Annotated in this window: 197 protein-coding genes and 2 tRNA genes (1 of these 199 cut by a window edge); 123 read left to right on the forward strand and 76 right to left on the reverse strand. The window is 38.3% G+C overall.

What is annotated here, in order from left to right; translation table 11 throughout:
• Window positions 1-670: 670 nt before the first annotated feature.
• Window positions 671-1,030 carry a CoA-binding protein gene (locus tag DUT68_RS08770; RefSeq protein ID WP_113638101.1) on the reverse strand — a complete coding sequence of 120 codons (360 nt, stop codon included), beginning with the start codon at window positions 1,028-1,030 and terminating at the stop codon, window positions 671-673.
• Between the two features lie 47 nt (window positions 1,031-1,077).
• Window positions 1,078-2,625, reverse strand: coding sequence for an NAD(P)/FAD-dependent oxidoreductase (locus DUT68_RS08775; protein WP_113637623.1), 1,548 nt, complete (start codon window positions 2,623-2,625; stop codon window positions 1,078-1,080).
• A 177-nt stretch (window positions 2,626-2,802) separates the two neighbouring features.
• On the opposite strand from DUT68_RS08775, the gene DUT68_RS08780 reads away from it, so the two are divergent.
• The 6 genes from DUT68_RS08780 (at window position 2,803) to DUT68_RS08805 (ending at window position 6,234) form a co-directional block, all read left to right on the forward strand.
• Window positions 2,803-3,384, forward strand: coding sequence for a LemA family protein (locus tag DUT68_RS08780; protein WP_113637625.1), 582 nt, complete (start codon window positions 2,803-2,805; stop codon window positions 3,382-3,384).
• An 85-nt stretch (window positions 3,385-3,469) separates the two neighbouring features.
• Complete coding sequence (locus DUT68_RS08785) at window positions 3,470-3,907, forward strand: TPM domain-containing protein (protein ID WP_113637627.1); 438 nt, start codon at window positions 3,470-3,472, stop codon at window positions 3,905-3,907.
• Between the two features lie 45 nt (window positions 3,908-3,952).
• Window positions 3,953-4,729, forward strand: a complete 777-nt coding sequence (locus tag DUT68_RS08790; RefSeq protein ID WP_113637629.1) for a TPM domain-containing protein — start codon at window positions 3,953-3,955, stop codon at window positions 4,727-4,729.
• Window positions 4,730-4,829: 100 nt separating this feature from the next.
• On the forward strand, window positions 4,830-5,216 hold the full coding sequence (locus DUT68_RS08795) for a hypothetical protein (protein ID WP_113637631.1): 387 nt from the start codon (window positions 4,830-4,832) through the stop codon (window positions 5,214-5,216).
• Between the two features lie 84 nt (window positions 5,217-5,300).
• Entirely contained in the window at window positions 5,301-5,867 is a 567-nt protein-coding gene (locus DUT68_RS08800; RefSeq protein WP_198659561.1) for an NUDIX hydrolase, read from the forward strand.
• Window positions 5,857-6,234 (forward strand): DUF423 domain-containing protein, encoded by a 378-nt coding sequence (locus DUT68_RS08805; RefSeq protein WP_113637633.1) that lies wholly within the window; start codon window positions 5,857-5,859, stop codon window positions 6,232-6,234. The genes DUT68_RS08800 and DUT68_RS08805 overlap by 11 nt, the downstream gene beginning before the upstream one ends.
• A 13-nt stretch (window positions 6,235-6,247) precedes the next feature.
• On the opposite strand, the gene DUT68_RS08810 is transcribed toward DUT68_RS08805, so the two are convergent.
• The 5 genes from DUT68_RS08810 to kbl all read right to left on the reverse strand — a co-directional run bounded on the left by DUT68_RS08810 (window position 6,248) and on the right by kbl (window position 10,545).
• The gene (locus DUT68_RS08810) at window positions 6,248-6,823 is read right to left on the reverse strand and encodes a TetR/AcrR family transcriptional regulator (RefSeq protein ID WP_113637635.1); all 576 of its coding nucleotides are present in this window, start codon (window positions 6,821-6,823) and stop codon (window positions 6,248-6,250) included.
• Entirely contained in the window at window positions 6,823-7,236 is a 414-nt protein-coding gene (locus DUT68_RS08815) for a Rieske (2Fe-2S) protein (RefSeq protein WP_113637636.1), read from the reverse strand. Before DUT68_RS08815 ends, DUT68_RS08810 begins: the two co-directional genes overlap by 1 nt.
• Before the next feature lie 4 nt (window positions 7,237-7,240).
• Window positions 7,241-8,281 (reverse strand): phenylalanine--tRNA ligase subunit alpha, encoded by a 1,041-nt coding sequence (gene pheS, locus DUT68_RS08820; protein ID WP_113637638.1) that lies wholly within the window; start codon window positions 8,279-8,281, stop codon window positions 7,241-7,243.
• A 121-nt stretch (window positions 8,282-8,402) separates the two neighbouring features.
• Complete coding sequence (locus tag DUT68_RS08825) at window positions 8,403-9,314, reverse strand: alpha/beta hydrolase (RefSeq protein ID WP_113637640.1); 912 nt, start codon at window positions 9,312-9,314, stop codon at window positions 8,403-8,405.
• 40 nt (window positions 9,315-9,354) lie between these two features.
• The gene (gene kbl, locus DUT68_RS08830; RefSeq protein ID WP_113637642.1) at window positions 9,355-10,545 is read right to left on the reverse strand and encodes a glycine C-acetyltransferase; all 1,191 of its coding nucleotides are present in this window, start codon (window positions 10,543-10,545) and stop codon (window positions 9,355-9,357) included.
• 113 nt (window positions 10,546-10,658) lie between these two features.
• Here kbl and DUT68_RS08835 point away from each other — a divergent pair, with 113 nt between their 5' ends.
• The 12 genes from DUT68_RS08835 to DUT68_RS08890 all read left to right on the forward strand — a co-directional run bounded on the left by DUT68_RS08835 (window position 10,659) and on the right by DUT68_RS08890 (window position 32,637).
• Window positions 10,659-13,112: a DUF5686 and carboxypeptidase regulatory-like domain-containing protein gene (locus DUT68_RS08835; protein WP_113638103.1), complete on the forward strand. Its 2,454-nt coding sequence runs from the start codon at window positions 10,659-10,661 to the stop codon at window positions 13,110-13,112.
• A gap of 156 nt (window positions 13,113-13,268) precedes the next feature.
• Window positions 13,269-15,668 (forward strand): DUF5686 and carboxypeptidase regulatory-like domain-containing protein, encoded by a 2,400-nt coding sequence (locus tag DUT68_RS08840; protein WP_237088300.1) that lies wholly within the window; start codon window positions 13,269-13,271, stop codon window positions 15,666-15,668.
• Between the two features lie 204 nt (window positions 15,669-15,872).
• Entirely contained in the window at window positions 15,873-16,805 is a 933-nt protein-coding gene (gene trhO, locus DUT68_RS08845; RefSeq protein ID WP_113637646.1) for an oxygen-dependent tRNA uridine(34) hydroxylase TrhO, read from the forward strand.
• 371 nt (window positions 16,806-17,176) lie between these two features.
• Complete coding sequence (locus DUT68_RS08850) at window positions 17,177-20,080, forward strand: triple tyrosine motif-containing protein (RefSeq protein WP_113637648.1); 2,904 nt, start codon at window positions 17,177-17,179, stop codon at window positions 20,078-20,080.
• Between the two features lie 254 nt (window positions 20,081-20,334).
• Complete coding sequence (locus DUT68_RS08855; protein WP_113637650.1) at window positions 20,335-23,361, forward strand: SusC/RagA family TonB-linked outer membrane protein; 3,027 nt, start codon at window positions 20,335-20,337, stop codon at window positions 23,359-23,361.
• A 25-nt stretch (window positions 23,362-23,386) separates the two neighbouring features.
• Entirely contained in the window at window positions 23,387-24,946 is a 1,560-nt protein-coding gene (locus DUT68_RS08860; RefSeq protein ID WP_113638104.1) for a RagB/SusD family nutrient uptake outer membrane protein, read from the forward strand.
• 10 nt (window positions 24,947-24,956) lie between these two features.
• A complete protein-coding gene (locus DUT68_RS08865) occupies window positions 24,957-25,835 on the forward strand; it encodes a LamG-like jellyroll fold domain-containing protein (protein WP_113637652.1) in 879 nt (292 codons plus the stop codon).
• Between the two features lie 63 nt (window positions 25,836-25,898).
• Window positions 25,899-27,569 (forward strand): glucoamylase family protein, encoded by a 1,671-nt coding sequence (locus DUT68_RS08870; protein ID WP_237088301.1) that lies wholly within the window; start codon window positions 25,899-25,901, stop codon window positions 27,567-27,569.
• 12 nt (window positions 27,570-27,581) lie between these two features.
• The gene (locus DUT68_RS08875; RefSeq protein ID WP_113637656.1) at window positions 27,582-28,904 is read left to right on the forward strand and encodes a glucoamylase family protein; all 1,323 of its coding nucleotides are present in this window, start codon (window positions 27,582-27,584) and stop codon (window positions 28,902-28,904) included.
• Window positions 28,905-28,913: 9 nt separating this feature from the next.
• The gene (bglX, locus tag DUT68_RS08880; protein WP_113637658.1) at window positions 28,914-31,202 is read left to right on the forward strand and encodes a beta-glucosidase BglX; all 2,289 of its coding nucleotides are present in this window, start codon (window positions 28,914-28,916) and stop codon (window positions 31,200-31,202) included.
• 146 nt (window positions 31,203-31,348) lie between these two features.
• A complete protein-coding gene (locus tag DUT68_RS08885; protein WP_113637659.1) occupies window positions 31,349-32,125 on the forward strand; it encodes a carboxylesterase family protein in 777 nt (258 codons plus the stop codon).
• A 53-nt stretch (window positions 32,126-32,178) separates the two neighbouring features.
• Entirely contained in the window at window positions 32,179-32,637 is a 459-nt protein-coding gene (locus DUT68_RS08890) for a DUF1569 domain-containing protein (protein ID WP_113637661.1), read from the forward strand.
• 388 nt (window positions 32,638-33,025) lie between these two features.
• On the opposite strand, the gene DUT68_RS08895 is transcribed toward DUT68_RS08890, so the two are convergent.
• A complete protein-coding gene (locus DUT68_RS08895; RefSeq protein ID WP_113637663.1) occupies window positions 33,026-33,754 on the reverse strand; it encodes a YebC/PmpR family DNA-binding transcriptional regulator in 729 nt (242 codons plus the stop codon).
• 57 nt (window positions 33,755-33,811) lie between these two features.
• Window positions 33,812-34,756, reverse strand: a complete 945-nt coding sequence (locus tag DUT68_RS08900) for an NAD-dependent epimerase/dehydratase family protein (protein ID WP_198659562.1) — start codon at window positions 34,754-34,756, stop codon at window positions 33,812-33,814.
• A 596-nt stretch (window positions 34,757-35,352) separates the two neighbouring features.
• On the opposite strand from DUT68_RS08900, the gene DUT68_RS08905 reads away from it, so the two are divergent.
• From DUT68_RS08905 to DUT68_RS08945, 9 genes are all read left to right on the forward strand, one after another.
• A complete protein-coding gene (locus DUT68_RS08905) occupies window positions 35,353-35,937 on the forward strand; it encodes a gluconate 2-dehydrogenase subunit 3 family protein (RefSeq protein ID WP_113637667.1) in 585 nt (194 codons plus the stop codon).
• A 32-nt stretch (window positions 35,938-35,969) separates the two neighbouring features.
• A complete protein-coding gene (locus DUT68_RS08910) occupies window positions 35,970-37,673 on the forward strand; it encodes a GMC oxidoreductase (RefSeq protein ID WP_113637668.1) in 1,704 nt (567 codons plus the stop codon).
• A gap of 78 nt (window positions 37,674-37,751) precedes the next feature.
• Window positions 37,752-38,906 (forward strand): Gfo/Idh/MocA family protein, encoded by a 1,155-nt coding sequence (locus DUT68_RS08915; protein ID WP_113637670.1) that lies wholly within the window; start codon window positions 37,752-37,754, stop codon window positions 38,904-38,906.
• A gap of 15 nt (window positions 38,907-38,921) precedes the next feature.
• On the forward strand, window positions 38,922-39,974 hold the full coding sequence (locus tag DUT68_RS08920; protein ID WP_113637672.1) for a sugar phosphate isomerase/epimerase family protein: 1,053 nt from the start codon (window positions 38,922-38,924) through the stop codon (window positions 39,972-39,974).
• A gap of 53 nt (window positions 39,975-40,027) precedes the next feature.
• The gene (locus DUT68_RS08925) at window positions 40,028-40,426 is read left to right on the forward strand and encodes a c-type cytochrome (protein WP_113637674.1); all 399 of its coding nucleotides are present in this window, start codon (window positions 40,028-40,030) and stop codon (window positions 40,424-40,426) included.
• Window positions 40,427-40,558: 132 nt separating this feature from the next.
• Window positions 40,559-42,007: a Gfo/Idh/MocA family protein gene (locus DUT68_RS08930; RefSeq protein WP_113637676.1), complete on the forward strand. Its 1,449-nt coding sequence runs from the start codon at window positions 40,559-40,561 to the stop codon at window positions 42,005-42,007.
• 59 nt (window positions 42,008-42,066) lie between these two features.
• Window positions 42,067-42,750, forward strand: a complete 684-nt coding sequence (locus DUT68_RS08935) for a 3-keto-disaccharide hydrolase (protein ID WP_113637678.1) — start codon at window positions 42,067-42,069, stop codon at window positions 42,748-42,750.
• 100 nt (window positions 42,751-42,850) lie between these two features.
• Complete coding sequence (locus DUT68_RS08940) at window positions 42,851-44,086, forward strand: nucleoside permease (RefSeq protein WP_113638105.1); 1,236 nt, start codon at window positions 42,851-42,853, stop codon at window positions 44,084-44,086.
• Complete coding sequence (locus DUT68_RS08945; RefSeq protein WP_113637679.1) at window positions 44,076-44,957, forward strand: sugar phosphate isomerase/epimerase family protein; 882 nt, start codon at window positions 44,076-44,078, stop codon at window positions 44,955-44,957. Before DUT68_RS08940 ends, DUT68_RS08945 begins: the two co-directional genes overlap by 11 nt.
• Before the next feature lie 69 nt (window positions 44,958-45,026).
• On the opposite strand, the gene DUT68_RS08950 is transcribed toward DUT68_RS08945, so the two are convergent.
• Window positions 45,027-45,776, reverse strand: a complete 750-nt coding sequence (locus DUT68_RS08950; RefSeq protein WP_113637681.1) for a YdcF family protein — start codon at window positions 45,774-45,776, stop codon at window positions 45,027-45,029.
• 3 nt (window positions 45,777-45,779) lie between these two features.
• Complete coding sequence (locus tag DUT68_RS08955) at window positions 45,780-48,392, reverse strand: lamin tail domain-containing protein (protein WP_113637683.1); 2,613 nt, start codon at window positions 48,390-48,392, stop codon at window positions 45,780-45,782.
• 57 nt (window positions 48,393-48,449) lie between these two features.
• On the opposite strand from DUT68_RS08955, the gene DUT68_RS08960 reads away from it, so the two are divergent.
• The 4 genes from DUT68_RS08960 (at window position 48,450) to DUT68_RS08975 (ending at window position 54,670) form a co-directional block, all read left to right on the forward strand.
• Window positions 48,450-49,439 carry an aspartate-semialdehyde dehydrogenase gene (locus DUT68_RS08960; protein WP_113637686.1) on the forward strand — a complete coding sequence of 330 codons (990 nt, stop codon included), beginning with the start codon at window positions 48,450-48,452 and terminating at the stop codon, window positions 49,437-49,439.
• A gap of 89 nt (window positions 49,440-49,528) precedes the next feature.
• The gene (locus DUT68_RS08965; RefSeq protein ID WP_113637688.1) at window positions 49,529-50,713 is read left to right on the forward strand and encodes a hypothetical protein; all 1,185 of its coding nucleotides are present in this window, start codon (window positions 49,529-49,531) and stop codon (window positions 50,711-50,713) included.
• A 24-nt stretch (window positions 50,714-50,737) separates the two neighbouring features.
• A complete protein-coding gene (gene dacB, locus DUT68_RS08970; protein WP_237088302.1) occupies window positions 50,738-52,174 on the forward strand; it encodes a D-alanyl-D-alanine carboxypeptidase/D-alanyl-D-alanine endopeptidase in 1,437 nt (478 codons plus the stop codon).
• Between the two features lie 531 nt (window positions 52,175-52,705).
• A complete protein-coding gene (locus DUT68_RS08975; RefSeq protein WP_237088303.1) occupies window positions 52,706-54,670 on the forward strand; it encodes a beta-N-acetylhexosaminidase in 1,965 nt (654 codons plus the stop codon).
• Between the two features lie 136 nt (window positions 54,671-54,806).
• Here the strand turns inward: DUT68_RS08975 and DUT68_RS08980 are convergent, their stop codons facing one another.
• Window positions 54,807-57,401, reverse strand: a complete 2,595-nt coding sequence (locus DUT68_RS08980) for an AsmA-like C-terminal domain-containing protein (protein WP_113637692.1) — start codon at window positions 57,399-57,401, stop codon at window positions 54,807-54,809.
• A 143-nt stretch (window positions 57,402-57,544) separates the two neighbouring features.
• Between DUT68_RS08980 and DUT68_RS08985 the strand changes: the two genes are divergently transcribed.
• The 7 genes from DUT68_RS08985 to DUT68_RS09015 all read left to right on the forward strand — a co-directional run bounded on the left by DUT68_RS08985 (window position 57,545) and on the right by DUT68_RS09015 (window position 66,298).
• Window positions 57,545-59,251, forward strand: a complete 1,707-nt coding sequence (locus DUT68_RS08985) for a M28 family peptidase (RefSeq protein ID WP_113637694.1) — start codon at window positions 57,545-57,547, stop codon at window positions 59,249-59,251.
• Window positions 59,252-59,334: 83 nt separating this feature from the next.
• Window positions 59,335-60,099: a type I methionyl aminopeptidase gene (gene map / locus DUT68_RS08990; RefSeq protein WP_113637696.1), complete on the forward strand. Its 765-nt coding sequence runs from the start codon at window positions 59,335-59,337 to the stop codon at window positions 60,097-60,099.
• Between the two features lie 985 nt (window positions 60,100-61,084).
• Window positions 61,085-61,705 carry a TetR/AcrR family transcriptional regulator gene (locus DUT68_RS08995; RefSeq protein ID WP_113637698.1) on the forward strand — a complete coding sequence of 207 codons (621 nt, stop codon included), beginning with the start codon at window positions 61,085-61,087 and terminating at the stop codon, window positions 61,703-61,705.
• On the forward strand, window positions 61,702-63,066 hold the full coding sequence (locus DUT68_RS09000) for a TolC family protein (RefSeq protein WP_113637700.1): 1,365 nt from the start codon (window positions 61,702-61,704) through the stop codon (window positions 63,064-63,066). Before DUT68_RS08995 ends, DUT68_RS09000 begins: the two co-directional genes overlap by 4 nt.
• Window positions 63,067-63,073: 7 nt before the next feature.
• Window positions 63,074-64,111, forward strand: coding sequence for an HlyD family secretion protein (locus DUT68_RS09005; RefSeq protein WP_113637702.1), 1,038 nt, complete (start codon window positions 63,074-63,076; stop codon window positions 64,109-64,111).
• A gap of 100 nt (window positions 64,112-64,211) precedes the next feature.
• Window positions 64,212-65,759 (forward strand): DHA2 family efflux MFS transporter permease subunit, encoded by a 1,548-nt coding sequence (locus DUT68_RS09010; protein ID WP_113637704.1) that lies wholly within the window; start codon window positions 64,212-64,214, stop codon window positions 65,757-65,759.
• Between the two features lie 143 nt (window positions 65,760-65,902).
• Window positions 65,903-66,298: an acyl-CoA thioesterase gene (locus tag DUT68_RS09015; RefSeq protein ID WP_113637706.1), complete on the forward strand. Its 396-nt coding sequence runs from the start codon at window positions 65,903-65,905 to the stop codon at window positions 66,296-66,298.
• On the opposite strand, the gene DUT68_RS09020 is transcribed toward DUT68_RS09015, so the two are convergent.
• From DUT68_RS09020 to DUT68_RS09045, 6 genes are all read right to left on the reverse strand, one after another.
• Window positions 66,299-66,805, reverse strand: a complete 507-nt coding sequence (locus tag DUT68_RS09020; protein ID WP_113637708.1) for a shikimate kinase — start codon at window positions 66,803-66,805, stop codon at window positions 66,299-66,301.
• Between the two features lie 65 nt (window positions 66,806-66,870).
• Complete coding sequence (locus DUT68_RS18675; protein WP_370738868.1) at window positions 66,871-67,092, reverse strand: four helix bundle protein; 222 nt, start codon at window positions 67,090-67,092, stop codon at window positions 66,871-66,873.
• A 302-nt stretch (window positions 67,093-67,394) separates the two neighbouring features.
• Window positions 67,395-68,450 (reverse strand): ABC transporter permease, encoded by a 1,056-nt coding sequence (locus tag DUT68_RS09030; RefSeq protein WP_113637710.1) that lies wholly within the window; start codon window positions 68,448-68,450, stop codon window positions 67,395-67,397.
• Window positions 68,450-69,601, reverse strand: a complete 1,152-nt coding sequence (locus DUT68_RS09035; protein WP_113637712.1) for a BT_3928 family protein — start codon at window positions 69,599-69,601, stop codon at window positions 68,450-68,452. Before DUT68_RS09035 ends, DUT68_RS09030 begins: the two co-directional genes overlap by 1 nt.
• 4 nt (window positions 69,602-69,605) lie before the next feature.
• Window positions 69,606-70,358: a phytanoyl-CoA dioxygenase family protein gene (locus DUT68_RS09040; protein WP_237088304.1), complete on the reverse strand. Its 753-nt coding sequence runs from the start codon at window positions 70,356-70,358 to the stop codon at window positions 69,606-69,608.
• Between the two features lie 31 nt (window positions 70,359-70,389).
• A complete protein-coding gene (locus DUT68_RS09045; protein WP_113637714.1) occupies window positions 70,390-70,932 on the reverse strand; it encodes a DUF1599 domain-containing protein in 543 nt (180 codons plus the stop codon).
• A 59-nt stretch (window positions 70,933-70,991) separates the two neighbouring features.
• Between DUT68_RS09045 and folP the strand changes: the two genes are divergently transcribed.
• The 8 genes from folP (at window position 70,992) to DUT68_RS09085 (ending at window position 81,332) form a co-directional block, all read left to right on the forward strand.
• Complete coding sequence (gene folP, locus DUT68_RS09050) at window positions 70,992-71,846, forward strand: dihydropteroate synthase (RefSeq protein WP_113637716.1); 855 nt, start codon at window positions 70,992-70,994, stop codon at window positions 71,844-71,846.
• Between the two features lie 239 nt (window positions 71,847-72,085).
• Window positions 72,086-72,868, forward strand: coding sequence for a diadenylate cyclase CdaA (cdaA, locus tag DUT68_RS09055; RefSeq protein ID WP_113637718.1), 783 nt, complete (start codon window positions 72,086-72,088; stop codon window positions 72,866-72,868).
• Between the two features lie 304 nt (window positions 72,869-73,172).
• Complete coding sequence (locus DUT68_RS09060; protein WP_113637720.1) at window positions 73,173-75,665, forward strand: YfhO family protein; 2,493 nt, start codon at window positions 73,173-73,175, stop codon at window positions 75,663-75,665.
• A 146-nt stretch (window positions 75,666-75,811) separates the two neighbouring features.
• Window positions 75,812-76,999 (forward strand): aminotransferase class V-fold PLP-dependent enzyme, encoded by a 1,188-nt coding sequence (locus DUT68_RS09065; protein WP_113637722.1) that lies wholly within the window; start codon window positions 75,812-75,814, stop codon window positions 76,997-76,999.
• A 107-nt stretch (window positions 77,000-77,106) separates the two neighbouring features.
• Complete coding sequence (locus DUT68_RS09070) at window positions 77,107-77,487, forward strand: hypothetical protein (RefSeq protein WP_113637724.1); 381 nt, start codon at window positions 77,107-77,109, stop codon at window positions 77,485-77,487.
• A gap of 54 nt (window positions 77,488-77,541) precedes the next feature.
• Window positions 77,542-78,549 carry an ABC transporter transmembrane domain-containing protein gene (locus DUT68_RS09075; protein WP_113637726.1) on the forward strand — a complete coding sequence of 336 codons (1,008 nt, stop codon included), beginning with the start codon at window positions 77,542-77,544 and terminating at the stop codon, window positions 78,547-78,549.
• The gene (locus tag DUT68_RS09080) at window positions 78,542-79,903 is read left to right on the forward strand and encodes an HlyD family secretion protein (protein WP_113637728.1); all 1,362 of its coding nucleotides are present in this window, start codon (window positions 78,542-78,544) and stop codon (window positions 79,901-79,903) included. Before DUT68_RS09075 ends, DUT68_RS09080 begins: the two co-directional genes overlap by 8 nt.
• A gap of 10 nt (window positions 79,904-79,913) precedes the next feature.
• Window positions 79,914-81,332: a TolC family protein gene (locus DUT68_RS09085; RefSeq protein WP_113637730.1), complete on the forward strand. Its 1,419-nt coding sequence runs from the start codon at window positions 79,914-79,916 to the stop codon at window positions 81,330-81,332.
• Window positions 81,333-81,381: 49 nt separating this feature from the next.
• Here DUT68_RS09085 and DUT68_RS09090 read toward each other — a convergent pair whose 3' ends face one another.
• Window positions 81,382-81,792: a BrxA/BrxB family bacilliredoxin gene (locus DUT68_RS09090; protein WP_113637732.1), complete on the reverse strand. Its 411-nt coding sequence runs from the start codon at window positions 81,790-81,792 to the stop codon at window positions 81,382-81,384.
• Between the two features lie 170 nt (window positions 81,793-81,962).
• Between DUT68_RS09090 and DUT68_RS18635 the strand changes: the two genes are divergently transcribed.
• A complete protein-coding gene (locus DUT68_RS18635) occupies window positions 81,963-82,793 on the forward strand; it encodes a M23 family metallopeptidase (protein WP_306419609.1) in 831 nt (276 codons plus the stop codon).
• Between the two features lies 1 nt (window position 82,794).
• Entirely contained in the window at window positions 82,795-83,187 is a 393-nt protein-coding gene (locus tag DUT68_RS09100; protein ID WP_113637734.1) for a bactofilin family protein, read from the forward strand.
• A gap of 52 nt (window positions 83,188-83,239) precedes the next feature.
• On the opposite strand, the gene DUT68_RS09105 is transcribed toward DUT68_RS09100, so the two are convergent.
• On the reverse strand, window positions 83,240-83,698 hold the full coding sequence (locus DUT68_RS09105; RefSeq protein ID WP_198659563.1) for a CCC motif membrane protein: 459 nt from the start codon (window positions 83,696-83,698) through the stop codon (window positions 83,240-83,242).
• Window position 83,699: 1 nt separating this feature from the next.
• Complete coding sequence (locus DUT68_RS18680) at window positions 83,700-84,053, reverse strand: DUF2752 domain-containing protein (RefSeq protein WP_113637735.1); 354 nt, start codon at window positions 84,051-84,053, stop codon at window positions 83,700-83,702.
• Between the two features lie 155 nt (window positions 84,054-84,208).
• Here DUT68_RS18680 and DUT68_RS09115 point away from each other — a divergent pair, with 155 nt between their 5' ends.
• The 3 genes from DUT68_RS09115 to DUT68_RS09125 all read left to right on the forward strand — a co-directional run bounded on the left by DUT68_RS09115 (window position 84,209) and on the right by DUT68_RS09125 (window position 87,671).
• Window positions 84,209-84,967 carry a 3-keto-disaccharide hydrolase gene (locus DUT68_RS09115; RefSeq protein WP_113638110.1) on the forward strand — a complete coding sequence of 253 codons (759 nt, stop codon included), beginning with the start codon at window positions 84,209-84,211 and terminating at the stop codon, window positions 84,965-84,967.
• A 158-nt stretch (window positions 84,968-85,125) separates the two neighbouring features.
• Window positions 85,126-86,442, forward strand: a complete 1,317-nt coding sequence (ahcY, locus tag DUT68_RS09120) for an adenosylhomocysteinase (RefSeq protein ID WP_113637737.1) — start codon at window positions 85,126-85,128, stop codon at window positions 86,440-86,442.
• Between the two features lie 200 nt (window positions 86,443-86,642).
• Window positions 86,643-87,671: a fatty acid desaturase family protein gene (locus DUT68_RS09125; protein ID WP_113637739.1), complete on the forward strand. Its 1,029-nt coding sequence runs from the start codon at window positions 86,643-86,645 to the stop codon at window positions 87,669-87,671.
• A 65-nt stretch (window positions 87,672-87,736) separates the two neighbouring features.
• Here the strand turns inward: DUT68_RS09125 and DUT68_RS09130 are convergent, their stop codons facing one another.
• The 7 genes from DUT68_RS09130 to surE all read right to left on the reverse strand — a co-directional run bounded on the left by DUT68_RS09130 (window position 87,737) and on the right by surE (window position 93,187).
• A complete protein-coding gene (locus DUT68_RS09130; RefSeq protein WP_237088305.1) occupies window positions 87,737-88,615 on the reverse strand; it encodes a formylglycine-generating enzyme family protein in 879 nt (292 codons plus the stop codon).
• Window positions 88,616-88,735: 120 nt separating this feature from the next.
• Window positions 88,736-89,542: a DUF4350 domain-containing protein gene (locus DUT68_RS09135; RefSeq protein WP_113637743.1), complete on the reverse strand. Its 807-nt coding sequence runs from the start codon at window positions 89,540-89,542 to the stop codon at window positions 88,736-88,738.
• Between the two features lie 139 nt (window positions 89,543-89,681).
• Window positions 89,682-89,755 (reverse strand) — tRNA-Ala (locus tag DUT68_RS09140).
• 476 nt (window positions 89,756-90,231) lie between these two features.
• Window positions 90,232-90,876 (reverse strand): hypothetical protein, encoded by a 645-nt coding sequence (locus DUT68_RS09145; protein WP_113637745.1) that lies wholly within the window; start codon window positions 90,874-90,876, stop codon window positions 90,232-90,234.
• 43 nt (window positions 90,877-90,919) lie between these two features.
• Window positions 90,920-92,023 (reverse strand): lipid-A-disaccharide synthase, encoded by a 1,104-nt coding sequence (gene lpxB, locus DUT68_RS09150; protein ID WP_113637746.1) that lies wholly within the window; start codon window positions 92,021-92,023, stop codon window positions 90,920-90,922.
• A 60-nt stretch (window positions 92,024-92,083) separates the two neighbouring features.
• Window positions 92,084-92,365, reverse strand: coding sequence for a stationary phase survival protein SurE (locus DUT68_RS09155; protein ID WP_113637748.1), 282 nt, complete (start codon window positions 92,363-92,365; stop codon window positions 92,084-92,086).
• Window positions 92,366-93,187 carry a 5'/3'-nucleotidase SurE gene (surE, locus tag DUT68_RS09160; protein WP_113637750.1) on the reverse strand — a complete coding sequence of 274 codons (822 nt, stop codon included), beginning with the start codon at window positions 93,185-93,187 and terminating at the stop codon, window positions 92,366-92,368.
• A gap of 211 nt (window positions 93,188-93,398) precedes the next feature.
• Here surE and DUT68_RS09165 point away from each other — a divergent pair, with 211 nt between their 5' ends.
• A complete protein-coding gene (locus DUT68_RS09165; protein ID WP_113637751.1) occupies window positions 93,399-96,332 on the forward strand; it encodes a M16 family metallopeptidase in 2,934 nt (977 codons plus the stop codon).
• Window positions 96,333-96,494: 162 nt separating this feature from the next.
• Entirely contained in the window at window positions 96,495-98,852 is a 2,358-nt protein-coding gene (locus DUT68_RS09170; protein WP_157960823.1) for a hypothetical protein, read from the forward strand.
• 82 nt (window positions 98,853-98,934) lie between these two features.
• Here DUT68_RS09170 and DUT68_RS09175 read toward each other — a convergent pair whose 3' ends face one another.
• Window positions 98,935-99,120 carry a CsbD family protein gene (locus tag DUT68_RS09175; RefSeq protein ID WP_113637755.1) on the reverse strand — a complete coding sequence of 62 codons (186 nt, stop codon included), beginning with the start codon at window positions 99,118-99,120 and terminating at the stop codon, window positions 98,935-98,937.
• A 285-nt stretch (window positions 99,121-99,405) separates the two neighbouring features.
• Between DUT68_RS09175 and DUT68_RS09180 the strand changes: the two genes are divergently transcribed.
• Window positions 99,406-102,420 carry a SusC/RagA family TonB-linked outer membrane protein gene (locus tag DUT68_RS09180; protein WP_113637757.1) on the forward strand — a complete coding sequence of 1,005 codons (3,015 nt, stop codon included), beginning with the start codon at window positions 99,406-99,408 and terminating at the stop codon, window positions 102,418-102,420.
• A 12-nt stretch (window positions 102,421-102,432) separates the two neighbouring features.
• Complete coding sequence (locus DUT68_RS09185; protein ID WP_113637759.1) at window positions 102,433-103,809, forward strand: RagB/SusD family nutrient uptake outer membrane protein; 1,377 nt, start codon at window positions 102,433-102,435, stop codon at window positions 103,807-103,809.
• Between the two features lie 54 nt (window positions 103,810-103,863).
• On the opposite strand, the gene acs is transcribed toward DUT68_RS09185, so the two are convergent.
• Complete coding sequence (gene acs / locus DUT68_RS09190) at window positions 103,864-105,762, reverse strand: acetate--CoA ligase (protein ID WP_113637761.1); 1,899 nt, start codon at window positions 105,760-105,762, stop codon at window positions 103,864-103,866.
• A 431-nt stretch (window positions 105,763-106,193) separates the two neighbouring features.
• Here acs and rpmB point away from each other — a divergent pair, with 431 nt between their 5' ends.
• From rpmB to DUT68_RS09230, 8 genes are all read left to right on the forward strand, one after another.
• Entirely contained in the window at window positions 106,194-106,427 is a 234-nt protein-coding gene (gene rpmB, locus DUT68_RS09195; RefSeq protein WP_113637762.1) for a 50S ribosomal protein L28, read from the forward strand.
• 37 nt (window positions 106,428-106,464) lie between these two features.
• Entirely contained in the window at window positions 106,465-106,647 is a 183-nt protein-coding gene (gene rpmG, locus DUT68_RS09200) for a 50S ribosomal protein L33 (protein WP_107216618.1), read from the forward strand.
• Between the two features lie 84 nt (window positions 106,648-106,731).
• Window positions 106,732-106,896: a DUF4295 domain-containing protein gene (locus tag DUT68_RS09205; protein ID WP_113637764.1), complete on the forward strand. Its 165-nt coding sequence runs from the start codon at window positions 106,732-106,734 to the stop codon at window positions 106,894-106,896.
• A 67-nt stretch (window positions 106,897-106,963) separates the two neighbouring features.
• Window positions 106,964-107,926, forward strand: a complete 963-nt coding sequence (gene ftsY, locus DUT68_RS09210) for a signal recognition particle-docking protein FtsY (RefSeq protein WP_113637766.1) — start codon at window positions 106,964-106,966, stop codon at window positions 107,924-107,926.
• 35 nt (window positions 107,927-107,961) lie between these two features.
• Window positions 107,962-108,339, forward strand: a complete 378-nt coding sequence (locus tag DUT68_RS09215; protein WP_113637768.1) for a GxxExxY protein — start codon at window positions 107,962-107,964, stop codon at window positions 108,337-108,339.
• Between the two features lie 79 nt (window positions 108,340-108,418).
• Window positions 108,419-109,750, forward strand: coding sequence for a 30S ribosomal protein S12 methylthiotransferase RimO (gene rimO / locus DUT68_RS09220; RefSeq protein WP_113637770.1), 1,332 nt, complete (start codon window positions 108,419-108,421; stop codon window positions 109,748-109,750).
• Between the two features lie 146 nt (window positions 109,751-109,896).
• Complete coding sequence (gene bshC, locus DUT68_RS09225; RefSeq protein ID WP_113637772.1) at window positions 109,897-111,483, forward strand: bacillithiol biosynthesis cysteine-adding enzyme BshC; 1,587 nt, start codon at window positions 109,897-109,899, stop codon at window positions 111,481-111,483.
• Between the two features lie 152 nt (window positions 111,484-111,635).
• Entirely contained in the window at window positions 111,636-112,715 is a 1,080-nt protein-coding gene (locus tag DUT68_RS09230; RefSeq protein WP_113637774.1) for an Ldh family oxidoreductase, read from the forward strand.
• Here DUT68_RS09230 and DUT68_RS09235 read toward each other — a convergent pair.
• From DUT68_RS09235 to hemA, 10 genes are all read right to left on the reverse strand, one after another.
• Complete coding sequence (locus DUT68_RS09235) at window positions 112,712-113,845, reverse strand: hypothetical protein (protein WP_113637776.1); 1,134 nt, start codon at window positions 113,843-113,845, stop codon at window positions 112,712-112,714. The genes DUT68_RS09230 and DUT68_RS09235 overlap by 4 nt on opposite strands.
• Window positions 113,846-114,405: 560 nt before the next feature.
• Window positions 114,406-114,954, reverse strand: coding sequence for a CopD family protein (locus DUT68_RS09245; protein ID WP_113637779.1), 549 nt, complete (start codon window positions 114,952-114,954; stop codon window positions 114,406-114,408).
• Between the two features lie 79 nt (window positions 114,955-115,033).
• On the reverse strand, window positions 115,034-116,059 hold the full coding sequence (gene hemE, locus DUT68_RS09250; protein ID WP_113637781.1) for a uroporphyrinogen decarboxylase: 1,026 nt from the start codon (window positions 116,057-116,059) through the stop codon (window positions 115,034-115,036).
• Between the two features lie 6 nt (window positions 116,060-116,065).
• The gene (locus DUT68_RS09255) at window positions 116,066-116,584 is read right to left on the reverse strand and encodes a tetratricopeptide repeat protein (RefSeq protein WP_113637783.1); all 519 of its coding nucleotides are present in this window, start codon (window positions 116,582-116,584) and stop codon (window positions 116,066-116,068) included.
• Complete coding sequence (locus tag DUT68_RS09260; RefSeq protein WP_113637784.1) at window positions 116,584-117,288, reverse strand: response regulator transcription factor; 705 nt, start codon at window positions 117,286-117,288, stop codon at window positions 116,584-116,586. Before DUT68_RS09260 ends, DUT68_RS09255 begins: the two co-directional genes overlap by 1 nt.
• Window position 117,289: 1 nt before the next feature.
• On the reverse strand, window positions 117,290-118,156 hold the full coding sequence (locus tag DUT68_RS09265; RefSeq protein ID WP_113637786.1) for a sensor histidine kinase: 867 nt from the start codon (window positions 118,154-118,156) through the stop codon (window positions 117,290-117,292).
• Window positions 118,157-118,494: 338 nt separating this feature from the next.
• A complete protein-coding gene (gene hemL / locus DUT68_RS09270) occupies window positions 118,495-119,793 on the reverse strand; it encodes a glutamate-1-semialdehyde 2,1-aminomutase (RefSeq protein ID WP_113637788.1) in 1,299 nt (432 codons plus the stop codon).
• A gap of 76 nt (window positions 119,794-119,869) precedes the next feature.
• A complete protein-coding gene (gene hemB / locus DUT68_RS09275) occupies window positions 119,870-120,838 on the reverse strand; it encodes a porphobilinogen synthase (RefSeq protein WP_113638111.1) in 969 nt (322 codons plus the stop codon).
• 437 nt (window positions 120,839-121,275) lie between these two features.
• Window positions 121,276-122,856 carry a hydroxymethylbilane synthase gene (gene hemC / locus DUT68_RS09280; RefSeq protein WP_113637790.1) on the reverse strand — a complete coding sequence of 527 codons (1,581 nt, stop codon included), beginning with the start codon at window positions 122,854-122,856 and terminating at the stop codon, window positions 121,276-121,278.
• 116 nt (window positions 122,857-122,972) lie between these two features.
• On the reverse strand, window positions 122,973-124,199 hold the full coding sequence (gene hemA / locus DUT68_RS09285; protein ID WP_113637792.1) for a glutamyl-tRNA reductase: 1,227 nt from the start codon (window positions 124,197-124,199) through the stop codon (window positions 122,973-122,975).
• Window positions 124,200-124,487: 288 nt separating this feature from the next.
• Here hemA and DUT68_RS09290 point away from each other — a divergent pair, with 288 nt between their 5' ends.
• Genes DUT68_RS09290 through DUT68_RS09300 form a run of 3 tightly spaced genes read left to right on the forward strand, consistent with a single transcriptional unit; the run spans window position 124,488 to window position 126,329 of the window.
• Window positions 124,488-125,318 carry an alpha/beta hydrolase family protein gene (locus tag DUT68_RS09290; protein WP_113637794.1) on the forward strand — a complete coding sequence of 277 codons (831 nt, stop codon included), beginning with the start codon at window positions 124,488-124,490 and terminating at the stop codon, window positions 125,316-125,318.
• 9 nt (window positions 125,319-125,327) lie between these two features.
• Window positions 125,328-125,897 carry a hypothetical protein gene (locus DUT68_RS09295; protein WP_113637796.1) on the forward strand — a complete coding sequence of 190 codons (570 nt, stop codon included), beginning with the start codon at window positions 125,328-125,330 and terminating at the stop codon, window positions 125,895-125,897.
• A 9-nt stretch (window positions 125,898-125,906) separates the two neighbouring features.
• A complete protein-coding gene (locus tag DUT68_RS09300) occupies window positions 125,907-126,329 on the forward strand; it encodes a secondary thiamine-phosphate synthase enzyme YjbQ (protein ID WP_113637798.1) in 423 nt (140 codons plus the stop codon).
• A 4-nt stretch (window positions 126,330-126,333) separates the two neighbouring features.
• Here DUT68_RS09300 and DUT68_RS09305 read toward each other — a convergent pair whose 3' ends face one another.
• Both DUT68_RS09305 and DUT68_RS09310 read right to left on the reverse strand, forming a co-directional pair.
• Window positions 126,334-127,053: a LytR/AlgR family response regulator transcription factor gene (locus DUT68_RS09305; protein WP_113637800.1), complete on the reverse strand. Its 720-nt coding sequence runs from the start codon at window positions 127,051-127,053 to the stop codon at window positions 126,334-126,336.
• A 2-nt stretch (window positions 127,054-127,055) separates the two neighbouring features.
• On the reverse strand, window positions 127,056-128,144 hold the full coding sequence (locus tag DUT68_RS09310) for a sensor histidine kinase (protein ID WP_113637802.1): 1,089 nt from the start codon (window positions 128,142-128,144) through the stop codon (window positions 127,056-127,058).
• 223 nt (window positions 128,145-128,367) lie between these two features.
• On the opposite strand from DUT68_RS09310, the gene DUT68_RS09315 reads away from it, so the two are divergent.
• Window positions 128,368-128,691 carry a hypothetical protein gene (locus DUT68_RS09315; RefSeq protein WP_157960824.1) on the forward strand — a complete coding sequence of 108 codons (324 nt, stop codon included), beginning with the start codon at window positions 128,368-128,370 and terminating at the stop codon, window positions 128,689-128,691.
• Window positions 128,692-128,783: 92 nt separating this feature from the next.
• Here DUT68_RS09315 and ispG read toward each other — a convergent pair whose 3' ends face one another.
• From ispG to DUT68_RS09340, 5 genes are all read right to left on the reverse strand, one after another.
• A complete protein-coding gene (gene ispG / locus DUT68_RS09320) occupies window positions 128,784-130,763 on the reverse strand; it encodes a (E)-4-hydroxy-3-methylbut-2-enyl-diphosphate synthase (protein ID WP_113637805.1) in 1,980 nt (659 codons plus the stop codon).
• An 85-nt stretch (window positions 130,764-130,848) separates the two neighbouring features.
• Window positions 130,849-131,448 carry an RDD family protein gene (locus DUT68_RS09325; protein WP_262510295.1) on the reverse strand — a complete coding sequence of 200 codons (600 nt, stop codon included), beginning with the start codon at window positions 131,446-131,448 and terminating at the stop codon, window positions 130,849-130,851.
• Between the two features lie 133 nt (window positions 131,449-131,581).
• Window positions 131,582-132,568, reverse strand: a complete 987-nt coding sequence (locus tag DUT68_RS09330) for a LiaF transmembrane domain-containing protein (protein ID WP_113637807.1) — start codon at window positions 132,566-132,568, stop codon at window positions 131,582-131,584.
• Between the two features lie 72 nt (window positions 132,569-132,640).
• Window positions 132,641-133,333: a PspC domain-containing protein gene (locus DUT68_RS09335; RefSeq protein WP_113637809.1), complete on the reverse strand. Its 693-nt coding sequence runs from the start codon at window positions 133,331-133,333 to the stop codon at window positions 132,641-132,643.
• A gap of 13 nt (window positions 133,334-133,346) precedes the next feature.
• The gene (locus tag DUT68_RS09340) at window positions 133,347-134,039 is read right to left on the reverse strand and encodes an SDR family NAD(P)-dependent oxidoreductase (protein WP_113637811.1); all 693 of its coding nucleotides are present in this window, start codon (window positions 134,037-134,039) and stop codon (window positions 133,347-133,349) included.
• Between the two features lie 182 nt (window positions 134,040-134,221).
• Here DUT68_RS09340 and DUT68_RS09345 point away from each other — a divergent pair, with 182 nt between their 5' ends.
• From DUT68_RS09345 to DUT68_RS09360, 4 genes are all read left to right on the forward strand, one after another.
• Complete coding sequence (locus tag DUT68_RS09345) at window positions 134,222-134,956, forward strand: MlaE family ABC transporter permease (protein ID WP_113637813.1); 735 nt, start codon at window positions 134,222-134,224, stop codon at window positions 134,954-134,956.
• Window positions 134,953-135,705, forward strand: a complete 753-nt coding sequence (locus DUT68_RS09350) for an ABC transporter ATP-binding protein (protein ID WP_113637815.1) — start codon at window positions 134,953-134,955, stop codon at window positions 135,703-135,705. Before DUT68_RS09345 ends, DUT68_RS09350 begins: the two co-directional genes overlap by 4 nt.
• A 92-nt stretch (window positions 135,706-135,797) precedes the next feature.
• Window positions 135,798-136,679 carry a class I SAM-dependent methyltransferase gene (locus DUT68_RS09355; RefSeq protein ID WP_113637817.1) on the forward strand — a complete coding sequence of 294 codons (882 nt, stop codon included), beginning with the start codon at window positions 135,798-135,800 and terminating at the stop codon, window positions 136,677-136,679.
• A gap of 321 nt (window positions 136,680-137,000) precedes the next feature.
• A complete protein-coding gene (locus DUT68_RS09360; RefSeq protein WP_113637819.1) occupies window positions 137,001-138,050 on the forward strand; it encodes a hypothetical protein in 1,050 nt (349 codons plus the stop codon).
• Window positions 138,051-138,234: 184 nt separating this feature from the next.
• Here DUT68_RS09360 and DUT68_RS09365 read toward each other — a convergent pair whose 3' ends face one another.
• From DUT68_RS09365 to DUT68_RS09380, 4 genes are all read right to left on the reverse strand, one after another.
• The gene (locus DUT68_RS09365; RefSeq protein WP_113637821.1) at window positions 138,235-139,311 is read right to left on the reverse strand and encodes an acyl-CoA dehydrogenase family protein; all 1,077 of its coding nucleotides are present in this window, start codon (window positions 139,309-139,311) and stop codon (window positions 138,235-138,237) included.
• A gap of 58 nt (window positions 139,312-139,369) precedes the next feature.
• A complete protein-coding gene (pnuC, locus tag DUT68_RS09370) occupies window positions 139,370-139,993 on the reverse strand; it encodes a nicotinamide riboside transporter PnuC (protein WP_113637823.1) in 624 nt (207 codons plus the stop codon).
• 296 nt (window positions 139,994-140,289) lie between these two features.
• Window positions 140,290-140,691 (reverse strand): hypothetical protein, encoded by a 402-nt coding sequence (locus tag DUT68_RS09375; protein ID WP_113637825.1) that lies wholly within the window; start codon window positions 140,689-140,691, stop codon window positions 140,290-140,292.
• 62 nt (window positions 140,692-140,753) lie between these two features.
• Complete coding sequence (locus tag DUT68_RS09380; protein ID WP_113637827.1) at window positions 140,754-143,591, reverse strand: DNA gyrase/topoisomerase IV subunit A; 2,838 nt, start codon at window positions 143,589-143,591, stop codon at window positions 140,754-140,756.
• A gap of 631 nt (window positions 143,592-144,222) precedes the next feature.
• Between DUT68_RS09380 and ligA the strand changes: the two genes are divergently transcribed.
• The 3 genes from ligA to DUT68_RS09400 all read left to right on the forward strand — a co-directional run bounded on the left by ligA (window position 144,223) and on the right by DUT68_RS09400 (window position 147,707).
• Entirely contained in the window at window positions 144,223-146,235 is a 2,013-nt protein-coding gene (gene ligA, locus DUT68_RS09390) for an NAD-dependent DNA ligase LigA (RefSeq protein WP_113637831.1), read from the forward strand.
• 87 nt (window positions 146,236-146,322) lie between these two features.
• On the forward strand, window positions 146,323-147,201 hold the full coding sequence (gene dapA, locus DUT68_RS09395; protein WP_113637833.1) for a 4-hydroxy-tetrahydrodipicolinate synthase: 879 nt from the start codon (window positions 146,323-146,325) through the stop codon (window positions 147,199-147,201).
• A gap of 233 nt (window positions 147,202-147,434) precedes the next feature.
• A complete protein-coding gene (locus DUT68_RS09400; RefSeq protein ID WP_113637834.1) occupies window positions 147,435-147,707 on the forward strand; it encodes a hypothetical protein in 273 nt (90 codons plus the stop codon).
• Between the two features lie 62 nt (window positions 147,708-147,769).
• Here DUT68_RS09400 and DUT68_RS09405 read toward each other — a convergent pair whose 3' ends face one another.
• The 20 genes from DUT68_RS09405 to DUT68_RS09500 form a co-directional block, all read right to left on the reverse strand.
• Complete coding sequence (locus tag DUT68_RS09405) at window positions 147,770-147,946, reverse strand: histone H1 (protein WP_113637836.1); 177 nt, start codon at window positions 147,944-147,946, stop codon at window positions 147,770-147,772.
• A gap of 214 nt (window positions 147,947-148,160) precedes the next feature.
• Entirely contained in the window at window positions 148,161-149,405 is a 1,245-nt protein-coding gene (locus DUT68_RS09410) for an aminotransferase class I/II-fold pyridoxal phosphate-dependent enzyme (RefSeq protein WP_113637838.1), read from the reverse strand.
• Between the two features lie 153 nt (window positions 149,406-149,558).
• Window positions 149,559-151,244 carry a cell division protein FtsZ gene (gene ftsZ / locus DUT68_RS09415; RefSeq protein WP_113637841.1) on the reverse strand — a complete coding sequence of 562 codons (1,686 nt, stop codon included), beginning with the start codon at window positions 151,242-151,244 and terminating at the stop codon, window positions 149,559-149,561.
• 132 nt (window positions 151,245-151,376) lie between these two features.
• Window positions 151,377-152,729 carry a cell division protein FtsA gene (ftsA, locus tag DUT68_RS09420; protein ID WP_113638112.1) on the reverse strand — a complete coding sequence of 451 codons (1,353 nt, stop codon included), beginning with the start codon at window positions 152,727-152,729 and terminating at the stop codon, window positions 151,377-151,379.
• A gap of 29 nt (window positions 152,730-152,758) precedes the next feature.
• Window positions 152,759-153,865, reverse strand: coding sequence for a cell division protein FtsQ/DivIB (locus DUT68_RS09425; RefSeq protein ID WP_237088307.1), 1,107 nt, complete (start codon window positions 153,863-153,865; stop codon window positions 152,759-152,761).
• Window positions 153,858-155,210 (reverse strand): UDP-N-acetylmuramate--L-alanine ligase, encoded by a 1,353-nt coding sequence (murC, locus tag DUT68_RS09430; RefSeq protein ID WP_113637842.1) that lies wholly within the window; start codon window positions 155,208-155,210, stop codon window positions 153,858-153,860. The genes DUT68_RS09425 and murC overlap by 8 nt, the downstream gene beginning before the upstream one ends.
• A gap of 155 nt (window positions 155,211-155,365) precedes the next feature.
• Window positions 155,366-156,472, reverse strand: coding sequence for an undecaprenyldiphospho-muramoylpentapeptide beta-N-acetylglucosaminyltransferase (gene murG / locus DUT68_RS09435; RefSeq protein WP_113637844.1), 1,107 nt, complete (start codon window positions 156,470-156,472; stop codon window positions 155,366-155,368).
• A 105-nt stretch (window positions 156,473-156,577) separates the two neighbouring features.
• Window positions 156,578-157,759 carry an FtsW/RodA/SpoVE family cell cycle protein gene (locus DUT68_RS09440; protein WP_113637846.1) on the reverse strand — a complete coding sequence of 394 codons (1,182 nt, stop codon included), beginning with the start codon at window positions 157,757-157,759 and terminating at the stop codon, window positions 156,578-156,580.
• Between the two features lie 80 nt (window positions 157,760-157,839).
• Window positions 157,840-159,231: a UDP-N-acetylmuramoyl-L-alanine--D-glutamate ligase gene (gene murD / locus DUT68_RS09445; RefSeq protein WP_113637848.1), complete on the reverse strand. Its 1,392-nt coding sequence runs from the start codon at window positions 159,229-159,231 to the stop codon at window positions 157,840-157,842.
• 109 nt (window positions 159,232-159,340) lie between these two features.
• Entirely contained in the window at window positions 159,341-160,603 is a 1,263-nt protein-coding gene (gene mraY / locus DUT68_RS09450; RefSeq protein WP_113637850.1) for a phospho-N-acetylmuramoyl-pentapeptide-transferase, read from the reverse strand.
• Window positions 160,603-162,060, reverse strand: coding sequence for a UDP-N-acetylmuramoyl-L-alanyl-D-glutamate--2,6-diaminopimelate ligase (locus tag DUT68_RS09455; RefSeq protein ID WP_113637852.1), 1,458 nt, complete (start codon window positions 162,058-162,060; stop codon window positions 160,603-160,605). The genes mraY and DUT68_RS09455 overlap by 1 nt, the downstream gene beginning before the upstream one ends.
• A gap of 87 nt (window positions 162,061-162,147) precedes the next feature.
• Window positions 162,148-164,253 carry a penicillin-binding protein gene (locus DUT68_RS09460; RefSeq protein WP_113637854.1) on the reverse strand — a complete coding sequence of 702 codons (2,106 nt, stop codon included), beginning with the start codon at window positions 164,251-164,253 and terminating at the stop codon, window positions 162,148-162,150.
• Entirely contained in the window at window positions 164,250-164,672 is a 423-nt protein-coding gene (locus DUT68_RS09465) for an FtsL-like putative cell division protein (protein WP_113637856.1), read from the reverse strand. The genes DUT68_RS09460 and DUT68_RS09465 overlap by 4 nt, the downstream gene beginning before the upstream one ends.
• Entirely contained in the window at window positions 164,669-165,574 is a 906-nt protein-coding gene (rsmH, locus tag DUT68_RS09470) for a 16S rRNA (cytosine(1402)-N(4))-methyltransferase RsmH (protein ID WP_113637858.1), read from the reverse strand. The genes DUT68_RS09465 and rsmH overlap by 4 nt, the downstream gene beginning before the upstream one ends.
• The gene (gene mraZ / locus DUT68_RS09475) at window positions 165,564-166,031 is read right to left on the reverse strand and encodes a division/cell wall cluster transcriptional repressor MraZ (RefSeq protein WP_113637860.1); all 468 of its coding nucleotides are present in this window, start codon (window positions 166,029-166,031) and stop codon (window positions 165,564-165,566) included. The genes rsmH and mraZ overlap by 11 nt, the downstream gene beginning before the upstream one ends.
• Window positions 166,032-166,265: 234 nt before the next feature.
• On the reverse strand, window positions 166,266-167,456 hold the full coding sequence (locus DUT68_RS09480) for a phosphoglycerate kinase (protein ID WP_113637862.1): 1,191 nt from the start codon (window positions 167,454-167,456) through the stop codon (window positions 166,266-166,268).
• Between the two features lie 43 nt (window positions 167,457-167,499).
• Window positions 167,500-167,946, reverse strand: a complete 447-nt coding sequence (locus tag DUT68_RS09485; RefSeq protein WP_113637864.1) for a GNAT family N-acetyltransferase — start codon at window positions 167,944-167,946, stop codon at window positions 167,500-167,502.
• A gap of 50 nt (window positions 167,947-167,996) precedes the next feature.
• Window positions 167,997-168,998, reverse strand: a complete 1,002-nt coding sequence (gene gap / locus DUT68_RS09490) for a type I glyceraldehyde-3-phosphate dehydrogenase (protein ID WP_113637865.1) — start codon at window positions 168,996-168,998, stop codon at window positions 167,997-167,999.
• 156 nt (window positions 168,999-169,154) lie between these two features.
• Window positions 169,155-170,282 carry an MraY family glycosyltransferase gene (locus tag DUT68_RS09495; protein WP_113637867.1) on the reverse strand — a complete coding sequence of 376 codons (1,128 nt, stop codon included), beginning with the start codon at window positions 170,280-170,282 and terminating at the stop codon, window positions 169,155-169,157.
• Window positions 170,283-170,474: 192 nt separating this feature from the next.
• Window positions 170,475-171,218 carry a glycosyltransferase family 2 protein gene (locus DUT68_RS09500; protein ID WP_157960825.1) on the reverse strand — a complete coding sequence of 248 codons (744 nt, stop codon included), beginning with the start codon at window positions 171,216-171,218 and terminating at the stop codon, window positions 170,475-170,477.
• 259 nt (window positions 171,219-171,477) lie between these two features.
• On the opposite strand from DUT68_RS09500, the gene DUT68_RS09505 reads away from it, so the two are divergent.
• From DUT68_RS09505 to DUT68_RS09660, 32 genes are all read left to right on the forward strand, one after another.
• Complete coding sequence (locus DUT68_RS09505; RefSeq protein WP_113637871.1) at window positions 171,478-172,272, forward strand: polysaccharide biosynthesis/export family protein; 795 nt, start codon at window positions 171,478-171,480, stop codon at window positions 172,270-172,272.
• Entirely contained in the window at window positions 172,273-174,684 is a 2,412-nt protein-coding gene (locus tag DUT68_RS09510; protein ID WP_113637873.1) for a GumC family protein, read from the forward strand. It abuts the gene before it with no gap.
• A 3-nt stretch (window positions 174,685-174,687) separates the two neighbouring features.
• A complete protein-coding gene (locus DUT68_RS09515) occupies window positions 174,688-175,194 on the forward strand; it encodes a UpxY family transcription antiterminator (protein WP_113637875.1) in 507 nt (168 codons plus the stop codon).
• Between the two features lie 166 nt (window positions 175,195-175,360).
• Window positions 175,361-177,151, forward strand: coding sequence for an asparagine synthase (glutamine-hydrolyzing) (gene asnB / locus DUT68_RS09520; protein ID WP_113637877.1), 1,791 nt, complete (start codon window positions 175,361-175,363; stop codon window positions 177,149-177,151).
• Window positions 177,135-178,247, forward strand: coding sequence for a glycosyltransferase family 4 protein (locus DUT68_RS09525; protein WP_157960826.1), 1,113 nt, complete (start codon window positions 177,135-177,137; stop codon window positions 178,245-178,247). Before asnB ends, DUT68_RS09525 begins: the two co-directional genes overlap by 17 nt.
• 18 nt (window positions 178,248-178,265) lie before the next feature.
• On the forward strand, window positions 178,266-179,126 hold the full coding sequence (locus DUT68_RS09530) for an ABC transporter permease (protein ID WP_113637882.1): 861 nt from the start codon (window positions 178,266-178,268) through the stop codon (window positions 179,124-179,126).
• 17 nt (window positions 179,127-179,143) lie between these two features.
• On the forward strand, window positions 179,144-179,980 hold the full coding sequence (locus DUT68_RS09535; protein ID WP_198659564.1) for a glycosyltransferase family 2 protein: 837 nt from the start codon (window positions 179,144-179,146) through the stop codon (window positions 179,978-179,980).
• Window positions 179,980-181,272 (forward strand): ABC transporter ATP-binding protein, encoded by a 1,293-nt coding sequence (locus DUT68_RS09540; RefSeq protein WP_113637886.1) that lies wholly within the window; start codon window positions 179,980-179,982, stop codon window positions 181,270-181,272. The genes DUT68_RS09535 and DUT68_RS09540 overlap by 1 nt, the downstream gene beginning before the upstream one ends.
• Before the next feature lie 3 nt (window positions 181,273-181,275).
• Window positions 181,276-182,058: a DUF268 domain-containing protein gene (locus DUT68_RS09545; protein ID WP_198659565.1), complete on the forward strand. Its 783-nt coding sequence runs from the start codon at window positions 181,276-181,278 to the stop codon at window positions 182,056-182,058.
• On the forward strand, window positions 182,055-182,888 hold the full coding sequence (locus DUT68_RS09550; RefSeq protein WP_113637888.1) for an alpha-1,2-fucosyltransferase: 834 nt from the start codon (window positions 182,055-182,057) through the stop codon (window positions 182,886-182,888). The genes DUT68_RS09545 and DUT68_RS09550 overlap by 4 nt, the downstream gene beginning before the upstream one ends.
• Window positions 182,873-183,829: a glycosyltransferase family protein gene (locus tag DUT68_RS09555; protein ID WP_113637889.1), complete on the forward strand. Its 957-nt coding sequence runs from the start codon at window positions 182,873-182,875 to the stop codon at window positions 183,827-183,829. Before DUT68_RS09550 ends, DUT68_RS09555 begins: the two co-directional genes overlap by 16 nt.
• A complete protein-coding gene (locus DUT68_RS09560) occupies window positions 183,826-185,037 on the forward strand; it encodes a glycosyltransferase (RefSeq protein ID WP_113637891.1) in 1,212 nt (403 codons plus the stop codon). Before DUT68_RS09555 ends, DUT68_RS09560 begins: the two co-directional genes overlap by 4 nt.
• A 279-nt stretch (window positions 185,038-185,316) precedes the next feature.
• Window positions 185,317-186,564 (forward strand): ABC transporter ATP-binding protein, encoded by a 1,248-nt coding sequence (locus DUT68_RS18325; protein WP_157960827.1) that lies wholly within the window; start codon window positions 185,317-185,319, stop codon window positions 186,562-186,564.
• Window positions 186,549-187,460, forward strand: coding sequence for a glycosyltransferase family 17 protein (locus DUT68_RS09570; RefSeq protein WP_113637893.1), 912 nt, complete (start codon window positions 186,549-186,551; stop codon window positions 187,458-187,460). Before DUT68_RS18325 ends, DUT68_RS09570 begins: the two co-directional genes overlap by 16 nt.
• Complete coding sequence (locus tag DUT68_RS09575; RefSeq protein ID WP_113637895.1) at window positions 187,457-188,080, forward strand: LbetaH domain-containing protein; 624 nt, start codon at window positions 187,457-187,459, stop codon at window positions 188,078-188,080. The genes DUT68_RS09570 and DUT68_RS09575 overlap by 4 nt, the downstream gene beginning before the upstream one ends.
• Entirely contained in the window at window positions 188,070-188,867 is a 798-nt protein-coding gene (locus DUT68_RS09580; RefSeq protein WP_113637897.1) for a glycosyltransferase family 2 protein, read from the forward strand. The genes DUT68_RS09575 and DUT68_RS09580 overlap by 11 nt, the downstream gene beginning before the upstream one ends.
• Window positions 188,855-189,808, forward strand: coding sequence for a glycosyltransferase family 2 protein (locus DUT68_RS09585; protein ID WP_113637899.1), 954 nt, complete (start codon window positions 188,855-188,857; stop codon window positions 189,806-189,808). Before DUT68_RS09580 ends, DUT68_RS09585 begins: the two co-directional genes overlap by 13 nt.
• Window positions 189,795-190,775, forward strand: a complete 981-nt coding sequence (locus DUT68_RS09590; RefSeq protein ID WP_113637901.1) for a glycosyltransferase family 2 protein — start codon at window positions 189,795-189,797, stop codon at window positions 190,773-190,775. The genes DUT68_RS09585 and DUT68_RS09590 overlap by 14 nt, the downstream gene beginning before the upstream one ends.
• 67 nt (window positions 190,776-190,842) lie before the next feature.
• Entirely contained in the window at window positions 190,843-191,775 is a 933-nt protein-coding gene (locus tag DUT68_RS09595) for a glycosyltransferase (RefSeq protein WP_157960828.1), read from the forward strand.
• A 16-nt stretch (window positions 191,776-191,791) separates the two neighbouring features.
• Entirely contained in the window at window positions 191,792-192,730 is a 939-nt protein-coding gene (locus DUT68_RS09600) for a glycosyltransferase (protein ID WP_113637905.1), read from the forward strand.
• Complete coding sequence (locus DUT68_RS09605; RefSeq protein WP_113637907.1) at window positions 192,727-193,686, forward strand: glycosyltransferase family 2 protein; 960 nt, start codon at window positions 192,727-192,729, stop codon at window positions 193,684-193,686. Before DUT68_RS09600 ends, DUT68_RS09605 begins: the two co-directional genes overlap by 4 nt.
• Window positions 193,687-193,762: 76 nt before the next feature.
• A complete protein-coding gene (locus DUT68_RS09610) occupies window positions 193,763-194,968 on the forward strand; it encodes a glycosyltransferase (RefSeq protein WP_157960829.1) in 1,206 nt (401 codons plus the stop codon).
• On the forward strand, window positions 194,958-196,235 hold the full coding sequence (locus DUT68_RS09615) for a glycosyltransferase family protein (RefSeq protein WP_113637911.1): 1,278 nt from the start codon (window positions 194,958-194,960) through the stop codon (window positions 196,233-196,235). Before DUT68_RS09610 ends, DUT68_RS09615 begins: the two co-directional genes overlap by 11 nt.
• A 41-nt stretch (window positions 196,236-196,276) precedes the next feature.
• Window positions 196,277-197,479 carry a glycosyltransferase family 4 protein gene (locus DUT68_RS09620; RefSeq protein WP_113637913.1) on the forward strand — a complete coding sequence of 401 codons (1,203 nt, stop codon included), beginning with the start codon at window positions 196,277-196,279 and terminating at the stop codon, window positions 197,477-197,479.
• Window positions 197,480-197,504: 25 nt separating this feature from the next.
• Window positions 197,505-198,485, forward strand: coding sequence for a glycosyltransferase family 2 protein (locus DUT68_RS09625; protein ID WP_113637915.1), 981 nt, complete (start codon window positions 197,505-197,507; stop codon window positions 198,483-198,485).
• A gap of 352 nt (window positions 198,486-198,837) precedes the next feature.
• Window positions 198,838-199,875 carry a hypothetical protein gene (locus DUT68_RS09630; protein WP_157960830.1) on the forward strand — a complete coding sequence of 346 codons (1,038 nt, stop codon included), beginning with the start codon at window positions 198,838-198,840 and terminating at the stop codon, window positions 199,873-199,875.
• A gap of 174 nt (window positions 199,876-200,049) precedes the next feature.
• A complete protein-coding gene (locus DUT68_RS09635) occupies window positions 200,050-201,756 on the forward strand; it encodes a M3 family oligoendopeptidase (protein ID WP_113637918.1) in 1,707 nt (568 codons plus the stop codon).
• Window positions 201,757-201,921: 165 nt separating this feature from the next.
• Complete coding sequence (locus DUT68_RS09640) at window positions 201,922-203,880, forward strand: amino acid permease (protein WP_113637920.1); 1,959 nt, start codon at window positions 201,922-201,924, stop codon at window positions 203,878-203,880.
• Window positions 203,881-204,126: 246 nt separating this feature from the next.
• Window positions 204,127-205,284 (forward strand): XrtY-associated glycosyltransferase XYAG1, encoded by a 1,158-nt coding sequence (locus DUT68_RS09645; protein ID WP_113637922.1) that lies wholly within the window; start codon window positions 204,127-204,129, stop codon window positions 205,282-205,284.
• A 12-nt stretch (window positions 205,285-205,296) separates the two neighbouring features.
• Window positions 205,297-206,154, forward strand: coding sequence for a glycosyltransferase family 2 protein (locus DUT68_RS09650; RefSeq protein ID WP_113637924.1), 858 nt, complete (start codon window positions 205,297-205,299; stop codon window positions 206,152-206,154).
• The gene (gene xrtY / locus DUT68_RS09655) at window positions 206,154-206,726 is read left to right on the forward strand and encodes an exosortase Y (protein ID WP_113637926.1); all 573 of its coding nucleotides are present in this window, start codon (window positions 206,154-206,156) and stop codon (window positions 206,724-206,726) included. Before DUT68_RS09650 ends, xrtY begins: the two co-directional genes overlap by 1 nt.
• Window positions 206,707-207,261 (forward strand): WcaF family extracellular polysaccharide biosynthesis acetyltransferase, encoded by a 555-nt coding sequence (locus tag DUT68_RS09660; protein ID WP_113637928.1) that lies wholly within the window; start codon window positions 206,707-206,709, stop codon window positions 207,259-207,261. The genes xrtY and DUT68_RS09660 overlap by 20 nt, the downstream gene beginning before the upstream one ends.
• 72 nt (window positions 207,262-207,333) lie before the next feature.
• Here the strand turns inward: DUT68_RS09660 and obgE are convergent, their stop codons facing one another.
• From obgE to DUT68_RS09685, 5 genes are all read right to left on the reverse strand, one after another.
• A complete protein-coding gene (gene obgE, locus DUT68_RS09665) occupies window positions 207,334-208,329 on the reverse strand; it encodes a GTPase ObgE (RefSeq protein ID WP_113637930.1) in 996 nt (331 codons plus the stop codon).
• 229 nt (window positions 208,330-208,558) lie between these two features.
• A complete protein-coding gene (locus DUT68_RS09670; protein WP_113637932.1) occupies window positions 208,559-209,128 on the reverse strand; it encodes an adenylate kinase in 570 nt (189 codons plus the stop codon).
• A gap of 65 nt (window positions 209,129-209,193) precedes the next feature.
• A tRNA-Arg gene (locus tag DUT68_RS09675) sits at window positions 209,194-209,267 on the reverse strand.
• A 665-nt stretch (window positions 209,268-209,932) separates the two neighbouring features.
• Window positions 209,933-210,394 (reverse strand): redoxin domain-containing protein, encoded by a 462-nt coding sequence (locus tag DUT68_RS09680; RefSeq protein WP_113637934.1) that lies wholly within the window; start codon window positions 210,392-210,394, stop codon window positions 209,933-209,935.
• Window positions 210,395-210,473: 79 nt separating this feature from the next.
• On the reverse strand, window positions 210,474-211,394 hold the full coding sequence (locus tag DUT68_RS09685) for an SDR family oxidoreductase (RefSeq protein ID WP_113637936.1): 921 nt from the start codon (window positions 211,392-211,394) through the stop codon (window positions 210,474-210,476).
• A 153-nt stretch (window positions 211,395-211,547) separates the two neighbouring features.
• Here DUT68_RS09685 and DUT68_RS09690 point away from each other — a divergent pair, with 153 nt between their 5' ends.
• From DUT68_RS09690 to leuB, 17 genes are all read left to right on the forward strand, one after another.
• Window positions 211,548-212,948 carry a hypothetical protein gene (locus DUT68_RS09690; RefSeq protein ID WP_113637938.1) on the forward strand — a complete coding sequence of 467 codons (1,401 nt, stop codon included), beginning with the start codon at window positions 211,548-211,550 and terminating at the stop codon, window positions 212,946-212,948.
• A 2-nt stretch (window positions 212,949-212,950) separates the two neighbouring features.
• A complete protein-coding gene (locus tag DUT68_RS09695) occupies window positions 212,951-213,511 on the forward strand; it encodes a hypothetical protein (RefSeq protein WP_113637940.1) in 561 nt (186 codons plus the stop codon).
• Between the two features lie 213 nt (window positions 213,512-213,724).
• On the forward strand, window positions 213,725-215,227 hold the full coding sequence (gene atpD, locus DUT68_RS09700; RefSeq protein WP_113637942.1) for a F0F1 ATP synthase subunit beta: 1,503 nt from the start codon (window positions 213,725-213,727) through the stop codon (window positions 215,225-215,227).
• Between the two features lie 81 nt (window positions 215,228-215,308).
• A complete protein-coding gene (gene atpC, locus DUT68_RS09705) occupies window positions 215,309-215,554 on the forward strand; it encodes an ATP synthase F1 subunit epsilon (RefSeq protein WP_113637944.1) in 246 nt (81 codons plus the stop codon).
• Between the two features lie 189 nt (window positions 215,555-215,743).
• Window positions 215,744-216,064: a GNAT family N-acetyltransferase gene (locus tag DUT68_RS09710; protein ID WP_113637946.1), complete on the forward strand. Its 321-nt coding sequence runs from the start codon at window positions 215,744-215,746 to the stop codon at window positions 216,062-216,064.
• A 43-nt stretch (window positions 216,065-216,107) separates the two neighbouring features.
• Window positions 216,108-216,716 (forward strand): hypothetical protein, encoded by a 609-nt coding sequence (locus tag DUT68_RS09715; RefSeq protein WP_157960831.1) that lies wholly within the window; start codon window positions 216,108-216,110, stop codon window positions 216,714-216,716.
• Window positions 216,717-217,238: 522 nt separating this feature from the next.
• Entirely contained in the window at window positions 217,239-218,129 is an 891-nt protein-coding gene (locus DUT68_RS09720) for a branched-chain amino acid transaminase (protein WP_113637950.1), read from the forward strand.
• Window positions 218,130-218,329: 200 nt separating this feature from the next.
• Window positions 218,330-220,009, forward strand: a complete 1,680-nt coding sequence (gene ilvD, locus DUT68_RS09725; protein ID WP_113637952.1) for a dihydroxy-acid dehydratase — start codon at window positions 218,330-218,332, stop codon at window positions 220,007-220,009.
• A 257-nt stretch (window positions 220,010-220,266) separates the two neighbouring features.
• Window positions 220,267-222,009 carry a biosynthetic-type acetolactate synthase large subunit gene (gene ilvB, locus DUT68_RS09730; protein ID WP_113637954.1) on the forward strand — a complete coding sequence of 581 codons (1,743 nt, stop codon included), beginning with the start codon at window positions 220,267-220,269 and terminating at the stop codon, window positions 222,007-222,009.
• A gap of 21 nt (window positions 222,010-222,030) precedes the next feature.
• Window positions 222,031-222,666: an acetolactate synthase small subunit gene (ilvN, locus tag DUT68_RS09735; protein WP_113637957.1), complete on the forward strand. Its 636-nt coding sequence runs from the start codon at window positions 222,031-222,033 to the stop codon at window positions 222,664-222,666.
• Window positions 222,667-223,063: 397 nt separating this feature from the next.
• The gene (ilvC, locus tag DUT68_RS09740) at window positions 223,064-224,545 is read left to right on the forward strand and encodes a ketol-acid reductoisomerase (RefSeq protein WP_113637959.1); all 1,482 of its coding nucleotides are present in this window, start codon (window positions 223,064-223,066) and stop codon (window positions 224,543-224,545) included.
• 156 nt (window positions 224,546-224,701) lie between these two features.
• Window positions 224,702-226,165 (forward strand): 3-isopropylmalate dehydratase large subunit, encoded by a 1,464-nt coding sequence (gene leuC / locus DUT68_RS09745; protein WP_113637961.1) that lies wholly within the window; start codon window positions 224,702-224,704, stop codon window positions 226,163-226,165.
• A 216-nt stretch (window positions 226,166-226,381) separates the two neighbouring features.
• Window positions 226,382-226,681: an antibiotic biosynthesis monooxygenase family protein gene (locus DUT68_RS09750; RefSeq protein WP_113637963.1), complete on the forward strand. Its 300-nt coding sequence runs from the start codon at window positions 226,382-226,384 to the stop codon at window positions 226,679-226,681.
• 69 nt (window positions 226,682-226,750) lie between these two features.
• A complete protein-coding gene (locus DUT68_RS09755) occupies window positions 226,751-227,512 on the forward strand; it encodes a class I SAM-dependent methyltransferase (protein WP_113637965.1) in 762 nt (253 codons plus the stop codon).
• Between the two features lie 90 nt (window positions 227,513-227,602).
• Complete coding sequence (gene leuD / locus DUT68_RS09760; RefSeq protein WP_113638114.1) at window positions 227,603-228,202, forward strand: 3-isopropylmalate dehydratase small subunit; 600 nt, start codon at window positions 227,603-227,605, stop codon at window positions 228,200-228,202.
• A gap of 126 nt (window positions 228,203-228,328) precedes the next feature.
• On the forward strand, window positions 228,329-229,813 hold the full coding sequence (locus DUT68_RS09765) for an ATP-binding cassette domain-containing protein (protein WP_113638115.1): 1,485 nt from the start codon (window positions 228,329-228,331) through the stop codon (window positions 229,811-229,813).
• 184 nt (window positions 229,814-229,997) lie between these two features.
• Window positions 229,998-230,686: the 5' portion of a 3-isopropylmalate dehydrogenase gene (leuB, locus tag DUT68_RS09770; protein ID WP_113637967.1), read on the forward strand. 385 nt of this gene lie beyond the right edge of the window; 689 of the gene's 1,074 nt are visible here — the first part of the coding sequence; the start codon lies at window positions 229,998-230,000; its stop codon lies off the right edge, out of view.

The raw sequence follows: 230,686 nt of genomic DNA on the forward strand, positions 1-230,686 counted from the left end.
GTCTTAATGTTCCGCCTCAGTTCTGCACATCGTTGTTCCAGTCTTTTTTTTTATCGCTACCGAACTCCGTCCGTCAGCTCCCGTTTCGTTTGGGACTGCAAAGGTAGGAAACTTTTTCTTTTCCGCAAATAAAAAATAAAATTATTTTTTACTGCCTTTCTCCACCTCATCTCCCCCATTTCCCTCTTCCTTCAAACCTCCCAACTTCCTTCCGAAGCGGAGTGCAAAGGTAGCAAAACTTTTGTCAACCGCAAGAAAAAAATCAAATTATTAAAACTTTTTCCCTTTGGCACTGTTTGCCGCTCTTCATCACCCACACATCTTCCTTCCGCACATCCCTCTTCCTCCGAAGCGGAGTGCAAAGGTAGCAAAATTCAGGTCGCCCGCAATGCCCGAACGGGTGTTTTTTGAACCACGGCACACAACCACCTGGGATACAGCCATAAAAATTGAAAAAACAAATGAACAATATGAAAAGAAAAGTGTTTATATGCTCAATTCAACCACAAACTTGGACTGATGCAAATAAAAACGAAGTATTTTGCAGGGGTTGGCGTAAAATAAACCCGATGAAAACGAAAAGCCCGCATCCCGATTTCAAGAGGGAGCGGACTTGTAGTGGACAGCGGGGCTATACTATAATATGTGTGATGCTACTGCTTTTCTATATTCAATATTGTCCGGTTGCTAAAAGTACCAATGTACATGCTTCCGTATAGGCGATATCATTTGCATCCAATACCCTTTGCAATTCTCTATTTTCGGTACCTGGATTAAAAATAACACGTTTAGGATTGGTTGCTACTATATAATCAAAATACTGAGGCTGAGTTGCCGGCCCTATATATAAAGTAATGGTATCAATATCCGGATGAATGTTTTCAGGTTTTTCGATAGCTGCTCCGGCCACCTCACCGGTTTTAACTCCTACATTTACGATTTGATGACCACGACCGGTAAGCATATGGGCTGCTTTATAGGAATACCTGCTAGGATCAGGACTTGCGCCGATGATGAGTGTTTTTTTCATATTGATATTGTGATTAGGCATACTATAAGTTAAACGATTTTATGCAACTAATGTTTATGCTGATTTAGAATTGCATTGGCACAATTGATGCCATCGATAGCTGCAGAGACGATTCCGCCTGCATAGCCAGCCCCCTCGGCACAAGGATACAATCCTTTTATTTGTGGGTGCTGAAAGGTTTCTTTATCACGTGGTATGCGTACTGGCGATGAAGTTCGACTTTCTACTCCAACTAAAATTGAATCATTAGTATAGTATCCCTTCATTTTTTTGCCAAACAAAGGAAGTGCGCCTTTTAGACTTTGCGAAACAAAATCCGGAAGAATATTATCTAACATTACACTTTTGGTACCTGGCAGATAGGAATTTTTAGGCAAATCGATGGATAGTCGGTTCTCTACAAAATCAACCATGCGTTGTGCCGGAGCAACCAAATTGCCACCGCCTGCTTCAAATGCCTTTTGTTCAATTGCAGACTGAAAATTTAACATCCGCAAAGGATCATAACCCTGTACATCGTCGAGTGTGATTTGCACTACCGTACCCGAATTAGCGAAAGGGTTGTTGCGCTTTGAAGGAGACCAACCGTTGACTACTATTTCATTTAAATCTGTTGCGCAGGGTGCTATGATACCTCCTGGGCACATACAAAAAGAAAATACACCCCTACTTTTCACCTGCTCAACTAAACTATAATAAGCAGGTGGCAGGTACTCACTACGGATATCGCAATGATACTGTGCTTGATCAATCACATTTTGAGGATGCTCTATACGAACTCCCAAGGCAAAAGGCTTTGCTTCGATAAGGATATTTTTGCTGTGCAATAACTCATAGATATCTCTAGCCGAATGCCCTGTGGCTAAAATAACAGCATCGGCGTTGATTTCCTGCTCGTGATTAACGCTGATGCCTTTTACTTTTCCATTTTCAATAACGAGATCCGTTAACTTGGCATCAAAAAATACTTCTCCACCATTTTCTAATATGGTTTGGCGGATAGCAGTGATGATATGCGGTAGTTTATTTGTACCAATGTGCGGACGAGCATCCACCATGATATCAGGATGTGCGCCATGATCGACAAATATTTGTAATACCTTATTGATATCGCCACGTTTGTTAGAACGCGTATACAACTTCCCATCAGAGTAAGTACCGGCCCCACCCTCGCCATAGCAGTAGTTTGATTCGGTATTTACTAAACCTTGTTTATTAATAGCAGCCAAATCTCTACGACGTTGCTTAACATCTTTACCACGCTCCACCACAATAGGCTTTAACCCGATTTCAATACATTGCAATGCCGCAAACAAACCGGCTGGCCCTGCCCCTACTATGATGACTTTTTTATCGTCGCTAACCTTATTGTATGTTAAATTTTGTTTTAAAGGTGTATAGGCTTCATCAATATATGCCCGAATTTGCATACGATAGACTACTTTTCTAGAGCGGGCATCTATAGATCTCTTTAAAATATTGAAGTGATTGATGCGGCTTTGATGAATGTTTAGCGAATTAGCAAGGCTATCTAGAATGGCCTGGTGGTTATCAACGTTGTATGGCGCAACAGTTATTTCGATGTCTTTTTGCATGTGATTAGTCAAGTTTTTATCTTGAACGATACAAAATTAGTAATTTCAATTTAGTGTTGAATGATTTGATACATTATATATAAGGTATGGCACTTTGTCAGTTTTTTGTATGTTTAAGTAACAAGGTATGAATATTGCTATCTAACCAACAAAATAAAAACCTAATAAAGAATTAACATGAAAAAAGTTTTAATTGGCATTGTTGCAGTTTTAGCGATAATAGCTTTGTTTAGCGGCTGTGGATATAATAGTTTAGTAAAACTAGATGAAGATGTTAAAACAAAATGGGGCGCTGTTGAAGCTCAATATCAAAGAAGAGCTGATTTGATCCCTAATTTGGTGAATACCGTTAAAGGTGCTGCTAAGTTTGAACAATCAACATTAACTGCTGTTATCGAAGCCCGCAGCAAAGCGAGCCAAATTACGGTTGATCCTAACAAGCTTACAGAAGAAAACATTCAAAAGTACCAGGCTGCTCAAGGTCAAATTACACAAGCATTGGGAAGATTGATGGTACTTACGGAAAATTATCCACAGTTGAAGGCTACTGATCAGTTTAGAGACCTGTCGGCTCAGCTAGAAGGAACTGAGAACAGAATTACCGTTGCCAGAACAGACTATAACGCTGCTGTACAAAGCTATAACACTAAAGTTAGGTCGTTTCCGAACAACATCACTGCCGGAATGTTTGGCTTTAGTCAGAAAGCAGCATTTAAAGCTGACGCTGGTGCGCAAAATGCTCCTAAAGTAGAATTTTAGTTATAAAAGGATATTATTTAAGGGTAATGTATAACTTACACAACGTTGAAGTTTACGTTACCCTTTAATTTTAATTTGAGTTGTCATGTCTATTTTTAGTACTAAAGAACAAGAGCAAATTGCACAAGCAATAACAGATGCTGAAAAAGCGACTTCTGGAGAAATTCGTATTGCTGTAGAAAAACACTGTAAGGGCGACGCCTACGAAAGAGCAACTGGTTATTTTTATGAATTGGGGATGGACAAAACATCCCTACATAACGGAGTTTTAATTTATTTGGCTACGGAAGATCATAAATTTGCCATTATTGGCGACAAAGGAATCAACAATTTGGTGCCATCAGATTTTTGGGAGACAACCAAAACGGCCATGAAGGCGCACTTTATGTCTGGAAACTTATGCGATGGAATTATAGCTGGCATTGCACTAGCAGCCGAAAAACTCTCTATATTTTTCCCAAATAAGAACGACGATGTGAATGAATTGCCAAACGACATCGTTTTTCTTGATCCACAGCAATAATTAGTTATATCTTTCGAGATGTAACCTTACCTACAAATTCCTACAATGAAAAGGTTATTGATTTTACTACATATTTTATTTTTCACTTTTAACGGTTTTGCACAAGATTTCCCTGCTAAGCCAAACCGTTTAGTTAGTGATTATACCAACACTTTATCAGCTACGCAGGTAGCAAGTTTAGAAAGCAAATTGGTTGCCTTTGATGATTCCACATCTAACCAAATTGCTGTGGTTATTATTAAATCGGTTGGCGATTATGACATTAACGAATATGCCTATAAATTAGGGAGAGCTTGGGGCGTTGGCGGTAAGGAGAAAAATAATGGTGTTGTTTTGTTGGTTGCACTTGGTGACCGCAAACTTTCTATACAAACTGGCTACGGTTTAGAAGGAGCATTACCTGATGTGTATACAAAACGCATTATTGAAGATGATATTAAGCCTTACTTTAAGGAAGGGAATTACTACGAAGGCATTAATACTGGAGTTGATTCCATTATCAAATTAACCAAAGGAGAGTATAAAAACGACAAACCTAAAAAGAGAAAAGGACCGGGCGGCGCTGGGTCGGGTTTGATTATACTCATTATTGTGATCATCATCATTATTATATTGAGAAAAGGTGGTAGAGGCGGTGGCGGCCAGGTTATTGGTGGCAGAGGCGTTTCGGATGCCATTTTTTGGGGATTACTTTTTGGCAGTGGACGTAACTCTGGCGGCGGAGGTTTTGGCGGTGGCTTTGGCGGCGGCAGCAGCGGCGGTGGTTTTGGCGGTTTTGGTGGTGGAAGCTTTGGCGGCGGCGGAAGTAGCGGAAGTTGGTAACTAGTGGTTAGTGGTTAGTGGTTAGTGGTTAGTGGTTAGTGGTTAGTGGTGGGATTGCCGCTAGGATTGAAAGTTTAATATCCAAAAAAATTGTGTTGCTATGTATAGGAAAGATTTGATTACTGCAGAAATAGAACGTTTAGCTCAGGTACTAGCGAGAATAATGGGCTTAAAACTTGATGGTGATTTTGCCAACGCTAACTCGTTATTCAACGAAACAATGGCGCAGTCGTTCCTATTGCCGCACACTATTTTAGACGATAGAAACCTAGATGCTTTTAAAATTTGGCTTAGCGAAAGCAATTTATCAGCTGAAAAACTTGATTCCTTAAGTGAGTTTTTGTTTTATGAATTAGGAATGAGTGCTGAACGCAACCAAATCATAGCGCCTAAGCTTAATCTTATTTATCAGGTACTGGCCGAACAACATAAAATTGTACACCTGGTTAATTTCCATCGACAAGAAATTATACAACAGTACCTTTAATATACAACATTAGGCCGAAATAAGATTTCCAAAGAGTAGCCGAGCTATTTTTAATTTTTACTTTTGCCTTTTGAATTGATACGCATGGAAATAAAAAAATGGCAAAAACTTGCCTCCAGATATTTAGTTAAAGAAAAGTGGGCAACCTTAAGGGTGGATACTTGTGAGCTACAGAACGGTGCTATTAAGGATGATTATTATGTGCTAGAATATCCCAACTGGGTTAACGCTATTGCACTAACCGCTGAAAATCAAATTATCATGGTTCGTCAATATCGATTTGCAGGTGATATTATTTCTCTTGAAATTCCCGGCGGCGTTATTGATGATGGCGAAGCGCCGGAAGTAGCCGTAAAAAGAGAGTTGCTAGAAGAAACTGGCTATACTTTTGACACTTGCGAACTGGTTGCGACACTTTATCCTAATCCTGCTACGGCCAACAATCAAACTTTTACCTACTTATTAACTGGGGGTATAAAAACTCACGAACAACATTTGGATGAGCATGAAATTTTGAATGTGGAACTGTACACGATTGAGGAGGTGAAAAACTTGCTAAAAGAAAATAAGATAGACCAAGCATTACATGTAGCTGGCTTATTTTACGGATTGAATAAACTACAGGACAACCAATCAAACCATGGGCAATAACACCATCATTTTTACCGGCACTACGTTTGGCATCTTAGCAATTATATTAGGAGCGTTTGGAGCTCACGCGTTGAAGAAGGTACTGTCCACAGAAAAACTTGCCTCTTTCGAAGTGGGCGTACGTTATCAAATGTACAATGCTTTATTTTTATTGTTACTGGGATTTAATACTAATACGACAATCAGTAACATTAAATGGGCTTTTTATTTGGTAACTGCTGGTACAATATTATTTTCTTTCAGCATTTATCTTTTAGCATTGGCTGAGCCACTAAAAAAGAACTTCAGATTTTTAGGGCCAGTTACGCCACTTGGAGGATTGTTAATAATTTTAGGCTGGGGCAGCTTACTGGCTACATTACTTTAACTCAATAATTAAATTAAAGTGCAGCTTTTACCAAATAAGGGAGAATTTCTTTTTGGAAAGCGACAAAATTCTTTCGTACATCGGCATCACTTACTGAAGTAAAAGCGAATGAAAAAACAATGCTTTTACTAGCTTTTAATAAAAAGGCCAAGCCTCCCCTACGAGCAGGGTTATTTTTAAAATGATCCAGTTCCAGATAAGCGGACAGCAGTAGGGCCTCTAGTTGGTCGGAAAGGTGCTTTAGAAATTCTTGTGAGTTGGCATTTTCACGTACAAAATCCCATCCAATAAACTCATTACATACAGTAAACGAAAGCCTGCAAGTTTTCATCACCAATGCTTTTAAGTGCTCTTCTTCATCTGCAAACTGTGCCTTATTGGATAATATTCCATGTAAATTCACGTCCAAATAATCCATCAAAATAAAATCAAGAATTTGCTCCTTGCTTTCGAAATATTTATAGATGGTAGCTTTTGCAATACGAGCCTTTTTGGCGATTTCGTTTACACTAGTTTTATGATAACCGTATTTCCTAAATAATTCCTTCGCGGCTCTTAGGATGCTATTTTTTATTTTCTCTGGTTCCATTAATTTTTTACGTAAAGCGTATTGCCAGCAACGTATGCGTTATAGCGTTTTAATGATGTTTTGGCAGGTGCTTTTACGGGACTGCCATCATAAAGTGAATATTTTGCGCCAGATACAGGGTCAGTTGCCGTTAAAGCGGGATCATCCAATACTATGGCATTTTTTTGTTCGGGGTTAACCGTGCTGCACCTGTCGTAAGCCACATATTGGTTATCCGCCCTGCGGTAAATAATAATGCCAGCTACGCCATAGTTGTTAAAACTCACGGCGCCACCTGGCGTACTTAACCTGCTGATATTTGGATCGGTAAGTGGCGCACTAAAGTTAACTGGAAAATCGGGCACAAAGTTCTCTTGCTTCCCACATGCAGTGAAAAGCAGAAATAACGACAATATGCCCGCAATCCTTTTCATAATTTTATATTGTAGCAGATTGATACTGTTTCAAGAAACGGACATCATTTTCAGAGAATAAACGCAAATCTTTAATTTCAAATTTCAAATTAGCGATACGTTCAATGCCCATACCAAATGCGAAGCCGCTATATTTTTTACTATCAATACCACAGTTTTCCAAAACGTTAGGATCAACCATACCGCAGCCTAAAATCTCTACCCAGCCACTACCTTTACACATTTGGCAGCCAGCACCTTTGCATATACTGCAAGAGATATCCATTTCGGCACTTGGCTCAGTAAAAGGGAAATAAGATGGGCGGAAACGCACTTTAGTTCCTTCGCCGTATAATTCCTGAACAAAGTAGAATAAAGTTTGCTTCAAATCGGCAAAAGAAACCTTTTCATCCACATATAAGCCTTCCACCTGATGGAAAAAGCAATGTGCCCTAGCAGAAATTGCCTCGTTACGATAAACACGACCCGGCATTAAAGCCCTGAACGGAGGCTGACCAGCTTCCATCATACGTACCTGCACCGAAGAGGTATGCGTACGCAAAGCGACATCGCCCTTTTCACCACCTTTTTTAATAAAGAAAGTATCCTGCATATCACGAGCTGGGTGTTCTTCAGGGAAATTCAAAGCAGAGAAATTGTGCCAATCATCTTCAATTTCTGGTCCTTCAGCTACGCTAAAACCCAATTTATTGAAAATTTCGATAATTTCTCTACGTACAATCGCTAAAGGATGGCGTGTACCAATTTCAAAACCCTCACCAGGAAGAGTCAAATCTAAATCGCTACCCTCTGTTGCCCCATGAGCATCAGCAATGGTTTCATTTAAAGTTTGATATTTTGCCTCAGCAAGCTGCTTAAATTGATTCAGCACTTTTCCTAAAGTTCTTTTTTCTTCAGGAGAAACCGCTTTAAATTCATCAAAAATATCTTTGATGATACCTTTTGTTCCTAAAAAACGAATCCTGAATTGCTCTAGCTCAGCAGCATTATTGGTATCAAACGCATTGATCTCTTCTGTGTATTGCGTTATTTGGTCTTGTAACATGCGCCAAATATACATGTTTTTATCTCACTTTTTTGTCAGACCGAGTTCAAAAACTTAGGTAATAGCATAATAAATGGATAAAATGAACCGAAATACAGTTTTGGTTGCAACCGTTGCTCAATTAATAGCTGCTGCCTAAGAACGTCAATAGTTCAATAAACATCAATTGAACGCTTCCTGCCGTAGTAAAGCTGTGGTCAGCACCTGGAATTTGAACAAATTTATTGGAAATCCCGAGTTGATTCAATCGGTTGGTGAAGGCATCAAAAGTAGCTCTATTTTGTTTTGGGAATGCACCTACTACGTTATTCTCAGGAAATATGGTTAACGTATTTATTTTTTTACCGGCATTTGCCACGTAAAGTGGGCTTATAGCTTTATAATATTGCTCGTTTGTGGGAGATACTTCAAAGCCGGTGTATCTATAACCGAATTCCAAAATTGGTGGCGGCAATAAATTATAGTTAGGTAAATCAGTAAAAGTTTGGTCTAGGGCGCCAGCTAAATTAGCTACTGCTTTAACTTTACCAGTATTTTTATCACCATAGCTGTATAGCAAGGCCAAAGTTGCGCCTGCGCTATGCCCTACCACAGCAATCTTTGAATTACTTACTTGCCAATCTTCAGCTTTTGAAATCACAAAATCAACAGCAGCAGATACATCAATTACTTGGTCCTGTATCAATATGCTACTTTTTTTATGAGTTATTGGATTAGTTTCCAAGCCACTTCCATCTACTAAGCGGTAGTTAATGTTTAACACTGCAAAGTTTTTCTTATACAGCTCCTCTACTAAAGCCGTATAATCTGATTTATCGCCACCAATAAAACTTCCGCCATGTATAAAAACAACTACTTTTGTATCAGCATTTCTTTTAGCGGGCAAATAAACATCCATTTTTTGCAAGCTATTACTCCCATAACTTACATTTAGGAAAGTTTCCGCCTGCAAATTGGAATTACTAACGGACTTTTTACAAGCGGCAGTTGTCAACAACAAAAAAAATAGACTCACCAATTTCATATTCATCATCTTAATTGCCACTTGATATAACTTATTAACGTTTGATATCTTATTTAATTACACCTAAGTCTCTACCAACTTTAGTGAATGCCGCAATAGCTTTATCCAAATGGTGTTGCTCATGCGCAGCCGAAAGTTGTACCCTAATACGTGCCTTACCTTGTGGTACTACTGGATAGAAAAATCCAATTACGTAAATGCCTTCTTCCAACATTTTAGCCGCAAACTCTTGAGCTACCTTAGCATCATACAACATTACCGGAACTATCGGGTGAAAACCTGGCTTAATGTCAAATCCAGCTTCAGTCATTTTTTCGCGGAAATACTTGGTGTTGTATTCCAATTTATCCCTTAAAGTTGTGGTTTCGCTCAGCATATCCAACACAGCCACAGAAGCTCCTGCTATTGAAGGTGCTAGGGTGTTAGAAAAAAGGTACGGACGAGAACGCTGGCGTAGCATATCAACAATTTCTTTACGGCCAGAGGTAAATCCACCTGATGCGCCACCAAGAGCCTTACCCAAAGTGCCGGTAATGATATCAATACGACCCATTACGTTAAAATGTTCATGTGTACCGCGTCCAGTTTTTCCAATAAAACCTGAACAGTGAGATTCATCAATCATCACCAAAGCCTCGTACTTATCTGCCAAGTCGCAAATTTTATCCAAAGGTGCTACCGAGCCATCCATAGAAAACGCACCATCGGTAACAATCATTCGGTGTCTGCAATCCTTTGCTGCAATTAATTGCTTCTCCAAATCTTCCATATCGCAGTTTTTGTAGCGGAAACGCTGCGCTTTACACAAGCGGACGCCATCAATGATAGAAGCATGGTTAAGTTCATCGGAAATAATAGCATCCTCAGGACCAAGCAAAGGTTCAAAAACCCCGCCATTAGCATCAAATGCCGCTGCATATAAAATAGTATCTTCAGTTCCTAAAAACTGTGAAATCTTTGCTTCCAATTCCTTATGAATGTCTTGCGTACCACAGATGAATCGTACCGAAGACATGCCATAACCATAATGATCTATCGCTTTTTTAGCAGCCTCAATCACTTTTGGATGCGATGATAAGCCTAAGTAATTGTTAGCGCAAAAGTTAATTACTTCATCGCCTGTGCTTACTTTTATATCAGCTCCCTGTGGTGTAGTGATAATTCTTTCGCGTTTATATAGGCCCGCTTGTTCAATCTCTGCAAGTTCCTTTTGTAAAACTGGTTGTAAGGTTTTATACATGGTTTAATCGTTTTTTGATTAAAAAAATCTTCACAAAGATAGTATTTTGGTGCTTAACAAACTTTAACATACAAAATATGTTTATGTTATCAATTACAGCTATATTTAAGCCTATGAAGAATATATACCTCTTGTTAATAAGCACTCTCAGTCTTATTAATGTTGCTTTTGCGCAACAATTTGAAGTCAAAGGAAAAATTACAGACGCCGACGGCAATAGCATCCCATTTGTATCAGTTTTTATCAAAGGAACAACCAAAGGCGTTTCGGCAAATACGGATGGACAATATGTAATTAATGTAGATAGAGGCGTGGTAACCCTATCATTTACGGCCGTGGGCTACAAAACCGCCTACCAAACTATCGATGTGTTTAACAACATCACCCTTAACAAAAGCCTTGATACTGAGCATTACACCTTAAACAGTGTAGTGATAAAGGCAAATGGCGAAGATCCGGCATATAAAATTGTAAGGAACGCCATTAAAAATAGAAAAGCCTATTTAGAAGAAATATTTGCCTATAGCAGCGATGTATATATTAAAGGTATGCAGAAACTGGTGGGTGCGCCTAAAAAGTTCTTTGGTAGAGATATCCAAAAGACGCTCAATTTAGACACCAACAGAAACGGCATTTTGTACTTATCAGAATCTCAATCCAAGTTCTCGTACATGAAACCCGATAGGATTAAAGAAGAAATGATTTCGTCTAAAATCTCCGGAAGTAACAATGCTTTCAGTTTCAACAAAGCATCAGATATGAGAATTAACTTTTATGAAAACTTATTACTTGCTAATACCGGCCTAAGCGCCCGTAGCTTTGTATCGCCAATTGCTGATAATGCACTTTTTTATTACAAGTACAAGCTACTAGGTACCAGTGAAGAAAATGGTTTGACAATTAATAAGATAGAGGTTACGCCAAAACGGAAAAATGACCCTGTATTTAGAGGGGTAATTTACATAGCAGATGCGACTTGGCGCTTAATGGGAACCGACCTGAATTTGACCAAAGATGCTGGCGTAAACTTGATTGATACCTTAAACATTGCTCAACACTTCATTAAGGTTGACAAATACTTTATGCCGGGCAACTTGAAATTTGAATTTAACGGAAATGTGTTTGGCTTCAAATTCAAGGGTTACTTCATCAGTTTCTACAGCAATTATAACATCAATCCTAAATTTGAAAAGGGTTATTTCACGCCTGAAATTTTAAAAATCACCAAACAAGTTAACAAAAAAGACTCAACTTATTGGGCGAACAACAGACCTATACCACTCACCGAAGAGGAACGCAAAGACTACATCAAAAAAGACAGCATCGCTTTGCGCAAACAAAGTAAAGCATACCTTGACTCTTTGGAGAAAGCGAACAACAACTTTACGGTTGGCAAAATTATCATGACCAGCTACTCCATCAACGACAGGTACAATAAGCGTAGCTATACCTTTGACCCTTTAATTAAATCAGTTTTTTACAACACCGTAGAGGGTTTGGCCATCAAATATGGTGTAACTTACAGGAAACGGTATGAAAACAATAGGTTTTTAACAATTAGACCCGAAGCTCGTTATGGATTTAAGAACGAAATTTTTACGGCCAATTTGAGCACTTACTTTTATTACGATGCCATTAAAAGAGCTGGTGTTGGTTTCAACTTTGGAAATGAAATAGCCGATTTGAATAACTACGGCACCATGACCTTGCTATCCAACACGATTAACAGTTTGCTGTTTGAAAGAAACTTCCCCAAATTTTACAAAAGAGATTTCATCAATGTAAATACACAAAGAGAGCTTGCTAACGGACTACAAGCAACCTTAGCAGTTGATTACTCGAGAAACCAAGCGTTAACCAACAGTACACTTTATAAATTTAAGGATTTCGAAGACAGGGAATTTACCTCTAACAATCCTTTGAGTCCGCTGGACGATTCGCCATTTTTTCCAACTTACCAAACCGCTACGGTTACAGCCGGATTAACCTACACGTTTGGGCAGAAATACATCACTCGCCCCGATTCGAAAATATATACAGAATCCAAGTATCCCCGCTTGAGCTTAAGGTACAAAAAAGCAATTAACGGCATTTTTGGTTCAGACAGCGACTATGATTTAGTAACATTTGAAGCTTACCAAGAGCGAATTGGACTAGGTTTATTTGGATACACCTCATTTGTATTGGGAGCAGGTAAATTCTTAAACAACAATAAAGTTTACTACCCAGAATTTAAGCACTTTAGAGGTAACAATGCTAAATTTTTCCCTCCTAATCTGCGTAAGTTTAGGTTCCTTGATTTTTACCAGTACAGCACCAATCAACATTATTTAGAAGGGCATTTAGAACATAACTTTTCAGGCTTCATCCTTAATAAAATTCCATTGTTAAGAAAATTAAAACTGGAAGAAATTGTGGGGCTTAGTTATTTAACGCAACCAGAAAAGAAAAACTACACAGAATATTACTTCGGTATTCAGCGTTTACTTTTCGGTATCAGCTATGGTGTTGCTTATGATAACGGTAAAAAAGTTAATCAAGGATTTAGATTTGCCTACGATTTTTAGTCGATAGTTTAAGAAAAACATGCAGCACTTATTTGAGTACTAGATTTTATAAAAGGTTTTCGTTATTTTGAACGACGACAAAGATTCCCTTTTTTGATGAGCTACTGTTTCCGCTGCTGTTTACTTTTGCTATTTTGCCTAAAAGCAGGCACTGCTTTGGCACAACAGTACACGCTATCGGGGAAAATTACGGAAGCAAAAGGAACTGCAATCCCATTTTCTTCGGTTTATGTGCATACTACTACGCAAGGTACTTCATCCAATATTGATGGCCAGTATAAACTCAGTTTACCGAAAGGCCAAATTGAGCTATTGTTTAGTGCCGTTGGCTACGAAGACCGTAAAATTACACTAACGATAGCCGAAAATACGACACTTGACGTGGTGCTGGCACCTAAAATTTTCACGCTTAATGATGTGGTAATCAAGTCATCAAATGAAAACCGAGCCGAAGAAATTATTAAAAAAGTTATTACGAAGCGTAGCGTATTGCTCAATGAAGTCCAAGCTTTTTCGGCAGAAGTTTATACCAAAGCCATGCAAAAACTACATAAAGCACCTAAACGCTTTTTTGGTAGAGATGTAGCTACAATTTTAGAACTAGATAGTAACAGAAAAGGCATCATTTATCTTTCTGAAACAGAATCGAAGCTTGATTTTAAGCAATTTCACAAAATCAAAGAAGTGATGATTTCTTCTAAAATTGCAGGTGATGATAAGGGCTTCAGCTTTAACAAAGCTTCCGATTTGATGGTAAACTTCTACGAAAACATCCTATTTGAAGACAAACTTTGCGTTAGAGGTTTTGTATCGCCGGTGGCTGATAATGCCTTATCTTACTATGAATATAAACTGTTGGGAACCAATGAAGAAAATGGACAAATCATTAGTAAGATACAGGTTATTCCTAAACGGGCACACTCCCCTACCTTCAATGGAACTATATATGTAGTGAATGATAGTTGGAGAATCAGCGCTGTCAATCTTTCCATCACCAAAAAAAACGGAATGGAATTGATTGATACTTTAAACGTAAAGCAACAACTAGTTCAAGTAGGCAACGTTTTTGTGCCGCAATCTATACAGTTCAGCATTGCGGGGAAACTATTAGGCTTTCAGTTTTCTGGCTACGTTTTGGGGGTATTCAAAAATTACGATATCAAACCTACCTTCAACAAGAATTTTTTCACAAAGGAGATTCTGAAAGTAGAAAAAACATCTAACAGAAAAGATCCCCTGTATTGGGAAAAACATCGTTCGGTACCGTTAACGGAAGAAGAATTTGAGAACTACCTGAAAAAAGACAGTGTAAGTAAATTGAAAGCCTCACAAAGCTATCTGGATTCTGTTGATCAGGTGAAAAATAGGTTTAATGCCCGACAGATTTTAGTTACACCTTACATTTATTACCGTAGCTACAATAAAAAAAGTATCACTTTTGATCCGATAGCTACTTCTGTTTTTTTCAACACTGTTGAAGGACTGGCTTTAAAATATGCAGCAACCTGGCGACAAGGCTTTGATGATGGTAGGTACTACAGCATAAAGCCCGAATTGCGCTATGGCTTTGCTAACGATCACTTTAATCCAAACATTAAGGCTAAATACCTTTATGATCCCATCAAAAATGCAACTATTGCAATTGGATTTGGTTCGGAAGTGGCCAATTTAAACTCTCAGGAACAAACCAATTTACTCCAAAATACCATTAATACATTGGTATTTGGGAAAAACGTAGCCAAATTTTACGAACGTAGGTTTTTTAACGTAGAAGCTTCAAGAGAATTTGCGCCAAGCTTTGAACTGAAATTAACGGCTGAATACGCCAACCGAAGTGCTTTAACAAATAGTAATTTCACCAACTTTGGAAAAAACTCCGAATTCACTTCAAACAATCCGTTTCAACCAAACAATGAAAATAGCCTGCTTTTCCCAAAGCATAAAGCATTTATTGTGAGCGGCACATTAGCTTATACAGTTGCGCAAAAATACATTACCCGCCCCGACGGTCGTTTTTATATGGAAAGCAATTACCCAAGGATAGAGTTTAATTATAAACGTGGCATTAAGGGTGTTTTCGGTTCGGAAGTTGATTACGACTTTATTTCGGTAGAGCTTTATCAAAAAAAACTGCAACTTGGCATGTTGGGAAAGTCATCTTTACTGATAGGTGCCGGTAAATTTTTAACTACAGAAAGTTTGAACTACCCGGACTGGAAGCACTTTAGAGCAAATCAAAGTATCGTATTTAACCCTGATGAGCGCTATTTTCAATTTTTGGATTTCTATATCTTTAATACTACAAAACAATATTTTGAAGCACATTTTCAGCATAATTTTGGTTCATTTTTTTTAAACAGAATCCCCTTGTTAAGAAAATTGAAATTAGAGGAGATTATCGGTACAGCCTATCTGTCATCTCCAGAAAAAAGAAATTATACAGAATTTTATTTCGGCATCAAGCGTTTGAATTTTAGGATTCACTATGGCTACGCGTACGACAGGGATGAACGAATTAAAAAGGGCTTCAAGTTCTCGTATGGCTTTAATTTGTAAACCTGATTTCGATTATCTATTTGATTTACAAACTTGCCGAAGGCTACTTTGTTAAGGAATGTTTCGAGAAGCGAAACATGAAAAGTGTAGGTTAATCAACAGAAATTAAAAAGTTTCGTAAATATCTGATGTAAATCAGCTTTGCTAAACCATAATTAAGCTTTATCTTTGCAGCGTTAAACGCCGTTTGCAGCGGTATCAATCATTATGAAATACAATACCTTACTTTATTACTGCTATTCTCCAATAGCAGATGCAGAACAATTTGCTGCAGATCACCTAGCTTTTTGTAAATCTTTAGGTTTAGTTGGCCGTATTATCGTTGCAGACGAAGGTTTGAATGGAACCGTTTCGGGTACTGTTGAAGCCTGCGAAGCATACATGAATCACATACATGCAGATGAACGTTTCGCCAAAACTGAATTTAAGATAGACGAAGTAGAAGAACCTTCTTTTATTAAGATGCACTGCCGCTACAAAGCTGAAATTGTGCACTCTGGTTTGAGAGATAAAACAATCATCGACCCAAATAAACGTACAGGAAAACATTTAGAGCCAAAGGAATTTAGCGAAATGATAGACCGGGATGATGTGGTGATTTTAGATGTGCGCTCCAACTACGAACATAACTTGGGCAAATTTAAAAATGCAGTTACACTGGATATAGATAATTTCAGAGATTTTCCTGAGCAAATAGAAGCGTTAGCACAGTATAAAGACAAGAAAGTGCTAACCTATTGCACTGGCGGCATCAAGTGCGAAAAAGCTTCGGCCTTACTTTTACACCATGGCTTTAATGATGTATACCAACTACATGGTGGCATTATCAAATATGGTAAAGAAGCTGGCGGGAAAGATTTTGAAGGCAAATGCTACGTTTTTGATAACAGGATTGCGGTAGATGTTAACTCCGTAAACCCAACGGTGGTGAGCAAATGCTTAAATTGTGGCACAGTAACACCAAAAATGATCAATTGTGCTAACCCAGAATGTAATGAGCATTTCACCCAGTGTGATGCCTGCGGAGAGCTATTACAAGGTTGTTGCTCTACTACTTGCATGGAACATCCTCGCAAAAGACCTTACGATGGTACAGGTTATTACGTAAAGGTACCACAGCAAGTTGCCGCAAAGTAATCTCGTAATTAGCTCTAAAAACGGTATTGGTACTTATAAATCCTGCTTAAAGTTTAACCTATTTATGGTTTCTATTTATAAAGATAGAGACCAATAATTTGCATAATTTCAGCGGCAAAACGCCTCGAGAAAGCTAGCTCTGGCTATAAACATGAGTTCGATTATTATTATTATTTGATTTACCATAATATACCATATTTTCTAGCTAACTGACTCTGATACCGAACATTCAGGATCAGTATCAGCTTTGAAAGCTAATTAGCAATGAATTAATAATCGAACTCGGGCTGTAATGCTTTGCCGCAGTTTAATATTGCCTAGCAATTCCAATTATTTTTCTAATTTGCAATAGTGTCAATAAGTAGGTTTTCATGAGGAGAAACATCAAATATTTATTTTTGCTCTTTTCGCTAACGCTGTTATCCGCAATTTACGCGACAGCAAGTGATATCCCTCGTATTGGAGTACCATATATACAAAACTTCGGCAAGGCGCTTTACGCCGCAGGCAACCAGAATTGGTCCATCGCAAAAAACAGCAAAAGCATTATGTTCTTTGCAAATTCAGGCGGACTTTTAAGCTACAATGGCAAATATTGGCAAAAACATGAGTTGCCAAATAAACAGATTGTAAGATCAGTAGCCATTGGACATGATGGTTTGGTTTACACTGGCGGATTTGGTGAATTTGGCTATTGGGATTACGAAAATAAAGAGCTACAGTACCATTCTTTAATTAAATTAATTCCTAAGTCAGCCAAACTTAGCGGCGAAGTTTGGAAAATATATGTCATTGGAAAAACGATATATTTTCAAACCTTTTCAGAAATCTTTGTTTACCAAAACAAAAAAATCACAATAATTAAAGGTGTAAACAACTTATTATTTACCCATAAGGTTAACAATAGGTTATTTGCCGAAGTAATAGACAATGGCCTATTTGAAGTAAAAGGGAAGCAACTCGTAAAGTTATTGGGCAGCGAGATATTAGGCAAAACAGGGATACTCTCCATTTTACCTTTTAAAAATAACCAGTTGCTAATTGGCACAAGTAAAAATGGCCTTTTTTTATACGATGGTACAATTTTCACACCATTTAACAGTCAGGCAAATAATTTCCTAAAAACCTACCAACTCAATAACGGCGCCAAAGTTTTCAATAATTATTATGCTTTTGGCACCATTCTAAACGGCGTAATTATTATTGATGAAAATGGAAATATTGTTCAAAGCATCAATAAAACTAGCGGCTTACAAAACAACACGGTTTTAAGCATCTACAACGATGATGAAAGTAATTTATGGGTGGGCTTAGATAATGGTATCGATCGGATTGAGCTTAACTCGCCCCTTTCTTTCTATTTTGATAAAACAGGAAGATTTGGCACCGTTTATTCAAGCTTAATTTATCAAGACAAAATTTACCTGGGAACCAATCAGGGTTTATTTTATAGCACTTGGAATAGCAGTTGGAAAAACATCAACAACAATTTCGACTTTAAACTGATTCCTAATTCGCAAGGTCAGGTTTGGGATTTAAGTAATATTGATAACCAATTGATATGCGGCCATAACGATGGAACTTTTGCGGTTACTGGTGATAGGATTGAAAAAATATCCTCAATTAATGGCGGTTGGACACTGAAAAAACTCTCTTCTAACCCTAACGTATTAATTCAAGGAACCTATACCGGATTGTGCATCTATACAAAAAATGCTTCCGGAAAATGGGTTTTTAGTCATAGGATAAATGGTTTTGGTGAACCTTCGAGATATGTTGAGCAAGATCATAAGGGCAATATTTGGGTTAGTCACGCTTACAAGGGGCTATACCGCATTACCCTAAGCAGCGATTTTAAGCAAGCCTTAAAAGTAAAGTATTTTGACGAAACCAATGGATTACCAAATAGCTTTAACATCAATACCTTCAACCTAGAAAATAGAATAGTTTTCTCTACTGATTCGGGTTTTTACATCTACGATGACATTACCAACAAATTCAGCAAGTACAAGGAATTGAATCAAAAGTTGGGAAGTTTTAATACATCCAATAAAATTATCAAAGCAGGTACCGGAAAATATTGGTTCATCAATAGAGGCCGTATGGGGCTGAGTGATTTTATAGAATCTGGAAACATCAAGGTTGACTCGAACAGGTTCAATATTTTAGATGCCCGTATGGTGCAGTACTACGAAAACATCAGTCAAATTAGTAACAATATTTATTTGATCAGTGTTGATGACGGCTTTGCAATTTATAATGATGTACTAGCCGGATCAATGAAATTGAGTAAAAAGCTACCTCAGGTAGTTATCGGTAAAATTGAAGACATCACAGACAAATACAGTTTAATTGCTGAAAGTGGTGATGCTGAACAAAAAATAGAAATCCCTTTTTCGAGAAATAGCATAAGAATTTCATTTGCACTACCTTATTATCGCCTTGCAAAAATCAAATTTCAATACTATTTAGATGGTTACTCTAAGCAATGGTCGGATTGGAATACGGCAACACAAAAAGATTTTACCAATTTGAGTAACGGCACCTATATTTTTAAAGTGCGTGCTAAAATTGATGAAAATACTGTTAGCGCAGTAAGTGAAATAAAAGTGATCATTTTGCCGCCTTGGTATGCAAGTAATTGGGCATGGATTTGCTATCTAATTTTGGCAGTGGCCGGTTTAGTAATTGGCAAAAAGGTATATGAAAGCAAATTGCAAAGAGATCAACAAAAAATTGCACAAAAGCTACAGCAAGAAAAGGAAGAGTACCTAAAGAAAAAAGCTGAAGCAACTGAAAAGCAAATTAGCAGGTTGCAGACTGAAAAACTACAAACCGAATTAGCTGGCAAAAGCCGAGAACTGGCAAATTCGGCAATGAGCTTGGTTTACAAAAATGAGTTACTGCAGAAAATCAGTCAAGAGCTAAATAAACTTCGTGAAAATAAGGATCACAAATCTCCGGAAGACCAATTGAGAAAGATTCAAAAAATTATTGATGATGGCATGAACGATGAAAGGGACTGGAATTTATTTGAGAAAAGTTTCAATGAAGCACACGAAAGTTTCTTTAAAAAATTGAAAATTAACCATCCCGACTTAGTACCAAATGACCTTAAATTGTGTGCCTATTTACGGATGAATATGAGCAGCAAGGAGATGGCATCTCTATTAAACATCTCTGTACGTGGCGTTGAAATTAGAAGATATCGCTTACGAAAAAAATTGGCTGTGCCTCATGATAAGAATTTAACCGAGTTCTTAATCGAAATCTAACACTACATCATTACCTCTCAAACGCATTTTTTAAAGTTATTTTAAGGCGCACTATTTTTCTCTTCTGTAGTAGTGCAAACCACAACACAATATGTGTTAAAAATGGCCTATAAGGCATTTAAAGCTAAAAAATATGACTATTGAGAAATAGCCATATTTTAAAATGATGTAGTAATGTGCAAGTGATTTATGTTGTTTTACATCAACAAAAATTCAACATTCGCATATTCAAATAATCAAATATTAATAACGGTATGAAAAAAATCTTTACAGAATTCTCTGTTATTGCCTGCTTTTTATTACTACTACTATCAGACGTTGCCTTTGCCCAAAACGTTACAGTTAAGGGTTCGGTAAAAGACGATCAAAACCTTCCGATACCGGGAGTTAGTGTAGTAGTGAAAGGAACAAGCAATGGCGTACAAACAGACGCGAGTGGAAATTACACGATTAGTGCGCCAAGCAGCGGCACCTTGGTGTTTTCCTTCATCGGTTTTAACAATCAAGAAATTGCAGTTGGTACAAAAACTACCATCAACGTAACCTTAACTGCCGCCAACAATGATTTACAACAAGTTGTAGTTGTTGGATATGGTACGCAACAAAAAAGAGACCTCACAGGTTCAATTGCCAGCGTTAAAGGGCAAGAAATCGAAAAATTAACGACTACTAACCCGATCAATGCGCTACAAGGTAAGGTACCAGGTTTAACTATTTCTAACAATGGTGCTCCGGGATCTTCTCCAACTGTACGTATTAGAGGTGTAAATAGTACAAGTGGAGGCGCAGTAAATCCTCTTTACGTAGTAGACGGTCAATTGCAAGACAATATCGATTACTTGAACCCAGCGGATATTGAGAGTATTGATGTGTTAAAGGATGCATCTTCAATTGCCATTTACGGATTAAAAGGTGCAAACGGAGTAATTGCCGTTACTACCAAAAAATCGGCCAAAGGAAAAACCACCATCAACTTGAGTAGCAATGTAGGTATACAAAAAGTTACTAATCAAATTGAAATGGCTGATGCCGACGGTTTCAAAAAATTGTATTCGGCTCAACTAGCCAACTTAGGAGCTGCTCCGTTTGACTATACCAATTATAATGCAAATACAAATTGGCAAGATTTGATCTTTAGAAATGCGGTAATCAATACAAACAACTTAAGCATTTCTAACAACGGAGAAAAAAGCACTACCTTGATTAACTTAGGTTATAACGATCAGGACGGTGTAATGAAATACAGTAATTACAAAAAATTTATTGCCCGCTTAAATGAGGAAATTAGAATTTCTGACAAGATAAAAGTTGGCGCTAACTTAACAGGTTTTCACTGGAGAAACGAGCCTAACACATCAAGTATCACTAATGCTTTATGGGCTGCGCCAATTGTAGCTGTACAAACTAACGATTTGTATAACACTATGCCTTCTTTCCAAAGAGCGCAGGTTGGCAACCCTGTTTATGCGATGGAGCGTAACAGAAACACATCTATTAACCGCGGTTACAGAATCAGTGGTAATCTATTCGCTGAAATCAAATTCTTAAAAGATTTCACCCTTAATTCTACTGTTTATACTGATTTAGGATTCAATAATGCTAGAAGTTACTCGCCACTTCCTTTCAGAACAGTAAACTTAGGCGAAGGGGCAGCACCTACCGAAGTGGTATATGATAACTCGGTACGTACCACTGTGGGACAAAGTGCAAATGAATACAGAAAGTATCAACAAGATCATACCATTAGCTATAGCAAAAAGTTTGGACAAGATCACAAATTAAACGCAGTAGCTGGTTTTAACTCAGTTTACGAATCGTATACTACGTTAAGCGGCAGTAGAAGAGATACGACAGTTAATGTACCTAACAATCCAAACTTATGGTATTTGAATGTTGTAAATCAGAACAACCCTACGTTTAACAGCGGAGGTGGTGAAGAGGAATCTAACGCCGGTGTTTTCTTAAGAACAAGTTATTCATATAAAGACAAGTACTTATTCAACGGTACAATTAGAAGAGATGGAAACTCAAAACTAGCGAACCAAAATAGATGGCAAACCTTTGGAAGCGTTGGTTTGGGATGGGTTGTGAGTGAAGAAGGTTTTTTCAAGGATAATGTAAAAGGAGTTGATTTCTTCAAATTAAGAGGAGCTTATGGTTCTTTAGGTAATGCGGGAAGTATTCCAAACAACTTATTTGAAATAGGACTTACAACAGCTAGTAATGCAATATTTGGTGACCAAATATACACTGCTCTTTCAAACGCCTACCTTGTAAATCCGAATTTGCGTTATGAAAAAATAAAAGGCTTTGATGTAGGTTTTGATTTGAAAGCATTAAAAAATAGACTAAGTGCGGAAGTAAGTTATTTCGATAAAAAGACAGAAGACTTATTAACTACCTACACTTTGCCTGGACCTGCTGGAAATTACACTTACTATGATAATTTAGGTACTGTTACCAATAAAGGTATTGAGATTTCATTGGGCTGGAACGATAAAATTGGTAAAGATTTTAGCTACAGCATCAATCCAAATTTCAGTTATGTAAGCAATAATGTAGAGGCTATTGGAAATACCACTAACTTCTTAATTACCAACGGCATTAATGTAACAGAAACTGGAAGATCAATTGGATATTTTAGAGGATATAAACAAATTGGAATTTACCAATCAGCGGCTGATATGGCAAGAATGCCTGTAATGGCTGGTTCACAAATCGGTGATATCGCTTATGAAGACGTAAATGGGGATGGTCAAATCAACACTGATGACAGAACCTATTTAGGCTCTCCTTTTCCTCCATATTCTTACGGCTTAAGCATCACATTAAATTACAAAGGTTTCGACGCAACAATTGATGGACAGGGATTTGCAGGTCATAAAATTTATACCCAACGCAAAACTCAAGTGTTCGCTACCTTAAACTACGAAGCTAACAGGTTAAACGCTTGGACCGCTCCTGGCTCAACTAACGTTGAACCGATTTTGGACAATACCAGAGCTAACAACTTCTTATTTAGTAATTATTTTATTGAACCTGGGGATTATTTCCGACTAAGAAATGTGCAACTTGGTTACACTTTCAACCAAGGTTTCATCAATAAATTAGCGATATCGAAATTGAGAGTTTTCGTAAGCGGACAAAACCTAAAAACTTGGAGCAAAACCACTGGTTATTCTCCCGAAGCAATTATTGGTAACCCAACAAGTTCAGGCGCTGACAATGGTCTCTATCCAATTACAGCGGTTTACACCTTTGGTTTAAATGTTACTTTTTAATTCACCCATATTAATTGTAATTAAAATGAAGATATTTGATAATAAAACTAGAAATTTCACTTTAGTAGCAGCCGCATTTGCCGTAGCTATTTTAGGTTCTGGTTGCAAAAAATTCCTTGATACTCAGAAACAAGGTTCATATTCTACCGAAACATATCCTTTTTCTAACGGCGCAGGAGACAATCCTTATGATCAGTTCGTATTTGGCGCTTACAATGAGCTTCGTGCCTACAATGTACATGTTGACGGCTTTTTGGTGGCCACCAGTATCAGAAGTGATGATGCCGACAAAGGAAGTACACCAACCGATGGTGGTGCTGATGTAATAGGCATGGATAATTTCACTGTAGTTCCAACTAACGGAAGATGTAATGCTTTATGGACTGGTTACTACAACCTAATTTCCAAAGCTAACCTTGTATTGGATCAAGTGGCAAATAACAAAGACATTGTAGCTACTGAATCAGCAAAAATACAAGCTCAAGCTGAGGCTAGATTTTTAAGAGGTTATGCTTACTTTATGCTAGTGAGGTTTTTTGGAAGAGTACCCTTGGTAGATAAAGTGGTTGGTGCTTCTGATAGCAATATTCCACAGAGTACTCCGGCACAAGTTTATGCTTTTATTGAAAGCGACTTGCAATTTGCTGCAGCTAACCTTCCTCTATCATGGCCTGCAAAATTTGTTGGTCGTTTAACTAGAGGTGCCGCTAACGGAATTTTAGCTAAAGTATACTTAACTCAACAAAAATGGGCAGCTGCAATGGCAGCCGCAAATATGGTGATGACGTCAGGTCAATATGACTTAAGTACTTCGTACGATGTAATTTTCAGAGAAACTGGCGAGAACAGTAAAGAGTCGGTATTTGAAGTTCAAGCTACCGCTAGTGCTGCTGTTCCAACTGCTAATGGCATTCAGCTAACCAGTCATCAAGGCGTGAGAGGATCAGGCGTTTGGGATTTAGGTTGGGGCTGGAACACGCCAAGTGTACAACTTGAAGCTGCTTACGAAGCTAACGATCCGCGTAAAGCTCGTACTATACTTTACACTAGTACTGCAAGTACTCCAGGTTCAACGATCTATGGCGAAACCACACCTGTGGGATTACCAAACCCGAGATATAATAACAAAGCTTACACTAACCCAGCCATTAGGGCATCTGTAGGTAACAGATTCGGTTACTGGATGAATGTAAGAATCCTGCGTTATGCAGATGTGGTTTTGATGTATGCCGAAGCAGCTAATGAAGTTGGTGGTGCGGCTAATACTACCGCAGCCTTAACTGCGTTGAACAGCGTACGTGCTAGAGCCAGACGCGGCGCACCTGCAGGTACTTTACCAGATATCACCGTAACTGATCAAGCGGCTTTAAGAACAGCAATTCAACAAGAAAGACGTGTTGAGCTAGCAATGGAATACGATAGATTTTTTGATTTAATCAGATGGGGTTCTACAGTTGCTCAAGCTGCAATGACTGCTGCTGGAAAAACAGGGTTTAGTTATGATAGGGATAAGTATCTTCCTATTCCACAAACTCAAATTGACCTTAGTAAAGGTGTTTTAACTCAAAATTTTGGTTATAATTAATTATTGAGACATGAAAGTTAACAACTTAAATAAATATAAAATTGCCTTTCTACTAGCTACCGCTGTGGTTGGTACATCATGTAAAAAAGATGGTAATCCAAATAATTTGCCTGATGTTGATGCATCAAGTTACGCTGGTAAAATTGATGGTTACGCTAGTTCAGATGAGGTTTATCCGAATAACTTGGTTGCTTATTGGTCTTTTGAAGATAATAGCAATGAACAGAAAACCAGCTCAACACCTACCGCAACAGCTAATGCCAGTTTTATAGCAGGAGTTAAAGGTAAAGCGTTGAAGCTAACAGCTGGCTACGTTTACTTTGCTAAGCAATTTGATGCTTTTAAAAGTGATGCATTAAAAAACTTCACCATTAGCAGTTGGGTACAGATTGCAAATAATGGCTCTAAAAAAACCATGTTAATGACAATTGCACGTCCTAACACGTTTTTGGGAAGTTTAGATTTCCGTTTAAACACAAATAGCACCTCAACTACATTTCTAGGGATAGGCCCAAGATTCACGACCTTAGGTGGAGGCAGCCAAGATAATCTTAATGCCAATTTATCTCCTGCATTTGGTGCAACTGTTTGGACTCACCTCGTACTAACCTACAATGGAGCTACTGGTATCTTCAAAGTATGGGCCGACGGAAAAGATGTTGGTTCTTATAATAGCCGTGGTACTGGAAATAATGTATTTAAATCTTACGAGCCAGGTGAGTTCATCATCGGTGCTCATTACAACAACATCCCAGGCAAAGAAATCGTTGGATCAGCAGCTGATTTTGTAGCTATGACGGGCAGTGTTGATGAATTAAGAATTTATAATACAGTTCTTCAAGATGCAAGTATTAAAGCACTTTACAATCTAGGTAGAGCAGGTAAATAATACTATAAAACAGAAAAAGGCACAGTAGCAATGCTGTGCCTTTTTATCAAATATCAATTAAGTATGCGATTTTTTCAGATGTTACAGCGAGGTGGTAATATTTTACTACTTCCTCTTATTTTACTAACTATAGGATGCAAAAAAAATAATGCTGAAAGCATCACAAATTCGGATACTTCGCTTTATTTTACCATTAACGGCAACAATAACGGAACGCTTAAATACACGAATTTAACAGGTAAGCCCATTGCCAAATTTACATTTACTGAACCCATTAATACCGCAACCACTTCCAACGGAATTTCATTTAAAGATGCTGACGGAGTAGTTATTCCAATTAACATCACTTTTGATGACAATAATAAAATTGTAAATGTAAGCCCACAAAATAACCTTTCCTCGTTTGCTACATATACGCTTAGTGTAAATGATCAACTAAAGTCTTCAACGGGCGGCAGATTGATCAATCCCGTTAGCATTACGCTTGTTTCTGGAATGGATGATACCGATAAATTTCCACGAATAAGCGATGACGAACTGCTTACTTTAGTTCAAAAGCAAACTTTCAAATATTTCTGGGATTTTGGGCACCCTGTAAGCGGAATGGCCCGCGAAAGAAATACCTCTGGCAATACAGTAACCTCCGGTGGAACTGGTTTTGGCGTAATGGCCATGGTGGCCGGTATCCATCGAAATTTTATCACTAGAAATGATGGACTAGCAAGAGTTCAACAAATAGTTAATTTTTTAAAAACTGCCGACCGTTTCCACGGCGCTTATTCACACTGGATAGATGGAAACACAGGGAAAGCAATTGCTTTTAGCACCAAAGACAATGGAGGCGACTTAGTAGAAACTTCCCTACTAATGGCAGGATTAATTAGTGCCCGCCAATACTTCAATGGCACAACAACTGCCGAAACCAACTTAAGAAATGACATTACACAATTATATAACCAAGTAGAATGGAGCTGGTACCGTAATGGAACTAACTCACTCTATTGGCATTGGAGCCCAACCTACAACTGGGACATGAACTTAAAAATACAGGGCTGGAATGAGTGCCTAATCACTTATGTTTTAGCTGCATCTTCCACTACCTACGGTATTTCTAAAGCTGTTTATGATGAGGGATGGGCCAGAAACGGCGCTATGAAAAATGGCAACACTTACTACGGTGTTCAATTGCCCTTAGGCAATGCCGGAGGAGGACCATTGTTTTTGTCACACTATTCATTTTTGGGAATCAATCCAAATGGGTTAATTGATGCTTATGCCAACTACGAAACACAAAATAAGGCACATGCCATGATCAATTACAATTATTGTGTGGCCAACCCTGCAAAAAATAATGGCTATAGCGCTAATTGTTGGGGATTAACTGCAAGCGATATACCAGGAGGCTACACAGCAAGTTCTCCTACCAACGACCGTGGTGTAATTGCCCCTACCGCAGCACTTTCTTCATTTCCATACACGCCAGAGCAATCCATGGCCGCATTAAAGTTTTTTTACTATAAACTAGGAGATAAAATTTGGAAAGAATATGGATTTGTTGATGCATTTAACCTTAACGATCCGTGGTTTGCTTCTTCACACCTAGCTATTGATCAAGGTCCTATCATCGTTATGATAGAAAATTATCGAAGCAAGCTCATTTGGAACTTGCTCATGAGCGCTCCTGAAATTAAAACAGGTATGACTAACCTCGGTTTTTCAAGTCCTAATTTATAAAACAACACACAAATGAAAATTAAGTATCTGATTCCAATCCTCGCCCTTTTAGGTAGCTGTTCGGTCAGTAGACAAACCGAATCCAAAAAATTAACAGATGATGAATTACTAACAGAAGTTCAAAAACAGACCTACAAATACTTTTACGAAGGTGCTGAGCCTATATCTGGCCTTTCTAGAGAACGTTACCATAGCGATAACATCTATCCGCAAAACGATAAAGATATTATAGCTACCGGTGCTAGCGGATTTGGAATGATGGGTACATTAGTAGCAATTGAACGACAATTCATTACACGAGAACAAGGTTTAGCGCATTTGAAAAAAGGACTTGATTTTTTAGCAAAGGCCGACCGATTTCATGGTGCTTGGGCGCATTGGATGTACCCTAGCGGAAAAGCAAAACCTTTTGGTAAAAATGATGATGCAGGAGATTTGGTAGAAACCTCATTTCTAGCACAAGCATTAATTTGCGTTAGGCAATATTATGCCAACGGCAATGCCGAAGAAAAAGCTTTAGCACAAAAAGCAGATGAACTATGGAAAGGTATAGACTGGAACTTTTACAGAAAAAATGGCCAAAATGTGCTGTATTGGCATTGGTCGCCAACAGCTGAATGGAAAATGAATTTTGCCATTACAGGTTATAACGAATGCTTAATCACCTACATATTAGCGGCTTGCTCTCCTACACATGGTGTACCTGCAGAAGTTTACCATCAAGGTTGGGCAAAAAGCGGTGCAATTAACACCAACATTACGATGTATGGCCACCCCATTAAATTAAAACATAATGTTGTTGGCGAAAGTGTTGGGCCTCTTTTTTGGGCGCATTACTCCTATTTAGGCCTAAATCCAAAAGGACTAAAAGATAAATATGCTGATTACTGGCAAGAGAACAGAAATCAAACCTTAATCAATTACGACTATGCCATTGCCAACCCAAAAGGATATAAAGGCTATGGTAAAAATTCATGGGGCCTAACGGCCAGCTACTCTGTAAAAGGTTATGCGGCACATATGCCCAATGAAGATTTTGGCGTAATTAGCCCAACTGCTGCCTTGTCCTCTTACCCATATACGCCAAAAGAAAGCATGCAGGTAATTAGAAACTTGTACGATAATATGAAAGATAAAGTTTGGGGAGAATTTGGCTTTTATGACGCTTACAGCGAAACAGCCAACTGGTATCCGAAACGATATATCGGCATAGACCAAGGGCCAATTGTGGTAATGATTGAAAATGGCCGCACCGGACTTTTATGGAAGCTTTTTATGAGCGCTCCCGAAATTCAACAAGGATTAACGAAACTAGGTTTTACCTACTCAAAATAATAATCATACATGAAGAGAATCATCATAGTTTTAGCGATAGCCTCTACCCTATCTGCATTTGCACAAAAACCAAAAACAACTACCGAAAAACAAAAAATGGATGCTTTCATTAGCAACCTAATGTCGAAGATGACAGTTGACGAAAAAATTGGTCAGCTTAATTTGGTAACAGGTGGTGAAGCCACAACTGGTGCGGCTGTGAGCACTGGCGTAGAGTCAAAAATTGCAAAAGGGAATGTGGGTGGAATTTTCAGCTTAACTACTCCACAAAAGATTAGAAAGGCACAAGAAATCGCTATGCGTAGCCGATTAAAAATACCTTTGATTTTTGGACAGGATGTGATACACGGTTACAAAACCACTTTTCCAATACCTTTGGCTTTAGCAGCAAGTTGGGACCTCCCGATGATTGAAAAAACGGCAAGGGTAGCAGCTACTGAAGCTACTGCAGATGGCTTAAACTGGACATTCTCTCCTATGGTTGATTTAGCCCGAGACCCACGTTGGGGACGTGTAGCAGAAGGAAGCGGAGAAGACCCTTACCTAGGAGCTGAAATTGCAAAAGTGATGGTAAAGGGCTATCAGGGCAACGATTTAAAAGCTGTAAATACCATGATGGCCTGTGTAAAGCACTTGGCTTTGTACGGTGCGGCAGAAGCTGGTAGAGACTATAACACTACCGACATGAGCTTTGACAGAATGTATAACGAATACCTACCGCCGTATAAAGCAGCTATTGACGCGGGTGCAGGTAGCGTGATGGTTTCTTTTAATGATATCAACGGTGTTCCTGCCACGGCAAACAAATGGTTACTTACCGATTTATTAAGAAAAGAATGGGGTTTTAAAGGATTTGTAGCATCTGACTATACTGGTGTAAGCGAATTAATCGCTCATGGCTTAGGGGATCTAAAAACGGTATCAGGTCTTGCTTTAAAGGCTGGTACGGATATGGATATGGTAAGCGAAGGTTTTTTAACCACCTTGAAACAAAATCTTAACGAGGGTAAGGTTACCATCGCCCAAATTAACATGGCTTGCCGATTAATTTTAGAAGCAAAATATAAATTGGGCTTATTTGACGATCCTTTCAAATATTGTAATGATGAACGTGCAGCAAAAGAGATCCTATCTCAGGAAAATTTAAAATTTGCTCGTGAAGCCGCTACAAAAACCTTTGTATTGCTAAAAAACGACCAACAGACTTTACCACTACAACGTAAAGGCACCATTGCTTTAGTTGGTCCGTTAGCAAATACTGCATCTAATATGCCTGGTACTTGGAGCGTAAACGCAGATATGTCAAAAGTTCCTACGTTGCTACAAGGCTTGAAAGAAGTAGCTGGAAATAATGTTAAAATTACCTATGCCTTAGGTTCTAACCTCATTGGTGATCCTAACCAACAGATTTGGGGTACCGCTCACGGCCGCGACATTCCTCGTGACAACCGACCTGAAAGTGAAATTATTGCAGAAGCTGTAAAAGTGGCTGAAAAAGCTGATGTTGTAGTAGCAGCTTTGGGAGAAGCTTCGGAAATGAGTGGTGAAAGCTCTAGCCGTACAGATATTGGCATTCCTGATACGCAACGACGTTTGTTAGCAGCTTTATTACAGACTGGAAAACCGGTAGTTTTAGTGCTATTCGCTGGTCGTCCGATGACTTTGACTTGGGAACAACAGAATGTGCCAGCTATACTGAACGTGTGGTTTGGCGGTGTTGAAGCAGCAAAAGCTATTGGTGATGTTTTATTCGGCGATGTTAATCCTTCAGGAAAAATTACCATGACCTTCCCGCAAAATGTTGGACAAATTCCTTTGTACTATGCGCATAAAAATACAGGCCGACCGCTGGGAGATAGAAAGTGGTTCACAAGGTTTTGGTCTAATTATCTAGATGTAAGCAATGATCCATTATATCCGTTTGGATATGGTTTAAGTTACACAACCTTTACTTATGGCGATATAAAAATTAGTAGTAACAATTTAAAACCTGGGCAAAAAATTAAGCTAACTACCACCGTTACCAATAGTGGAAAGTACGCAGGTGAAGAAGTGGTACAGCTATATGTACGAGACCTAGTTGGGACAAGTACAAGACCGGTTAAAGAGCTAAAAGGCTTCCAAAAAATCAGCTTACAGCCTGGAGAAACTAAAACCGTAACCTTTGAAATTGGTGAAGAGATGTTGAGATTTTATAACAGTCAATTGAAATACGTTTCGGAAGCCGGGGATTTCAAAGCATTTATTGGTACCAATTCTAGAGATGTAAAGGAAGTTGATTTTAAATTAGTGAAATAAAAACTATGCTATAATACGATAGCACTCTTCATAGTCTAGAAGAGATTTTAATATCATTTTTAAAGACTTACGAAGCTTTTGAAACTTAGTAAGTCTTTTTATATTTAGTCGTTGCAAGTAGGCAGGGCAAGCAATTTGAAACAGTTATGAAAAAAATAAACGCATTACTAATCCTCATCCTATTTAATGTTAGTGCTTTTGCACAGGATTTTTCCCTGTTCAAAAAAGAGGAATTTATTACCAATGGCGATACCATAAAATACCGTATCCTTTATCCGAAGAATTTCGATGCGGCAAAAAAATATCCAGTGGTACTGTTTTTACATGGACGCGGAGAGAGCGGCAATGATAATCAGAAGCAGTTGACGCATGGCGCAAAAATGTTCCTTAACGAAAACTTCAGAAACAGTAATGAAGTGATTACTATTTTCCCGCAATGTTCTGAAAATAGCTATTGGGCAAATGTTGAAATTGAATCGGTACAAGACAAACGCTTTTTCACTTTTGTAAAAGGCGGACAACCGACTAAATCAATGTCACTTTTATTGGCATTTACAGATACGTTTTTCAAGAATAGCTTTGTTGACGCAACGAAAATTTACGTAGGCGGCCTGTCCATGGGCGGCATGGGCACCTTCGAAATTTTAAGAAGAAAACCGAACACCTTTGCCGCTGCGTTTGCTATTTGCGGTGGAGACAATGTAGAGAATGTAAAGAAATATAAAAATGTACCACTTTGGATTTTTCATGGTGGGCTGGATGACGTGGTAACGCCACAGTTTTCATATGGTGTATATCGAGAGTTAAAAAAACTTGGACATGAACCTAAATTTACCGTTTATTTAAAAGCTAACCATAACAGTTGGGACAGTGCATTTGCAGAGCCAGAATTATTTCCTTGGTTATTTTCGCACCATAAATAATCTTATATTTAATTAATTTTGGCATAATGATATGCAAATTAAATTGTTAAAATATGGATCTACCTAACATTTTTACCAAAACTGTAGCAGAGGGTGTTATTGAAAGAATTAACCAACTAACCCCTAATTCACAACCTTTATGGGGCACCATGAATGCAGCCCAAATGCTCGCTCATTGTTGCGTGACATACGAAATGGTTTATACGGATAAGCATCCAAAGCCAGGCTTGATGATGCGTTTAATACTCAAATGGTTTGTTAAGCAACAAGTGGTTACTGATAAACCTTTCCCAAAAAGTTCGAAAACTGCGCCAGCATTTTTAATTACAGAACAAAAAGAGTTTGAAGCAGAAAAAATAAGGTTGATTGATTACATTAAACAAACGCAAGTTTTAGGAGCTTCAGCTTTTGACGGAAAGGCATCGCATTCTTTTGGTATGCTGGATGATAACGAATGGAACAACATGTTCTATAAACATTTGGATCATCATTTGAAGCAGTTTGGCGTTTAGCAGCTTGAAACACAGGTCTGGCTAACACTCAAAAAATATTACTAACCCCATAGCGCTTGAAGCCTGCGGGGTTTTTATTTTAGGAAGGTCTTTGTAAACTTGAGTCGGGTTAAATACTTTTACAGCTCTTGAAAAAATTACATCAACCCAATTTCGATTATCATTTATTTGATTTACAACAACATAAAATATTTTATAGCTAACTGACCCTGAAATAAATTCAGGGTGACGGCAAATTGGCGTTTCATCATACTTTTCCGAATGTTCGGGATCAGTATCAGTTTTGAAAGTTGCCTAGCTGCACAGGTATTGCTCTTCTAAAAAAATCGACACAAAAAAAGCCTGAAGAAACCTTCAAGCTTTTTGTTAAATTTTGCCTCATGCAATTTTATTCAGCCATGTTATGATAAACCGCTTGAACGTCGTCGTCCTCTTCCAATTTATCAATTAACTTCATCACATCCGCTGCCTGTTCTTCAGTAACTTCGTGGTGTGATAATGCGATGCGCTCTAATTTTGAACTTTTTAACTCGATACCTTTTTCTTCAATTGCTTTCTGTAGGCGACCAAAATCTTCGAAAGCACCTTGAGCTACAACAATATCATTTCCCTCTTCATCAGCCTCAACGTAAAGTTCCTCTAAACCAGCGTCAATCAATTCAAACTCTAACTCTTCCAAATCCAAATCTTCAATAGGTGCAAACCTAAAAATAGATTTTCTGCTGAAAACGAAATCTAATGAACCCGTTTTACCCAAAGAACCATTGGTTTTGTTGAAATAACTGCGTACGTTGGCAACGGTACGGTTGGTATTGTCGGTTGCTGTTTCAATAAGCACAGCTACACCGTGTGGCGCATATCCTTCGTAAACAATCTCCTCGTAATTAGCCATCGATTTATCCGAGGCACGTTTAATTGCCGCATCTACCCTATCCTTTGGCATATTTACGGCCTTGGCATTTTGTATGGCGGTACGTAAACGAGAGTTAGTTTCCGGGTGCGGACCAGCTTCCTTAACGGCAATTACAATATCTTTACCAATACGGGTAAACTGTACGGCCATTTTGGCCCAACGTTTAAATTTTCTTTCTTTTCTAAATTCGAATGCTCTTCCCATTGTTATAGTATTTAGGACCTCCGCCAACCCCTCCTAAGCGAGATTGAGTGGGGCTTTTTATTTCTTTAAATTCATTAACATATCTGCTGTCATCTTTGCCAAATCAAAGTCTGGTTTCCAACCCCATTCCTTATTAGCGTAGCTATCATCAATAGATTTTGGCCAGCTATCTGCAATTTCTTGCCTTGGGTCGTTTTCTGAGTAAGTTAGCTTAAAATCAGGAATGTGCTTTTTAATTTCTGCGGCTAAAACTTCCGGCGTAAAACTTACACCTGCAAAATTATAGCTAGATCTAATTGAAAGATTTTCTGCCGGTGCATCCATTAACTGTATGGTACCCCTAATTGCATCGTCCATGTACATCATTGGCAATTCAGTTTCTGCAGATAAGAAAGACGAATAGCTCCCCTTTTTCAATGCTTCGTGGAAAATGTGTACCGCGTAATCTGTTGTACCACCACCTGGTGCAGCTTTCCAGCTTATCAATCCCGGATATCGGATGCTTCTTACATCTAAACCATATTTTTGATGATAATACTCGCACCAGCGCTCTCCAGCCAGTTTACTGATACCATAAACCGTGTTCGGGTCCATAGTACAAAACTGTGGAGTATTAACTTTTGGAGAATTAGGTCCAAAAACAGCGATGGAACTTGGCCAGTAAACCTTCGCAGTTTTGTAAACCAAAGCTAAGTCCAACACGTTCAGTAATCCGTTCATGTTTAAATCCCAAGCTAATTTGGGATTTTGCTCGCCAGTAGCAGAAAGCAATGCCGCAAGCAAGTACACTTGTGTTGGCTTGTACTTCTCAAAAACAGCCTTTAATATTTCTTTATCTAAAACGTTTACAAACTCAAACGGCCCTGCATTTTTGATTTCATAATCTGGCCGACGAATATCACAAGCAACTACGTTATCGCTACCGTAGCCACTTCTTAAAGCAGTCACCAGCTCAGTGCCAATTTGCCCGTTTGAACCTAAAACAAGTATTTTATCACTCATGTGTAAATCGAAATTTGACAAAGGTAAAAAAACGAATGCAATCTAGAAATTCCTGCAAATTTATATCAGCGGCTTAAAATTTATTTTCGGATAAGGCTATTTGAAACGCTTAATTCAAACAAGTTTACCTTAACCAAATTAGAAATATAAAGGAACGATATGGAGTGATCAATCCCCGACTTTTTTCGTTTAAAGGCCAATGACGCGTTAGCCCCTAAACTCATTTACATCACTTGCAAAACGTAACCTTATGAAATAAAAAAGCATTTCAATTTATTACATTTATCAACAAATTACTTATTTTTAATTTTATTTTCAATTGATATTGGTTTTCATTTACAAAACTGAAATTGAAAAAACGTTGCGAATTACAGCGCTTGGTGAGCAAAGTAGCTTATAAAATTTGTCCAACTGATTTAAGAAATAGTTGGCATCAAGGTCGCGATTAAATGCACTTGCGATATCAAAAGTTAATAAGTTCAAAAAATTATTGTACCAAGTTTGTAACACGCATTGATAAGTAGTTTTTAATTATTATTATTACCTTAAATTACATCGTGTAATTTTCACACTTAGAAACCAAAATATACCACAATATGGACAGAAGAGAAGCACTGAGAAGTGTAGCAATACTTTTGGGAACAGCAATTTCCGCTGGCACTACCGATATGTTGTTCAGCAGCTACACCATACCGGAAAGCGAAAAAAATGCTGTTACTTTTACTGCGGACCAGCTCAAAACACTAACCGAAATTGCTGATGTGATTATTCCTACCACAAAATCATCTGGTGGTGCTAAAGCAGCCGGTGTAGGAAAATTTATTCCAATGATGATTAACGATTGTTACACGGCCAAACAACAGCAATCTTTTTACAACGGCTTAAATGCATTTGAAGCTAGGGCTAAAAAAACCTACAAGAAAAGTTTTGCGCTAATCCCATTAGTTGAACGCAAAAAAATGCTGACCGTTCTTAGACAGGAAACTTTAGATCAAAAAGCTAATAAAGTTCCTGAAATGGTCGATATCACTTACTTTTTCACGGTAGTTCGTGATTTAACCTCTTTAGGTTATTTCTCATCAGAAATTGGCTGTACCAAAGCACGTGAATATGTGGCTATCCCAGGTAGCTATGATGGCGCATATCCGCTAAAACCAGGACAAAAATCATGGGCTACTTAATTTTCTTCTAAACCAACCAGAACCAAAACAGAATGAACTTAAATATAAATTTAAAAGCTGAAAACACTTACGACGCTATTGTTGTAGGTTCGGGAATAAGTGGCGGCTGGGCTGCCAAAGAGCTTACCGAAAAGGGCTTAAAAGTATTAATGTTAGAAAGAGGGATGAACATTGAGCACATCAAAGATTATGATGGCGCTATGAAAAACCCTTGGGATATTAAACATGCAGGTAGGTTAACGGAAGAAATGAAGCGTACCCACCCTGTTCAAAAACGTGATTATCCGTACAATGAAGTAACCGAAAAATGGTGGGTTAATGATTTGGAGTGCCCTTACACCGAGGTAAAACGATTCGACTGGTATCGTGGATTCCATGTTGGTGGAAAATCCTTAATGTGGGGACGTCAAAGCTATCGTTTCGGTGACCTGAACTTTGAAGAGAATGCAAAAGATGGCTACGGCAGCGACTGGCCAATCAGATATAAGGATTTATCAGCATGGTATGACTATGTAGAGAAATTTGCGGGCATCAGCGGACAAAATGAAGGATTGCAAGAGATTTTACCTGACGGGCAATTTCTGCCACCAATGGATTTGAACATCGTTGAAAAATCTGTAAAAGAAAGCATTAAGCAAAAATGGGGCAATGAAAGATTGTTGACCATCGGCAGGGTTGCGAATTTAACCGTTCCTCACAACGGCCGAGGCAATTGCCAATACCGCAACTTATGTAGTCGTGGCTGTCCTTTCGGAGCGTATTTCAGTACACAATCTTCTACCCTACCAGCGGCAGTGGAAACTGGAAATCTCACCCTAAGACCATACTCTATTGTAAATCACATTATCTACGATAAGGATACTAAAAAAGCAAAAGGGGTTGCGGTAATAGATGCGCTAACGAACAAAACGATGGAGTTTTACGCTAAAATTGTTTTCGTAAATGGTTCTACTTTAGGTACTACTTTCATTCTGTTAAATTCCACTTCTGAAGCTCATCCAAATGGTTTAGGTAACGGCAGCGGACAACTTGGCCACAATTTAATGGATCACCATTTCCGTTGTGGAGCTGACGGCGATTTTGATGGATTTGAAAAATACTACACCTATGGTCGTAGGGCGAACGGTATCTATGTGCCTCGCTTTAGAAATGTAGGCAAAGATAAACGCGACTACTTGAGAGGTTTTGGCTATCAAGGCGGTGCATCAAGACAAAATTGGCAAAAAGATGTAGCCGAATTAGCCTTTGGAACGGAATTCAAAGAGAAAATGACTACCCCGGGTGCTTGGAGAATGGGAATGGGTGGTTTTGGCGAAATGCTGCCTTACTACGAAAACCGCGTATACATTGATCAAACCAAAAAAGATAAATGGGGGCAACCAGTACTGGCTATTGACTGCGAGTACAAGGAAAACGAGAAAAAGATGCGTCAGGATATGATGAACGACGCTGCTGAAATGTTGGAAGCCGCTGGTGCAAAAAACATCAGAACTTACGACAACGGCTGTCATCCAGGGATGGCAATCCACGAAATGGGTACAGCAAGAATGGGCAAAGACCCTAAAACTTCGGTACTTAATGAGTGGAACCAAATGCATGAAGTAAAAAACGTTTTTGTTACTGATGGCGCTTGTATGCCTTCAATAGGCTGCCAAAACCCGTCGTTAACATTTATGGCGTTAACAGCTCGTGCTGCAGACCACGCCGTAAACGAATTAAAGAAAGGGAACCTATAAGTCTTAAGTGGTACGTAATAAGTTCTAGGTTTTACTAGTGACGTAAAACTTAAAACTTATTACCTACAACCTTCAAATATGAAACAAAAAATAAGAATGGGAATGGTTGGCGGCGGTAAAAATGCCTTTATTGGCGCTGTACACCGCATTGCCGCTAATATTGATGGACTAATTGAGTTCTGCTGTGGCGCTTTAAGTTCAAATCCTGAGAATGCAAAAATCTCCGGAAAAGAACTTTTCCTCCCAGAAGACCGTGTATATACCTCTTACAAACAAATGTTTGAGGCCGAAAGCAAGCTACCAGCGGAGGTAAGAATGCAGTTTGTTAGCATAGTTACGCCAAACCATTTACACTTCGAACCAGCAATGATGGCATTAGAACATGGTTTTAATGTGTTGATAGATAAACCCATTACATTTACATTGGCCGAAGCTAAAGCATTGCAACAAAAAGTGGAAGAAACGGGCTTAACTTTAGCGCTAACCCACACCTACTCGGCCTACCCTATGGTGAAACAAGCCAAAGCGATGGTAAAAGAAGGTGTGTTTGGTAAAATAAGGAAAGTGTGTGTTAACTATCCGCAAGGTTGGTTGAGTACTGCCGCCGGCGATGATAATAAACAAGCTGCTTGGCGTACCGACCCTTCCAGAAGTGGCATTAGTGGCTGCATGGGCGATATTGGAACACATGCTGCACAGTTGGCGGAATACATTTCCGGACTTCAAATTTCAAAAATTTGTGCTGATTTAAACATTGTTGTAGATGGCAGAGCATTAGACGATGATGGCAATGTGCTTTTAAAATTTGATAACGGAGCTAACGGTTTGCTAATGGCTAGTCAAATTGCCGCAGGCGAAGAAAATGCTTTGCGTATTAACGTGTATGGTGAAAAAGGCAGTTTGGAATGGCATCAAATGGAGCCAAACACTTTGTTAGTGAAATGGCTAGATCAACCAGCTCAAATTTACCGAGCCGGAAATGGCTATTTATCTGCGGCAGCAAGCCATAACACCAGAACTCCTTCTGGCCACCCGGAAGGATACTTGGAGGCTTTTGCAAATATTTACAGAAACTTTGCACTTACGCTAAACGCAAAGTTAAATGGTGAAACGCCTACGGCTGAAATGTTAGATTTTCCTACCGCAAAAGATGGCGTAAGGGGAATGGCATTTATAGAAAATGTAGTAGCTTCAAGTAAGTCTACTCAAAAATGGCATGATTTTACAGTTTAAAAACATCGAAAACTAATGACAACAATAAAGGGACCTGCAGTATTTTTAGCTCAATTCATCAGCGACGAAGCGCCGTTTAACTCTTTAGATAATATTTGTAGGTGGGCAGCTGACTTGGGCTTTAAAGGCATACAAATGCCCACTTTGGACAGCAGGTTTATTGACTTAAAGCTAGCTGCGGAAAGTAAAACTTACGCTGACGAACTTACTGGGAAAGTAGCTGCACATGGTTTAAAAATCACAGAACTATCTACTCACTTACAGGGGCAATTGGTTGCAGTACACCCTGCTTACAACGAACTTTTCGATGCATTTGCGGCCACCGAAGTAAAGAACAATCCTAAAGCCCGTACTGAATGGGCTATTCAACAGTTAAAATATGCGGCTAAAGCCTCTCAAAACCTTGGTTTAAATGCACATGCTACTTTCAGCGGTTCCCTGCTATGGCAATTTTTCCATCCTTGGCCTCAACGTCCAGATGGTTTGGTTGATGAAGCTTTTACAGAACTTGCAAAACGCTGGTTGCCTATTTTAAATGAATTTGACCAATGTGGCGTAGATGTATGCTATGAAATTCACCCTGGCGAAGATTTATTTGATGGCATTACTTACGAAATGTTTCTTGACAAAGTAAATCAGCATCCTAGAGCTTGCTTATTGTACGATCCATCGCATTTTGTGCTGCAACAATTAGATTACATCCATTACATTGATTTATATCACGAACGCATTAAGGCTTTTCATGTAAAAGACTCGGAATTTAATCCAACTGGAAGACAAGGAACTTTTGGCGGCTATCAAAGTTGGGCAAACCGTGCTGGGCGATATCGTTCTCCTGGCGATGGTCAAGTAGACTTTAAGACCATTTTTAGCAAATTAGCCCAATACGATTATAAGGGTTGGGCCGTTATGGAATGGGAGTGTTGCATTAAAAACCAGCAGGATGGCGCCAAAGAAGGAGCTGAATTCATTAAAAAGCATATCATTAACGTAACAGATAAAGCTTTTGACGACTTCGCCGCAGCTGGAAGTGATGCAGATTTTAACAAAAAAATATTAGGCTTATAACTGAACTAACCTTTTTACTTTTTACTTTACATTATTTCAAATACAATACACACATGAAACGAACTTTTTTAATCCTTGGAATTACATCGGTTTTTGTAGCTACCTTATCAGCCTTTAAACCTGAGCCAAAAGCAGAACCAGCAGTGAATATTACTACTTCTGCCCTGCCTAAAATAGCTAGTACAACCATGCAAATGAGTGGCGGCGAGTTATTGATCAATAAATCAGACTGTATCGGCTGTCATCACAAAGTGAATAAACTAATTGGCCCTTCTTATACTGATGTAGCCAAGAAATATCCTAGCAATGAAAAAAACATCGCCTACTTGGCAGATAAAATTATAAAGGGCGGTTCGGGCGTATGGGGCAAAATCCCTATGACACCGCATCCTAAAGTATCTGAAAGTGATGCAAAGTTGATGGCAAAATATATCCTTTCGTTGAAGAAATAAGTGGTTAGGTATTGATGGTCAGGCATCAGCAATTGATTAAACTACCTAAGAAACAAGCGTAAAACTAAAAAACCATCCCTAAGTTTTCTTTCTGAATAGAGGATTAAAGAAAGCGGGGATTAAACCAAACATATGAACCAAGATAACAACCAAAGCAGACGTAACTTTCTAAAAATGGGTGCTGTTGCTGCAACTGCATTCACTATTGTTCCTCGCCACGTATTGGGTGGTAAAGGCTATTTGGCACCTAGCGATAGGCTAATTGTAGCGGGTGTAGGTGTTGGCGGAAAAGGCGACAGCGATTTGCGATTAATTCACGAAAGTGGAAAGGCCGAAATTGCCTATCTATGTGATGTTGATACCCGCAGGGCGGCCAACAGTGTAAAACGTTTCCCTAAAGCCAAATTTTATAAGGATTGGCGAGAGATGTACGACAAAGAGCATAAGAACTTTGATGCGGTAACGGTTTCCACTCCTGATCATAACCATGCCATACAGGCTTTAGCGGCAATGCAATTGCGCAAGCACGTTTACGTACAAAAACCACTAACTCACGATATTTACGAAGCAAGAATACTTACTGCGGCGGCAAAAAAATACAAGGTAGTTACTCAAATGGGTAACCAAGGTGCAAGTAATGATGGCCCTCGTTTATTGAAAGAATGGTACGATGCTGATTTAATTGGTGATGTGCATACCATTTACGCTTGGACAGACAGGCCTGTTTGGCCCCAAGGTATTCCGTGGTCGAAAAACAAAGCCGAAGTTCCAAAAGAGCTAGATTGGGATTTGTGGTTAGGTACAGCACCAGCTAAGGACTACGTTGAAAAATTAGTTCCATTTAACTGGCGTGGCTGGTGGGATTATGGCACTGGCGCTTTGGGCGACATGGGCTGCCACTTATTAGAAGCTCCTTTTAGTGTGCTTAATTTGAAATATGCTACAGAAGTAGAAGCCAGTGTTGGTTCAGTGTATGTAGATGAGTTCAAACGCGGTTATTTCCCAGAAAGCTGCCCGCCTTCGAGTCATGTTACGCTTAAATTCCCTAAAACAAACAAAACGCAAGGCGAAGTTACCGTACATTGGATGGATGGTGGTATACAACCTACCAGACCAGAAGAATTGGGTGCCGATGAGGTGTTTGGTGATGGCGGAAATGGTACCTTATTTATCGGTACAAAAGGCAAAATGATGGCCAATACTTATGGCGATAAAGCCAGGTTATTGCCGTTATCAAGAAACGAAAACTTAAACATAGCGCAAAAACTTGCTCGTGTTCCGGGACAAGCCAATGGACATTACGGACAATGGGTTGAAGGTTGTATTGCAGGTTATGGCAAAAATGAATTAAGTTCTCCTTTTGAAATTGCTGGCCCGCTAACAGAGTGTTTACTGATGGCTAACCTTGCAATTAGAGCAGCTGACGTTCAGCGCATTAATGATAAAGGAAAAGTAAGTTATCCTGGCAGATACAGAAAACTACTTTGGGATAACGATCAAATGAAAGTGACCAACTTTGACGATGTAAATCAATTTGTGAAAAGAGATTACCGTGAAGGTTGGAAATTAGGAGAGAAATAGAAAATACGCAAAATAACTTCATCAACCTGTAAAGATTGATGGAGTTTTAAATGTAACAGATGAAAAAAATATTAATAGCAGCAATGATGGTTGCTTCAATTGGTGCTAATGCACAAAAGAAAAAAGGAGGTTTTACCCCATTATTTGATGGTAAAACAACTACAGGTTGGCATACTTACGGTAAAGATTTTGTTGGCAAAGCTTGGAATGTAGAAGATGGCGTTATTCACTTCGACCCGAAATTGAAAAACAAAGATGGCGGCGATTTGGTAACGGACAAAGAATACGGCAATTTCCATTTAAAGTTAGAGTGGAAAGTTGCTCCAAAATCCAATAGCGGTATCATTTTTTTCGTACATGAAGATCCTGCAAAGTATAAACAAACTTACTTAACCGGACCAGAAATGCAGGTATTGGATAACGAAGGGCATCCAGATGGTAAAATCACTAAACACCGTTCCGGGGATTTGTATGATATGATCCAAAGCAAATCAGAGCCTGTAAAACCAGTAGGCGAATGGAACTTGGCTGAAATCATCAGCGATAAAGGAAAATTAACTTTAAAGCTAAATGGTGTTAAAGTAGTAGAAACCACCATGTGGGACGACAATTGGAAGAATTTAATTGCGGGCAGTAAATTTGCGAAATGGGAAGGCTTTGGCACTTATCAAACAGGAAAAATCGCATTGCAAGATCACGGTGATGAGGTTTGGTTCCGTAATATCATGATTAAAGAACTATAACAGGGAAAAAGGTATCAGCGGTCAGGTATTAGTGGTCAGTATCAGTACCATTTATAACCAAAAAACCAACCAACCAAAAACTAAAAAACCAAAACTAAATATGAACTCAACAACTCGCTTCAAACTATCCTTTATGATGTTCCTCGAATTTTTCATTTGGGGAGGATGGTTTGTAACAATGGGGACTTACCTCACTAAAAACCTATCAGCAGATGGCGTACAAATCGGTTCTGCTTACAGTACTCAATCTCTTGGAGCCATTATAGCCCCTTTTATTATCGGGTTAATCGCCGATAGGTTTTTCGCAGCTCAAAAAATATTAGGATTTTTACACATCTGCGGAGGTATTTTACTTTGGTTGGCTTCAACATCACTTAATTTCGAAAGCTTCTTCCCTTTCATATTGGGATATATGATTGCTTACATGCCTACCTTGGCGTTGGTTAATTCCATCTCATTCCGACAAATGAAAGATCCAGGAAAAGAATTCCCATCGGTAAGGGTTTTTGGTACAATTGGCTGGATCATAGCTGGATTAGTAATTGGATGGTTAAATTGGGAGCAAGATGGCAACTTAATCCTAACGTTTAAAATGGCTTCGGTTGCTTCGGTATTATTAGGCTTATTCAGCTTTGCATTACCACATACGCCTCCTGCAAAAAAAGGAGAGAAAACTTCCTTTGGTGATATTATTGGATTAGACGCTATCGGCCTGTTAAAAAACAAATCATACTTGTTATTTTTTATCGCTTCTGTAGCCATCTGTATTCCGCTTGCATTTTATTACAATTTTACCAATCCATTTCTTAACGAAGTTGGAATGAAAGCTGCAGCGGGCAAACAATCATTAGGACAAGTTTCCGAAACATTATTTATGCTGTTAATGCCGCTATTTTTTGTGCGTTTAGGCGTTAAAAAAATGCTTGCCATTGGTATGATTGCTTGGGTAGTTAGATACTTATTTTTTGCTTTTGGCAACGCCGATACCAACTATTGGATGCTAATTGGCGGCATTGTACTACATGGCATCTGTTATGATTTCTTCTTCGTTACTGGACAAATTTATACTGATAGACTAGCAGGAGAAAAATTCAAAAGTGCTGCGCAGGGATTTATTACCTTAGCTACCTATGGCGTTGGGATGCTTTTTGGTTCAATTATATCAGGCGTTGTGGTAGATAAATATGTAGTTGATGGAGGCCATAATTGGTATAACATTTGGATTATCCCAGCGGCCATCTCAGCAGTAGTAGCTTTATTGTTTATCTTATTTTTTAAAGACGACAACAAAACCGCAGCAGTACCAGCACAAGACAATCAAAATTATGAGCACTAGAAGAAATTTCATCAAAGAAACGGGACTGCTTGCGGCAAGCTTAGCCATAGCACCTTCGCTTACTAAAGCATTTGCAAAACAGGGGCAAGCAGTAGGCATACAGTTATACAGCTTACGCGATATCATTGGAGCAGATGTAAAAGGTGTTATCCAAAAAGTGGCAAAAGCTGGCTTTAAAGAAGTAGAAAGTTACGGATATGCACCAAAGGACGGCAGTTTCTGGGGACTTACCCCGAAGCAGTTCAAAGCCCTATTAGATGCTAATGGCTTGTACTCACCTAGCGGTCACTTTGGTTTTGATGACTACGTAACTACAGGAAATTCAGACGATATCAAGGCTTACATCGAGGCTTCTACAATACTAGGTAGCAAATATGTAGTAGCGCCTTGGCTTGGTGAAAATTTGCGCAAAACAGCTGATGATTATAAGAAAGTGGCTGATAGATTAAATACAGCCGGCGAACTTTGCAAAAAAGCAGGTATGCACATGGGCTACCATAATCATGGTTTTGAATTTGAAAAACACGGTAACCAAACTGGCCTAGATATTTTACTTAGTAACACTGATCCAAGCTTGGTACATTTTGAACTTGATTTATATTGGGCGGCACATGCTGGCCAAAACCCGGTTGAGCTATTCAAAAAATATCCTAAGCGATTTAAAATGTGGCATGTGAAAGACATGGACAAAACTAACCGTGATTGGAATACAGAAATAGGTAAAGGCAGCATTGATTTCAAAAGCATATTTGCGGCTGCAGCTACCTCTGGGGTAAAGCATATTTATCTTGAACAAGAGACCAATTACAAACCTGATTACATCGGCTCCATCAATACAAGCATCAAATACATCAAAGGAAATTTGTTGTAATATAATTGTACTTCTCTCCTTCTGAAGGAAGCGATTAAACTTACGAAGTTTTGAAAACTTCGTAAGTTTTTATACAATTCCCAACTTAGCTACGATATACCCTACCCACTCTTTAAGTAGCAACTCCCAACCGTACATGGCCCCTGCCTGTGGCAATAGGTAATCTTCTACCGTAAAATTGTCAGTAATGGAATTAGTTGGATAAAAGGTAACATTAGTAAGCCCCTGTTGCTCGGCTAACAACTTTGTACGTGGAATATGCCACGCACTAGTAACGACTAAAATGCGGGCATTGGAGTAATTCATTTTTTTAAGCAGCTTGATGGTGTATTGGAAGTTTTCCTTCGTATTTCTACTATGCTTTTCAATAATCACGGCACTATCGGGAATATGTATTGCCCTAAAATAATCAAGCGTATAAAGTGCCTCTGGCGGATCATCGTTTAGCAAACTACCACTTCCACCACTCATTAAAATTTTGTCAATGGTACCGTTGTGGTACAACTTCATTATCTGTATCAATCGATCAGATGCGAATTCACCTTTCAATGCCTTTGTTTCTTCATTATAACTTGAAAATCCACCCAATAAAATTCCTACATCGTAATGGGCTAACTTTGGTGCTTTAGGCTCGTAAACACTTGCAACGGTACCCAAAATAAACTTGTTTGTGAAAAAGAACAACAATAATATAGCGGTGATTAATGCCTTCTTTTTAAATCGCTTATTCTTCGAAAAAATAGCATAAACACCCAACACCAAAATCCAAACCAATGGCCTGATGATGAACAAGAGAAACTTAGACAGGAAAAAAGACACCTTTTAGTTCAGTTTAGATGCCAACACACAAGTTTGTTTGAAACTATCTGTGCTACCATTGATGTTAAAAATATCTGTCTTAATCACGTATAAACCAACTTTACACAGCTGACCGCTATCATTCAATCCATCCCACATGATACTTCCTTGTGTAGACATGGTAATATTTCTCGCCAATTTACGTACCAGTACGCCTTTATCCGTATAGATATTAATGGTGGCTAAATTGCCACTGCCTTTAAAGCGGTAGTCGATTTGTAATTGATCTTCGAAGCCATCGTTATCTGGCGAGAAAGTTTTGTTAGCCAAGGTAACCGCACTTTTAGCGCTTTCATCTTCACTTTGAGAGTTCTTATAAGTTGGGGTAGCAAAACCTGATGAAGCTGCAGCAGATTGCAAATTTCCCAAATCGTTTGCAGGTTTATTAAAAGAAACACGCTCTAAAGAAACGCCCTTCACATCTTTAAGCAAGGCATGGTGCATCTTTTCATTGTAAGATAATGAATCGATGCCAGTATCGCCGCTCCAAATAGTAGCCTTACCGCTTGTATTGGTAAAGGTTGGCATACTAGCAATTTGTATGATTTGAGAAGGATTTGGCACATTGTAGTTTTGTTTTACCGCATCTGCGTTGGCAGTAATTACCCAATAAGTTTTAGGGCGAATGAATGCCGAAGTAGAAGAAATGGTTCTTTTACTTGGGCCTGTACTACCAGAGGCAGCCGGATTAGAAATAGTAAGCTCTTTTAAATCCAGAATTTTATTGGTGGCATTATACAGTTCAACAAAATCTCCTCCGGTAACTCTTTCATTAAATAGGATTTCGCTAATCAAGATGTCACCCGGCTTAATGGGATCAGTAATTAAAATGGTTGCGGAATTGGCAGATGGATCAATTGGTACGCCGTTACAATTCACTATTCCAGTAACGGTAAGCAAACTTTCCCGATTTGCCATTATTGCCTGCGATAAGGTGATCACTACGCTTTGGTTGCCAGTACCATTTAGCGCAACCGAGGCTGGCCGCCCAATGCCATTATTGATGTTATAATTGTTCACATCAGTAAGTAAACTGGTAGCAATGGGCTTATCGAAATCTATTTGTATTTGCGTTGGTGATAAAATTGTGGCAGTAAGCAATTTAGGCGCAACATTATCTACATTTTGCGGGTTGTATACGGAGTTTTGCGCTCCCGGAGTTCCATTATTCGTACCAGTACTTGCAGTCCAGTTGAAGGCACCGCCACACGGGCCATTTGGATTGATAAGTTCTAAAGCATAACCTGTTCTTTTGCTATTATCGCGATACCAGGCATCAGTATAAGACACAAAATCAATCACGGTAGTTCCATCAGGCAAAAATAAGTTCAAGTCGTCTTTATCGTTATTTAAAGCTGGCCAAGGAGATATGCCCAAAGTTTTGCCATAAGTTTTGTAAAGATCAACATCCGCTATGGCGCAAACAATCCGATAGCTTTTTGGGGCCAAGGTATCTGCTGCAAAAGTGGCTATGGACGTTGATCCATCTTTATATTTCCATCCGGTGATAATGATATAGTTATCCGTGGTGTTATACAGCTCAAAATATTCTTTACTCAGCGTTGCAGTGCTTGTTGGTGCGGCCATTATCTCGTTGAAAACCACATCTCCGCGTTTTGCCGTATAGGATTTTACATGTATGAAAGTTCTGGTTCTAGCAGTGGTAATGCTATTTCCTTTAATATCCGCAACATTATTTACCGATACAGTGTATTGCCCCGAAGGCACATCGTTGGCATAAGTAAGCCTCACGCTGCTTCCAGTTAAAACTTCAACTAAAGTTGGACTGCCAATGCCGCTAATTGCATAATTGCTGTTGACTACTGCCGAAACCGGATCAATCGGTTCGTTAAACGTAAGCTCAAATGTTTTATCACTCAACGATTTGATGGCACTAATATTTGGTGGCGTATTATCAACGTAACTTTCTATCTTAAAATCATCAAACTTAAACATGTTATATCTTGATGCGGTGGTGTAACGGCAATACACCCCAAAATAGGAAGTCGACATATAAGTGTTATCTACAACCGAGCCATCGTGACTGAAGTTGCTACCACCAGTAAAATCGGTATAAATATCCCATCGGCCAGCCGCATTGCGTTCTACCCTCACCCTAACCGTTACTGAACTTGCGCTTGGTCGGGTTTTATCTGCCAAGGCTAAAATAGTGGTTGATGTACTTCCATTTTGTCTCACCAAACTGAAATTTTCCGCACTTGTGCTAGAACCAAGCTGCAAATAATAGGCTTGAATACCGGCAGTGGCAGATAAATCCTGATTGTTAGAAACTAAATATATCCGAGGGTAATTGGTGGTACTTGGATCAAAAGCTAAATTGAGATAAAATTCCCAAGCAACATTTCCAGCCAGGGCATTAGGCGTTGATAGGTATAAAGTACTAGTAGCTTGCGGACCGTTAGAAGTTAGGGCAAAATCCGGTGTAATTTGAAATGATGTTGTTGTGCCTCCCCAAGTTGGATTATTCGTAAAATCTCCGTCAGCAAAATTATCATTTAACTGAGCGAAAGTAAGTTTAGTGCACAATAAGGTTAAAAAGAGTAAAGTTTTTCTCATATTTGGGGAATCAACATATTTAAATCAATAAATATACATAAAAATAAACAAGAAAAAATGAAAGTTGCAGTTGTAGGTGCTACAGGACTAGTAGGCACCGTAATGTTAAAAGTATTGGAAGAAAGAAATTTTCCTTTAACCGAATTAATCCCAGTAGCTTCTGAAAAGAGCGTTGGTAAGTTAATTAAGTTTAAGGATAAGGAGTATCCAATTGTTAGCATGGACACTGCTATTGAAATGCGTCCTGAAATCGCTTTGTTTTCAGCTGGTGGCGGTACTTCTTTAGAAAATGCACCTCGTTTTGCAGCTGTTGGAACCACCGTAATTGATAACTCATCAGCTTGGAGAATGGACCCTGATAAAAAATTAGTAGTACCAGAAGTTAATGCTGTTGAACTAACCGCTGAGGATAAAATCATTGCAAACCCAAACTGCTCAACCATACAAATGGTAGTAGCACTTAAACCATTGCACGATAAATATAAAATCAAACGTGTTGTTGTTTCTACTTACCAATCGGTTACAGGCACCGGCGTAAAGGCGGTTGATCAATTAATGAACGAGCGTAAAGGCATTGATGGCCCTAAAGCTTATCCTTACGAAATTGACTTGAACGTGTTGCCTCACATTGATGTTTTCCAAGACAATGGTTACACTAAAGAGGAAATGAAAATGATCAAGGAAACGAACAAAATTATGAGCGATGATAGCATTAAAGTAACCGCTACTACAGTTCGTATTCCAGTAATGGGCGGTCACTCTGAATCAGTAAACATCGAGTTTGAAAATGATTTTGATTTAGCTGAAGTACGCAGCATTTTAGAGCAAGCACCAGGCATTATTGTAGTTGATGATGTAGCAAATCTGAAATACCCTATGCCTAAGGATGCACATGAAAAAGATGAGGTTTTTGTAGGACGTATCCGCAGAGATGAGTCATTAGACAACGCCTTGAATATGTGGATAGTAGCAGATAACCTCCGCAAAGGTGCTGCAACCAACGCAGTACAAATTGCTGAATATTTAATGGAGAATAAGTTAGTTTAACTATTAAAAATCCTAGAAAGTGATGTGTAAAACATCACTTTTTTTATGACCAAATTTTTCAAAGCCGTTTAAAAATATCCATTTAGATAATGAAGAAATCTATTTTACTTGCCTTTTTCACCATGCTATTGTCCACTAAATTTATTTCCGCTCAGGATAGTTTGGTTACCGCAATGGCAAAACGCAGTCAGACGAGTTTAACAGTTTCTAACGGCGAATTGAAAGGATTAGGATGGGATAAAATTATTGAAAAAGCGAAGAAAAGTAATAACATAGTGATTGGCGAAGAGCATTTCACCAACGAGATTCCATTCTTTGTTTCCAAAATAGCAGGACAGATCAAGTTTGATAATTTCTTCTGTGAGATTGATCCATTTACGGCACATATTTTCGAGCAAAAGATAAAAACACTTTCGGCAGATGCTTTAAATAAATATACCGCTGATTATGGGAATACATTTTCTTTCTATGCCTTTAAACCGGAATTTGATTTACTTAAACAGCTTGTAAATGGAAAGACTACCATTAGAGGTACAGATCAAATTTTATTAGTTGCTGATCGACTGATTTGTAACGAGCTCATGCAAACCACCAAAAACACAAGGGCGAGAGAAATATACAAAACTATCAGAGACCAATCTAAAGCACATTTTTCTGCTTTTCTAAAAGATCAGAAAAATCCATTTTATTTACTAACTCCAGATTTTGACACTCAAATTAATGAACTCGCTAACTTAAAATTGAGTACTGAAGAAAACAAAATCATAGCAGCTTTAAAGCTCAGCGCCGAAATTTACAAATCTCAAAACCACCATCTACGTATACAGTTGATGAAAAATCAATTGATGGCAGATTATGGCAGCTGGGTAAAGCAAAAAAATCTTTATAAATACGGCGCCAACCACGCTGCCAAAGGCGAAAGCTTGTTAGAAATTTATGATATTGGCAATTTAGTTAACAATATTGAAGATAGCCAATTCAGTAGTTCGCTGCATATCATTGTGCTTGGAAAGTCGGGATGGCAAGCTTCCCCATTTGAAGGGCAACCAGCATCTCAAATTGATGAAAACGAAGGTTCATTAAAATCATTGAAACCTTTCCTCAAATTGGTAAACGGAACGGAATGGCAATGCTTCGATATGGCACCAATTAGAAGAGCCATTGAAAACGGAAAAGTAAAAGTAACAGATGTCAAGCTATCGCGTATCATCAAAGGGTTTGACTTCTTGGTAGTTATTCCTGAAGTTACCGCTAGTCAATTTCCGAAATTATAAGTTTGTTTTTTAATTTTTTACCTGATGAGACCTTTAAGAATCCATATCATGTTTAGCAAAAGAGCACTGTACCTACTTTTAATTGCGCTACCTCAAATCTTAAATGCCCAAACAACCGCTCAAAAGCTGGAACGGGCTTATCAAGTTCTTCAAAAAGATGAGCAAGCAAAATATGCCATTACATCGCTTTGCGTATTAGATGCTAACACTGGAAAAGTGATTTTTGCTAATAATGAAAATATCGGTTTAGCGACAGCTTCTACGTTAAAAACCATTACATCGGCTACAGCTTTTTACACGTTAGGAAAAGATTTCCGTTATGAGACCAAACTTTCCTACACTGGTAAAATTACTGCTGATGGTGTTTTGCAAGGTGATATCATCATTACCGGCTCGGGTGATCCAAGCTTAGCCTCGTGGCGTTACGAACAAACTAAGGAGAACAATATTTTAAGTCAATGGGTGGCCGCAATTAAAGCTGCTGGCATTAAAAAAATTGATGGCAGTGTAATTAGTGATGATAGCACCTTTGGCACTTCCACTATCCCAACAGGCTGGATTTGGCAAGACATTGGCAACTACTACGGAGCCGGTGCTGGATCAATTTGCTGGCGAGAAAACCAGTTTGATGTACAACTTAGAGCAGGAAACAGCACAGGAAGTGAAGTAGAAATTGTAAAAACTGTACCGAACACGCCTTACATCCAATTGGTAAACGAACTAAAAACTGGCGCTAGTGGAACCGGCGATAATGCTTATGCTTTTTTAGCTCCTTACAGCAATCTAGGTTATCTGAGAGGCACTTGGGGAATGGGTATCAAGAAAAACGGCATTTCATTGGCTTTGCCAGATGCTGCTTTTGATGCTGCTTATCGTTTGCAGGACACTTTAAAGCGACTTAACATTGAATGTGCCAAGCAGCCAAGCTCCGCTCGTTTACTGGCGCTGAGTAAGCAAAGTATTGTACAGCAACAGCAGCCTTTACTTAGCATCTTCTCTCCTACTTTAAGCGAATTGGTATACTGGTTCAATAAAAAAAGTATTAACTTATATGGCGAGCAACTGCTCAAAACCATGGCCTACAAGCAGGGCAAAGAAGGCAGCACTGCAAATGGCGCTAAAACGGTAATCAATTTTTGGGCAGGGAAAGGGGTTGATAAAAATGCCTTAAATATGATTGATGGCAGTGGTCTTTCACCTGGAAATAGGGTAACTACTATGGCAATGGCATCGGTATTGTTCCAAGCACAAAAGGAACCTTGGTTTCCTGATTATATCAAGTCTTTTCCAGATTATAATGGAATGACCATTAAAAGTGGAAATATCAATGATGTTACCGCTTACGCCGGATATTACACCGACAAAAACGGAAATAAATATGTTTTGGTAATCAACATTAACAATTATAGCGGCTCCGGAATCAGCAGAAAATTATTTCAGGTTTTGGATGCTTTAAAGTAATTGTTGACCCTTTGTGAGAAATTATTTAAACCCATCACATCACCTAAGATCTAAATATGAAAGACAATGAAACAATTAAAAAAATTACAAAAAATCTCTAGTTGCATTTTACCTGCTCTCGCAATCAAGTCGACAAATAACTTGACTTTTAAATTGCTGATGCGCAACAAATTGACCCTTGTAGATCCCGTAACATTAGATGTATAGGAAAATGAAAGGTTCAAGCTTTTTTAAAAAATTTGCGATACTATTAATTATCGCACTAATACTATCTTCGATTACAATTTTCTATAAGATTAAATCTTCAGCTTTAGAGGTGTCAATGCCATACTTAGCAATACATTTGATAATAGTGTTATCCTTTAGTATAATTGGCGCTTTATTGATTAGAAAATAAATATTAATAACATTTTTAGGTTATGGGCTTAATAAGAGACAAATCTTGTTAGGCCTTTTTTAATATTTTTTAATAATTACATTGGCTAACCCGCTCCTATTTGGTAAATTGCCATTTCACACAAAAAATATATAATGAAGCTACTCTTTTCGTCATTACTACTTGCTGGCTGCCTAACTGCTGCTGCACAAAATACAGTGGTTGCTACAGATGGCATGGTATTTAACCAAACTGCCAATCATGCGCATAGCGAAATCGCCATTATTCCAGAGCCTGTTACCATCATTAAACAGGAAGGGCATTTCATCCTCCCACAAAATATTTTAATACAAGCAACCAAACCTGCAGATTTAAAGCAGACAATCTCTTTTTTACAAGAGCGTTTGAGCGTACCCACTGGCTTTTTTGTGAGTTCAACAGCCACCACATCGGCTAATGCCAACATCAAATTGGTAATCAACGACCGAAACGATGCCGTAATTGGTGCAGAGGGTTATCATTTACAAGTTACACCGCAGCAAATTGTAATTACAGCCAATAAACCAGCTGGCATTTTTTATGGCGTACAAACGCTGATGCAGTTACTGCCTAAACAAATAGAGAGTAAGGATGAAGTGAAGGAAGAAGTGAAGTGGCAAATTCCTTGTGTAAACATTACCGACTATCCTAGATTGACTTGGAGAGGTTTAATGTTTGATGTAGCAAGGCATTTTTTCACCAAAGAAGAAGTAAAGCAATACATTGATGCCATGGTGCGCTATAAATACAATATTTTGCATTTGCACCTAACGGATGATGAAGGTTGGAGGATAGAAATCAAAGGCTATCCGAAACTAACCGAAGTTGGCGCTTGGAATGTTAAACGTGTGGGCAGTTTTGGAACGTTTATTCCACCTACTGCCGATGAGCCACGCAACTATGGTGGATTTTACACGCAGGCAGATTTGAAAGAGTTAGTAGCTTATGCCCAGGAACGTTTCGTTAACATTTTACCAGAGGTTGATGTACCAGGACATAGTTTAGCGGCAGTGGCTTCTTATCCGGAGCTATCTTGCACACCTGAAGCGGTAAATTACAAAGTACGCAGTGGCGAACGCATTATGGATTGGAGCAGAGGCGCCCCTCCCCTGGCAATGGTAGATAATACGCTTTGTCCGGCTAACGAAAAGGTTTATGAATTTTTAGATACCGTGGTTGCTCAGGTAGCTAGTATTTTCCCTTTTGAATACATGCACATGGGCGGTGATGAAGCGCCTCATAATTTCTGGGAGAAAACCCCACAAATTGCTGAACTCATGAAACGTGAGAACTTAAAAACGATGGCGCAGGTACAAGGTTATTTTGAACGCCGTTTGGAGAAAATTGTGGCTAAGCATGGTAAACGTTTTATGGCTTGGGACGAAGTGTTGGAAGGTGGCGTTTCGCAAAGTACAGCAGTAATGAGTTGGAGAGATATGAAATATGGTGTGCAAGCTGCAAAAAATAAACATGAGGTGGTAATGAGCCCCACGCAATATGCCTATTTGGATTATATGCAAGCCGATGAAATTACGGAGCCTAAAGTGTACAAAGGTTTACGCTTGAGCAAAACATACGAATTTGATCCTGTTCCTGATGGGGTGGACCCTAAATACATCAAAGGTGGTCAAGGTAATTTATGGACTGAACAAGTGTACAACATACGCCAAGCCGAATACCAAACTTGGCCACGCGGATTTGCTATTGCTGAAAGTGTTTGGAGTCCGAAAGAAAAGAAAAACTGGAAAAACTTTTTTGCCCGTACCGAACAGCATTTTGAACGCTTAAATATTGCTGAAACCAAATATGCACCAAGTGTTTACGATCCTATTTTTGCGGTGAAACGTACGGCAGATGGCAAGCTATTGGTTACTTTAACTACCGAAGTGGAGGGACTAGATATTTATTATAGTTTCGATAATTCCTTTCCAGATCATTTTTACCCGAAGTACAACGAACCTTTGGTTGTTCCAGTTGATGCCAACATGCTAAGGGTAATTACCTATCGCGATAAAAAGCCTATTGGTAGAATGATGAACATGCCAATTGAAGAATTGAACAAAAGAGCGCCGAAGAAATAACAACCTGAGTTTAAGTAGCCACATGTAATGCCTAGTTGCAGCAAAACTCCTGAAATAAACTAAGGTTGAAAGCAATAAAAAACTTCGTAAGTTGTTAAAACTTACGAAGTTTAATTCATTCTAAAACTTAATGTTATTATAGCGTATCTTTCTTCTTTTTGTTAAACAGCCCTTTCAATTTATTACCAATTTCCTGGGTTGCTTTCTCAACAGCTTTCTTCTTTAACGTATCAACTTTTTCTTTAGCTTTTGCTTCTAATTCTGCCTTTTTCTCTTCCACTACTTGGTTAACGGCTGCTTTCGCTGCATTACTGGCCGAGCCTTCCCCAGCGCCATATTTTAGTTTGATACTTGGCTTTAAGAACGTCCCCATCAAATCTGCATTAATTTTAATGGTTTCACCAACCGAAACATTTGTACCAAGTTTACCGTTCAAGCTGGCTAAAGCTGAATTTGCAAGGTCGTTTGCTTTGGAACCCAACATCGCCCTTGGCACGTTTAATACCAAATCGTAATCCATAGTTTGGTCAATACCGTTAGAACCTTGGACATTCATGCTAATTCCTTTCACTTTAATATCAAACGGCGCCACTTTTAGCCTGCCATCCTCAATTCTAAACTTAGTTTTCAAGTTGTTCACCTCTACGCGTTTCAATTCTGAAACCCCTAAAGTGTTGGCTAATTTATTTACGGGTTCAAAACCATCAACAATTGCCTGAATGATATTCGCTAAACCTTCGGCATTTAGGGACGAATAAATTGGCATCATCTTATCATCCAAATCAGAGTTGAACTTTAAATTAGTAGAAAAGCTTCCTTTTGCATATTGCGCAATTGGCGTAAGCAATTTCACCGTATTAAAAGTGTTAAAGGCTTGCTGAATATCCACTTTCTCCATTCCAAAATCAACATCAACTTTTGGTTTTTTAGGATTTACCGTAGTGTATGAACCATTCATTTTAATAGTTCCGCCCACCATATCTAAGCCCAAATTCTTAAAATAAACTGTTCTGTCTTTCACTTGCAAAGCACCCCTAGCATTACTAATATCGTACTTATCGTATTTCACTTTATTAGCCTTTAAAGCCATATTGAAATTGATATTTGCAGGCACTTCAACAATCGCCAAAGGAACCTCTTCTTTTGATTTACTTTCCTGTACCACATTTGGACCCATCAACTCATTAACATCAATGTAGTTAGACGTAAGGTTGAAATTTCCTTCCAGCAATTGATTTTTCTTGAAAACATAGTTCAAATAATTATTCACCGAACCGTTTGCTTGGAAATCACTTCTGCCCAACTTGGCAGTAAGGTTACTCAAAGTGATATTTTTAGGGCTAAAGGTCATTTTGGCAGCAGGTATACTCACCGGCATCGGCACATTTTTTCCCTTGTAAAGGAAGTTGCTAGCCTGCATCTGTCCTGAAGCTTTAAAATCTTGATATTGACCTTTGTCAACCGAAGATTTCCTACCGGCCGCTTGTACATCAGCCTGAAGGTTTCCAGAAATAGTCATATCCTTCAATGGAAAAATGGTAGTCAGTTGTTTCAAATCTAAATTTCCTTTTAATGCCATATCCACAAAAGGATCGCTCATTGGATTTTTAACCAACAAACGCCCATCAAGCGGTGCTTGGCCAAACTCCAAATGAAATGCAGGAATATTCACCACGGTATGATCCAAAACCCCATCTGGATTAGCTACATTGGCTTTTACTTGAATGTTATTGATAGCGGAAGGAAATGATGGATACTTGATTTTACCATCCTTAATTGCCAAGTTCAAATTAAAAGTAGGAATTGATTTTTCATTGTAAGTACCCTTAACTACACCATCTACACCAAACTTTCCAGTAGCTTGCATATCCTTAAAATTTGCGGCATAAATAGCTGGAATTAAGGATAAAAAGTTCTTTAAATCAGATTGTTGCGCATCAAATTTCAAGTCCATTACCATATCCGTAGCATTTGGCATCGCTAAATAACCCACGGCCGAAAGTACCAATTCATTCAATTTGATTTTATTTTCCCCAAAGGTGAACTTCATTTGCTTCATATCCATTTCCAAGGGAAGATTTGCATCCAGCACTACGCCGTTTAAGTATGGAATGCCACCGTATTTAACCGTCAACTTCTCTATGTCAGACACAGTAGCTAACGTAAATATGTCTTGTGTGAAGTTTCCTTTTCCACTGTGATTCAAATTTTCAGCCTTCAAGTAAAAGTTTAATGAAGCATCGTCATACGTAATATTGCCTTTTTCTATATTGTATTTTTCCAAAGCAGCTTTAAAACTGGCACTTGCGGTATCAGCTGGTTTTGCCGTACTATCAGGCTTCATGATATCCCAATTGGCTTTTCCACTTTTCAGCACTTTAGCTAAAATGGTTGGTTCTTGCAGGCTCACTGCATTAATTTCGTAAGTTTCGCCCTTAATTACGCTCATTAAATTAAGGTCTAATTGTAGCTGTTTGATATTTGCTAGGGTGTCATTTGCAAAGCTATCAATACCAACTACAGACAAATCATTAAGTCTAATGCCCATTTTAGGAAAGGAGCGGATCAAGGTCAGGTCAAAAGCTTTAAAATCTACCTTGGCATTAACTTTTTGGTTAATAACCGATTTTACTTTGGCTACAATTTGATCTTTAAATAAGTAGGGAACCGCCGCTGCTGCTACCAATAGTACGGCAAAAACAATGGCGATGGTTAGAAGAATTTTTTTCATGGTGTGTAATTTATTTGGCAAAAGTATTAATTATTGTTGGTTTATGATTTAGTAAACCGGTTGATACATTGTTTAAAGATGAGAACGAATTATACCGCTTAAAATGATTTTATTGGCTATTTTTACGGCTTACAACATTAAATATGCGAAAAATTTTCTTCATTGCATTTATTGCCTTAGCATTCAACACTAGTGCGCAAACTCAAAAAGAGCAGTATTTTAAATTAACCAGAACAGGCTTTAACGAGAATAATGCCTTTGCTACTACTGCATTTGTGGAACAATTTTTTCGCTTACCTGGAAACAAAGGTTTTGATGCCAGTATTTACCGTGTTGAAGAAATACTAAAAAAAGCGGGCTTTGTACTGCAAAAAAAGGATGAATTTGAAGCGCCCCTAACCTATCGTATCGAAAAAAGAGCGATGAAACGTGAGGCCTGGGAACCCGTTGATGCCAACATCAGCATTGTGGGAGAAAACACGCCGCTACAATCATTCAAAACCAACAGAAACATGATCCCAATCAACTGTGTATCCACACCTGCCGAAGGGGTTACCGCAGAAGTAGTGTTTGTAAATAAAGCCACTAAAGAAGATTTGGAAGGAAAAGATTTGAAAGGAAAAATCATCTTTGGCGATATTGCAACACAACGTTTGATCAGTTTAGCGAGCAAATCGGGGGCTATTGGTGCTTTGGGTTTTGCATTACCAGAATTTAATCAGCCAACAAAACATACCACTTCCATTCAATTTAGTCCGATGCAACCCAATGCCGGCGTTTGGGCTTTATTTCTATCCTACGCTTCAAAAGAGAGTTTAAAAGCAGCTTGTTTAAAGGGAAAAGTGGAGTTAAAGGTCAATATCACCACCAAAACTTATCCAAGCGAAGAGCTCACCATTGTTGCCAATGTTAGAGGTACTGTTAAACCTAATGAACGTTTTGTGTATAGCGCACACGTACAAGAGCCCGGAGCTAACGATAATGCCACAGGCGTGGGCACTTTAGCAGAAATGGCTAGATTAACTGCCAAATTAGTAAAAGAGGGCAAGCTAAAGCCGCAGCGAAGCCTTACATTTTTATGGGGCGATGAAATTACATCTACCCGTAGATACATTACGGAAGATACCGACCGTGCTAAGGGAATTTTATGGGGTATGAGTTTGGATATGGTTGGTGAGGATACTGAAAAAACCGGTGGTACTTTCTTGGTAGAAAAAATGCCTGATCCATCGGCTATTTGGACCCGCGGTAACGATAAACACTCCGAGTGGGGAGCTGGAGAAGTAAAAGAAAAAGATTTATTCCCACATTATTTTAACGATTTTGTATTTGACATCTGCAAAGAACAGGGCAAATTTGCCAACTGGATGGTAAAATTCAATCCATTTGAAGGTGGTAGCGATCATACGCCGTTTTTACAAAACAAAATCCCAGGTTTATTAATGTGGCATTTTACCGACGTTTTTTACCATACCGACAATGATCGACTGGACAAGGTATCCGCTAAAACCATGAAGAATGTTGGCGTAAGCGCTTTAACTGTTGCTTATACCTTAATAACCGCAGATGAAAATACAGCTTCTGCTACCGTGAGCCAAGTTAAGGAAGATGCTTTGCTACGTTTAAAAACAGAATTTGAATTGAGTAAAGCAGCCATTGCAAGTGGCAAATCTGCCGACGAAGAAAAGCACATTGTCGAAGTGTGGGGCAAATGGTACGTTGATGCCCTAGCCACCATAGGAAATATGGCCGTAAAACCGCAAACTACACGTGTAGGATCAAGCATTAAGGTGGCTACTTTGGCAATTGAAAAGCAAACGCAAGATTACATCAATGCGCTTGGCAAGTAGGGTATTGTCTATCCTGAGTCAACATCAACCAAAAACTCAGCATCAGTTATTAAGTTAATTTACTTTTGTAAAAAAATTAGATCATGTCAATTACCAACGAAACAGAAATGCTAGGAATGCAAAAAGTGAGTGATGCAGTGGCACATACGCTTAGAGAGATGAGAAATTTTGCAAAAGTTGGCATGAGCACTAAGGAATTAGATGATTTTGGTGGTGAGCTATTAAAGCAGCTCGGGGCTAAATCTGCGCCGTTTTTAACTTACGGCTTCCCCGGATACACTTGCATTAGCGTAAATAACGAGTTTTGTCATGGCATCCCTTCTGCTACACGCATTTTAAAAGAGGGCGATTTAATTAATATAGATGTTTCTGCTGAACTGGATGGTTTTTGGTCAGACAATGGTGGCTCTTTTATTTTGGGGAAAGATCTTCAAGGGCACCAAAAATTAATTGACGCCTCAAAAGAGATTCTGCAAAAAGCTATCAGCAATATTAAAGGCGGCGTTAAAGTTGCAGATATTGGCCTTTTGATAGAAACAGAAGCGAAAAAACGAGGCTACAAAGTGATCAAAAATCTCACTGGTCATGGCGTTGGCCGTAGCTTGCACGAAGAGCCACATGAGATTGCCAACTATCGCGATCGTTTTAATTTCACCAGATTTAAGAAAAATTCAGTAGTAGCTATCGAGACTTTCATCTCTACTGCTTCAAACTATGCGGATACTTTGGAAGACGGCTGGACTATGGTAGGTGATAAAGGTGGTTTTATGGCACAGCATGAGCATACCATTATGGTCACTGGTGGCCAGCCGGTTATTTTAACTAAAAGCAACGGTATTTGGGAATAGTTAAGAAGCATTTCCGTAAAGTAAATCAATTCCCGCCGTAACAACCCACAACCCCGTCCAATGAAAACCTCTCGCCCTTTTGGGGAGAGATGCCGAAGGCAGAGAGGGGTAAACTTCTATTACTCAAATTTACCGAAGTTTACCGTGTTGTTTTAGGTTAATTAACCCTCTCTGTCCTGTGGACATCTCTCCCTGATAGGGAGAGAATCGCATCGATGTAAGGAAATACGTTTTAAACATCTCTATAAGGAGATTTGAGGGCAAAATAAGCAGCCTAATAGCGATCAAACCAATCCACAACCTTTTCCCATGAAAACCTCTCGCCCCTTTGGGGAGAGATGCCGAAGGCAGAGAGGGGTAAACCTTTAATTACCCGATTTGCCGAAAGTACTGTGTTGTTTTAGGTTAATTAACCCTCTCTGTCCTGCGGACATCTCTCCCTGATAGGGAGAGAATAGCAACTATTTAAGGAAATACTTTTCAAAGATTTCTCGGCATATTCAATACCACGATATTAAAAAGCAAGCAAGAATAACATAGCAATGCAACCAATCCACAACAACCCACAACCTTTTCCCATGAAAACCTCTCGCCCCTTTGGGAGAGATGCCGAAGGCAGAGAGGGGTAAACTTCTATTACCCAAATTTACCGAAAGTACTACCTTGTGTTAAGTTGAATAGACCCTCTCTGTCCTGTGGACATCTCTCCCTGATAGGGAGAGAATAGTAATGATGTAAGGAAATACTTTCAAAGATCTCTCTGCATATTCCGTACCACGACATTAGGTAAGCAAGCAAGAATAACATAGCAATCAAACCAGTCCACAACAACCCACAATCCCTATCCATGAAACCTCTCGCCCTTTGGGGAGAGATGCCGAAGGCAGAGAGGGGTAAACTTTTATCATCCTTTTGTAAACGCACAAAAAAATATTTGCAATTTAATCAATCGATTGATTAAATTTGCTGCGTCAAAAAAAACAAGATGGAAAAAACCGATAAAAAGACTGACATCCTCGTAGCTGCTGAAAAGCTTTTCTGCGAATATGGCTTCGAGGGTACATCTACACGCCAAATTGCAGCTGAATCTGGCGCTAACATGGCTATGATCAACTACTATTTCGGTAGTAAAATGGGCGTGTTTAAAGAAATTTTGGAAGAAAGAGTGCTGAGCTTTAAATCTCAGCTCAACCAAATTAAAGAGGAAAATATTCCTGCCAAAGAGAAACTAATAAAGGTAATTGAAAAATATGCTACCCGTATTTTAAGCAATGCCAACTTTCATAAAATGATGTATCGCGAACTATCGCTTTCATTACGTCCTGAGGTATTCGATCAAATTAAAGGTGCCATGGGACAAAATCTCATCGTAATAGAAAACATCATTAAAGAAGGGATCGAATCTGGAGATTTCAGAGAAGTAGATATCCGAATGACGATTGTTAGCGTGATGGGCACCATTTCGATGGTTACCACCTCTCCTAACAAAATTGCTCCTGATAGTACCTACGACCTGAACAAAGACAAAGATCGGAAGATAATTACCGAGAGATTAGTTGCTCACCTGAAAGACATGATTCTAACGCATTTAACACCCAAAAAATGATACCAATAAATCCAACCAGTTATCAAAGGGATTTGAAAAAACCAACGTTAATAAAGCTATTGTTGTTGGTTTTTCTTTTAGCCCCAGCGCTGCTGAAGGCGCAAAATGTAAAACAATTGAGCTTACAAGAAGCTATTGATTTAGGCATTGCCAACAGCAAAAATTTAAAACTCTCTCAACAAAAAATAGATGAAGCCGTTGCCCAACTAGCAGTAGTTAAAGACAATGCCTTACCTAGTGCATCAGCAAGTTTCATGTATAACCACGCTGAAATTCCTACTAATACGCTTAAAATTGGCGAAGGTAATCCTATCCATTTGCCTAACAGGGCCGATGCATTTGTAGGAACCGCTGCCGTACAAGAGTTAGTTTACGGTGGTGGCAAGCTGAAATATGCGCAAGAATCTACTAAGCTTTTAAAGGAAATTGCGCTTTTGGATGCCGACAAAAACAAAGAGGAAGTGAGTTATGCGGTTGTAAACAGCTATTTCTCTCTGTACAAATTGTTGCAAAGCAAAAAAGTAGTGGCGCAAAACTTAAGCGCTATCTCAAAGCAACTTAAACAAGCACAGCGTTTTTATGAGCAAGGCTTGGTAACTAAAAATGATGTATTGAGGTTCCAATTGCAACAGGCCAACATTTCCCTAACGGATATGGAAATTGAGAACAATAGAAAAATCATCAACTATAATCTTGATATCCTTTTAGGACTGCCAGAAAACACTGCTATTGAACTGAAAGGCGCTGATGATGCATTGCCTCAATTGTCATCATTTGATGCTTATTTAAATGCTGCGTTAACCAACCGACAAGAATTGCAACAGCTTAACTTGAGGCATCAAACGGCGGATTACAATATCAAATCAATTAAGGCTAACACCAGACCAACGGTAGGTTTAGGCGCTAACTTGTACTACGTAAATCCAAGCGGGAACTTTATTCCTAGCAACCAACAATTTGTAATGCCAATTACTTTGGGCGCTACTATTTCGTGGAACATTGGTTCGTTGTGGACCAATAAAAATAAGGTGGCAGAGGCTAAAGTACAGCAATTGGAAATAGATACGCAGAAAGACATCTTTACTGACAATGTAAAAACCGAACTGAATAAAAATTATCAGACCTACCAACTAGCTGTCCAAAAAATAGATGTATTGGAAACTTCTATAGCTCAGGCTACTGAAAATGATAGATTGTTGGAATCGAAATACCAAAACAACATTGCTTCTGCTATTGATAGGATTGACGCAGAAACCTTGCTATATCAAGCTAAAATTAATTTGGAGTTAGCTAAAGCTGATGCCAAACTAGCTTACTACACTTTATTAAAATCAACAGGAAAAATATCTCAAAATAACTAAGCATACCATGACACAGCCCAAAAAAAAGAAAAACAAAGTTATTCCGATTATTTTAGGAGTACTTTTAGTAATAGGAGCCATTTTCGGTTTCACTCAATATAATTATTACAGCAAACACGTAGATACTGATGACGCTCAAATTGACGGTGATATTAGTCCGGTTATTGCAAGGGTTAGCGGCTACGTAAAAGACATCAACTTTGAAGAAAATGCTAAAGTTAACCAAGGTGAGGTACTAGTAACTTTAGATGACAGCGATTATAAAATTAAGCTAGAGCAAGCGCAGGCTGGTCAAGCAGGTGCAAATGCAAATGTAGGTGTTACACAAGCGCAAATAGCCGCGACTTCTGCTAACACAGCTACCGCAAAAGCTAATATTGAGGCGGCGAAAGTAAAGTTGGATTTAGCGAAAAAAGATTACGAACGCTACGAAAACTTGGTGAAAGATGGTTCAATTACCAAACAGGCGTTTGACCAAGCCAAAGCACAAAAAGAAACAGCACAAGCAACTTACGACGCTGCAGTAGACCAATATAATGCTGCTGTAAAACAAGTTGGCACTACGCAATCGCAGCTGAATGTGAGTAGCAATGGCGTAACACAACGCCAAGCCGATGTAGATTTTGCGAAACTTCAGTTATCATACACACAAATTAAGGCGCCTACTACCGGTATTGTTGGCAAAAAGAGCTTACAAAAAGGTCAGTTGGTACAGGCGGGTCAAACTTTATTCTCTATCGTAAATGAAAACAGCATTTACATTACTGCCAATTTTAAAGAAACTCAATTGGAGAAAATTAAAGCTGGACAAAAAGTTAAAATTGATGTAGATGCCTACCCAGATCAAGATATCGAGGGTGAAGTTTATACTTTCTCTCCTATTACAGGAGCAAAAGGTTCATTACTTCCTCCAGATAATGCTACCGGTAATTTCGTGAAAGTAGTGCAACGTGTACCAGTGAAAATAAAAATCGCTAGTAAAGACAAAGCAATATTAGAGAAATTACGACCAGGCATGAGCGTGAAAGTTTCTGTAGAAATATAAAAGCCCACCCTACCCTCCCAAAGGGAGAGATTTGAAATGAAAAATGCAATATGCTTCCCCCGCCCGTCCGAGGGTTGGGTGAGGCCCTAATACTAATTCAATGGCCGAAGTAGGTTTAAAAAAATGGATCATTACGTTTACCGTAATCACAGCATCATTGCTAGAGCTGATTGATACGACAATTGTAAACGTGGCGCTCCCACAAATACAGGGCAACCTTGGTGCTACGCTAGAAGATGTAGCATGGTTGTCTACCGGTTACGCTGTAGCCAACGTAATTATTTTACCCATGTCGGGCTGGTTAGGCAGCAGATTTGGCCGTAAAAATTACTTCTTATTTTCAATCATCTTATTTACAGTAGCCTCCTTTTTGTGTGGTAACGCAACCTCGCTTTGGGAACTAGTAGGTTTCCGTATTTTGCAGGGCTTGGCAGGCGGTGGTTTAATTTCAACTGCACAGGCAATTCTAATTGAAACCTGGCCACGTGAGGATGTGGGTATAGCTACCGCGTTATTTGGACTAGGTGCCGTTGTAGGCCCAACAGTGGGACCAACCATTGGTGGTTATATCCTAGAAATTACCAATTGGCCTTGGATTTTCTACGTGAATATTCCAGTAGGGATTTTAGCCGCCTATTGTACTTATATGTTCGTCAGGGAGACGCCCAAGGATGGCAAAGGTGCACCAATTGATTGGTGGGGAATTGTTTTATTGGCCGTTGCCGTGGGCAGTTTACAAACAGTACTCGAAAAAGGCGAAAGTGAAGATTGGTTTTCTACCCCTTACATTACCGCATTAGCCGTAGCATCAGTTTTAGGGATTTTGTTGTTCATTTGGCGAGAACTGAGCACCGATCATCCTATCGTTAACTTTAAAATCATGCGACACAGAAGTTTCTCCATTGGTATGGTTACTTCATTTGTCCTAGGTTTTGGTTTATACGGTTCGGTGTTTGTATTCCCTATTTTTTGCCAAAATTTACTCGGATTTTCTCCGTTACAAACTGGCGAGCTATTTATTGCAGGCGGTTTGTGTACCATTACCATGATGCCTTTCATTGGTATCATGCTGAAAAAAGGAGTCCCGGCACAATTTATGGCAACCGGCGGGATGATTTTGTTCTTCGTTTTCTGTCACATGTTAAGTAAATCAACCTTATCATCAGGCACTGATCAGTTTTTCTGGCCTTTAGTGATTAGGGGTTTTGGTATGGCTTTGCTGTTTGTACCACTTACTACTTTAGCCATACAAGACTTAAAAGGTGCTGAAATTGGTCAAGGTTCCGGACTTAACAACATGATGCGCCAATTAGGTGGCTCTTTCGGTATTGCAGCGCTAACTACGTTGATTCACGTTAGGCAAGGTTTTCACCGCAGCAATTTATTAGTTAACGTAAATGAGCAAAATCCTGCCTTTACGGAAAGACTAAATGGCTTGATGCATACGTTTATGGCTAAGGGTGCATCGTTTATTGATGCTAAATTAATGGCCATGAAAGCAATTGAAGGTGCGGTTGTAAAACAATCATTGCTGCTTACTTACAGCGATGCTTATTGGGTTGCGGGAGCAGTTATGCTTTGCTCTATCCCTCTGTTATACTTGCAAAAATTCAAGAAAAACGTCAATGTGCCGGTTGATGCTCACTAAGAAAATACTCCACACACAATAACGATAAGGCTGGCGGTTTAAATACCGCTGGCCTTTTTTATGCCAATTACGCCTTAAAAATTCGTTTATCTTCTAAACACAAATTAATCAATTCATTATCTTCGCACTAAACAAAAACATCAATGAATTTTCACACTCGTAAATGGATTAAACCGGAAGACTTGAACCCAAATGGCAGTCTTTTTGGTGGTAGTTTATTAAAATGGATTGACGAAGAAGCAGCAATTTATGCCATGTGCCAACTGGAGGCGCCAAAGGTAGTAACAAAGTTGATTTCCGAGATTAACTTTGTTTCATCAGGTAAACTAGGTGATATTGTGGAGATGGGAATGACGGCTTCGGAATTTGGACGAACCTCTATCACTTTAAAATGCGAGGTGAGGAATAAAATCACTAAAAAAGCAATATTAACTATCGATAGAATGGTTTTCGTAAACGTGAATGATAATGGCGAACCTATTCCTCACGGTAAAACCAGAATGAGGAAGATAGATGAGAAACTAGAAAATTTGGGTTAGTTAAGCCTTCGTTTGCTTTATCTCCTCCAATAAATCTTTAGGGTCCAAATCAAAGGAATTGACAGTAACCTTTGCTTGGTTGTAAAACTGATTACGCTCCTCCAACTTATTGATAATGAAAGCAAGCAATTGCTCATCATCCATACCTTTAAGCAATGGTCTTTTTTCGCGGTTGTGCAAACGCGACACCAACTGAGGTGGCGTCATTTCCAAATAAACCGTTACCCCGTTTTCATTCATCCACTGCATATTGTCGAAATAACATGGCAAACCACCGCCTGTAGCTACCACGCAAGTTTCTGGATAGTCAAACGATTTCAGCACCTCATTTTCCAATTTACGGAAAGCAGCCTCGCCGTTTGCTGCAAAATAATCAGCAATGCTCATACCTTGTTGTTCCACAATTATGGCATCAATATCTATTACTGGGCAGGCCAATAAGTTTGCTAACTGTTTTGCTTTGGTACTTTTACCGCACCCCATAAATCCCACAAGGAAAATCTTCATTTGGCTGGTTGTTTAGTTATTTGGTTAATCGTTTTAAATGGTTATTTGTGTGGTTGGTTAATTGTTTAGTTGCGGACTGCCGTTTTAAGTATTGAGTTCCTTAAAGCGTTCAACTTATTTGCAATTTCATCCAATTTGAGACGAAAATACACATATTCTTCTTCTGTAATAAATTCTAAATCAAATGCACGTATCAAATGGTTAACGGTCTCAATTGCGCTTGAATAAGACGTCGTAATAAAATGTGCCTTGTCTTTAGAAGTGATTCTAGCAGAGCCTTCGGCCAAACAATCGTCAATACTTGCTGCAGAACGTTTAATTTGACTACTAGTCCGAAGATTAACATATAAATCTCCCGCCTAAATAACCTAGCCTTTTGCCAAGTTTCTAATTTTTCAAATGAGTAGATATGCATTTTGGTAAAATGTTAAATTGTAGATTTGGTTCACCGCAATTTAGTAATAATTGTGATGCACTTCGGCAATCAAAAACTAAGCAAGCTATAAAATAGTCGCATAACCAGCTCAAACGATTAAACAATTACCCAAATAACCCATTCAAACAATTAACCCAATTCTAACCAAAATTCTTAAGCTAATTTAACCCTTGGGTCAATCCAAGCATAAAGTAAGTCTACAAGTACATTAACTACCACAAAAACAAAGGCAATGAACAAGATAGCGCCCATCACTACCGGAAAATCAGACATTTCCAAGGCGTAAACTGTGGTGCGCCCCAATCCGTTATAGCCAAAAATGTATTCTACAAAAAATGAACCTGCCAGCAAAGATGCAAACCAGCCTGAAATGGCCGTAATTACCGGATTGAGCGCATTTTTCAGCGCATGTTTATAGATAATCGTTTTACGAGATAAACCTTTAGCCCTAGCTGTTCGAATGTAATCTTGAGATAGCACATCTAACATAGCGCTGCGGGTAAGCTGCACGATAATAGCCAAGGGGCGCAAACCCAGCGTAATCATTGGTAGCCACAAATTCCGAAGCGTAATGATCTCCCCTTCGAAAGGATCATAACTATATAAACTGCCGCTCATGTTTAAGCCAGTATAATCAGCCAATACAAAACCAAATAACCAGGCAATGATAATACCAGCAAAAAAAGCGGGAGCAGAAATTCCCAATATGGCAAACATATTGGCCGTTTTATCAATCCAAGTGCCTTTGTAAACTGCCGAAAGCACTCCCAAAAACACACCAATGATTGTAGCAAAAATCATAGCTGTTAAAGCCAAAACAAATGTGTTGGGTACAGTTTCGGCTAATACTGTAGTTACATCCCTTTTTGTTTGGTAAGACCTGCGCAAGTAAGGCGTTTTCAGCACCCAAACATCATCACCCACAGCAAAAAGCTTGGCGTAATGATATTTTTCCCGATTATCTGCTGTATTTTGATGTACGCTGACAGGCGATAAATCATTTAGGTACAAAAAGAACTGCACAGGCTTAGACTTGTCCAAACCAAACTCCTTGCGTACAGCTTCTAGCGATTGCACATCAGAGCGCTGTCCCATCGTCATACGAGCCGGATCACCCGGAAGAATGTTGAACAACACAAACACAACGGCAACCACACCGGCCATTACCGCTAGTCCGTACAATAATTTCTTAAGTGCGTATATTGCCATTATTTACCAAAATATTTTGCTGTAAGTTCATCAAAAGAAGGTACGCCATGATAATGCCATTTATTGACAATGGTTCCATTTTTAAGCAACAATATCCCCGGGTTAGCCCTCACCATACTTTTTAAAGGTACAGCATCTGCATAAAAAACTTCCATAAAAAGTTTCATTCGTTTACTGAATTTCTCTGCATCCTGTGCCGAATTAGAGGTAAGCAAAACCGTACGGATATTAAATTGTTCGGCGGCATTTAGCGCCAAGGCGTTCATTTTTGCTATCGCATCTTCATTAGTTTCGTTCAAATTATAAGCTACTATCACTAAATTATAGTAAGGATTTTCTACAATTTCTTTGGTGTAATCAGTACCCGAAGCATCCGTTATCAATAAATCTTTAATTTTAACCTCGTATCCTTTTTTAATTAGCTTACGCGATGGAGATCCAGTAACTTCCCAATTCTCATCTTTCCAAACCTCTTTAGACATGTAGTCTTTATCGCTCATGGTTTTGGTTTCTCCAGTTTTTTTATTCTTCAAATCGTACATGATAAGATACTCGTCAACAGGTGCCCCTTCTGGTATCCTCATATTTTCGGGAATATTTGAACCCACTTTATACGGAAGAAAATCAATAATTGGCAAATAGTTATAGGTGAACGTTCCAAATAGTAGAGATGCCGTAAAAACAACCGTGAACAGAGCGCTTTGTACACCCGACTTTTCAGTTACAGGCTTAATAAATTCCTTATTGAGATAGATAAAAATAATGAGTATCAACAACACAATATCTTTACCGAACGATTGCCAAGGCGTAAGCGGAATGGCATCACCGAAACAACCGCAAGAAGTTACCACTTTAAACGCCGCAGAAACGAAAGTTAAAAACGTAAAGAAAATAATGGTAGCCAGCAAGCCCTTAACCACAAAATTCCGGAAAATTCCCAGCAGCAATAAGGCTCCAAAAACAATTTCCAACACACAAAGCAGCACAGCAATGCCCGTAGCCCAACCATTTAAAAAACTGAGGTGAAAAACTTCGAAATACTCCTGAAGTTTATACCCAAAACCAAGCGGATCATTTGCTTTGATTAATCCCGAAAATATAAACAGGATACCAACAAACCATTTTGAAAATTGAAAAAGCGCTTTCTTCATATCGTTAATTATAATAAAGTTTTTCCGACCAATGAATTGCTTGCGGCAACTCGGCATCAGAAAATTCAATGTGTATCACTCTTCTTTTTTGTCCGTTTGTTGTTCGGTTGGAGCTATGCAAAATCAGAGGTTTCATTAGCATTACACCACCCTTTTCAACTTCGCATACCACCTCCTGCTCCTTATCCCAAGCTATACTTTCTGGCCTATAAACCCCTTTAAGATGTGAATACGGTATTACTTTTAGAGCGCCATTATCGCGTGAGGTGTCATCGAGATGAATTCTTACGGTAAAATTTCTTTCAAGTAAAGCTAATGGTGGCTGCACCGAAAACTGCTGGTGCTTAATAGTCCATGGGCCAAAATCGTTAAGTTCAACTTTTTTATCTACCGAAATGGTTAAGTCTTGATGGTAGGCTACGTACCAATTCGATTTTTCAGGCTTATCAAAATAAATACTTTTAATTACGAACGCCTTTCCTTTTCCTATCTCATTAACCAACTTCTTTAAATTAGGATTAAAAATAAGCTCCCTTATTTCCGGAATTTCTTTTAAAAACTGCCTAATCGCAAATAAATCGTCAGATTTCCGGAATGTAGGCCTGTCGGTATTCGCTCTATTAATCAAGCTTAGTATTTGATTCAATTCTCGTTCATCATAAATACCATTTACTGAAGAAAACCCGATTTCATTTAGCTCAGCAATGTTTACTGCAAAACCTTGATTTTCAGAATTTATGGAACGGTTATCTTTCAATTTTTACTTTTGACTTTTTACTTTAAACTTCCTACCCCAATCCCAATTTTATCAAGGCAAATACCGCATAGTTCAACATATCTTGATAATTCGCTTTGATTCCTTCCGAAGCCAAAGTTTGCCCATCATTATCTTCAATTTGCTTCACCCTTAAAATCTTCATTAAAATCAAATCCGTTAATGAACTTATGCGCATGTCACGCCAAGCTTCCCCGTAGTCATGATTTTTTGCCGACATTAAATCCTTTGTTTCCTGCACACGCTCATCATAATAAGCCTCTGTAACATCAACAGGCAATTCGTTGGGTTCGTTTTCAGCTAACTCCAACTGTAAAATAGCCATCACACAATAATTAATAATCCCGATATATTCCGAGGTTACATCCTCCCCTACTTTCGAAACTTTTTTCTCTTCTAAAGTTCTGATGCGCTGCGCTTTGATAAAAATTTGATCGGTAATAGACGAAGGGCGTAAAATACGCCAAGCAGTACCGTAATCTTTTGTTTTCTTAATAAAAAGCGATTTGCAAACCGCTATGACCTGATCGTATTCTAAAGATGTATTTGCTGCCAAAACAATTAAAATATTTAATGTTTAGCCAATAATAGGCTATTTTTGTTTGATATAAACCGATGGCTAAAGATACATTTTTAAACCGAAAACACACGCTAAACTGCAAAGGCAAATTGATTGATCTCAGCCAGCCTGCGGTAATGGCGATACTGAATATTACTCCCGATTCGTTTTACAGTGCTAGTCGTGCTGGGAGCGTTGAACAGGCATTACGCCACACCGAAAGCTTCTTGGAGCATGGCGCTAAATTCATAGATGTTGGTGCCTACTCTTCTCGTCCGGGCGCTGCCGACGTTAACGAAGCCGAAGAAATAACACGACTAGTCCCTATAGTTAGTGCCATTAACAAAACCTTTCCAGAAGCCATAATTTCTGTAGACACATTCAGGGCAAAAGTAGCTGAGGAAGGCATCAATTCAGGTGCGCATATCATCAACGATATTGCGGCTGGAAATTTAGATGAGAAAATGTTCGAAACGGTAGCCAGGCTACGGGTGCCTTACATTATGATGCACATGCAAGGTACACCGCAAACGATGCAACAAAATCCAACTTACGAAAATGTCAGTAAAGAGGTGTTCGCCTACTTTAGCGAAAAAATCAGCACCTTACAAAATTTAGGGGTGAAGGACATGGTGTTGGACCCCGGATTTGGTTTCGCAAAAACTTTGGAACATAACTACCAACTTTTAAAAGACCTGCAACTGCTCAATTTTTTTGAACTGCCGGTATTGGTCGGTATTTCTAGAAAATCGATGATCACAAAGGCGCTTGACATTAAAACTGAAGATGCCTTAAATGGAACGACTGTGCTTAATACCGCCGCCTTACTCAAAGGAGCCAATATTTTACGTGTCCACGATGTAAAGGAAGCCGTTGAGTGTGTAAAGCTGATTAGCAGGCTTGTTGGTTAGTTGTTTGGTTTTTTTGTTTTTTGGTTGTTTGGTTAATTGGTTAACTGGTGATTTGGTTAATTGACTATTGGTGCTTGATTATTGATTATTGTTTATTGGTGCTTGATTATTGGCCAGTTCACCTCCCTAATAACAACAATAACTTATCCCTAATCCCTGACTACTGATACCTAACAACTGATACCTGATCCCTACCCCCTAATACCTAACAACTAAAAAAATTACTATCTTGTACAGCAATGAAGATTGATTTTCTAAACATTACTTGGATAAATGCCATTGACATCGCTTTAGTGGCGATACTCATCTATTACATTTATAGCTTAATTCGTAATACGCTTGCCGTAAATTTAGTGCTAGGTATGGTCATCATTGTGTTGGTGTACTATATCGTTAAAGGCTTGCACATGGAGCTTTTGGAAGCGATCATTAACAAGTTTATGAGCATAGGCATCTTAGCTTTGGTGATTATTTTCCAGCCCGAAATCCGAAGGTTTTTATTACACCTCGGCAAATCTACCTTCCTGCAAAAAAATAAAGCGTGGTGGGGCTACCTATTCGGAAGTAAAAGTGCAGAGCAAGATAATCTTCTTCGTATCAAACCAATTATTGATGCCTGTAAAAGCATGAAAAAATCCCGTACTGGTGCCTTAATGGTTTTCGTTAAGTACTATGATGATGAATTTTTCACCAACAGCTGCGAAATTATCGACAGCAAAATTTCCAAGCGCCTGCTCGAAAGCATCTTTCAAAAACACAGCCCCTTACACGATGGCGCTGTAGTAATTTCCGAAAATAAAATTAAAAGTGCCAGCTGCATTTTACCGCTTACGGACAACAACAAACTGCCTGCTCAATTTGGGTTAAGACACCGAGCTGGCATTGGCGTTTCGGAAGCTACCGATGCCGTTGCGGTAATCATTTCTGAAGAAACTGGAGAAATTGCCTATGCCAAACAAGGCAGGGTACGAATGAACGTTTCTTTCGGGGAGTTGGAAAAACTGCTGAATAAAGATTTTTAGTGGTTTATTACGGTAAAGTTGGGAACTTGAACAGGATTTAACTAACCTATTATTCACCTCAGGATACCGATACACCAAATTAAAAATAGTCGCATATCGCTTGATTTTTCTGTTTTCAAGGGAATGATGGAAGATGAAACGAATTGCATCAACTTAGGCTTCACAAACTTTTTCTTCTTAATCTGTACCAAATTTATATTTTTGGGCTGAGTTAAAAATTAATACTAAATATCCATGTTTATAAAACCGCAAATAAGGGCAACATGGCTATTCCATATGACAATTAAAATATCATTAACCACATATGAATAATTGGTTCAATAAAAATGGCATCCATTTAGCCATTCTAGCAGCTTTTGTTGTTATCTGTTTTGTTTATTTCAGTCCTGTTTTGCAAGGTAAAGCGCCTGCACAGAGCGATGTGATACAGTCGAAAGCCATGCAAAAGGAAATAATGGAGTACAAAGAGAAAGATGGAAAAGGGCCTCTTTGGACAAACCAAATGTTTGGCGGTATGCCAACTTATCAAATTTGGGTTGAATATGCTTACAACGGCGCCACCTACGGAATTGCTTTAATCACCAAAGCTTTACCTAACCCTGTAGGTACTGTGCTACTGCTATTAGTTGGCGCATATTTCCTATTTATCACGCTAAAAGTTAATCCCTGGTTGGCCGCTGCAGGCGCCATTGCCTTCGCATTTACTACCTATAACTTTGTGTTAATTGCGGCAGGACATAGCAATAAAGCTTTGGCTATTGGTTTTTTTGCTCCAATTATTGCCAGTATTTTAATGACCTTGAGAGGGCGTTATTTGCTGGGAGCAAGTTTAACAGCGCTATTTCTAGCTTTAGAAATTAGAGCTAACCACGTTCAAATGACCTATTACCTGTTCCTCGCTTTATTAATTTTAGTTGGGATAGAGTTATATCAAGCGTATAAAAACAAAACGTTACCAGGCTTCGGAAAATCAATTGGTTATTTAGCAGGTGCAGTATTGTTGGCGGTAACTATTAATGCTAGTTTGTTATGGACTACCTCTGAATATGCTGGCGAAACCAATCGTGGCAAATCAAACTTAACAGCTGATAACAGCAATAAAGAAAAAGCGGGCATGAGCAAAGATTACGCTTATGCTTGGAGCCAAGGCGTTGGTGAATCTTTCACATTTTTGATTCCAAATTTATATGGCGGCGCTACCGGTATCGATGAATTGGTAAAACCGGAAAGTCATTTATACAAAGCAGTATCGGAAAATTTCTCCGGTGGCGACCCTGCACAAACTACGCAGGTAATTCAGCAATTGGCAGGAAGCTTTAACATGCAAGAATATTGGGGTGAAAAACCAGGCACATCTGGTGGATATTACTTCGGAGCAATCGTTTGTTTCTTGTACATCTTCGGTTTATTTATCGTTAAAAGCCGTTTAAAATGGTGGACTTTAGCTGTCACTGTTCTTTTTATGCTGCTATCTTTCGGTAAAAACTTCCCATTAATATCTGATTTATTTTACGATTACTTCCCTCTTTACAATAAGTTCAGGGCGGTTGAATCTATTTTAGCCGTAGTTGGGTTGATGGTTCCTTTGTTGGCATTTTTGGCCTTAAAGGAAGCTCAGGAGAGCAAATTGGAACAGAAAGAGTTGGTAAAGAAACTGACAATCTCTGCAGCTATTACCGGTGGTTTCGCCTTGATTGTAGCTATTGCACCTACCCTGTTTTTCAGCTTCAAAACTAGCAACCACGCTGATATTGTACAGGCATTAACACAAGCCCTACAAAACAATGCAGCAGCGGCACAAAAATTAGCTAATGCCCTAGTTGAAGATCGTGCAGCCATTGCCCGTGCTGATGCATTTAGAGCGTTCTTGTTTATCGTAATTGGCTATGCTATTGTTTGGGCCTTCATTACTAAAAAATTAAATGCGCAATTGGCTTTTGGCCTATTGGCTTTTGCCGTATTACTAGATATGTGGCAGGTAGACCGCAAGTATTTGAACAACAAAAACTTCGAAAGCAAATCAACCTTAACTAACTATTTCCAACCTAGGGACGTAGACAACTTCATTGCTGGTGATAAGGATTACTTTAGGGTGTACGATCAATCGATCAATACGTTTAGTGATGCAAGCACTTCTAACTTCCATAAAACAATTGGTGGTTACCATGCGGCAAAATTGAAAAGATACGATGAACTGATTCAACATCAATTTAGCAAAGCGGTAAATCAAGATGTGTTGGACATGCTGAATACCAGATACTTTATTACGCAAGATCCTCAAAACGGCTCTTACAAAATGAGCAGAAATGCAACTGCTTTAGGTAATGCTTGGATTGTAAAAGGCGTGCAGTTTGTTAAAAATTCGGATGAGGAAATGAAAGCAATCAGCAGTTTCGACCCTAAAAGCGAAGCTATTATAGATGAGCGTTACAAATCTTTATTGGATACCACTCGTTTAGGCGCAGATCCTACTGCATTCATCAAATTAGAGAAATATCATCCTGACCATATGGAATACAGCTACAGTGCACCTCGTGATGCAATTGCAGTATTTTCGGAAGTTTACTACGATAAAGGCTGGAATATGTACGTTGATGGCGAACAAAAACCGTATTTCCGTGCCGATTATATTTTACGTGCTGCTCAACTTCCAGCAGGTAACCACAAAGTGGAATTTAAATTCGAACCTAAATCATATTATACAGGCGAAAAAATATCATTAGCTGGGACAGTGTTATTATTACTTTGCCTAGGTTTTGCTGGTTATAGCGAAACCAAAAAGAAAAAAACAGCTTAATATTTACAGTGCTACCTTATTGGCGTTAGCATACATCCAAAGAAAGCCCTTAGCAATTTGCTAGGGGCTTTTTCGTTTGCCTTTACGCTTTGTTTATCCAATTTGAAATCTTCAATTAAATTGTATTTTTAGGCAAAGAATTCATCATGCAAATAGATCAAATAAGGCAGGATACACGAGGTTGCCACGATAAGATTTTCCTAAACAGCGCTGGAGCCTCTTTAATGCCCAAAAGCGTAATCCAAAAACAAATGGAATACCTGCAATTGGAGCAAGAATTTGGTGGATATCATGTAGCAAGCCAACAAAATACCGCTTTAAATGAGTTTTACATTGAGGCTGCAAAGCTTATTAACTGTAAGCCACAAAATATCGCGTTTGCTACCAATGCCACCGATGCTTATGCGAAGGCACTATCTAGCATACCATTTAAACCTGGAGATAGTATTGTTACCACTGATGACGATTACATCTCCAATCAAATTGCTTTCCTATCACTACAACAGAGGCTAAGCCTTCGTATTCATCGTGTTAAAAAATTAGCTAACAACGAAATAGATCTAAATGATTTCCTTCAGTTAGTTAAAAATCATCAACCTAAATTAGTAGCGGTAACACACATTCCGTCTAATTCGGGTTTAATCCAAAACGTCGAGGAAATTGGGGAAATCTGTAAACAAAACGGAATCCTGTATTTAGTTGATGCCTGCCAATCTGTTGGTCAACTCCTTGTTGACACCCAAAAAATCGCCTGTGATTTCCTAACGGCTACTGGCAGAAAATTTTTAAGAGGGCCACGGGGCACTGGCTTCCTTTACGTATCTGATCGTGTGCTGTCGCAAGGTTTAGCGCCATTATTACTAGACATGAGCGGTGCCCGCTGGACAGCACCAAATGCCTATGAGTTAAGCGATGATGCGAAGCGCTTTGAAATTTGGGAGAGATCATGTGCATCTGTTATTGGCCTAACTGAAGCCATACGCTATGCAAATAGTGTTGGAATGGCTAATATAGAAGCTTATAACATCAACCTGAGCTCGCAATTGCGGGAAATGTTACAACGCAACAGTAACTTAGAGGTTTTGGACAAAGGTTTGAAATTAGCAAGCATCGTCACTTTTCATCATCACAATGTGCCGCTACAGGCATTGCAAGAAGTACTTTCCAAAAATAACATTTACTATTCTGTAAGTTTTAAAGGAGGTGCATTAATAGATTTTAGTGAAAAAAATGTAGACTGGGCAATTCGATTTTCGCCTCATTATTTTAATACACTTGAAGAAATGGAAGCCGTTACTGACTTATTGTCAGCAGACAACTTCTCTTCGCTTTAATTTAGCTATTATTTTTGCCGAAATCACTACATTTTCTAATCTCATTTTAATAGTTCAATCATGATTTTGTAAAATCAGATTTTTGCCAAAGCATATTGGCCTTAAGATTGTTAGCAATCATCAAACAGCATTTATCTTTGCAAACCATGATTGCTTTGTTTAAAAACAAGATTTCCATTTACCTTTTTAGCGCCTTGCTGTTTTTCAGCTTTGCGGTAAAAACTAGCGTTTGCCTAGGCAAGCAATGGTCAGTTGTTTTTATAGATACCGATGATGAACATCCAAACGAGGAGGAGAGTCAAGGTAAAAAAGATAACAAATCACTAAGGATGGTGCGTAAGGCTTGGTACTTCCAATGGCCAGACAACCATACTTATTTCACTAAAGAGCCGGCAACCTGGGAAGCACACAACAGTGTTTACTTACTTGCTATCATTTCCGAGCCGCTCATTCCTATCATTACACAACCACCCGAGTTTGTAGCATAATTAACGTTACAACAACTATTATTCCCATTATATCTGCTTTATTTATAATCTTTTATGAAAAAGAAACATGCCGAATCGGCTTTAAAGCCTTGGCAGCGCCTAGTTGCGATATTGCATTTTGAGCGATCATCGATTAACTACATTTTATTTTACGCCATACTCATTGGTTTGCTGGGCTTGTCGCTACCCTTAGGTACTACGGCCATATTTAACTTATTGAGTAACGGCTCTATGTACAGCTCCACTTATATTTTAATTGCGGTGGTACTTTTAGGTATCTTAATTGGCGGCTTGCTTTTAATTGGTCAGCTCACGTTAGTGGAACTGGTAGAGCAAAAAATATTTGCACGTACATCCTTAGAGTTTGCCTACCGCTTGCCCCGAATTAAAAAATCCGAACTTGAGGGCGAACATCCACCTGAATTGGTCAATCGTTTCTTCGGTATCCTTACCATACAAAAAGGTTTAACCAAACTGGTGGTTGAAATTGTTGCAGCCGCGGTATTGATTGTATTCAGTGCCATTTTGCTTTCTTTTTACCATCCAGTTTATATGGCTTTCGGGATTTTTATCATGATAGCCCTACCTTTTGTGGTAGCACTTTATTATAAGGAAGCTGTTAAAACAAGTTTGAAGGAATCTAGTCATAAATACCAAGTGGTAGCCTATTTGGAAGAAGTAGCAGGAAATTTGGACAGCTATCGTGGAAATGAAGCGAAGATGAAAGAAGCGATGGATATCACGGATGAAATCACTTCCAACTATCTTAAATCACGCACCAACCACTTTCGCATCCTACGTAAGTTTTTCGCCAGTTCCATCATCATACGCACCATACTAATGGGCGCTTTGTTAGTGATGGGCTCGTACTTCGTAATTGAAAGACAAATGACCTTTGGGCAGTTTGTAGCTGCAGAGGTAATTGTGGTACAAATTAGCTATGCCGTAGAGAAAATTATGACCAGCATGAATACCATTTTTGACATGGTAACGGCTGCAGAGAAATTGGCTGTAGTAACTGATTTAGATTTAAACGAGGGAGAGGAGGCTAATCATGGCTAACTATACACCAGTAGATCATAAAAAGAATTGGGAGAATTTGGCAGAAAAGTCGCAAGCCTCCCTACTGCGAATAGATAAAATTTTATTGTTGCAACGCATCATACTTTTCATGTGTGTGCTGTTCGTCATCATCTTGTTTTTACCTTGGCGACAAACCATCCCAGGGCGTGGTACTGTTACGGCGCTAACGCCCGAAGATAGACCGCAAACTGTACAAAACCAAATTGGTGGGCGTATTGAGCGTTGGTACGTAAGTGAGGGACAAGAGGTAAAAAAAGGAGATACAATTCTAACGATTTCTGAGATCAGTCAGTCGTATTTTGACCCTAACTTACCTGTGAGGTTACAGGAACAACTATCAGCCAAACAGGGTAGCGAAGAAGCCGCAAAACAGAAAATGCGTGCTACCCAAGCACAAATTGAAGCATTAAACCGTGGGGTAAAACTTCAGCTGGTAGCTGCCGAAAACAAAGTGAAACAAAGTATCAATCAGGTGAGGACAGATAGTGCCGATTTGGTGGCAGTAAAACAATTGTACGCCATCAGTTTAGCTAGGCTAGAACGTTATGAGAAAGGTTTTAAAGATGGATTGTTCTCTTTAACGGATATTGAAAGTAGAAGACTAAGCGTACAAAATGATAATGCAAAAGTAATTGCGCAAGAAAATAAGTTAAATACATCCCGACAAGCTTTATTGAATGCCCGCATTGATTTGGACAACACTCGGGTGAAGTACCAAGAAAGCGTGGCTAAAGCCCAATCAGACATGGGAACGGCTTTATCTGGACAGGCAACAGCACAAGGCGATATTGCCAAATTGCGCAATGAGATTGCCAATATTGACTTCAGACGTGGTTTATACGTAGTGAGAGCGCCGCAAAATGGTTACATCATCAAAACCTTAAAAGCTGGCCTTGGCGAAACCATTAAAGATGGCGAATCAGTAGCTACACTTCAGCCTAAAAACCCACAGGTTGCCGCTGAAATTTATGTAAACGCCATGGACGTACCCTTAATTGAAGGTAATAACGGTGTCCGATTGCAATTTGAAGGATGGCCGTCGGTACAGTTTTCAGGGTGGCCATCGGTAGCAGTTGGCACATTTGCAGGAAGTGTATTTTCTATTGATAAAATGGCGAGCCCTAACGGAACTTACCGCGTATTAGTGCGCCAAACATTACCTGTACCAAAAGCGGATGAGCCTTGGCCAATACAATTAAGGCAAGGTTCAGGTGTGTATGGCAGGGTAATTTTAAACTCAGTGCCAGTTTGGTACGAGATATGGCGACAGCTAAATGGCTTCCCTCCTAGTCTAGAAAAAGAACCAAAAGGTGATCCAACACAGGCAAAATAGCGAAGGAGTTATGAGGTTATTATCGATAATGACAATGCTGTTGTGTTTCCAAATTGGGTATGCACAGCCAAAAGTAGATACGGCCAATGTTTTTTTACTGAAAGATTTACAGGAAATTGTTTTCCGTAACCACCCCGTAGTAAAACAAGCGGCGCTACTTAGCGAAACTGCTCGTGCCAATGTAATGCAATCGCTAGGCTTTTTCGACCCTTCTTTGAAAGCGGGTTTCGATAGAAAAATGTTTGGTGAAAATGAATATTATAACCGCTGGACCAGTGAGTTAAAAGTACCCTTGTGGCTAGCTGGCGCTGATTTAAAAGTAGGTTACGACAGAAATGTAGGTGAATTTACTAATCCGGAAACGCAAACTTCAACAGCTGGATTAGGCGCTGTAGGCATTAGTATTCCTTTAGGTCAAGGCTTATTGATTGATTCAAGAAGAAATACTTTGAGGCAAGCAAAAGTGATGGTAAATTATGCTGAAGCGGAAAGGGTAAAGCAGATTAACACCATTTGGTACAACATTGCTAAAGATTATTGGAACTGGTATTTTACCTATCATCAGTTTCAATTGGTGAATGAAGGTTTAGATTTGGCACAAAAAAGATTCAAGGCCATCAGTCAGCAGACTTCATTGGGAGATAAGGCAAGTATCGATTCTGTGGAAGCTGCAATTACAGTGCAAGATCGCCAAATACAATTCGAAAAAACCAAAATTGACCTGTTAAATGCCAGGTTAACGCTATCGAACCATTTATGGGGGGATAATGCACAGCCTTTAGAGCTACCCACTACAGCAAAACCGCCGCAACGAATTGAAGTAGTGGAACAGCCAAATCAGTTGGTACTTGATTCACTCCTTAATTTTGCAGAACAACAGCACCCTGAAATCGTGAAATTGCGTACCAAAGGCAGTCAGCTGGAGATAGAAAGACAGTACCGTAGCGAAATGCTTAAACCAAAATTGAATATTGGAGGCTCACTACTTACTACTAGGCGCTGGTTTAACAATGATGTACCTTCTTACTACGATTTTAACTGGGGCAATCATAAAGTAGGTTTCGAATTTGCCTTTCCATTATTTTTAAGGAAAGAGCGTGGTAAACTAAAGGAGGTGAAGCTAAAGCAACTGGAAGTAGCGTATGATTTGCAGCAATCTAACCGAGAAATTAAAAATGCGGTGACTGCAAGTTATAATAGTTTGGCAGCCTATACCCAGCAGTTGGCTACACAGGTTAAAAGTATCTCAAATCAAGAAATATTGCTCAAAGGAGAAACTTCTAAATTCAGCTTGGGTGAAAGCACCTTGTTTTTAATCAATGCCAGGGAAACCAAACTGATCGATATGAAAATTAAACGGGAGGAAATGGTATCATCTTACCAAAAAACTTTGGCCGAATTGTATTATAAGGCTGGAAGCAGGTTATAAAAAAAGGACAATGCGTATGGCATTGTCCTTTTTTAGTTTTCAATAGCTACTAGCAATACTGCTCAAAAGCACCAACTAGGTTTTCGGCAATCATTTGTGCCGGACGGCCTTCAATTTGGTGACGTTCAATCATGTGAACCAATTTACCATCTTTAAATAAAGCCATAGCTGGTGAAGATGGAGGGAAAGGCATCATAAATGATCTTGCTCTATCAACAGCATCTTTTTCCATACCTGCAAAAACAGTTACCAATTTATCTGGATGTTTAACATTAGCAGCCGCTAGCTTTGCAGCCGGACGAGCATTTGCAGCAGCACAACCGCAAACAGAATTAACCACTACAAAAACGGTACCTTCGCTTTGAATCGCTTGATCAACCTCTTCGGCAGTTTTCAATTCTTCAAAACCAACGTTGGTTAACTCGGCACGCATTGGCGCAACTAAATATTCTGGATACATATCTATTTTTTAAAATGAAGCCACAAAAATAATGAATTTGTATAGGTTTTCAACTTTCCATCGTTCTAATAAACAGTTTTAACAATACAATGATATTATCGCCATGCGTTATATATTACTGAAAATCATATATTTGTTTACTAACCAAACTAAAAATTTAATCTATGTCTATGAAGAAGGATAAGACAACTATCATCTTCCTTGATAAAAACCAACATTACGCCAAGCCGTTTCAGGTCAAAACATTTTATGTTAAGCATTGGAAAAAGTTTGTAACCGCACTTTTTTTAACGCTTTGTGGCTTAGTAGGTATCATTATGCATTTGGTAAAAGCTAAGGCCGAAATGCAATTATCCAATCAAAAGCTTGCATTATTACTTGAAAACCACCAAAAAGAGGTAATTCAAATGGATACATCGGCTATTAAAAAGCACTATTTGGCTATTGATGAAAAACTGAAAACCATTAATAAATACCTGAAAGCAAGAGGCTTAAAACCAACGCCTGCAAATCAGGGAGGCACAGAGGATAATGAATTAGGCAGCACCGAAGAAATAGGTACATTTTATGATGAATATTTGAACCGGATGATTAGGCTAGTTGGCTTTACACCAATGGGCTATCCTCATAAAGGCCGCATCAGTTCCACTTATGGACACCGGGAAAATCCTTTTACTGGCGAAAATATAGAAAGTCACAAAGGCTTGGATATCAAAGGAAATTATGGTGAAATTGTAAAAACTACTGCCAACGGCACTGTAAAATTTGCTAGCCGAAGAGGTGGTTATGGCAACTGCATCATCATCAATCACGGCAATGGCTTCGAAACCTATTACGGACACTTATCAAAAATTGTGGTGAGGGCAGGACAGAAAGTTAATGCCGGTCAAATTATTGGCAATATTGGCTCTACAGGGCGTTCAACTGGCCCACACTTACATTACGAAGTGCATAGAAACGGAAAAATTGTCAACCCAAAAACTTACTTAAGCCTAGAATAACATGTTCAAAAAAAAAGAAACTAAATCCTTAAATCTCAACCAGCAAGAAATATCCACCTTAATTGGCTACGGCTATGAAATTACTGGCGAAATTAACGGTACTTCCATTATCCGCATCGATGGTAAAGTGACTGGCAATGTCACCACTGAGGGCGGACTGATTTTAGGCGACAAAGGCGTAATTATTGGTAACATCAAAACCAAATCAGCCATTATTTACGGCACTGTAACTGGTAATGTACAAGCAATGCAACTAGAAATTAAAAAAACTGGGGTGGTAAATGGCGATATCAAAACGGAAACACTTGAGATAGAGTTAGGAGCGCAGTACAATGGTAAATTAGAGATGAAGCAGCTGATTAAGGCCGAGGAGAAAGCATTAAAAGCGGTGTAAATGGAAGAAGCCTCGAAAAAATCGAGGCTTCTCCTATTATCTTTAAACTGGATTAGCGATTTTGCATTTCCATAATCAATTCCTTCATAGCCTCTTGATCTTTTAGCATATCAAATCCAAAGGTGATAATGATGATAACGCATGCAATTAGTGTGATAGCACTTAACACCAAACCAACAATAGCGCATATCCTACCTGCTCTTAAGTTTTTGTAAGAACTCTCCGTATACATGCCAACATTAGCTAGATACAATCTTGTATCTTTATTTCCTAATACTATGGCAATAATTCCTAAAATCAAACTTATTATACCATAGAAACAGCAGCATGTTACAATGGATAAAATACCCATCACCAATACCGCAGTAGCATTGGGCAATGGTAACTGCATACCTTCGTAGCCAAAGTTCCCTCCTTTTGGTGGAAACGCATTACCTTCAAAAGGTTGCTTAGCAAACGGCTGTCCTTGATCTGGGTTTTGTGGCACTTGGCCTTCTTGTTCTTCTGACATTTTAAATAATTTGTAGGTGATAAACTTTATAAATATAATTAATTATGATAATTGAGGAAACAAAAATGTACATTACTTTAAGTACGAAAGCCCCGTTTTTGAAATCGAACTTTAAGTGCAGCAACATATAAACCAGCAAAGCTATAAAGGGAATTGTAGCCGGATAAAACTTAAAAGACTGTACTAAGTTGCCCTTAAGTAAGGCAATAAATGAACGTTGAAAACCGCAGCCGGGGCAATCTAATCCGGTTAGGCTTTTAAAAGGACAAGTGAGCAGGTGTTTTTCCAACCAATGGATAATTCCACCGGCCTCAGTAAGTATCAAAAAAAGCATTACCGTAAACATACCTCTCATAATGGCTAAAATATAAAATAGTTCCGAATTGGCTTGCTTTAAATCGGATACTATTGAAATTTAAAATAAATGAGACAGGAATTAACTCAACTCCACTGTCAAGCACTTTGAAACTGAATCAAAATTCAATAGATTTAACCATAATTTATACAGAAATGAAGAAACTCCTATTGCTTGCCATGTCGTTAATGGCACTACAAACTTGGGCACAAAAACCAGAAGATACAGAAGTTTACCAACCAGTACCACCTAAAGTGAGTACCGGAAAAGTGTTTTCAGATGCGCCTTCAGATGCGTTGATACTTTTTGATGGCAAAAACTTAGACCAGTGGGTATCAGTAAAAGATAAAAGCAAACCTGCACAGTGGACTATTGATAACGGTGCATTCACTGTAAAAAAGGGAACTGGAAATATCGAAACTAAGAAAGCCTTTTTGAATTATCAATTGCATTTGGAGTGGAAAATTCCAGCAAACATTACGGGAAAAGGTCAAGCCAGAGGTAATAGTGGTTTGTTCTTAGCCTCAACCGGTGGCGGCGATGATGGTTACGAGCTACAAATTTTAGATAACTACAACAATGACACCTATGTTAACGGACAAGCAGGTAGCATTTACAAACAGTTTGTGCCATTGGCCAATGCCAATAAAAAACCTGGAGAGTGGCAAACTTACGATGTAATTTGGACTGCTCCTACTTTCAATACTGATGGTTCAATTAAAACTCCTGCAAGAGTAACCGTTTTATTTAATGGCGTTTTAGTACAAAACAATGCAGTACTTACCGGCCCAACGCAGTATATTGGCGCCCCATCGTATAAAAAAGCTCACGGTGCTTGTCCTATCAAACTACAAGATCATGGTGACCCAAGTGAACCGATTAGCTTTAGAAATATTTGGATAAGAGAACTGTAGCCGTACAAGCATTGGCGTTAATTTTACCGTACAACTATTTTACGCACAGCTACTTTAAAGCTCACAAACCATCATCAATTTGTAAAGCAAAATATATTAAATTGTTATTGATAAAGGCATCACGTAACTTTGCAATATAAATTTAAAACAAAAACAATATGTCATCAGTAGAGACAACTTACGTACCTTACAAAGTTAAGGACATTTCACTGGCGGAATGGGGCCGCAAAGAGATCGAATTAGCAGAGGCAGAAATGCCAGGCTTAATGTCATTAAGAAAAGAATTTGGTCCAACAAAACCCCTAAAAGGAGCTAGAATTGCGGGATGTTTACACATGACTATCCAAACTGCAGTTTTAATCGAAACATTGGTAGAGTTAGGTGCTGAAGTTACCTGGTCATCATGCAACATCTTTTCTACTCAAGATCACGCTGCTGCTGCTATTGCTGCTGCCGGCATTCAAGTTTATGCTTGGAAAGGTTTAAACGAGGAAGAATTTGACTGGTGTATCGAGCAAACTTTACACTTTGGCCCTGATCAACAACCATTAAACATGATTTTGGATGATGGTGGCGATTTAACCAACATGGTATTTGATAAATATCCTGAGTTAATTGCTGGTATCAGAGGTTTATCTGAAGAAACTACTACTGGCGTACACCGCTTATACGAGCGCATGAAAAACGGCACATTGCACTTACCTGCAATTAACGTTAACGACTCGGTAACCAAATCTAAATTTGATAATAAATACGGTTGCCGCGAATCATTAGTAGATGCAATCCGTCGTGCTACAGATGTAATGATGGCCGGTAAAGTAGCTGTTGTTGCTGGTTATGGCGATGTTGGTAAAGGTTCTGCTGCTTCATTAAGTTCACAAGGTGTACGTGTAATTGTTACTGAAATTGACCCAATTTGTGCTTTACAAGCTGCAATGGAAGGTTATGAAGTGAAAAAATTCGCTAACGCGGTTAAAGAGGCTGACATTGTAGTAACTACTACAGGTAACTGTGACATCGTTCGTGGCGAACACTTTAAAACCATGAAAGACAAAGCTATCGTTTGTAACATTGGTCACTTTGACAATGAAATTGACATGGCTTGGTTAAACCAAAATTATGGCCATACTAAAGTTGAAATTAAACCGCAAGTTGACAAATACACCATTGATGGTAAAGACGTTATCGTTTTAGCCGAAGGTCGTTTAGTTAACTTAGGTTGCGCAACTGGTCACCCATCTTTTGTAATGAGTAACTCGTTTACTAACCAAACTTTAGCACAACTAGAGCTTTGGACTAACGCTGCGGCTTATGAAAATAAGGTTTATGTTTTACCTAAACACTTAGATGAAAAAGTGGCACGTTTACACTTAGAAAAAATTGGTGTAGAATTAGATGTTTTAGATCCTCACCAAGCAGAATACATTGGTGTAGCCGTTGAAGGTCCATTTAAACCGGAAGCCTACAGATACTAATTTAAGCTGAAATTCAACAATATATAGTCCTTAGGATATTTAGATTTTAATTTCAACAAAAAGGATGTGCAAGTTGCACATCCTTTTTTTATGCGCCCCTTCGCTGGAATCTCTTTCAGAAAAGCATTATTATTTCCAAAATAATCTTATCTTCAACAAAATTCTCTAAAGAATTTAAACCCAATAAACTAAACCTAAACATGCATTTCTTTGAGAGAGTTCTGCAGCCGCCTACTTACGGCTGGAAAAACCAAGATGGAGATTTAATTAAACCAAGCCCTTCTCAGTTATTTAAAGAGTTTTTTAGCCGACTTAATATTTTCCGCGACAGAAGAAATTGGCTACCTTTTTTCAGTTGGCTCAAAATAATTTGCTTAATTCCTTTTTTCTTTATTTTTCTAATATACTATCTAGAATGGTGGACAGTTTTAGCTGCATTTATTTACAGTATGATTGTGATGGGCACTCATGGCACTATTTGGCATCATCGTTATTGCACCCATGGCGCTTATACCTTCAGAAATAAATTTTGGCGTTTTATTACGCAAAATCTCACTATCAACGTTATTCCGGAAGAAATTTATGTGGTTTCGCACCACGTTCATCATTCCCTTTCAGATAAGCCAGGCGATCCTTACAATGCACAAGGCGGTTTTCTTTACTGTTTTCTGGCGGATGTAAATCATCAACCTATTGCAAAAGATTTAAACGAAGCAGAATTTAGAAGGGTGCAACAATTGATGGAGCATACCGGCGTAACATCTAACTCCTACACCCAATATTTAAAATGGGGCTCTTATGTCAACCCCTGGAATGCCATAGCGTCTTGGTTATTCAATTGGGCATTTTGGTACGCTGCATTTTACTTAATAGGCGGCCATGCTTTGGCCTGTACACTATTCGGTGCTGCCGGATTTTGGGGTGTGGGTGTACGTACTTTTAACTACGAAGGCCATGGCAAAGGGGAAGATAAGAAGAAAGAAGGAACCGATTACAACTGGAAAGATAACTCAATTAACCAACTTTGGCCTGGCTTTGTAGCTGGTGAGTGGCATAACAATCATCACTTATATCCTAAAAGTGCCCGTAGTGGATTTAAGCCTCATCAAATTGATTTAGCTTGGTATTATATTAAAATGATGCATGTATTTGGGGCAGTAAAATCTTACAAATGCTTTAAAAAACAGTTTTACGCTTACCATTATTTACCGATGAAGGTAAAGCCTTAGCAGTCAATTTATGTAACAATGAAGAGAAGAGGCAATGAGATGAACATTATCTCTATTTAGGAAGGTTAATCTTTTACACACCTAAATCCTAAATTGTTGGATGCGCTGTTCACCTCTCCTTTTCCTCGTGAGCCAGCCCTGTAGCGATTGCAATACTCGTCGCTACATAAAAAAGAGCCACCTCTTTGTACCCGTTTAACTAAGCCGGGCTCTTGCGGATCGTAGCTATCGGATGGGCCTTGCGGGTTTTGTTGTGGACTGTTTTGATAGTAATCGGGGCGATAAAAGTCATTGCACCACTCCCAAACATTGCCTTCCATATCGTACAAACCAAAAGCGTTTGCGGCGTAAGATTTCACCTTAGCTACACCAATATATCCATCCTCTTTGCTATCAGCATTTGGAAACTGGCCCTGAAATATATTCGCTTGCCATTTACCATCGGGCTTTAATTCGTTGCCCCAATAAAAAGGTTGCTGTTCTTTCCCTCCTCTTGCTGCATATTCCCATTCCGCCTCGGTTGGCAATCGCTTACCCGCCCACTTGGCATAAGCTAAAGCATCCGTATAGCTCACTTGTACCACTGGCTCGTCATCAATGGCGGTACGTTGGTCGCCAAAGGGATGTTTCCAGTAAGCCCCTTTTACATACTTCCACCATATTAACGGGTTATTTAAATCTACAGCATAGTTTGGCGGACTAAAAACTGCTGAGCCTGGCACCAAATCTTCCAAAGGGACATTGGGAAAATCCTTTGGATCTAAGGCTTTCTCTGCCACAGTTTGATAGCCAGTAGCTTTTACGAATGCCGCAAACTCAGCATTGGTCACTTCATGTTCGTCCATCCAAAAGCCCTTTAAGCTCACTTTATGAAGTGGTTGCGCATCGCCAAAGCTCGCATCAGAAGAACCCATGGTAAACTCCCCCGCGGGTATCCATACCATTCCATCTTTTATTTTAATTTGATGATTAGCCGGTGATTGTTGCTTATTGGAATTAGAGCATGAAAGCCAGCATAATGCACCTAAACAAATCCCGAAAATAGAAAGGCCTTTCATAAAAGATTACTTCTTTTTAGCTTTTCCCAATAGCCATGCAGCGATGTCATTGGCAGCTTTGTCGTTTTCAAATTTTACTGGCAACCTACCGTTAGTGTACTCATTGTATAACCAAGGATCGCCCACGGCCAATACCGTTCCTTTGCCATACTTAACACTCGCCATAGCCACTTTGCCATCATTTGTTTTTAAAACAGGCTGTACATTTTTATCGTTAATATTAATGGAACTGGCATTTTTAATGAAAATATGACTAGCGGATTTGAATAACGGATTTCCTTTAGTAGAAAGGCCACCATCATCAAAATGTGCGTCGTCTTTTACAAACAAAATCAAATCTGTATTAAACGTAAAACCGAATTTAGCGGGCAATGCGTTGAAATGTGTTAAATCGGCATTCTCCTTATCGTTAGTCATCAATAACAGTACCCCACCATTTTTAACCCAAGTGGCAATAGCTGCAGCATCTTTTTCATTCATGTAATTAGGTGTTGGATTATCACCCACATGATCAGGATCTACAATGATGAAAACAGCTGTATTTTTTAAGTTTTCCAAAGTTGGCGCTTCCGTAAGCACATTTAAATTTTTTGCACCGTTTTTTTTGAAAGCTGCTCCAAAAATTGAAAATCCCGTTGACGCCGTATCATTCCACAAATAATGAAAGTCTATTGTTTTATTATCAGCAGTTTTCTTTGTCTCGTGGTTGTAGTAGTTATCAACCGTTACCGTTTGTGCATTTAGCTGAAAAATTGGCGCTATTAAAAATGTAGATAATACTGCTGTGAAGATACGTGTGGTTTTTATTTTCATCTGAAACTTAAGAATGATTAGTTAAATGAACTATGGTTTTTAAAGCATAAATTTAACAATTATGCCGGTAATAGCTAGGGAATTGTTTAGGAGAGATGAGCATAAGAAAAAAGCAGCTTTAATAAGCTGCTTTTGTAAGTGGAGAATGCCGGATTCGAACCGGCCACCTCTTGCCTGCCAGGCAAGCGCTCTAGCCAAATGAGCTAATCCCCCAAATCTTTAATGCCTATCCCGGCCACTTTCCCGAATCAGTCGGGACACATAGCCAAATGAGCTAATCCCCCGTATTTTTAATGCCTATCCCGGCCACCTTCCCGAATCAGTCGGGACGCCTAGCCAAATGAGCTAATCCCCCAAATCTTTAATGCCTATCACGGCCGCCTTCCCGAATCAGTCGGGACTCCTAGCCAAATGAGCTAATCCCCCAAATCTTTAATGCCTATCCCGGCCACCTTCCCGAATCAGTCGGGACGCCTACCCAAATGAGCTAATCCCCCATGTGCGAGCAAAAGTAAGTATTTTTGATAATTCTGCAAGTACAAAATAAAAAAAGGGAAGACTATCCAGCCCTCCCAAACACAATAACATAGTTAAGCGGAGAATAGACAAACAAATTCTGTTTGCTTAACCTAAATTTGTTCAAATATAAATTGGTTCACTTACGGATAAAATACCCAGAAGTAGGTATTTTATTTAGTATATGGGAAATTACGAGAAACCTTCCTCATCATTCTCTCTACCAACACGTCCGGAGATGATAAAACATTGTCATCCATACTTTTAAAAAACCTCCAAATCAATGCCCCCTTTTCTCCATCATTGATAGTAAGCGTTAAGGTTCCAGTACCTGTTTTAGAGCCAATTCCACCAAACAAAATCGTGGTCGCAATAGCTCCGGCTTCGGAGCGTGTTTGTTCCGTTTCAAAATTCCCTCCAATAACTGCATCAACCTGCAAGATCTTCGCAATTTCATCCTTCGTCATTTCGTTCAACTTATCAAACACACCTGCTTTTCTCAACAATACATTTGTACGTTCTACATCTTGGAATTCTACAGAGTAATTAGAGGCTTTGCGCAATAAAAAAGTGTACAAACTTGACTGGATAGACGTCGATAACTTGTCTTCTTGAGCTTTGTTGGCCTCTGCACTGTAATCTTTTGGTGGTTTTCTGAATGAAATCCTAGTAGCGAATGGCAAAATTGCTACTATTTTGTGTTTAGCAATTTCACTTTTCAGGTTAGGACTTTCAAATACTTGCTTACTTCCTTCAAATTGGGCATTAGCCGCAAATGTTGCAACTACGAGTAGTGCTAATAATAAGATTTTTTTCATTTAAGTAGTTTATTAATCTGCAATTATAATTAATAAACTTTTTTTATTTAATACTTTGTACTATCAACTTCGCCGTTCTTTCAGAAGCGCCAGCATCACCCATTAATTCGTGAAGTTGTTTGTAATCCTCTAGCATTTGCTGCCTTCCCGTTCCCGAAGTGATCTGTTGTAGTTCTTCCGTAACTTTTTGTACAGAACAATCTTCCTGAATCAACTCTGTCACTATCTTTCTATCTACAATTAAATTTACTAACGAGATAAAGCGAATTTTAACCAATAATCTAGCTATGGCAATTGAAATAGTTCCTCCTTTATAAACCACCACCTGTGGAACATTGAAAAGTGCAGTTTCTAAAGTTGCAGTACCTGATGCCACTACTGCAGCATAGGCCTCATGCAACAAATTATAAGTTTGATTAAACACCAGCATTACATTTTTATTGCCAATAAACTGCTGATAATAATTAGCACCGAATGTAGGCGCAGCCGCTATTACAAATTGATGCTCCGGAAAGTTCGCGGTAACACCCAGCATCACAGGCAGTAACCTATCTATTTCCTGTTTTCTACTGCCGGGTAAAAGCGCCACAATGGGTTTGTCGCTTAATTTATTTTCTATTCTAAAGCCAGTATTTGCTTTAAAAACAGCAATTTCATCAAGCAGTGGATTTCCGACATAATCAACCTTCATGCCCCATGTTTTGTAAAAATCTACTTCAAATGGCAAGATGCAAAACAGATGGTCAACGATTTTTTTAATTTTCAGTACTCGTTTTTGATTCCACGCCCAAACCTTTGGAGAAATGTAATAGCAAACTTTAATGTTATTGAATTTGGCAAACTCTGCAATTTTCAAGTTAAAGCCTGGAAAATCGATTAAAATGATAACATCCGGCTGGTAAGCTAACACATCGTCTTTACAGGCCCTTAAGTTTTTGAATATGGTACGCAAGTTCAGTACCACTTCGGTAAATCCCATAAATGCCATATCGGCATAATGCTTAACTAAATCCCCACCCTGAGCCTGCATTTTATCACCACCAAAATACCTAAACTCGGCATTCGCATCTTCTGCCTTTAGTGCCTTCATCAAATTTGCTCCGTGTAAATCTCCAGAAGCTTCGCCTGCAACTAAGTAATATTTCATTTTTTAAGGTACCAGGGGTTAGTAAACAATTGGCAGTTTTCAGTTAGCAATTAAGCAGTGCTAAACTTCTTGCATAATTTTATAAAAGAAAAAAGCGAAAGCACATAAAAAAGTAGCACTCACAATTCCTCTAGTGATATTTTCTTTATTTAAGTTATTAAAATATTTAACCCAGGCCAAGTTTACCGCCACGCATCCAATCAGCAACAAATCAGCCTTGCGGAAAACAGTGGTATAATGCATTAAATACCACGCTATGGTACCTAATATTAACGGACTAACAAGACCAACACCTAACCCAACCAACACATGATTTTTTACGGAAGAAAACAACTTTGCCATTTAACCTAAATTGGAGCCATCGGCACTGTGCGTTGTTTTACCTTGACTAGCATTCCCTTCAAAATCCCAAGAATTAAGCTCTTGAATAGCATGATGTGCTGTCAAATCAAACTGTACGGGAACTACCGAAGCATAGCCATGATCCAAGGCCCAAACATCGGTATCTTCACCTTTATCGTAGTTCTCAAACACACCTGTCAGCCAATAATATGGCCTGCGGTAAGGATCCTGGCGCTCTTCAAAATCTTCGGCCCATTTGGCATTGGCCTGCCTGCATATTTTGATGCCCTTAATTTGATCTCCCTTAGGAAAATTCACATTTAATAACGTACCAGCCGGCAAACCATTGGTCAAAACTTGCAGCGTAATTTGCTTAATATATTTCTTACAGTGCGAAAAATCTGCATCTTGTGCAAAATCATCCAAAGAAAAACCAATTGAAGGAATTTTTTCAATGGCACCTTCCACCGCAGCCGACATGGTACCTGAGTAAATCACATTGATTGAATTATTCAAGCCGTGATTAATTCCCGACACGCACAAATCGGGCTTTTTACCTTTAAAAACTTTGTTTACTGCCAATTTCACACAGTCTACAGGCGTACCAGAGCATTTATACATCTCAATAGGCGGGTACAAATTAACCTTATCAAAACGAAGCGGTTTACCTATCGTAATGGCATGTCCCATCCCAGATTGCGGTCCATCGGGCGCTACAACGGTAACCTCCCCTATCTCGCTCATCACCTCAATGAGGGCTTTTATTCCCGTTGCGGTAATACCGTCGTCATTTACTACTAATATGGTGGGTTTAGTTTTCATGCTTTAAATTTAATGTAACTGCTACAGTTTTTTCTATCAACATTATTTTTTACGCAAAGCGATTCATAAGTTCCAGAAAAGCGGTAAAATCCTTCAATAACAAACCAAAATTACGAGAAATATGCCAATTACCCCAAATTACCGATTTTATTGATGCAACATCCTTTTAATTTAATTGTCTTTGTATATTTGAATGATAACTTATTACAACATGAAAAGACTATTATTTTTCGTAGGTCTGCTTTTTACTGGTTCAAGCCTATTGGCACAAAATGCCGCTTACCAATGGAAAACAGCTACTGCAGGTGGTTATACGTACAAATACGTAACTAACGACCCTTCAAAAACGAGGTTTTATACCTTGAAAAATGGCTTGACGGTCATCTTGTCGCCAAATTACAAAGAACCAAAAATTGAGTATCGCATGAGCATTAGGGCTGGAAGTAACACCGACCCGAAAAATGCTACCGGACTAGCCCACTATTTAGAACATCTTTTATTTAAAGGAACTGATAAGTTTGGTACGGCAGACTGGGCTAAAGAGAAACCATTATTGGATAAAATTGATGCCCTTTACGAAAAATACAATAAAACTACTGATCCAGCACAGCGTAAAGAAATTTACAAAGAAATTGACAAAGTATCTGGCGAAGCTTCAAACTACTCAATTGCCAATGAGTATGATAAAATGATGCAAGGCATTGGAGGCAATTCAACAAATGCCCATACTTGGTACGAAGAAACTGTTTACAACGAAGATTTCCCTTCAAACGCTGTAGATAAATTTTTAGCAATACAAGCTGAACGTTTCCGCAAGCCAATTTTCCGTATTTTCCATACTGAATTAGAGGCCGTATATGAAGAAAAAAATCGTGGCTTAGATAACGATGGTTGGAAACTTGACGAGGCGATGATGGATAAGTTATTTCCAACGCACAATTATGGCCAACAAACCACTATCGGTACTATTGAGCACTTGAAAAATCCTTCATTAGTTGAAATTAGAAACTACTACAACAAATACTATGTGCCTAACAACATGGCACTCATTTTAGCTGGAGATTTAAACCCAGATGAAATGATCAAGAAAGTAGATAAAGCTTTCGGTTACATGGCATCGAAACCAGTAAGCCTATATAACCCGGCACCTGAAAAACCACTTACCCAAATACAAAAGGTAGATGTTTATGGACCAAGTGCAGAAATGTTAGAAATCTACTACCGCGGTTATGCAGAAAACAGCAAAGAAAGCTTAATGCTATCGCTGATTAAAAGCATTTTAGCCAACGGTAAAGCTGGTTTGTTTGACATTAACTTAAACAAGCAGCAAAAAGTGTTGAGAGCTAACGCTACTTATCAGCAAATGAAAGATTATGGTGTGTTTAATTTATCGGCACAGCCAAAGCAAGGTCAAAGCCTTGACGATGTTGCTAAACTTTTGTTAGAGCAAATCCAAATGTTAAAAGATGGAAAATTTGATGATGATTTGTTAAAAGCTATCGTAGCGAACAAAAAATTAAGTTTTCTACAAGCTTTTGACAGCAATGGCAACAGAGCAGAAAGCCTATCAAACGTGTTTATTATGAACAGAGGTACGGGCTGGGATAGAGATTTGAATGAGAATAACGAAATCGCTAAAATCACCAAAGCTCAAGTAGTAGCTTTTGCAAAAACCTTCTTTAAAGATAACTATGTAGTTGGCTACAAGCATAAAGGAGAAGATAAAAACACGATCAAAGTTGAAAAACCAGCTATTACACCTATCAATGCAAATGCAGGCTTAACCTCACCATTCGTTAAAAACGTTTTGGAAAGCCCAATTAAGCCATTAGCTCCTAAATTTTTAGATTATCAAAAGGATATCAATTTTGGCAAATCGGGTATAGCAGAAGTGATGACAATTAAAAATACTGAAAATTCTATTTTCAGAATGAGCTATCGCTTTAACTTTGGGACTAACAGCTATAAATTATTAGGTTACGCTGCTTCATATCTACCTTATTTAAGTACTGATAAATATACTGCAGAGGAATTGAGCAAACAGTTTTATAACATTGCATGCTCTTATAGCTTAAATGTTGGAGCAGAAACTACTACCATCAGCATCAGTGGCTTACAAGAAAATTTTGATAAGGCGGTAGCATTGGTTGAGCATATTTTTGCCAATGTAAAAGCTAATGATAAAGCTTTAGCTGAGCTTAAAAACAGCATCTTAAAATCTAGAGAAAACAGCAAATTAAATAAAGGCGCCATTATGAGCGGATTAACATCTTATGCTCAATATGGTAAATTAAACCCTTTTAACAATGTTTTAACTAATGATGAAGTGAAAAACATTAAAGCTGAAGATTTGATTTATTTGCTTAAAAACCTAAATAACTACGAACACGTAGTAACCTATTATGGGCCTAAAGATTTAGCTGCTTTCACCGCAAACATTAAGGCTGTACATGCATTGCCAAAAGAGTTCACACCAGCTGCACCGGCAAAAGTTTATACTTACACTACACAGGATTCTAATAAAGTTTACTTTGCCAACTATGACATGGTACAGTCTGAAATTCGTTGGTTAAGAAATACCGGTGTTTACAACAAAGCTGATGGTGCTACCGTTGAGGTGTTTAATAACTATTTCGGTGGTGGTATGGGCTCTGTGGTTTTCCAAACAATTCGCGAATCAAAGGCCTTAGCTTACTCTACTTTCGCCACCTACGCATCGCCTGATAGAGCCGACAAGCAATACAGCATGGTTGCTTATGTGGGTAGCCAAGCCGACAAAATGAACGAAGCTGTTGCAGGAATGAACGAACTTTTAAATGTACTGCCAAAAAGCGAAAAAACATTTGAAGGTGCTAAAACTAACTTGTTAAGCAACTACGAATCAGACAGGGTATTGAAAGATGCCATTTTTGCTTACTATTTTGCTGATAAAAAACTAGGTTACAGTTACGACTCTAGAATGGACAGATACAAAGAAATTAAACCAATTACTTTCGATGATATCAATCGTTTCCATCAGCAAAAAATTGCCAACAAAGCCTACACTTATCTAATTGTAGCTTCTGATAAAAAAGTGAAGCAAGAAGATATGTCGAAATTTGGCGCAGTAAAAACGTTAACCTTAGAGGAAATTTTCGGTTACTAATAAGTTTCAAAAAAATAACTCTCCAAAGCGGCTTCTTTTTTAAGGAAGCCGCTTTTTTTATTTTAATAGTGGCACCTAACCCACTGACTTTAAGCTTCTAAGTCTACAAAAACAGATAGCTTATGGTTAAAATAAGTATATTGTGAACATAAACCCGACTGTATGCGTATAATGCTCCAAATGATTTTGCTTTTGTTATTGGCGGGAAGGCTACATGCACAAGATCCGTTAACCAAAATGTTTCAAAACTATTCTTTAGCGAAATCAGATGATGCATTGTTTGTACATTTCGACAAGAACGTTTATTCCAATAACGAAACCATTTATTTTACTGGATACCTATTAGCGCAGGACCTAAACCGGCATAATGTGCTTGCGGTTGCGTTAGTAAGAGATGCAGACAGCTTAGTACTCAGCCACCGGAAATTTGCAATGAGTGGTGGAATTGCATTTGGAAGTTTAGCCATTCCCGATAGCATTTTGGTGGGCAGTTACCATTTGCTAGCCTACACCAATATTACGGTAAACGGCAAACCAAAGGTCGTATTCAGACAACCCCTTAGCATCAAAAGCGGTAAGGAACCTTCATTTTTAGCTACCTTAAAAATTGTTAAAGCGGCAACAGAACAACAAAAAATCAACCACGTATTACTTTCGGTCACCTCAAATGAAAAACGGTTTTTGCCCAAGCCAACAGCAGTTACTTATAATTATAACGGCAAAACTGTTACTACAAAAACTGATGGCTTTGGACAAGTGCCCCTGCAACTTCCTGTAATTGCTGCAAACCAGCAACACCTAAAGCTTAAATTGAAATACGAAAAGGACAGCAGTTTTCTGAGCATTATTTTACCAAAGCCCAAATACAGCGCATCTGTAAAATTTTATCCAGAAGGTGGCAACATTATCAATGGTGTGGTAAACAGCATTGCTTTGGAGGCTAAAGATGAAAATCTAGCACCCGTGTCGTTAAAAGCAATTCTTTACGAAAACGAGATTAGCATTGATACGATAGAAACAAACAGTTATGGCATCGGCAAATTTCATCTATTAGCAAAGGCTCAAAATGTTTACAAACTAAAACTAGTTCATTCTCAATTTATTGACAGCAACTATCTTTTACCAAAAATTATAAATAGCGGGATTGCGCTAGAAATACAGAAACCTGTGTGTAATGATACCGTTGTTATTATAGCCAGAGCTAATAAAAAGCAAAATGTTTGGTTGAGAGTGCACAATTTTAAAGAAAGCTTTTTGTATGCGCCTGTGAGCCTTTCCACTAAACAGTCTTTAAAAATACCCGTTAACTTCAAAGGACTGGCAACTGTAACCATAACCGACAGCTTAAATAGACCCTTAGCGGAACGCATGATATTTGGAGGATATAGCAGTAAGCAGCAATTAACATTAACAACTAATCAAAAGCAATATCAGAAAAGAAAGAAAGTTGAACTCAATATCAAGCTAAATGACACTAATGAAGTAGCTATTGTTTCGATAGCGTGTGTTCAGGAAAATAGGCTTGAAGTGAGTAAAATGAACGATATCCAAAGCTACTTTTACCTCTATAACCAGCTTGATCAGCTGCCGGCTAGTGGTTCTTTAAATGCTTTACAAAACTTGGATTACGTGAACAGTATTTTATCGGTAAAGGGATGGAGGAGATATACTTGGAACGAATTCATTACAAGTGCAGACAAGGTAAAACCACCTATTGATAGCTTAAAAATTACCGGGCAAGTTGTTCATGATAGTGACAAGCCAATCAAAAAAACTGTTTCAATAATTAGCTTAGGCAGCACTAACTTTTTACAGTTATATACAGACAATGCCGGTAATTTTAATTTGCCTTTAAACGAAACGACAACACCTTTCAACAAAAAACTTTATTTATTTATTGCTGATAAAAACGGAAGTACCGACAAGATAAAAATTAGTGACGACTACGAAAAACAGAATCTCCTACTGTCGAAATCACCATCGTACTTTACCCTACAGCTCCCTTCTACGCTGGTTAATTCTGAAGAACTGAAACTCAGCTCAAAAGAAAAAATTCTTCAGCTCAAAGAGGTCACCATCACCAAAAACAATTCCGATTTTTTCTCAAGTAAATTTGGGGCTAATGGATGTGGTGATTATGTGTGTACCTATAATATTTTGAATTGCCCCAATCATATCGGCGATCCAAAAAACAGGGAACCAATTGCCGGGCAAACCTATTTAGTAAATGGAAAGCAAACGTTATATCCGGGTTGTTCCGTAGAAAAAACGCAAGGATATACTGTGGTAAATGGCCTGTCGATTGCCAAAGAATTTTACGTAAGCGATTACAAACAGCCGGAAGAACCGGCTTACTTCTCTACTCTATATTGGAATTATCTAAATAAAATTGAAAAGAACAAAACAACGGCGGTAGAATTTTACACAGGAGATATTACAGGCAAATTTAAAATCATTGTACAGGGAATTAGTAAAGGAGATTTTATTTACCAAGAACAACTGATTGAAATAAAAGAATAAAAAAAGCTGCCCCAGTTTGAGATTTTATCCAACTAATGGATAAAAAACATTGAGGCAGCTCTCTATCTTATATTATACGATATTATAAGGACTTGATCCACTTCACTAATTCGTCCCTACCTTTTCCTGTTTTTTGTTGAAGTTTTCCCAACAACTCCTCATCTTTTCCATCTTCATATTTCAAGTCATCATCAGTTAAATCTGCATATGCTTGCTTTACTTTACCTTTAACCTCATTCCAAATTCCTTTTAATTCTAATTTATCCATGATTAAATGTTTTTAGTGTTATAAACTGTTTGAACTAGATTATTAACAAGGAAATCATCTCAATGTTTGATTTACGAAATATTTAGGATCACCAACTCTACAATCCCAACTACCACTTTAGTCACCACCAAACTAAAACTACAAGTTGTAGACTAATACATTAATTATATTCTGTTTTACCTACACAAAACACTATTAAATTTCAAAAAAGCTATAAAAATTATATAATTTTCGTTACATTAGGTTTGATTAATCAGCTAATTATTAACTAAAACTACCCATTTTATGAGAAAACTACTATTCAGTATGATGTTTTCTTTCAGTTTAATTACCCTTGCTTTAGCTCAAAACAGGGTAATTACTGGAAAAGTAACCGGAGGCTCCTCCGGTCCAATTCCCGGAGTGAGTGTATATGTGAAGGGCTCTCCTTCAACTGGTACACAAACCAACGCTACCGGAAATTATCAACTAACGGTAAATGAAAAAGCCAAAACGCTCGTATTTACTTACATAGGCTTTAAATTACAGGAAATCCCTATCACTGGAAACACAATCAACGTCGCATTGGAAGAAGAAAGTACTACATTGTCCGATGTAGTTGTTGTAGGTTATGGCACACAAAGTAAAAGGGATCTACTTGGTTCGCAAGCTAGGGTAACTTCTGCAGAAATGAAAGATAGGCCGATAGCTACAGTTGAAAGTGCGCTTCAAGGTAAAGCGCCTGGCGTTTTCATCAACTCAAGCAGTGGAAAGTTAGGACAAGCCTTACAAATTCGTGTCCGTGGTATTTCTTCCATTTCTGCAAGTAACCAGCCATTATTTGTTATAGATGGTGTTCCTATTGTAACGGAAGCTTTGGGTACTTATACGGAACCCGACAATCCGCTTGCGGCGATCAGCCCAGATGATATTGAATCTATGGAAGTATTAAAAGATGCAGCAGCAGCGGCAATTTATGGTGCCCGTGCTTCAAATGGCGTTGTGCTTATCACTACAAAAAGAGGTAAAGAAGGAAAAACCAATGTAGAATTTGGTTATTTCGCCGGTTTCAGCGATCCAACAAGAAAGGGCGAATTCCTCAATGCAGACCAATACAGACAACTTTTAGACGCTGCTTTTAAATATGGCAACTACGATGGTGGAGATTATAATAATGCGGCAGAAATGTGGGAAGATTACACCGGAACTACCGACTGGACCAGTAACAATAACACAAACTGGGTTAACGAAGCTTTTCGAAGAGGCCATATTCAACAGTACAGTTTAAACATTAATGGTGGTAATGCTAAAACCAGGTTCATGCTATCAGGAACTTACAATAATAACGACGGTATCATTATATCTAACAGGTACGTTCGTACCGGCGGTAGACTAAGCTTGGATCACAATGTTTCTAAAATATTTGATGTAGGTGGTTCAATCAACATTTCAAAAGTGGATAACTACCGTATTCCTACGGATAACGCATTTTCAAATCCCTTACAACTAAATGCTTTACCACCAATACAGCCTGTTTACAATGCATCAGGACAATTAAACAATTCGACTGTTTACTATAACAGTTTAATTGATATTGATAACGGGAAAAACTTGTCCACCACTTATAGGACTTTTGCCAATGCTTATGCTAGTTTAAAAATCACTCCCGATTTAATTTTTAGAAGCGAATATGGATTTGACTTTAACAACTTAGAAGAGGAGCAGTTTTTAGGCTCAAAAACTCAAGATGGGGGTAGTACTGGAGGGTTCTCTTCAGACTACATGGCGAAATCTATCAACTTTAACACGAACAATACTTTAAGCTACAATAAAATTTTTAATGACAAGCATAGTTTAAACATATTAGCCGGTTTTGCATTTCAAGATACCAAATTCAGATATTCTTCTGTAGAAGGTACAACATTACCATCGGATAGTTTCACTAAGATTGCTAGTGCAGCAATCATATCAGCTGGTTCATCTTCCGAAACAAGACACACTTTTGTTTCTTATCTAGCTAGGGTAAACTACAAATATCGCGACAAATATTTACTAGGCGCTTCTATTAGGACGGATGGATCTTCTCGATTTGGCGCAAACAACAGATATGGAACATTCCCTGCTGTTTCTGCTGGATGGATTGTTAATCAGGAGGAATTCTTAAAGTCAGTAAACTGGCTAAGTCAATTAAAATTGAGAGCAAGTTACGGTTTAACAGGAAATGCTGAAATTGGAGATTTTGCATCAAGGAATTTGTACCGAGGCGTAAATTATGCTGGCATCGGTGGCACACGCCCATTCCAACTTGGTGACCCTAACCTTACTTGGGAAAATACTCAGAATTTTAACATTGGTATAGATTTTGGTTTGTTCTCCGATAGAATATCAAGTACTGTGGAATACTACAAAAAGAAAACCACAGATTTATTACTTAATGCTCCAATAGTATCTACTAATGGTTTTTCTTCTATCACTCAAAACATCGGAGATATGGAAAACAAAGGCCTGGAAATTTCATTAAATACGAGAAATTTAGTAGGAGCATTTAAATGGAGTACTTCCTTCAATATCTCTTTCAATAAAAATAAAGTACTTCGTTTAGTTAACGATCAACCTATATTTCCTGGAGGTAGATTTTTAGGAAGAGTTGCTGTTGGCGAACCTTTAGGTTATTTCTACGGAAAAGCCTATGCCGGTGTAGATCCAAACAATGGCGATGCGATATATTATGTTGATGCTTCCAGAACTACTACTACAAACGATTACGCGGCAGCTCAAAATCAAAAATTAGGCAACCCAAATCCTAAATTTTATGGCGGGTTTGGCAACCAACTGTCTTACAAAAACTTTGATTTGGATATTCAAACGCAATTCGTATCTGGAAATGATATTTATAACATGGCTGGTGTTTTTCAATCTGCCAACGGCGATTATTTCGACAACCAAACTATCGATCAGTTAAATTATTGGACTCCTACTAATAGAATAACGAATATTCCACAACCGAGATTTAACGATGGCAATGGAACAAGTCCTTCATCACGTTGGATCCAAGACGGATCGTATTTTAGATTAAAAAGTGTTTTATTGGGATACAATGTACCAACTTCACTTGCAGGCAAATATCATTTACAAAGGTTGAGACTTTTTGTTTCGGCGGTTAATCTTTTAACTTTCACAGGATACAAAGGATACGACCCAGAGGTAAATACGCCAGCAAGCAGCACTTCAACTCAATCTAACAACATACAGCTTGGACATGATTTTTATACACCTCCACAAGCGAGAACAATTACTTTCGGCGTAAACATTGGTTTATAATAATACTCAGTTATGAAAAAATATAGAAATATACTGGTTGTACTTTTACTTATCGTTAGCGCAACCAGCTGCAAAAAGCAATTGGAAATAGACCCAAAACAACAAATTGATGCTGCTGCAGCCTTAAACAATACCGCCGATGTGCAAAATGCACTAACAGGCGCATATACTTTCCTAGCTCTAGGCGATTTATACGGCACAAACTTGGTAATGTTGCCAGACCTTTACGCTAGCGATGGCTATCTTAATTGGAGAGGCAGTTTCACGAGCTACAGAAATATCGCCAGTAAAGCAATTATCTCCAACAATGTTGATGTAACTAGAACTTGGGTAACAGCATACGCAGCAATTAATACGGCCAATATCGTTTTATCAGCTTTAGGTGTTGTAAATGATGCCAACACCAGAAATGTAATAGAAGGTAAAGCATTATTTATTAGAGGCATTATGCACTTCGAATTAGTTAGACTATATGCGTTACCATATGATGCAACTGGCACTAACAATAATTTAGGCGTACCAATTATGACAAAACCCGTTAAAACAGTAGATAACGTAAGCAATAATGTTACCCGCAAAACGGTGGCTGAAGTTTATACTGCTGTAGAGAATGATCTTACCACCGCCATTGCAAAGCTGGCTTCGGTAAATGACCAATATGCAGCTAAAGCCTTTTTAGCTAGAGTTTACTTACAAGAAGGAAAATATGCGTTAGCTAGAGATTTAGCAAATGATATCATTACTAATAGTCCTTATTCATTAATTACTAATTCGCTAGAAGCTCCGTTTAGAACCAAAAATTCCAATGAAGGAATCTTCGAAATTAAGCAGAATGAACAAAGTAATGCCGGTACTTCCAATGATGGCTTGGCAACTTTTTACGCTAGCTACCTCAACAGTACAGGTGGAAACGTGGGCAGGGCGGATGCATTAGTGAATACAACTTTTTACAATTCATTTGAGGCTGGAGATAAACGACAAACAGAACTAATTTATGAAGGCACTGGCGCAAGAACTGGCTATTTTACCAAAAAATGGTATAGTTATTACGATAATATTCCTGTATGTAGAATTACAGAGCAGTACTTGATTAGAGCAGAATGCAACTTCAGATTGAATACTGCTATTGGCGCTACACCTGCCAGCGACATCAACATGTTGAGAGCAAGAGCCGGGCTAGGCACCGTAGTACCTACATTAGATATTATCCTAAACGAGAGAGAGAAAGAGTTAGATTACGAAGGTTTCAGATTACATGATTATAAGAGAACCAAAAGATCAATTGGTGCTTTCCCTTATAATGACCCTAAATTGGTATTCCCAATCCCAGATCGTGAGATTAAGGCAAGTAACAATTCTTTAATTCAAAATCCGGGTTATAGCGGATAACAAAAAAACGCCGAAGATAGTCTCTTCGGCGTTTTTTTAATTTGTATAGTTTAGTTATTTACTATTCTGCGCTGCAGTTATAATTTCATCAACCACTGCTGGATCCAATAAAGTCGAAGTATCTCCCAAGCTAGAGGTATCACCTTCAGCGATTTTTCTTAAAATTCTACGCATAATTTTACCAGATCTAGTTTTAGGCAAACCTGATACAAATAACATTTTATCTGGCTTAGCGATGGCTCCAATTACCCTAGTTACGGTTTGCAGAATATCTTTTTTAGTAAGCTCCGCATCCTGATGGTGGTTTGGATAGATAATAAATGCATAGATACCCTGTCCTTTTACATCGTGAGGATAACCCACTACGGCACTCTCCACTACTCCAGCATGCATGTTTATCGCATTTTCAACCTCTGCAGTACCAATTCTATGTCCTGAAACGTTTAATACATCGTCTACCCTACCTGTAATTCTATAATAGCCATCTTCATCTCTCAAACATCCATCGCCAGTAAAATACATACCCGGATAGGTAGAAAAATACGTTTGTTTACAACGTTCGTGATCTCCATAAGTAGTGCGTAACATGCCTGGCCAAGGAAACTTAATACACAAATTTCCACTCACACTGTTCCCCTCTATTTCATTGCCGTTTTCATCAACCAAAACTGGCTGTATACCGGGCAATGGTAGTGTAGCGTAACTAGGTTTAGTTTTTGTTACCGTAGCAATTGGCGAAATCATGATTCCTCCAGTTTCAGTTTGCCACCAAGTATCAACAATCGGTGCTTTTCCAGCTCCAATTTTCTCATCAAACCAATGCCAAGCTTCTTCGTTAATTGGCTCTCCTACCGATCCTAAAACCCTCAGTGTACTTAAATCTTTACCTTTCAAAGGTTCATCTCCAAATCCCATTAATGATCTAATAGCAGTTGGAGCGGTGTATAAGGTATTCACTTTATGTTTCTCTACAATATCCCAAAAACGAGATGGTGTCGGATAAGTAGGTACACCTTCAAAAATTAATGAAGTAGCCCCTTGCGACAATGGACCGTAAACAATGTACGAGTGTCCGGTAATCCAACCAATATCTGCGGTGCAAAAATAAACTTCGCCTGGTTGGTAATTAAACACATTACTAAACGTATAGCCGGCATAAACCATGTAACCACCACAGGTATGCACCACACCCTTTGGCTTTCCTGTAGAGCCCGAAGTATAAAGGATAAACAATAGGTCTTCTGCATCCATTTCTTCCGCTTCGCAAACCGCGTTAACGTGCTTTAATTCATCCTCCCACCAAACATCTCTGCCTTTAAGCATACTTACAGGCGTACGCACATGGGTAAGTACAATTACTTTTTCCACTGTCGGGCAACCAATCAAAGCATCGTCAATTACATCTTTTAAAGGAATTGGCTTTGCTCCACGGTAAACGCCATCTGCAGTTACTACCAATTTACATTGCGAGTCGTTAATTCTATCAGCAATTGACTTAGCAGAAAAACCACCAAAAATTACCGAATGTACAGCACCAATACGAGCACAAGCCAATACTGCAACTGCCAACTCAGGAACCATCGGCATGTAAATACACACCCTATCGCCCTTTTTTGCACCATTACGTTTCAGCACATTGGCAAAGCGGCATACACGCTCATGCAACATTCTATAAGTAATAGTTACGCTATCTTGTTCAGGATCATTAGGTTCCCAAATAATTGCTGGCGTATCGCCATTATGTTCTAAATGTCTATCTAAACAGTTCTCTGTGATGTTAAGCTTAGCGCCTTCAAACCATTTAATATTAGGTTCTTCAAAATTCCATGATAATACTTTATACCAAGGTTTACGCCATTGGAAGTTTTGGGCTACCTCGCCCCAAAATTGCTCTGGATTTTCAACACTTTTTTTGTAGCTCTCTTCATACTGCTCAAAAGATTTGATTTGCATAGTATATCTATAATAGGTTTTGGATTTGTTCGATTGCTAAATTAAGTAATTAAATACTATAAAAACATCAAAATCGTCTCAATTTTATAAATAGTCCTACAACAAATGCGTATCTTTATTTTAATATTGGCAAAAATAAAAAAGCCCTTACTGTTAGTGCAGCGAGGGCTAATGGAGCTTATAACCTAGTATATATATCTTAACTAATCCAAAGTTAAAATTCAGTTTAAACAAATGAAATACTCAAAAGTTGGTATTTTTACGGGTGATATTTTAATGCACTTTATACTAACTAGCTAGGGGTAACTTGCTTAATAAAAAATATCTTTAAAATATTTTTGCAGTGCACTTGATGAATACAAAAATTATTCAGATATTTGCAGGCTCTTAAAAAGAATTAAGCGACGAATAACAAATAACAAAATAAAGTCATGTCAAGAGTTTGTGATTTAACAGGAAAAGCCGCGATGAAAGGACATAACGTTTCTCACTCAAACGTTAAAACCAAGCGCAAGTTTTATCCTAACCTACAACTTCAGAAATTTTACATCCCTGAAGAAGATCGTTGGATAACATTAAAAGTATCTACTTCAGCTATTAAAACCATCAATAAAATTGGTGTTTCTGAAGCGATTAATCGTTTCATGAAAAAAGGATATTTGTAACAAAACTTGCCGTTTTGCGGCATAAATAGATAAAGAAATGGCAAAAAAAGGTAACAGAGTTCAAGTTATTTTAGAGTGCACAGAGCATAAAACAAGTGGTATGCCTGGCATGTCTAGATATATTTCTACTAAAAACCGTAAAAACACTACTGAGCGTTTAGAGTTGAAAAAATACAACCCGGTTTTAAAGAAAGTAACCGTACACAAGGAGATTAAATAATTTTGAAGGGGTAAATGATTGAATTATAGAATTGAAATTCAGTCATTCTTAATTCACTCACTCAATCATTAAATTTAAAAAAACATGGCAAAGAAAGTAGTTGCAACCCTTAAAACAGGTACAGGTAAAGAATATTCAAAAGTGATCACAATGACTAAATCACCTAAAACTGGTGCTTATTCATTCAAAGAAGCAATTGTTCACAATGATCACGTTAAAGATGCTATTGCTGGAACAAACGGCAAATAACAATATTTAAGAATAGCTTAAGAGCCGTTCCGTATTAACGGGAGGGCTTTTTTTATTTTATCAGATTATGGGTTTATTCGATTTTTTTAAAAAGAAAGAAACCGCACCTGAAGCTCAGGAAGCGCTAGATAAAGGACTAGAAAAAACGAAAGAAGGTTTTTTCAGCAAACTCACCAAGGCAGTAGCCGGTAAGTCAACAGTAGATGACGATGTACTGGACAACCTCGAAGAAGTATTGGTAACCTCAGACGTTGGTGTAAGCACTACGCTGAAGATTATTGATAGGATCCAAGATCGTGTTGCTAAAGACAAATACCTTTCTACTTCGGAATTAAACCACTTATTACGTGACGAAATTCAGTTATTATTAGCCGAAAATAACAGCAACGATTTTAGGAACTTTGAATACGGCGACCACAAACCTTATGTAATTATGGTTGTGGGTGTTAACGGAGTAGGCAAAACTACCACCATTGGCAAATTGGCGCATAAACTCAAAAAAGAGAATTTAAAAGTTGTACTTGGTGCTGCTGATACTTTTAGAGCTGCGGCGGTTGATCAAATTAAGCTCTGGGGCGAACGTGTTGACGTACGCGTAGTGGCACAGGCAATGGGTTCTGATCCGGCTTCGGTAGCCTTTGACACTTTGCAATCGGCGGTTGCCAACAAAGAGGATGTGGTAATAATTGACACTGCTGGCCGTTTACACAACAAAGTTGGATTGATGAACGAGCTGGGAAAAATTAAAAACGTGATGCAAAAAGTTGTCCCTAATGCACCCCATGAAATTTTATTGGTGCTAGACGGTTCAACCGGGCAAAATGCCTTTGAACAATGCAAGCAATTTACCGAAGCTACAGATGTAAATGCACTAGCCATCACCAAATTAGACGGTACAGCTAAGGGCGGCGTGGTTATTGGAATCTCAGATCAATTTAAAATCCCTGTAAAATATATTGGTGTAGGAGAAAAAATGGATGATTTGCAGTTGTTCGATAAGAAAGAGTTTGTGAATAGTTTATTTAAATAAATGATTACACAGATTTTAGGATTACACAGATTTATATGGAAAACGAGACCGCTTATGATGAGGTAACCCGAAAAATAATTGGGCTTTGCTTCGAAATACATAATACTCTTGGCCCTGGTTTTCTTGAAAAAATATATGTAAATGCCTTAAAAATAAAACTTCAACATATCGGTTTATCATTCGAAGCCGAAAAAGAATTTATTGTTGAATTTGAGAATATAATTATCGGCAAATTTAGGTGCGACTTATTGGTTGAAAATAAAGTAATAGTAGAATTAAAATCTGTTACAGGCTATCAGCCCAAATTATTTCAAAATCAATTAATTTCCTATTTAAGAGCTAGCAGAATAAAAACCGGATTACTAATAAATTTTGGCAATACCAGCTGCGAAATAAAACGTCTTTCAGTATAATCAATAAATCGGTGTAATCTCATCATCTGTGAAATCATACCGCAGGAAATAAAATCCCTGAAATCATCTTAAAATAAAAATGATTACAAAAAACAAAACTACTACAAAAACTGCTCAACCTAAGATTAACGTTATTACGCTTGGTTGCTCTAAGAATACTTACGATAGCGAGGTACTAATGGGACAACTGAAAGGCAACAATCTTAATGTGGAGCACGAAGCGAATAAACTTGGGAAAGATGATATTGTAGTAATAAATACTTGCGGCTTTATCGACAATGCCAAGCAAGAGTCTATTGACACCATTTTACAATACAGTCAATTAAAAGATGAAGGCAAAGTTGGAAAGGTAATCGTTACCGGCTGCCTTTCTGAGCGTTACAAGCCAGATTTGGAAGCAGAGATTACTAACGTTGACGCCTATTTTGGCACCAACGATTTGCAAAATATCTTACACACTTTAGGCGCCAACTACAAGCATGAACTCATTGGCGAGCGTTTGTTAACCACGCCATCGCATTTTGCTTACTTTAAAATTGCTGAAGGTTGTAACCGTCCGTGCTCCTTTTGTGCCATCCCGCTAATGCGAGGAAAACACGTTTCGAGAGATATGAACGAGTTAGTAAATGAAGCAAAAATATTAGCCGCCAACGGAACAAAAGAACTGATTTTAATTGCCCAAGATTTAACCTACTACGGTTTAGATTTATATGGCAAAAGAAACTTAGATGAGCTTTTACGTCGTTTATCTGATGTGAATGGCATTGAGTGGATCAGGCTACAATACGCCTACCCCTCTGGTTTTCCAATGGAGATTTTAGATGCTATGAATGAGCGTGAAAATATCTGTAAATATCTGGACATGCCTTTGCAGCACATTACAGATAATATGCTAAAGTCGATGCGTCGTGGAATTACTAAGCAAAAAACCGTAGATATTGTTAACGAAATTAGGGCTAGGGTTCCAAACATCGCTATGCGTACTACGCTAATTTGCGGCTATCCTGGTGAAACCGAACGTGACTTCGAAGAAATGTATCAATGGGTAGAAGATACTCGATTTGATAGACTTGGCTGTTTCACCTATTCGCATGAAGAAAAAACCCATGCTTATGATTTAGTGGATGATGTGCCGGATGAAGTTAAGCAAAAGCGTGTGGATGCTATTATGGAACTGCAACAAGGCATTTCATTTGACATCAACCAAGAAAAAGTAGGCAAAACTTACAAAGTGCTGGTAGATAGAAAAGAAGGTGATTTTTTCATTGGGCGTACTGAATTTGATTCTCCAGAGGTAGACAACGAAGTGCTAATCGATGCCAACTCGGGTTACGCAGCCATAGGAAGCTTTGTTAATGTTAAGGTAGATAGAGCGGAAGATTTCGATTTGTACGGGCAAATTGTGAAGTAGAAGTTAAAGTACTATCATATAGAATGGTCGGGTTAAATAGCTCGACCTTTTTTATTTCAACGAGGTGTTAAAAGCTATAACATTGATAAAGTGTAAAATAAAACAAATGGCTACTCTTGTTTCAAAATTTAATTTAATTTCGAAATGTGAAGGCTAAATATATTTCTTATCAAGATACGCACTCCTTTTCTAAACTGGTTTTAGACTATGTTAATGATGTGGATCTGTTAAAATCATTCTACAGTTACAGACCTGATTTAGACGGCCTAAAAAAGGCAGTAGAATCTCATCATTTTGTTGGCGACAGGAAAGTTTTGGTTGATGCACTAAAAGAACAATATCAAGCGATACAAGTGAACCAAGCGGTAAGTAACAATATTGAACTGCTGCTTGATCATCATACATATACTGTCACCACTGGCCACCAGCTTAACTTATTTACTGGTCCGCTTTATTTCATTTACAAAATTGTAACCACTATTAATTTGGCTTTAGAGCTAAAAATTGCGTTTCCTGATAAAAACTTTGTGCCTATTTATTGGATGGCCACGGAGGACCACGATTTTGAAGAAATTAATCACATTAGTTTAGACGATAAGCAAATTAGTTGGATACAGCAAACCAATGGCGCTACGGGCAGATTAAGCACAAAAACAGTAGTTGCCGCCGTACAAGCCTACAAAGGTTATTTAGGCATTAGCAAAAACGGAAAAAAACTGGGTAAGATGGTTGAAAAAGCTTATCTGGAAAATGAAAATTTGGCAGATGCTACCCGTACGTTGGTAAACTGTTTATTTGAGCAATATGGTTTGGTAATTGTAAATGCGGATGATAAAGCGTTAAAATCACAATTTGCACCAATTATCAAACAAGATATTACGCAGCAAAACAGCGCTAATTTAACCGAAAAAACAAGTAGTATTTTAGAAAACGCTGGCTACAAAACTCAAGTAAATGGCCGCGATATCAATTTCTTTTATCTAAAGGAAAACCTTAGAGAACGCATTATAAAAGAGGGTGATCTCTTTAAAGTGAACAACACAGCCATCACTTTCACTGAAGATGAGTTGCTCACTGAAATAGATAATAGTCCGGAGCGATTTAGCCCTAACGTAATTATGCGCCCGCTTTATCAAGAAGTGATTTTGCCCAACATTGCCTACATAGGTGGCGGTGCCGAAGTAGCTTACTGGATGCAACTAAAAGCAAATTTTGATTTTTATAAAGTGAACTTCCCGGTATTGCTACTAAGAAATTCGGCCTTGGTGATAGATAGAAGAAGTTTAGAGAATTTGAATAAGTTGAAGTTTGATTTCGAAGATATCTTTTTACCCACACAGGAGCTGCAGAATAAATGGATCAAGAACAATACAGAATTACAGGTTTGTTTAACAGACGAAGCCGCAGCTGTTAAAGCGATTTTCGACAGAATTAAACTCAACTCTTTTAAAATAGATAAAACGTTAGAAGCATCGGCAGATGCCGCACTTACTAAAACTGAAAAGTTAATTAAAAACTTGGAAAAGAAACTCGTGAAAGCCGAAAAGCGAAATCATGAGGTGTCAATATCTCAAATTGAACATTTAAAACAGCGTTTATTCCCAGGCGGAACTTTGCAGGAAAGAACTTTGAACTTAGCTCCAATGTACGTTAACTATGGTGATGATTTTATTGCTTCGCTAATTGAAAACTTTGAACCTTTGGGCGGTGATTTTACACTGATTCTTGCGTAGGACGAATGAGTGAATGATTGAATTAGTGAGTGAGTAAATGAGTGAATGAATAAATGAGTAAATGGTTAAACGCTTGCTTTAACAGCTTAAGCCATCTGACCTTAATAACAATCTAACAATAATATAATTAAAAGTACACTAATCCCGATACCATGTTTATCACTTTCAGCGAAGAAAAACTAAGAAACTTTACCTACGATGTTTTCAAAAAAATGGGCTGCTCAAATGAGCATGCTGCGCTGGCAACTGACGTATTAGTTAGAGCTGATCTTCGAGGAATTGATTCGCATGGTGTAGCAAGGTTAAGTGGCTATTATCGCCTTTGGGAGAAGAAAAGAATTAATGCCACTCCAAACATTCGTGTGGTACATGAAACTGCCACCACTGCAACGGTAGATGGTGATGCAGGCCTAGGTTTAGTTGTGGCGCCTTTTGCCATGCAAATTGCTATCGAAAAAGCAGAAAAATATGGCAGCGGATGGGTTGCGGTTAAAAACTCTAATCATTTCGGCATTGCCGGCTATCATGCTTTAATGGCAGTAGCACAGGACATGGTTGGCATAAGCATGACCAATGCTAGTCCACTTGTAGCACCAACCTACGCTAACGAACGTTTATTGGGCACCAACCCTATGTGTTATGCGTTTCCAGCAGGGAATTATCCTCCGGTGGTTGTTGATATGGCTACCGCGGCAGCTGCTAATGGGAAACTGGAAATTGCGCAACGAGCAAACTCCCCTATCCCGGCAGGTTGGGTGCAAAATAAGGATGGCGAGTTGTCTACTGATCCAAATGAATTGAAAAGTGGTGGATCGCTACTTCCTTTAGGCAGCGACAAAGATCATGGCAGTCATAAAGGATATGGACTTGGCGCTACGGTTGACATTCTTTCTGCAGTGCTTTCTGGCGCAAATTATGGTCCTTGGGTACCTCCGTTTGTAGCTTTTCTGGAACCAGATCCTAATCCGGTAGGCGAAGGTATAGGGCACTTTTTGGGTGCAATGCGTGTGGATGGCTTTCGTCCGGCGCAAGACTTCAAAGATCACCTAGATAATTGGATAGAGCGTTTTAAAGGCGCTAAAACTATTGATGAAAGCAAAAAAGTAATCATTCCCGGCGAACCCGAATATCAATTTGAAAACGAGCGTAAAATAGCGGGCATTCCATTGATTGATGTGGTGGCAAAAGACTTAAATGACTTAGCAGAAAAAATAGGCGTAGCTACACTTTAATTCTTCACCTTAAAAAGCTTAAAGTTTTGTTTATAGGTGAGAAAAAACGAGTGATTAAATTGCAAATTGCTACTGCTGTTCGCTAAATCAAAGTGTGGTTCAAAGCGTACATCTAGATATAAATTAGGTAACAATTCCTTAAGATATTGATATCGAAACATTAAGATTTGCCGCTTATTTTCAGTATAACCTTTCTCATATAAGTTATCAGAAACTGATTGATACAAAGGCATCCCTTTAATAGTAATAAACTTATTCCCTTGCCAGTAAGAAGTTGAGAAATTACCGAAATATGTATCAATTCCGGCATTTAGCCACAAACCAAATCCACCTTGGTAAGCCCTCACTTTTGTGGGCGAAAAATCCTTATAAGCAGCAATGTAGTTGTTGGTATATATTTGTTTGATACGATATCCGATGCTTTTGCTCAAGCTAAATCCAGCAGCACCGTTAAACAATGTAGAAATTGGAATCTCTTTCAAAACATCTATTTGCCCACCTTGATGATACACTAACATTTGAGCAGGAATACTAAGTTTCCAGTCGTCATTTTTCAGCAAAGTGACATCGGTAGTAAATCCACCAACAATTTCTTCTTTAGCTGCTTCACCAGTGTAAATCATCTTTTGCCAAGCGATCCAAGTATCTAACCTAAATTTGTCTTTATTAAGCAAAAGCTGGGTACCATATTCTATTGGCGTAGTAATTTTACGTTCAAAATTATATAGTGGCTCAATATACTGATGCTGTATATTACCTTCTAAACTACCAAAAACTAGGGTTAGGTTATTCTTACTGTATTTTAAGTTGAAAAGCGGCTTTGCATCATATAATCCTCGTTCGTTTCCGAAATCTTTCCTTAGATATGCTCCAGCAGTAATAGCAAGATTTGGATGAGCGTAATACACCAACTGCGGCTCAAGCTGCGTGCCGTAAAGTGTATAGCCATCATGAAAATTATTGGAATACTCGTAGTTTCTAACGTAGTTGAAGTTATAAAAATTGAGGTGAATTTCGTTTGTTAAGCTATCCGCTGGACGAATTGGGTGATACAAATAGCTGTTGTTCAGTTGCGCTTGCACCGACAAAGCAAGTAAAGCGAGTAAGACTGTAAGTAATTGTTTCCTCATTTATATTAATTTCACGATGTATTCTTCGCTGCTAGCAAAGAAATCTATACAGTATTTTGTCATTACGAGCAGTCTCCTTATCATTCCGAGCAAAGTTCCTTGTCATTCCGAGCAAAGCGAGGAATCTATTAACCACATACTTAGATTTCTCGTAGCCTCGAAATGACAAAAGGCAACAGCTATTAGTTCTAAGCTCCTTGTCATTTATAACAAAGTTCCCTGTCATTCCGAGCAAAGCGAGGAATCTATTAACCACATGCTTAGATTTCTCGTAGCCTCGAAATGACAAAAGGCAACAGCTATTATTTCTAAGCCTCTTGTCTTTCAGAGCAAAGCTCCTAGTCATTCTCAGCAAAGCTTTGTCATTCCGAGCAAAAGCGAGGAATCTATTAACCCCATGCTTAGATTTCTCGTAACCTCGAAATGACAAAAGGCACCATCTATATTTCTAAGCTCATTGTCATTCCGAGCAAAAGCGAGGAATCTATTAATCGCATTTAATTAGATTTCTCGTAGCCTCGAAATGACAAAAGGTAGCCTCGAAATGACAAAAGATGGAACTATACCCCATTTTTTTCCCTGTACTTTTTATACAACTTCACTGCTACCATAATAAGCAAAGCAATGCCCATAATGCCCACTAAACCATAAACCCAGTCCATAGCATTTTTAAGGATTACCACAAAAACAATCGCAATCATAAAAATAGTAGCAAGCTCTCTCCACAAACGTAGTTTAAAGCTACTCCAAACGAAACGCTCATTTTTCAACTTCGCAATAATGCCTTGACAAATAAAATGATAAATGAGCAAGCCCAAAACAAAAGCTAGTTTTACCCACATCCAATCCATTTGCAGCAAACCAGGAATCATATAAAGCATACTTAAACCCGCTAACAAAGAAATGATCATTGCAGGTTGGCAAATGATTTTCCACAGCGTGGCTTCCATTTTAACAAACTGCTTTTTAAGGATGCTTTTTTCTGGCTCGGGTTTATCGTTAGCTTCAGTATGGTAAATAAACAAACTTAGCAAGTAGAAAAGTCCCGCCATCCAGCTGATTACAAAAACGATGTGTACTGCTTTGAAATATTGATAATACTCTACCATTTGAAATTTCTTCAATTTAGCTCAATTGCTAAACAATAATATAAAAAAAGACCCCGAAATTAATTCAGGGTTCCAGATTTTAATATCTAAATTCTTTAACTACTTCAATAGCATATTTAACGTTATCGAACGGAATATCAGGCATAATGCCATGACCTAAGTTAAATATAAAGCCATTTTCACCACGCATACGCTCAAATAATTTATGTATTTGCGCTTTAATTACTGGCTGATCAGCATACAAAATATGAGGATCTAAATTACCTTGAACTGCCATCCCGGCTGGCAAGGCCTTTTTGATATTCAATAAATCAGCATTCCAGTCAATTGACACCACATCAGGCTTAGCTTCCGCCATTATTGGGGCAAAAACCGAGCTTCCCTTACAGAAAGAAATCACAGGGATGTTGGTTCTATTTAAACCAGCAATAATTTGCGCATTGTATTGATGAGAAAACTCTTGATAATCGTTCCACGAAAGTGCTAAAGCCCAGCTATCAAACAATTGTAATGCATTAACTCCCGCTTCAATTTGTAGATTCAAGTAATCAGTGGTTACTTTAGCAATTTTAGCCAATAATTTGTGAGCCAAAGCTGGGTGATTGTGGATCAACAACTTTGTTAATTTAAAGTCTTTTGACGATCCACCTTCTACTAAATAACTCATTACCGTAAACGGAGCACCAGCAAATCCAATTAAAGGAATGCTACCATTTAAGCGTTGCTGAATAACTTTTATTGCATCGGCAACATATTGCAATTTATCCAAGCAATCGGTAGCTAAAGCCTCCACATCAGCTTCTGTACGCACCGGATTAGCGAACTTAGGGCCAACACCTTGGGTAAAGCTTAAATCGCCACCCATTGCTTCGCCTGTTACCAAAATATCGGAGAACAAAATGGCTGCATCAATACCCAACAAATCTACCGGCAACATGGTTACATCGGCGGCAATTTCTGGAGTTTTACACATCTCCAAAAACGAATATTTGTTTTTAATTTCCCAGTATTGCGGCATAAACCTACCCGCCTGTCTCATCATCCATACTGGTGGTCGCTCTGTTTGTTTTGAAAATGCTGCGTCTAAAAATAAATTGTTCTCCATTTTTTACTATGCCATTTTAGCGGCTTCTATCTCTATATTCTTAATAATTTCAATTGCTCTTGACGATGTTGCCAACTCTTTTGCTTTAGCTGTATAGGCTAGCGCACGTTCACCATCTTTTTTTCGGAGCGCTAAGTTAGCTAAATGAATTAAAACATAAGCTTTATCATTTTTCCCTCCCAATGGAAAGCGACTTGCTACCTGAAAATGGAACTCTGCTTGATCGTACTCGCCCCTTTTCAACGCAATGTTTGCCCTCATAAACTCATAAAATCCACGCCTATTTTTAGCTAGTCTGTCTGGATTTTCTATTTCATTCAATACCTTTTCTGCGTTATCGTAATCCGAATTTTTAAAATACTTGGACGCTAGCAAAACTGAGCTTTGCTTAAAATGGCTCCATAGTACAAAGCAAAAAAGCAGCCCTGAAATAGCTGCCAGCTGATATTGCTGAAAATAAAGACTTACTGATGCCGATAAAGTAAAAATACCCATCAGCACGTATCTGCCAAATCTATTATACATTAGTGTATATCAGTAAATTTATATCCAACCCCTCTAATCGAGTGAAAGTAGATAGGATTTTTTTGATCCGGCTCAAAATACTTACGGAAAGTTAAGATGAAGTTGTCAATTGTCCTAGTTGATGGATAAACGTCATAGTTCCAAACCGTTTCCAAAATTTGCTCACGAGAAACCGCTTCGTTTTTACGCTCAATCAGTAATTTAAGCAACATGGTTTCCTTTTTAGTCAAAGGCACTACAGTTCCATCATCTTGTTTTAACTCAAACGAATTAAAATAAATGGTTTTATCACCAATCTTATATGAATTTAGTTCCTTCAAATCGTCAGGTTTTAAACTGCGTTTCACTAAAATTCCTACACGTAAAATAAGTTCTTCTAAGTTGAAAGGCTTTACTAAATAATCATCAGCACCTTTCTTTAGTCCCATTACCCTGTCTTCGCTGGTGTTTTTAGCGGTCAAAAATAAAATAGGGACTTCTGTATTTTCCAAACGGATAGTTTCACAAACTTGGAACCCGTCCATTTCAGGAAGCATTACATCTAAAATTACTAAATTAAAGCGCTCTTCTTTAAAAACTTTCAAAGCTGTTTTTCCATCTTTAACAGCATGAACTTTATACCCTTCTAATTCGAGGTTTAATTTGATGGCATCCAACAAGTGATCTTCGTCTTCAACCAATAATACTCTTAATTTTTGTGACATATTAATTAAATGTTACTTCAAAAATTGCACCGTGAGGTACGTTATCTTTAACGCTAATATCAGCGTCGTGGTTTTGTAATACTTCCTTAACAATAAATAAGCCAAGTCCCGTACCCTTACTTTTGCGCACATTTTCGTCGCCCACACGGTAAAACTTATCAAAAATAAGCATCTTTTCGGCATCGGGAATGCCCAATCCTTTATCAGAAACCACTAATTTCACCTTACCGTCATTTTGGCACAGCTCTACTGTAATTTCGGCACAAGGCCCCGAATACTTCACTGCATTTTCCACCAAATTAGTCACCACTGATGATAATGCAAATTTATCCCCTTCTATTTTTACATCCTCCTGAATATGAGCTTTAATAATTTGCTCGCAACCGCACGAATGTACTTGCAGCCTATCCGTAATACGAGTAACCAAGTCAGAAAAATCAAACTCTTCCTTAGGGAAAGAATAGGTTCTGCTTTCAATTTTAGTGGCCAACAGCATATTTTCCACCAAATCATCCAAGCGTTCTACATCTTTTAAAGAGTTCCTAATCAGCGTAGTGCGCTGCTCCTTGTCCAATTCTCTACGGGCAATGGTTTGCAATGAGAGTTTAATAGCCGCCAACGGCGATTTTAACTCATGCGTAATAGACATCAAGAAATTCTGTTGTTGCTCTTTTAAACGTCCCTCTTTTTTAATGGAAGCATGAATAAAATAAGCACCTATACCTAGCAGGAACAGAAAAACCGCGCCCTCACCCATAATCATTGGCATCCGGGTAGCATCAATTTTTACTACTAAAGCACCCCAGCTAATCAGCTGCCCTAACGAGTAGAACAGTAAAACGTAAAATATGATGATCGATTTTTTCATATCTCCTATCCCTTGCTTACAGGATTCTAAATTTAATTATTTTATTTGTGAAAAGCAGTTTCTGTGACCCTTCGGTTATTTCAGTCCCGCTTTTCGTTTTACTTCGCTGCGCTAGCGCTTGCTACGTGCTCACTTCAATCGGGTTTAGTTAACAACCCCTATCTTCCTAAAATCCGGGATTATTCCATTAACGTTAATATCACCGTCATTGCGAGGTACGAAGCAATCTTACAACGATAAAAAGAACTAAGCAATAGCTTTAAGATTGCTTCGTACCTCGCAACGACGACCGAAACCCCACCTCAGTTATAATTCTTTGTTCGTATGTATTTGCTCCTCTATCCAAATACCACTTCCAAAGCTTCAAAAATTGCAGTCTTAGCTTTATCTAATTCTACCTGCGTATGTGCAGCACTCACAAAACCCACCTCATAGCCCGATGGACCAAAATAAATTCCTCTGTTTAACAGCTCACGGTGCATGATTTTAAATTTATCCATGCTGGCCGGGTCAATATCTTCCGCTGTTTTAATATCCTTACTAGTAAAGGCGAACCAGAAAATTGATCCTACGGTGAAAATCTTTAATTCGTAGCCCTTTTCACTAATGTGCGATTTTAGCTCGTTCACAAAAGCTTGTGCTTTGGCATTTAACTGTTCGTAAAAACCCTCGCTACTTAAAATTGTTAAAGCCGCTATACCTGCCGCCATAGCCACCGGATTTCCGGAAAGTGTACCGGCTTGGTAAACGCCACCATCTGGAGACACATGTGCCATAATTTCGTTAGAAGCACCGTACATGCCAACAGGCAAACCACCGCCAATAATTTTGCCATAAGTTACAATATCAGGCTTAATACCATAATGAGCCGCAGCACCTTCAAAACCCACTCTAAAGCCAGTAATTACCTCATCAAATATCAATAACGCTGCGTTAGCTTTACAGGTTTCGCTCAAAAATTCAACATATTCCTGATCTTGAATTAATAAGCCATTATTGGCAGGAATTCCTTCAATAATTACCGCAGCAACATCACCTTTAAACTGTGCAAAAGCTTCAGTTACGGCATTTTTATCGTTTAAAGCAATTACAATAGTTTCATCAGCAAACGCCTTTGGCACACCAGCAGAAGATGTTTCGCCGAATGTAACCAATCCCGAACCTGCTTTTACCAAAAGTGAATCGCTGTGACCATGATAACAACCTTCAAATTTGATGATTTTATTTTTTCCGGTATAACCTCTAGCTAAACGGATAGCCGACATTACTGCTTCTGTACCAGAGCTTGTAAAACGAATTTTCTCTACAAAACGATTGTTCTTGATGATCAATTCCGCTAACTCATTTTCCAAAGCAGTGGGTGCACCGAAACTCATACCATTTTGCATCACCTCGGTCACTTTCTCTCTAATTTCGGCGTTGTTATGTCCTAAAATTAGCGGTCCCCAGCTGGCACAAAAATCAATAAACTGATTACCATCAGCATCCCAAATGTAAGGCCCATCTCCTTTTTGTATAAACAAAGGTGTACCGTAAACAGATTTGAAAGCTCGTACCGGAGAGTTTACCCCTCCAGGAAAGTAAGTTTTAGATTTTTCGTATAGTTCTGCCGATTTGGCTCTTGATATATCTTGCATTTTTATTAGTGGTTAGGCATTAGGAGTTAGGAGTTAGGGATTTTAACTGACACCTAATCCCTGGCTCCTAATTCCTTTAAATCCAATTATTCTCTACAATATCTCTAATGTGGTAAGTTGTAATAATACTTGCACCAGCTCTAGCAAATGCATACATCGTTTCCATTACCACTTTTTGTTCGTCTATCCAGCCTTTCTCTGCAGCAGCCTTAATCATCGAGTATTCGCCCGAAACATTGTAAACTGCAATAGGCAACTTGGTATTTTGCTTTAACCTAGCAATTACATCTAGGTAAGCTAAACCTGGTTTCACCATTAGTACATCGGCGCCTTCCGCTTCATCTAGCAAAGCTTCCCGTACGGCCTCATCAGGATTACGAAAGTCCATTTGGTAGGCTTTCCTATCACCTTTACTAGGTGCACAATCTGCAGCTTCCCTAAAAGGCCCATAGTATGCAGAAGCAAACTTAGTTGCATGACTCATTACTGCCACATTTTCAAATCCGTTAGTATCAAGCTTTTCACGGATCGCCGCAACCCTTCCATCCATCATGTCGGACGGAGCAAGCATATCAGCGCCAGCTTCCGAATGGTTTAACGCCATTTTAGCAATCAACTCTACTGTGGCATCATTTTGTACATAATCATTATGCATGATACCGCAATGGCCATGGTTGGTATACGAGCAAACACAAACGTCAGTAACAATGTACAAATCGTCACCAAATTGCTTTTTCAGCTCCCTAACCGTAACTGGCACTAACGAATTGCTATCATAAGCCGATTTGGCATCTTCACTTTTTTCATCACCTACACCAAATAGCATAATTTTATTAACGCCCAACGCAAGTCCTTTTTCTACATCTTTCAACAAAGTATCAGTAGAAAAGTGGCTGATACCAGGCATGGCATCAATTTGATGGGTGACATTTTTGCCTGGCACTACAAAATATGGGTAAACGAACATATCCTTCGATAATTTCGTTTCGGCAACCATCTCCCTTACTATTGGATTTTTTCTGAGCCTACGTGGTCTATGCATAATTAGTATCGAGATTTTAGTATCAAGTATCAAGACTTGCTAATTTTATTTTTTTCTTTTATGAAAAGCGCCTACGTTGCAGTAATTCAATTCAGTCCCGCTATTCGTTTCATCTTTTTGTTGTCACCAGCTTTCATTTCTGTCGTGCTGAGTTTATCGAAGCATCTAATCAAAAACCAATCCTTCGACTACTTGTCCCGACAATTCGGGAAGCTCAGGATGACACCAACAAAAAGGATTTCACTTCTATCGGGTTTATCGTACAATATTTCTGCTTTCTACGCAAATTGTAAAGTACAAAAATGCAAAGACAGAAGCATTATTGTTTGATACTTCTGTCATTTGTAAAGTCTTTACCTTGGGTTAACAATTTATTTAGATTCTTCGCTGAGCTAAGAATAATAGCCGAGTACATCTAATTGATGAAGCTGGGAAAAAACTTATTTCAGTTCGACACCAAACACTGCCTCTGCCAAGCCAATTTCATCAGGCGAATAAGGCAATGTATACTTCACGCCCATCTCATCAAATTTCTTACCTGTTGAGTTTCCTATGGCAATTACTTTTTGCTCTGGCTCTAGTAAGTTATCCGCAAAATATGCATCAACATTGCTTGGACTGGTAAACACCAATACCTCTGCCGACGAACCATCCACCTCTTCTTCAATCACGGTTTCGTAAATTGGCAAATCTATAATTTTAGTACTTGGCGTAAGGTATTTTTGCATCGTTAACAATGAATCCTGAGCACGAGGGAAAACCACGGTTTGCCCATCTACCAATTTGGCAAAGTCATGCGCTACCTCTTCAATCTCACCACCTTCGCCAACAAAATCAGCGAGGTGTCCAAATTTACGAAGCGAATCTTCCGAACCTCTGCCAACAACGCCAAATTTCACTTTTTTAGGCAGCACAGCATTCAACTTAAAAAAGTATTCTACGCCATTTCTGCTGCTGAAGAAAATCCAGTCGGCATTTTTAAGGAAAAAGTCATCCAGTTTATTTACAATTGGAAACGTACGAATCAACGAACGACCATCTATTTCAATTTGCTGTTTTTCTAAAGCCTTACGGAAGTAACTATTTTCACCTACTTCTCTGGAAATAAACACTTTAGAAGGTTTTTTACGCTCAGCAGCAAATTTTGCAACAATTTTTTCTGCCAAACCTTCTGTTGAAGGAACTCTCAAGAACAATCGATCAGGAAAATCCTCAGCGGTTGCAGCTTTAGAAGTCCAAACTTCAAATTCATCATCCTCCTTTTTACAGAAACAGCCTAATGGCATGTGGCAGCCACCTTCAAATAGGTTAAGCACCTTACGTTCTACTTCAATAGCTTCAACAACAGCAGCATTATTTATCTTTTGCAGCTCATTAAAAAGCTCGGTATCATTTTCCCTAATCTGTATTGCCAATGCGCCTTGGGCAGGTGCAGGAACAATTTCGGTAGGATCAATCACTTCTACGTGGAATTCGCTCAAATCTAAACCTAAACGATTTACACCAGCTTTTGCCAACACAATAGCATCATAATCTTCATCACGTAATTTTTGGATACGTGTTGGAACGTTACCACGTAAATCTTCGATATTTAAATCGGGGCGTAGCGCTAACAGTTGTGCCTTACGACGATTGGAAGATGTACCCACCATCGCTCCTTTTTTCAACGAAAGCTTATGGCTTACATCCACACAATCTTTTAAAATTAGCAACAGCTCCGAGGGATCTTCACGTTCAGGTACTGCAGCAATAATTAAACCCGGTGGATTTGTTGTTGGTAAATCTTTATGAGAGTGCACAGCAATATCAATAGTGCCATTGATTAGCTCCTCTTCCAGTTCCTTTGTGAAAAAACCTTTCCCTTCCAACTTATCCAACCTTAGGTTAAGGATTTTATCGCCCTGCGTTTTAATGATTTTAAGCTCAGCTTCAATGCCTATGCTTGCTAATCTATCTTTGGTGTAATTGGCTTGCCAAAGGGCTAAATCACTGCCACGTGTCCCGATAATTACTTTCTTCACTTTATAATAAGATTTTGCGCTAAATTAAGAAAATTTGATGATGTGCGAAGGTGATAATTTGATGATTAGTATAGAACTTATCTTCAGACTAACCAACTTTTCTGACTTACCGACTACTAACTATTCTTAACCAAAATTTCTTTGGCCATCACCATTGGAACGCTGATGTATTTTTTTTCCATGTAGCTAATCACCTGTTGCAATACCGCTTTTGCCTCATCATCAAGTGCATTAATTTCATCGGCAAACACAGTGTTAACCGCTTTCTCTTTAATTTCCTTGATTTTTTTTGGCACTTCGCTCATAGCCAACTCTATCCTACGCTGGCGTAACACCAGTTCAAATTCTTTGATATTTTCCTCGATGATGTGCTCGGCATGCACCAACTCATCATAACGTTCCTGAATATTTTTACGAGCAATCTCTTTTAAAGATTCGACCTCAATATAGTGGATTGGGAAATTTTCTCTTACTTCTAAGGCTGTATCATTAGGAATAGCTAAATCCACGATTACTTTTTTACCGGTTTCACCGTTTAACAAGCTTTCGTAAATCTCTCTGGTAATTACTGGCTCGGTGGCTCCTGTACAGGTTACAATCACATCAAAACCCTGCTTGTAAGTAGCCAAAGCTTCTAACGAAAATGCTTTACCATTAAGCTCTGCAGCTAAGGTTTCAGCCTTTTCAAGTGTGCGATTAAACACCGAAAAATTAGAGTATTTATGTTTTTTTAAATACTGTGCGATGCTGTTATTAGTTTCGCCTGCACCAATGATGAGCAAACGAGAATTGCCACACATATTTAACTCACGTAACTTCCTGTAAGCTAAAGAAACTACAGAAACTGGATTTCTAGAGATGTTGGTGTGCGTATAAACTTCTTTCGCCGTTTTCACCACCCTGTTCATGATCATACGCATGTAATCGCCAGTAAATCCCGCTTTTTGGCAGGCTTCATAAGCTTTACGTACTTGCGCTAAAATCTCTTTCTCGCCAACCACTAGGCTTTCCAATGAACATGAAGTACGTAACAGGTGATTAAACGCCTCTACCTTTTCGTAAGTAGATACATTATTAATGAAGTTTTCCATGTACTCTTCTGGCAAACCCATATCCAGCACATGTAGAAATTTAGAAATAAAGGCTTTATTTAATTCAGATGCAGCGGTAAAGATAAACTCAACCCTGTTACAAGTGCCAACATAAAATATCTCTTTGATATTTAACTCAGACTGGACATTACGCAACCTATCATCCAACGTTTGCTCACAGATAACCAATTTACCCAAAGATTTCAGGTCAATTTGTTGATGTGTAAATGCAATAATCTTTAAATATTCCAAAATGGTTAGCCTCTATTATTTAAGCGCAACAAAAGTAATAAGCACTGTGGTTTTATCTGTCATTGAGCTGTAATTTAGGCTAATTTAGAACGGTTTTAAATTATCAAAGCTTTTCAACAAAACATGAAATTAAGGTTCGACACGCAGCTTTGCAAGCTTAATTTATTACAAATTTCTATAATTTTACGTTTATTGGAAACAAAAGCAACGGCGGCTTGTCATCAATTGATATCATTTAATTGAGATAATACAGTTGTTGGATAAAATTCTATTGAAGAAATAGTTGATATGGTACATCAAGAACAATTTTCATTAGTTGGCGCCGCCGGCAAACCTATTTACGGCGACTTAAGCTACGATCCTCAAAACAGCAATATGCCCTTGGTAATATTTGTACATGGGTTTAAGGGATTTAAGGACTGGGGAGCGCATGATTTAGTAGCGAAATATTTTGTTCAAAATGGTTACCGCTACCTCAAGTTTAATTTTTCACATAGTGGCGTCATTGCTGACAACCCAAGCGATGTAACTGACATGGAAACCTTTGCCGATAATACCTTCAGCAAGGAAATGCTAGACTTGGATGTGGTAATTAATCACGCCACCAGTTATTTAGGCGTTGATGAAGTACACTTAATTGGGCACAGCCGTGGCGGCGGATTAAGCATTTTGCAAGCTGCAAATAACCCTTCGGTTAAGAGTTTGATTACTTGGAGTTCTATAGCTGATTTTAGCAGTCTTTGGAAAAAAGAGCAGGAAGACGATTGGCGAAAAACAGGCAAGATTGGTGTTTACAACGCCCGTACCAAAGAAACCATGCCCTTAAATGTAACGCTACTTAACGATTTTGAAACCAACCAGGAAATATTAAACATACTAGCTGCCGCAAAGCGGATTAATATCCCGTGGCTTATTGTGCAAGGCGATGAAGATGTGAATGTTCCCTTTTCCACTGCTGAGCAGCTGACTAACGCAAATCCAGCAAGTAGGTTAGTAAAAATTGCTGGCGCCAATCATGTTTATGGTGTCACACATCCCTACAGAAGTGATACCTTACCTGCACAACTGTTTGAAGTTTGCGAAAAAAGCTTGAAGTTTTTAGCGCATAATTTTAAGTAGATTAGCTGGATGAAAAACCACTTCATTTACCTATTAATTGGTGTTACTTTGCTTTCCTGTAATACCAAACCGAAAACATCTTCTCAAAAGAAAGATATTCAACACACAGCGTATACGCCGCTGATGATGAAACCAGTTAGCGGGGCTGACACTACAATTGACATGGATGTTGACGCGACAGAAAATGACTATGCGTTTTACGATATTATTGTTGCCGATACGGGAACGAATTATCAGCAGTTACAGCGACAAATGCTAGTATTAAAGGACAAATTGCAAGTTGATATTGACACTATGGGTAGATATTATGACAATAAGCAAAAGAAAATTATCCTACCAAAAACGGATAGCGATGAAATATATGCAGGTGAATATTTCCCCAGAAGAATTGTTTCCTCTACACTAAGCATTGAGTATTTAAACCAATATAAAAAGGATGCCAAACCAAAGACATTAGCGATTATCAGTGGAATTTTTGATGATGCGAAATTAGCAGATAGTGCCTTAAGTGCAGCAAAAAAATGCAGTGCTAATGCGTTTAAGATGAACACAAAACTGTATGTAGGTTGTATGCACTAAAATAAAAATATGCATTTTTTTCAACGACAAATATCACTTCGAGCCCGCAGCCGCGGTTTTCACTTGGTTACCGAGGAGGTACTCCAATCAATTCCGGAAGTTAAAAACATTAATGTAGGAATGCTACAAGTTTTTATCCAACATACTTCGGCTTCGCTAACCATTAATGAAAATGCTGACCCAACGGTACGCCTAGATTTTGAAACTTGGATGAACAAAGCCGTTCCAGAAAGAGATCCCGATTACCAACATGACTATGAAGGTGATGATGACATGCCGGCACACATTAAATCATCCTTAATGGGAGCTTCGGTTTTGATCCCGATAACTAATGGCAAATTAAATTTAGGTACTTGGCAAGGGATTTACCTTTGTGAGCATCGCAACCATGGCGGCAGCAGACGGGTAGTGATAAGCGCTTGGGGAAGTTAATGTGCTATACCAGTTGCAAACATTTAAGCGCCTGCTGTTTGTAATTTCTTCCTATAGGCAACTCTTTTCCCAAAACTTCAACGGCATGGGCATAATAGCTTTCTACCTTGTTTGTGGCTACAATAAAAGACTTGTGTATCCTACAAAATTGATCTTCGGGCAACAATTCTTCCAAAATTGAAATTTTCTGTTTACTGATGAGCACTTTATCTAATAAAACCACTTTCACATAATCTCTAATGCTCTCTATCCAATAAATATCTTTAACATTAACTTTTACCGTTTTTCTATCAACTTTTAAGTACAAAAATTTATTGACATCATTATGGTAACTACTTTCTGGAAAAATGGCGGCTTGTTTTTTAGCACCCATTGAGGTAAGTACTTTATCCATTGCCTTTAAAAACCTGTTGAAGGAGATTGGTTTCACTAAATAATCAACCGCATCCAGTTCAAAACCTTCCACTGCATATTCGGTAAAAGCTGTAGTAAATATTACTTTAGGTGGATTTTTTAAGCTTTTTAGCAGCTCCACGCCGTTAATCCCCGGCATTTTCACATCCAAAAACATCAAATCAATTCCTTTTCGTTGCAGGCAATGGAAAGCACTAATACCGTCCTTACAAGTTTCCACCACGTCCACTTCCGGAAAATTTTCTAAATACTTTGCAATTACCTCAATAGCATGCGGTTCATCATCAACAATAAGGGCCTTAATTTTCATTATTATAGCACTTTTTTAAGTAAATCGATTTTTAATATCACTACAAACATTTCCTCTTCATCAAAAATTTTAAGCTGGTGTGCCTTTGGATAAATTAAATCTAACCGTTTCTTCAAATTATCAAGTCCTATACTGCCCTGCCTAGGCTCCCCAAAATATTGCTCAGGTTTACTGTTATTGAGTTTAAAGGTAAGTAGGTTATCATCTACTTTCAGCTCCATATTAATCCAGGCCTGTCCAACTTTTTCGCCAGCTCCGTGTTTAAAAGCGTTTTCAACCAAGGGCAGTAACAGCAAGGGAGCAATTTGCAAATCATCCAAATTACCTTCTACCGAAAAATTAAAATCTAAACGTTCTTCGTAACGCATCCGCTCCAGCAGGGCAAAGTTCTCCAACATTTCCACATCCTTTTTTAGCGGCACACTTTCTACATCGCATTCATAAAGCATGTACCTTAAAATCTCTGAAAGCCCTAAAACTATTTCTGGTGATTTTGGCGAATTATTAAGCGTTAAAGCGTACAGGTTATTCAGCGTGTTAAACAAAAAATGCGGATGTACCTGTGCTTTTAACAAATGAAGTTCGGCCTGTAAAGCAGCATTGTGACGTTGATACCACGACTGAAAAAACTTGATGGCAATGGCTAGCCAAACCAACAAATTAGTGCCCCTGAAAGCATTGAGGTAATAAACCATGTTTGAAAAGCGCTCCCAAAATGAGCCTCTCACTTTCGGCCAGCCATTATAACCCAAGCTTTTCAAATAGCCATCTAACTGCGGTTCCACTAAAAAAATATCAAAAATCCTAGTTAATGCTGGCATTATAGCAGCAAATACTAAAAGCACTATTGCAAACTGTAAATATTTTCTGGTAATGAGATAACGTGGGATAATAAAATAGGCAACGGTGTAGAAGTAAATCATGTGTATTGGCAGCAGCATTAAATTCACTTTTAGTGCCATTAAAATACTTTGCTTTTCGTAACCGTACACAAAAGCAGTAAGCAGCCAAGCCATTATCCAAAAAGCGGCATGCTGCGCTACCCGTTGTCGTACACTCCTTTGCACCTGATAATCCTTGAAATTTTGCATTGATCAAAAATACATTTACTAGCCCAATCTTTAGCTAATTTAAGGATAAACAACATCGAATTAACGACAAACAACACTCCAAAGCACACCAGACTTAACTCGTTGGCTACAAACGTATTTTATGAGATAATAGATGCTCATCATCTTCTTAATTATTCCATATAGCTATATCGCTTGCTTACAAAAAAATAAGCTATGAAATTGCTCTAAATAAACACCGAAAATGAAAAAGATAACCTTTACTATTTTGCTAATAATGGCTCTAGGAGTTTTAGCAAAAGCTCAAATACCAACAACTGAACCGACAACCTTTGCCAACTGGGTAATAGAAAGTAACATTAAAACTCCTAAAAAGGCAACGGTGAAATTTTATAACTGTAGGCAACAACTTATTTATCAGGAAGAGATTGTGGGCCTTAAATTAAAAGTTAAAAACAAAAAAGTTGTTGAAAAGCTAAACGCAGTATTGAATCAATTAGTAGCCGAGGGCAACAACTCCGTTTCAGCAAATTTGGTTACTGCAAAACTTAATAAAAAACAATTTTAAAACAAAAACGGAGGGGGCGAGCACAAGCAATCTATTGTTTAATGAATTAAATGCGATAGTTTAAAAATACCACCAGCTTATCGCTCCCTTTTTTATTCCCTTTCAATCCAATTGCCATCCTCTCGGATAATTCCAATTAGTTCGTCAATGGCATCAGCTGTTTTAACGTTTTTCTTTACCACTTCCTGTCCGCGGTAAAGTGTAATTTTATCTATCCCCGCACCTACGTATCCGTAATCTGCATCGGCCATTTCGCCAGGGCCATTTACAATACAGCCCATAATACCAATTTTAATTCCTTTAAGATGCGATGTACGTGATCTTATGGCTTGTGTCGTTTCTTGCAAATCAAACAAGGTCCGCCCGCAGCTTGGGCAAGAGATATACTCAGTTTTTGAGATACGGGTTCGGGTAGCCTGCAAAATTCCGAATGACGTTGAGTTAATGGTTTCCAAAGCAATGCCGTTTGCTTTAAGCCAAACACCATCGCCAAAACCATCCAACAGCAGCCCACCCAAATCAGTTGAGCTGTATAATTGAAAATCCTCTACATTAATTTCTCCAAAATTGCGTTCAATTAGCACTGGGATTTTTATTCCGGCTTCTAATAATTTCACAAAAGCTAAGCGAATCGTTTGCATGGCGTTTTCCTTTTCTGTAGTCAATACTAAAACTACATTGTGCAAATTTCGCAACTGTTCTACGGATAGCTCCTCAGCTTTCACCTTTACAAAATTCAATCGTTCATCCTTAACTGCTGCATTTAAAAAATCTGCTATATCAAATAAAGGATGACAATTTTGTTGATCAGTTAGACCTAACCATGTAGCGTAGTTATACAGCTGTTTTAATCCGCCAGGAAATGAAAACGAAGGCAATTGATCCCCTAAATAAACCAAATCACAAGCTTGGTCGGTTAAGTTATATTTATCCAGCAAAGCCGAATATTGGAAACCTACACCATTCAAAATAGCTGGATCTTTGAGGTTTTCTTTTTCCAGATTGATAATTACCCGAGGAACTTGATGACCTCCAAAGTTTTCTATTTCTACCGTATCCCTGCGCTTATACTGGAATGGGTTATAAATAGGTTGGAAACTTGGAAAATTGGAAGGTTGGAAGGATATTGCCTCTTCACTTCGAACCTCGGACTTTGGACTTCCCGACTTCCTTTCGAAGCGTTTAGCCAAAGCTTTAGCTACCGGCGCCTCAAATTCTGGATCTTCCGTTAATGACACCCTAATTGTATCCCCTAGGCCGTCAGCCAATAAAGTTCCAATTCCAACGGCTGATTTGATGCGTCCATCTTCCCCATCTCCTGCTTCAGTAACGCCTAAATGTAAGGGGTAATTCATGCCCTCTTTCACCATTGTTTCTACTAAAAGGCGGTAAGCTTGTACCATTACTTGCGTATTACTCGCTTTCATGGAAATCACCAAATTATAGAAATTCAGGCTTTCGCACATGCGGATAAACTCCATTGCCGACTCGACCATGCCATGTGGGGTATCACCATACCTGCTCATAATACGATCAGAAAGCGAACCGTGGTTGGTACCAATACGCATGGCAGTACCATACTCTTTACAAACTTTAACTAGGGGCGCAAATTTTTGATAAATACGCTCCAGTTCTGCTTCATAAGCAATATCTGTATAATCGATATTCTCGAATTTCTTCTTATCAGCATAGTTACCGGGATTTACACGAACTTTTTCGATTAACCTGGCAGCAACTTCAGCCGCATTTGGCGTAAAATGGATATCGGCAACAAGCGGTACATTATAGCCACGTAAGCGCAGCTCCTTTTTAATATTCGCTAAATTTTCCGCTTCCTTAATACTCGGAGCGGTAATACGCACATACTCGCAACCACTTTCTACCATGCGAATGGTTTGTTCAACGGTACCAATGGTATCCATGGTATCAGTGGTAGTCATAGATTGAATACGGATGGGATGATGCGCACCCATTGGTATATCTCCAATTTTAACTTCACGTGTTACAAACCTACTGTATTCGGTTAAGCTATTGCAATAACCGCCGTTTAACAAAATTGCTTCTTTCTGCATGGTGATACAAAGATAGGTCAAAAGTTGAAAGAGAAAAGTAAAATGTAAAGAGTTGAAATTAGGTAAACAAATTAGATTTTTTTGCTTACAACAATCTTTCTTTAATTACTAATGTGCCAACAATAACATCATGTAAGCATTGTTGTTTTTTATTTAGGAAGCAGTAGAGGTAACCAAAACCAAACGTAAAGTTAGAAATGATTTTGGCGACATTTCTTAGCAGCGCAGCGCCGAAAGTTAATCGTTGACCAAACTCGTTAGTCACTTTAATGTCCATAAGCTTTTTACCGATGCTACCTTGCGTTTTTGAAGCATCGGCAATGCTACAATAAACAAATTTTGTAAAGGGAACTAGGGTGAAAAATGCGGAAACTAATGCTATCCTAGTTTGCTTATCTTCAATAAACAGCACTGCAATAGCTAAAACAATTGCATAAACTACCACAATTAAAAAGTAATCGATTGCCCATGCCATTAACCGCTGGTCAAAACTGGCAAAATACTGTGGCGTATGTTTGGGGGCATTAAAACCGAGCAGTTCTCTTAGTTCCTCCAGCTCATGCGCTTCTTTGTAATCGTCCATACCGGGCTTACGCACAAAAGTATCTGGAAAAATTTCCATTGTTTTGAGCTGCTCCAGGGTGTAAGGCCCATATGGCTTTCCTTTAATAACGATAGTATACAATGCGATGTTAAGATTAAAACGATAAAGTTAAAAGTTAATGCGTTATGAAACAGACATCAAATAAAAAACTTCTAAAAGACTAGGCAATTAGAAGCTTTTACTGTAAAGTTTACTTTTTACTTTTTACTTTTATTTAATAAGTGTCTACCTCAAAACTAGCTAAACCGCCATCCAAATTAATGAATATCTTGTTTTTTGAAGTGTTAAAGTTTGGGGTTTCGTAATAGCCATCGTCTTTTTTAACGAAGCCTTTGAAATCTTTTGATGCTAATCCAGTATGTGTTTTAATGCGACAGCCAGAAGCCTTGGGCACACTTATTTCCACATTAGAAACACCTGTTTTAATTTTCAAATCAGTAATAGGTAATAACTGCCCTACCTTGATTTTTAAATCGGCAGCGCCTCCATCAAAATTTAAAGTTCTGATTTTATATTTTGTTAAGTCAAAATTTAGATCGCCGGCACCAAGTTTCAAGTTCATTTCCCACATGGGCTGAGTATTTAAACGAACGTTTACTTTGCTTGTGCCTGCATTAAACGACCATTTATTTTTACCGTTGCTGCGTGAACTGTTCATTTTGAACGTAAGTGTATTGGTGCTATCGGTGGTTGTTTTGGCTAAGGAGAACTCCCCTTTTCTTTTCACTACCGATGCGTCGAACAAACTATCTGTAGTGTTTTCCAATTTAAACGAAGTACCACCTCCTGACAGGTTCAACACTGTTTTCTTCGCAGAATCAGCCGCCACAAAAGGTTCAGAAAAATGAAACATATTGCCACCTGACATCACTGTGTCAGTAGTAATATCATCATTCCAATCTACATCGGCATCAATATTTTTATCTCTAAAAAAGCCCCACCAAGTATTGTGTGTTGGTTTCTCCTGTCCTTTAACAAACAAAAACGCCAGCGTAATAATTAAGATGGCAAGCGATACAATGCTTCCCGTTTGCGAACCATTCCTGTTGAGCAATAAGTTAACGCCTCCTATAATTAGGAATATCGGCCAAAATCCCCAAACATTTCTCCAGTAAAACTCAATCACATTTAAGTTTTCAAGTAGTAGTACACCACCAATAAAAAGCAGCAATACTCCCCATATAATTCTTTCGTACTTCATTTTAATTTTTGGTTATAATATCCAGATGCTACCCGGATTTGATGATCAATTAGTCTAAATACCGGTACAGTACTAGCTATTTGCCTGTCCTGTTTCAGTAGAAGTGGTTCCTTTGGGTTCTCCACGCTCTCCACGCTCTCCACGCTCCTGGCGCTCTCGTTGTTGCTGTTCTTGCCTACGTTGAGCTTCCTCTGTATCTTTCTTAAAGTTTTCCCACTCGTTTTTACGTTGATTTTTGAAAATCAAGCTAATTCCTAAAGCAACAATAGCAATTGGCCACAACTTATAAATTTTGAAGATGTTGAACCAATGAGGCATAATGTCCATCTGTTTTAAGAAAAAATAAACTCCTAATACCAATAGTACTAAGCCTACTACCGTTTTTCCGGTGTCGTTATTTTTAACAGGCGGCATTTGATCAAATTTATTGGAGCCATCATTATTAGGCGTGTTCCATTTAGTTTGCGCTGCTTTTGGTGTGCTATCGGAAAAAGCCTCAGGAGAGTTAAATACCGATCCGCCCTGAGGTGTGTGTTGTTGGTAAAAATCAGTGAATTTTTTGAATTTCACCGCAGGATCATTATTTACAGGAGCAACAATCCAAAGCACAATGTAGGCTAAAATTCCACTTCCAGCCAAAAATATAGTCGACAGCACAAAAAGCAACCTAACAATAGTTACGTCAATCTGCATGTACTCTGCCAAACCCGAAGCCACACCTGCAATGGTTTTGTCGTGTTCGTTTCTATATAATTTCTTGTTCATTTTATTTCCTTTCTTAAAAATTGAGTGGCGTTAGCACAATCTCATCCACGTTTGCCGCCGCACTTAATTGAAGTGCCATGCTAATCGACCTTGCCACATCTTCAGGTTGTACAAACTTTTCCTTTGCAAGCGTTGTACCTTCCCAAGAAGAGGTATAAGTAGGCCCCGGGATTACCGCCGTTACCTTCACATGATGAGCTGCCAATTCCTTCCTCATTACATCATTAAGACTAAGCATCGCTGCTTTTGTTACACTGTAGCTACCTGCATTTTCAACTGGAGCTTTACTTGCTACCGAACAAATATTAAAAATATGCCCAAATCGTTGCGTTAACATCTGTTTACCAATGCGTTTACCTAAATAATAAGCCGAATTAACGTTCAACAATTGTTGACTTTCAAACACCTCATCATCTTCATCAAAAAATGAACTCGGCACAAATGAGCCCACATTATTTACCAGCACGTGTACATCTTTTGCAAAACCCAAAGCCTTTTCAACAAATGCGATTACCTGAGCCTTCTCGCTAAAATCAACTTTCAATGCCAAAACGTTAACGTTGTAAGCTTTCAGCTCAACTGTAAGTTGTTGCAGCTCCTGTTCGTTTCTAGCGCCGGCTATAATATCGTAGCCATTTTTGGCTAACTCAATAGCTGTTGCCCTGCCAATGCCTTTAGTTGCTCCGGTAATAATTGCTGCTTTCATATTGCTATAACTTTAAATGAGTAAGGCTGATTTATGGTATACGTTACCACGATTAATTTCCTCCTGCAAAAGAGATAATAATATTTTAATGATGAATATTTTTTCAATAATTAGCATAAGCCAGAACATTTTTGTTGTTTCTTTGTATATTATTGAGTTAAATTAAACAAATTGTTTATTAGATGAACTTTACCAATTTTGGCCGCTACATCCTACTGCTAAAAGCTGCTTTCAAAAGGCCCGAAAAATGGAAAATATATATGAAAGCCATCTTTCAACAGATGGAATTTATTGGTGTAGGCTCACTGGGTCTAATCAGTATCATATCTACATTTATTGGCGCTGTAATGACTTTACAGATTGCTTTCCAGTTAGTGAGTGATTTTATACCTAAAACTATCATAGGTTCAGTTAACCGAGATTCCAGCATTTTGGAGCTTAGCCCTACAATCAGCGCAATTGTATTGGCTGGAAAAATCGGCTCTGCCATATCTTCTGAAATTGGAACCATGAGGGTAACTGAACAAATTGATGCCCTAGAAATTATGGGGATCAACGCACCTGGCTACCTTATCTTACCAAAAATTATCGCAGGTATCACTATGGTGCCGGTATTGGTCATTATCTCTATGGTATTAAGTATTACTGGCGGATATTTAGGTGGAACTTTGTCCGGCGCTGTAAGTGCAGCAGAATATATTCAAGGTATTACTACCGATTTTAATCCATTTACCATCACTGTGGCATTGGTTAAAGCTTTTGTATTTGGGTTCATTATTACATCGGTACCTGCCTACGAAGGCTTTTACGTTAAAGGCGGCGCACTAGAAGTAGCTCAAGCAAGTACTAGAGCTGTAGTGGTAAGCTGTATCAGCATTTTAGCATGTGATTATATTGTAACCCAACTTTTATTATGATCGAGATCAAAGACATCCATAAATCGTTTGGGGAAAACGAAGTATTAAAAGGAATTTCGGGAAAATTTGAACCTGGCATCACCAACCTAATTATTGGTGGCTCAGGATCCGGAAAAACTACTTTGCTTAAGTGTATGATTGGCCTACACCATCCAGAACAAGGAAGTGTAGCTTATGATGGAAGGGATTTTACCCAGCTCAATACCGAAGAACGTATTGAGATAAGGAAGGAAATTGGCATGCTTTTTCAAGGTTCAGCTCTTTTTGATTCGATGACGGTAGAAGAAAACATTATGTTTCCACTCAACATGTTCACCGAGCAATCGAGAAGTGAAAAATTGGATAGAGTGAATTTTTGCTTGGAACGAGTAAATCTGGAAGGTAAAAACAAATTATTCCCCGCTGAACTTTCTGGAGGGATGAAAAAACGTGTGGGCATTGCCCGTGCCATTGCCATGAACCCAAAATACTTGTTTTGCGATGAGCCCAATTCAGGCTTGGATCCTAAAACCTCCATTGTAATTGATGAATTGATAAAAGAAATTACCGAGGAATACAACACAACAACTATTGTGGTTACCCATGATATGAACTCTGTGATGGGGATTGGCGATTACATTATGTTTTTGCACCAAGGAAAAAAATTCTGGGAAGGTTCTAACAAAGAAATTGCCAAAACTGATATCGAAGAACTGAATGACTTCGTATTTGCTAGCCGTTTTATGAAAGCGGCAAAGGATAAATTTTAATTTCTGTATCTTTGTAGCTTTTACACTGGCAAACTTGAAAATTATGCTGCTAAATTTAGTTATGCGGTATAATTTTTATTAAAAAAAGGTACATGATACAACTGCTTACACCAACCCACTGGAAAGATTACGAATTACTTGATTGCGGCGACTTTGAGAAATTGGAGCGCTTTGGCAACCTGATATTATCTAGACCAGAACCACAAGCAGTTTGGAAAAAAGCGTGGTCAACCGAAGAATGGAGAAAAAAAGCGCATATCACTTTTAGAGGAAGATCAGCTACTAGTGGCGAGTGGTTAAAACACAACAAAAGTGCGCCAGACCGTTGGAATGTAAACTATCAAAATGATGAAGTAAGTATCAATTTACGTTTAGGCTTAACTTCATTTAAGCACGTTGGTGTATTTCCGGAGCAAGCGGTTAATTGGGATTACATTTCTTCATCCATCAAAAAATTCAAAACACCAAGCCCTAAAGTACTTAACCTTTTTGCATATACCGGGGCGGCATCACTCATTGCAAAAGCCGCAGGAGCTGATACTACACACGTAGATTCTATCAAACAAGTGGTAAATTGGGCTAACGAAAATCAAGAACTTTCGAAGCTTAAGGATGTAAGGTGGGTAGTTGAAGATGCCTTGAAATTCGTAAAAAGAGAACTGAAACGAGGCAAAAAATACAATGGTATCATTTTAGATCCTCCTGCATACGGCCATGGTCCAAACGGTGAAAAATGGAAACTGGAAGATCATATCCAAGAAATGATGCAAGATGTGGTGCAATTATTGGATCCCGAGGAACACTTTCTCATTTTGAATACTTATTCGCTTGGATTTTCTTCAGTAATTGTAGAAAACTTGATTAAAACTTCGTTTCCGGAGGTTAAAAATCTGGAAACTGGAGAATTGTTTTTACAGGCTACTTCAGGAGTTAAATTGCCTTTAGGTGTATTCGGCAAGTTCAGGACCTCATAGTTCTTCTTGAGGGCAAATTTCCTGTTAAAAATTTCATTTAGAAGATTTGAGCGCAAAAGAGAAGCCCCCACTTTCATGGAGGCCTTCCCTAAACAAAACAAACTATTATATACTAACTAAACCTTTACGAGTTTAAATGCGTTTCCGCTAAGTGATTACAAAGTTAAAAATTTATTTAGACTAATTATAAATAATTTAATTTTTGAAGATATAATTACAAATAGCTTCAAAACGTTTATTTTAGAAACATATTCCCAAATTGTGCCATTTTGGAGAATATTTGTAGGATAATTATAAGAAGAAGTTGAAAATTCGATAAATATGAGAATAAATAAGATAGCGGGTTTGATCTTGGTAGCTGGGGCTACCATTTGCACATTTACCTACTGTACTAGTGGAGCGAGTGAAAAAAACGAGAAGAAAGCAGGTAAAACAGCCGACTCGACAAGTGCCGATACTCAAGAGCAAGCTGACCTTAAAACACCAGTTGACTCTGCAAAATATAATGAGCTTGTGAAAGCTAATGCCAATGGTGATACTACAGGAAAATGGCCAGTTAAAAACCAGCCAATCCCTTTGGATGGTGCTATACTACCATTTAAACGCATTGTAGTTTATTATGGTAACCTACACTCGAAAAAAATGGGCGCTTTAGGTGAATATGCACCAAAAGAAATGTGGAGCCGTTTGAATGCTGAAATTAAACGTTGGGAAAAAGTTGACCCTAGTACTCCAGTTCAAGCAGGCTTACACTACATTGCGGCTGTTGCCAGTGGTACGCCAGGTAAAGACGGAAAATACATTAACCGTATGCCTAACTCACAAATTGATTCTGTTTTGGCAATAGCGAAAATGCGTCCAAATACCATCGTATTTTTAGATTTACAGGTTGCATTAAGTAACATTAAAGCAGAATTGCCACATATTGAAAAATACTTGCAATTGCCTTATGTTCACTTGGGAATTGATCCAGAATTTTCGATGAAAGATGGTTCTTTACCAGGCAAAAAAATTGGCACTTATGATGCCGCTGATATCAATTACGTATCTGGTTATTTGGCTGATATGGTGAAGAAATTCAATTTACCGCCAAAAGTTTTTGTAGTACACCGTTTCACTAAAAAAATGGTTACTAATTCGCAGAGTATCAAATTACGTCCAGAAGTGCAAATTGTAATGCACATGGATGGCTGGGGCGAACCTGATTTAAAATTAGGTACCTATCGTCATTTCATTTATGGTGAACCAGTTCAGTTTACAGGTTTCAAATTATTTTACAAAAACGATTTGAAAAAAGCACCGAACAGATTGATGACACCAGAAGAATTGATGAAACTAAAACCGCGACCAATCTATATACAATATCAATAAGGCGGATGCCTTGTTGGAACTAGGGCGTTGAAAATTCTTTGTCGCTATTTTGGTTGATAGCGTTTTGAAAGAATTTTTGAACGCCCTTTTTCTTTTAATATGAATTCAGTTTGCAGCTAAATCAAAGCCGTTTTTAATCCAGTTCGGAATAGTTGCAATTAAAATTTTGTTTTAGCATTTGCTGCTAGAAAGTTAGCAGGGCGTGCTGACTAGCCGTATGTAAATCTCTCCAAACTCTATTCAATTCTGTTTCGCGTTTTGCGGCCTCTAAGCCAGCGTAAGGGTATAGGGTATCTACCACTTTTCTTGACTGATGTGCCAGCGACCTACTTAACCTACTTACTTCCCGTAACACACTTTCATCTATGGTTCCATTGGTTATCAATTGGTTCCACGAGGCATCAAATGCTTCATAAAAATGTTCTTTAACTGTACTTATTGTATGTGTACAAGTTGTTAGTTCATTTTTAAAAAATTCAATTTGGCTAGTGTTGTAACGCTTAAAACCAGAGCGGTTGAAAAAAGCATCTGATACCAAATCAATAAAACGCCTAGCCATTCCTAAACTATTTACTGCCAAGGTAGTTTCTGCCAACTGCAAAAAAGGGTAATCAAAACCTTCATCTGCAATTTGAAGTTCGTTGATTTTGAAGGAACGATTTTCCGGCACCAAAATATCCTTCACATCGAAAGCGTGACTACCGGTTGCCACCAATCCAAAATACGACCAGCCGGATTGGATTTCTACTTCATTTCTTTTCAAGATGAAAGATTTAATGATTGGTTCACCACTTTCATCCAGAAAATCTACTCCATCTTCATTTTGAAGCACACAATTTGCCGTAAAAATAGTGGCATGTAAAGCACCACTGGCATATTTCCAATGCCCATTGATGAGGTAGCCATCAGGCAATTTGCGTGCCGTGCCGCCCACTGCCCCGCTACCCGCAAAGCAAACTTTCGGATTTGCGAAAATTTCCTCCGCCAATGCTGGATCTAAAAACCCCGCAAACCAGGCAGCTCCGCTACATAAAGTCACAGTCCAAGCTGTACTCCCATCTACATAAGCTAAGTCTTCCTCTAGACGTAAAATTTCAGGTAGTTTTTTGCCAGGCCCACCATAGGCTTTCGGAACAAATAGCTTAAACCATTGTTGCTCATAGGCAATTGACAAAACATCAGGATGTAATTCTCTCAAGGTCTCAGATTGAGGGGCTAAGTTTAAAATAGCTTCCTGCCAAGTGTGTGTAAGTTGCTTCATGCTAAATGTTGTTGATTGAAAAGTTGGAATGTTGTAAGGTTCGGTTAATTGGAAACTGTTAACTGGAAACTGTCAACTGCCTCTTGTATATTTTCTTCCAATCGAAATAGCCGAAAATGGCTACTATAAATAAAAACAAAGTGAGTAGAGCGAACATGACATAACCTTTGTGCCACATTAAAGGGATAGCCACAATGTTCGAAACATTCAAAAAAATCCAATTTTCTATTTTTCGACGGGCCAATAGCCACATACCAGCCCAAGCGGTTGATGAGACAAACGCATCGAGGACAGGAACATCAGAATTAGTGAAATTAATTAGAGCAAAATAGAGGATGAAGTAACCCAATATGGCAATTGCAAAGGCAATCTGTAGCTCTTGTTTACTGGTCCAACTTACAGGTAAAGCTTCGTTTTTTGCTTTGCGCTTGCTCCAAATGATCCAACCGTAAATACTCATCACCAAGTAATACATACTCAGCAAACTTTCGGCATATAGGCGCACTTTTAGTTTTAAATACAGAGAAAGTAAAATACCAATAATACCGGCTGGATAAAGTAAAATGTTATTTCTTTTAGCTAGCATTACCTCTGTAACGCCAAAAGCAACCGCAATCCACTCTAAATAGCTAGTCGCCTTAATTTGTTCAATAAATAAACTAAAATATTCCTGAAACTGCATTTCTCAATAATTAAAAGCCCAAAGGCGATAAAAAATCAATTGAAAAACTGCTTTCAGGGCGAAACAGTAATTAGTTAACCTCTAAATTAATCCCTACGTCGGTATTATCCGCATCAGGTGCTTTTGAGAGGTATAAGGTTTTAGGTGTAAGGTATTAGGAAAAACCTACACCTTTAGCCTTTTAGCTTAAACCTCCAAAATGGGTATAATCTCAGCCTGCCAAATATTAGATGTTGCAAGCACCCCTTTGAGTTAAGGCAAATATATGTAATTTGCTTTCGGATAAAGAATAAATCCTAATCCATTTTTCCTATCGGTGGAGGATCACCTTTTCCTCCGATTGCTTCGAAATTTAGGTAGCGGAATTTATTATCTACGTCAACAACAATAATCACGTCTGCTTCCACAGCATTTTGACCAAAAAAAAGATACTTATAATACTGACCGTTGAAAGAGACATATTTAAAAGACTTTATCGGGCCCATTAACTGGAAAATGGAGTTTAAACTTTTAGTAAATTTTCCCAAGTCCACTTTATCTTTATAAAAAGAAGCATATAGTGCATACGACTTCTCGTAGTCTTGTTTATTATAAGATTCTTTCCATTTGTTCAGCAAACTGTCAACCTTTGCATGTTGAGCCTGTGAAAAGAAGCTCATAAAATGAAGGAAAAAAACCAATACTAATAATTTATTCATACGTACATTAATTTAAACTATAGCGCCCCTTTTAAAATTCGTAAGGCTCATATCAACAAAGATTAAAACAACGATCCCTGTCCTTTATCATCTATTTTGATATCTCCCGGATTAGTAATCTCAAAGGAAATCTTTTTCTTCTGAACCTGAGGTTCGGCTGGCTCGGTAGGTTTTTCTTCATTAGGTTCCTTAGCTGGCTCCTCCTCTATCACTAAAGGCTTAGCCGCCGATTTGAACGAGGGCTTGGGCTTTTGAGCTTCCAATGGCACCTCAGTTGAACCTGCCTCGTCCGATACTTCTTGCATATCCTCAGTCGCAACATCGTCAACAACTTCTGCTCCGTCCGTCTCCTCATCGGCTATCACTTCAGGAATCCCTATTTCCAACTCAGCATCCACTAAAGCCACCTGTTTCACCACATGCGGCGTCAATCGGTTTCCATTGGCTTTCCAACCCTTAACGTCAATCAAACCAGCCAATTCAAGCTCTAAAGTTTCGGGCGTTTTAGTCTTCCCCTTCTCCACGTCAACAGTCAGTTTAGCATCAGTTTTACCTGTAATTAAAACAAGTTTCGAACCATTTTCTTCACTGATAAAACTCACTACCTTTCCAACTGGCTGCACCTCAAAAGCAAATCGTTTTACGAAATAATTTTTAGCTTTTCCGTCATAGTGCACTGCACCAAATACCTGCTCAGGGTTAAACTTCTGCATTAAAACAATGCCTTCATCAAAGTGGTTGCTCAGCTCAAAGGTGCTAAGTTCATAAGTACCATTAGCATACACTTGAAGAATTTTATCGTCACCGTCAAACTCACCCAAATACTTGCCTCTACCATCAACATTTAGACGTTTTAAAATATCATCGTACCAAATTTTAATACCCGCCAAAGTAGACACGCCTTTAGTTTTGAGCAAGACCTTTTTGATAGGGAATTTCACTACAATATTCCCCATTGATGCCCTACCTTTAATGGCAACATTAGCAAAATCAATATCTATACTCAGTTTCTTGAGCTTAGAATGTGGTTTCAGCTGCACATTAACTACCTCGGCCTCACCATTCGGGTTGGCTGTAAAATACAAAACCTTTGATCCTTTGGTGCCTTTAGTTAAATCATATTCCTTGTCACGTGTAACACCTAATACCGAAAAACGCTTGATGTAGCTGATCCCACTTCCACCGTCTTTGTAAATCATGTTGTACACGGTACGCTCATCGCCTTTTTTAAATACTTGAGCATGAATAATGTGTTTGCCAACAAAAGTTTTATCCGCAACCTTTGTCACAATAAACCTACCATCCTCACGGAAAACTATAATTTCATCAATATCAGAGCAATCGCCAATATATTCATCCTTCTTTAAGCCTGTACCAATAAAACCGTCTTCACGGTTCATGTACAATTTCACATTTGCCAAGGCTACCTTAGCAGCTTCTACCCTATCAAATAATCTAATCTCGGTTTTACGTTCCCTACCTTTTCCGTATTTGGCTTTAATTTTTTCAAACCAAGCAATGGCGTAGTCGGTCAAATGGCGTAAGTGGCCTCTAACCACTTTCATCTCATCCTCCAACGACTTCATCATCTCATCAGCCTTTTTCACATCAAAACGGGTGATGCTACTCATTGGCTTATCAATCAATTTCTTAAAGTCCTCTGGCTGAATTTCACGATATAGCGATGGCTTAAATGGCTCAAACAAACGATGCAACACGGTTACAACAGTATCAAAATCTCCAGAATTTTCATATTCCGGATTTTTGTACATCCCCTCTTGAATAAAAATCTTAAGTAGCGAGCTAAAAAACACCTTTTCCTGCAATTCATGCAAACGTATTTCAAGTTCCTGCTTCAACAAGGCCTTGGTAAACTTTGTGTTCTGCTCTAAAATATCGTTTACACTTAAAAAGTGTGGCTTGTCTTCTTTAATTACGCAAGTATTGGGCGATATTGATACCTCGCAGTTGGTAAACGCATATAGCGCATCAATCGTAACATCTGGCGAAATACCCGGCGCCAAATGCACTACAATTTCAACATTTGCAGCCGTATTATCCTCAATTTTTTTGATTTTAATTTTACCCTTATCATTTGCAGCTAAAATACTGTCAATCAATGATCCTGTAGTGGTACTATAAGGAATTTCGGTAATAACTAACGTACGTTTATCGCGTTCTAAAATCTTAGCCCTTACCCTAATTTTACCTCCACGCTGGCCTTCGTTATAATTCGAAAAATCGGCCATACCGCCAGTAAAAAAATCGGGAAGTATGTTAGAAGGATTTCCTTTTAAAATTTCAATTGATGCATCCAGCAACTCATTAAAGTTGTGGGGCATAATCTTGGTGGCCAAACCTACCGCAATACCTTCGGCACCTTGCGCCAATAGCAATGGAAACTTTACTGGCAGGGTAAGCGGTTCGTTGTTACGCCCATCATAGCTCAGTTGCCAAACAGTGGTGTCTGGATTAAAAACTACATCGTTAGCAAATTTCGAAAGTCGGGCTTCAATATAACGAGGCGCAGCAGCACTATCACCTGTAACTGGATCGCCCCAGTTGCCCTGGCAATCAATCAACAAATCTTTCTGACCAATTTGTACCATCGCATCCCCAATCGAGGCATCCCCATGCGGGTGGTATTTCATGGTGTTCCCAATCACATTTGCGGCTTTGTTGAAACGTCCATCGTCCATTTCTTTCAACGAGTGCATGATCCTCCGTTGCACAGGTTTAAAACCATCATTAATGTGCGGAACAGCCCTGTCCAAAATTACGTACGAAGCGTAGTCTAAAAACCAATTTTCGTACAGTCCATTAATAGGAATTACTTTCTGTTTGCTTTCCTGCTCTTCAGGCAAGTTGGTTTCGTTTAAATCGTCCAGTTCTTCACTCATGTGGTAAAAAAAGTTTTTGGGATGCGTAAATATAAGGTTTGAAGCCCATTTTTACGAGAGAAGTTTTTAACAATTAAGGCTAATAAATTGACAGCCAAGCTTTGAACTATTTGAAAAGCAAATGCAGCAATACTTCGCTTCCGAAAGCCCCGCTATACGCTGCAATCTTTTTGTTTAGTTCATTTGTCATTCCAAGGAATAAGGAATCTATTGCTGCACTACGCTATGCTCACAATGATACATTAAACACAAAAAGTATTTCCGCTATTATCAGGTTTAAATCACAAACACTGTTGCTACTAGGAACTTTAACAAACCGCTATTCAATTTGGTATAGGTCTGTCAAAGCCAATCATCCTATTATTCAACTTGCTACAGGTTTGTCAAATTAATGCACTAATTAAAAGCTATTGCTATCCTTAGTTGATCGTCCCGCTAAGGTATACCCAGCGCTCTCCACTTACGCTCCTAACATTAAAATATTGACGTTTTAACAATGCTAAACCCATTTCTGGAGACGCCTCATTAATGTCTATTTCGTATTAAACAATTTAGTTTTAAAGCCATCCTACTCCAAACAATTTATCAAATTTTACCATTAAACAATTTTACTAAACCTTATCTTCGCTCTATGTCTCTATTTTCAGTTAAAGAACAAATGGATGCCTTGGTTGCAGAGCTCAACCAACACACCTACAACTACTATGTTTTGGCTATGCCAACCATCGGCGACTATGAATTCGACAAAAAACTTGAAGAATTGGTCAAATTGGAAAAAGAATATCCAGAATTTGCAGACCCCAACTCTCCTACTCAAAAAGTAGGCGGAGATATTACCAAAACATTCAACACCGTTCGCCATAAATGGCCCATGTTGTCCTTAGGGAACACTTACAGCGAACAAGATTTACGTGATTTCGACGAACGCGTACGCAAGGCTATTGGCGATAATTTCGAATATGTTTGCGAGCTCAAATTCGATGGCTTATCCATGAGCATCACCTACGAGAACGGTAAACTGGTAAGAGCAGTAACACGCGGCGATGGTACACAAGGCGATGATGTAACTGCCAACATTAAAACTATACATTCTATACCTCATCATGTAAAAGGAAACGATATACCCGAAACCTTTGAAATTAGAGGAGAAGTTTTTATGCACCGGGCTGCGTTTGAACGGCTCAATCGCGAACGTGAAGAATTAGGGGAAGTTCCTTACGCCAACCCAAGAAATTTTGCAGCGGGTACTGTAAAAATGCAAGACTCAAAGGAAGTAAAAAAACGACCTTTAGATTGCTTTCTTTATGGTTTATACACAGATAAACAAATCTTTAAAACACATTGGGAAAGCCTGGAAGCAGTTAAAAATTGGGGCTTTCACGTTTGCGAACATACCAAGCTAGCAAGTAGTATTGATGAAGTATTGGATTTTATACACTACTGGGATACGCAACGCTTTAAGTTAAGCTACGATATCGATGGCATCGTAATTAAGGTGAATAGCTACGGCCAGCAGCAAGAGCTTGGATTTACAGCAAAATCACCTCGCTGGGCTATATCTTACAAATATAAGGCGGCAGAAGTTCAAACTGTACTGGAAAAAGTAACCTATCAGGTCGGTCGTACGGGTGCGGTAACTCCAGTGGCCAACTTAAAGCCTGTGGTATTAGCAGGCACCACCGTTAAGCGTGCAACTTTGCACAATGCCGACGAAATTGCTCGTTTAGACCTTCACGAGGGTGATACCGTAATGGTGGAGAAAGGTGGTGAAATCATTCCTAAAATTATACAAGTAAACTTGTCGCTCAGAAAAGCGGATGCACAGCCAATACATTTCATTAAGAACTGTCCTGAATGTGGCACTGCGCTAGTAAGAAGAGAGGGTGAGGCTGCTTATTACTGCACTAATGATGAAGGTTGTGGCCCTCAAATTGTAGGAAAAATACAACATTTCATTGGTCGCAAAGCAATGAACATTGATGGATTAGGAGATGAAACCATTGAAACTTTCTACAAACGCGGACTGGTAAGGCACATCAGTGATTTATATCAATTACATCAAAAAGCAGATGAACTAAAAGCAATTGAGCGGTTTGGCGAAAAATCAATAGACAATATGCTTAACGGCATCGAAAAATCTAAGCAAATGCCTTTCGAGAAGGTACTTTTTGGATTAGGCATTAGATATGTTGGCGAAACAGTGGCTAAGAAACTAGCTAAAGCAGTAAAAAATATCGACAATTTAGCCAATGCTAGTTTAGAAGAATTGACCGCTATTGATGAAATTGGAGTGCGCATAGCAGAAAGCATTCACGAATACTTCGCACAAAACAGCAACATTTTGCAGATAACCGAACTAAAGAATGCAGGTTTATGCTTTGAAGTAAAAGAATCTGTAAATAAGGCTCAAAGCGATAAATTAAATGGAAAAACATTTGTAATTTCGGGCGTTTTCGAAAAATATAGCAGAGACGAACTAAAGAACTTGATAGAAGAAAATGGGGGAAAAATCTTAAGTAGTATTTCAGCTAAATTGGATTTTTTAGTAGCAGGGGATAATATGGGACCTTCCAAACTTGAAAAGGCAACCAAGCTCAATATCAAATTGATTAGTGAAGAAGAATTAACGAAAATGATTGAATGAGAGAATTATAAAATGATAAAATGAAGAGCTAACCTAAGTGCCAAACTCAGTCATGCTATCATTCAAAAATTAATAATTAATAACATAATGAACAAATTTCACGGAACAGGTGTAGCATTGGTCACACCTTTCAACACTGATGGCTCAGTAGATTATCAAGGCCTAAAAAACCTGATCAATCACTTGGTTGATGGAGGCGTAGAATACCTCGTATCTTTAGGTACAACTGGCGAAACTGCCACATTAAGCAAGGATGAGAAGAAGAAGGTGTGGGATTTTACCGCTGAAATTAACAACGGACGCTTGCCACTTGTAGCGGGAATTGGCGGCAATGATACCTTAGGCGTAGCCGAAGACATCAGAACATTTGAAAGTAATGCGTACAGCGCCATTCTTTCGGTTAGTCCGTATTACAACAAACCAAACCAAGAAGGTATTTACCAGCATTACAAATACCTTAGTGAAATGAGTACACTACCTATTTTGTTATACAATGTTCCTAGTAGAACAGGAATTAGTATGACACCCGAAACCACCTGCAGCCTAGCGCATGATTTTAAAAATTTAATTGGTGTAAAAGACGCAGCTGCATCTTTTGATCAATTTAACCAGATCATGAGAGATAAACCTGAGGATTTCATGTTGATTTCTGGGGATGACCCGGTAGCAATGCCGATGATGTCCATTGGAGCGGTTGGTGTAATTTCGGTAATTGGCAATGCACTACCTAAGCAATTTTCGGACATGATTAGACTTTGCCTTAACGGTGAGTTTGCGAAAGCAGCTCCGGCGCACTTAAGTTTGATTGAGTTTACTAGACTATGCTTTGCGGAGGGCAATCCGGTAGGTGTAAAGGCCGCATTAAGGCAACTTGGCATTTGCGGCGACGACGTTCGCTTGCCATTAGTTAAAGCGAGTAAAGAACTTGATACCGCCATTGCAGAACAATTGAAGCAACTAGCATAACTGAGCTAAAAAACATACTTATGGCCTCGATTGAATATCAGTCGGGGCTTTTTTGCATATTTCTTAGCTATACAAAATTAACTCTCATAGCTTTCCGAGTTGACCTACAAGAAAAATATCATTATTATTCTCAACTATGGTAAAACACATTATAATGTTACATCATTTGTCAGGAAAATGTAAGATGCAGGCATGAGAATTGCTTGAACTAGCATACACACAAAAACACACAAATGAAAAAATTATTATTTATCCTTATTGTGCTAGGCACAATGAGCTGTAACATTACGCAACTCTACGAACCAAAGTTTACACTGGGCATGGAAGAGAGTGAATTCAAGCACCTTAACCGTTACGCGACAAAAGTTTACGGCGACCAAAATGGCGTAGTAATCTATAGAACGTATAATGAAGTTACAGAAGCTTACAAATTCTTCTTATTTGAAAAGCAGAAGCTGGTTAAATTTCAGGAAGGCGCTTACAAAGACGACTACAGATTTTTCTAAAAATCAACTAAATAAAAAAAGCACCTTGGTCAGAGGTGCTTTTTTGTTCACAATGCGTTTAATTAAGCTTTGTTTTTAGTTTCTTGTACTTCTAAACGGATGCTTTGAGCTAAGTTTTTCAAGTCTTGCATTCCTTTACGTACACGAGTTCCAGCAGCGCTGTTAGATTTGTTGTAAAATTTGTCCACATCAGCTTCCAAAGCTGCTACTAGTGCTTTTACTTCAGCAAATTTTTTCATTTTTAAAATACTCCTATTAGTTTTTAAGGTTTTGATTAATACTCTGTTACTAATGTAAGAGGTTTATTTTAATAAAAAAATTTTTGTAGAAATAAAAAATACAGGTTTATGCGTTTTTTTTCCACAAAAGCCGCATTTATAAACAGCAAAATACTGGAAATCAAATATTAACAAAAAAATCCCGATGTTTCCAACGGGATTTTGCTATGCTATGCTACTCAGCAGAAGAAAACTTATTTTGCTGATAATAACCACTTTTCAGTTTTTCAGCCACTTCGCTAAAAGCATCCAAAGTGCGCTGAACATCATCCAAAGTATGTACCGCTGTAGGTATTAATCTTAATTCAATATGTCCTTTAGGAATAACCGGATAAACCACAATAGAGCAAAAAATGCCATAATTTTCTCTCAAGTCGCGGGTTAAAGCCGTAGCTTCCAGCAATTCTCCTTTTAAAAACACGGGAGTTACTACAGTATCTGTAACGCCTATATCAAAACCGCGTTCGCGTAAACCATTTTGCAGTGCTAAAGCTACTGTCCAAAGTTTTTCACGCAATTCTGGATTATTTTTAAGCAACTCCAAACGTTTCATCAAACCAATTACCATTGGCATAGGTAAGGCTTTTGCAAAAGTTTGCGAACGCATGTTATATCTAAAATAGTCGGTAAGTTGCTTGGTAGACGCTACAAATGCACCAATACCTGCCATTGACTTAGCGAAAGTAGCGAAGTAAACATCTACCCCATCAATGCAATTTTGTGCTTCATGAGTACCTGCACCCGTTGGGCCCATTGTTCCAAAACCATGCGCATCGTCAATCAGCAAGCGGAAATCGAACTCTTTCTTTAAATCGATTAATTCTTTAAGTTTACCTTGAGCACCAGACATACCAAAAACACCTTCAGTAATTAACAGGATACCTCCACCAGTTTGTTCAACCAGTTTTGTTGCCCTTTGCAGTTGTTTGCGAGCATCTTCTACGTTGTTATGCTTATAAACAAAACGTTTGCCCATGTGTAAGCGCAAACCATCTAATATACAAGCGTGAGACTCTCCATCGTAAACTACAACATCATTTCTATCCAGTAAGGCATCAATAATAGACACCATGCCTTGATAGCCAAAATTCAATAGAAAAGCATCTTCTTTACCTACAAAGCTGGCTAGGTCTTGCTCTAACTGTTCGTGATATTTAGAGTTTCCCGACATCATTCTGGCACCCATTGGGTAGGCCATACCAAACTCAGCAGCACCTTGCTCATCCGCTTTTCTAACTTCTGGATGATTAGCTAGGCCCAAATAGTTATTTAAGCTCCAAACCAAGTGCTCCTTACCATTAAATTTCATGTGAGGCGCTATCTCTCCCTCTAATTTTGGAAAAGAAAAATAACCATGAGACCAGCTTTGGTGTTGACCAATTGGGCCCATGCGTTTTGCTACTTTATCAAAAATATCCAATGTTTTTATTATTATATGTAAGTGTTATTGTATTGTTAATTCGGCAAATTTACGGTTAAAATCGCTATTTGGCAACCCATTAGCCCTGTTACTATATAGAAAAAGCCTTGACAACACGTATTGCCAAGGCTTTAACATTATTTAATTTTTTTATTAATCCACATTATCGTGTAAAAAAGAGTTATTAGGTCTAATTCCAGTTTCTCCATCTTCATCATTAGTTAATGTAAATCTTGAAACTTGAGACTCCGATGAATGCTGAATTTGTTGCAATTGCATTTGTTTACGTTGGTAAGCAGGCACATTTTCCAGCTCTTGCAAACCGTTGGTTGTTCTCAACTTCATGCTCAAGTCTTTCAACCTCAAAATTCGTTCTTTCGACTTTCTCAGTTGCTCTTCAATAGATTCGTCGGTTTTATCCTGATCAGCACTAAAAGGCTCTACTGGCATTTGAGCAGGCATTTGCACCACAGGTTTTTGCTCAACTACATCTTCCTGTACCGTTGCAATTGGTGTTTCAAAAACAAATTCTGTTTCAGCAACTTTCACTTCAAATTCAAAAGCAGGCTCTTCTGCTTGTTTAGGCTCTTCTTGAACAGGTGTTTCCTCTACTAAATGATGGAAAACCATACCATTATCTTCCTGAGCTGGTGCAGGAGCTGAAGCCACAGGGGCAGGTTTAGCGATATTAAACAAATCACCAAATAAATCAGGTTGTTTAGCTTCCTCTGGCTGTACTTTCAACACTGGTTCATTACTTACTGGAGTTTCTTTAGGCGTAATGAAAGAGTTAACTGGCTCTACTGGTTTAACCAATGGAGCTTCTTCAGGAGTTAACAAAGAAATCTTTTTAACGTTCTGTTTATCTTTTTCACGCTGCTCAGTAGTTTGAAAACCTGTAGCAATAATGGTTACTGAAATTTTTTCGTCCAAGTTTTCATCGATACAGTTACCCCAAATTAAGTCGGCACTTAAACCAGCTTTATCCTGAATATAATCCGTAATGATAGAAACCTCATCCATGGTTACCTCTTTTACACCAGAACTGATGTTTAACAAGATATACCTTGCACCTTCAATTTCGTTATCCTTCAATAATGGAGATGCTAATGCACCTTCTACTGCAGCAAGAGCACGGTTATCACCATCAGCAGCGTAGCTACCCATGATACAAACACCACTTTCTCTCATTACAGTTTTCACATCTTTGAAATCGACGTTGATATAGCCTGGCACTGTAATGATCTCCGCAATACCTTTAGCTGCAGTTGTTAAAATATCATCTGCTTGGGCAAAAGCCGAACCCAAGGTTAAGTTGCCAAAAATTTCACGTAACCTATCGTTGGAAATTACCAGATAAGAATCTACATATTTTTTAAGCTCTTCTAAACCATCATCAGCTTGCATTTTACGTCTTTTACCTTCGAAAGAAAAAGGCGTAGTGATAATTGCTACTGTTAATATATCTAACTCTTTCGCTGCTTTAGCAATAATTGGACTTGCACCTGTACCAGTACCACCTCCCATACCTGCGGTAATGAAAAGCATTTTGGTAGTGCTACCCAACATGGTTTTGATATCTTCAATATTTTCGATGGCGGAATTTTTACCCACTTCAGGAATAGAACCAGCGCCCATACCTTCGGTTAAGCTAGCGCCCAACTGTACCTTGTTAGGAATTGGACTCGACTCCAACGCTTGTGCATCAGTATTACAAATGATAAAGTCTACACCAGTAATTCCTTGACGGTACATGTGGTTTACCGCATTACCTCCACCGCCTCCAACACCAATTACCTTGATGATTGAAGATTTATCTTTTAACATTTCGAACTTCATATCGTTATGAATCAGTAGTTTAAAATTTTAATTTATGCTGTTCATTCCTTTTGTAATATTAACACTTTTTTAACAGTCGTTTTCCACAAGTGTTAAGAATGTGGAAAATTCCCAAAATGTGGAAAAATATTACTACCTGATGTAATCTTCGTCGCTAACGTTCATATCATCTTTGATAAACTCGGTAGCTTTTCCTAGTAATTTATCGAATAAACCAATGCGTTTTGCTTTCTCTTTTACTTCTTTAGGTTTTTCAATAAATACGCCAGGTTGCTTCATTTCCTCCAACATTTCTTCGGCTTTTTGAATACCTTTAATCAACAAACCTACCGAAGTAGCGTACATTGGGCTCTTCAAATCGTCGTAAATGTTTTTAGGCATTTCCTCGTATTTAGACAAATGCTCGTTAGGATATCCCACGCGGCAATCTAAACCTGTTACATATTCTACCATTTGGCTAAGGTGTTTCAATAAAGCACCGCCACCAGTAATTACTACACCACCAATTAAGCGTTTTTCGTAGCCTGATGATTTAATTTCGTAATACACATGCTCCATGATCTCTTCCATACGGGCGTGGATGATATAGGCAAGGTTTTTTACCGAAATTTCCTTTGGCTCACGACCACGCAAACCTGGAACGCAGATAATTTCATTCTCTTTGTTCTCTTCAGGTAGGGCCGACCCAAAGCGAGTTTTTAACAATTCAGCTTGGTTGCGCATTACAGAACAACCTTCTCTGATATCTTCCGTTACGCTGTTACCTCCAAAAGGGATTACTGCCGTATGGCGAATGATGCCTTCGTGGAAAATAGCCACATCAGTGGTACCACCACCAATATCAACTAAGCACACTCCTGCTTCTTTTTCTTCCTCGCTCAACACCGATTCAGAAGAAGCAAGTGGCTCCAATATCAACTCTTGAGTTTGCAAACCTGCGTTTGTAACGCAGCGCATGATATTTTTAACGGCAGTTACCTGACCAGAGATGATGTGGAAGTTAGCTTCCAAACGTACGCCAGCCATACCTACCGGGTCTTTAATACCTGGCTCGTTATCAATAGTGAACTCCTGCGGCAAAACATGGATAATCTCTTCGCCTGGAGGCATCACCAATTTGAACATATCATCAATTAACTTGTCGATATCTTTCTTGCTGATTTCGTTATTTAATTCTCTGCGGGTTAAAATACCGCGATGCTGCAAACTTTTGATATGCTGCCCAGCAATACCTACGTTTACAACGCGTATCTCAACATTTGATTGTGCGCTAGCAATTTCAACTGCTGCGTTAATACCCTGCACCGTTTTTTGAATATTGGAAACCACACCACGAGTTACACCCGCTGATTCGGCTTTGCCAATACCTAAAACTTCTATTTTACCATGATTTGTTCTGCGGCCCACAATTACGCAGATCTTGGTAGTACCAATGTCTAAACCTACTACGATTGGTGATTGAATGGTAGTTTTTTCTTTGCCCATAACCATTTTATTTATTGTTGAGTTTGATATTATCTGTTCGTTTTCTTGTTGTCTTTCTCTTTGGTAGCCGTTTTCTGCACCGTTTTCGGTTTAGCTGCTTCCTTGTCTTTTTCCTTTTTCACCTCTGTTTTCTTCGCAGCATCAACGGTATTTGTTGTTTTAGCTTTATCTACTTTTTTAGTGTCGGTCTTTACCGGTGCAGTTTCCGCTTTTGTGTTTTTAGTATCACCGGCGGCCTGCGTTTGAGTGGCTTTATCAATCTCATCCTGTATAGCAGCTTTCACTTCAGCGTTGATGGCCTGTTGTTGTTGCACCACCGAATCAGGCACTACTGATTTTTCTATTTTCTTTATCGCTAACGAGTCACGTTTTTCGCACACAATTTGGTTAACGTATTTCAAATTGATAGATCGGTAAGCGTTCCAGCCCACTTTTGGCATTGCTTGCTTATAAAAAGCCAGCAAATTTTCCATCTTAATATTAATGTCTTTTGCGTTTCCTAAAATGATGCGCTGGTTTCCCACTCTAGGTACCATCTCGATATCATTTTTTTCGTTTACGTACAACTGCTCAATTTGCGCATCCCATAATGTATCCTTTTTTACAAACGCGGCTGTTTGATACAAATCTTTTGCTATGCCGGTCATCAACGTATCAACCCTACCGTTAAAACCCTCCAAAATATTACCCGAGGCTACTAAAACATTAGCGGTAAAGTTTGGCGAAACAGGCATTTTCAAGCCGTCGCTATCTACATAATAATCCTGACCGCCGGCGTTCAAAATCCTTAAAATAGGCTGGCGCTGTTTTACCTCAATGAAAACTGTACCGTTCATGTCGGCATAAACTTTAACAAAGCCGATGTACGGATTTGCTGCGATGCTTTTTTCAATATCATGCAGGTTGATGCCTTCTAAATTTCTTCCTATTAAATCACCTTGATTTTGTTTTAAAATGGCATCAATTTCCTCTATTTCAATAAAGTTATCCGCTCCGGGAATTAATATTTCAATTTTAGCACACTTTACCGTATGCTTTTTAACACCGATAAAACTCATTAATACCACCACTCCCGCTAAGCAGGTTAGCCAAGCGAAGACTTTAAAAATAGCTTTCCAGTTAATTCTCTTAAGCATGGTTTAAAGTATTTTTTAATGGTTCAATTAAGGTATCAATATCGCCAGCACCAACTGTTACCAGTAACTCTGGATTTTTATCTTCTATCAGTTTTACTGCTAAATCTTTTCCGCAAATCTGTTTATTTTCAATTGTGATTTTATCCAACAATAATTGTGAGGTGATACCTTCTATAGGCAACTCTCTTGCGGGATAAATATCTAACAACACTAGTTCATCAACCGTACTTAGCACCGTTGCAAACTCGTTTATAAAATCACGGGTGCGACTAAATAAATGTGGCTGAAAAATTACCGTTAGTTTCTTTTCAGGATACAACTGCCTAACTGCATCAAAACATGCTTTTAACTCTTCAGGATGATGTGCATAATCATCAATATAAATGTGCTGATCATTCTTTACAATGGTTTCGAACCTACGTTTTACCCCTTTAAAGCTAGCTACTGCTTTCTTCACACTATTTGGATGGATGCCCAAGCTCAAGGCCACTCCAATAGCAGCAGTGGCATTTTCCACGTTGTGCTTACCAGGCATTGCCAATTTCAAATCTTTAATGGTAGTGTAGCCATCCTCAAAATCAAACACAAAACAACCATCTTGCACCCTAATGTTTTGAGCATTAATGGCAGCACTGCCGCTTGCGCTGTAGGTTATTCCCGCTACTGGCAGACCATCTTTAATAAACAAACGACCTTCCGGTTTAAGTTGAGCAGCAAACAAATTAAATGACTCATGCAAATGGCTCTCATCACCATAAATATCCAAATGGTCGGCATCCATTGACGTAATCACAGCAGCATCTGGATGAAGGGTAAGGAACGAACGATCATATTCGTCAGCTTCTACCACTACGACATTATTTTTACCGTACAGTACATTGCTTTGATAATTTGTGGTGATGCCACCTAAAAAGGCAGTGCATCCAAAACCCGTATCAGTTAAAATATGTGCAACCATAGAGGAGGTTGTTGTTTTACCATGCGTACCCGCCACAGCTACACAATACATGCCTTCGCTAATAATGCCTAGCACCTGCGACCGTTTTTTCAAATCAAACCCCTTACTTTGGAAAAAGTTAAGGATTTGGGCATTTTTAGGGATAGCAGGCGTGTAAACTACCAACGTATCATCGTATTTTTCTCTGAACGCTACGGGAATAGTTTCTTCTTCATCCAAAAACGAAATTAAAATACCTTCTTGCTCCAACTGTGCGGTTAAAGCAGTACGAGTTTTATCATAGCCGCAAACTACGCAGCCACGCTTTGCAAAATAACGAGCAAGTGCACTCATGCCTATACCCCCTATGCCTACAAAATAAACCCTATTGATATTTGATAATTCCATGTTGGCCCCTCTCTGCCTTTGGCATCTCTCCCCAAAAGGGAGAGAATAGCTTTTAGCAATGGTTTTTCTTTATTGTTTTTTTATCCTTTCAACTTTCCTAAATTGGAAATCTGACTTTTAATTTTACATTTGCTCCAAAAGTCCCCTTAGGGGATTTAGGGGCTTATTAGTTTCAACACTTCTTTCGCAATTACTTCATCAGCGTCAGCAAAAGCCATTTTACCTATATTTTCACTCAGCATTGCTGATTTTTCTTTATCATTTAGCAATGCTAATGCTTGCGCTACCAAAGTATTCTCTGCCGCTGCATCTGCGATTAAAATAGCTGCGTTTTCTTTTACCAATGCTAAGGCATTTTTGGTTTGGTGATCTTCTGCTACATTTGGCGATGGCACTAAAATTACCGGCTTCTTAATAAGGCAAAGCTCTGCAATGGTACCCGCACCAGCCCTTGAGATAATCACGTCAGAAGCTGCATAAGCTAAATCCATTTGGTTCAAAAACTCTAACACACGTACGTTAGGGTGGAAATTTTCACCTAACCGCTCTACGATGCCTTTGTAGTAGAATTTTCCAGTTTGCCAAATTACCTGCACATCTTGTGCGATGATTTCACCTAGATGCTTTTCTATCGCTTTATTAAGTGTTCCCGCACCTAAACTCCCGCCGGTAACCAAAATGGTTTTTTTCAACGGATCAAGCTTTAAAAGCTCAGCACCAGCATGTCTACGCCCTTCAATGCTTACAATGTTTTTCCGTACCGGATTTCCAGTTTTTAAAATTCTGTCCGCTGGGAAAAATGCTTCCATTCCATCAAATGCTACGCAAATTTTTGAAGCCTTTTTGCTCAACAATTTATTAGTAACACCGGCGTATGAATTTTGCTCTTGAATCAAGTAAGGTATGTTTTTTAGCGATGCGGCATAAAGCAAAGGACCAGAAGCATAGCCACCAACCCCAACTACAGCGTTAGGTTTAAAATCGGCAATTAATTGCATCGCTTTGCGCACACTTCCTATAACCTTAAATGGTAGCCCAAGGTTTTTAAAAATTGAACCTCGTTGAATACCACTGATATTTAGTCCCACAATTTGATATCCAGCCGCCGGAACTTTCTCCATTTCCATGCGCCCTTCTGCCCCAACAAACAAAATCTCGCACTGCGGGGAAATTGCTTTTAAGGCATTAGCAATAGCAACGGCGGGGAAAATATGCCCGCCAGTGCCACCACCAGATATGATAATTTTTGGGAAATTATTCATGTGTTTAATTTGATAATTGGTTGATTAGCTAATCAGCTAATTCCCCTCGTCTCTATTTTTTATTTTTAATTATCTAATCAGCTAATCATAACATTAGCTAATTAATTACGCCATCGCTGGTATTTCTCCTACAATTACTTTATCCTCTTTTTTTACCCCGCTGCTTTTCTCCTCCACATCGCGGCTTACGCTTAAAATAATGCCAAAGGCGATACTTGTAAAAATCATGGAGGTACCACCCATACTTACCAATGGCAACGGCACTCCGGTAACTGGGCCTAAACCTACTGCAACAGCCATGTTAGCGAAAGCCTGAATGGTTAAGCTAAAACTCAATCCGGCTGCCAGCAATGCCCCAAAAGCCTTGGGACTTCGATTTACAATGAGCACACACCGGTACAATAAGGTGAGGTACAAAATGATCACTACTAAACCGCCCACCGTTCCATATTCCTCAATAATAATGGCGAAAATAAAATCGGAATATGGATGCGGTAAGAAGTTTCTTTCGGTACTATTGCCCGGCCCTTTGCCTAATACGCCTCCTGTAGCCAGCGCAATTTTTGAGTGATCAGATTGATATGTTTTATCTGAATCCTGTTTTTCAGGATGCATAAAAGTTTTAATACGAGACTGCCAAGTATCGGCCCTTGGGCCAATAAATATGAGTAAAGTTAACATTACCGCACCTGCAGCACATACCATTGCTATTTGCTTGATGCTGATACGACCAATAATTAACAAAAGGATACTTACGCCAAACAACATCAAACCCGTTGATAAATTTGCCCAAGCAATTAGTCCAAAAACCACAACCACAGAGCCCATAATAGGCAAAAAGGCATTTTTTACATCTTTGATATTTTCTTGCTTACGAGTTAACATTCTGGCTAGAAAAGTGATCAAAGACAGTTTAGCCAAGTCGGACGTTTGAAAAGTAAGTCCAATGATTGGTACTTGTACCCACCTTGATGCATTGTTTAAATTAGCTCCAAAAATTGCTGTGTAAAACAACAGTGGTATGGTTATGATCATCAAAATCTTCGAAATCCCTGCATAGTACTTGTAATCCAGCAAGTGGGCGATATAAATCATCACCACACCAAGCAATACAAAAATTACATGCTTAAACAAGAGGTACTTTTCAACTGAAACACCCTTTTTATAAGCAATGGCGCCGGTGGCACTGTACACCACCATAATGGAGATCATGGAAAGGAGTGTTATGATGATCCAAATCCAACGATCGCCTTTAGTACGTTCAAGAAGTGCGTTGATGTTAAACATTTTCTTTTATTGATTTTTTCGTTGACTACACAGATGCTATGATTTCACCGATTGTACTTTCTATTTTTAAGCTTTTACTTTTAAAGTTCTTTCACTGCCGCTTTAAACTGATTGCCGCGGTCTTCATAATTTTTAAATAAATCAAAGCTGGCACAAGCCGGAGACAACAATACCGTACTGCCTTTCTTTGCCAAATGATAGGCTACTTGCACCGCTTCTTCTGCTGAGAAAGTATTCACAATAACTTCCACATCATCTTCAAAAGCTTCGTGAATACGTTTGTTATCCTTGCCTAAGCAAATAATTGCCTTTACTTTTCCACGTACCAAGTCTTTCAACATGGTGTAGTCATTTCCTTTATCTACACCGCCCATAATTAACACCACGTCTGTATTTACACTTTCCAATGCATACCAAGTAGAGTTAACGTTGGTTGCTTTCGAATCATTGATATAAGCTACATCGTTGATTTTAGCCACAAACTCCAACCTATGATCAATGTTCTTGAAATTACCCATGCTTTCGCGGATAGTTTCATTGCGTAACTCCAGTACTTTAGCTACTATGCCCGAGGCCATTGAGTTGTAAATGTTGTGCTTGCCTTGTAAGGCTAGGTCTGAAATTGACATGGTTAGTTTGTTGTTTAAATTAATATTGATGTGGATGTTATCTTGTTCCAAATAGGCACCTCTATCTATTTTTTGAAGGATAGAAAAGGGGTATGTAGTAGCTTGAATATTAGCTGTAGCCAGAATTTTCTGCGTTTCTTCATCGTCAGCACAGTAAATAAAAGTGTCAGCTGCTGTTTGATTTTGCGTAATTCTCAATTTAGAAGCCGCATAGTTGGCAATATTGTAATCGTACCTGTCCAAATGATCAGGAGTAATGTTCAGTAAAACCGAGATATCGGCTTTAAACTCGTACATGTCATCCAGCATGAAGCTTGAAATCTCCAATACGTACCAATCAAAATCCTGATCAGCTACCTGCGCCGCGAAACTATGACCTATATTACCTGCTAATCCAACATTTAACCCCGCATTTTTAAGGATGTGATAGGTCAACATGCTTGTGGTTGATTTACCATTTGAACCGGTAATACAAACCGTTTTAGCGTTAGTATATCGTTTAGCAAACTCTATTTCTGAAATTACAGGCACACCTTTTTCAACCAATGCTTTTACCATTGGCGCTGTTGAAGGGATACCTGGACTTTTCACTACCTCAGTAGCGTTTAATATTAAGTCTGCAGTATGCTGGTTTTCTTCAAAAGGGATGTTCATGCTTTGCAAATCAGCCTTATAAGCCGCAGCAATGGCACCAAAATCGGAAACAAAAACATCGAAGCCCTGCTTTTGAGCAAGCTTAGCCGCACCAACACCACTTTCACCAGCGCCCAAAATTACCATACGCGTAGCCGCAGCCGGGTTCGACTGTGTCTCGTTTTGCGATATGTTAGGATTCGAGTTCATTTTTTATTTTTCTTTTGCGGCGAAAAATCTTTCGCCCTTTTATCTTCTCTTTTTTTGTTAGTCTTTGACGGGCTCAGACTTACAACTTTGCATTTTTACTTTCGACTTTCTATCTTAATTTCAGTGTTACAAAGGCAATTACCGCCAGTAAAATTCCAATGATCCAGAAGCGGGTAACAATTTTTGCTTCGTGATATCCTTTTTTCTGGTAATGGTGGTGCAAAGGCGACATTAGGAAGATTCTTCTTCCCTCGCCAAAACGCTTTTTGGTGTATTTGAAGTAGGTAACTTGTAAACTCACGGAGAGCACTTCAATTAAAAACACGCCGCAGATAATTGGAATCAGTAACTCTTTTCTAATCATAATGGCAAAAACCGCAATGATTCCTCCGATAGTTAAACTACCCGTATCTCCCATAAAAATTTGAGCTGGATAAGAGTTGTACCATAAGAACCCGATACAAGCACCAACAAATGCACCTGCAAAAATGATCAGCTCACCACTGTTAGGGATGTACATTATATTCAAGTAATCCGCGATAACGGTGTTACCAGAAACGTAGGCAAAAATACCGAGGGTTATACCAATAATGGCCGAAGTACCTGTAGCCAAACCATCGATGCCATCGGTTAAATTGGCCCCATTGGAAACTGCAGTTACAATAATGATTACAAAAGCTAGAAATACGATGAAAGCATATTTCTCGTAGCCCTCTCCTAAAAACTTCACCACTTTAGCGTAATCAAACTCGTTGTTTTTATAAAATGGAATATTAGTCTTCGTCGACTTGATATCCTGCGTGTAGTAATAAGTTTCGCCTTTTTTGCGCAATACCATTGGCGCTGCACTTTGCACTTTAGCGGTATCTACCTTAGCTGTTTCATCTACAGTTTGGCGTACTACAATATTAGGATGGAAATACATGGTAACACCTACAATTATTGCCAAGCCTACCTGCCCAACTACCTTAAATCTGCCAGCTAAACCTTCTTTATTTTTTCTAAATACTTTGATATAATCGTCCAAGAAACCAATTGCACCCATCCACAAAGTGGTAATGATCATCAAAATCACGTAAATGTTAGTGATGTTGGCAAACAAGATGGTTGGAATTAAAATTCCCATTAAAATCATGATACCGCCCATTGTAGGTGTACCTTGTTTTTGCATTTGTCCTTCTAAACCCAAGTTCCTTACTGTTTCGCCCACCTGTTTCATACGCAAGTAATCGATGATACGGCGACCATAAACTGTGGTAATAATCAGCGACAAAATGATAGACAACGACGAACGGAAAGTAAGGTATTGGAACAACCTTAATCCCGGGAAATCGTAGTTTTTATGTAGATATTCGAATAATAAATATAACATTAGCTGATTTGGTTTAGTTGTTCGTTAATAATTTCCTTATCGTCGAAATGATGTCTAACACCATTAACTTCCTGATATTTTTCGTGTCCTTTTCCTGCTATGAGAATGATATCTCCAGGTTTTGCTAAATGACAAGCAGTTTTAATGGCTTCCTTTCTATCTAAAATACTGATGGCCTTGCGCTGATTAGTTGGAGATACGCCAGCTTCCATATCCTTGATAATTGCCTGCGGATCTTCGGTGCGTGGATTATCTGAAGTTAAAATCACTTTATCACTCCAATCACAAGCTACCTGAGCCATCACCGGACGTTTAGTTTTATCTCTATCGCCGCCACAACCAATCACGGTAATCACCTGTTCGGTTCCTTTTCTGATATCAGCAATGGTACTCAACACATTTTGAACTGCATCAGGCGTATGCGCATAATCCACAATACCTACAATGCCAGTTTTAGAAACGATGTAATCAAACCTACCTTCCGCTCCCGACAATGCGCTTAAGGTGGTGAGCACTTTCATTTTATCCTGCTCCAACAATACAGCGGTAGCATAAGCAGCTAGCAAGTTGTAAGCGTTAAACGAACCAACCATTTTAAAATAGACTTCAGTTTGATCCACCTCTAAGTGCAAACCGCTAAACCTATTCTCAATTACCTTTGCTTTAAAATCGGCCATTTGTTTTAGACCGTATGTTTTTTTATAAGCCTTGGTGTTTTGCAACATTACCATCCCGTTTTTATCATCGGTGTTGGTTAAGGCAAAAGCCGATTTAGGCAACATGTCAAAAAAGCCCTTTTTAGCTTTGATGTAATTATCGAAGGTTTTATGAAAATCTAAATGATCATGAGTGATGTTAGAAAAAACAGCACCTGCAAAAGTTAATCCCGCAATGCGATGTTGCGCCACTGCATGTGAACTTACTTCCATAAAGCAATATTCACAGCCTTCATTCACCATATCCCGCAACAACTGATTTAGTGCTATCGGATTAGGTGTAGTATGCGTGGCTGGAACTATGGTATCATTAATTTGATTTTGTACTGTAGATATTAAACCAGTACCATAGTTAAGCTTGCGGAACAACTGGTAAAGCAACGTTGCGATGGTTGTTTTTCCATTAGTGCCTGTAACCCCTACTAGTTTTAGCTGTGCAGATGGATTGCCGTAAAAATTGCAAGCCACTACACCCAAAGCTTCAGACGAATCGTCAACAACTATATAAGTAACCTCATCATTTAAACTTGCAGGAAGCGTTTCACACACAACTGCTGACGCACCCGCCGCTATAGTTTTGTTGATGAACTCATGGCCATCGACAGCAGTGCCTTTAATTGCAAAAAACAAGGTTCCAGTATTTACTGTACGCGAATCAAAAGTAAGCGCAGCAATATCCTTTTGAGATACACCCACCATACTTTTAATTGAAACACCGTAAAGTAAATCTTGTAAATTCATTCCTTATAATTTGATAATTGGATAATTAGCTATTTCGATAATGTGTTTGTTAAGCTCATTATCACATTTGCTAATTATCACATTTCTTTATTGCAACAATATATCTACCATTAAACCTTTGCCAATTCTACTTCCCGCTTGTATGGATTGGCTTATTACTTTCCCACTACCTTTAACACGAGCTTTTAAACCAGCATTCCCAAGTAAGTACAGCGCATCTTTTAAGCCCATACCACTTACATTCGGCATTACCCCTTTTACCGGGTTACTCTCTTCGTAGGCAACGCCGTTATTGGTATCAATAGAATTGAAATAATCAGATTTTGCGGCGTAAAGTGCTTTAATACCAAAAGCATTATATACTTTTTTGGTGGCTTTACTTTGTCCCGCTTTAGCTTCAGGCGCTACGGTATTACCCACAAAGCGTTCTTCCACTTTGTTGTACATATTTACATCACTAGCGTATATCCTATCTGCCACTTCCCTAAATACCGGACCCGAAACCAAGGCACCGTAATAGGCACCTTTAGGATCATTGATTACCACAATCATAGAGTACTTAGGCTTATCGGCAGGAAAATACCCAACAAAAGAAGCTTGATATTGCCTTTTAGCTTTGTAACCTAAATTGGCATCGGCCACCTGTGCCGTACCAGTTTTACCCGCTATTTTATATAATGGATTGTATACAATTTGCTTTCCGCTACCATTATTTACTACGCCTTCCAGCATCGCCTTTAATTTAGATAAGGTTACGTCCGAACAAACTTTCTCGTTCATTACCTTCGCCTTAAATTGCTCTATTGGATTTCCCAACCTCCTGATCTCTCTCACGAAAATTGGCGCAATCATTTTCCCGTTATTGGCAACAGCATTGTATAGCGTCAACATCTTCAATGGCGTTAATTGCATTTCGTAACCGTACGCCATTTGCGGTAACGTCATATTTTTATTCCAACTTTTGAAAGTCTTTGGATTTTTTACTACTGGTTTAGCTTCACCCGGAATTTGCAATCCAGTTGTCTCATTCAAATGCCAATCATAAAGGTGATCGGTAAACTGCATTGGGTTATCACGATAGTTGTTATTCACTAACTGTGCAATAGCCGAGTTTGACGATTGTTCGAATGCTTTTTTAACCGTCACCACACCAATGCTGCCGTGTGAATCCTTAATAGTATGACCACCCGGCAAACGGTAGTTCTCCGTTCCAATTAAAGTATTCGTATCTACCTTTTTATCTTCCAACAAAGCCATGTAAGAAGCTAGCTTAAATGTTGAACCAGGATCTTGATTACCAGCAATGGCATAATTGAACTGCTCCTTGTAAACACCTTCTTCTACTTTCGTGAAGTTCGCAACCGCCCTAATTTCACCGGTTTCAACCTCCATTACAATAACACAACCATGGTGCGCCTGACTCTTAATCAACTGTTTCTCCAAAGCACTTTGTGCTAAATCTTGAATATTTACATCGATAGTAGAAATGATATCAGCACCATCTTTAGGCGCTACTTCAGCATCACTGTTCACTGGAATCCAAACACCACCGCTAATGCGTTGCATCAGCCTTCTGCCTGTTTCCCCATTAATGTAGTTTCCGTAAGCACCTTCTAGGCCTACTCCATTTTTTACATTCTCGTTTTTATAGCCAATTGTACGAGCGGCCAAAGCCTTAAACGGCAAAATTCTTCTGTTTTTTTGGATAGCCATTAATCCGCCAGAATATTTCCCTACGTTATATAATGGAAAGCTTCTTACTACTTTTAAATCTTGGTAGGAAACCTTACGTTTGATCAACAAATAGCGGACACTATCCTGTCTGGCCTTGCGCAGGTAACGAGAATAATCTTTAGCAGTTTTATCCTTGAAAAAATCCGCAAGTTTCATCGCCAGCGAATCCACTTTAGAATTAAACAACTTATCATCCTGAATACCACCTGCAAACATATCCATCCTTAATTCATACTCAGGAACCGATGTTGCCAACAAGCTGCCATCTACCGAGTAGATATTACCACGAGTAGCTTCAATTTCAAATTCTTTAGTTGACAGACTATCAGCCATAGCCACCCATTTATGACCTTGCCTAAACTGAACATCGCATAACTTAGCGAAAACGGCAAGCGCAAAAAGCACAATTAGCCCGAAAGCTAAGTACACCCTGAGTAATATGTTTGCCCTAATATTCATTCTTTAACTCTAACTACTATTTTTTTTGGAGGCTCAATCAACTCTTTCAAACCTAATGTATCCACCCTTTTAGCCACTTCTGTCATTTTACTTTTAAACATCAGCTCTGCTTTTAAAGATTTATACTCCCAACTTAACTCCTTAACCTCTTTGCTCAACTTATCAATATCACGGATGTTTTTTACCGCCATGTGGCTATTAGCGATATACACCATGCCCAGCACACACAGAAAAACCAAATAAGGCAACATATCCGTTGCTGCTTCCTTTGATACCGCCCCATCCACAAACAACTTTCTGAAAAACACGGTGGCATTACCATCTTTAGCAGGCTCTTTTTTCAGCTTTGGCTCTTCCAGTTCTTCAATTGGCTCTTCCTTAGCCAGCTCCTCTTCTATTTTTTCCCTGAACCTATTCACAGCCGCTCTCCTATTCTTAATTTCGCACTGCGAGATCGGCTATTTCGCTCCAATTCTTCAGCACCAGCCACTATCGCTTTTCTGGTAATTACGGTAAAAGGCTTCTGATCATTTCCGAAAAAATCCTTTTCCACTTCACCTTTGAATTTCCCTTTGGCTAAGAAATTCTTCACCGGCCTATCTTCCAAAGAATGATAGGAAATCACCACTAAACGGCCACCTGGTTTTAACACTTCAGCAGTTTGCTCCAAAAAGCGCTCAAGCACTTCAATTTCACCATTCACCTCAATGCGCAGCGCCTGAAAAACTTGCGCCATATATTTATGCTCCTTACCACGAGGGATATGAGCTGCAATTACTTTTTTAAAATCGGCAAGCGTTTGTATGTTACCATCCATACGAGCGGTAACAATAGTTCTTGCCAGGGATTTCGCATTTTGAACCTCGCCATACAAACCGAAAATTTTATGCAAATCTTCCTCTGCATAGGTGTTAAGCACTTTTGCGGCAGTCAGTTCACGCTGCTGATCCATACGCATATCCAAATCAGCATCAAAACGAGTAGAAAAACCCCTCACCGGCTCATTAAACTGATGAGAAGAAACTCCTAAATCAGCCAAAATACCATCAACCTGTTTAAAGCCTAATAAACGGAGGTTGTTTTTCAGGTAACCAAAATTTTGATCAACGAAACGAAAACGAGGATCATCGATTTTATTTCTTTGCGCATCCGGATCTTGATCAAAAGCAATCAACACACCATCAGCACCCAAATGCTTTAAAATTTCCTTTGAATGACCACCGCCACCGAAAGTAACATCTACATAAACTCCATTTGGTTTAATAGCTAAACCATCAATGCACTCCTGCAACAAAACCGGCACATGATAATTATTCTCCATCAGCGCCTCCTTTCTTTCCGCCCATTACTTCCTCTGCTAAAGCAGCAAAGTTTTCAGGCACATCATCAAAAAGGTTATCGTAAGCTTTTTTATCCCAAACCTCAATTTTATCCAACTGACAAGCCAACACCAGGTCAGCTTCAATGCCAGCGTACTCCACCAACGATTTCGGCAGTAACACGCGACCAGCAGCATCTAACGTAAGCGGCATGGCTCCACGTTGGAACGCCCTCACAAACTCACGATTTTTTCGTTCGAACATATTCAGCTTGCTCAGCTCGGCAACGGTTTCATCCCAAACTTTCTTAGGATAAATTACCAAGTTTTTCTCAAAACCCCTGTTCACAACCAACCCATCTCGCTCTACATCAAGCAATTGCTTCTTCAGCAAAACAGGCACCATCAAGCGCCCTTTCGCATCCAATTTACAATCAAATTCTCCGATGAGTTGGTTCATTTATAGTAGCTACACTTTTTATGTAGTGTAAAAGTAAATCACTTCTACCACTTTTTACCACTTTTTACCACAAAAAAGTTTTCAACATACATTTTCTACCACTTTAACCCACTTTTTGATATTGCTAGGCCAGATTTTGAGGTGGTACAAAAACAAAGCGGCCCCAACTTTTCAGCTGGGACCGCTTATTTACAAGGAGTTAAGCTCCTTTAATTGATAAATTTTATCCTACTATTATTGTTGAATTGCGGCTACGCCTGGCAACTCTTTACCTTCCATGTACTCTAGTAAAGCGCCTCCACCTGTAGAAACATAGCTCACCTCGTCTTCTAAGCCAAACTTAGCGATTGCAGCAGCAGAATCACCTCCACCAATTAGTGAAAAAGCACCATTCTTTGTAGCTTCTACCACTGCTTCGGCAACAGCTTTAGTTCCTTGTTGGAAGTTCTCCATTTCAAACACGCCCATTGGACCGTTCCAAAGCAAAGTTTTTGAGTTTTTAATGATATCGCTAAATAAGGCTACTGTTTTAGGGCCAATATCTAAACCCATCCAATCTGCAGGTATTTTTCCGCTATCAACGGTATCTTTCTGCGCTTCATTATCAAACTTATCAGCAATTACGGTATCCACTGGCAATACTAGGTTTACCCCTTTTGCCTTCGCCTTATCCAGCAATTCTAAGCACAACGCCATTCTATCAGCCTCTAGTAAAGAAGTACCGATTTCACCTCCTTGTGCTTTAGCAAAAGTATAAGCCATACCACCGCCAATAATCAGGTTATCCACCTTCTCCAATAAATTCTCAATAAGCAAAATTTTATCAGATACTTTTGCACCACCCATGATTGCAGTGAAAGGCTTTTCTGCACCATTAATTACCTTTTCAGCATTTTTGATTTCTTCTGCCATTAAGTAACCAAAGTACTTCGCCTCTGGAAAAAACTGTGCAATAATGGTAGTTGAAGCATGAGCCCTATGAGCTGTTCCAAAGGCATCATTTACATAAACATCAGCCATTTTCGACAGCTTTTCTGCGAATCCTACATCGCCTTTTTCTTCTTCCTTATAAAAACGAAGATTTTCTAGCAACAATATTTCACCAGGAAACAAGTTAGCTGCCTGATGCACTGCATCTTCTCCAATACAATCATCAGCAAATTTCACAGGCAGGCTCAACATACGAGACAAATCAGCCACGATATGTTTCAAGGAATATTTATCCGTCGGGCCATCTTTAGGTCTACCTAAGTGCGACATTAAAATCACCGAACCGCCGTCTCTAACTATTTTTTGAATAGTTGGCAAAGCTGCCCTCATCCTTTTATCATCAGTAATGTTAAAATCTGCATCTAAAGGCACGTTAAAATCTACCCTTACTATGGCCTTTTTATCCTTAAAATTAAACTGGTCTACTGTCTTCATTATTTTTCTATATTTTGTTTTTTTTATGGTGAAGCTCCCTACATTAAAGCTGGTTGCTCGTTAGGTTTAAAATCATCACGTAGTGTGGTCCAACGCCCGGTATTTCAAATTCGTTGCCAAGCACTTTGAAATCCTGTTTCTTGTAAAAATCCAGCGCAGAAGTACGGGCATTGCACCAAATATACTCAGCTTTAGCCGTTTTTATATAATCTACCGCATATTTTATCAAAGCGGCACCATAGCCTTTACCAAAAAAAGCATCGTCAGTAGCCATGCCACGCAACTGATAACCCATGCCGTTTTGGCCATCTAAATTTTGAGGGAAAAAAGTGGCTACTGTGGCTATCGTTAGTTCATCAGCGTAATAAGCAAGATGAAAAACGCCTTCAATTTGGTCGGTAGGAAATATACATTCACTTTCAGGTGCACCATTTCGCAGCATCTTACTTCTTAAAGCTAACACTTCGGCTAAAGGAACAAATTTGATCATCGCTATTAGTATTATTTAATTGTTAATGATTAGTGATTAATGGTGATTGACTATTGGCCACTACTTGATTGCTTTATTCTCTCCACTACGTCAGCCAAACGGTTGGAATAGCCCGATTCGTTATCGTACCAGCCTACCACTTTAACCAAATCGCCCACTATTGAGGTTAATTGCGCATCAAAGACGCAGGAATGAGAATTATTGATGATATCAACCGATACGATAGGATCTTCGGTATATTGCACAATTGTATTTAAACTCCCATTTGCAGCTTCTTTAAACGCATTATTAATCTCTTCTATAGTTGTTTTTTTCTTAAGGATACAGGTAAAATCTGTTAATGAGCCATTTAAAACTGGCACACGAATACCGGCCCCGCCCAACTTCCCATCCAAATGCGGAAATATATGCGTAATAGCTTTTGCAGCACCAGTTGATGTGGGTATGATAGACGAAGAAGCCGCTCGGGCCCTACGCAAATCGTGGTGTGGCGCATCATGTAAACTTTGGTCGCCCGTCATAGAGTGCACCGTGGTGATGTAGCCATCTTCAATGCCCCAAAGGTCATCAAGTATTTTCACCATTGGCGCAACATTATTGGTAGTACAAGAGGCATTAGATAAAACGGTAGAAGAAAAATCGATTTGCTGATCATTTACGCCCATTACTACCATAGGCACATCTTTATCGGCCACCGGTGCAGAGACCAATACCTGCTTAGCACCCGCTTGTAGGTGTTTGTTTGCGCCAGCCTTGTTAGCAAATTTGCCTGTAGCTTCCAACACCAAATCAATAGCTAAATTAGTCCAAGGTAATTGCTCAGGATTGGCATTGGCCAGCACTTTGATTTCCTTACCATCTATAACTAAACTATTTTCAGTTGAAGTAACTTCACCCGGATAAATCCCATGTACAGAATCGTACTTGAACAAGTGCGCCAATGTTGATGCCGATGTAAGGTCGTTAATGGCCACTACATTGAAGCCTCTTTGCAGAGCCGAACGTAAAAAAATACGTCCAATTCTCCCAAAACCATTTATTGCAATATTCATTTGCTGTTATGCGAAGCTGATTATTTCGCTCGGCAAAGCTAGGTAATATCTATATAAAGAACATGTAAATTTCAAATATTTACACAATGGAGAAACAAGCTGTAAAATGAGGATTTAATGCAGAAAACAGTATAAAGAAACAAGACTTTAGCAACATTAAGAAACCTTGATGGTATCCTTTAAGAAAACATCTTTAACCGAATAAGACTTGGTTATTTTGCGCCCTTTTAAAAAAGTAAGTACCGCATTAAACACCATGCAGATACCAATTTGAAGAAAAATTAGCACGAAATTGCCCAAGTGACTAAGCATGATGGTAAACCCAATCATACTAGCATTGAATAAAAATGTAACTGCCAATATTTTTTTAGCATTTAAGCCGAGTTTCAATAGGCGATGGTGAATATGGTTTCTATCACCTCTAAATGGTGATTTTTTATTGATCAACCTGATGAAGAAAATTCTTAGTGAATCGAAAATAGGCACAATAAGTACTGCTACAGCAATTGCCGGCGCCGAACTGATTACAGGAACGTCAGATACTCCAATTTTATTGATTTCGATAAACTTAATTGCTAAAACCGCACAAACCAATCCAATGATTAAGGAGCCGGTATCGCCCATAAATATTTTTGCTGGCGGATAATTGAACATTAAAAACCCGATGATGGCACCAAGCAGCGAAAAAGCAATGAAGGCATAAGCTACGTCATTACTTAACGCAAAAAGCACACCGAAACAAAGCGTTACCGTGGCTCCAACTGTGCCTGCAAGCCCATCAACACCATCAATTAAGTTGAAGGCATTGTTGATAAAAATAATCAGCGCTATAGAGAAAACGCCACCTACAACCGGATGAACATCCCAAACGTTAAATACACCATATAGGCTGCTCAATTTAAAATCGCCCAGCACTACCAAAATTAGCGACACTACAATTTGTAGCGCAAACTTAGTACTTGGGCTTACACCATAAATGTCATCTTTAATACCTAAGGCAAACAATAAAATACTAGAAGCGATTAGAAAGTTGGCTTGATGATAATGTACTGTAGTAGCAAAGAGCAACACCGTAATCGTAAAACCGCAAAACAGTCCAATACCGCCTAAACGGGAGATGTTATCTTTGTGTTCCTTGCGGTGAAGATCAACAGAGTCAAACAGCTTATGTTTATTTGCCGCATGAATAATAGAAGGTATAGAGAACCGCACTAGCAGGCAAGCCAATGTAACAATGGAGATATAAAATATTAGCGGGTACTCCGCAAATAGTTGTTTGGGCATGTCACTATAAACTATTGACAGTCAAATTTATTAATAAATTAAACAACATGGTTGTGATTTCTTCAAAAAAAGAAAAACTTTTAGATTATCTGATACCTAATTCTCGGTATTTTGCTCGTAAGTTTTGACTCAGCAACTCCAACCACGGAATTTAATGATACACCTTTATTACGGCATCAATTTACCACGCAGCTAAAAAAATTGTTTGACCTTTCTTAGTTTTTTTAATACCAACGCTAACGCTGGACTTGGAATTTTATTGCGTCGTAAAGCTTTTAAATCGTTTATCAGTGCCGAATACCTGTGTTTCCAGGATTGGTTACTCATTCCGCCGCTTCGCATATTTACCATTAGCTTAGGTAGATATTTAGCTGGGATTTGATGTTGGTATAAAAATCTAAGCATCAATTCGTAATCTGCAGCTGAGCCGAAATCTAACTGATAACCCCCAAATTTTTTAAACAAATTAGCTCTAACGTATAAAGTTGGGTGAGCTGGCATCCAGCCCAAAGCCAAATCATTTGGATTAGCCTGTTGCGACCTCCATTTTCTTTGCACTTTATCTACTTGATCAGGAGCGACGTAATTCAGATCGCCGTATACCGCAGCGATACGGTCATCATTGAAAACATCGGCCACTTCGGTAATTACATCGTCGCTTGCCAACATATCATCTGCATTTAAAATGCCGATGACATCCCCTGTAGCCAAAGCTATACCTTTATTTAAGGCATCGTACATGCCAGTATCAGGTTCTGAAATCAAAACTGTGATATTTTCACTGTACCTTTTTGCAATTTGAAAGGAAGAATCTGAAGATTGCCCATCGATTAAAATGTATTCCAAATTTGGATATTGTTGTGCCAATACCGATTCGATACAATCCTTAAGATATTTTTCAGCGTTATAAACGACAGTAATAATGGTGATTTTCAAGCTACTGATTTTTGACAAAAATACAATCTGAAAACACCATTAAGAAATTTTGATTCGTTTTAAATAGCTCAGATTTCCCCCTTGGTTTACTTATTACTTGACCGGAGAAGTTCTCATTCGGAGAAAATTTAACCGTACAGAAATTTAAATACTACTTTCATCATAAAACTTATGGTTTTGACAAACTGGCAAGCCTCATTTTCACTTTTTCCATTTGACAAACAATAAAAAGTTGTAATTTGCACCTTCATTCAAACTAATGAGCAACAACAAATTATCTGTTACTATTCTTTTTTTTATCGGTTTTGGCTTGCTATTTTTTAGCTCGTGCTCATTTAAAAACCGACAAGCATTGCTTAAAACACCTTACGATGCCGATACCGTTAGAACCGTTAGGGTTGTAAATGGCACCGAAAATACCGAAGGCTATTATAATTTGATTAAACCCGAAGATGAGCTTGCCGTAAGAAATGTGCAGGACATGAATTTAATAGTCAAAAGACAAGAAGGCCCAAATAACGTTACGCAACAAGTTTTTACCACCTTTAAAGTAAACTCAAACGGTGAAGTTACCTTACCAAAAATAGGCGCCATTAAAGTTGCTGGCCTTAACAGGACACAAGCAGCCGAAGTAATCCAAAAAGCTTACGAATCGAAAGAGCTAAATGCGCCCTTGATTGACGTAAGAATTGCTAATGCATATATTGTGTTATTGGGAGAAGTGGCCAAGCAAGGAAAGTATGTGATAGACAGGGAAGACTATGAGCTGATTGACCTTTTAGCTGACGCAGGTGGTGTGAATGCAAACGCCAATCGTAAAATGGTAAGGATTTTTAGAGGAGATAGAGCGAATCCGGAGATTATCATGGTAAATTTGAACGACTACAATTTTATTAGAGATCCCAAATTAAAATTAAGAGCGAAGGACATTGTGTACATTGAACCGAGAAGAATTGCCTCAAGCAGTCAAAATTTTCAAGCTTACTCTAGCTTTATACAAATAGGATTAGTAGTTTTAAATACCGCATTAATTATCTACAATATTGCCAAATAGATGGAACAACCAGTCAACGGAAACGCAAATGTGCAGCAAGATATCGACTATGTTAAAATCTTAAAGATTGTACTTAGCAGGTGGTATTGGGTTGCCAGCACAGTTATCATATCGCTGATAGTGGCGTACATGTACTTATGGTACACTCCTGAAACATTTAGCACTAGCGCATCATTAAAATTCGAAGAAAAACGTTCGGAGATATCAGAATTACTCAACGTTAGAAACGTTTATGATCGCAATAATAAAATGCAGTCTGAGCAATTCGTGATTCGTTCAAGACAGGTATTGCTAAATGCGGTTGAAGAACTTGACTATAAAATATCATTCTATTTAAAAGGAAGGGTTAGGACAAGCGACATTTACCCCCAAAAGCCGTTGGATATAGCCATTATTGAGCAGGATAGTCTTGATTTTGCTACCAATTTATTTGAATACGAGCCTATTAATACTTCTTTATTTAAATTGAGTTACCAAGAAGGTGGCAAAGAAGTAAGTAAGGAGTACCGCAAAGGTCAACTGATTTCGGTGCGTGGAATCAAATTCAAGATCAACAACAATACTTTCAGCAAAACTAATAATGCAATTTATTGCTTTAAATTCAATACCAAAAGTAGTTTTGTTGGTCGTATTTCTGGCGGTTTAAGCATGGCTGAAACAAAGGGCACCAACATTCTTACCTTATCCCAAACAGATGCCAATCCTTATTTTGCTACGGATATCCTTAACTCAATTTTAAGGGCTTACGTAGATTATGATAGAAATCAAAAAACGATTTCGGCTACGCAGACTATAAAATTTATCGACACGCTACAACAGGGCATGGCTAAGGTGGTAAAATCATCTGGATCGCAACTTGAACAGTTCAAAGTAGCTAATAAAGTGTTGGATATATCCGCTGCTGGCCAAGATGTCATGAAAAAACTCACTGATTTAGAAACAGAAAAAAGCAGTTTAAACCTACAGGGCATTTTCATCAATCAGTTGGAAAAAGAAATTGTTGGCAATAAAAACCTCAATGCCATCAATTATAATTTACAAGGAATTACCGATCCAATGCTAGCTAATTTGCTGGCACAATATAATGCCTTATTGCTTAAGAGAGAGCAAACTTTAGTGGATTACAAACCAACTTCTGATGCTGTTCAGCAGATTGATAAACAGATTTTGGAGATTAAATCGGCTTTTGTGAGTAATGCCAACAGTCAGCGACAAAAAAACCAGAAAACTTTAGATTTCTTAAATCAGCAAATTAGTGGAATTAAACAAACCTTTAACACCATTCCAAAAGCTGAACGCGAACTGATTAACCTTACATCTAACGATGCCATAAACCAAAAGGTATACAGCTATCTTTCAGAGAAAAAACTGGAAGCTCAAATTAGTAAAGCAGCAATTACCCCTGGGGCAACCATTGTAGATTTTGCGTTGTACAATATCAGAGCGATTGCGCCGAAGCAACAAAAAACCTATGTAAGTGCATTTATTATTGGATTAATAGCTGGCATTGGCCTGATATTTTTAATTAGGTTATTGAATCCATTTATTTACGATAAAGAAACCATCGAAAGCCTTACAAACATTCCTATTATTGGAGTGATAAGAAAATATCAGGATGCTATCGATGAGGACAATAGACAAATTTTATCGATTAAAAACCCGAAATCGCTTTTTTCCGAATCAGTGCGCTCTGTGCGTACCAATTTAAGTTTTTTGGCGGCCGAAAAAGCAAGCAAAGTTGTTTGTATTACCTCAGAGATATCTGGCGAAGGAAAGTCGTTTACCACGGTTAATTTAGCAAGTACGTTAAGTTTAATTGATAAAAAGGTAATTGTAATTGCTGCAGATTTACGACGCTCGAAATTACATCACACTTTTAAGGTAAATAATTTAAAAGGGCTGAGCTCTTACTTATCCAACCAAACCACGCTGGAAGAAATTACCTACGACACTGAGGTTGAAAATTTAAAATTTATACCTGCAGGACCTGTTCCTCCAAACCCTTCTGAGCTACTTTATTCAGATAAAATGCAGGCTTTGTTGGAGCTATTGACTCAGAGTTACGATTTCGTAATTGTTGACTCCGCTCCTGTTGGTTTAGTTTCGGATGCAATCCCTTTAATTAGGATGGCGGATGTCAACCTATTTGTAATCCGTTCGGGAGTATCGCGTTATCAGGCGGCCTCCGTTCCAGAGCGCTTGTCGAAAGAGTTTAACCTATCTAATATCGCTATCATATTAAACGCTTTTGATAACGACATACTGCACAGCAGGTACTACACTACTAATTATACCGGAAGTTATTACGCCAACTACTACTACTATTCCGATTACTCGAACACGGGATATGGCAGTGGCTACTATAACGATGGACCAGATAAAAAGTGGTGGGAATTTTGGAAAAAGAAATAGAAGATGATTGATCATTTGTACAGATGGTATCCCGTGTACACGAATTCAAGAGCAGAGAAGAAGGCATATCAAGAGCTACAAAGAAAGCACATTGAATGTTATCTGCCGCTGAAAAAAGAATGGAGACAGTGGAGCGATCGCAAAAAACTGGTGGAGGAACCGTTGTTTAAATCATACATTTTTGTGCGTATCTCCAATAAGGAACATGCCGAGGTTTTAATGACGCAGGGCGTTAGCCGTTTCCTTTATTTTTCAGGTAAAATTGCCATTATGCCCGACAAGCAGATGGAAGATTTGAAGTTGCTCATGGCCTCCGGCGAAGAGCTAGAACTGATTGAACACGAAATTTGTCCGGGCGAAAAAGTAATTGTAAATGCCGGTCCGTTTAAAGGCATGATTGCCGAACTTGTATCTATAAAAAACAAAAAAAGCTTAGTTTTAAAGTTAGAGAACTTGGGTTACGCCATACAGGTAAAAACCTCAATGGCATACATTAAGCCCTTAAAATAGTTTCTTAACATTAAATAAATAGTGATTGAATAAGTTTGAATTTCTTATTCTTTCAGCAATAATTGATTGAAACCCAAAGCTAGGCCCAAAAATGGGACTGAAAGGGCGAAGCTGTGAGTAATCGTGATTTTGCGGATAAATAAATTGATATTCCTTTTTAAAGTTAATGTGTAGGATAGCTGGCATTATAGATAAGAACCTGAATCAACTTGAGCTTGAGGATGGCGTACGAAAAATGTGCACTGCAATGCATAAAGGCGGACCAGATGGTGAAGGTTATCAATATTTTAACGAACTAAATTTTGCCTTTGGTCATCGTAGACTGTCCTTAATTGACCTGAGCGAAAACGGAGCCCAACCCATGAACTATGAAAACAAGTTGTGGATTACGTTTAATGGCGAAATTTATAATTATCTGGAATTAAAAGCTGATTTAGTAGAAAAAGGCTGCGCATTTAAAAATCAAACCGATACAGAGGTAATACTTGCGGGCTACAAGATTTACGGCACATCGTTTTTTAACGCATTAAGTGGCATGTTCGCTTTTGCGCTATTTGATAGTTCACTAGGAAAAACATACTTAGTTAGAGACAGCGCCGGTATCAAACCGTTATACTACTGTAAGGCAAATGAGGGACTTTATTTCGCATCTGAAGTGAAGGCCTTTAAAGCAATTAATTCGCAGTGGGCAGAAAACGAAGATTGGAAGATCTATTTCTTATTATTTGGTTTCGTTCCTGAACCTTACACTACGCTAAAAAATGTCTATAGCTTGCCTAAAGGTCATTATTTATGCTTAAACCATTATAATTCAACGGTTGAAATCATCAGCTTTTTGGCTCAGAAATCAGTTAACTCATCAGATACAAATGAAGCTTTATTGATCAAGGAGAAACTCGATAAGGCGGTAGAACGACACCTAATTTCGGATGCACCGATAGGCATTTTTTTAAGCGGAGGGATTGATAGCAGTTTACTTAGCCTTATTGCGCACCAAAAACACCTGAATAAAATTAAAACAGTAAGTATTAATTTTCAGGAAACAGATTTCTCCGAGTCAGTTTATCAAGATATCATTGTTAAAAAAATTGATAGCGAACATGTGAGCAAAATAGTAACGCTAGCCGATTTTGAAAAAAATATCGATCGAATTTTCCAAGATATGGACCAACCGTCTAACGATGGGATTAACTCTTGGTTTGTGAACGAAATAGCAAGTAAAAGCGGATTGAAAGCAGTGCTATCAGGCATTGGCGCCGATGAAATTTTTGGAGGATATCCATCTTTCAAAAGACATGGGATGATTAAATTGCTCAAAAAATTTCCGAGATTCCTGTTAAAAAGTGCGAAATATCTACCTGGTGATAAACTGAGGCGCATTAGCTTCCTAGCTCTTAAGAATCCAGTAGGCGAGTATCTTTTTTTACGTGGTTTCTATACTTCCAATATCGTAAGTAAATTACTGGGAGTACCAGAAGAGAAAATCAATACGCTGTTAGAAAATTACAAATTGGACCCAGCAGTAGATCAATTAAATGCCGAAGACAGAATTTCTTGGTTCGAGACCAATGTATACATGCAAAATCAGCTGTTAAAAGATACAGATTACATGAGCATGGCCCACGGCATAGAAGTTAGAGTGCCGTTTTTGGATAAGGAGTTGCTTAATGCAGCCACTAGTTTAGCCACTGAAAAGAGGTTTAAAAAGCAACCGAAAGGCCTGCTAATTGAAGCATATAAAAATATCTTACCCGAAGCAATTTGGAATAGGCAGAAAAAAGGTTTTACTTTTCCATTTCAAAAGTGGTTTTTTAGTTACGAGCCAATGCTAACCGAAAGTAATTACTCGGCAAATGAGCAAGCTTTAAAACTGGTAAAGCAATTTAAGCAAGGGAAGTTACACTGGTCCAAATTATTTGCTGTTTATCAAATTTTCCATCGTGCCAAAAAAGGGTAATCATATCCTGTTTCTTAACTTATATACCTTTAGTTTAACTGGGGGCATTGAAAAAGTATGTAAGAACTTTATTGACGTACTGCATGACCTATTTGGGGATAAAGGATGGCATAGCCTGTCATTATACGATTGTACGAAAGACAAAGGCAAATTAAAGGCAAAAACCGTTAAAGGATTCAACAATAATAAATTGCTATTCTTCATCAGTAGCTTGCTGATTGGCATAAAAACAAACACAATCATCCTATCTCATATTAACCTTTTATTGATAGCCAAAGTAATTTCGTTGCTGAAACCCAATAATAGGATTATATTATTTGCCCATGGCATAGAGGTTTGGGGTGAGTTGCCAAAGTGGAAAGTAGATTTCCTAAACAAGAAGGCAGAAATTTGGGCAGTAAGTAACTTCACAAAGCAAATATTAATTGACAAGCAAGGCTTTTTAAAAAATAAAATTGTTGTTTTAAATAACAGTTTAGAGCCAAATTTGACCCTTCCCTCCGATTTTTCAAAACCGCTAAGCCTCTTAAAAAAATATCAGTTGGAAAAAGATTATCCAGTAATCTACACGCTTACAAGAATATCTTCAAACGAAAAATATAAAGGATATGACAATGTTATAAAGGCATTGGGAAAGTTAAAAAAAGAGGGAAAATATTACCACTATCTAATTGCTGGAAAGTCTGACACTTTGGAGAAGAAAAGACTGGAAAATCTTATTGCTGAAAATGACCTGAATGATGAGGTGAAACTTTTGGGCTACATTGACGAAAAAGATTTGAATGATCATTTTTTGTTATCGGATGTGTTCGCAATGCCCAGCAAGGGGGAAGGTTTCGGCATTGTATTTATAGAAGCTGCTGCTCACGGCTGTCAGGTAATTGCTGGCGATAAAGATGGAAGTACGGATGCCCTACTAAACGGAAAATTGGGTCGATTGGTAGACCCAGATGATGTAAATGCGATTGCCGTAGCAATTGAGCATGCCGTAGCTAATAAAAACCATCATCCTAAGTTGCAGCAGCAGCTTACCATAGAAAATTTTGGCTTTGAAACCTACAAAAACAAAGTAGCACAGCTGTTGACAGCAAATTAACACCATTCATAATTTTACATGAACAACCAACAAACATACGACTGGAGCATTGAGCCGCAAAACTCGCTGCTTGATCTAAAGTTAAAAGATACCTGGGCCTACAGGGATTTACTTTGGCTTTTAGTAAGAAGGGACTTCGTGTCTTTTTACAAGCAAACGATATTAGGGCCACTTTGGTTTTTTATACAGCCATTGCTCACTACAATCATCTTTACTTTCGTTTTTGGTAATTTGGCGGGTATCAGCACAGATGGTTTGCCGCAGCCTCTTTTTTACATGGCCGGCATTACTGCTTGGAATTATTTTGCTGATTGCTTAACCAAAACATCCACCGTGTTTAAGGACAACGCCAACATTTTTGGGAAGGTTTACTTCCCCCGTTTAATCATGCCATTGAGCATTGTGGTGAGTAACCTAGTGAGGTTCGGCGTACAGTTTTTACTGTTTTTAATGGTAATGGCCTATTACTTTTTCATAGCAAAGGCAAATTTTGAGATTACTTGGGCCATCAGCCTCTTCCCTATTGTGGTTATCCTAATGGCATTACTAGGCTTAGGTTTAGGCATGCTAATTTCAGCTATGACTACTAAATATCGCGATTTAGCTTTTTTAGTAACCTTTGGGGTACAATTGTTAATGTACGCTACCACGGTAATTTACCCGCTAAGCACAGCCATTCAAAACTATCCCAACTATTCTTGGATCATCGAATATAATCCAATGACACCGCTCATTGAAACTTTTAGATACGGTTTTTTAGGCAAGGGTGCTTTTAGCTGGGCTTCCTTTGGCTATACTGCGGGCATCACTGTAGTAATTTTGCTTGCCGGAATAGTGATATTTAACAAAGTAGAAAAGAATTTCGTAGATACGGTTTAACGCCAGACCAATTGGATTTGCTGCCGAAAATAAGCATTGTAGTACCAAGTTATAACCAAGGAAAGTACTTGGAAGACACTTTGCTTTCCATTATCAAGCAAGATTATCCAAACTTGCAGTTAATTGTGATTGATGGCGGGAGTACCGATCAAAGTTTGGCTGTAATTCAAAAATACGAGCATCAAATTAATTATTGGGTAAGCGAAAAAGATAAAGGACAAAGCCATGCCATCAATAAAGGTTTGTTAAAAGCCGACGGTGAATTGGTAAGTTTCTTAAACAGTGATGATTTGTTGACACCAAATGCTTTGTTTGAAGTAGCGAAGCTTTATTCGAAGGATAAAAAGCAAATCATTACGGCAGCATGGTTAGAGGGTACCGACCTCAATAATACGATAACAAGAGAAGTACTATCACCCTTAACCATCGAAAACTTCATTTTAAAAGTTGGGCTATTTGGGCAACCAGGTACATTTTGGACCAACAACAAACAACTTTGTTTTGATGAAGACTACCATTTCTGTCTTGATTTCGAGTTTTTTTATCGCTTATTGCGACACGGTTATGAAATGGTTATAGCAAAAACACCTTTGGGATTTTTCAGGGCTCATCCTGATGCTAAAACTGCCTTAAAACAAGATATTAAATTCAAGGAAATCATTAAGTTTCTTGAAACCAACATCAAGTTTCATCAAAATATCAGTTCCAGTATATTGGCTTTAACCGCAAGAAGTAAAAGATCGCTTTACCGACTAGAGCTATTAAAAAGCTGGAACCATAATAAACTGAACTTTTGCGCTACTTTATGGTCGGCATTAAAGTATGACCCTCGCATTTTAATTAGAGGCATCTGATGAATTCCAATATCGCCTTAAAAGCTATCGACATAAGTAAAGCCTACCAATTGGGAGAAATTGGCACAGGAACCATCAGCAGAGATTTGGAACGTTGGTGGGCCAAAGTTAGAGGCAAGGCTGATCCCCTAGCGAAAATTGGTGAAGTTAACGACCGAACCAAATCCGCTAATACTGAAATAATCTGGAGCTTAAAAGATATCAACTTTGAAATTGAGCAAGGCGAGGCGATTGGTGTTATTGGACCTAACGGTGCGGGAAAAAGTACCTTACTTAAAATACTTAGCAAAATTACGTCGCCTACCACAGGAAAGGTAGTAGGACGTGGACGCATTGCATCTTTACTAGAGATTGGTACCGGCTTTAACCCCGAATTAACGGGGAGAGAAAATATTTTCCTTAACGGCTCCATACTTGGTATGCGAAAAGCGGAAACGCAACGTAAATTAGATGAAATAGTTGATTTTGCCGGAGTTGCAAAATACTTGGATACGCCTGTGAAACGCTACTCATCAGGCATGTATGTTCGATTAGCCTTTGCGGTAGCAGCACATTTGGAAAGCGAAATTTTATTGGTAGACGAAGTGCTAGCCGTTGGCGATGCCGAATTTCAGGCTAAGTGCCTCGGAAAAATGGAGAGCGTAACTAAATCCCAAGGACGTACCATACTTTTTGTAAGTCATAACATGGGCAGCATTGGCGAACTTTGCCAAAAATCCATTTTATTGAACCAAGGACAACTTAAACGATTTGACCAAACCAATTTAGTTATTAGTGAATATCTTAGCAGTGAGTTTAGTGAATATCCACAATGGGAAAAGCTAAACGAACGTTATTCCAGTCCTTTTTTCGATTTATTAGCTTTTCATTTGGTGGACAGTAATAAAACGCAAAATTTAACAGGAGTTGTAAAAAATGATGATGTTGGCGGTGTTTACGTTAAGTTTGATGTTAAAGAGTTACATCCAAACCTTTGCTTTGGTATTGCGCTATACACCCAACAAGAACAGCTGCTTTTTTGGTCTTACCAAACTGACAAAGCTCAAAACGAATGGGTACAGCCACCGCTAGGTACTAACGAAGTTATTATTTGGATGCCTAAACGTGTACTGAACGAAGGTGTTTACAAAATCAAGATTATCGCTAGCTTACATTTTATCAAGTGGATTATTTTACCTAAAGAAGCGCCTCATATTAACCTTCAAATAGTGGGTGGTTTAAGTGAATCGCCTATTTGGAATGATGCTAGGCCAGGAACTTTAGCTCCGGTACTTGATTTTGAGAGAATTTAAATTGTGAAGCTGAAAAAACCCAACGTAATTAAGTCAACTATTTCTGGTTTGGTAACTACCTTATTTACTAAAATGAAGGAAAGTACCGAACACAGTAGCATTCTAAAACAATATCAAGCCTTTTTAAAATCTGGCAATACTGACCAAGCGTATAGGTTTCAGCATAGTAATGATACTTTTTATCCATGCTTTGGAGATGATACAGCGACAACAGATTTTGAGCCCCATTATACCTATCATCCCGCTTGGGCGGCTAGGATCTTAGCAAAAACATCGCCTAAAAAACACATCGATATTTCATCAACACTTAAATTTTGTTCAATCGTTTCGGCATTTATCCCGGTTGAATTTTACGACTACAGGCCGGCGAAGCTTAAACTTGAAGGCCTAGCTTGTAAAAAAGCAGATTTATTGAACTTACCATTTGCTAATGATAGCGTTGATTCGCTTTCTTGTATGCACACCATAGAGCATATTGGTTTAGGTAGATATGGTGATGAAATTGATTATGATGGAGACCTTAAAGCCATCAAAGAGTTGAAACGGGTATTGGCACCCAACGGAAACCTGCTAGTTGTTGTGCCAATAGGCAAGCCTAAAATTGAGTTTAATGCGCATCGCATTTATGCTTACGCTCAAATAAGCAGCTATTTCAACGATTTAAATTTGGTGGAATTTGCCTTAATTCCTGATAATTACCAGGAGCAGGGAATAATAGTAAATGCAACTGAAGCAATGGCTGATGAGCAGCATTGGGGCTGTGGTTGCTTTTGGTTTAGAAAATGATTAGTGTGCAAATACACGGCGGCTTAGGAAATCAACTGTTTCAATATGCGTTTGTATATGCTGCATCCCGGAAGTTAAACACCAATTTCTATTTAGACGAAAGTATTGACCTATTTAAATGCGGACAGTACTTCAACATAAAAGAAGCTAAAACACGTGTTTGGCTAAGAAGAGTTTACCGTTTAAAAGGCATGCACAAGCTGCTGTCGAAAATTAAATTCGCCTATTTTAAATCCTTATCGGGAAAACATCAACTCATTAACATTAATTTAGATCAAAGCTTACCCGCCGAAAAGGAATTAACAAAATTGCGAGATAATGCACTTTTCATTGGTTTCTTTCAATCTGAAAGTTATTTTAAGGCACAGCGGGAAGAACTTTTAGCTAGGTTTGAAATTAAAAAGAGCTATCAACAAGTCTTTAAAAAATCGTTAGAAAAATTAAATGGCAGTCAAAAACTGGTTTGTGTACACATTAGGCGAGGAGATTACCTTCAACATCAGTTAGACTTGCCTCTCAACTATTACAAAGAAGCGATCGCACTGATCAGTCATCCAAATAATCACTATGTGTTTATCTCTGATGATCCGTTGTTTGTGACCCAAAACTTTGCAGAAATTGAAAATAAAACGGTGTCCACTGAAAATGAAATTATCGATTTTCAGTACTTGACCAATAGTGATATCAATATCCTATCCAACAGCTCGTTTAGTTGGTGGGGCGCTTACTTAAACAAAAACAACGCCTTTACTATTGCACCAAAAAACTGGCTGGGTAAAACCGAACAATATCCATTTAACATCACCCTAGAACGTTGGAAACTAATTTAGGTACTGAAACTGATTTGGCTCCATTGGTATTGTTCGTTTATCAAAGGCCACAGCACACCAAAAAAGTACTAGCTGCTATCGCTAACGATCCACTTGCAAAAAAAACCGTACTATACGTTTATTCAGATGGGCCCAAGCCATCGGCAACTGTAACTGAGCAAGAAAACATAGCAGAAACAAGAAAGCTTGTAGAAAATTTTAAAGGCTGTAAAGAGGCACATCTATATTTTAAAACACAAAATGAAGGCTTAGCCAAATCAATAATTAATGGGGTAAGCGAGGTGGTGAAAAAGCATGGAAAAGTAATAGTGCTTGAAGATGACATTGTAATTTCGCCTCTTTTCCTAACTTATATGAATGAAGCCTTGGGTATTTATGAACGTGATGAGCAAGTGATGCATATCAGCAGTTTTGTACCACAGCGCAAAGGAATAGAAAAACTACCCGAAACTTACTTTTTAAGATTTATGAGCTGCTGGGGATGGGCCACTTGGGAAAGAGCATGGAAACAAAACATCACCGACAGCCAGGCACTATACAAAAAACTGAAAAACAACAGTTTAATCAAAAAATTCAATATAGATAACACCAGTGGGATGTCTACTATTTTGATGCAAAATATTCAAAAACGCATTGACACTTGGGACATCAATTGGTATGCTAGCATCTTTATAAAAAATGGTTTGTGCTTATACCCAAAACAATCTCTTTGTGCGCAAATAGGGCTAGATGGTTCTGGTGTTCATTGCGGTTTAGATGACCTCAATTTATACCATGTTACTTTTCCAAGCAACATAAAGGTTCAGCGTATCGAACTATCGGAAAACGCCTATGCCTTTAACTATTTAAAGAAATTTAATGTATACGGCAATCTTTATGGATTATCTGCAGCAAGACACTATTTGCGGTCAATTAAGGCCAAAATTTTAAAGTCGCTTTGAAAATTACCCACATCATAACGTCTATTGAAGGCGGTGCTGGTAAAGCCTGTATCAATCTTCACAAAGCATTATTAGCTGAAAACTTTGATTCTAAGATACTGCATTTGTATGGCGATGCAAAAGGGCAATCAGGTATTTTTAAAGTAAAATCGGCCAATTCGTTTTTAAGAAGAATACTTCGAAAGTTAGGTTTGTCTAAACGCAAAGAAGATTTGGTCACCAAGCAAATCAAGGCAATTGGTGGTAATTATCAAACCGTATCGTTACCTTATAGCAGCTACAAATTACATCTGCATCCTTTGGTAAAGCAAGCAGATATCATCCATTTGCATTGGGTGGGAGATTTTGTAGACCTTGACAGTTTTTTTGCTGGTGTGCCGCAACCTATCATCTGGACCTTACATGATATGAATCCAATTGAAGGGATTTTTCATTTCGAAAGTGACCAGCTGGCCAATCCTAAATTGGCTACCATCGACCAAAACATTAGGCAACAAAAAAAGCAGCTAATTGAAAGCCGTAAACCTCATTTAGTGGTGAGTAGTTTACTTAGCAAAAAGAAAGTTAGCAAAAAAGGATTCAATTGCCCTATTCATGCTATTTCTTGTGTTATAGCTACTGAAAAATGGTTCGCTATTCCCAAGCCTGAAGCGAAAAAGGCATTGGGTTTGAACGAAGATTGCCTTACCATAGGTTTTGGTGCGCAATCACTTACGCTTCCTTTTAAAGGCTACGAATTATTTTGCAGCGCTTTAGGCCAACTGATGGAAGAGCAACAAATGGAGATTCAGCTACTTACTTTCGGCGAATACGAAAGCACAAGTGTTCGGCCCGTTGCCTCAAAGGTTAGGCATTTAGGAAAAATTGACGATCAACAACAGCTGAACACTGCGTATGCCGCAATGGATATCTTAGTGGTCCCATCAGCCGAAGAAAGTTTTGGGCAGGTAGGTGTTGAAGCCCTACTTTGCAATACGCCAATTGTAGCCACGGCTACCGGTGCAATGCCAGAGTATGTTACTTTTCCAAGTTCTACATTTGAGGTAAACCAAGTTGACCAACTGAAACAACAACTGCTTAACACTATAGCACTGGTTAGCGCTGAAGATGTTTCACTAAAAAACATCCGCACAAATATCATCAATTGGTATGCAGAAGCTAACCCAGTGAAAAAACATATTGAACTATATCAAACCTTAACGGCTTGATCCTATTAATAAATAATTTAATTTTGACCATTCAAACGCCCAGCTCTTTACTATGATCATTTTTAGCAATCAGATTAAAGCGGCGGGTATCCTATACAATGTGCCTTATTCTTCTACCAAAGGCCATAGTTCTATTTCTTAAAATCGAAAGATGAACTAAATCATCCACCTATGAAAATATCGGCCGCCGACTTAAAAGCGTAACAATAAACAACACTTAGCTACCCCTACTCCAGATTATTTGGGTATGGGAAAAAATCAGAAGTAACAAGAGATCACATGTCTAACATTGCTATAAAAGCAGAAAACCTATCTAAAGCTTACCAGCTTGGTGAAATAGGCACTGGCACCATCAGCCGCGATTTGGAGCGTTGGTACGCCCGTATCCGTGGCAAAGAAGATCCATTTTTGCGAATAGGAGAAACTAACGACCGCACAAGTAAAGGCACTTCGGATATTGTTTGGAGTTTGAAAGATATCAACTTCGAAATTGAGCAAGGCGATGCTGTGGGCATTATCGGTCGTAACGGAGCTGGCAAAAGCACTTTATTGAAAGTACTGAGCAGGGTAACCTCCCCTACTGCTGGCAGGATTACGGGTAAAGGTCGCATTGCTTCATTATTGGAAGTAGGTACCGGGTTTCATCCCGAGCTTACCGGCAGAGAGAACATTTACCTTAACGGTGCTATTTTGGGCATGCGTAAAAAGGAAATCACCCGCAAGTTTGATGAAATTGTGGACTTTGCAGGTGTAGAGCGCTACATTGACACCCCGGTGAAGCGCTACTCGAGCGGTATGTATGTGCGCCTGGCGTTTGCCGTTGCCGCCCATTTGGAAAGCGAAATTTTAATTGTGGATGAAGTACTAGCCGTTGGCGATGCGGAGTTTCAAAAGAAATGCTTAGGTAAAATGGGAGAAGTAAGTAAAGGCGAAGGCAGAACGGTACTTTTTGTGAGCCATAATATGGGGAGTATAGAGCAACTTTGTAATAAATCAATTGTACTTTCGAAAGGGACAATCGAATACTCTGGCGATACGCACAAATCTATTGAACATTACATCGCTTCTAACAATAAAAAACTTCTTTATAAGCGTGTAGGGAATCAGAGCTCAATAATCAATAATTTTCATTTTGTCAATCACAATGGACAAATTACTAATCAGCTTTCTTTAGGACAGCCCGCTGAGCTTGTTCTCGATCTAGATTTGGCAAAAAGTAAATCCAGTTATGAGATAGGCATAAATTTTAAAAATCAATTTGGCGAATTAATCTCTCATTTAACTAGCCAAGATAATCAGCTCTTAATCAATTTTGAGACTAAAAAAATAATTATAAAAATCAATTATATCAGTTTTACCCCTGGATCATACCTACTAGACATCTATCTCCTAAACAGCAATGAAATTTGTGATGGCTACGAAGGAAAATATGAATTAATTGTCGAAAACTCAACTAAAGCCTTGAGACCGGGAGGTTTCCCTTCTCACGTAAAATTTTTTACTCCCTCCGAATGGAAATGCCTTTAATATACGACTGTTTTATATTCAATAAAGAACTTGACTTATTAGAACTACGTTTAGAATTTCTATATGATTATGTCGAAAAATTCGTCTTGGTAGAATCAAGTCAAACACTATCAAAAGAAGAAAAGCCACTTTTTTTTGCTGAAAACATTGAACGTTTTGAAAAATACTTAGACAAGATTATTTATATCGAATGTCCTAAAAAGGAATTTGATAGCGCTTGGGATTACGAATACTTTCAGCGAGATTTTATAAAACAAGGACTAAAAAACTGTAAATCGGATGATATAATTTTGATTTCTGATGTTGATGAAATCCCTAACATCCCAGATATTATTAATTCATTTGATTTAACGCAGACTTACTTAATTGAGATAGCAGTTAGCTACTACTTCTTCAATTTACAATCTCATTATAAATTTGCGTTTAATTTATGGGGGCCTTACGCTAAAATCAAAGATATAAATCTGGGCAACCGCGAAACTTATAGCGGTATAACGACTAATATTATAAGGAATAACAAAAACTTTATTGCCGGATGGCATTTTAGTTTTTTATTCGGAACTGATATTGATATGTATATCAATAAAATTAAAAGTTTCTCACACCAGGAGTATAATACCGATTACTATTTGAATCGAAAAAGAATATTGCTAAGTGTTTTGGGAGGTGTTGATATCTTCGAAAGAAAGTCTGTCCAGTTTTTCGCAGTTCCCCTAGAGAAAGCCGTAACGAAGTTGTTGTTAGAAAAGATAAACAAGCTAAATCTTGACAAAACCTTTAATTATAAAAAATATTTTTTGCTTAAAAGCCTGTGTCATCCAATCGGTTTAAAATATTTTTTTCAATTAAAAATGTTTCCAAAAATTAAACGAAAAATTAAACTCGTATTTAAATGATCAAGCAAAATATCCAGCATTTTTTAGGAAAAATATTGTTTTATATGGGGGAAAAATGTATAAAACCTCTTATTCTCAATTATAGAAATACCGTTTTAAAAAGACAACTAAAAGGTGTTGGGGAAAATTTCTTTGTAGAATCAGATCATAAAATCTTAAACCCACACTATATCTCAATAGGAAATAATTTTTACGCATGGAATCAATGTAGAATTGAAGCAATTGATTCGTATTATAAAGAAAAATATCAACCAACTATAATGATTGGAGAAAATGTCAGTATAGGACCCTACTTTCATTTGGGCTGTATCAACCAAATAATAATTGGGAATAACGTTCTAATTGGAAGTAAGGTATTTATTACAGATCACACACATGGAAAGGTGGATAAATTAAAAGACTTAGATCTTCCGCCTGAAAAAAGAAAATTAGCGAGTAAAGGTTCCGTAATAATCGGAGAGTCTACCTGGATAGGCGACGCTGTATGTATTCTTTCGGGCGTTAAAATTGGCAAAAATGTAATTATCGGTGCAAATAGTGTTGTTACAAGAGATGTTCCAGACAATGCAATTATTGGTGGGGTTCCTGCAAGATTAATTCGGATTATAGATGGAAAATAAGGTTACAGTAGATATCATTATTCTTAGTTACGCAAAAAATGATTTTTTCAAAGAAATCACAGAAAATGCTGTAAACACTATTAACTCTGCTAACGATTCATATGAAAAAAAAATAATAGTTGTAGAATCAAACTCTGGATTAAAAGGATATCAATATCCGTTTACAAACACTATTTACCCAAATACCAAGTTTGGATATAACAAATTTATAAATATTGGCTTAAAGCATTCGAATGCTGATTTCGTATGTATAGCAAATAATGATCTTACATTTGATAAAGAATGGTTAAATAACATCATTGAAGCTTTCAATAGAAACCCAGAACTAGCTAGTGCCTCACCAATATGTCCAGAAAATCATAAGAAATATCAAATCTTTCCGAATTCGGGAATTTATGAAGGTTATAGAACTGCGATAGAATTATCTGGATGGTGCTTAGTATTCAGAAGAGAAATACTGAAGTTCAACTTATTCGACAACAACCTAAGTTTTTGGTATTGTGACAACGACTATGCTAATACTCTTAAGAAAAATAATCTAAAACATGCACTTGTAACTAAATCAATAGTTCACCATTTAGAGAGTATTACTTTAAAAGGAGAAAGCCCCAAAAAACAAAGTCAATTAACTTTTAGAGAGAAAATATACTTTGATTATAAATGGGAGCATAAGAACTGGAAAAAATATAAATACCGACAACTAAGATTTGACTATCCATTTTTTCGAAGAATGATAGATAATACCATTAATTTATTTAAAACAGCCGTGAAACTTTGGAAAAAATAGATGTAATACTTCCTGTATATAACTGTGAGCATTACTTGGAGAAATCGCTGAATAATTTAAAAAATCAATCATTTGTCCATCTAAACATTTTTGCTATAGATGATTGCTCTACCGATCAATCTTTTAACGTTTTAACAAGTAAGAGTAGTCCAAACTTTTTTGCCTCAAAAAATCACGAAAACCTAGGCAATTTAAAAACGATTAATAAGCTTTTATCTAAAACAAAGAATTCTTACATAGCTTTTCAAGATGCTGATGACTGGTCAGAGTCTACTAGATTAGAAAAACAGCTTAAATTCTTATTAAAAAATAATTTAGATTTTTGTTTCACCAATTACTACAAAACAAATGAACATGGCGACAAACTGCTACATTCTCTAGAGCTAGAAAGCGATGTTATTTTAAGAAGTGATAATGCAGTAAAATATCAAGACCAAATTTGCTTTGCCTCAATTTTAATGAAGAGGAATGTATATGAAAAAATTGGTGGATTCAACGAATATTTCAATGGAATAGGTGGAGCCGATATCGAATGGTACTATCGAGCAATAAAAGCTGAGTTCAAAGCGGGCATCTTAAATTCTCCACTTTATTATTATCGGAATAATCCTCAATCTTATACGAGTACTGTCTCATTGGATCCGAGAAAATATATATCAACTTCAATAGCAAGATTCAGCTACGAAGAAAATATCCATCTTGATAATAATTCTGGTGTTGAGAAGAAAAAATTGAATGACTTTATATCTACTGAGTTGAAGAAAATTGGATTTTCAAAGAAAGAAAATTTAAGAAAGTATATTGTTCAGACTGTCAAAAAACATCAGTATTTAAAATCTCTCGTTCTCGTATTACATTACTTAGTTATCAGGCCGTTGTCTCTTAAAGATTTTGCAATAATCAAGTATATAATATACCATATGAAACATGAGCAAAGTTAAAATATCAGTTTTGATGTGCCTTTATAATGCGGAAGATTTCGTGGAGCAAGCGATAAACAGCATTATAGATCAATCCTTTAATGAATGGGAACTGTTAATAGGAGATGATTGCTCAACTGACAGAAGTTTAGAAATAGCGGAGCACTTTGCTTCGAAAGACGATAGAATAAAAATCTTTAAAAATGATAAAAATTTGGGCTATTTGTTAAACACAAATAGTCTTTGGCACAAAGCGCAAGGTAACTATATAACATTTCAAGATGCAGACGACTGGTCGGATAAAAATAGACTTACTTTACAGTATAATTTTATAAGAGAAAAACAGATTGACATATGTTCATCGAATTTTATGCGAGTGAATTTAAAGGGTATTAAGACGTCTGTAGGGAGCATTGAAGCAAGAGAAAAGTTAACTTATAGCGATCTATATTCAGAATTTGCAAGACATCGAAAACTTCCGGTATTCACTGGATCACTTTTTTTAAATAAAAAAGTCAGCGATGAAGTTGGTATGTATAAAAGCTTTTTCTCGAGGAAATGTGGAGAAGACGCAGATTGGATTTTAAGGGCATCTAGATCTTTTAAAGTTGGGACACTTCCTGAAATTCTGTATTTCTATAGAGAAAACCCGAGAGGAGTGACTCAAAATATCTCAATAGATAGCCTAGTAAATAATGATTTAATATTTAACATACACGAAAAATATATTAATTACGGAATTGATTTACTTGAAGATGATTATGCTAACGACCTGATTCAAATAGAAACACGCTTAAAGAGGAAATACGTAAAGGATATTTCTTCAGTTTATTATGAAAAAGTAAAAAACGGAATATACCATCAACTTTGGCTTTTTTCCCTAAAGAATATCTTACTAGCAATTAAAGCAAAACCATTCCGTTCTATTTATTATAGAACATTGTTTTTTATTTTAAAAAGCTCATTAAAAGTAAAAAGCAACAGATAACAATATCTTGTTATCTGTTTTTAAGTTCATTTCCTTCGTTAAAATGTTGACTTCCAGACAGTGTGATATGCAAAAAAAAAATCCAAAAGTACTTTCAATAATCGTTACTTACAATGCGCTAAGAAATGATTGGATTAACCTTTGTTTATCTTCTTTAGGCAAATCTGAAGAACCTACCGATATCATAGTTGTAGACAATGCTTCTACCGACAACACTGTTGATTATATTAAAAGTCATTTTCCTGTAGTCGATGTGCACCAATCAAAAACTAATTTAGGATTTGGTAGTGCAAATAACATCGCTCTAAAAAAATGTCTAGAAAGAGACTACGATTTTGCATTTCTGTTAAATCAAGATGCCTGGATCGACAAAAGCACTATAAAACTTTTAGTTTCAGTAAGTTTGGCGGAACCAAACTTTGGCGTTATCAGCCCTATACATTTGAATGGTGATGGATCGAAGTTAGATAAAAACTTCAGCAACTGCTTAACGCCTCAAAAATGCAAGGGTTTTTTAGATGATGTATATTTCAATAGAGTAAAAGACAATATCTACGAGGCAGAAACCTCTAATGCTGCCGCTTGGCTAATTACTAAAGAATGTATTAAAAATGTAGGTGGATTTAGCCCTACTTTTTTTCACTATGCCGAAGATGACAACTATCTAACTAGAGTCAAATTCCATAGTTTCAAACACGGTATTTTCGCAAAAGCGGTAATATATCATGATAGGGAAGACAGGAAAGTCAGTCTTACGTTGAAAAATGAAATTGATGGGGAGATAAGAAAAATGTTATTACTATTTTCTGATCCAAATTTGAAAAAAAAATATGCTTTGTTTTCGATAAGTCTTATAAAAGAAATATTGAGATATTTTCTAATTGGCGATTTTAGAAACGTGAATGTACGTTACAAGCTGTTAACATACTTATTTAACAAAAGAAATAATATCATTAGAAACAAAATGATTACAAAAAAATCAGGACCTTCTTTTCTATAATTTGCCCTCTTAAAAAATGACAAACTTAATTATAACCTCTGGAAATAGCAGAAACTATAACCAAATAGAAAACTTTATTTCTTCCCTAAGAAAAAATGCAAATTATGATGGGCTAATTGCAGTTTGTGACAATGAAATAAGTGGAGAATGGGATAAACCCGGCACATGGTTAAGAGAGGGTTCATTTACGCAAGAACAAACAGGAACTATAAAAAGCTGGGGTGCACAAATATTTACCTTACAAGATTTAATCTCAAATAATGAAGTTGATGAGCATATTATTGAAAGCATTAAATCTCCTACACAACGATATCCATATAAATTTATATACAACTGCTTGATAAGCAAGCATTATTTAAATAAAGTTGATGCGGTTTTATATTTCGACAGTGACGTATACTTCCAAAAAAATATAGATCCCATATTTGATGTAATTGCTCTTGAAAAAATAAACGTGGTAAAGGAGTTTAATAAAATTAAAGATAACTACTATCTAAATAATTGGATTAAGTATTCCAACTTCGACAAGTTGAGCTCACAAGAACATTACTTATCTACTATGTTAAATGCAGATAATTATTGTACTGGATTCTATGGAGGCGGAATCACTGCATTCCACAATTTTAATTTACTGGCTTTATTAATCACCTCCAATAAATTTATTAATTTTTATAGTGATCAGCCTCTTTTTAATATTTTAACCTCATTTTTTAATTATCCAATTAATGAAATCAGCTACGAAAATTGCTTACATATTGGAGAACTTGAAGAAACCGCATACACTTGGCAAAATAAATACGTTTCATACAAAAATATAGTACCAATATCTGTCCATTTAAATGGAGGCAGGTACAATGAACTCGTAAAAGCAATGAACGGCGAGAAAGTACTTCCGCCAAAAAAAGATCTAATTAAAAAAATTAAATCAATAATTCGTAAAGTAATTAAACGTTGATTAAACCTCTTGTTTCTGTCTGCATACCATGTTTCAATGCAGAAAAATATCTTTTTGAAACTATTAATTGCTTAATTAGTCAAGACTATGAAAATTTAGAAATTTTAATTGTCGACGATAATTCTACAGATAGCAGTTTCCAGATAATAGAAAAATTAGCTTTAAAATTTGACAAAATAAGATATAAAAAATCCGTAAGAAAGGGAGCCGCTGCTGCTAGAAATCAAGCCTATGACTTGAGTAGCGGAGACTTTATCATATTTTTTGATGCTGACGATTTAGTGGAGCCAAAATTTATATCTAGTCAGCTACAAACATTGAACTTCAATATTGAAGATTGTGTTATCTCTTCATGGGGAAGATTTACAAAAACAAAGGAGACATTTTTGCTTGACAGCACGAGTGTTTGTAGAGATCTTTCTTTTTATGAGTGGATCATATACTACTGGTCAAATACGTCGAACATGACAATTCCAGGTAGAATATTGATACCGAGAAACGTTGTAGATAAGTCCGGTGGTTGGGATGAAAATCTTTCACTTAACGATGACTTTCAATTCTTCACGAATATTTTCAGTCAAGTAAAAACTATTAAATACAACAATGAGGGAAGACTATTTTATCGCTCTAATATTGACGGCCTATCTACAAAAACCCTTAGTTATGAGTCGCAACTATCAAACTTCAAATCAATAAATCAAGCTAGCGATATTGCACTATCAAAATTCAATGACATCAAAGTAAAGCAGGCTTGCGTGAACCTTTTTCAAAAATTCATTTTCGATATATATCCGAAGCATGCAAGTTTACAAAGATCAGCAAAACAAAAAATTGATTCGATTGGATTAACTCCTTCTATAAAATTCGTAAGCGGCGGTTTCACGAAAATTTTATCCTCTGTAATCGGCTGGAAAGCGACTAAGAAAATTAAATATCTTATCAAAGGACGATACTGATTAAAGCTCGATTTATGATTATTAATGTATTTACAATAAAATCTTTTGAGGAATTTGCTCATTTAACTAATAGCTATTGAAAAATATATCAATAAGTACAACAACTCACCTCTGCAATAATCCGAGACTTGTGAAAGAATTGTCTAGTCTTTCCGTGATGCCAAAATACAGAGTGGAAGTTATTTACTTTCTATTTGATTTAGAAAAAACTAAGTTTGATGAAGAGATTATTTCCAGATATCCTAACATAAAATTCCGGCCAATTTACTGGTATCGAAATACACCTTCAAGGGTATTAGGTTCAACCATGTCTAAGTTATTTAGAATAATTCACCAGTATTTCAAAATCTGTATTTGGCCAGAACAACAAATATTTCCCGGATACCTAAAATTATTACGTCAGATAAAAAAATCGGACGCAGCGCTTTATCACGGACACAATTTGGGATCATTAGCTGCAATAGTTAAAGTAGCTAAAAGAAAAAATAAAAAGGTAATTTTTGATGCGGAGGATTTTCACCGAGGAGAAGCAAGTAGCTTAAATCTGATGCATAGGTTAACTCTTTGTGTTGAAAACAAATATATCTCCAAACTTGATACCTTGATTAGTGCAAGTCCACTAATTACCAAAGAATATCAAAAATTATATCAAAATATCAACCACGTTAATATCAATAACGTATTTGATATTAACACTCATAAAAAAACCGTCAAGTCAAAATTTGAATTAAATTGTGTATGGTTTTCTCAAGTTGTTGGATTAGATAGAGGATTACAAGATATCATAAAAGCGATTAATGAAGTAAAAATAGGAAGTATTAAGTTAGATATTATAGGCAGCGTTGACGAACATACTAAGTATACACTTCTATCATTAAATAAGAATCCTTTACACGAAATCAACTTCATCCTGCCGCTATCTCCTACGGCGCTAGATAGCATACTTGTGAACTACGAAATTGGTATCGCTTCTGAGACCTCGCCCAATTATAATCGAGAAATTTGCTTAACAAATAAAATATTTCAGTATATAACAGCAGGCCTTGCAATTTTAGCATCCAACACCCATGCACAAGCAAATTTAATGGAAGAAACACCAGGTATAGGATTTGTCTATCCACGGAATAATCACTTAGCTATCAATAAAATACTATGTAATTGGATTACCAACAAAGAGTTGCTTAGAGAAAATCAAAATAATGCAAAAAGTATCTCAACAGTTAAATACAATTGGCAAGTAGAACAAATGAAATTCCTTGATACTTTAGAAAATGTCATTTAAAAAAAAAATAGTCATCATATCTCCTCACTTCCCTCCTTCAAATTTAGCGGCAGTGCATCGGTCAAGATTATTTGCTCAGCATTTACCCGAATTTGGATGGGAACCTATTATTGTGACCGTTCATGAAAAATATTATGAAGAGGAATTAGATCCAAACTTGGAAAAGCTGCTCCCAAAAGAATTAAGAGTAGTAAAAACTAATGCACTTTCAACTAAACCAATTAGGATTATTGGAGATATAGGCATTCGTGGATTCTATTCAATGTATAAAACTACCGTTGAACTGATTATAAATGAAAAAGTAGATTTTCTCTACATTCCAATTCCTTCTCATTTTGCAGCTCTACTGGGACGACTGATTCATAAAAAAACTGGTGTTAAATACGGAATTGATTATATTGATCCTTGGGTACATCAATGGCCCGGAACAGAAAAAAAATTATCAAAACATTGGTGGAGCATGAAATTGGCTGAATGGTTAGAACCTTGGGCAGTTAAAAATGCATCACTCATCACCGGAGTTGCCGAAGGCTATTACAAAGATGTATTGGAGAGAAATCCTCACTTAAAAAAAAACAGCTTACAAGTAGCAATGCCTTATGGCGGTGAAAAGGAAGATATTAAAATACTAAAGAGCTTAAAATTAAAACCGTATCTCTTTGAAAAGAAAAACGGTGTAAAAGATTTTGTATATGGTGGCGCCATGCTGCCTAAAGCATTTCAACCTCTTGAAATGGTAATGAAGGCAATAGCTAACAACAAAGCTTTTTTTAAAGATGTGAGAATACATTTTATAGGATCAGGCAAATCTCCAAATGATCCAAATGGATACAATATCAGAGAATTGGCTATGAAGTACGGATTATGGGAAAGCATATTTTTTGAATATCCAAAACGGATTCCGTACCTAGATGTGTTGACACACTTAAATGCTTCAGAAGGGGCTTTTATATTAGGAAGTACAGAGCCACATTACACGCCTTCGAAAGTTTATCAAGCGGTTTTATCAGAAAAACCAGTGTTTGCAATTTTGCACAAAGATAGTTCAGCTTGTGAAATTATTACTAAAAGCAATGTTGGAACTACACTTACATTTAACGGGGAAAATGATTTATCAACTATCGAAGAACAATTGGTGCTTAAATGGGAAGAATATGAAAACTTTAGAAGTCAATATGACACCAAAAATATCAATTCAGAAGCTTTTGAACAATATTCTGCCTTTAGGGTAACGCAAATCTTAGCTAGTGAATTAGATAAATTATAATTACAGAAATATCTTTAGAAAATAGTAATTAACTGTATGAGATGAAAAAATTAGCAATAATAGTAACACATCCTATACAGTACTATGTGCCAATATTTCGGCGGCTATCAAAAAACTGCATTTTAAAGGTGTTTTATACTTGGGGGCCAGCAGGCATTAAGGCTAAACATGATCCTGGATTTGGAAAAATAATTGAGTGGGATATGCCCCTATTGGAAGGCCACAATTATGAATTGCTGGAAAATATTGCCGAAGAACCTGGTTCGCACCATGGAAAGGGGATTATTAATCCTGATATTATTCCGAGACTTAATGAGTTTGCGCCAGATACAATCTTGGTATATGGATACAGTTACCATAGCCACTTCAAAGTGATGCGCCATTTTAAAGGCAAAATTCCGATTTGGTTTAGAGGAGATTCCACACTGCTTGACGAAAACTCTGGACTAAAAGCTTTACTTAAACAGGTTTATCTGAAATGGGTATATAGTTATGTAGATAAAGCCTTTTATGTAGGAACGCAAAATCATGCTTACTTTAAACAATATGGCTTAAAGGAACACCAATTGATATTTGCTCCTCACGCCATTGATAACGAACGTTTTTCTGAAGATCGGACGCAAGAAAGCTTCGCCCTTAGAGAAAGATTAGGTATCGCCAACAACGATACGCTCATTCTTTTCGCCGGAAAATTAGAACCAAAAAAAAATCCAAGGCTGTTGCTAGAAGCTTTTATTTCATTAAATAAGGAACGAAAAACAGATGAAATGATACAGAATTTGCACTTGTTATTTATAGGTAATGGCGTGTTAGAAAAAGATTTAAAGTTACACGCTGATCAATTTAACCAACATTTTCCTTCAAGACAACGCAACATTCATTTCATTGATTTTCAAAACCAAACCCAAATGCCTGTAGCTTACCAAGCTTGTGATATTTTTTGCTTACCCAGCCAGGGGCCGGGAGAAACCTGGGGTTTAGCAGTGAATGAGGCTATGGCGGCGGGAAAGGCAATAATAGTTTCTGACAAGGTGGGCTGTGCAAAAGATTTAGTTAAAGCTAATTCAAATGGCTATATCTTTAAATCTGGAGATAAAAAAGATCTTGTAGAAAAAATATTGCTTATGATAGCAAGCAAAGAAAAAATGATAACAATGGGGCAAAACTCGAGTAAGCTTATTCAGGACTGGAGTTTTAAAAAAATTGCAGATACTTTATCAGAACAGCTTTCTCTTATTCCTTAAACACACGCATAAGCACTATTAACTAATGCCAAATATTTCCCCGAAGATAAGTGTAGTACTACCGGTATATAATGGTTCCGAATATTTAGAAATTGCTATCAATTCGGTTATCAAACAAAACTTACAAGATTTTGAATTCATTATTTGTGATGATTGCTCTACTGACAACAGTATGTCAATTATCAAAGCAATAATTAAAGATTTTCCTAACCGTATTACTTTACTACAAAACCAAACAAACCAAGGACTATTTAAAACACTAAATTTACTACTAAGTAATACAAGTGCCCCTTATATCCACCTTTGGGCTCAAGATGACATTATGAAGCCAGATTGTTTGGAAAAAGTATTGAATTTTCATTTAAGTCATCCTGAAATAAGCATGAGCTACCATCAGGTAAACTACGTAAATGAAAAAAATGAATTCGACAATTCCCCAATTAGCGACGGAACACCATCGATTATAGATAAAAGACGATATACAAAAACATCAGCATACTGGGGTTGTATGCCTGGTAACATAGCGAATGTAACTCTTACTAAGAATGCGATAATAAATTGCGGACTTTTTAACCATAATTTCACTGTAAGCGGAGATTTCGAATATTGGACAAGATTGGTTAATTTCCAACCCATTGGTTATTTAAAGGAACCATTGATATTTTTACGCAGACACGAAAAACAACTGAGCAGAAAGCCTAGCAGCATCTTGTATGCTATGAAAGAAGATATCCCTATTCATAAAAACTTAATTGACATGGCAGACCCAGCGGATAAGAAAGCTATAATTTGTGCATGGAGATGGAAAACACAAGTTAGGTATTTAAACGAAGCGCTATACTTAATATCTAGGAGAGAAAATTCATTGGCTAGGCAATGTCTAGGTATATTAAATGCCGAATTTAATTTAGTTAGCTTATCTCTCAGATGGGCTTTAATTAAAGTGATGAAGCTATTAAAGTGCTCTAATTGGTTTTATAAAAATGTACTCAAAACCTTGATTTAATCTAATAAACTTACAATTGGATAATAAATCTATATCTCTTAAAAAATTTAACATAGGCTTCCTTTTAGTGTTTTTGTGCCTGTTTTTTTTTGGTGAACAAAAGAATACGATTGAGCTGTTACTTAGTGTAAGTACCTTTGGAGTAATTTTGAACTTATTCTTTGTTCGACAGCCTATTATATTTTTTACGCTATGCTATCACGCTTTACAAGCCACTGCAAAGGTTTTCTATGCTGTAATAAATAAAACGTCAATCAATGAACTTGCAACTTATTCAAACAATGCAGACCTAGCGGAAGCTTCTAGATTGAGTTGCATCGGTTTGATCTTCCTTAGTTTCGCTATTTATATCGTGTTACCTGATATTAAACCAGCAGAAAAAAGAAATAACCTAAATATCAAAAAACTGCTTTTTGCCTACGGCGGTTGTATTGCACTAGGATACGTGGCGATGTCTATGGGACAACTAGGTGGATTATACCAGATTGTAAATAAATTAATTATTTTAAAATGGGGCATTTTTTTTCTAATTGTACACGTGGGCATTCCACAAAAAAAATACTACTTCATATATATCATAATTTTTGAAATCCTAATTAGTATAATTTCCTATTTTTCTACTTTTAAAGATGTTATTTTTGTGATGCTCATATCCCTCCTGATCTTAAACTTGGGATATCTCAAAATTAAACCTCGTGTTTTTATTCTATTGGCTTCCTTAAGTCTTTTTCTAGGTTTCACATGGCAAAACATCAAAGAAGATTACAGGCTTTTTTTATCTGCGGGAGAAAAAAGCCAAACGGTAAAGGTAGGCTTTGACGAAGCTTACGATAAAATTATCGATTTAGTGAATGAAAACCCTTACGATGCCGAACAAACTTTAAACAAAACTGTCGACAGAATATCTTATATTGACTATTTCGCCGAATCTATTAATTACATTCCATTAATAAAACCTCACACCAATGGTATGGTGTGGTTAGAAAGTTTATTGCACATCTCTCAGCCTAGACTATTGTTTCCGAACAAGAAGGTAATTGATGATTCGCAAAAAACAATGGAGTTTACCGGAATTATGTTAGCTGACGCAGAACAAGGAACATCAATTAGTTTGGGTTATGTGGCTGAAAGCTATGTAGACTTTGGCAAGTATTTATTCATCATTCCAATTATTTTGCTGGGTCTGTTAATCGGTTGGCTATTTAGGAAGTTGTTTCAAAGCAATATTAACACGATATACTGCTGGGCTCTGTCAATTCCTTTTTATTTTCAGTTTTACGGGCTAGAAATGGCATCTGAAAAAGTGTTGGGTTCCATTATCACATATGCCTTTATTGTGTTTATTATCGTTAAATATGGTAAAAAACAATTAGCTTGGTTAGAAAAATAATGGATCAACAACATGTTTTACGGTTTCATCACCATGTGGCTCGTATTCATTGTACTCCGCAAAATGCAAATATTGGTACCATCACGCTAGTTGAAAAGCATGGTTATTTAATGTGCTAAACAACAACAAAACATTCATAGCTTTTCAACGTTCAAACACTACAACAACTTACATATGATCACAATAAAAAAGCAACGCAATTATATCCCTCAAGATTTGAACATCAGTTGGGAAAACCTCTCTCCTATTTTTGAAGAATTACAGCACAGAAATATCAACAGCGCAGCCGAGCTTGAACAATGGCTCCGCGATAAAAGTGAATTGGAAGCAGCTTTGGAAGAAGACTTCGCTTGGCGCTATATTAAAATGAGCTGCGATACCGCAAATGAGCAACTCGTAACGGATTTTCAGTACTTTGCTACTGAAATTGAACCGAAAATTGCCCCTATTGCCAATCAGCTAAATAAAAAATTAGTAGAAAACGAATTTGTTGACGAGCTAGATCAACAGAAGTATTTTGTTTACCTACGTGGTGTACGCAAAGCATTGGAACTTTTCCGCGAAGAAAACATCCCTTTGTTTACCGAACTACAAGTGAAACAGCAGAAGTATCAAGGCATTACAGGCGCCATGAGCGTTGAAATTAACGGACAGGAATATACTTTGGAGCAAGCCAGTAATTTCCTGAAAGATACCGACCGCAACGTGCGACAGAATGCTTGGGAAACTATCCAAAAGCGTCGCCTGGCAGATAAAGATGATTTGAATATCTTGTTTGATGAGCTGGTAAAACTGCGCCATCAGGTGGCAATTAACGCTGGTTTTGAAAATTACCGCGATTACATGTTCCAAGCCTTAGGTCGTTTTGATTATACGCCGAAGGATTGCTATAAATTTGCAGAAGCCATTGAAAATGAAATTGTGCCTATATTGAAGGAACAGGCGGACCAACGAATGGAAGCTTTAGGATTAGATACGCTACGTCCTTGGGATTTAGATGTTAGCACTACTGGAAAACCTGCGTTAAAACCTTTCCAAAACGGCAACGACTTAATTGATAAATCTATCGCTTGCTTCAATCAAATTGACAGTTCGCTTGGTGAGAAACTAGCCTTCATGAAAGAGAACCATTTATTTGATGTGGAAAGCAGAAAGGGCAAAGCGCCGGGTGGCTATAACTATCCCCTTGCAGAAACTGGTGCACCGTTTATCTTTATGAACTCTGCCAATTCGCTACGTGATTTAACTACGATGGTGCATGAGGGCGGTCACGCTATCCATACTTTTTTAACCGCTAATTTGGAGTTGAACGATTTTAAACATTGTCCTTCTGAAGTAGCCGAACTAGCTTCAATGAGCATGGAACTCATTTCTATGGATCAATGGAATGTTTATTTCGATAAGGAAGAAGATTTGATCAGAGCTAAAAAAGAACAATTGATCGATGTACTGAAAACCTTGCCTTGGGTTGCGGTAATTGATCAGTTCCAACATTGGATTTATACCAATCCTGATCACAATGCAGCCGACAGAGAAGAGGCATTCAAACAAATTTATACACGTTTTGGAGCGGGCTTTGCCAACTGGACCGACTTGGAGCAGCAGTTTGGAAATGTTTGGCAAAAACAATTGCATTTGTTCGAAGTTCCTTTTTACTACATTGAATACGCCATTGCGCAACTGGGAGCTATCGCAGTGTGGAAAAACTATAAAGAAAACCCTGAACAGGGCTTACAGCAATATTTAGATGCACTTTCTTTAGGTTACACTAAGCCAATGAATGAAATTTATGAAACCGCCGGAATTAAATTTGACTTTAGCGCCGAGTATATTCAGGAGTTAGCAGCATTCGTAAAATCGGAACTAAATAAGTTGGCTTAAATGAGTGATGGCTTAAAACTAAATTTGTGTATAAAACTCGAAGTATATCAAGACACACAGTTTTTACAACTTGACTTGATAATTCAGCATCTTCCTTTCAAACCAAATAACAAGAAGTCTATTTATTTTTTTAAGTTTGAGTCATCATCAAACAAAATCTAGCATATGCTAAACAACCTATTTAGAAAAAAATCTATAAGTAAAATATTGGCTGATGCGGCCAAAGGCTATGGCGATCACGAGGCTTCCCTGCATAAAACACTAGGGGTAAGAGATCTTACTGCTTTTGGTATTGCCGCAATCATTGGTGCCGGTATTTTCAGCACCATTGGTAAAGCTAGCGCTGACGGCGGTCCAGCAGTAATTTTCCTGTTCATATTTACTGCCATTGCATGTAGTTTCGCTGCTTTTGCCTATGCAGAATTTGCTTCGATGGTACCGGTTTCAGGAAGTGCCTACACCTACTCGTATGTAGCTTTTGGCGAATTGGTAGCCTGGATCATCGGCTGGTCGCTCATTATGGAGTACGCCATTGGAAATATCACCGTAGCCATATCTTGGTCTGATTATTTTACGGGTTTACTCTCCTCCATTAAAATACCCGCCTTGGGGATCAATGGTATTCATGTGCCTGATTGGGCAAGCATGGACTACCTGAGCGCTTACAACGGCCATAAACATGCAGAAGCTTTAGTTAACGCTGGAAAAAGCATAGCTGATTTGGATGATGCCACCCGACTTGCCAGCAATGCATGGAACACAGCACCGCAAATTGCAGGCTTTCATATCGTAGCTGATATTCCTGCATTAGCCATTATTATCCTCATCACTTGGTTGGTATATCGTGGCATGAAAGAGTCAAGAAATGCCAGTAACGCTATGGTAATTGTTAAACTAGCGGTGATTTTGCTGGTATTGGCGGTTGGTGTTTTTTATGTAGATACAACTAACTGGAATCCTTTTGCTCCTAACGGAGTTTCTGGGGTACTAAAGGGTGTGTCTGCGGTATTTTTCGCCTACATTGGTTTTGACGCCATTTCAACTACTGCAGAAGAATGTAAAAACCCACAACGTGATTTACCTAGGGGGATGATGTGGGCCATTATCATTTGTACTATACTTTATATTGCCATTGCTTTGGTACTAACAGGTATTGTAAAATATAATACTTTGGCCGTTGGCGATCCTTTGGCCTATGTTTTTGATCAAATTGATTTGAAATTGATGAGTGGCATCATTGCCGTGAGTGCCGTATTTGCAATGGCATCGGTGTTATTGGTGTTTCAAATGGGACAGCCACGTATTTGGATGAGTATGAGTAGAGATGGATTGCTGCCTAAATCTTTCTCGCGGATTCACCCGAAATACAAAACACCTTCGTTTTCTACCATTGTGGTAGGTTTCGTAGTGGCTGTACCTTCTTTATTCCTGAACTTAACTACCGTTACGGATTTGTGTTCGATAGGAACTTTATTTGCATTTGTATTGGTTTGCGCAGGCGTATTGGTACTTCAAAACAGACCAGATGTTCAGCGTGGCAAATTCAAAATACCTTACGTTAATGCCAAGTTTATCATTCCGTTGCTTTTCATTGGCGGATTAGTGGTGGCATTCACCCAATTTAAAGCAGAAACTACGGCATTTGTCACCAACCAAAGTAAGGTGATTAGTCCAACTAAATTTGTTACCTCGCTAAACGCAGAAGAGCTGCAAACCGTTAAAAACGAAATTGCGGCAAGTCCGGTAGTGTTGCAAGGCAAGCAAATTGATGCTGAGGCTTATTTAAGTAACCTCAAGGCCGAGCAGTACGAAAGTTTCATGAGCAAATCGAGCATCAGCGAGTACAAAAAATATGAAAGTGGATGGCAACTGTTCAAACATAAAATCCCCATGTGGATCTTTATGATCATTTGTGTCATCATTACCTATCTTTCCATTGCAAAAAATCTTTCGCTAATTCCGGTATTAGGCTTATTGAGTTGCCTTTACATGATGTGCGAACTAGAATTGAGCAATTGGATTGGATTTTCGATTTGGCTGGTAGTTGGCTTAGTGATATACTTTTTTTACGGTTATAAACACAGTAAACTATCCAAAGAAGCAAATGGTGAACTAGTTCATTAGTCATTGGTTCATTGGTCATTAGTCATTAGTCATTAGTCATTGGTCATTGGTCCATTGGTTCATTAGCCATTGGTTCATTAATCATTAGTTCATTCGTCCATTGATTATTGCTTATTGATTATTGGTTATTGGTTCATTGGTTCAATAGTTCATTGGTTATTGGTCCATTGGTTCATTGGTTCATTAGTCATTGCTTATTGGTTATTGGTTATTGTTCATTAATAATTTACTCATTCAATCACTGAATTGAAAATCATCCAAATTTGTGCCGCCTATAAACCCGCCTACGTATATGGTGGCCCTACCATGTCGGTAGCTAAACTAGCGGAGGAACTTACAAGTGCTGGTACAGACGTACTCATGTTAACCACTACCGCTAACGGCGCTGCTGAACTTGATGTTCCGGTAGGCACACTGCAGGTGGTAGATGGCGTTAATGTCTATTATTTCAAGCGACTCACAAAAGACCATACCCATTTCTCTCCATCGCTTTTACGGTTCTTACACCAACAAATTAAGCAACATAAAACCGCAGCAAATCCAACTAAACTGATCGTTCATATTCATGCGTGGTGGAACTTAGTTTCTATTTTTTCCTGCTTCATTGCCAAATGGCACGGTGTTAAAGTGGTACTTTCACCCCGGGGAATGCTAACTAGCTACACGTTAAATAACCGAAACTCAAAAGTTAAAGATATTTTACATGCGGTGATTGGGAAAAGGCTATTAGCCTACGCCCACATACACGCTACCAGCAAAAAGGAAGAAGAAGATGTTCTTCAAAATTTCGAAACTAAAGGCATAACAATAATTCCAAACTTTGTTGCCCTATCGCAGCAATCTTATGAAAAAAAGCAAATTGATGATAAAAGATACGATTTGCTTTTTTTATCTAGAATTGAACAAAAAAAAGGCCTTGAACTTCTTTTTGAAGCCTTAAGCAAGGCTGATATCCCTTGGTTGCTTAACATAGCCGGTACCGGCGAAGAAAATTATGTGAAGCAACTACAAGAACTGGCCATTTCCCTTGGCATCGCTGATAACATTAAATGGCTTGGCCATATCAATAACGAACATAAATTTGAGCTTATCGCTAAGCACGATGCGCTAGTACTAACTTCTTACAATGAAAATTTTGCCAATGTCGTAATTGAGAGTTTAGCTATGGGCACACCGGTAATCATTAGCAATCAGGTTGGTCTGGCTAACTATGTAAGTGATAAGCAACTGGGCTGGGTGACCAACTTAAACACTGCTGAAATCGCCAGCACACTAATTAATTCCTTCGTAGCAGTGGAACTTCGAAAGCAAATTCGCGATAATGCGCCTTCAATCATCAAAAAAGATTTTGAAGTGAATAACTTAACGGCACAATATCGCAGCATGTACCAGCGCTTATTTTAATATATTTGTACCATGCACAAAGCTTTTAGCTTTATTATTCTTACTTTCAATGAAGAGCAACACCTGCCTCGTTTGCTTTCGTCTATCAAAGCATTAAATGCACCTATTTTCATATTAGATTCTGGCAGTACAGATCATACGCTTGAAATTGCTGAATCGTATGGTGCAACCGTAAAAGCACATCCATTTGAAAACCACCCAAAGCAGTGGGATTACGCCATTAAAACATTTGAAGTAACTACCCCCTGGACCATCGGTTTGGATGCGGATCAAATTGTAACTCCTGAGCTATTTGAATTGCTTAAAAATTTTAACGAGGATAGTTACAAAGACACCGACGGGATTTACTTTAACCGTAAAAACTTCTTTAAAGGAAAGTGGATCAAGTATGGTGGTTACTATCCAAAATACTTGCTTAAAATGTTCCGTACCGGCGTTGGCTTTTCTGATACTAACGAGAATATGGACCATCGTTTTGTAGTGCCGGGCAAAACAGCCATCTGGAAAAAAGGGCATATCCTCGAAGAAAACCTTAAAGAAAACGAAATCAGCTTTTGGATTGCCAAACATAATAGATACAGTGATTTAGTGGCGCAAGAGGAAATTGAGCGCATGAATGCCCTAAGGCAGCAAACTACTCAACCTAAATTTTTCGGCGACCCCTACCAACGCATGGCCTTTTTAAAAAGAATGTGGTGGAACATGCCCCGCTTTGTTAGGCCATTTCTTTATTTTACCTATCGGATGATTTTTCAACTAGGCATATTTGATGGCAAAACGGGTATCATTTTTCATTTCCTGCAAGGATTTTGGTTCCGTATCATTGTAGATATCAAAATTGAAGAGCAACTAAAAAAATCCCGCAAGTAATGCCGCAATTAAAAAAAATCTGGGCTGATCCCTATCTTAAATTTGTGATATCATTTGTTGGGCTTTACCTGATCTTTAATTATTTCAACGAATTTTATATTGGCATTACTGCAAAAGGAGGATTTTATAGTGCGTTTTTAGATGAACACCTCAACTATATCAATTGGTCGCGTAGTTTTTTGCTTAATAGCGCTGCTGCAATACTTCGAGCTTTTAACTATACAGTAGTTACCAATGATACAGAACTTTTAGTTGTTGGTAAAGGAGCAATCAGGTTAATTTACACTTGTTTAGGCTATGGCCTAATGAGCGTATTTGCTGCATTCTGTTTATCTTTCCCGCCACCGTTCAAACATCGTTTAATTTTCCTCGTAGCGGGCTTGTTATTCATCCAGCTCGTTAATATCCTACGGTTTGTTTTACTTCCTTTATTTTGGGATAGGAAACATCCATTCCTTGGTATGGACCATCATGACCTATTTAACATCATCATCTACCTACTTCTATTTGGAATATGCTATCTTTGGATAAAATATTCAATTAAGGCTACAAATGCTAAAAACGCAGCTTAGGAAAGATTTTGATAGAAAAGGGTTTGATCCAGGTGCTTCGTCTTTAAAAATTTTACTTTGGTATTTTACCAGTGTAGTATTTATTAGATCAGGCATCATTCCTTTCAGCAGCGTTATTGTCCTTATCCTGAAATTATTTGGCGCCAAAATTGGAAAAGATGTACGCATCAAACCGGGCATTTATATTCATTATCCTTGGAAACTTTCCTTAGGCGACCATTCGTGGCTGGCAGAATGCAGAATAGAAAATTTAGCTCCAGTAGCTATAGGAGCAAATGCCTGCGTTTCTCAAAAAGCAATGTTGCTCACCGGAAATCACGATTATACCTCGGCTAACTTCGATTTAATTACAAAACCAATTATTTTAGAGGAAGGCACCTGGGTTGGCGCAAATGCAACGGTTTGCCCCGGAGTTACATTAAAATCACATGCTGTACTAACAGTTGGTTCTATTGCAATGAAAGATTTAGAACCTTACAGCATTAACAAAGGCAACCCAGCTGTTAAAGTAAAGGATCGAATAATCAAAGGCTAGTCGAGTTGCATCAAGTGAAAACTTACACTAGCAACTAATCCTAATCACTGATACCTGATACCTGATCCCTAATTAACTATTAATCGCTTTCCAAAGCAAATCTTTAAGTTCTAGTAAGCCTTGCTGCGCTACCGATGAGATAAAAAGATGTGGAATAGCAGGCAATTCTTTTTCCATCTCGTTTTTCAACTCCTCATCTAACATATCCGATTTAGTTACTGCCAAAACGTGTGGTTTCTGCATCAATTCCGGATTGAACTCCTCCAATTCACGCTTTAAAATTTCGTACTCTTCAGCAATGCTTCTACTGGTATCTGCCGGTACCATGAACAACAGCACCGAGTTACGCTCAATATGCCTCAAAAACCTAAAGCCCAAACCTTTTCCTTTGGATGCCCCTTCAATAATTCCTGGAATATCCGCCATTACAAACGACTTCGAATTACGGTAGGAAACGATACCCAAGTTAGGCACCAATGTAGTAAATGGATAATCTGCAATTTCTGGCTTTGCAGCAGATAAAACCGAAAGCAAGGTAGATTTACCGGCATTTGGGAAACCCACTAAACCAACATCAGCCAAAACTTTAAGCTCCAATACCACCCACTCCTCTAATCCAGATTCTCCTGGTTGCGCAAAGCGTGGTGTTTGTAAGGTGGCACTTTTAAAATGTGCATTACCTAAGCCTCCCCTACCACCGGCAGTTAATATTTTGGTTTCGCCATCCTCAGTAATCTCAAAAATCACTTCACCAGTTTCCGCGTTTCTAGCAATAGTACCTAGCGGAACTTCTAAAATTTCATCCTTACCCTGCTTACCAAATTTGTGTCCACTTCCGCCCGCACCGCCATCTTCGGCAATAATATGCTTGCGATACTTCAAATGCAGTAAAGTCCAAAATTGCGCATTACCTTTTAAAATGATGTGTCCACCCCTGCCACCATCACCACCATCAGGGCCGCCCATAGAGGTGTGCTTATCACGGTGCAAATGTGCAGAGCCCGCTCCGCCCTTACCTGAGCGACAGCAGATTTTCACATAATCAACAAAATTTGAACCTTGAGACATTTTAAATTACGATTTTAGATTTACGAAATACGATTGTGAGTAGGCTATATTGTTTTATTGCTGAAATTTGGAATGTTACTCAATTGGCCAATTCTAAATTTCTTTGTGTTCTTTGCGTCTTCGTGATAAACCTTAATAAAAACAAACATCCGCAAAAATAACTAATGTATTTTATACGGATGTTAGTCATCAGCTAATTTCAAATCATCAAATTAGCTAATTAAATAGGTTAGTAGCTATCGATAACCTCACAAAGGTTACCAAAAATTACTTCAATTTCGCCAATACCATTTACCTTAACCAATTTACCTTGGCCTTCGTAGTATGGTAAAACATGGATAGTTTTGTTAAAATACTCGTCAATGCGCTTTTTTAGTTTTTCGGCATCATCATCAGGTCTACCGCTAATTTTATGGCGCTCGGCAATACGGCGGGTCAACTCATCCTGATCAACATCAAGTGCAATTACACCATCAATTTTAGCTGATTTGCCTTCCAAGAACTTGTCCAATTCCTCTGCTTGAGGTACTGTACGAGGAAATCCATCAAAAATAAATCCTTTTGCATCAGGATTTTTGTCTACTTCCTCCTCCAACATAGCAATAGTAATGCTGTCAGGTACTAATTCACCATCAGCAATCAATTTGCTTACTTGTTGACCTAGTGGAGTTTGGTTTTTGATGTGTCCGCGGAATAAATCGCCGGTGGAGATGTGCACTAACTGATATTTATCAATTAATTTTTGAGATTGGGTGCCTTTGCCTGCTCCCGGAGGCCCAAAGAGAACTAAATTGAGCATTTAAGTTTATCTTTAAAAATTAAAAGCCTTCCCGCTTGGGCGGCAAGGCTTTACCTAATTGTTTGTGCTCTCGTAGGGATTCGAACCCCAAACCTTCTCATCCGTAGTGAGATGCTCTATCCAGTTGAGCTACGAAAGCATTTCCGTATTGCTAACGGAATGCAAAAGTAATGTTTCAAATTTATATTCGCAATTTTTTTATTGCAAAAATTTAAATAAAGTATTGCAATAGCCCTATCTATTTGAAAATCAAATACCGTGCTACTATCCAACTAAAGCCCCGCCATCCGCTTTATCCCGAACTAGCGTCGGGATGCCCGCTACTGTCGGGTTTAATTTACAACAACCCGTGCCATGTACAAACTTTGATAAACTGCTAAAAAAACGGACAGTGGTTTGCACTAAAGCTTAGAAATATCTTAGCGCTCTTAGCGAAAACTCTTCTTCCCTCCGCAGAAAAAAATAAACGCAAAGTACACGGAGCTGCGCAAAGCCACGCAAAAGAAAACCTCAAGACTCAACAAAAAATATCTTAGCGCTCTTAGCGAAAACTTCCTTTCACTCTGCGGAAAAAATAACTGCAAAGTACAAACAGCAACGCTGCCTAACGACTTATGTAAAATGGTGCAAAGGTTTAAGTAAGCTAAACCCGATTGAAGCGAAAATACTTTTTGTTGCACTTTTTTTCAACTTCTTAAGTTTTAAAAACTTACGAAGTTTTAGTACCACAGATTACAAAAATATTGAAGCGAAAAGCGGGGCATTACACTAAATAGCAGCACCAAAACTGCTTTTCAAAACTTTTTATCCAGCAACCACCTTATTGATCGCAGCGAAGTCAGGCAAATTACCTGCATCTTCCAAAACTTCAGCATAGGCAATCTTACCTTCTTCATCAATTACAAAGGCAGCACGCTTAGCAATACCTTTCATGCCTAAAAAATCTTCATACAATGCGCCGTAAGCGGCTGCAGCCTCTTTGTTAAAATCAGACAGCAAAGGAAACTGATAAGCCTGCTCTTCCTTGAATTTACCTAACGTAAACGGAGAATCAACAGAAACACCCAAAACCTGTGCATTTAAGCCTTCATAGTATCCGAAATTATCTCTCATGGTACAAAGTTGCGTGGTGCAAACTCCGGTGAAAGCCAGTGGAAAAAAATGAAGAACCACTTTTTTGCCTTTAAAATCGCCTAGTGAAACTTCTTTAAGTTCCGTGCTCTTTAACTTAAAATCTGGAGCCTGAGCTCCTACTTGTAATGACATCTATTTTAATTGTTAATGGTTAATATTCGAGGGTTGTTTGAGGTTTTGCGTCAATTAACTAACTACTAATACCTAGTTCCTAACCCCTAGTCCCTATCTCCTTACTCAACTGCCGACTGACCAAGGCCAATCCCTCCTCAAAACTATGTGGTTGATACTGCAATTCAGTCATTGCTTTGTCTAAAATAAAACCCGTCTTTTTAGGCCGCTTAGCTTCTTGCCCCAAGCTGTCCGAGCTTATTTCTTTCATCACACTAGCATCCAAACCCCAAAAATCCGCTACTTTTTTAACCAGTTCCGCCACTGTCATCATATCTTTTCCAGAAATGTGAAAAACTCCAGTTGCGCTATGTTTAACCGCCAGCAGGCAAGCATCCGCTAAATCCTCAGCTAAGGTAGGCATACGCCATTGGTCGTTCACAACGTTGATTGGCTTAGCTGCTTCCAGTGCCTCCTTTGCCCAAAGCACAATATTACTACGGCTCATATCATTTAAAATACCATAAACTAAAATAGTGCGGATAATTGTCCAACTACCTTTCATTTGCTTGGTTAAATTCTCAGCAGCCAACTTACTCTCGCCATAATAACTTACTGGGTTAGCGGCATCGTCTTCTTTGTAAGGCCCCTTCAAGCCATCAAACACAAAATCTGTAGACAAATAAATGAAATGAATACCCATTTTTTCGCAAAGCGATATGAGGTTAGCCGTGGCATCCACGTTAGTTTCCCAGCAAGTTTCACGGTTGGTATGGCAAACGTCCACATTGGTAATTGCAGCAGTGTGTATTACAACATCTGGCCGATATTGCTGTAGCACCGCAGCTACCTGACCTTGATTCAAAATATCCATCGTTTCATACACATACCCTTCCTTAACAGGGTATTTGTTTTTGCCACGGTTGGTCGCAATAAGTTCCACCTCCGGATGGTGTAAGATTTGTTGCGTTATTTTTTGCCCTAAAAGGCCGTTGCTACCAGTAACTAACACTCTTTTCATGACAGCTAAAATATATTTTTAACGCCGAATTCACGCCATAAAATTATATCGGCCAATCACCCTATATTAAATTTAGGGCGAAAATTATTGCAGACGCATAGTACTAAAAATATCTTTGTAATAACTCTACTAATAATTTTTAAACTAAAACCTATGTACAAACATCTTAAAATCGGAATCTTTTCCGCTAGTCTCATTATTTTCTCATGTAAAAAGAACTACAATTACATTGAAACAAGTTTTTCTAAACCTAGTAATTTCTCAAGCACAATAGAAATTAAAGATTATATAAACAAACAACTCCAAACCTACGCCATTGTATTCGCAGAGTTAGCGAAAGACCAAGAGATACGTTATTTAGTACACCAAAATGTGGCAAAACAGTTTGATGGTGATGATAACGTGTTGATAAAAGACTTGATAATAAGTGCCGAAAAAAAAGGAATTAATCTAAAAGAAAAATTTGATTACATTCTAAAAAAAACAAACCAAAATATCTCCTCGGAACAATTGTTAGCTTCGCTCAATGACATCAATAAACAAAATGTTTATCCTCACATCTATATTCCAAATTTCGAAAAATTCAACTTACTTAATAACGATAAATCCGATAAATCAAAATCTACAGATGCCTTTCAAGATTACATCGATAAGTACCCCTATCCTGTAATGGTTGCATACGATGGAGATGAAAGCGTTACATTGGATTACTACACGGGTTACACATACGCAACCGACGAAACCTTTATCGATGACATACACGTTAACGAAGAATTTACAAATGAAAACGAAGTTTGGGTAATTACCCCTAATGAGAATGTGAACAACGACGGTGTAATGGTCGCACCACCTACCTTCACAAATAACACTTTAAATAGTAATGTAACTGAACGACCAGATTTGTATTTTCCAAACATGACTGTGAAGGAACACAAAGAAAGCTGGATTAAAGGCGCAAGTGAAGTTTGTATTTACGTTGGAGTAAGTTGGGATAACGGCATTGATCCAAGTAATGGAAAGTATAGCACTACATTCTGGACAAACCCTGGCATGATAAGCCTTGCCGATCGAAATTCCGATGTAAATAATATTGAAATTCGGAAATTTTCAAGAAAAGAAGTCAGTAAAAAGAAAAACATAGATATTAATTTCACATACTTCCCACTGTCATCAGAGATTTATTATATAGAAGACCCATGCTTATCTATAAGGCTTCGTTCCAATCAAACGCCACAACAAAACGTAATTGACTACAATGCCTGTAAGATGCAAAATCAAAACATTACGCATTATTTTTATCCAGAAAGAGGTGATTACCTTTATTATTGCATCTACGAATACGATACTGGGCTTTTTAATTCAAACGGCACTAGTTCTACAGAAATACAAGGCACTAATTATATACAGAAAATCTACTACCGTTCTAATGAAAGTCCATATTTTTCAGGTCGATTAAAAATTGTTCCCCGAAATCAAGCAACACAATCATACGAAAATACCAGTTGGGCAAACATTAATGACGAGGCTATCTCCTTTACATCTAGACATAGGTAAATATGAAAATTTCACGAAAAATAATTTTAACAACTTTTATTATTCTTAAAGGTGGCAGTGTTTTAGCGCAGAACAGTAAAAATAATAGCATTTACTTTGAAGCTTTAGGAAATGGAATTGCATATTCTGTAAACTATGATAAGTTAATACCTATTACCTCAAAATTGAAATTCGTACCCAGAGTTGGCTTTGAGTTTATTCCTCGTGACAAATCTACGCTTCCTGCAAATGGAAAATGGACAATTCCTTTAGAAATAAATTCGTTATACGCAGCCAGTGAAAAACAAAAAAACTTTTATGAGGCTGGTTTAGGTTTAACCCTTTCAAACATTGTAGAAAATTATAGTATAAACGAAAACAACGAAATAAAACCTACAAGAATACAAAATGCAAAAATAGTGACATTACGCTTAGGATATCGATATCAAAAGGCATCTGGCGGCTTGATGTATAGAGCTGGTGTACTAGTAAAGTTATACCAAGATGAATATTCCAAGCAGCGTGTTGGTGATGATATGTTTTTTGCAGTTTGGCCAGGTTTTAGTGTAGGTTATTCGTTTTAAATTTACATTCCAACTAAAGCTTTTTAAGCGGCGTGAAATCCACAACTTCATGCCGCTTTCTATATTAATAGATTAGTAAAACCACACTGTTGAAAAACATTTTATTTCTATGTAAAAATTACATTAAAAATTAATAACTTTGCCATCCGAAAAGTGGGAGGTGCAAAAGTCCCTCTAAACATTTGATTTTTATAATTTTACCAAATACAAAATATGCCTAACATTGGAAAGATAGCGCAAATTATAGGACCGGTAGTTGACGTAAGCTTTGTTAACGATGCCACTTTGCCTAAAATCTTCTCTGCTTTAGAGATTAAAAAAGAGAATGGACAAAAAATCGTTTTAGAGGTTCAGCAACACCTTGGTGAAGACCGTGTTCGTGCCATTGCGATGGACTCAACCGACGGTTTAGTACGCGGAATGGACGTTTTGGATACAGGAGCCCCTATCAAAATGCCTGTGGGCGATGAAATTAAAGGTCGTTTATTCAACGTAGTTGGTGAAGCTATCGATGGTATTAACGCAGTGGATAATGCTAATGGCAAACCAATCCACACCACACCTCCTAAGTTTGATGAGCTTTCTACAGAAACTGAAGTACTTTTTACAGGTATTAAAGTTATCGACTTGTTGGAGCCTTACGCAAAAGGTGGTAAAATTGGATTATTCGGTGGTGCCGGTGTAGGTAAAACTGTATTAATCATGGAGTTGGTAAACAACATCGCTAAAGCTTACGCTGGTTTATCAGTATTTGCTGGTGTAGGTGAGCGTACTCGTGAGGGTAACGATTTACTTCGTGAGTTTATCGAGTCTGGCGTAATCAACTATGGTGATGAGTTCTTACATTCAATGGAAAAAGGTGGATGGGACCTAGACAAAGTTGACACTGAAAAATTAAAAGAATCAAAAGCAACATTGGTATTCGGTCAAATGAACGAGCCTCCTGGTGCACGTGCTCGTGTAGCATTATCAGGTTTAACTGTTGCAGAATATTTCCGTGATGGCGATGGTGAAGGCGCAGGAAAAGACATCCTTTTCTTCGTTGATAACATCTTCCGTTTCACTCAGGCAGGTTCAGAGGTATCAGCGCTATTAGGCCGTATGCCTTCAGCGGTAGGTTACCAACCAACCCTAGCTACTGAAATGGGTTTAATGCAGGAGCGTATTACTTCAACTAAACGTGGCTCAATTACATCTGTACAGGCTGTTTATGTACCTGCGGATGACTTAACTGACCCTGCTCCGGCTACAACTTTCGCCCACTTAGATGCTACAACCGTATTATCTCGTAAAATTTCTGAGCTAGGTATTTATCCTGCGGTAGATCCATTGGATTCTACTTCACGTATCTTAAACCCAGCAGTTTTAGGTGATGAGCATTACAATACAGCTCAACGTGTGAAAGAAATTTTACAACGTTACAAAGAGCTACAAGATATCATTGCGATTTTAGGTATGGACGAATTATCTGAAGAAGATAAATTAACTGTACACAGAGCTCGTCGTGTTCAACGTTTCTTATCTCAACCTTTCCACGTTGCTGAGCAGTTTACAGGCTTACAAGGTGTACTAGTTGACATTAAAGATACCATCAAAGGTTTCAACATGATTATGGATGGTGAAGTTGATGAGTATCCAGAAGCTGCATTTAACTTAGTAGGTAGCATTGAAGATGCTATTGAAAAAGGTAAAAAATTATTGGCAGAAGCTAACTAATAAGTTGTACGTAATAAGTGATACGTTATAAGTAATGGTCCAAGACTTAAAACTTATAACGTAAAACGTAAAACTCAAAAAATGAACTTAGAAATATTAACTCCAGATAAAAAAGTTTTCGAAGGCGAAGTAACTGCAGTTACCGTTCCGGGAACTTCTGGCTCTTTCCAAATCTTAAAAGACCACGCTCCTATTATCTCAACTTTAGAAGATGGTCCGGTAATAGTGAAAGAACTAAAAGGCGAATACACCTATAACATTAAAGGTGGCGTAGTAGAAGTTCTGGATAATAAAATTATTGTTTTAGCCGAAGCTGTTGTAGCCTAAGTTAAACCACCAAGTTTTAAAAGAAGCCTCAAACGAAAGTTTGGGGCTTTCTTTGTTTTATACATTACTACCGTCATGCTGAATTTATTTCAGCATCAGTTAAGCATTTTGACATGAAGTAATTACCATACATCAATACTAAGAAACACCACACTATTTATCTTCGTTGTATTAAATAAATCAATAACAATGAAAGAAGAATTCTTAAACCTACCGCTACACAAAAACGAAGAAACTAATCGCTTTGAATTAACAGTCGACGGCCATACCGCTTTTATAGATTACGAAGAGGATGAAAAAATCATCAAACTAATTCACACAGAAAGTCCGGAGGCGTTGGCTGGACGAGGAGCGGCAACGGCATTAATTGAAAAAACGCTTAATTATCTCGAGGAAAATGCCTACCAATTAGTTCCGCTTTGTCCTTTGGTTTTTGCATACATTAAAAGGCATCCAGAATGGAAACGCTTAGTGCCTAGCAAATATTTGAGGTTGTTTGATAGGGCGTGAAAATAATACTAACTTTATGTATCTAGTATTTTAATTAATGCTCATGAAGGTCATACTCTTATTTTCTCTTACGCTGCTGCTGAACGTTTATGCCAAAGCTCAAGATGTAAAATATCTCAATACAGATGGAAAAGAAATTTCGACAGCAAAATTCAATGCTGAATTGGAAACGAGAAAATACTTAGCGATTAAAACAGATGCACAGCATAGGCAATTAATAGAAAGATATCAAACAGGCTTAATACCTGATTTTTCAAATTTCAAGACAATTTTTAATCGGCACTTTCCTCAAGCCCTTTCCAACTCTCCTTTGGTGATCATATACTATCCAGGTGAAGACCCGTGTAATAATTCTGGTTCAGCTACCGCTGAAACTAAAAAAGATTGGTACGGAACGCTGGACAAGGGCGTAAAAAAGCAAATTCAAAGTTTACCAATCTATATTTGTAAAAACAAAAATGACATGGATGACAGAGGGTCTGCAGTTCTCAACTGGAATAATGATCCCGAATATCTGATAGAAAGGACTTTTTTTAAGCACCACTACCCTTGCGGAAGTTTTGTAGTAATATCACCTAACGGGAAATACATCTCTTATTTTGGAGAGTATAGTAAAGAACAAGTTTGGACTGCTTTAAAAGCTATTAAATAAAACAAAGCAATTACAAGCTAAGGACTTAAAATTATTTCCGATTAACAGTCACATATACTGAATCCTCTTCGTCAATAAATTCATATTTTTTCTGACATTTCTCACTTTTAGGCAGAAAATTGCAAAATTTACAATGCAAGCATAATATTTATACCGAATACCGATTTCATTTTTGGTCTACTTTCAACCATGTTTACACTAATAAAACCACATTTTACCAAAATATAAATTCAAAAAAACATTTAAATACAAAATTATATTCCTAATTAAATATTTTCATTTTACCTATTGCTATTTTTTGAACCAAATACTAAATTGGTTTTTATAAAACAGAAGGAAATTTTACCAATCTAAAAGGATGAAAATAATTGCACTAAATAACGACTTAGCATTTGCCATTAACGTGGCATTTCTGCTCAATCTCGTGCTTTGTAAAAAGTCCAAGGGTTCCTTTTAAGATATTAAAAAATACTGAAGCGTCCCTTTTTATAAAAATGGGACGCTTTTTTTAAACATAGCAATATGAATTATTACAATTCGAACACGGTAGTTTATTTAAACGGGGAATTTGTAAAGGCTAATGAGGCCAACACTGACTTGTATGGTCAGTCGCTTCATTATGGCTTTGCAGCATTCGAAGGCATTAGAGCTTATAAAACGCATAACGCCACCCGTATTTTCAAAGCCAGAGAGCACTATGAAAGATTAAAACGTTCATGTGATCTTACCGGCATTCCCTTCAATTGGGACATTGATGATTTGATTAAACAAACTTATCGCTTGCTCGAATTGAACAATCTAAAAGATGCCTATATCCGTCCTTTAGTTTTTAGCGAGCCACAAATGACCTTGATAGCGCCAGAAAAAACTTCCATTATGCTTTGCGCTTGGGAATGGGGTGCTTATTTGGGCGATAGACAATTAAAAGTTTGCATTTCATCATTCGAAAGGCCAAACCCAAAATCTACCAAAATTGAAGCAAAAATAAGCGGCAACTACGTTAACTCCATCTTAGCCACAACTGATGCTAAAAATAGAGGTTTTGATGAAGCCTTATTACTAGATGCTAATGGTTTTGTTGCGGAAGCACCGGGTGCCAACATCTTCATAGAGAAAAATGGAAAGCTTTACACCCCCACAAAAGGCAACATTTTACCGGGTATTACCAGGGCAACAATTATTGAGCTTTGCCGGGTGTTAGATATAGAAGTAATTGAAAAAGAAATCACATTGGATTTTCTGAAAAGTGCCGATGGCGCATTTTTATGTGGTACAGCGGCAGAAGTAGTAGGTATACACACGGTGGATGAAACCGTTTTCAGACAAAGGTGGAGGGACAGCATTGGTGCAACCCTACAAAGAGCGTATAAAAATTTGGTATTAGAAAAAGTTAATTATGAAGTGATCATATAATTTTTCTTCTTGATAATTTGTTAGTATGTTTGGAGCAATAAACGAAAACATGCTTTTAAACACAGTCATTATTAACAACATTATCATTATTCCTCAACCGAGGGAAGGCAATCGTTGTATATAATTAAAAAGATATCATTAGCGAAACCGCCTCCCAAAAAGAGGCGGTTTTTTTTTGGATTAAACAGAACAAAATATAAATGGAATTAAATAAGTACAGTAAAACTTTTACACAAGATCCGACACAGCCAGCAGCACAAGCAATGCTTTATGGAATTGGTTTAACCGATGCAGACATGGCAAAAGCGCAAGTTGGCATTGCTAGCATGGGTTATGATGGAAATACCTGTAACATGCACCTAAACGACCTAGCAGCAGTAGTTAAAAAAGGAGTATGGAATAATGATTTAGTTGGACTTACCTTTAATACCATTGGTGTTAGTGATGGCATGAGCAACGGAACGGAGGGCATGCGCTACTCGCTGGTTAGTCGTGATGTGATTGCCGATAGCATTGAAACCATTTGTGGCGGCCAGTATTACGATGGCGTAATCGCTATCCCTGGTTGTGATAAAAATATGCCAGGGGCAATAATGGCCATGGCCCGTTTAGACCGCCCTTCGATTATGGTTTACGGAGGCACTATTGCTCCGGGGCATTACAAAGGCGAAGAATTAAATATCGTTTCTGCTTTTGAAGCTTTAGGACAAAAAATCTGTGGTAATTTATCAGATGAGGATTATCAAGGCATCATCAAACATACTTGCCCAGGTGCCGGCGCTTGCGGTGGTATGTATACGGCTAATACCATGGCTTCTGCTATTGAAGCGCTAGGAATGAGCTTACCTTATTCGGCTTCTAATCCTGCGGTGAGCGAAGAGAAACAGCAAGAATGTTTAGATGCAGGTAAATATATTCGTATTCTTTTAGAAAAAGACATCAAGCCATCGGATATTATGACCCGTAAAGCTTTCGAAAATGCAATCCGTACCATCATTGTTTTAGGCGGAAGTACCAATGCTGTGCTACACTTCATTGCTATTGGTAAAGCTATTGGCGTAGAAGTTACACAAGATGATTTTCAGCGCATGAGCGACATCACTCCTGTGTTGGCAGATTTTAAGCCAAGCGGTAAATTCTTGATGCAGGATTTACACCAGTTTGGCGGAACTCCAGCAGTAATGAAATACATGTTAGATGAAGGTATGCTACATGGTGATTGCTTAACAGTTACTGGAAAAACTGTTGCGGAGAACTTGAAAGATGTTAAATCAATCATTGATTATAACCAACCGATTATTCAAAAACTAGATAACCCGGTTAAAGCTACTGGCCACTTACAGATTTTGTACGGCAATTTGGCAGAAAAAGGCTCGGTGGCAAAAATATCTGGTAAAGAAGGTGAAAAATTTGAAGGCCCGGCAAGAGTTTTTGACGGAGAGCAGGATTTGGTTGCAGGCATCGCCTCTGGTAGAATTAAAAAAGGTGATGTGGTAGTAATTAAAAACGAAGGGCCTGTTGGCGCCCCTGGAATGCCGGAGATGTTAAAACCTACTTCGTTAATTGTTGGAGCTGGTTTAGGCAAAAGCGTTGCCCTAATTACTGATGGGCGTTTCTCCGGAGGAACTCACGGTTTTGTGGTAGGGCACATCACTCCTGAAGCCTACAAAGGGGGCTTAATTGGTTTAGTTGAAGATGACGACCAAATTGTAATTGACGCGGTAAACAACAAAATCACCTTACAAGTTAGCGAGGAAATTATTGCCGAAAGGAGAGCAAAATGGCAACAACCGAAGCTGAAAGTCAACAAGGGCGTATTGTTTAAGTACGCCAAAACCGTAACAGATGCAGCTGGCGGTTGTGTAACCGACGAAGCTTAAGTCCCCCTAGAGGGGAATAAAACCTTCGCAACCAAATTGCGAATGCTCATTAAATCTTGAGGTGTCAATTTGCAACTTCAAGATTTAAATTTTGACTAGTAAAAATAATGACCATAGTCAAATAAACTGAACCGGTCACAATTTGTGACCGCATAGAAAACTCATCACAATTTGTGATGACATATTAAACCTACTTGATGTCAGTATTTGTGATATCAAGTTGAGATAAAATTGACCAAAACCATAAAATATAGATAATGGAAACCTTACAAGATACAGCTACAAAAAAGGCGACAACAAGCTCCCCTACTTTTAAAGGAACGGGTTCGCAAATGTTGTTAAATGCGCTGATTGAAGAGGGCGTAAGCACAATTTTCGGCTACCCAGGTGGTGCAATTATGCCTATTTACGATGCACTTTATGATTATGCAGACAAACTGGAACATATTTTGGTCCGCCATGAGCAAGGTGGCATTCATGCTGCCCAAGGTTATGCGAGAACAAGTGGTCGAGTGGGAGTTTGCTTCGCAACAAGCGGTCCAGGTGCCACTAACTTGGTAACCGGCTTAGCTGATGCTCAAATCGACAGCACGCCTTTAGTTTGTATCACCGGACAAGTATTTGCTCATCTTTTAGGTACGGATGCTTTCCAAGAAACTGATGTAATTAACATCACTACTCCCGTAACTAAATGGAACTACCAAATTACTGATGCTAAGGAAATCCCAGAAGTGTTAGCCAAAGCTTTTTACATTGCTAAAAGCGGTAGACCGGGGCCTGTGCTCATTGACATCACCAAAAATGCACAATTGCAAGTAGAAGAGTTTGAGACTTATGTGAAATGTAATCACATCCGCAGTTACCGACCTAAACCAAAAGTTAGGGTAGAGTTTATTGAAGAAGCGGCTAAGTTGATTAACAGCGCTCAAAAACCTTTTGTGTTGTTTGGCCAGGGTGTAATTTTAGGAAATGCCGAACGAGAGTTTAAAGCTTTTATAGAAAAAACGGGCATTCCAGCTGCTTGGACCATTATGGGTGAAGGCGCCATCCCAACAGAACACCCACTTAACGTAGGGATGTTAGGGATGCATGGCAATTACGGGCCGAATGTGTTAACCAACGAAGCGGATGTAATTATCGCCATCGGGATGCGTTTTGACGACCGTGTAACTGGCCGTTTGGATAAATATGCGAAGCAAGCAAAAATTGTTCACTTAGATATTGATCCTGCTGAAATCGACAAAAACGTAAAAGCTGATGTTGGGGTTTGGGGCGATTGTAAAGAAACGCTTCCTATATTAACCAACTTGGTAAAAGAAAACAAACACGAAGCTTGGGTTGCACTATTTAAAGATTATAACCAACAAGAGATAGACCAAGTAATTACACCAGAGTTATATCCTGCCGGAGAAGAGATGACAATGGGCGAAGTTTTACGCACATTGAATGAAATTACTGGTGGAGATGCGGTTATTGTAACGGATGTTGGCCAGCACCAAATGGTAGCTTGCCGTTATGCTAAATTTAACAAAACCCGCAGCAATGTTACCTCTGGTGGTTTAGGCACCATGGGCTTCGGCTTACCTGCGGCTATTGGCGCTAAATATGGTGCTCCGGAACGTACCGTAGTTGCTATTATTGGCGATGGTGGTTTCCAAATGACGCCACAAGAGTTGGGTACCATTATGCAGTTTGGTGCGGCAGTAAAAATCCTGATTTTAAACAACCAATTCCTTGGAATGGTGCGTCAGTGGCAACAATTATTCCATGATAAACGCTATTCGTTTGTGAATATTACTAGTCCAGACTTTGTGGCTTTAGCTAAATCTTACTATATCGAAGCAAGCAAGGTAGACCAAAGAGCCGAATTGAAAAAAGCATTACAAACGATGATTGATCATGATGGATCTTACCTTTTAGAAGTAATGGTAGGCAAGGAAAACAATGTTTTCCCAATGGTACCACAAGGTTGCAGCGTAAGTGAAATTAGATTAAAGTAATTAGAGCAAAGAACAAGGACAATGAGTAACGACACTATAAAATACACACCTGAAGATACCAATTACGAAGGCAAACAGGATTTCACGATCACGGTTTATGCTGAAGATAGAGTTGGTTTACTGAACCGTATTTCGATTATATTTTCGAAAAGAAAAATCAACATTGACAGTTTAAACACTTCTCCTTCGGAGATTGCGGGTATTCATCGTTTTACAATTTTGATTAACGAAGGTTATGAAGTGGTAAGGAAATTAGCTCGTCAAATTGAGAAACAAGTTGAAGTCTTGAAGGTATATTTCAATACCGATAGTGAAGTGATTTGGCAAGAATTGGCGCTTTACAAAGTATCTACAGAAGAGATTACCGAAAAGGTAACTGTTGAGCGTTTGTTGAGGCAATACGGAGCAACGGCGGTGGTGATCCGTAAGGATTACACTGTTTTTTCGGTTACCGGCCACAAAGAGGAAACTGATGCCTTGGTGAAAGCGCTTGAACCTTATGAACTGATTGAATTTGTACGTTCGGCAAGGGTAGCGATTATCAAAGACAGTGCTGGTTTTCACGAAAAGCTGAAAGAATTTGAGGCAGACGAACCGGGAGAAGAGCGTGTGGAGAACGAGTTCCTAGACAAGGGCGATAAGATTTTTACGATGTAGGAGGAAGTCGGGAAGACAGAAAGTTGGAAAAGTCAGAAAAGACGGGAAGACCTTAGTCTGCAGATGTACAGCTTGCGGACTTTCCGACTTACGGACTAAGTTAACTAAACCCGATTGAAGCGGAAATACTTTTTGTTCGTGTCAGCATGACAATTGCGTTAACAGCAAAGTCAACAAAAAGATTGAAGCAAAAAGCGGGACTACAATAACCGAAGAGCGCAGAACCATGCTTTACGAGGAAAAAGAGCAAGAATTAATTAATAAAGACTAATAATACAGAAATCGGTGATATCACAAAATCTGTGTAAGCAAGCCGAAGGAAAAAGAAAAAAATTAACATCCTACTAGAGCCATCCCCTTTGGGAGGGTTGGGTGGGGCTAAAAACTAAATAAAACAATGGCAAATTATTTTAACACATTACCACTTAGAGAAAAATTAAACCAATTAGGTGTATGCGATTTCATGGCTAACGATGAGTTTTTGGATGGCGTAAATGCTTTAAAAGGTAAAAAATTGGTAATTGTAGGTTGTGGTGCTCAAGGCTTAAACCAAGGTTTAAATTTGAGAGACAGCGGTTTGGACGTATCGTACGCATTGCGTGCAGCAGCTATCGAGCAAAAAAGAGATAGCTGGAAAAATGCTACTGACAACAATTTTAAGGTGGGTACTTACGAAGAACTTATTCCGAATGCTGATGTAGTAATTAACCTTACGCCCGACAAACAACACACCTCGGTGGTAAATGCAGTAATGCCATTAATGAAACAAGGCGCTACGCTTTCTTATTCTCACGGTTTTAATATTGTAGAAGAAGGCATGCAAATCCGTAAAGATATTACTGTAATTATGGTAGCGCCTAAATGCCCAGGCTCTGAAGTTAGAGCCGAGTACTTAAGAGGTTTTGGTGTACCTACGTTAATTGCAGTGCACCCAGAAAATGATCCTGAAGGTAAAGGTTTGGCACAAGCTAAGGCTTACTGTGTGGGTACAGGCGGTCACAGAGCTGGTGTGTTGAAATCATCTTTTGTGGCTGAAGTAAAATCTGATTTAATGGGCGAGCAAACGATTTTATGTGGTTTGTTACAAACTGGTTCTATCCTTTCTTTCGATAAAATGATTGAAAAAGGAATTGATGCTGGCTATGCTTCTAAATTAGTACAATACGGCGTAGAAGTAATTACTGAAGCTTTGAAACATGGTGGTGTAAGCGGTATGATGGATCGTTTGAGCAATCCAGCGAAAGTGAAAGCATTCCATATTTCTGAAGAGCTGAAAAACATCATGCGTCCTTTGTTCCAAAAACACCAAGATGATATCATGAGTGGCGAGTTCTCTAGCACGATGATGGCTGACTGGGCTAATGGCGATGCCAACCTTTTGAAATGGAGAGCTGAAACTGGAGAAACTGCTTTCGAAAAAACGCCTGCCGGTGATGTAAAAATTGGTGAGCAAGAATATTTTGACAACTACACTTTAATGGTAGCTTTTGTAAGAGCAGGTGTAGAATTGGCATTTGAAACGATGGTTGAAGCTGGAATTAAACCAGAGAGTGCTTACTACGAGTCGCTACACGAAACGCCATTAATTGCTAACACGATTGCTCGTAAGAAATTGTTCGAAATGAACCGTGTAATTTCTGATACAGCGGAATACGGTTGCTACTTATTCGATCAAGCTTGTAAGCCTTTATTAGCAGATTTCATGAAAACAGTTGAAACTGATTTAGTAGGTAAAAACTTTAACGAAGGCAAAGATGGCTCGGTTGACAACGCTGAATTGGTTGCCATTAACGAGATATTACGTGACCACCAAGTGGAAGTTGTAGGTAGAAAATTGCGCAAAGCGATGACTGCCATGAAGTCGATCAAAACGGCATAAAAACGGCCTCTCCCCTGCCCCCTCTCCATTGGAAAGGGGAATTTGGGATGATGCTGTTAAATCAAATTAATTCAAAAATTAGCATTTTTGCTATTTAGAAAATTATAATTTACAAACTATGCAACTCCTCCTCATTGAGGAGGTTTGGAGGGTTTTATGACAGAAAAAATTGAAGAACAAGCTCCTACTCCCTCCCCTTTGGGGAGGGCTGGGGTGGGGCCTAGAACATTAGTGGAAAAAATATGGGATGCTCACGTTGTAAAACGCGAAGAGGGCTTTCCTGATATTTTGTACATTGATACGCATTTAATTCACGAGGTTACTTCGCCTCAAGCTTTTGATGGCTTGAGAAAACGTGGCATCGGACTTTTTCGTCCGAAACAAACCGTAGCTACCGCCGACCATAACGTGCCAACTTTGGACCAACACCTTCCTATCAAGGAAGAGCTATCGAGATATCAGGTAGATATGTTGACTAAAAATTGTGCTGAATTTGGTGTAGAACTTTATGGTTTGGGACATCCTTTCCAAGGCATTGTTCATGTAATTGGTCCTGAATTGGGCATTACCTTGCCAGGAAAAACGATGGTTTGTGGTGACAGCCATACCTCTACACACGGCGCTTTTGGTGCTATTGCGTTTGGTATAGGTACTTCGCAAGTGGAGCAGGTATTTGCAACGCAATGTTTGCAACAATCGAAACCTAAAACCATGAAAATTGAGGTGAATGGTGAGTTGAAAAAAGGCGTTGGGGCTAAGGATATCATCCTTTATATCATCTCTAAAATTTCTGCGGCTGGTGGCACAGGTTATTTCGTAGAATTTGCAGGTTCGGCTATCCGTTCGTTAAGCATGGAAGCCCGTATGACGGTTTGCAACATGAGCATCGAAATGGGTGCCCGCGGTGGTTTAATTGCTCCTGATCAAACTACTTTCGACTATGTAAAAGGTAGAAAATTTGCACCAGCTGGCGAAGAGTGGGATAAAGCACTAGCCTATTGGAAAACATTGTACAGTGATGATGACGCACAGTTTGATGCGGTATTAACTTATGATGCTGCTGATATTGCACCAATGATTACTTACGGTACCAATCCGGGAATGGGCATTGGTATTGCCGAGCATATTCCATCAACTGCTGCTCAACCGGAAACCGAGCAAGCTTCCTACAAAAAAGCTTTGGATTATATGGGCTTTGCTGACGATGAAAGTTTATTGGGCAAACCTGTGGATTACGTTTTTATCGGAAGTTGTACCAACTCTCGTATCGAAGATTTACGTGCAGTTGCAGCGTTTGTGAAAGGCAAACAAAAAGCTGCTAACGTTGAAGTTTGGATTGTTCCAGGTTCTAAGCAAGTGGAAGCTCAAGCTATTGCCGAAGGGTTAGATAAAGTATTTGAGGCCTCGGGCTTTCAGTTACGTGAGCCAGGCTGCTCGGCTTGCTTAGGGATGAATGAGGATAAAATTCCGGCAGGAAAATATTGTGTTTCTACGTCGAACAGGAACTTTGAAGGCCGCCAGGGACCGAATGCAAGAACAATGCTAGCAAGTCCGTTAACTGCTGCTGCTGCTGCTGTGACTGGCAAGATAACGGACGTGAGGGAGTTGTTGGAGGTTTAGGAATTAGGGGTCAGGGATTAGGGATTAGGGGTCGGTCAAAACGTCGATATCTAACCCTAACAAACGAAACACTAACCGACGAGTGAAAAGTTTAAGACTGGTCGTCATTGCGAGGTACGACGAAGCAAGCTTAAAGCGAAAGACTTTTAATTACAAACGTTGCAAGATTGCTTCGTTCCTCGCAATGGCGAAACAACTAAACAATAAAGGATAAATATGATTTTAGAAGTTGCCATATTAAATGTAATCCCTACCCTGACTGCAGAGTTTGAAGTGGCTTTTTCGAAAGCAGAACAAATTATTGCGGGCATGCATGGTTACATTTCGCATCAGCTTCAAAAATGTATTGAAGACCCTGCCAAGTACATCTTACTGGTGAATTGGACAGATTTAGAAGCACATACGATTGGATTTAGACGTTCTGCAGAATATCAGGAATGGAAAGCTTTATTGCATCATTTTTATGATCCATTCCCGACGGTTGAGCACTATGAAAAGATACAAGGTTTAAGATAAAAGGTAAATGAAATGGCATATAAAAACTTAAATGTACTTACATGCCTTAAATGGTTAAAATAACATATTATGCCAGAAATACATTGGGACAGCAAGCTTTACAACGAACAACATCGTTTCGTATCAGATTACGGGGCTGATGTTTTGCAATGGTTAGACGCCAAAGCAGGCGAAAACATTTTGGATGTAGGTTGTGGAACAGGTGATTTGGCTGCTAAAATTCAAGAAGCTGGAGCCAAAGTTTTAGGTGTTGATGCATCAGCTGACATGATTGAATTAGCGAAGCAAAACTATCCGACTATTTACTTTGAGCAAAAAGACGCAGCCGCTTTAGATTACAACCGTGAGTTTGATGCCGTATTTAGCAACGCAACTTTCCATTGGATTGAAAACCAAAGAGGCTTATTGAGAGGAATTTATAAAGCACTTAAACATGGCGGCCGACTGATAGCTGAGTTTGGCGGAAAAGGCAATGTAAAATCCATTACAGATGCCATTGACCAAGCGGCAAAAGAATTAGGTTTGGAACACAAAGTGATTTCTAGCTTTTGGTTTTTTCCCTCTATTGCTCATTACGCTAACTTATTGGAATCAAGCGGGTTTGAAACCGAACAAATGTGGCTATTCGATAGACCTACAAAGCTCACTGGAGAAGATGGGATGCTAAAATGGATCAATCAATTTGCCCAACATGCCTTCGTCAACCTGAATGAAGAAGAAACTAAATCAGTTTCAGAATTAGCGGTAAGCATTTTAAAGCCAGCTCATTTTAAAAACGGAGATTGGATTGCAGATTATAAAAGACTAAGGATAAAAGCAATAAAGAAGTAACCAAAATAGTACTGTCATGCTGACGAAGGAAGCATCTGTAACCGACAAAACAGATTCTTCGCTGCGCTCAGAATGACAAAAAAGGATAAAATGAAAAAATTTGAAACATTAAGCTCATCGGTAGTTCCCTTATCGATCGAGAATATAGACACGGACCAAATCATCCCGGCGAGGTTTTTAAAAGCAACTACGCGTGAGGGCTTTGGAGAAAATCTTTTCCGCGATTGGCGTTACAATACGGACAATACCCCTAAGGCAGATTTTGTATTGAACAACCCAACATACAGCGGAAAAATTTTGGTTGCGGGAAAAAACTTTGGTTGCGGCAGTAGCCGTGAGCATGCGGCTTGGGCAATTCAAGATTATGGCTTTGATGTAGTAATTAGCAGCTTTTTTGCTGATATTTTCAAAGGTAATGCACTAAATAACGGCTTATTACCCATCCAAGTTAGCGAGGAATTTTTAGCAGAGATTTTTACGCAAGTAGCTAAAGATGCTGCTTCTACCCTAACGGTAAATCTAGAAGAACAAACCGTAACGATTGACGCTACCGGAAAGGCCGAGACCTTCGAAATCAATCCATACAAAAAATCTTGTTTGATTAACGGTTACGATGATATCGATTTCGTTCGCAGCCAAACTGATTTGATTGAGGAATTTGAGAAAAATAAAGTTTTTAAATTTTACTAAAAGCCAATTCGTCATTGCGAGGAAGAATGACGAAGCAATCTTATAATGACTAACAAAATCGTTAAGATGGCTTTACCAAATATTCGGCACAAGCCGTTACTCGCAATGATGCCAGAAAATAAAACAATGAGTAAAACAATAGTCCAAATCACCAACTTCAACCTAAAATACGGCAATAAAACCGTGTTAACGGATTTGGAATGGACTATTCAAAAGAGTGAAAACTGGCTTTTATATGGCGTTAGTGGAAGTGGCAAAACCGCATTATTGAAAGCAATAGCAGGTATTGAAAAAAGCAGTAGCGAAATTGTCGTCAGCTTTGATGAACAGTACAATGCACAGCCCGTCTGCCAATACATTGCGCAATGGTATCAGTTCAAAAACAAAGAAGGCGTTGCCAATTTCTATTATCAGCAGCGCTACAACGTTCAACAAGTACAAAATACCTTAACCGTTAATGCCGAACTAGCGCATTACGCTATAGAAAATCATCTCTCAATTGAGCAGGCAAATCCAATTTTAAAGGCACTAGGTTTCGATAGTCTTCGAAATGCCCAACTGATAGAGCTATCAAGCGGCGAACATAAAAAATTGCAATTGGTAAAAGCCCTATGGTTGAAACCGCAGCTTTTATTGTTAGACCAGCCTTACACCGGCTTGGATATTCAATCTCGTCGAAATCTTAATTTGTTACTAAATAAAATTACTAGCGAGGGTACGCAACTGGTATTGGTAAGTAACGAGAATGAAGTTCCCGATTGCATCAATAGGTTTGCAAAAATCATCGATGGAAAATTAATAACGCAACTAGCTTCTTCTACAACAAATATTGCAGTTGAAGAACGACCTATTCCTGACTTTTTAAAAGAAGCACCTGCATCAAGCAACAATACCTTAGTTAAAATGGTTGATGTTAACATCAGCTATGGCTCAAAACAAGTGCTCAAAAATATCAACTGGGAGGTTAAAGCAGGCGAAAAATGGCTTTTACAGGGGCATAATGGCTCGGGAAAATCAACTTTACTAAGCTTGGTTAATGGAGATCATCCACAAGCTTACGCTAACGAAATTTATCTCTTTGGCAATAAACGTGGCTCAGGAGAAAGCATTTGGGACATCAAGGAACACATTGGCCTAATTTCGCCGGAACTGCATTGGTATTTCGATTTTAATGCTACCGTTTGGCAAAGTATCGCTTCCGGATTTTTCGATAGCATCGGCTTATACAAAGAAATAGGTTGGCAAAAGCGCACCCAAATTGATGAGATTATAGATTATTTTGGCCTAACGGCAGATAAGAACGAGGTTTTAGCGCAGCTTCCATTAGGCAAGCAACGTTTGGTGCTATTGGCAAGAACGGTAATTAAAAACCCAGAATTATTGGTTTTAGACGAGCCTTGCCAAGGTTTGGATGCACAACAAACACTTCAATTTAACAATTTAATTGATGGCTTGTGCACTACTAATAGAACTTTGATCTACGTATCGCACAGCGATGATCAACTACCTAAAAACTTAACCCATCAGCTTTTACTTAGCAAAGGAGAAGTGATTGGAAATGATATTTATAATAAGAAAACGAACATTGAAGAATTAGAAAGCGTGATTTAAAACTCGGAATTACATGAAGCACTAGAGATTGCTTCGTGCCTCGCAATGACGTAACTATTGTCGTCATTGCGAGGAGGAACGACAAAGCAATCTCATTAAACGCAGGACAATTATCACGATAAAAAACATATAAAGAAAAACGGCAAAGCCCTCTTGAATGCCCTTAAAAAGAAATAAATACACAATGAAAAAACACATTTTAGTAATACCTGGAGATGGGATTGGACAGGAAGTAACACAATGGGGAAAACAAGCTTTAGAAAAAGTGGCGGTTAACTATGGCCATGATTTTACTTTTGACGAAGCGCTGATGGGACATGCCGCCATTGAGGTTACTGGCAACCCACTTCCTGACGAAACTTTAGAAAAAGCAGGCCAAAGTGATGCAATATTATTTGGCGCCATCGGCCATGCCATGTACGATAATGATCCTTCTCTTAAAGTACGTCCGGAACAGGGCTTGTTAAAAATCAGGAAAGAACTTGGCCTTTATGCTAACCTGCGTCCCATCCTATTGTTCGATGAGTTGTTAGAAGCATCTAGCATCAAAGCGCATATCTTAAAAGGTACTGATATTTTGTTTTTCAGAGAGTTGACTGGTGATGTTTATTTTGGCGAAAAATCCCGTTCGGAGGATAGAAATACAGCATCTGATTTGATGATTTATCACAAATACGAAGTTGAACGCATTGCACATAAAGCTTTCCAAGCTGCACAGCAAAGAAGTAAAAAACTGTGTTCAGTAGATAAAGCTAACGTTTTAGAAAGTTCTCGTTTGTGGCGTGAAACTGTACAAGAAATTGCAAAGCAATATCCTGACGTACAAACTTCACACATGTTTATTGATAATGCCGCAATGCAGCTCATTAAAGA

This window comes from Pedobacter zeaxanthinifaciens, from assembly GCF_003313335.1.
GTDB lineage: Bacteria > Bacteroidota > Bacteroidia > Sphingobacteriales > Sphingobacteriaceae > Pedobacter > Pedobacter zeaxanthinifaciens.

Coding starts and splice junctions, on each gene's coding strand:
- DUT68_RS08770 (WP_113638101.1), bottom strand. CDS start 1,030: ATGAAAAAAACACTCATCATCGGCGCAAGTCCTGATCCTAGCAGGTAT.
- DUT68_RS08775 (WP_113637623.1), bottom strand. CDS start 2,625: ATGCAAAAAGACATCGAAATAACTGTTGCGCCATACAACGTTGATAAC.
- DUT68_RS08780 (WP_113637625.1), top strand. CDS start 2,803: ATGAAAAAAGTTTTAATTGGCATTGTTGCAGTTTTAGCGATAATAGCT.
- DUT68_RS08785 (WP_113637627.1), top strand. CDS start 3,470: ATGTCTATTTTTAGTACTAAAGAACAAGAGCAAATTGCACAAGCAATA.
- DUT68_RS08790 (WP_113637629.1), top strand. CDS start 3,953: ATGAAAAGGTTATTGATTTTACTACATATTTTATTTTTCACTTTTAAC.
- DUT68_RS08795 (WP_113637631.1), top strand. CDS start 4,830: ATGTATAGGAAAGATTTGATTACTGCAGAAATAGAACGTTTAGCTCAG.
- DUT68_RS08800 (WP_198659561.1), top strand. CDS start 5,301: ATGGAAATAAAAAAATGGCAAAAACTTGCCTCCAGATATTTAGTTAAA.
- DUT68_RS08805 (WP_113637633.1), top strand. CDS start 5,857: ATGGGCAATAACACCATCATTTTTACCGGCACTACGTTTGGCATCTTA.
- DUT68_RS08810 (WP_113637635.1), bottom strand. CDS start 6,823: ATGGAACCAGAGAAAATAAAAAATAGCATCCTAAGAGCCGCGAAGGAA.
- DUT68_RS08815 (WP_113637636.1), bottom strand. CDS start 7,236: ATGAAAAGGATTGCGGGCATATTGTCGTTATTTCTGCTTTTCACTGCA.
- pheS (WP_113637638.1), bottom strand. CDS start 8,281: ATGTTACAAGACCAAATAACGCAATACACAGAAGAGATCAATGCGTTT.
- DUT68_RS08825 (WP_113637640.1), bottom strand. CDS start 9,314: ATGATGAATATGAAATTGGTGAGTCTATTTTTTTTGTTGTTGACAACT.
- kbl (WP_113637642.1), bottom strand. CDS start 10,545: ATGTATAAAACCTTACAACCAGTTTTACAAAAGGAACTTGCAGAGATT.
- DUT68_RS08835 (WP_113638103.1), top strand. CDS start 10,659: ATGAAGAATATATACCTCTTGTTAATAAGCACTCTCAGTCTTATTAAT.
- DUT68_RS08850 (WP_113637648.1), top strand. CDS start 17,177: ATGAGGAGAAACATCAAATATTTATTTTTGCTCTTTTCGCTAACGCTG.
- DUT68_RS08855 (WP_113637650.1), top strand. CDS start 20,335: ATGAAAAAAATCTTTACAGAATTCTCTGTTATTGCCTGCTTTTTATTA.
- DUT68_RS08860 (WP_113638104.1), top strand. CDS start 23,387: ATGAAGATATTTGATAATAAAACTAGAAATTTCACTTTAGTAGCAGCC.
- DUT68_RS08865 (WP_113637652.1), top strand. CDS start 24,957: ATGAAAGTTAACAACTTAAATAAATATAAAATTGCCTTTCTACTAGCT.
- DUT68_RS08870 (WP_237088301.1), top strand. CDS start 25,899: ATGCGATTTTTTCAGATGTTACAGCGAGGTGGTAATATTTTACTACTT.
- DUT68_RS08875 (WP_113637656.1), top strand. CDS start 27,582: ATGAAAATTAAGTATCTGATTCCAATCCTCGCCCTTTTAGGTAGCTGT.
- bglX (WP_113637658.1), top strand. CDS start 28,914: ATGAAGAGAATCATCATAGTTTTAGCGATAGCCTCTACCCTATCTGCA.
- DUT68_RS08885 (WP_113637659.1), top strand. CDS start 31,349: ATGAAAAAAATAAACGCATTACTAATCCTCATCCTATTTAATGTTAGT.
- DUT68_RS08890 (WP_113637661.1), top strand. CDS start 32,179: ATGGATCTACCTAACATTTTTACCAAAACTGTAGCAGAGGGTGTTATT.
- DUT68_RS08895 (WP_113637663.1), bottom strand. CDS start 33,754: ATGGGAAGAGCATTCGAATTTAGAAAAGAAAGAAAATTTAAACGTTGG.
- DUT68_RS08900 (WP_198659562.1), bottom strand. CDS start 34,756: ATGAGTGATAAAATACTTGTTTTAGGTTCAAACGGGCAAATTGGCACT.
- DUT68_RS08905 (WP_113637667.1), top strand. CDS start 35,353: ATGGACAGAAGAGAAGCACTGAGAAGTGTAGCAATACTTTTGGGAACA.
- DUT68_RS08910 (WP_113637668.1), top strand. CDS start 35,970: ATGAACTTAAATATAAATTTAAAAGCTGAAAACACTTACGACGCTATT.
- DUT68_RS08915 (WP_113637670.1), top strand. CDS start 37,752: ATGAAACAAAAAATAAGAATGGGAATGGTTGGCGGCGGTAAAAATGCC.
- DUT68_RS08920 (WP_113637672.1), top strand. CDS start 38,922: ATGACAACAATAAAGGGACCTGCAGTATTTTTAGCTCAATTCATCAGC.
- DUT68_RS08925 (WP_113637674.1), top strand. CDS start 40,028: ATGAAACGAACTTTTTTAATCCTTGGAATTACATCGGTTTTTGTAGCT.
- DUT68_RS08930 (WP_113637676.1), top strand. CDS start 40,559: ATGAACCAAGATAACAACCAAAGCAGACGTAACTTTCTAAAAATGGGT.
- DUT68_RS08935 (WP_113637678.1), top strand. CDS start 42,067: ATGAAAAAAATATTAATAGCAGCAATGATGGTTGCTTCAATTGGTGCT.
- DUT68_RS08940 (WP_113638105.1), top strand. CDS start 42,851: ATGAACTCAACAACTCGCTTCAAACTATCCTTTATGATGTTCCTCGAA.
- DUT68_RS08945 (WP_113637679.1), top strand. CDS start 44,076: ATGAGCACTAGAAGAAATTTCATCAAAGAAACGGGACTGCTTGCGGCA.
- DUT68_RS08955 (WP_113637683.1), bottom strand. CDS start 48,392: ATGAGAAAAACTTTACTCTTTTTAACCTTATTGTGCACTAAACTTACT.
- DUT68_RS08960 (WP_113637686.1), top strand. CDS start 48,450: ATGAAAGTTGCAGTTGTAGGTGCTACAGGACTAGTAGGCACCGTAATG.
- DUT68_RS08965 (WP_113637688.1), top strand. CDS start 49,529: ATGAAGAAATCTATTTTACTTGCCTTTTTCACCATGCTATTGTCCACT.
- dacB (WP_237088302.1), top strand. CDS start 50,738: ATGAGACCTTTAAGAATCCATATCATGTTTAGCAAAAGAGCACTGTAC.
- DUT68_RS08975 (WP_237088303.1), top strand. CDS start 52,706: ATGAAGCTACTCTTTTCGTCATTACTACTTGCTGGCTGCCTAACTGCT.
- DUT68_RS08980 (WP_113637692.1), bottom strand. CDS start 57,401: ATGAAAAAAATTCTTCTAACCATCGCCATTGTTTTTGCCGTACTATTG.
- DUT68_RS08985 (WP_113637694.1), top strand. CDS start 57,545: ATGCGAAAAATTTTCTTCATTGCATTTATTGCCTTAGCATTCAACACT.
- map (WP_113637696.1), top strand. CDS start 59,335: ATGTCAATTACCAACGAAACAGAAATGCTAGGAATGCAAAAAGTGAGT.
- DUT68_RS08995 (WP_113637698.1), top strand. CDS start 61,085: ATGGAAAAAACCGATAAAAAGACTGACATCCTCGTAGCTGCTGAAAAG.
- DUT68_RS09000 (WP_113637700.1), top strand. CDS start 61,702: ATGATACCAATAAATCCAACCAGTTATCAAAGGGATTTGAAAAAACCA.
- DUT68_RS09005 (WP_113637702.1), top strand. CDS start 63,074: ATGACACAGCCCAAAAAAAAGAAAAACAAAGTTATTCCGATTATTTTA.
- DUT68_RS09010 (WP_113637704.1), top strand. CDS start 64,212: ATGGCCGAAGTAGGTTTAAAAAAATGGATCATTACGTTTACCGTAATC.
- DUT68_RS09015 (WP_113637706.1), top strand. CDS start 65,903: ATGAATTTTCACACTCGTAAATGGATTAAACCGGAAGACTTGAACCCA.
- DUT68_RS09020 (WP_113637708.1), bottom strand. CDS start 66,805: ATGAAGATTTTCCTTGTGGGATTTATGGGGTGCGGTAAAAGTACCAAA.
- DUT68_RS09030 (WP_113637710.1), bottom strand. CDS start 68,450: ATGGCAATATACGCACTTAAGAAATTATTGTACGGACTAGCGGTAATG.
- DUT68_RS09035 (WP_113637712.1), bottom strand. CDS start 69,601: ATGAAGAAAGCGCTTTTTCAATTTTCAAAATGGTTTGTTGGTATCCTG.
- folP (WP_113637716.1), top strand. CDS start 70,992: ATGGCTAAAGATACATTTTTAAACCGAAAACACACGCTAAACTGCAAA.
- cdaA (WP_113637718.1), top strand. CDS start 72,086: ATGAAGATTGATTTTCTAAACATTACTTGGATAAATGCCATTGACATC.
- DUT68_RS09060 (WP_113637720.1), top strand. CDS start 73,173: ATGAATAATTGGTTCAATAAAAATGGCATCCATTTAGCCATTCTAGCA.
- DUT68_RS09065 (WP_113637722.1), top strand. CDS start 75,812: ATGCAAATAGATCAAATAAGGCAGGATACACGAGGTTGCCACGATAAG.
- DUT68_RS09075 (WP_113637726.1), top strand. CDS start 77,542: ATGAAAAAGAAACATGCCGAATCGGCTTTAAAGCCTTGGCAGCGCCTA.
- DUT68_RS09080 (WP_113637728.1), top strand. CDS start 78,542: ATGGCTAACTATACACCAGTAGATCATAAAAAGAATTGGGAGAATTTG.
- DUT68_RS09085 (WP_113637730.1), top strand. CDS start 79,914: ATGAGGTTATTATCGATAATGACAATGCTGTTGTGTTTCCAAATTGGG.
- DUT68_RS09090 (WP_113637732.1), bottom strand. CDS start 81,792: ATGTATCCAGAATATTTAGTTGCGCCAATGCGTGCCGAGTTAACCAAC.
- DUT68_RS18635 (WP_306419609.1), top strand. CDS start 81,963: ATGAAGAAGGATAAGACAACTATCATCTTCCTTGATAAAAACCAACAT.
- DUT68_RS09100 (WP_113637734.1), top strand. CDS start 82,795: ATGTTCAAAAAAAAAGAAACTAAATCCTTAAATCTCAACCAGCAAGAA.
- DUT68_RS09105 (WP_198659563.1), bottom strand. CDS start 83,698: ATGTCAGAAGAACAAGAAGGCCAAGTGCCACAAAACCCAGATCAAGGA.
- DUT68_RS18680 (WP_113637735.1), bottom strand. CDS start 84,053: ATGAGAGGTATGTTTACGGTAATGCTTTTTTTGATACTTACTGAGGCC.
- DUT68_RS09115 (WP_113638110.1), top strand. CDS start 84,209: ATGAAGAAACTCCTATTGCTTGCCATGTCGTTAATGGCACTACAAACT.
- ahcY (WP_113637737.1), top strand. CDS start 85,126: ATGTCATCAGTAGAGACAACTTACGTACCTTACAAAGTTAAGGACATT.
- DUT68_RS09125 (WP_113637739.1), top strand. CDS start 86,643: ATGCATTTCTTTGAGAGAGTTCTGCAGCCGCCTACTTACGGCTGGAAA.
- DUT68_RS09130 (WP_237088305.1), bottom strand. CDS start 88,615: ATGGTATGGATACCCGCGGGGGAGTTTACCATGGGTTCTTCTGATGCG.
- DUT68_RS09135 (WP_113637743.1), bottom strand. CDS start 89,542: ATGAAAATAAAAACCACACGTATCTTCACAGCAGTATTATCTACATTT.
- DUT68_RS09145 (WP_113637745.1), bottom strand. CDS start 90,876: ATGAAAAAAATCTTATTATTAGCACTACTCGTAGTTGCAACATTTGCG.
- lpxB (WP_113637746.1), bottom strand. CDS start 92,023: ATGAAATATTACTTAGTTGCAGGCGAAGCTTCTGGAGATTTACACGGA.
- DUT68_RS09155 (WP_113637748.1), bottom strand. CDS start 92,365: ATGGCAAAGTTGTTTTCTTCCGTAAAAAATCATGTGTTGGTTGGGTTA.
- surE (WP_113637750.1), bottom strand. CDS start 93,187: ATGAAAACTAAACCCACCATATTAGTAGTAAATGACGACGGTATTACC.
- DUT68_RS09165 (WP_113637751.1), top strand. CDS start 93,399: ATGAAAAGACTATTATTTTTCGTAGGTCTGCTTTTTACTGGTTCAAGC.
- DUT68_RS09170 (WP_157960823.1), top strand. CDS start 96,495: ATGCGTATAATGCTCCAAATGATTTTGCTTTTGTTATTGGCGGGAAGG.
- DUT68_RS09175 (WP_113637755.1), bottom strand. CDS start 99,120: ATGGATAAATTAGAATTAAAAGGAATTTGGAATGAGGTTAAAGGTAAA.
- DUT68_RS09180 (WP_113637757.1), top strand. CDS start 99,406: ATGAGAAAACTACTATTCAGTATGATGTTTTCTTTCAGTTTAATTACC.
- DUT68_RS09185 (WP_113637759.1), top strand. CDS start 102,433: ATGAAAAAATATAGAAATATACTGGTTGTACTTTTACTTATCGTTAGC.
- acs (WP_113637761.1), bottom strand. CDS start 105,762: ATGCAAATCAAATCTTTTGAGCAGTATGAAGAGAGCTACAAAAAAAGT.
- rpmB (WP_113637762.1), top strand. CDS start 106,194: ATGTCAAGAGTTTGTGATTTAACAGGAAAAGCCGCGATGAAAGGACAT.
- rpmG (WP_107216618.1), top strand. CDS start 106,465: ATGGCAAAAAAAGGTAACAGAGTTCAAGTTATTTTAGAGTGCACAGAG.
- DUT68_RS09205 (WP_113637764.1), top strand. CDS start 106,732: ATGGCAAAGAAAGTAGTTGCAACCCTTAAAACAGGTACAGGTAAAGAA.
- ftsY (WP_113637766.1), top strand. CDS start 106,964: ATGGGTTTATTCGATTTTTTTAAAAAGAAAGAAACCGCACCTGAAGCT.
- DUT68_RS09215 (WP_113637768.1), top strand. CDS start 107,962: ATGGAAAACGAGACCGCTTATGATGAGGTAACCCGAAAAATAATTGGG.
- rimO (WP_113637770.1), top strand. CDS start 108,419: ATGATTACAAAAAACAAAACTACTACAAAAACTGCTCAACCTAAGATT.
- DUT68_RS09230 (WP_113637774.1), top strand. CDS start 111,636: ATGTTTATCACTTTCAGCGAAGAAAAACTAAGAAACTTTACCTACGAT.
- DUT68_RS09235 (WP_113637776.1), bottom strand. CDS start 113,845: ATGAGGAAACAATTACTTACAGTCTTACTCGCTTTACTTGCTTTGTCG.
- DUT68_RS09245 (WP_113637779.1), bottom strand. CDS start 114,954: ATGGTAGAGTATTATCAATATTTCAAAGCAGTACACATCGTTTTTGTA.
- hemE (WP_113637781.1), bottom strand. CDS start 116,059: ATGGAGAACAATTTATTTTTAGACGCAGCATTTTCAAAACAAACAGAG.
- DUT68_RS09255 (WP_113637783.1), bottom strand. CDS start 116,584: ATGTATAATAGATTTGGCAGATACGTGCTGATGGGTATTTTTACTTTA.
- DUT68_RS09260 (WP_113637784.1), bottom strand. CDS start 117,288: ATGTCACAAAAATTAAGAGTATTATTGGTTGAAGACGAAGATCACTTG.
- DUT68_RS09265 (WP_113637786.1), bottom strand. CDS start 118,156: ATGAAAAAATCGATCATCATATTTTACGTTTTACTGTTCTACTCGTTA.
- hemL (WP_113637788.1), bottom strand. CDS start 119,793: ATGCAAGATATATCAAGAGCCAAATCGGCAGAACTATACGAAAAATCT.
- DUT68_RS09290 (WP_113637794.1), top strand. CDS start 124,488: ATGGTACATCAAGAACAATTTTCATTAGTTGGCGCCGCCGGCAAACCT.
- DUT68_RS09295 (WP_113637796.1), top strand. CDS start 125,328: ATGAAAAACCACTTCATTTACCTATTAATTGGTGTTACTTTGCTTTCC.
- DUT68_RS09300 (WP_113637798.1), top strand. CDS start 125,907: ATGCATTTTTTTCAACGACAAATATCACTTCGAGCCCGCAGCCGCGGT.
- DUT68_RS09305 (WP_113637800.1), bottom strand. CDS start 127,053: ATGAAAATTAAGGCCCTTATTGTTGATGATGAACCGCATGCTATTGAG.
- DUT68_RS09310 (WP_113637802.1), bottom strand. CDS start 128,144: ATGCAAAATTTCAAGGATTATCAGGTGCAAAGGAGTGTACGACAACGG.
- DUT68_RS09315 (WP_157960824.1), top strand. CDS start 128,368: ATGAAAAAGATAACCTTTACTATTTTGCTAATAATGGCTCTAGGAGTT.
- ispG (WP_113637805.1), bottom strand. CDS start 130,763: ATGCAGAAAGAAGCAATTTTGTTAAACGGCGGTTATTGCAATAGCTTA.
- DUT68_RS09330 (WP_113637807.1), bottom strand. CDS start 132,568: ATGAAGTACGAAAGAATTATATGGGGAGTATTGCTGCTTTTTATTGGT.
- DUT68_RS09335 (WP_113637809.1), bottom strand. CDS start 133,333: ATGAACAAGAAATTATATAGAAACGAACACGACAAAACCATTGCAGGT.
- DUT68_RS09340 (WP_113637811.1), bottom strand. CDS start 134,039: ATGAAAGCAGCAATTATTACCGGAGCAACTAAAGGCATTGGCAGGGCA.
- DUT68_RS09345 (WP_113637813.1), top strand. CDS start 134,222: ATGAACTTTACCAATTTTGGCCGCTACATCCTACTGCTAAAAGCTGCT.
- DUT68_RS09350 (WP_113637815.1), top strand. CDS start 134,953: ATGATCGAGATCAAAGACATCCATAAATCGTTTGGGGAAAACGAAGTA.
- DUT68_RS09355 (WP_113637817.1), top strand. CDS start 135,798: ATGATACAACTGCTTACACCAACCCACTGGAAAGATTACGAATTACTT.
- DUT68_RS09360 (WP_113637819.1), top strand. CDS start 137,001: ATGAGAATAAATAAGATAGCGGGTTTGATCTTGGTAGCTGGGGCTACC.
- DUT68_RS09365 (WP_113637821.1), bottom strand. CDS start 139,311: ATGAAGCAACTTACACACACTTGGCAGGAAGCTATTTTAAACTTAGCC.
- pnuC (WP_113637823.1), bottom strand. CDS start 139,993: ATGCAGTTTCAGGAATATTTTAGTTTATTTATTGAACAAATTAAGGCG.
- DUT68_RS09375 (WP_113637825.1), bottom strand. CDS start 140,691: ATGAATAAATTATTAGTATTGGTTTTTTTCCTTCATTTTATGAGCTTC.
- DUT68_RS09380 (WP_113637827.1), bottom strand. CDS start 143,591: ATGAGTGAAGAACTGGACGATTTAAACGAAACCAACTTGCCTGAAGAG.
- ligA (WP_113637831.1), top strand. CDS start 144,223: ATGTCTCTATTTTCAGTTAAAGAACAAATGGATGCCTTGGTTGCAGAG.
- dapA (WP_113637833.1), top strand. CDS start 146,323: ATGAACAAATTTCACGGAACAGGTGTAGCATTGGTCACACCTTTCAAC.
- DUT68_RS09400 (WP_113637834.1), top strand. CDS start 147,435: ATGAAAAAATTATTATTTATCCTTATTGTGCTAGGCACAATGAGCTGT.
- DUT68_RS09405 (WP_113637836.1), bottom strand. CDS start 147,946: ATGAAAAAATTTGCTGAAGTAAAAGCACTAGTAGCAGCTTTGGAAGCT.
- ftsZ (WP_113637841.1), bottom strand. CDS start 151,244: ATGAAGTTCGAAATGTTAAAAGATAAATCTTCAATCATCAAGGTAATT.
- ftsA (WP_113638112.1), bottom strand. CDS start 152,729: ATGGGCAAAGAAAAAACTACCATTCAATCACCAATCGTAGTAGGTTTA.
- DUT68_RS09425 (WP_237088307.1), bottom strand. CDS start 153,865: ATGCTTAAGAGAATTAACTGGAAAGCTATTTTTAAAGTCTTCGCTTGG.
- murC (WP_113637842.1), bottom strand. CDS start 155,210: ATGGAATTATCAAATATCAATAGGGTTTATTTTGTAGGCATAGGGGGT.
- murG (WP_113637844.1), bottom strand. CDS start 156,472: ATGAATAATTTCCCAAAAATTATCATATCTGGTGGTGGCACTGGCGGG.
- DUT68_RS09440 (WP_113637846.1), bottom strand. CDS start 157,759: ATGTTTAACATCAACGCACTTCTTGAACGTACTAAAGGCGATCGTTGG.
- murD (WP_113637848.1), bottom strand. CDS start 159,231: ATGAACTCGAATCCTAACATATCGCAAAACGAGACACAGTCGAACCCG.
- mraY (WP_113637850.1), bottom strand. CDS start 160,603: ATGTTATATTTATTATTCGAATATCTACATAAAAACTACGATTTCCCG.
- DUT68_RS09455 (WP_113637852.1), bottom strand. CDS start 162,060: ATGAATTTACAAGATTTACTTTACGGTGTTTCAATTAAAAGTATGGTG.
- DUT68_RS09460 (WP_113637854.1), bottom strand. CDS start 164,253: ATGAATATTAGGGCAAACATATTACTCAGGGTGTACTTAGCTTTCGGG.
- rsmH (WP_113637858.1), bottom strand. CDS start 165,574: ATGGAGAATAATTATCATGTGCCGGTTTTGTTGCAGGAGTGCATTGAT.
- mraZ (WP_113637860.1), bottom strand. CDS start 166,031: ATGAACCAACTCATCGGAGAATTTGATTGTAAATTGGATGCGAAAGGG.
- DUT68_RS09480 (WP_113637862.1), bottom strand. CDS start 167,456: ATGAAGACAGTAGACCAGTTTAATTTTAAGGATAAAAAGGCCATAGTA.
- DUT68_RS09485 (WP_113637864.1), bottom strand. CDS start 167,946: ATGATCAAATTTGTTCCTTTAGCCGAAGTGTTAGCTTTAAGAAGTAAG.
- gap (WP_113637865.1), bottom strand. CDS start 168,998: ATGAATATTGCAATAAATGGTTTTGGGAGAATTGGACGTATTTTTTTA.
- DUT68_RS09495 (WP_113637867.1), bottom strand. CDS start 170,282: ATGCCCAAACAACTATTTGCGGAGTACCCGCTAATATTTTATATCTCC.
- DUT68_RS09505 (WP_113637871.1), top strand. CDS start 171,478: ATGAGCAACAACAAATTATCTGTTACTATTCTTTTTTTTATCGGTTTT.
- DUT68_RS09510 (WP_113637873.1), top strand. CDS start 172,273: ATGGAACAACCAGTCAACGGAAACGCAAATGTGCAGCAAGATATCGAC.
- DUT68_RS09515 (WP_113637875.1), top strand. CDS start 174,688: ATGATTGATCATTTGTACAGATGGTATCCCGTGTACACGAATTCAAGA.
- asnB (WP_113637877.1), top strand. CDS start 175,361: ATGTGTAGGATAGCTGGCATTATAGATAAGAACCTGAATCAACTTGAG.
- DUT68_RS09530 (WP_113637882.1), top strand. CDS start 178,266: ATGAACAACCAACAAACATACGACTGGAGCATTGAGCCGCAAAACTCG.
- DUT68_RS09540 (WP_113637886.1), top strand. CDS start 179,980: ATGAATTCCAATATCGCCTTAAAAGCTATCGACATAAGTAAAGCCTAC.
- DUT68_RS09550 (WP_113637888.1), top strand. CDS start 182,055: ATGATTAGTGTGCAAATACACGGCGGCTTAGGAAATCAACTGTTTCAA.
- DUT68_RS18325 (WP_157960827.1), top strand. CDS start 185,317: ATGTCTAACATTGCTATAAAAGCAGAAAACCTATCTAAAGCTTACCAG.
- DUT68_RS09570 (WP_113637893.1), top strand. CDS start 186,549: ATGGAAATGCCTTTAATATACGACTGTTTTATATTCAATAAAGAACTT.
- DUT68_RS09575 (WP_113637895.1), top strand. CDS start 187,457: ATGATCAAGCAAAATATCCAGCATTTTTTAGGAAAAATATTGTTTTAT.
- DUT68_RS09580 (WP_113637897.1), top strand. CDS start 188,070: ATGGAAAATAAGGTTACAGTAGATATCATTATTCTTAGTTACGCAAAA.
- DUT68_RS09590 (WP_113637901.1), top strand. CDS start 189,795: ATGAGCAAAGTTAAAATATCAGTTTTGATGTGCCTTTATAATGCGGAA.
- DUT68_RS09595 (WP_157960828.1), top strand. CDS start 190,843: ATGCAAAAAAAAAATCCAAAAGTACTTTCAATAATCGTTACTTACAAT.
- DUT68_RS09600 (WP_113637905.1), top strand. CDS start 191,792: ATGACAAACTTAATTATAACCTCTGGAAATAGCAGAAACTATAACCAA.
- DUT68_RS09615 (WP_113637911.1), top strand. CDS start 194,958: ATGTCATTTAAAAAAAAAATAGTCATCATATCTCCTCACTTCCCTCCT.
- DUT68_RS09620 (WP_113637913.1), top strand. CDS start 196,277: ATGAAAAAATTAGCAATAATAGTAACACATCCTATACAGTACTATGTG.
- DUT68_RS09625 (WP_113637915.1), top strand. CDS start 197,505: ATGCCAAATATTTCCCCGAAGATAAGTGTAGTACTACCGGTATATAAT.
- DUT68_RS09635 (WP_113637918.1), top strand. CDS start 200,050: ATGATCACAATAAAAAAGCAACGCAATTATATCCCTCAAGATTTGAAC.
- DUT68_RS09640 (WP_113637920.1), top strand. CDS start 201,922: ATGCTAAACAACCTATTTAGAAAAAAATCTATAAGTAAAATATTGGCT.
- DUT68_RS09650 (WP_113637924.1), top strand. CDS start 205,297: ATGCACAAAGCTTTTAGCTTTATTATTCTTACTTTCAATGAAGAGCAA.
- xrtY (WP_113637926.1), top strand. CDS start 206,154: ATGCCGCAATTAAAAAAAATCTGGGCTGATCCCTATCTTAAATTTGTG.
- DUT68_RS09660 (WP_113637928.1), top strand. CDS start 206,707: ATGCTAAAAACGCAGCTTAGGAAAGATTTTGATAGAAAAGGGTTTGAT.
- obgE (WP_113637930.1), bottom strand. CDS start 208,329: ATGTCTCAAGGTTCAAATTTTGTTGATTATGTGAAAATCTGCTGTCGC.
- DUT68_RS09670 (WP_113637932.1), bottom strand. CDS start 209,128: ATGCTCAATTTAGTTCTCTTTGGGCCTCCGGGAGCAGGCAAAGGCACC.
- DUT68_RS09680 (WP_113637934.1), bottom strand. CDS start 210,394: ATGTCATTACAAGTAGGAGCTCAGGCTCCAGATTTTAAGTTAAAGAGC.
- DUT68_RS09685 (WP_113637936.1), bottom strand. CDS start 211,394: ATGAAAAGAGTGTTAGTTACTGGTAGCAACGGCCTTTTAGGGCAAAAA.
- DUT68_RS09690 (WP_113637938.1), top strand. CDS start 211,548: ATGTACAAACATCTTAAAATCGGAATCTTTTCCGCTAGTCTCATTATT.
- DUT68_RS09695 (WP_113637940.1), top strand. CDS start 212,951: ATGAAAATTTCACGAAAAATAATTTTAACAACTTTTATTATTCTTAAA.
- atpD (WP_113637942.1), top strand. CDS start 213,725: ATGCCTAACATTGGAAAGATAGCGCAAATTATAGGACCGGTAGTTGAC.
- atpC (WP_113637944.1), top strand. CDS start 215,309: ATGAACTTAGAAATATTAACTCCAGATAAAAAAGTTTTCGAAGGCGAA.
- DUT68_RS09710 (WP_113637946.1), top strand. CDS start 215,744: ATGAAAGAAGAATTCTTAAACCTACCGCTACACAAAAACGAAGAAACT.
- DUT68_RS09715 (WP_157960831.1), top strand. CDS start 216,108: ATGAAGGTCATACTCTTATTTTCTCTTACGCTGCTGCTGAACGTTTAT.
- DUT68_RS09720 (WP_113637950.1), top strand. CDS start 217,239: ATGAATTATTACAATTCGAACACGGTAGTTTATTTAAACGGGGAATTT.
- ilvD (WP_113637952.1), top strand. CDS start 218,330: ATGGAATTAAATAAGTACAGTAAAACTTTTACACAAGATCCGACACAG.
- ilvB (WP_113637954.1), top strand. CDS start 220,267: ATGGAAACCTTACAAGATACAGCTACAAAAAAGGCGACAACAAGCTCC.
- ilvN (WP_113637957.1), top strand. CDS start 222,031: ATGAGTAACGACACTATAAAATACACACCTGAAGATACCAATTACGAA.
- ilvC (WP_113637959.1), top strand. CDS start 223,064: ATGGCAAATTATTTTAACACATTACCACTTAGAGAAAAATTAAACCAA.
- leuC (WP_113637961.1), top strand. CDS start 224,702: ATGACAGAAAAAATTGAAGAACAAGCTCCTACTCCCTCCCCTTTGGGG.
- DUT68_RS09750 (WP_113637963.1), top strand. CDS start 226,382: ATGATTTTAGAAGTTGCCATATTAAATGTAATCCCTACCCTGACTGCA.
- DUT68_RS09755 (WP_113637965.1), top strand. CDS start 226,751: ATGCCAGAAATACATTGGGACAGCAAGCTTTACAACGAACAACATCGT.
- leuD (WP_113638114.1), top strand. CDS start 227,603: ATGAAAAAATTTGAAACATTAAGCTCATCGGTAGTTCCCTTATCGATC.
- DUT68_RS09765 (WP_113638115.1), top strand. CDS start 228,329: ATGAGTAAAACAATAGTCCAAATCACCAACTTCAACCTAAAATACGGC.